General features: G+C 69.5%; 220 protein-coding genes and 21 pseudogenes (2 of these 241 running past the window's edge). 90 read left to right on the plus strand and 151 right to left on the minus strand.

All coding sequences use genetic code 11. The annotated features are described in order from the left end of the window. The 7 genes and pseudogenes from ACHMXE_RS01955 to ACHMXE_RS01985 form a co-directional block, all read right to left on the minus strand. Positions 1–81, minus strand: partial view of an ABC transporter permease gene (locus ACHMXE_RS01955; protein WP_395346520.1) — the 5' end (the start) only. 813 nt of this gene lie to the left of the window's left edge; the window shows 81 of its 894 coding nt (coding positions 1–81); the start codon lies at positions 79–81; its stop codon lies off the left edge, out of view. Then, positions 78–866: an ABC transporter ATP-binding protein gene (locus tag ACHMXE_RS01960; RefSeq protein ID WP_203206978.1), complete on the minus strand. Its 789-nt coding sequence runs from the start codon at positions 864–866 to the stop codon at positions 78–80. Before ACHMXE_RS01960 ends, ACHMXE_RS01955 begins: the two co-directional genes overlap by 4 nt. Positions 867–870: 4 nt before the next feature. Continuing rightward, positions 871–1,899 (minus strand): ABC transporter substrate-binding protein, encoded by a 1,029-nt coding sequence (locus ACHMXE_RS01965; protein ID WP_395346521.1) that lies wholly within the window; start codon positions 1,897–1,899, stop codon positions 871–873. Between the two features lie 39 nt (positions 1,900–1,938). Beyond that, a complete protein-coding gene (locus ACHMXE_RS01970) occupies positions 1,939–3,264 on the minus strand; it encodes an acyl-CoA dehydrogenase family protein (protein WP_395346522.1) in 1,326 nt (441 codons plus the stop codon). 60 nt (positions 3,265–3,324) lie between these two features. Next, positions 3,325–3,981: a methionine ABC transporter permease gene (locus tag ACHMXE_RS01975; protein ID WP_395346523.1), complete on the minus strand. Its 657-nt coding sequence runs from the start codon at positions 3,979–3,981 to the stop codon at positions 3,325–3,327. Further along, the gene (locus ACHMXE_RS01980) at positions 3,962–5,074 is read right to left on the minus strand and encodes a methionine ABC transporter ATP-binding protein (protein ID WP_395347403.1); all 1,113 of its coding nucleotides are present in this window, start codon (positions 5,072–5,074) and stop codon (positions 3,962–3,964) included. The genes ACHMXE_RS01975 and ACHMXE_RS01980 overlap by 20 nt, the downstream gene beginning before the upstream one ends. Next, positions 5,071–5,890: pseudogene (locus tag ACHMXE_RS01985) on the minus strand (MetQ/NlpA family ABC transporter substrate-binding protein). The gene ACHMXE_RS01980 and the pseudogene ACHMXE_RS01985 overlap by 4 nt, the downstream one beginning before the upstream one ends. Positions 5,891–6,121: 231 nt before the next feature. Between ACHMXE_RS01985 and ACHMXE_RS01990 the strand changes: the two are divergent. Then, complete coding sequence (locus ACHMXE_RS01990) at positions 6,122–7,147, plus strand: ABC transporter substrate-binding protein (RefSeq protein ID WP_395346524.1); 1,026 nt, start codon at positions 6,122–6,124, stop codon at positions 7,145–7,147. 121 nt (positions 7,148–7,268) lie between these two features. Here the strand turns inward: ACHMXE_RS01990 and ACHMXE_RS01995 are convergent, their stop codons facing one another. The 5 genes from ACHMXE_RS01995 to ACHMXE_RS02015 form a co-directional block, all read right to left on the minus strand. Next, positions 7,269–8,957, minus strand: coding sequence for a dipeptide ABC transporter ATP-binding protein (locus ACHMXE_RS01995; protein WP_395346525.1), 1,689 nt, complete (start codon positions 8,955–8,957; stop codon positions 7,269–7,271). Beyond that, positions 8,954–9,742, minus strand: coding sequence for an ABC transporter permease (locus ACHMXE_RS02000; RefSeq protein ID WP_395346527.1), 789 nt, complete (start codon positions 9,740–9,742; stop codon positions 8,954–8,956). Before ACHMXE_RS02000 ends, ACHMXE_RS01995 begins: the two co-directional genes overlap by 4 nt. 84 nt (positions 9,743–9,826) lie before the next feature. Beyond that, positions 9,827–10,744: an ABC transporter permease gene (locus ACHMXE_RS02005; RefSeq protein ID WP_093352605.1), complete on the minus strand. Its 918-nt coding sequence runs from the start codon at positions 10,742–10,744 to the stop codon at positions 9,827–9,829. 7 nt (positions 10,745–10,751) lie between these two features. Then, a complete protein-coding gene (locus ACHMXE_RS02010; protein ID WP_395346528.1) occupies positions 10,752–12,395 on the minus strand; it encodes an ABC transporter substrate-binding protein in 1,644 nt (547 codons plus the stop codon). A 218-nt stretch (positions 12,396–12,613) separates the two neighbouring features. Beyond that, positions 12,614–14,296, minus strand: coding sequence for a hypothetical protein (locus ACHMXE_RS02015; protein ID WP_395346529.1), 1,683 nt, complete (start codon positions 14,294–14,296; stop codon positions 12,614–12,616). Positions 14,297–14,815: 519 nt separating this feature from the next. On the opposite strand from ACHMXE_RS02015, the gene ACHMXE_RS02020 reads away from it, so the two are divergent. From ACHMXE_RS02020 to ACHMXE_RS02040, 5 genes are all read left to right on the plus strand, one after another. Continuing rightward, the gene (locus ACHMXE_RS02020) at positions 14,816–15,385 is read left to right on the plus strand and encodes an ABC transporter permease subunit (protein WP_395346530.1); all 570 of its coding nucleotides are present in this window, start codon (positions 14,816–14,818) and stop codon (positions 15,383–15,385) included. Then, the gene (locus tag ACHMXE_RS02025) at positions 15,382–16,116 is read left to right on the plus strand and encodes an ABC transporter ATP-binding protein (RefSeq protein WP_057591211.1); all 735 of its coding nucleotides are present in this window, start codon (positions 15,382–15,384) and stop codon (positions 16,114–16,116) included. The genes ACHMXE_RS02020 and ACHMXE_RS02025 overlap by 4 nt, the downstream gene beginning before the upstream one ends. Positions 16,117–16,157: 41 nt before the next feature. After that, a complete protein-coding gene (locus tag ACHMXE_RS02030; protein ID WP_395346531.1) occupies positions 16,158–17,165 on the plus strand; it encodes an NrtA/SsuA/CpmA family ABC transporter substrate-binding protein in 1,008 nt (335 codons plus the stop codon). A 22-nt stretch (positions 17,166–17,187) separates the two neighbouring features. Then, positions 17,188–19,488, plus strand: a complete 2,301-nt coding sequence (locus ACHMXE_RS02035; protein WP_395346532.1) for a molybdopterin guanine dinucleotide-containing S/N-oxide reductase — start codon at positions 17,188–17,190, stop codon at positions 19,486–19,488. Positions 19,489–19,664: 176 nt separating this feature from the next. Then, entirely contained in the window at positions 19,665–20,405 is a 741-nt protein-coding gene (locus tag ACHMXE_RS02040; protein WP_395346534.1) for a hypothetical protein, read from the plus strand. A 103-nt stretch (positions 20,406–20,508) separates the two neighbouring features. On the opposite strand, the gene ACHMXE_RS02045 is transcribed toward ACHMXE_RS02040, so the two are convergent. Further along, a complete protein-coding gene (locus ACHMXE_RS02045; protein ID WP_395346535.1) occupies positions 20,509–21,117 on the minus strand; it encodes a TetR/AcrR family transcriptional regulator in 609 nt (202 codons plus the stop codon). Between the two features lie 78 nt (positions 21,118–21,195). Between ACHMXE_RS02045 and ACHMXE_RS02050 the strand changes: the two are divergent. Together ACHMXE_RS02050 and ACHMXE_RS02055 are read left to right on the plus strand one after the other, a co-directional pair. Beyond that, positions 21,196–21,423: pseudogene (locus ACHMXE_RS02050) on the plus strand (NAD(P)H-dependent oxidoreductase); the annotation flags it as partial. A 76-nt stretch (positions 21,424–21,499) separates the two neighbouring features. Continuing rightward, positions 21,500–21,820 carry a hypothetical protein gene (locus ACHMXE_RS02055; RefSeq protein WP_395346536.1) on the plus strand — a complete coding sequence of 107 codons (321 nt, stop codon included), beginning with the start codon at positions 21,500–21,502 and terminating at the stop codon, positions 21,818–21,820. A 146-nt stretch (positions 21,821–21,966) separates the two neighbouring features. Here ACHMXE_RS02055 and ACHMXE_RS02060 read toward each other — a convergent pair whose 3' ends face one another. The 12 genes and pseudogenes from ACHMXE_RS02060 to ACHMXE_RS02115 all read right to left on the minus strand — a co-directional run bounded on the left by ACHMXE_RS02060 (position 21,967) and on the right by ACHMXE_RS02115 (position 33,500). Then, the gene (locus ACHMXE_RS02060) at positions 21,967–23,091 is read right to left on the minus strand and encodes a 3-deoxy-7-phosphoheptulonate synthase (RefSeq protein WP_395346538.1); all 1,125 of its coding nucleotides are present in this window, start codon (positions 23,089–23,091) and stop codon (positions 21,967–21,969) included. Positions 23,092–23,149: 58 nt separating this feature from the next. Further along, a complete protein-coding gene (locus tag ACHMXE_RS02065) occupies positions 23,150–23,386 on the minus strand; it encodes a hypothetical protein (protein WP_395346539.1) in 237 nt (78 codons plus the stop codon). Positions 23,387–23,426: 40 nt separating this feature from the next. Further along, positions 23,427–24,272: a 3-deoxy-8-phosphooctulonate synthase gene (gene kdsA, locus ACHMXE_RS02070; protein WP_395346540.1), complete on the minus strand. Its 846-nt coding sequence runs from the start codon at positions 24,270–24,272 to the stop codon at positions 23,427–23,429. Between the two features lie 78 nt (positions 24,273–24,350). After that, a complete protein-coding gene (locus tag ACHMXE_RS02075; protein WP_395346542.1) occupies positions 24,351–24,686 on the minus strand; it encodes a YnfA family protein in 336 nt (111 codons plus the stop codon). A gap of 37 nt (positions 24,687–24,723) precedes the next feature. Continuing rightward, the gene (locus tag ACHMXE_RS02080) at positions 24,724–26,679 is read right to left on the minus strand and encodes a PAS domain S-box protein (protein WP_395346543.1); all 1,956 of its coding nucleotides are present in this window, start codon (positions 26,677–26,679) and stop codon (positions 24,724–24,726) included. Between the two features lie 169 nt (positions 26,680–26,848). Beyond that, positions 26,849–27,625: an enoyl-CoA hydratase/isomerase family protein gene (locus ACHMXE_RS02085; protein ID WP_395346544.1), complete on the minus strand. Its 777-nt coding sequence runs from the start codon at positions 27,623–27,625 to the stop codon at positions 26,849–26,851. 64 nt (positions 27,626–27,689) lie between these two features. Further along, positions 27,690–28,439 (minus strand): annotated as a pseudogene (locus tag ACHMXE_RS02090) (enoyl-CoA hydratase); the annotation flags it as partial. Next, a pseudogene (locus ACHMXE_RS02095) lies at positions 28,436–29,628 on the minus strand (CaiB/BaiF CoA transferase family protein). The pseudogenes ACHMXE_RS02095 and ACHMXE_RS02090, both read right to left, overlap by 4 nt. Before the next feature lie 23 nt (positions 29,629–29,651). Continuing rightward, positions 29,652–30,470, minus strand: coding sequence for an ABC transporter ATP-binding protein (locus ACHMXE_RS02100; protein WP_395346545.1), 819 nt, complete (start codon positions 30,468–30,470; stop codon positions 29,652–29,654). Positions 30,471–30,525: 55 nt separating this feature from the next. Continuing rightward, positions 30,526–30,711: pseudogene (locus ACHMXE_RS02105) on the minus strand (ATP-binding cassette domain-containing protein); the annotation flags it as partial. A 946-nt stretch (positions 30,712–31,657) separates the two neighbouring features. Beyond that, a pseudogene (locus tag ACHMXE_RS02110) lies at positions 31,658–32,473 on the minus strand (ABC transporter permease); the annotation flags it as partial. After that, the gene (locus ACHMXE_RS02115) at positions 32,457–33,500 is read right to left on the minus strand and encodes an ABC transporter substrate-binding protein (RefSeq protein WP_395346546.1); all 1,044 of its coding nucleotides are present in this window, start codon (positions 33,498–33,500) and stop codon (positions 32,457–32,459) included. The pseudogene ACHMXE_RS02110 and the gene ACHMXE_RS02115, both read right to left, overlap by 17 nt. Before the next feature lie 125 nt (positions 33,501–33,625). Here ACHMXE_RS02115 and ACHMXE_RS02120 point away from each other — a divergent pair, with 125 nt between their 5' ends. The 3 genes from ACHMXE_RS02120 to ACHMXE_RS02130 are packed head-to-tail and all read left to right on the plus strand — an operon-like array spanning position 33,626 to position 36,145. After that, positions 33,626–34,609, plus strand: a complete 984-nt coding sequence (locus ACHMXE_RS02120; RefSeq protein WP_395346548.1) for a quinone oxidoreductase family protein — start codon at positions 33,626–33,628, stop codon at positions 34,607–34,609. 17 nt (positions 34,610–34,626) lie between these two features. Beyond that, positions 34,627–35,406, plus strand: a complete 780-nt coding sequence (locus ACHMXE_RS02125; protein WP_395346549.1) for a glutathione S-transferase family protein — start codon at positions 34,627–34,629, stop codon at positions 35,404–35,406. A 49-nt stretch (positions 35,407–35,455) separates the two neighbouring features. Beyond that, positions 35,456–36,145, plus strand: coding sequence for a GntR family transcriptional regulator (locus ACHMXE_RS02130; RefSeq protein ID WP_203206951.1), 690 nt, complete (start codon positions 35,456–35,458; stop codon positions 36,143–36,145). An 85-nt stretch (positions 36,146–36,230) separates the two neighbouring features. On the opposite strand, the gene ACHMXE_RS02135 is transcribed toward ACHMXE_RS02130, so the two are convergent. Then, a complete protein-coding gene (locus ACHMXE_RS02135) occupies positions 36,231–37,202 on the minus strand; it encodes a response regulator transcription factor (RefSeq protein WP_395346551.1) in 972 nt (323 codons plus the stop codon). A 278-nt stretch (positions 37,203–37,480) separates the two neighbouring features. Here ACHMXE_RS02135 and ACHMXE_RS02140 point away from each other — a divergent pair, with 278 nt between their 5' ends. After that, positions 37,481–38,590 (plus strand): helix-turn-helix transcriptional regulator, encoded by a 1,110-nt coding sequence (locus ACHMXE_RS02140; RefSeq protein WP_203206950.1) that lies wholly within the window; start codon positions 37,481–37,483, stop codon positions 38,588–38,590. 42 nt (positions 38,591–38,632) lie between these two features. On the opposite strand, the gene ACHMXE_RS02145 is transcribed toward ACHMXE_RS02140, so the two are convergent. After that, positions 38,633–39,055 carry a hypothetical protein gene (locus ACHMXE_RS02145; RefSeq protein WP_395346552.1) on the minus strand — a complete coding sequence of 141 codons (423 nt, stop codon included), beginning with the start codon at positions 39,053–39,055 and terminating at the stop codon, positions 38,633–38,635. Between the two features lie 22 nt (positions 39,056–39,077). Beyond that, positions 39,078–41,072: a hypothetical protein gene (locus ACHMXE_RS02150; RefSeq protein WP_395346553.1), complete on the minus strand. Its 1,995-nt coding sequence runs from the start codon at positions 41,070–41,072 to the stop codon at positions 39,078–39,080. 312 nt (positions 41,073–41,384) lie between these two features. On the opposite strand from ACHMXE_RS02150, the gene ACHMXE_RS02155 reads away from it, so the two are divergent. Next, the gene (locus ACHMXE_RS02155) at positions 41,385–41,558 is read left to right on the plus strand and encodes a hypothetical protein (RefSeq protein WP_395346554.1); all 174 of its coding nucleotides are present in this window, start codon (positions 41,385–41,387) and stop codon (positions 41,556–41,558) included. Then, positions 41,543–42,754, plus strand: coding sequence for an NAD(P)/FAD-dependent oxidoreductase (locus ACHMXE_RS02160; protein WP_395346555.1), 1,212 nt, complete (start codon positions 41,543–41,545; stop codon positions 42,752–42,754). The genes ACHMXE_RS02155 and ACHMXE_RS02160 overlap by 16 nt, the downstream gene beginning before the upstream one ends. 12 nt (positions 42,755–42,766) lie before the next feature. On the opposite strand, the gene ACHMXE_RS02165 is transcribed toward ACHMXE_RS02160, so the two are convergent. The 13 genes and pseudogenes from ACHMXE_RS02165 to ACHMXE_RS02225 all read right to left on the minus strand — a co-directional run bounded on the left by ACHMXE_RS02165 (position 42,767) and on the right by ACHMXE_RS02225 (position 54,583). Beyond that, positions 42,767–43,609, minus strand: a complete 843-nt coding sequence (locus tag ACHMXE_RS02165) for an IclR family transcriptional regulator (protein WP_395346556.1) — start codon at positions 43,607–43,609, stop codon at positions 42,767–42,769. Between the two features lie 95 nt (positions 43,610–43,704). Continuing rightward, on the minus strand, positions 43,705–44,424 hold the full coding sequence (locus tag ACHMXE_RS02170) for an SDR family NAD(P)-dependent oxidoreductase (RefSeq protein ID WP_395346557.1): 720 nt from the start codon (positions 44,422–44,424) through the stop codon (positions 43,705–43,707). Positions 44,425–44,449: 25 nt separating this feature from the next. Then, positions 44,450–45,433 (minus strand): tripartite tricarboxylate transporter substrate binding protein, encoded by a 984-nt coding sequence (locus ACHMXE_RS02175; RefSeq protein WP_093347213.1) that lies wholly within the window; start codon positions 45,431–45,433, stop codon positions 44,450–44,452. Between the two features lie 56 nt (positions 45,434–45,489). Beyond that, positions 45,490–46,229: pseudogene (locus tag ACHMXE_RS02180) on the minus strand (SDR family NAD(P)-dependent oxidoreductase). Further along, positions 46,226–46,753: a 2,4'-dihydroxyacetophenone dioxygenase family protein gene (locus ACHMXE_RS02185; RefSeq protein WP_057591227.1), complete on the minus strand. Its 528-nt coding sequence runs from the start codon at positions 46,751–46,753 to the stop codon at positions 46,226–46,228. The pseudogene ACHMXE_RS02180 and the gene ACHMXE_RS02185 overlap by 4 nt, the downstream one beginning before the upstream one ends. A gap of 140 nt (positions 46,754–46,893) precedes the next feature. Continuing rightward, positions 46,894–47,808: a LysR substrate-binding domain-containing protein gene (locus tag ACHMXE_RS02190; RefSeq protein ID WP_395346558.1), complete on the minus strand. Its 915-nt coding sequence runs from the start codon at positions 47,806–47,808 to the stop codon at positions 46,894–46,896. An 88-nt stretch (positions 47,809–47,896) separates the two neighbouring features. Then, complete coding sequence (locus ACHMXE_RS02195) at positions 47,897–48,796, minus strand: alpha/beta hydrolase (protein WP_395346560.1); 900 nt, start codon at positions 48,794–48,796, stop codon at positions 47,897–47,899. Further along, complete coding sequence (locus ACHMXE_RS02200; protein ID WP_395346564.1) at positions 48,796–50,301, minus strand: GMC family oxidoreductase; 1,506 nt, start codon at positions 50,299–50,301, stop codon at positions 48,796–48,798. Before ACHMXE_RS02200 ends, ACHMXE_RS02195 begins: the two co-directional genes overlap by 1 nt. Continuing rightward, the gene (locus ACHMXE_RS02205; protein WP_395346567.1) at positions 50,298–50,669 is read right to left on the minus strand and encodes an isochorismatase family protein; all 372 of its coding nucleotides are present in this window, start codon (positions 50,667–50,669) and stop codon (positions 50,298–50,300) included. Before ACHMXE_RS02205 ends, ACHMXE_RS02200 begins: the two co-directional genes overlap by 4 nt. Before the next feature lie 519 nt (positions 50,670–51,188). After that, positions 51,189–51,506 (minus strand): toxin-antitoxin system YwqK family antitoxin, encoded by a 318-nt coding sequence (locus ACHMXE_RS02210; protein ID WP_395346569.1) that lies wholly within the window; start codon positions 51,504–51,506, stop codon positions 51,189–51,191. 30 nt (positions 51,507–51,536) lie between these two features. Beyond that, positions 51,537–52,707, minus strand: a pseudogene (locus ACHMXE_RS02215) (CaiB/BaiF CoA transferase family protein). Positions 52,708–52,746: 39 nt separating this feature from the next. Then, positions 52,747–53,595 carry an HpcH/HpaI aldolase/citrate lyase family protein gene (locus ACHMXE_RS02220; RefSeq protein WP_395346571.1) on the minus strand — a complete coding sequence of 283 codons (849 nt, stop codon included), beginning with the start codon at positions 53,593–53,595 and terminating at the stop codon, positions 52,747–52,749. Positions 53,596–53,605: 10 nt separating this feature from the next. Further along, positions 53,606–54,583 carry a Bug family tripartite tricarboxylate transporter substrate binding protein gene (locus ACHMXE_RS02225; RefSeq protein ID WP_395346573.1) on the minus strand — a complete coding sequence of 326 codons (978 nt, stop codon included), beginning with the start codon at positions 54,581–54,583 and terminating at the stop codon, positions 53,606–53,608. A 92-nt stretch (positions 54,584–54,675) separates the two neighbouring features. Between ACHMXE_RS02225 and ACHMXE_RS02230 the strand changes: the two genes are divergently transcribed. The 3 genes from ACHMXE_RS02230 (at position 54,676) to ACHMXE_RS02240 (ending at position 56,875) form a co-directional block, all read left to right on the plus strand. Beyond that, entirely contained in the window at positions 54,676–55,392 is a 717-nt protein-coding gene (locus tag ACHMXE_RS02230) for a GntR family transcriptional regulator (RefSeq protein WP_395346576.1), read from the plus strand. 140 nt (positions 55,393–55,532) lie between these two features. Beyond that, positions 55,533–56,504 (plus strand): tripartite tricarboxylate transporter substrate-binding protein, encoded by a 972-nt coding sequence (locus tag ACHMXE_RS02235; protein WP_093347169.1) that lies wholly within the window; start codon positions 55,533–55,535, stop codon positions 56,502–56,504. A 14-nt stretch (positions 56,505–56,518) separates the two neighbouring features. Beyond that, positions 56,519–56,875, plus strand: coding sequence for a hypothetical protein (locus tag ACHMXE_RS02240; RefSeq protein WP_203206936.1), 357 nt, complete (start codon positions 56,519–56,521; stop codon positions 56,873–56,875). On the opposite strand, the gene ACHMXE_RS02245 is transcribed toward ACHMXE_RS02240, so the two are convergent. Beyond that, entirely contained in the window at positions 56,856–57,263 is a 408-nt protein-coding gene (locus ACHMXE_RS02245; protein WP_395346580.1) for a hypothetical protein, read from the minus strand. The genes ACHMXE_RS02240 and ACHMXE_RS02245 overlap by 20 nt on opposite strands. Between ACHMXE_RS02245 and ACHMXE_RS02250 the strand changes: the two genes are divergently transcribed. After that, the gene (locus ACHMXE_RS02250) at positions 57,262–58,341 is read left to right on the plus strand and encodes a hypothetical protein (protein ID WP_395346582.1); all 1,080 of its coding nucleotides are present in this window, start codon (positions 57,262–57,264) and stop codon (positions 58,339–58,341) included. The genes ACHMXE_RS02245 and ACHMXE_RS02250 overlap by 2 nt on opposite strands. 15 nt (positions 58,342–58,356) lie before the next feature. Here the strand turns inward: ACHMXE_RS02250 and ACHMXE_RS02255 are convergent, their stop codons facing one another. The 4 genes from ACHMXE_RS02255 to ACHMXE_RS02270 form a co-directional block, all read right to left on the minus strand. Beyond that, complete coding sequence (locus ACHMXE_RS02255; protein ID WP_203206934.1) at positions 58,357–58,776, minus strand: type II toxin-antitoxin system VapC family toxin; 420 nt, start codon at positions 58,774–58,776, stop codon at positions 58,357–58,359. Then, positions 58,777–59,031 (minus strand): plasmid stabilization protein, encoded by a 255-nt coding sequence (locus ACHMXE_RS02260; RefSeq protein ID WP_203206933.1) that lies wholly within the window; start codon positions 59,029–59,031, stop codon positions 58,777–58,779. It abuts the gene before it with no gap. 132 nt (positions 59,032–59,163) lie between these two features. Continuing rightward, on the minus strand, positions 59,164–59,967 hold the full coding sequence (locus tag ACHMXE_RS02265) for an alpha/beta fold hydrolase (RefSeq protein WP_395346585.1): 804 nt from the start codon (positions 59,965–59,967) through the stop codon (positions 59,164–59,166). 133 nt (positions 59,968–60,100) lie between these two features. Beyond that, complete coding sequence (locus ACHMXE_RS02270; protein WP_395346587.1) at positions 60,101–62,872, minus strand: hypothetical protein; 2,772 nt, start codon at positions 62,870–62,872, stop codon at positions 60,101–60,103. A gap of 285 nt (positions 62,873–63,157) precedes the next feature. Between ACHMXE_RS02270 and ACHMXE_RS02275 the strand changes: the two genes are divergently transcribed. After that, complete coding sequence (locus tag ACHMXE_RS02275; protein WP_395346590.1) at positions 63,158–63,565, plus strand: hypothetical protein; 408 nt, start codon at positions 63,158–63,160, stop codon at positions 63,563–63,565. Further along, complete coding sequence (locus tag ACHMXE_RS02280; RefSeq protein WP_395346593.1) at positions 63,558–64,025, plus strand: YybH family protein; 468 nt, start codon at positions 63,558–63,560, stop codon at positions 64,023–64,025. Before ACHMXE_RS02275 ends, ACHMXE_RS02280 begins: the two co-directional genes overlap by 8 nt. Before the next feature lie 15 nt (positions 64,026–64,040). Here the strand turns inward: ACHMXE_RS02280 and ACHMXE_RS02285 are convergent, their stop codons facing one another. Next, entirely contained in the window at positions 64,041–66,335 is a 2,295-nt protein-coding gene (locus ACHMXE_RS02285; RefSeq protein WP_395346595.1) for a TonB-dependent receptor, read from the minus strand. Positions 66,336–66,651: 316 nt separating this feature from the next. Here ACHMXE_RS02285 and ACHMXE_RS02290 point away from each other — a divergent pair, with 316 nt between their 5' ends. Continuing rightward, positions 66,652–67,548, plus strand: coding sequence for a LysR family transcriptional regulator (locus tag ACHMXE_RS02290; RefSeq protein ID WP_395346598.1), 897 nt, complete (start codon positions 66,652–66,654; stop codon positions 67,546–67,548). Further along, entirely contained in the window at positions 67,545–68,525 is a 981-nt protein-coding gene (locus ACHMXE_RS02295) for a tripartite tricarboxylate transporter substrate-binding protein (protein ID WP_395346599.1), read from the plus strand. Before ACHMXE_RS02290 ends, ACHMXE_RS02295 begins: the two co-directional genes overlap by 4 nt. Before the next feature lie 33 nt (positions 68,526–68,558). Here the strand turns inward: ACHMXE_RS02295 and ACHMXE_RS02300 are convergent, their stop codons facing one another. The 7 genes and pseudogenes from ACHMXE_RS02300 to ACHMXE_RS02330 form a co-directional block, all read right to left on the minus strand. Then, positions 68,559–68,849 (minus strand): DUF1330 domain-containing protein, encoded by a 291-nt coding sequence (locus ACHMXE_RS02300; RefSeq protein WP_057594164.1) that lies wholly within the window; start codon positions 68,847–68,849, stop codon positions 68,559–68,561. A gap of 109 nt (positions 68,850–68,958) precedes the next feature. Further along, positions 68,959–70,538, minus strand: a pseudogene (locus tag ACHMXE_RS02305) (acyl-CoA synthetase). 14 nt (positions 70,539–70,552) lie between these two features. Beyond that, positions 70,553–71,729, minus strand: a pseudogene (locus ACHMXE_RS02310) (acetyl-CoA acetyltransferase). Between the two features lie 32 nt (positions 71,730–71,761). After that, entirely contained in the window at positions 71,762–73,003 is a 1,242-nt protein-coding gene (locus ACHMXE_RS02315) for an MFS transporter (RefSeq protein ID WP_395346601.1), read from the minus strand. Positions 73,004–73,007: 4 nt separating this feature from the next. After that, positions 73,008–74,186 (minus strand): alpha/beta hydrolase, encoded by a 1,179-nt coding sequence (locus ACHMXE_RS02320; protein WP_395346603.1) that lies wholly within the window; start codon positions 74,184–74,186, stop codon positions 73,008–73,010. Positions 74,187–74,280: 94 nt separating this feature from the next. After that, a complete protein-coding gene (locus ACHMXE_RS02325) occupies positions 74,281–74,508 on the minus strand; it encodes a hypothetical protein (RefSeq protein WP_395346606.1) in 228 nt (75 codons plus the stop codon). 137 nt (positions 74,509–74,645) lie between these two features. Then, the gene (locus ACHMXE_RS02330) at positions 74,646–75,557 is read right to left on the minus strand and encodes a DMT family transporter (protein ID WP_395346607.1); all 912 of its coding nucleotides are present in this window, start codon (positions 75,555–75,557) and stop codon (positions 74,646–74,648) included. Between the two features lie 95 nt (positions 75,558–75,652). On the opposite strand from ACHMXE_RS02330, the gene ACHMXE_RS02335 reads away from it, so the two are divergent. Continuing rightward, positions 75,653–76,504, plus strand: coding sequence for a LysR family transcriptional regulator (locus ACHMXE_RS02335; RefSeq protein ID WP_395346609.1), 852 nt, complete (start codon positions 75,653–75,655; stop codon positions 76,502–76,504). A gap of 371 nt (positions 76,505–76,875) precedes the next feature. Here the strand turns inward: ACHMXE_RS02335 and ACHMXE_RS02340 are convergent, their stop codons facing one another. The 13 genes and pseudogenes from ACHMXE_RS02340 to ACHMXE_RS02400 all read right to left on the minus strand — a co-directional run bounded on the left by ACHMXE_RS02340 (position 76,876) and on the right by ACHMXE_RS02400 (position 88,840). Beyond that, the gene (locus tag ACHMXE_RS02340) at positions 76,876–78,138 is read right to left on the minus strand and encodes a Zn-dependent hydrolase (RefSeq protein WP_395346611.1); all 1,263 of its coding nucleotides are present in this window, start codon (positions 78,136–78,138) and stop codon (positions 76,876–76,878) included. A gap of 11 nt (positions 78,139–78,149) precedes the next feature. Next, the gene (locus tag ACHMXE_RS02345) at positions 78,150–79,031 is read right to left on the minus strand and encodes an alpha/beta fold hydrolase (RefSeq protein ID WP_395346613.1); all 882 of its coding nucleotides are present in this window, start codon (positions 79,029–79,031) and stop codon (positions 78,150–78,152) included. A 14-nt stretch (positions 79,032–79,045) separates the two neighbouring features. Beyond that, positions 79,046–80,221 (minus strand): pyridoxal phosphate-dependent aminotransferase, encoded by a 1,176-nt coding sequence (locus tag ACHMXE_RS02350; protein ID WP_395346614.1) that lies wholly within the window; start codon positions 80,219–80,221, stop codon positions 79,046–79,048. Beyond that, entirely contained in the window at positions 80,218–81,063 is an 846-nt protein-coding gene (locus ACHMXE_RS02355) for an SDR family oxidoreductase (protein ID WP_395347405.1), read from the minus strand. The genes ACHMXE_RS02350 and ACHMXE_RS02355 overlap by 4 nt, the downstream gene beginning before the upstream one ends. Further along, a complete protein-coding gene (locus ACHMXE_RS02360) occupies positions 81,057–81,872 on the minus strand; it encodes a class II aldolase/adducin family protein (RefSeq protein ID WP_395346616.1) in 816 nt (271 codons plus the stop codon). Before ACHMXE_RS02360 ends, ACHMXE_RS02355 begins: the two co-directional genes overlap by 7 nt. 10 nt (positions 81,873–81,882) lie before the next feature. Next, positions 81,883–82,275 (minus strand): VOC family protein, encoded by a 393-nt coding sequence (locus tag ACHMXE_RS02365; RefSeq protein WP_395346618.1) that lies wholly within the window; start codon positions 82,273–82,275, stop codon positions 81,883–81,885. Between the two features lie 12 nt (positions 82,276–82,287). Further along, positions 82,288–83,271: an isopenicillin N synthase family dioxygenase gene (locus ACHMXE_RS02370; RefSeq protein ID WP_395346620.1), complete on the minus strand. Its 984-nt coding sequence runs from the start codon at positions 83,269–83,271 to the stop codon at positions 82,288–82,290. Between the two features lie 17 nt (positions 83,272–83,288). Beyond that, positions 83,289–84,266: an ABC transporter substrate-binding protein gene (locus ACHMXE_RS02375; protein WP_395346622.1), complete on the minus strand. Its 978-nt coding sequence runs from the start codon at positions 84,264–84,266 to the stop codon at positions 83,289–83,291. A 75-nt stretch (positions 84,267–84,341) separates the two neighbouring features. Beyond that, complete coding sequence (locus ACHMXE_RS02380) at positions 84,342–85,643, minus strand: LLM class flavin-dependent oxidoreductase (protein ID WP_395346624.1); 1,302 nt, start codon at positions 85,641–85,643, stop codon at positions 84,342–84,344. Positions 85,644–85,746: 103 nt separating this feature from the next. Then, positions 85,747–86,415 (minus strand): annotated as a pseudogene (locus ACHMXE_RS02385) (ABC transporter permease); the annotation flags it as partial. Beyond that, positions 86,412–87,185, minus strand: coding sequence for an ABC transporter permease (locus ACHMXE_RS02390; RefSeq protein ID WP_395346626.1), 774 nt, complete (start codon positions 87,183–87,185; stop codon positions 86,412–86,414). The gene ACHMXE_RS02390 and the pseudogene ACHMXE_RS02385, both read right to left, overlap by 4 nt. Next, positions 87,182–88,015: an ABC transporter ATP-binding protein gene (locus tag ACHMXE_RS02395; RefSeq protein WP_395346629.1), complete on the minus strand. Its 834-nt coding sequence runs from the start codon at positions 88,013–88,015 to the stop codon at positions 87,182–87,184. Before ACHMXE_RS02395 ends, ACHMXE_RS02390 begins: the two co-directional genes overlap by 4 nt. Positions 88,016–88,102: 87 nt before the next feature. Beyond that, the gene (locus ACHMXE_RS02400) at positions 88,103–88,840 is read right to left on the minus strand and encodes a GntR family transcriptional regulator (protein WP_395346631.1); all 738 of its coding nucleotides are present in this window, start codon (positions 88,838–88,840) and stop codon (positions 88,103–88,105) included. A gap of 183 nt (positions 88,841–89,023) precedes the next feature. Between ACHMXE_RS02400 and ACHMXE_RS02405 the strand changes: the two are divergent. Continuing rightward, positions 89,024–89,489, plus strand: a pseudogene (locus tag ACHMXE_RS02405) (flavin reductase). A gap of 38 nt (positions 89,490–89,527) precedes the next feature. On the opposite strand, the gene ACHMXE_RS02410 reads toward ACHMXE_RS02405, so the two are convergent. The 7 genes from ACHMXE_RS02410 to ACHMXE_RS02440 all read right to left on the minus strand — a co-directional run bounded on the left by ACHMXE_RS02410 (position 89,528) and on the right by ACHMXE_RS02440 (position 93,610). Beyond that, on the minus strand, positions 89,528–90,130 hold the full coding sequence (locus ACHMXE_RS02410) for a GNAT family N-acetyltransferase (protein ID WP_395346634.1): 603 nt from the start codon (positions 90,128–90,130) through the stop codon (positions 89,528–89,530). Between the two features lie 34 nt (positions 90,131–90,164). After that, the gene (locus tag ACHMXE_RS02415; protein ID WP_395346636.1) at positions 90,165–90,440 is read right to left on the minus strand and encodes a hypothetical protein; all 276 of its coding nucleotides are present in this window, start codon (positions 90,438–90,440) and stop codon (positions 90,165–90,167) included. Positions 90,441–90,658: 218 nt separating this feature from the next. Then, entirely contained in the window at positions 90,659–91,069 is a 411-nt protein-coding gene (locus ACHMXE_RS02420) for a hypothetical protein (RefSeq protein WP_057594179.1), read from the minus strand. 159 nt (positions 91,070–91,228) lie between these two features. Continuing rightward, positions 91,229–91,870 carry a hypothetical protein gene (locus ACHMXE_RS02425; RefSeq protein WP_395346637.1) on the minus strand — a complete coding sequence of 214 codons (642 nt, stop codon included), beginning with the start codon at positions 91,868–91,870 and terminating at the stop codon, positions 91,229–91,231. Positions 91,871–91,894: 24 nt separating this feature from the next. Then, positions 91,895–92,260, minus strand: a complete 366-nt coding sequence (locus tag ACHMXE_RS02430) for a VOC family protein (RefSeq protein ID WP_395346638.1) — start codon at positions 92,258–92,260, stop codon at positions 91,895–91,897. A 41-nt stretch (positions 92,261–92,301) separates the two neighbouring features. After that, on the minus strand, positions 92,302–92,496 hold the full coding sequence (locus ACHMXE_RS02435) for a hypothetical protein (RefSeq protein ID WP_395346640.1): 195 nt from the start codon (positions 92,494–92,496) through the stop codon (positions 92,302–92,304). A 115-nt stretch (positions 92,497–92,611) separates the two neighbouring features. Beyond that, complete coding sequence (locus ACHMXE_RS02440; protein WP_395346641.1) at positions 92,612–93,610, minus strand: quinone oxidoreductase family protein; 999 nt, start codon at positions 93,608–93,610, stop codon at positions 92,612–92,614. A gap of 86 nt (positions 93,611–93,696) precedes the next feature. On the opposite strand from ACHMXE_RS02440, the gene ACHMXE_RS02445 reads away from it, so the two are divergent. The 4 genes from ACHMXE_RS02445 to ACHMXE_RS02460 all read left to right on the plus strand — a co-directional run bounded on the left by ACHMXE_RS02445 (position 93,697) and on the right by ACHMXE_RS02460 (position 96,563). Beyond that, positions 93,697–94,020 (plus strand): 2Fe-2S iron-sulfur cluster-binding protein, encoded by a 324-nt coding sequence (locus ACHMXE_RS02445; RefSeq protein ID WP_057594183.1) that lies wholly within the window; start codon positions 93,697–93,699, stop codon positions 94,018–94,020. Between the two features lie 4 nt (positions 94,021–94,024). Further along, positions 94,025–94,843, plus strand: a complete 819-nt coding sequence (locus ACHMXE_RS02450) for an SDR family NAD(P)-dependent oxidoreductase (RefSeq protein ID WP_395346642.1) — start codon at positions 94,025–94,027, stop codon at positions 94,841–94,843. Continuing rightward, positions 94,840–96,033: an MFS transporter gene (locus ACHMXE_RS02455; protein WP_395346644.1), complete on the plus strand. Its 1,194-nt coding sequence runs from the start codon at positions 94,840–94,842 to the stop codon at positions 96,031–96,033. Before ACHMXE_RS02450 ends, ACHMXE_RS02455 begins: the two co-directional genes overlap by 4 nt. Positions 96,034–96,146: 113 nt before the next feature. Further along, positions 96,147–96,563: a DUF1801 domain-containing protein gene (locus tag ACHMXE_RS02460; RefSeq protein ID WP_395346645.1), complete on the plus strand. Its 417-nt coding sequence runs from the start codon at positions 96,147–96,149 to the stop codon at positions 96,561–96,563. Between the two features lie 18 nt (positions 96,564–96,581). Here ACHMXE_RS02460 and ACHMXE_RS02465 read toward each other — a convergent pair whose 3' ends face one another. Together ACHMXE_RS02465 and ACHMXE_RS02470 are read right to left on the minus strand one after the other, a co-directional pair. Further along, positions 96,582–97,181 (minus strand): NAD(P)-dependent oxidoreductase, encoded by a 600-nt coding sequence (locus tag ACHMXE_RS02465; RefSeq protein WP_395346647.1) that lies wholly within the window; start codon positions 97,179–97,181, stop codon positions 96,582–96,584. After that, positions 97,181–97,888: an NIPSNAP family protein gene (locus tag ACHMXE_RS02470; RefSeq protein WP_395346648.1), complete on the minus strand. Its 708-nt coding sequence runs from the start codon at positions 97,886–97,888 to the stop codon at positions 97,181–97,183. The genes ACHMXE_RS02465 and ACHMXE_RS02470 overlap by 1 nt, the downstream gene beginning before the upstream one ends. Before the next feature lie 131 nt (positions 97,889–98,019). Here ACHMXE_RS02470 and wrbA point away from each other — a divergent pair, with 131 nt between their 5' ends. The 7 genes from wrbA (at position 98,020) to ACHMXE_RS02505 (ending at position 104,004) form a co-directional block, all read left to right on the plus strand. Then, the gene (gene wrbA, locus ACHMXE_RS02475) at positions 98,020–98,637 is read left to right on the plus strand and encodes an NAD(P)H:quinone oxidoreductase (protein ID WP_395346649.1); all 618 of its coding nucleotides are present in this window, start codon (positions 98,020–98,022) and stop codon (positions 98,635–98,637) included. 55 nt (positions 98,638–98,692) lie between these two features. Next, the gene (locus ACHMXE_RS02480; protein ID WP_395346650.1) at positions 98,693–99,277 is read left to right on the plus strand and encodes an IclR family transcriptional regulator; all 585 of its coding nucleotides are present in this window, start codon (positions 98,693–98,695) and stop codon (positions 99,275–99,277) included. 16 nt (positions 99,278–99,293) lie between these two features. Continuing rightward, positions 99,294–99,542, plus strand: a complete 249-nt coding sequence (locus tag ACHMXE_RS02485) for a hypothetical protein (protein WP_395346651.1) — start codon at positions 99,294–99,296, stop codon at positions 99,540–99,542. Between the two features lie 153 nt (positions 99,543–99,695). Then, positions 99,696–100,544 (plus strand): LuxR C-terminal-related transcriptional regulator, encoded by an 849-nt coding sequence (locus tag ACHMXE_RS02490; RefSeq protein ID WP_395346652.1) that lies wholly within the window; start codon positions 99,696–99,698, stop codon positions 100,542–100,544. A gap of 79 nt (positions 100,545–100,623) precedes the next feature. Further along, positions 100,624–101,214 (plus strand): hemerythrin domain-containing protein, encoded by a 591-nt coding sequence (locus tag ACHMXE_RS02495; protein WP_057594193.1) that lies wholly within the window; start codon positions 100,624–100,626, stop codon positions 101,212–101,214. A 2-nt stretch (positions 101,215–101,216) separates the two neighbouring features. Beyond that, positions 101,217–102,992, plus strand: a complete 1,776-nt coding sequence (locus ACHMXE_RS02500; RefSeq protein WP_395346653.1) for an FAD-dependent monooxygenase — start codon at positions 101,217–101,219, stop codon at positions 102,990–102,992. A 28-nt stretch (positions 102,993–103,020) separates the two neighbouring features. Beyond that, complete coding sequence (locus tag ACHMXE_RS02505) at positions 103,021–104,004, plus strand: Bug family tripartite tricarboxylate transporter substrate binding protein (RefSeq protein ID WP_395346655.1); 984 nt, start codon at positions 103,021–103,023, stop codon at positions 104,002–104,004. A 26-nt stretch (positions 104,005–104,030) separates the two neighbouring features. Here ACHMXE_RS02505 and ACHMXE_RS02510 read toward each other — a convergent pair whose 3' ends face one another. The 8 genes and pseudogenes from ACHMXE_RS02510 to ACHMXE_RS02545 form a co-directional block, all read right to left on the minus strand. Next, positions 104,031–104,225, minus strand: coding sequence for a hypothetical protein (locus ACHMXE_RS02510; protein WP_296800094.1), 195 nt, complete (start codon positions 104,223–104,225; stop codon positions 104,031–104,033). A gap of 136 nt (positions 104,226–104,361) precedes the next feature. Then, positions 104,362–104,655 carry a type II toxin-antitoxin system RelE/ParE family toxin gene (locus ACHMXE_RS02515; RefSeq protein WP_395346656.1) on the minus strand — a complete coding sequence of 98 codons (294 nt, stop codon included), beginning with the start codon at positions 104,653–104,655 and terminating at the stop codon, positions 104,362–104,364. Positions 104,656–104,659: 4 nt separating this feature from the next. Continuing rightward, entirely contained in the window at positions 104,660–104,944 is a 285-nt protein-coding gene (locus tag ACHMXE_RS02520) for a CopG family transcriptional regulator (RefSeq protein WP_203206896.1), read from the minus strand. Positions 104,945–105,052: 108 nt separating this feature from the next. Beyond that, the gene (locus ACHMXE_RS02525; RefSeq protein WP_395346657.1) at positions 105,053–106,474 is read right to left on the minus strand and encodes an amidohydrolase family protein; all 1,422 of its coding nucleotides are present in this window, start codon (positions 106,472–106,474) and stop codon (positions 105,053–105,055) included. 41 nt (positions 106,475–106,515) lie between these two features. Continuing rightward, positions 106,516–107,275 (minus strand): annotated as a pseudogene (locus tag ACHMXE_RS02530) (sulfite exporter TauE/SafE family protein). Continuing rightward, on the minus strand, positions 107,272–108,522 hold the full coding sequence (locus ACHMXE_RS02535) for an MFS transporter (protein ID WP_395346658.1): 1,251 nt from the start codon (positions 108,520–108,522) through the stop codon (positions 107,272–107,274). Before ACHMXE_RS02535 ends, ACHMXE_RS02530 begins: the two are co-directional and overlap by 4 nt. 78 nt (positions 108,523–108,600) lie before the next feature. Beyond that, positions 108,601–109,479 carry a polysaccharide deacetylase family protein gene (locus tag ACHMXE_RS02540; RefSeq protein ID WP_395346659.1) on the minus strand — a complete coding sequence of 293 codons (879 nt, stop codon included), beginning with the start codon at positions 109,477–109,479 and terminating at the stop codon, positions 108,601–108,603. A gap of 25 nt (positions 109,480–109,504) precedes the next feature. Continuing rightward, positions 109,505–110,209: a fumarylacetoacetate hydrolase family protein gene (locus tag ACHMXE_RS02545; RefSeq protein ID WP_395346660.1), complete on the minus strand. Its 705-nt coding sequence runs from the start codon at positions 110,207–110,209 to the stop codon at positions 109,505–109,507. A gap of 125 nt (positions 110,210–110,334) precedes the next feature. On the opposite strand from ACHMXE_RS02545, the gene ACHMXE_RS02550 reads away from it, so the two are divergent. The 6 genes from ACHMXE_RS02550 to ACHMXE_RS02575 all read left to right on the plus strand — a co-directional run bounded on the left by ACHMXE_RS02550 (position 110,335) and on the right by ACHMXE_RS02575 (position 115,083). Then, positions 110,335–111,312 (plus strand): AraC family transcriptional regulator, encoded by a 978-nt coding sequence (locus tag ACHMXE_RS02550; protein WP_395346661.1) that lies wholly within the window; start codon positions 110,335–110,337, stop codon positions 111,310–111,312. Positions 111,313–111,325: 13 nt separating this feature from the next. Next, positions 111,326–112,546 (plus strand): helix-turn-helix domain-containing protein, encoded by a 1,221-nt coding sequence (locus ACHMXE_RS02555; protein WP_395346663.1) that lies wholly within the window; start codon positions 111,326–111,328, stop codon positions 112,544–112,546. 48 nt (positions 112,547–112,594) lie between these two features. Next, the gene (locus tag ACHMXE_RS02560) at positions 112,595–113,257 is read left to right on the plus strand and encodes a hypothetical protein (protein WP_395346664.1); all 663 of its coding nucleotides are present in this window, start codon (positions 112,595–112,597) and stop codon (positions 113,255–113,257) included. Positions 113,258–113,286: 29 nt separating this feature from the next. After that, entirely contained in the window at positions 113,287–114,057 is a 771-nt protein-coding gene (locus ACHMXE_RS02565) for a DUF899 domain-containing protein (protein ID WP_395346666.1), read from the plus strand. Positions 114,058–114,065: 8 nt separating this feature from the next. Beyond that, the gene (locus ACHMXE_RS02570) at positions 114,066–114,689 is read left to right on the plus strand and encodes a hypothetical protein (protein ID WP_395346668.1); all 624 of its coding nucleotides are present in this window, start codon (positions 114,066–114,068) and stop codon (positions 114,687–114,689) included. Between the two features lie 235 nt (positions 114,690–114,924). After that, on the plus strand, positions 114,925–115,083 hold the full coding sequence (locus ACHMXE_RS02575; RefSeq protein WP_395346670.1) for a hypothetical protein: 159 nt from the start codon (positions 114,925–114,927) through the stop codon (positions 115,081–115,083). 98 nt (positions 115,084–115,181) lie between these two features. Here ACHMXE_RS02575 and ACHMXE_RS02580 read toward each other — a convergent pair whose 3' ends face one another. Beyond that, a complete protein-coding gene (locus ACHMXE_RS02580) occupies positions 115,182–115,757 on the minus strand; it encodes a TetR/AcrR family transcriptional regulator (RefSeq protein ID WP_281078854.1) in 576 nt (191 codons plus the stop codon). A 278-nt stretch (positions 115,758–116,035) separates the two neighbouring features. Between ACHMXE_RS02580 and ACHMXE_RS02585 the strand changes: the two genes are divergently transcribed. From ACHMXE_RS02585 to ACHMXE_RS02615, 7 genes and pseudogenes are all read left to right on the plus strand, one after another. Next, a complete protein-coding gene (locus ACHMXE_RS02585) occupies positions 116,036–116,794 on the plus strand; it encodes an enoyl-CoA hydratase/isomerase family protein (RefSeq protein ID WP_395346672.1) in 759 nt (252 codons plus the stop codon). Beyond that, positions 116,713–118,026, plus strand: a complete 1,314-nt coding sequence (locus ACHMXE_RS02590) for a CaiB/BaiF CoA transferase family protein (RefSeq protein WP_395346673.1) — start codon at positions 116,713–116,715, stop codon at positions 118,024–118,026. Before ACHMXE_RS02585 ends, ACHMXE_RS02590 begins: the two co-directional genes overlap by 82 nt. 9 nt (positions 118,027–118,035) lie before the next feature. Next, positions 118,036–119,381: pseudogene (fahA, locus tag ACHMXE_RS02595) on the plus strand (fumarylacetoacetase). Positions 119,382–119,426: 45 nt separating this feature from the next. Further along, entirely contained in the window at positions 119,427–120,434 is a 1,008-nt protein-coding gene (locus ACHMXE_RS02600; protein WP_395346674.1) for a tripartite tricarboxylate transporter substrate binding protein, read from the plus strand. Positions 120,435–120,464: 30 nt separating this feature from the next. Continuing rightward, positions 120,465–120,989, plus strand: a complete 525-nt coding sequence (locus ACHMXE_RS02605; protein WP_395346675.1) for a DUF302 domain-containing protein — start codon at positions 120,465–120,467, stop codon at positions 120,987–120,989. Further along, positions 120,986–121,975: a Bug family tripartite tricarboxylate transporter substrate binding protein gene (locus ACHMXE_RS02610; RefSeq protein WP_395346676.1), complete on the plus strand. Its 990-nt coding sequence runs from the start codon at positions 120,986–120,988 to the stop codon at positions 121,973–121,975. The genes ACHMXE_RS02605 and ACHMXE_RS02610 overlap by 4 nt, the downstream gene beginning before the upstream one ends. A 37-nt stretch (positions 121,976–122,012) precedes the next feature. After that, a complete protein-coding gene (locus ACHMXE_RS02615; RefSeq protein ID WP_395346677.1) occupies positions 122,013–122,279 on the plus strand; it encodes a hypothetical protein in 267 nt (88 codons plus the stop codon). 46 nt (positions 122,280–122,325) lie between these two features. Here ACHMXE_RS02615 and ACHMXE_RS02620 read toward each other — a convergent pair whose 3' ends face one another. Beyond that, positions 122,326–123,321 carry an AraC family transcriptional regulator gene (locus ACHMXE_RS02620; RefSeq protein ID WP_208513414.1) on the minus strand — a complete coding sequence of 332 codons (996 nt, stop codon included), beginning with the start codon at positions 123,319–123,321 and terminating at the stop codon, positions 122,326–122,328. Positions 123,322–123,583: 262 nt separating this feature from the next. Between ACHMXE_RS02620 and ACHMXE_RS02625 the strand changes: the two genes are divergently transcribed. Then, a complete protein-coding gene (locus tag ACHMXE_RS02625) occupies positions 123,584–125,962 on the plus strand; it encodes a DUF6351 family protein (RefSeq protein ID WP_395346678.1) in 2,379 nt (792 codons plus the stop codon). Between the two features lie 53 nt (positions 125,963–126,015). Here ACHMXE_RS02625 and ACHMXE_RS02630 read toward each other — a convergent pair whose 3' ends face one another. Then, entirely contained in the window at positions 126,016–126,987 is a 972-nt protein-coding gene (locus ACHMXE_RS02630) for a Rieske 2Fe-2S domain-containing protein (protein WP_395346680.1), read from the minus strand. A 362-nt stretch (positions 126,988–127,349) separates the two neighbouring features. Next, positions 127,350–127,916, minus strand: coding sequence for a MarR family winged helix-turn-helix transcriptional regulator (locus ACHMXE_RS02635; protein ID WP_395346681.1), 567 nt, complete (start codon positions 127,914–127,916; stop codon positions 127,350–127,352). Between the two features lie 222 nt (positions 127,917–128,138). Here ACHMXE_RS02635 and ACHMXE_RS02640 point away from each other — a divergent pair, with 222 nt between their 5' ends. From ACHMXE_RS02640 to ACHMXE_RS02670, 7 genes are all read left to right on the plus strand, one after another. Next, the gene (locus ACHMXE_RS02640) at positions 128,139–129,107 is read left to right on the plus strand and encodes a tripartite tricarboxylate transporter substrate binding protein (protein ID WP_057597674.1); all 969 of its coding nucleotides are present in this window, start codon (positions 128,139–128,141) and stop codon (positions 129,105–129,107) included. A 99-nt stretch (positions 129,108–129,206) separates the two neighbouring features. Further along, complete coding sequence (locus ACHMXE_RS02645) at positions 129,207–129,776, plus strand: MarR family winged helix-turn-helix transcriptional regulator (protein WP_172705342.1); 570 nt, start codon at positions 129,207–129,209, stop codon at positions 129,774–129,776. Positions 129,777–129,809: 33 nt separating this feature from the next. Continuing rightward, positions 129,810–131,216, plus strand: a complete 1,407-nt coding sequence (locus tag ACHMXE_RS02650; RefSeq protein ID WP_395346682.1) for a Rieske 2Fe-2S domain-containing protein — start codon at positions 129,810–129,812, stop codon at positions 131,214–131,216. Positions 131,217–131,299: 83 nt separating this feature from the next. Next, a complete protein-coding gene (locus tag ACHMXE_RS02655) occupies positions 131,300–132,202 on the plus strand; it encodes a Bug family tripartite tricarboxylate transporter substrate binding protein (protein ID WP_395346683.1) in 903 nt (300 codons plus the stop codon). Positions 132,203–132,247: 45 nt separating this feature from the next. Beyond that, positions 132,248–132,997, plus strand: a complete 750-nt coding sequence (locus tag ACHMXE_RS02660) for a ferredoxin reductase (protein ID WP_395346684.1) — start codon at positions 132,248–132,250, stop codon at positions 132,995–132,997. 8 nt (positions 132,998–133,005) lie between these two features. Continuing rightward, positions 133,006–133,215, plus strand: a complete 210-nt coding sequence (locus ACHMXE_RS02665) for a 2Fe-2S iron-sulfur cluster-binding protein (protein WP_395346685.1) — start codon at positions 133,006–133,008, stop codon at positions 133,213–133,215. A gap of 117 nt (positions 133,216–133,332) precedes the next feature. Then, positions 133,333–134,142 carry an AadA family aminoglycoside 3''-O-nucleotidyltransferase gene (locus ACHMXE_RS02670; RefSeq protein ID WP_395346686.1) on the plus strand — a complete coding sequence of 270 codons (810 nt, stop codon included), beginning with the start codon at positions 133,333–133,335 and terminating at the stop codon, positions 134,140–134,142. Between the two features lie 63 nt (positions 134,143–134,205). Here ACHMXE_RS02670 and ACHMXE_RS02675 read toward each other — a convergent pair whose 3' ends face one another. The 3 genes from ACHMXE_RS02675 to ACHMXE_RS02685 form a co-directional block, all read right to left on the minus strand. Further along, positions 134,206–134,517 (minus strand): DNA-binding protein, encoded by a 312-nt coding sequence (locus tag ACHMXE_RS02675; RefSeq protein WP_395346687.1) that lies wholly within the window; start codon positions 134,515–134,517, stop codon positions 134,206–134,208. Then, on the minus strand, positions 134,498–134,848 hold the full coding sequence (locus ACHMXE_RS02680; RefSeq protein ID WP_395346689.1) for a type II toxin-antitoxin system RelE/ParE family toxin: 351 nt from the start codon (positions 134,846–134,848) through the stop codon (positions 134,498–134,500). Before ACHMXE_RS02680 ends, ACHMXE_RS02675 begins: the two co-directional genes overlap by 20 nt. A gap of 222 nt (positions 134,849–135,070) precedes the next feature. Next, entirely contained in the window at positions 135,071–136,042 is a 972-nt protein-coding gene (locus ACHMXE_RS02685) for a LysR family transcriptional regulator (RefSeq protein WP_395346690.1), read from the minus strand. A gap of 115 nt (positions 136,043–136,157) precedes the next feature. Here ACHMXE_RS02685 and ACHMXE_RS02690 point away from each other — a divergent pair, with 115 nt between their 5' ends. Then, positions 136,158–137,576 carry an aldehyde dehydrogenase family protein gene (locus ACHMXE_RS02690; protein WP_395346692.1) on the plus strand — a complete coding sequence of 473 codons (1,419 nt, stop codon included), beginning with the start codon at positions 136,158–136,160 and terminating at the stop codon, positions 137,574–137,576. A gap of 15 nt (positions 137,577–137,591) precedes the next feature. Here the strand turns inward: ACHMXE_RS02690 and ACHMXE_RS02695 are convergent, their stop codons facing one another. From ACHMXE_RS02695 to ACHMXE_RS02710, 4 genes are read right to left on the minus strand one after another with little or no spacing between them, the layout of a single operon-like run. After that, the gene (locus tag ACHMXE_RS02695) at positions 137,592–138,308 is read right to left on the minus strand and encodes an ABC transporter ATP-binding protein (RefSeq protein ID WP_395346693.1); all 717 of its coding nucleotides are present in this window, start codon (positions 138,306–138,308) and stop codon (positions 137,592–137,594) included. Positions 138,309–138,311: 3 nt separating this feature from the next. Then, positions 138,312–139,070, minus strand: a complete 759-nt coding sequence (locus ACHMXE_RS02700) for an ABC transporter ATP-binding protein (protein WP_057594135.1) — start codon at positions 139,068–139,070, stop codon at positions 138,312–138,314. After that, the gene (locus ACHMXE_RS02705; protein ID WP_395346695.1) at positions 139,067–140,005 is read right to left on the minus strand and encodes a branched-chain amino acid ABC transporter permease; all 939 of its coding nucleotides are present in this window, start codon (positions 140,003–140,005) and stop codon (positions 139,067–139,069) included. Before ACHMXE_RS02705 ends, ACHMXE_RS02700 begins: the two co-directional genes overlap by 4 nt. Continuing rightward, entirely contained in the window at positions 140,002–140,907 is a 906-nt protein-coding gene (locus ACHMXE_RS02710; RefSeq protein WP_256222704.1) for a branched-chain amino acid ABC transporter permease, read from the minus strand. Before ACHMXE_RS02710 ends, ACHMXE_RS02705 begins: the two co-directional genes overlap by 4 nt. A 137-nt stretch (positions 140,908–141,044) precedes the next feature. Between ACHMXE_RS02710 and ACHMXE_RS02715 the strand changes: the two genes are divergently transcribed. The 7 genes and pseudogenes from ACHMXE_RS02715 to ACHMXE_RS02745 all read left to right on the plus strand — a co-directional run bounded on the left by ACHMXE_RS02715 (position 141,045) and on the right by ACHMXE_RS02745 (position 147,146). Further along, complete coding sequence (locus tag ACHMXE_RS02715) at positions 141,045–141,500, plus strand: nuclear transport factor 2 family protein (RefSeq protein WP_395346696.1); 456 nt, start codon at positions 141,045–141,047, stop codon at positions 141,498–141,500. A gap of 13 nt (positions 141,501–141,513) precedes the next feature. Then, complete coding sequence (locus ACHMXE_RS02720) at positions 141,514–142,725, plus strand: cytochrome P450 (protein ID WP_395346698.1); 1,212 nt, start codon at positions 141,514–141,516, stop codon at positions 142,723–142,725. Between the two features lie 114 nt (positions 142,726–142,839). Continuing rightward, positions 142,840–143,970, plus strand: coding sequence for an ABC transporter substrate-binding protein (locus ACHMXE_RS02725; protein WP_093347002.1), 1,131 nt, complete (start codon positions 142,840–142,842; stop codon positions 143,968–143,970). Positions 143,971–144,114: 144 nt separating this feature from the next. Continuing rightward, positions 144,115–144,261 (plus strand): annotated as a pseudogene (locus tag ACHMXE_RS02730) (MFS transporter); the annotation flags it as partial. Positions 144,262–144,349: 88 nt separating this feature from the next. Further along, positions 144,350–145,258 (plus strand): MFS transporter, encoded by a 909-nt coding sequence (locus ACHMXE_RS02735; RefSeq protein ID WP_395346699.1) that lies wholly within the window; start codon positions 144,350–144,352, stop codon positions 145,256–145,258. A 93-nt stretch (positions 145,259–145,351) separates the two neighbouring features. Continuing rightward, entirely contained in the window at positions 145,352–145,777 is a 426-nt protein-coding gene (locus tag ACHMXE_RS02740; protein WP_395346701.1) for a hypothetical protein, read from the plus strand. A 166-nt stretch (positions 145,778–145,943) separates the two neighbouring features. Continuing rightward, positions 145,944–147,146, plus strand: coding sequence for an ABC transporter substrate-binding protein (locus tag ACHMXE_RS02745; RefSeq protein WP_395346703.1), 1,203 nt, complete (start codon positions 145,944–145,946; stop codon positions 147,144–147,146). On the opposite strand, the gene ACHMXE_RS02750 is transcribed toward ACHMXE_RS02745, so the two are convergent. From ACHMXE_RS02750 to ACHMXE_RS02760, 3 genes are read right to left on the minus strand one after another with little or no spacing between them, the layout of a single operon-like run. After that, positions 147,100–150,027, minus strand: coding sequence for a hypothetical protein (locus ACHMXE_RS02750; protein WP_395346706.1), 2,928 nt, complete (start codon positions 150,025–150,027; stop codon positions 147,100–147,102). The two genes, ACHMXE_RS02745 and ACHMXE_RS02750, sit on opposite strands and share 47 nt — an antisense overlap. A gap of 60 nt (positions 150,028–150,087) precedes the next feature. Beyond that, the gene (locus ACHMXE_RS02755) at positions 150,088–150,462 is read right to left on the minus strand and encodes an iron chaperone (protein WP_203206874.1); all 375 of its coding nucleotides are present in this window, start codon (positions 150,460–150,462) and stop codon (positions 150,088–150,090) included. Positions 150,463–150,482: 20 nt separating this feature from the next. After that, complete coding sequence (locus ACHMXE_RS02760) at positions 150,483–151,415, minus strand: helix-turn-helix domain-containing protein (protein ID WP_395346708.1); 933 nt, start codon at positions 151,413–151,415, stop codon at positions 150,483–150,485. A gap of 115 nt (positions 151,416–151,530) precedes the next feature. Here ACHMXE_RS02760 and ACHMXE_RS02765 point away from each other — a divergent pair, with 115 nt between their 5' ends. Beyond that, positions 151,531–152,166: a cysteine hydrolase family protein gene (locus ACHMXE_RS02765; RefSeq protein WP_203206872.1), complete on the plus strand. Its 636-nt coding sequence runs from the start codon at positions 151,531–151,533 to the stop codon at positions 152,164–152,166. A 31-nt stretch (positions 152,167–152,197) separates the two neighbouring features. Here the strand turns inward: ACHMXE_RS02765 and ACHMXE_RS02770 are convergent, their stop codons facing one another. Further along, positions 152,198–152,623, minus strand: coding sequence for a CopD family protein (locus tag ACHMXE_RS02770; protein WP_395346710.1), 426 nt, complete (start codon positions 152,621–152,623; stop codon positions 152,198–152,200). Next, positions 152,620–152,949 (minus strand): DUF3817 domain-containing protein, encoded by a 330-nt coding sequence (locus ACHMXE_RS02775; protein ID WP_395346712.1) that lies wholly within the window; start codon positions 152,947–152,949, stop codon positions 152,620–152,622. Before ACHMXE_RS02775 ends, ACHMXE_RS02770 begins: the two co-directional genes overlap by 4 nt. 101 nt (positions 152,950–153,050) lie before the next feature. On the opposite strand from ACHMXE_RS02775, the gene ACHMXE_RS02780 reads away from it, so the two are divergent. The 8 genes and pseudogenes from ACHMXE_RS02780 to ACHMXE_RS02815 all read left to right on the plus strand — a co-directional run bounded on the left by ACHMXE_RS02780 (position 153,051) and on the right by ACHMXE_RS02815 (position 163,082). Then, on the plus strand, positions 153,051–154,025 hold the full coding sequence (locus ACHMXE_RS02780; protein ID WP_395346713.1) for a GlxA family transcriptional regulator: 975 nt from the start codon (positions 153,051–153,053) through the stop codon (positions 154,023–154,025). A 383-nt stretch (positions 154,026–154,408) separates the two neighbouring features. Then, positions 154,409–155,764 (plus strand): annotated as a pseudogene (locus tag ACHMXE_RS02785) (type VI secretion system Vgr family protein); the annotation flags it as partial. A gap of 103 nt (positions 155,765–155,867) precedes the next feature. Continuing rightward, positions 155,868–156,740, plus strand: coding sequence for a bacteriophage T4 gp5 trimerisation domain-containing protein (locus tag ACHMXE_RS02790; protein WP_395347407.1), 873 nt, complete (start codon positions 155,868–155,870; stop codon positions 156,738–156,740). An 11-nt stretch (positions 156,741–156,751) separates the two neighbouring features. Continuing rightward, positions 156,752–157,684: a hypothetical protein gene (locus ACHMXE_RS02795; protein ID WP_395347469.1), complete on the plus strand. Its 933-nt coding sequence runs from the start codon at positions 156,752–156,754 to the stop codon at positions 157,682–157,684. 1,421 nt (positions 157,685–159,105) lie between these two features. Then, a pseudogene (locus tag ACHMXE_RS02800) lies at positions 159,106–160,356 on the plus strand (DUF6531 domain-containing protein); the annotation flags it as partial. Next, a pseudogene (locus ACHMXE_RS02805) lies at positions 160,301–160,480 on the plus strand (hypothetical protein); the annotation flags it as partial. The pseudogenes ACHMXE_RS02800 and ACHMXE_RS02805, both read left to right, overlap by 56 nt. 93 nt (positions 160,481–160,573) lie before the next feature. After that, positions 160,574–162,679 carry an RHS repeat-associated core domain-containing protein gene (locus ACHMXE_RS02810; protein ID WP_395347409.1) on the plus strand — a complete coding sequence of 702 codons (2,106 nt, stop codon included), beginning with the start codon at positions 160,574–160,576 and terminating at the stop codon, positions 162,677–162,679. A 1-nt stretch (position 162,680) separates the two neighbouring features. Next, complete coding sequence (locus tag ACHMXE_RS02815) at positions 162,681–163,082, plus strand: Imm8 family immunity protein (protein ID WP_395346715.1); 402 nt, start codon at positions 162,681–162,683, stop codon at positions 163,080–163,082. A 9-nt stretch (positions 163,083–163,091) separates the two neighbouring features. Here the strand turns inward: ACHMXE_RS02815 and ACHMXE_RS02820 are convergent, their stop codons facing one another. Together ACHMXE_RS02820 and ACHMXE_RS02825 are read right to left on the minus strand one after the other, a co-directional pair. Continuing rightward, positions 163,092–164,078 carry a Bug family tripartite tricarboxylate transporter substrate binding protein gene (locus tag ACHMXE_RS02820; RefSeq protein WP_395346717.1) on the minus strand — a complete coding sequence of 329 codons (987 nt, stop codon included), beginning with the start codon at positions 164,076–164,078 and terminating at the stop codon, positions 163,092–163,094. A gap of 2 nt (positions 164,079–164,080) precedes the next feature. Then, positions 164,081–164,914 (minus strand): hypothetical protein, encoded by an 834-nt coding sequence (locus tag ACHMXE_RS02825; protein ID WP_395346718.1) that lies wholly within the window; start codon positions 164,912–164,914, stop codon positions 164,081–164,083. Between the two features lie 115 nt (positions 164,915–165,029). On the opposite strand from ACHMXE_RS02825, the gene ACHMXE_RS02830 reads away from it, so the two are divergent. Then, positions 165,030–165,938 (plus strand): LysR family transcriptional regulator, encoded by a 909-nt coding sequence (locus ACHMXE_RS02830; protein ID WP_395346720.1) that lies wholly within the window; start codon positions 165,030–165,032, stop codon positions 165,936–165,938. A 23-nt stretch (positions 165,939–165,961) separates the two neighbouring features. Here the strand turns inward: ACHMXE_RS02830 and ACHMXE_RS02835 are convergent, their stop codons facing one another. Continuing rightward, positions 165,962–166,378 carry a RidA family protein gene (locus ACHMXE_RS02835; RefSeq protein WP_395346721.1) on the minus strand — a complete coding sequence of 139 codons (417 nt, stop codon included), beginning with the start codon at positions 166,376–166,378 and terminating at the stop codon, positions 165,962–165,964. A 312-nt stretch (positions 166,379–166,690) separates the two neighbouring features. Between ACHMXE_RS02835 and ACHMXE_RS02840 the strand changes: the two genes are divergently transcribed. From ACHMXE_RS02840 to ACHMXE_RS02865, 6 genes are all read left to right on the plus strand, one after another. Further along, entirely contained in the window at positions 166,691–167,479 is a 789-nt protein-coding gene (locus ACHMXE_RS02840) for an ABC transporter substrate-binding protein (RefSeq protein ID WP_395346722.1), read from the plus strand. A gap of 13 nt (positions 167,480–167,492) precedes the next feature. Further along, a complete protein-coding gene (locus tag ACHMXE_RS02845) occupies positions 167,493–168,164 on the plus strand; it encodes an ABC transporter permease (protein ID WP_395346725.1) in 672 nt (223 codons plus the stop codon). Between the two features lie 3 nt (positions 168,165–168,167). Continuing rightward, positions 168,168–168,848 (plus strand): ABC transporter permease, encoded by a 681-nt coding sequence (locus tag ACHMXE_RS02850; RefSeq protein WP_395346726.1) that lies wholly within the window; start codon positions 168,168–168,170, stop codon positions 168,846–168,848. Between the two features lie 14 nt (positions 168,849–168,862). Beyond that, positions 168,863–169,450: a hypothetical protein gene (locus ACHMXE_RS02855; protein ID WP_395346727.1), complete on the plus strand. Its 588-nt coding sequence runs from the start codon at positions 168,863–168,865 to the stop codon at positions 169,448–169,450. Between the two features lie 7 nt (positions 169,451–169,457). Then, positions 169,458–170,213 (plus strand): amino acid ABC transporter ATP-binding protein, encoded by a 756-nt coding sequence (locus ACHMXE_RS02860; protein WP_395346728.1) that lies wholly within the window; start codon positions 169,458–169,460, stop codon positions 170,211–170,213. Positions 170,214–170,396: 183 nt separating this feature from the next. Continuing rightward, on the plus strand, positions 170,397–170,918 hold the full coding sequence (locus tag ACHMXE_RS02865) for a helix-turn-helix domain-containing protein (RefSeq protein WP_395347411.1): 522 nt from the start codon (positions 170,397–170,399) through the stop codon (positions 170,916–170,918). On the opposite strand, the gene ACHMXE_RS02870 is transcribed toward ACHMXE_RS02865, so the two are convergent. Together ACHMXE_RS02870 and ACHMXE_RS02875 are read right to left on the minus strand one after the other, a co-directional pair. Further along, on the minus strand, positions 170,885–172,126 hold the full coding sequence (locus ACHMXE_RS02870) for a PrsW family intramembrane metalloprotease (RefSeq protein ID WP_395346729.1): 1,242 nt from the start codon (positions 172,124–172,126) through the stop codon (positions 170,885–170,887). The two genes, ACHMXE_RS02865 and ACHMXE_RS02870, sit on opposite strands and share 34 nt — an antisense overlap. Then, positions 172,123–172,683 (minus strand): hypothetical protein, encoded by a 561-nt coding sequence (locus tag ACHMXE_RS02875; RefSeq protein WP_209539904.1) that lies wholly within the window; start codon positions 172,681–172,683, stop codon positions 172,123–172,125. The genes ACHMXE_RS02870 and ACHMXE_RS02875 overlap by 4 nt, the downstream gene beginning before the upstream one ends. Positions 172,684–172,924: 241 nt before the next feature. On the opposite strand from ACHMXE_RS02875, the gene ACHMXE_RS02880 reads away from it, so the two are divergent. Continuing rightward, the gene (locus tag ACHMXE_RS02880; protein ID WP_395346731.1) at positions 172,925–175,162 is read left to right on the plus strand and encodes a metallophosphoesterase; all 2,238 of its coding nucleotides are present in this window, start codon (positions 172,925–172,927) and stop codon (positions 175,160–175,162) included. Positions 175,163–175,506: 344 nt separating this feature from the next. Further along, positions 175,507–176,718 (plus strand): esterase-like activity of phytase family protein, encoded by a 1,212-nt coding sequence (locus ACHMXE_RS02885; RefSeq protein ID WP_395346732.1) that lies wholly within the window; start codon positions 175,507–175,509, stop codon positions 176,716–176,718. On the opposite strand, the gene ACHMXE_RS02890 is transcribed toward ACHMXE_RS02885, so the two are convergent. Beyond that, a complete protein-coding gene (locus tag ACHMXE_RS02890; RefSeq protein ID WP_395346733.1) occupies positions 176,666–177,802 on the minus strand; it encodes an MFS transporter in 1,137 nt (378 codons plus the stop codon). The two genes, ACHMXE_RS02885 and ACHMXE_RS02890, sit on opposite strands and share 53 nt — an antisense overlap. 71 nt (positions 177,803–177,873) lie before the next feature. Next, positions 177,874–178,281, minus strand: a pseudogene (locus ACHMXE_RS02895) (MFS transporter); the annotation flags it as partial. A 109-nt stretch (positions 178,282–178,390) separates the two neighbouring features. Between ACHMXE_RS02895 and ACHMXE_RS02900 the strand changes: the two are divergent. Beyond that, a complete protein-coding gene (locus ACHMXE_RS02900; RefSeq protein WP_395346735.1) occupies positions 178,391–179,269 on the plus strand; it encodes a helix-turn-helix transcriptional regulator in 879 nt (292 codons plus the stop codon). Here the strand turns inward: ACHMXE_RS02900 and ACHMXE_RS02905 are convergent. From ACHMXE_RS02905 to ACHMXE_RS02995, 19 genes are all read right to left on the minus strand, one after another. Continuing rightward, on the minus strand, positions 179,190–179,528 hold the full coding sequence (locus ACHMXE_RS02905; RefSeq protein ID WP_395346736.1) for a DUF3325 domain-containing protein: 339 nt from the start codon (positions 179,526–179,528) through the stop codon (positions 179,190–179,192). The genes ACHMXE_RS02900 and ACHMXE_RS02905 overlap by 80 nt on opposite strands. Then, complete coding sequence (locus tag ACHMXE_RS02910) at positions 179,521–181,194, minus strand: PepSY-associated TM helix domain-containing protein (protein WP_395346737.1); 1,674 nt, start codon at positions 181,192–181,194, stop codon at positions 179,521–179,523. The genes ACHMXE_RS02905 and ACHMXE_RS02910 overlap by 8 nt, the downstream gene beginning before the upstream one ends. Before the next feature lie 57 nt (positions 181,195–181,251). Next, positions 181,252–181,548: an iron uptake protein gene (locus tag ACHMXE_RS02915; RefSeq protein WP_395346738.1), complete on the minus strand. Its 297-nt coding sequence runs from the start codon at positions 181,546–181,548 to the stop codon at positions 181,252–181,254. A gap of 181 nt (positions 181,549–181,729) precedes the next feature. Further along, the gene (locus ACHMXE_RS02920; RefSeq protein WP_203206850.1) at positions 181,730–182,026 is read right to left on the minus strand and encodes a type II toxin-antitoxin system RelE/ParE family toxin; all 297 of its coding nucleotides are present in this window, start codon (positions 182,024–182,026) and stop codon (positions 181,730–181,732) included. Further along, complete coding sequence (locus tag ACHMXE_RS02925; RefSeq protein WP_395346740.1) at positions 182,023–182,490, minus strand: hypothetical protein; 468 nt, start codon at positions 182,488–182,490, stop codon at positions 182,023–182,025. Before ACHMXE_RS02925 ends, ACHMXE_RS02920 begins: the two co-directional genes overlap by 4 nt. A gap of 83 nt (positions 182,491–182,573) precedes the next feature. After that, positions 182,574–182,993: a hypothetical protein gene (locus ACHMXE_RS02930; protein WP_203206848.1), complete on the minus strand. Its 420-nt coding sequence runs from the start codon at positions 182,991–182,993 to the stop codon at positions 182,574–182,576. A gap of 112 nt (positions 182,994–183,105) precedes the next feature. After that, a complete protein-coding gene (locus tag ACHMXE_RS02935) occupies positions 183,106–183,531 on the minus strand; it encodes a type II toxin-antitoxin system PemK/MazF family toxin (protein ID WP_281081556.1) in 426 nt (141 codons plus the stop codon). Continuing rightward, positions 183,528–183,797 (minus strand): hypothetical protein, encoded by a 270-nt coding sequence (locus ACHMXE_RS02940; RefSeq protein ID WP_395346741.1) that lies wholly within the window; start codon positions 183,795–183,797, stop codon positions 183,528–183,530. The genes ACHMXE_RS02935 and ACHMXE_RS02940 overlap by 4 nt, the downstream gene beginning before the upstream one ends. A 75-nt stretch (positions 183,798–183,872) precedes the next feature. Beyond that, positions 183,873–184,658, minus strand: coding sequence for an SDR family NAD(P)-dependent oxidoreductase (locus ACHMXE_RS02945; RefSeq protein ID WP_395346743.1), 786 nt, complete (start codon positions 184,656–184,658; stop codon positions 183,873–183,875). Continuing rightward, entirely contained in the window at positions 184,655–185,905 is a 1,251-nt protein-coding gene (locus tag ACHMXE_RS02950; RefSeq protein WP_395346744.1) for a cytochrome P450, read from the minus strand. Before ACHMXE_RS02950 ends, ACHMXE_RS02945 begins: the two co-directional genes overlap by 4 nt. A 46-nt stretch (positions 185,906–185,951) precedes the next feature. Beyond that, positions 185,952–186,716: an SDR family NAD(P)-dependent oxidoreductase gene (locus ACHMXE_RS02955; RefSeq protein WP_395346745.1), complete on the minus strand. Its 765-nt coding sequence runs from the start codon at positions 186,714–186,716 to the stop codon at positions 185,952–185,954. Between the two features lie 17 nt (positions 186,717–186,733). Next, entirely contained in the window at positions 186,734–187,522 is a 789-nt protein-coding gene (locus ACHMXE_RS02960; protein ID WP_395346747.1) for an SDR family NAD(P)-dependent oxidoreductase, read from the minus strand. Next, positions 187,519–187,986 (minus strand): DUF3237 domain-containing protein, encoded by a 468-nt coding sequence (locus tag ACHMXE_RS02965; RefSeq protein WP_395346748.1) that lies wholly within the window; start codon positions 187,984–187,986, stop codon positions 187,519–187,521. The genes ACHMXE_RS02960 and ACHMXE_RS02965 overlap by 4 nt, the downstream gene beginning before the upstream one ends. A gap of 13 nt (positions 187,987–187,999) precedes the next feature. Next, on the minus strand, positions 188,000–188,656 hold the full coding sequence (locus tag ACHMXE_RS02970) for a VOC family protein (protein WP_281081555.1): 657 nt from the start codon (positions 188,654–188,656) through the stop codon (positions 188,000–188,002). Between the two features lie 44 nt (positions 188,657–188,700). Next, entirely contained in the window at positions 188,701–189,024 is a 324-nt protein-coding gene (locus tag ACHMXE_RS02975) for a 2Fe-2S iron-sulfur cluster-binding protein (protein WP_209539924.1), read from the minus strand. 31 nt (positions 189,025–189,055) lie between these two features. Then, positions 189,056–190,093 carry a branched-chain amino acid ABC transporter permease gene (locus ACHMXE_RS02980; RefSeq protein ID WP_395346749.1) on the minus strand — a complete coding sequence of 346 codons (1,038 nt, stop codon included), beginning with the start codon at positions 190,091–190,093 and terminating at the stop codon, positions 189,056–189,058. 2 nt (positions 190,094–190,095) lie between these two features. After that, a complete protein-coding gene (locus ACHMXE_RS02985) occupies positions 190,096–190,968 on the minus strand; it encodes a branched-chain amino acid ABC transporter permease (protein ID WP_395346750.1) in 873 nt (290 codons plus the stop codon). Between the two features lie 15 nt (positions 190,969–190,983). Continuing rightward, complete coding sequence (locus ACHMXE_RS02990) at positions 190,984–191,697, minus strand: ABC transporter ATP-binding protein (RefSeq protein WP_057597313.1); 714 nt, start codon at positions 191,695–191,697, stop codon at positions 190,984–190,986. Continuing rightward, positions 191,697–192,500: an ABC transporter ATP-binding protein gene (locus ACHMXE_RS02995; RefSeq protein ID WP_209539928.1), complete on the minus strand. Its 804-nt coding sequence runs from the start codon at positions 192,498–192,500 to the stop codon at positions 191,697–191,699. The genes ACHMXE_RS02990 and ACHMXE_RS02995 overlap by 1 nt, the downstream gene beginning before the upstream one ends. A 167-nt stretch (positions 192,501–192,667) precedes the next feature. On the opposite strand from ACHMXE_RS02995, the gene ACHMXE_RS03000 reads away from it, so the two are divergent. The 4 genes from ACHMXE_RS03000 (at position 192,668) to ACHMXE_RS03015 (ending at position 196,981) form a co-directional block, all read left to right on the plus strand. Further along, a complete protein-coding gene (locus tag ACHMXE_RS03000; RefSeq protein ID WP_395346752.1) occupies positions 192,668–193,498 on the plus strand; it encodes an SDR family NAD(P)-dependent oxidoreductase in 831 nt (276 codons plus the stop codon). Between the two features lie 39 nt (positions 193,499–193,537). Further along, on the plus strand, positions 193,538–194,269 hold the full coding sequence (locus tag ACHMXE_RS03005) for an SDR family oxidoreductase (RefSeq protein ID WP_209539930.1): 732 nt from the start codon (positions 193,538–193,540) through the stop codon (positions 194,267–194,269). Positions 194,270–194,276: 7 nt separating this feature from the next. Beyond that, the gene (locus ACHMXE_RS03010) at positions 194,277–196,277 is read left to right on the plus strand and encodes an FAD-dependent oxidoreductase (RefSeq protein ID WP_395346754.1); all 2,001 of its coding nucleotides are present in this window, start codon (positions 194,277–194,279) and stop codon (positions 196,275–196,277) included. A 104-nt stretch (positions 196,278–196,381) separates the two neighbouring features. After that, positions 196,382–196,981, plus strand: a complete 600-nt coding sequence (locus ACHMXE_RS03015) for an epoxide hydrolase family protein (RefSeq protein ID WP_395346756.1) — start codon at positions 196,382–196,384, stop codon at positions 196,979–196,981. 101 nt (positions 196,982–197,082) lie between these two features. Here ACHMXE_RS03015 and ACHMXE_RS03020 read toward each other — a convergent pair whose 3' ends face one another. Then, complete coding sequence (locus ACHMXE_RS03020; protein ID WP_395346758.1) at positions 197,083–197,205, minus strand: hypothetical protein; 123 nt, start codon at positions 197,203–197,205, stop codon at positions 197,083–197,085. A gap of 7 nt (positions 197,206–197,212) precedes the next feature. Here ACHMXE_RS03020 and ACHMXE_RS03025 point away from each other — a divergent pair, with 7 nt between their 5' ends. Then, the gene (locus ACHMXE_RS03025; protein ID WP_395346759.1) at positions 197,213–197,539 is read left to right on the plus strand and encodes a hypothetical protein; all 327 of its coding nucleotides are present in this window, start codon (positions 197,213–197,215) and stop codon (positions 197,537–197,539) included. Positions 197,540–197,546: 7 nt separating this feature from the next. Here the strand turns inward: ACHMXE_RS03025 and ACHMXE_RS03030 are convergent, their stop codons facing one another. The 21 genes and pseudogenes from ACHMXE_RS03030 to ACHMXE_RS03130 form a co-directional block, all read right to left on the minus strand. Then, positions 197,547–198,365: an IclR family transcriptional regulator gene (locus ACHMXE_RS03030; RefSeq protein ID WP_395346761.1), complete on the minus strand. Its 819-nt coding sequence runs from the start codon at positions 198,363–198,365 to the stop codon at positions 197,547–197,549. 53 nt (positions 198,366–198,418) lie between these two features. Next, complete coding sequence (locus ACHMXE_RS03035; protein WP_203206832.1) at positions 198,419–198,733, minus strand: NIPSNAP family protein; 315 nt, start codon at positions 198,731–198,733, stop codon at positions 198,419–198,421. 13 nt (positions 198,734–198,746) lie between these two features. Then, on the minus strand, positions 198,747–199,553 hold the full coding sequence (locus ACHMXE_RS03040; protein ID WP_395346762.1) for an SDR family NAD(P)-dependent oxidoreductase: 807 nt from the start codon (positions 199,551–199,553) through the stop codon (positions 198,747–198,749). Next, positions 199,550–200,545, minus strand: a complete 996-nt coding sequence (locus ACHMXE_RS03045) for a Bug family tripartite tricarboxylate transporter substrate binding protein (protein WP_395346764.1) — start codon at positions 200,543–200,545, stop codon at positions 199,550–199,552. The genes ACHMXE_RS03040 and ACHMXE_RS03045 overlap by 4 nt, the downstream gene beginning before the upstream one ends. Before the next feature lie 27 nt (positions 200,546–200,572). Next, entirely contained in the window at positions 200,573–200,842 is a 270-nt protein-coding gene (locus ACHMXE_RS03050) for an SDR family oxidoreductase (RefSeq protein ID WP_395346765.1), read from the minus strand. 67 nt (positions 200,843–200,909) lie between these two features. Further along, a pseudogene (locus tag ACHMXE_RS03055) lies at positions 200,910–201,467 on the minus strand (SDR family NAD(P)-dependent oxidoreductase); the annotation flags it as partial. Further along, positions 201,383–202,168 carry an enoyl-CoA hydratase/isomerase family protein gene (locus tag ACHMXE_RS03060; RefSeq protein ID WP_057593530.1) on the minus strand — a complete coding sequence of 262 codons (786 nt, stop codon included), beginning with the start codon at positions 202,166–202,168 and terminating at the stop codon, positions 201,383–201,385. The gene ACHMXE_RS03060 and the pseudogene ACHMXE_RS03055, both read right to left, overlap by 85 nt. Positions 202,169–202,214: 46 nt before the next feature. Beyond that, positions 202,215–203,249 carry an acyl-CoA dehydrogenase family protein gene (locus ACHMXE_RS03065; protein ID WP_395346766.1) on the minus strand — a complete coding sequence of 345 codons (1,035 nt, stop codon included), beginning with the start codon at positions 203,247–203,249 and terminating at the stop codon, positions 202,215–202,217. Positions 203,250–203,261: 12 nt separating this feature from the next. After that, complete coding sequence (locus ACHMXE_RS03070) at positions 203,262–204,443, minus strand: acyl-CoA dehydrogenase family protein (protein ID WP_395346767.1); 1,182 nt, start codon at positions 204,441–204,443, stop codon at positions 203,262–203,264. A gap of 22 nt (positions 204,444–204,465) precedes the next feature. Next, positions 204,466–205,449 carry a quinone oxidoreductase family protein gene (locus ACHMXE_RS03075; protein ID WP_395346768.1) on the minus strand — a complete coding sequence of 328 codons (984 nt, stop codon included), beginning with the start codon at positions 205,447–205,449 and terminating at the stop codon, positions 204,466–204,468. Then, positions 205,439–206,089, minus strand: a complete 651-nt coding sequence (locus tag ACHMXE_RS03080; RefSeq protein ID WP_395346769.1) for a class I adenylate-forming enzyme family protein — start codon at positions 206,087–206,089, stop codon at positions 205,439–205,441. Before ACHMXE_RS03080 ends, ACHMXE_RS03075 begins: the two co-directional genes overlap by 11 nt. Before the next feature lie 79 nt (positions 206,090–206,168). Further along, positions 206,169–207,071 (minus strand): annotated as a pseudogene (locus tag ACHMXE_RS03085) (AMP-binding protein); the annotation flags it as partial. After that, entirely contained in the window at positions 207,049–207,762 is a 714-nt protein-coding gene (locus tag ACHMXE_RS03090) for an SDR family NAD(P)-dependent oxidoreductase (RefSeq protein WP_395346770.1), read from the minus strand. The pseudogene ACHMXE_RS03085 and the gene ACHMXE_RS03090, both read right to left, overlap by 23 nt. Continuing rightward, the gene (locus tag ACHMXE_RS03095; protein WP_395346771.1) at positions 207,759–208,886 is read right to left on the minus strand and encodes a glycerol dehydrogenase; all 1,128 of its coding nucleotides are present in this window, start codon (positions 208,884–208,886) and stop codon (positions 207,759–207,761) included. The genes ACHMXE_RS03090 and ACHMXE_RS03095 overlap by 4 nt, the downstream gene beginning before the upstream one ends. Beyond that, the gene (locus tag ACHMXE_RS03100; protein ID WP_395346772.1) at positions 208,883–209,872 is read right to left on the minus strand and encodes a transketolase family protein; all 990 of its coding nucleotides are present in this window, start codon (positions 209,870–209,872) and stop codon (positions 208,883–208,885) included. The genes ACHMXE_RS03095 and ACHMXE_RS03100 overlap by 4 nt, the downstream gene beginning before the upstream one ends. After that, positions 209,865–210,683, minus strand: a complete 819-nt coding sequence (locus ACHMXE_RS03105; RefSeq protein ID WP_395346773.1) for a transketolase — start codon at positions 210,681–210,683, stop codon at positions 209,865–209,867. Before ACHMXE_RS03105 ends, ACHMXE_RS03100 begins: the two co-directional genes overlap by 8 nt. A gap of 56 nt (positions 210,684–210,739) precedes the next feature. Continuing rightward, complete coding sequence (locus ACHMXE_RS03110; RefSeq protein ID WP_209539948.1) at positions 210,740–211,456, minus strand: ABC transporter ATP-binding protein; 717 nt, start codon at positions 211,454–211,456, stop codon at positions 210,740–210,742. Beyond that, positions 211,437–212,183, minus strand: coding sequence for an ABC transporter ATP-binding protein (locus ACHMXE_RS03115; RefSeq protein WP_203206819.1), 747 nt, complete (start codon positions 212,181–212,183; stop codon positions 211,437–211,439). The genes ACHMXE_RS03110 and ACHMXE_RS03115 overlap by 20 nt, the downstream gene beginning before the upstream one ends. Then, on the minus strand, positions 212,180–212,986 hold the full coding sequence (locus ACHMXE_RS03120; protein ID WP_395346775.1) for a branched-chain amino acid ABC transporter permease: 807 nt from the start codon (positions 212,984–212,986) through the stop codon (positions 212,180–212,182). Before ACHMXE_RS03120 ends, ACHMXE_RS03115 begins: the two co-directional genes overlap by 4 nt. A 232-nt stretch (positions 212,987–213,218) precedes the next feature. After that, positions 213,219–214,112: a branched-chain amino acid ABC transporter permease gene (locus ACHMXE_RS03125; RefSeq protein ID WP_395346776.1), complete on the minus strand. Its 894-nt coding sequence runs from the start codon at positions 214,110–214,112 to the stop codon at positions 213,219–213,221. Positions 214,113–214,204: 92 nt separating this feature from the next. Further along, on the minus strand, positions 214,205–215,428 hold the full coding sequence (locus tag ACHMXE_RS03130; RefSeq protein ID WP_395346778.1) for an ABC transporter substrate-binding protein: 1,224 nt from the start codon (positions 215,426–215,428) through the stop codon (positions 214,205–214,207). A 188-nt stretch (positions 215,429–215,616) separates the two neighbouring features. Between ACHMXE_RS03130 and ACHMXE_RS03135 the strand changes: the two genes are divergently transcribed. Continuing rightward, positions 215,617–216,060: a PaaI family thioesterase gene (locus tag ACHMXE_RS03135; RefSeq protein WP_395346780.1), complete on the plus strand. Its 444-nt coding sequence runs from the start codon at positions 215,617–215,619 to the stop codon at positions 216,058–216,060. A 19-nt stretch (positions 216,061–216,079) separates the two neighbouring features. Here ACHMXE_RS03135 and ACHMXE_RS03140 read toward each other — a convergent pair whose 3' ends face one another. Beyond that, on the minus strand, positions 216,080–217,594 hold the full coding sequence (locus ACHMXE_RS03140) for a tripartite tricarboxylate transporter permease (protein WP_395346781.1): 1,515 nt from the start codon (positions 217,592–217,594) through the stop codon (positions 216,080–216,082). A gap of 11 nt (positions 217,595–217,605) precedes the next feature. Then, the gene (locus tag ACHMXE_RS03145; protein WP_203206814.1) at positions 217,606–218,094 is read right to left on the minus strand and encodes a tripartite tricarboxylate transporter TctB family protein; all 489 of its coding nucleotides are present in this window, start codon (positions 218,092–218,094) and stop codon (positions 217,606–217,608) included. 237 nt (positions 218,095–218,331) lie between these two features. Between ACHMXE_RS03145 and ACHMXE_RS03150 the strand changes: the two genes are divergently transcribed. Further along, positions 218,332–218,748, plus strand: a complete 417-nt coding sequence (locus ACHMXE_RS03150; RefSeq protein WP_203206813.1) for a MarR family winged helix-turn-helix transcriptional regulator — start codon at positions 218,332–218,334, stop codon at positions 218,746–218,748. Positions 218,749–218,812: 64 nt separating this feature from the next. Here the strand turns inward: ACHMXE_RS03150 and ACHMXE_RS03155 are convergent, their stop codons facing one another. Beyond that, positions 218,813–218,855, minus strand: partial view of a hypothetical protein gene (locus ACHMXE_RS03155; RefSeq protein ID WP_395346783.1) — the final stretch only. 3,290 nt of this gene lie beyond the right edge of the window; 43 of the gene's 3,333 nt are visible here — the last part of the coding sequence; its start codon lies off the right edge, out of view; the stop codon is at positions 218,813–218,815.

The following is a 218,855-nucleotide window of genomic DNA, read 5'->3' on the forward strand; positions in this document are numbered from 1 at the left end:
CAGCGCTTCGCGCCGCGACAGCGATGCCTCGGCCGGCGCCGCCTCGGCGCGCTCGCGCAGGTCGTCGAGCGCCGCGCTCACGAGGCCACCTCTTCCGACTGCGCGAAGGCCGCCGCGATGCGCGCATAGGCCGCGCCGAAGGCCGGGTCGGCGCGCTCGCGCGGATACGGCAGGTCGACCTCGACGATCTCGCGGATGCGCCCCGGGTGCGGACTCATCACCACCACGCGCTGCGCGAGGAACACCGCCTCCTCGATGTTGTGGGTGATGAAGAACACCGACAGCCCGAGCTCGCGCCACAGCCGCAGCAGCTCGCGCTGCAGGCTCGCGCGCGTGAGCGCGTCGATGGCCGCGAAGGGCTCGTCCATCAGCAGCACCTTCGGCCGCGTGGCGAGCGCGCGCGCCACCGCCACCCGCTGGCGCATGCCGCCCGAGAGCTCGAAGGGATAGCGCCGCGCCGCATGCGACAGGCCCATGAGCGCGAGCAGCTCCTCGGCGCGCGCGCGGCGCTCGGCGGCACCCAGGCCCAGCATCTTGAGGCCGAACTCCACGTTGCGCCGCGCATTGAGCCAGGGGAACAGCGCGTACTCCTGGAACACCACGCCGCGGTCGGCGCCGGGCCCGGTCACGGGCTGGCCGCCCGCCGTCACGCTGCCCGTGGTGGGCTCGACGAAACCCGCGATGGCATTCAGCAGCGTGGTCTTGCCGCAACCGCTCGGCCCGATGGCGCAGACGAACTCGCCCTCGCCGATGTCGAGGTTCACGTCGGTCATGGCCCAGTTCAGCTCGCCGTTCGACGAGGCGTAGAGCTTGGACGCATCGCGCACGCTGACGATCGCGCGCGGGGCCGGGTCGTTCGCGCCCATGGCCTCAGCCCAGGCGCACGCGGTCGGGCGCCGCGGCCTTCAGCGCATCGGCATAGATCAGCTTGCGGTAGAGCGCGCGCAGGTCCTCCTTCGGCGGCGTCGCGAGGCCGGCCTCGACGGCCCACTGCGCGTTGAGCACCAGGTCGTCGAGCAGCCGCTCGTCGAGCCGCACGCCGACCGAGACGGTCTCGAGCCCGGCCTTCGTCGTCTCGACCGTGGCCTTGGTGCGCTCGGCCACGAGCGCGATCGCCTCGGCGGTCTGGGCACGGTAGAAGGCCTCGGCATCGAGCAGGCTGCGCACCGCGGCCTCCACCAGCTTGGGCCGCGACTGCACCAGCGATTCGCTCGCGGTCAGCACGTAGTGGCTCAGGAACACCTTCTCCAGCCCCGTGTCGTCGAGCACCTTGACCTTGCCGCCGCTGTCGGCGACGGCCTTCTGGCCCGCGTCCCAGCCCCAGGCGAAGGCGTCGATGTCGCCCTTGGCGATGGCGGTCACGGCATCGGGGCCGCGCAGGTTGACCAGCGTCACGTCCTTGAGCGCGAGGCCGTGCAGCGAGAGGAAGCGGCTCAGGAAGTAGTGACCGCTGGTGCCGACCGTGGTCGCCACGCGCTTGCCCTTGAGCTGCGCGCCGCTCGCGATGCCGCGGTCGCTGCGCGCCGCCACCACCATGCCGCTCGACAGCCGGCTGAACTCGGCCACGATCACCGCGCGCACGCCGTTCGCGCCGGCCAGGCCGATCACGCTGTCGGTGGCGGTCGCGAACTGGGCCTTGCCGGCCACGGCCGCGTCGAAGGCCAGCCGGCCCGAGGTGAACTGCAGCGTGGTGGCCTCGATGCCGTGGTTCTTCCAGAGGTTGCGGCTGGACACCAGGTAGGGAATGGCCCAGCTGAAGCCCTGGCTCTCGGCGACCACGATCTTCTCGACCGATTGCGCGCGCAGCGGCAGGGACAGGCCGGCGGTACCGGCGGTACCGGCGAGGGCGGCGAGACCGAGGCCGAAGCGGCGGCGGTCGATGGGATGCGAGGAGCTCATGGGGTCGGAGGGAGGAAAAAGAATACGGAACGCGAGGGCTCAGCCATAGCCATAGGGATTCGGCACGTCGCCCGCGAGCAGCCAGGCGCCGATGCCCTGGTGCCGGTAGTCGAGCGGGTCGTGCAGCGTGTGCACGCGCACGTTGCGCCAGTAGCGGTCGAGGTTGTGCTTCGAGGCGGTGCCGCGCGCGCCCACCAGCTCGAAGATCTGCGAGGTGACGTGCAGCGCCGTGCGCGCGGCCTGCGTGCGCGCCGCGGCCACGTCGATCGCGAGCGCCCCGCGGCTGTCGGCCGTGAGCGCGAAGCCCTGCTCCCAGGCCTGCTGGAAGCGCTCGTTGGCCTGGTTCGACAGCGCGGTGGCGGCCTGCAGCGCGGACCACATCTCGCCCGCGCGCAGCTGCAGCAGCCGGTCGTCCTCGGCGCGCTCCACGCCGGCCATGGGCCAGGGCTGGGTGTGGGCGCGCAGGTGCTCGATGGCCGCGCGCAACGCGCCGAAGGCATTGCCGAGGTAGATCTCGGTCAGCACGATCTGGCCGATCAGGTTGCGCAGCGTGGCGCGCGGGCTCGAGGCCACGCCGGGCGGGCCGAGGATCTCGTCGTGCGCGATGCGCACGCGCCGGAACTCGACGTTGCCGCTGTCGGTCTGGCGCTGGCCCATGTTGTCCCAGTCGCCGAGCACCGTGATGCCCGCGCGCGAGGTAGGCACCACGGCGAACAGCCGGTCGGTGGGCTCGGGGCCGAGCACCACCGAGACGTTGAGCACGTCGGAGTCCGGGGCGCCCGAGCAGAAGCCCTTCACGCCGTCGATCTCGATGCCGTCGTCGGTGCGCACCGCCTGCAGCCGGGTGTCGCGCGCATTCACGGCATTGCCCCAGAACCAGCGCTTCTCCACCGCCTCGCCGAGAAAGCGCGCCTGCTGCGCCTCGGAACCGAACAGCAGCACGCTCGCCACCTGCAGGTGCTGGAAGCCGAACAGATGCGCGAGCGAGCTGTCGGCCTGCGCGAGCCGGCGCAGGATGCGGAAGATCAGCGGCCAGGCCGCCTGCTGGCCGCCATGGGCCGCGGGGATCGCGAGCGTCGAGCAGGCCGCTGCGGCGCAGCAGCGCGCGTTCGGCCAGCGCCGTGCCGCCCGCGCGGTCGCGCTCGGCGGCGCTGGCGGCCAGGGTGTTCGCGAGCGCGAGCACCTGCTCGGTGAAGACGCCGAAGTCCTCGGCGAAGGGATCGGCCGCCGATGGCGTGCCCTGGGGAGCGGGAAGAAGAGGACACGGGATGGCGGCCTGCGGTGGAGAAGAGGAAGCGGAAAGCGGGGGCGGGCCGGAACGCGGGATCGGAGAACGGCGACGCCTGCCGCGGCGGCTGCACGCATGATGCCGAGCCGGACCCCGTTCGCTTAGAACATTCCGGAGCATGGATATGCGCCGCGCGTTCAGCGCCGGTGGTCGACGCGCCGCGCCAGCCACTCACCGACGAACTGGATCACCGACACCAGCGCGATCAGGATCACGATCACCTCGAACATCACGCGCGTCTCGTAGCGCTCGTAGCCGTAGCGGATCGCCAGGTCGCCGAGGCCGCCCGCGCCCACCGCGCCCGCCATGGCCGAGGCATTGACCATCGCGATCACGCTGACCGTCATGCCGCCGATGATCCCGGGCAGCGCCTCGGGCAGCAGCACGTGGCGCACGATGTGCCAGCGCCGGCAGCCCATGGCGCGCGCGGCCTCGACCAGGCCCGCGTCGACGTCATTGAGGCTGACCTGCGCGATACGCGCATAGAACGGGATCAGGTTGGCCGCCAGCGGCACCACTGCGGCCCAGGTGCCGAGCGTGGTGCCGACCACGAAGCGCGTGACCGGCAGCAGCGCGATCAGCAGGATGATGAAAGGGATCGCGCGGCAGACGTTCACCGCGATCGACAGCGCCTTGTGGAAGCGTGGCCGCGGATAGAGGTTGCGCGGCGCCGTCACCGTGAGCACCACCGCGAGCACCAGCCCCAGCGCGATCGCGATGAAGGCCGAGACGCCCACCATCAGCAGCGTCTGGAAGAAGGCCTGGACGTACTTGTCAATCTGCGGCGTGGACATAGCCCAGGACCTCGATGCGGTCGGCCGCGAGCGCCAGGCGCGCGGCTTCGATGTCGAATGAAGGGTCAGCGCCCACCGGCACGGCCACCAGCAGCCGGCCCTGCGCATGGCCGCGGATGCGGTCGAGCCCGCCGTGCAGCCAGGTCGCGCCCGGGCCGAGCGCGGCCAGCGCCTCGAAGGGCAGGCCCCGCGGCCGCGCGGCGCCGTCGAAGCCCAGGCTCAGCACCCGCAGGGCCGGCCGGCCCGGGATGCCTTCGAGGCCTTCGGGCTCCGGCACCAGCGCCGCCGCCAGGTCGGGCGGCAGGTCGTGCAGCAGCGGCTGCAGCAGCGCGCGCGTGGCCTCGGCCTGCGGCTTGCCGAACACGCGCCACACCTCGCCGAGCTCGACGAGGCGGCCGCGGTCGAGCACCAGCACGCGGTCGCAGACCTCGCGGATCACGGCCATGTCGTGCGTGATCAGCACCACCGTGAGGCCGAAGCGCCGGTTGATGTCGCGCAGCAGCGCGAGGATCGACTGCGTGGTCTCGGGATCGAGCGCCGAGGTCGCCTCGTCGCACAGCAGGATCTGCGGCCGGTGCACCAGCGCGCGCGCGATGCCCACGCGCTGCTTCTGCCCGCCCGAGAGCTGCGCCGGCCAGGCATCGGCCTTGTCGGCCAGGCCCACGAGCTCGAGCAGCTCGTCCACGCGCTCGCGGATGCGCCGCGGTTCCACGCCCGCCACCTTGAGCGGCAGCGCGACGTTGTCGCGCACGGTCTTGGCCGACAGCAGGTTGAAGTGCTGGAAGATCATGCCGATGCGCCGGCGCAGCGCGACCAGGCCGTCCTCGTCGAGGCCGCCCACGTCCACGCCGTCGACACGCACCGTGCCGCCGCTCGCGGCCTCGAGCGCATTGATGGTGCGCAGCAGCGTGGACTTTCCCGCGCCGCTGCGTCCGATGATGCCGAAGACCTCGCCGCGCTCGACGGCGAACGAGACCGCCTCGAGCGCCGCCACCGTGCCGGCCGCGCCCGAGTAACTCTTGGAGACCTGCTCGAAGACGATGTGGGCCGGCGCCGGTGCCGGCGCCGATGCCGGGGTTGCCGCGGCGCTCAGAACACGGGCAGTACCGAACCCTGGTACCGCGTCTGGATGAACTGGCGCACTTCCTCCGATTGGTAGGCCTGGACCAGCGGCTTGACCCAGGCCGCGTTCTTGTCCTTCTCGCGCACCACGATGATGTTGACGTAGGGGTTGTTCTCCTTCTTCTCGACCGCGAGGCCGTCGCGTGTGGCGATCAGGCCGGCCTGGTAGGCGAAGGTGTTGACGATGGCCGAGGCGTCCACGTCCTCGAGCGAGCGCGCGAGCACCACCGAGGCGGCCTCCACCAGCTGCACCTTCTTCCTGTAGCCGGTGATGTCGGCCAGCGTGGCGGTGCCCTTGAAGGGATCGAAGCCCTCGCGCAGGGTGAGCACACCCTGGTCGCGCAACACGACCAGCGCGCGCGTCTGGTTGCTCGGGTCGTCGGGGATGCCAAGCTTGGCGCCGTCGGGCAGGTCCTTGAAGGCCTTGTGCTTCTTCGAATAGAAGGCGATCGGCGAGATGTAGGTGTTGCCCACGCTGACCAGCTTGTAGCCGCGCTGCTTGACCTGGTCGTTGAGGAAGGGAATGTGCTGGAACGAGTTGGCCTCGAGGTCGCCGTTGTTGAGCGCCTCGTTGGGGCTGGCCGAGCCGGTGATGACCACCGGCTTGACCTCGAGGCCGTTGCGCCTGGCGACCTTGGTGACCACTTCCCAGATCTCCTCGTCGACGCCGCCGCGCACGCCCACGCGCAGGGGTCGGCGATTGGGCGAGGGCCGCGGTCTGAGACCAGAGCGCGGTCGAGGCGAGGACGAGTGCGCCGAGGGCGCGAAGAACACTGCGTGTGTGCATGACTTTCTCTTTTCGGTTGCCGGTTTTTTGCTGCGGCCGATCTTCGAAGGCCATGCCATGGCGGAAAAGGAAAGTTTTCGCACAAGCAATCTCGCTGCGCGACGAAGGCGCGGATCGATCCGCGCCGCGCACTGGCGGCGCGCTTGCACATGCGCATTCCGAAGTTGCCGTGGCGCGGGGCCGCCGATACGGTCGACGGCTTCGCATGTCACCCTGCCTGGAGTTCCTTCGATGACCGCTTCGCTGCCTTCCCTCCCGCTTCCGCCGAGCCGCCGCACGCTGGTGCGCGGTGCCGCCGCCGCGCTCGGCGCCGCCGGCCTCGGCCTGCTGGGCCGCCGTGCCTGGGGCGCCGACAACGACAAGCCGATCACGCTGTCGTGGACCGGCACCGGCCTGTGCCTGAGCCCGATCGTGGTCGCCAACGAGCTCGGTTACTTCACGAAGAACAACGTGAAGGTGGAGATCATCAATTTCGCGGGCGCGGTCGACCAGGTGCTCGAATCGATCGCCACCGGCAAGGCCGACATCTCGCTGGGCCTGATCCATGCCTGGCTCAAGCCGCTGGAAGCGGGCTTCGACGTGAAGGTGGTCGGCACCGCGCATGCGGGCTGCATCCGCGTGCTCGCGCCCAAAACCTCGGGCATCGCGAGCATCGAGGCCGTGAAGGGCAAGACCATCGGCGTCTCGAGTCCCGCGGGCTATGGGCGCCAGTTCTTCTCGACCGCGCTGGCGCGGCGCGGCGTGAACCCCCGACCAGGACGTGCAGTGGCGCGTGTTCCCGGCCGACCAGCTCGACATCGCGCAGAAGAAGGGCGAGATCGACGTCATCGCCGACTCGGACCCGAACCTCTACCTGATGAGAAGCGCAATCCCGGCGCCTACCTCGAGATCGCCAACATCCTCAAGGGCGACTTCAAGGACCGGCTGTGCTGCATCGTCGCGGCGCGCGGCGAACTGGTGAAGCGCAATCCGCAGCAGGTGGCGGCCGTGGTGCGCGCACTGCACCAGGCCGCGGACTTCATCGCCGAGAACCCCAACGAGGCCGGTCGCGCGGTGAGCAAGCTGTTCCCGAAGGTGGCGCAGCAGGACCTCGGCAGCATCCTCTCGACCATCGGCTACACGCACCACGCCAGGCGCTTCGACCTCGCGAAGGAGATCGAGAGCTATGCGGTCGATCTCAAGCAGGTGGGGGTGCTCAAGAAAAGCACCGATCCGGCGCGCTTCGCGAAATTCCTGACGGTGGATGTGCTGGCCTGAGTGCCGTTGAAAACAAACCGTTCGGGCCGAGCCTGGCCTGTCCTGAGCTTGTCGAAGGATCGAAGCCTTGCGCGGCGCTTCGACAAGCTCAGCGTGAACGGTTGTTGGACGCACTCCAGTGTCAGGCGGCCAGCGGCTCGGGCACCGCGGCCAGCAGCGAACGCGTGTACTCATGCGCGGGCCGCGACAGCACCTCCTCCACCGGTCCCTGCTCGACCAGCCGGCCGCGGTTGAGCACCAGCACGCGGTCGGCCACGTGGCGCACGAGGTTGATGTCGTGCGAGATGAACAGCAGCGCCGTGCCCAGCCGCGACTGCAGCTCGGCGATCAGGTCGATGACCTGGGCCTGCACCGAGACGTCGAGCGCCGACACCGGTTCGTCGCAGACGATCAGCGCGGGCTGCGCCGCGAGCGCGCGCGCGATCGCCACGCGCTGGCGCTGGCCGCCCGAGAGCGAACGCGGAAAGCGCTCGGCCAGCTCGGGCGCCAGGCCCACCTGCTGCAGCAGCGCCGCGATGCGCGCGCCCACCTCGGCGCGCGGCAGGCCCTGCAGGTTCTCGGCGATCACCTGCGACACGCGGTAGCGCGGATCGAAGCTGCTCAGCGGATCCTGCGGGATGTACTGCAGCTGCGGCCGCAGCGGTCGGCGCGCGGCCTCGGAGATGCCCGACCACGGCTGGCCCAGCAGCCGCACCGTGCCCGCGTCGGGCTCGAGCAGTCCGAGCACGATCTTGGCGCAGGTGGACTTGCCCGAGCCCGATTCGCCGACCAGGCCGAGCACCTCGCCGGCCGCGATCGAGAACGACAGGTCCTCGAGCGCCACGAAGTCCTCGCGCGGACCCAGCCCGCGCCGCGCCGCGAAGCGCTTGCCGATGCCCTGGACCTCGAGCACCGGCGCCTGCGCGGCCGGCACCGGTGCGCGCGGCGGCAGCGGCTCGCGCACGATGCGCAGCCGCGCCTCGGGGCCCGCGCCCGCCGCCTCGAAGCGCGCCGACGACAGCCGGCTGCCGCGCGAGGAGGTCGAGGGCACGGCCGCGATCAGCTGCCGGGTGTAGCCATGGCGCGGGCTCGACAGCACGTCGCGCACCGGGCCTTGCTCGAGCACGCGGCCATGGCGCATCACGAGCACGCGGTCGGCGATGCCCGCCACCGCCGACAGGTCGTGGCTGATCAGCAGCAGGCCGGAGCCTTCGTCGCGCACGCGCCGCGCCAGCACCTCGATCACCTGCTTCTGCAGCGCCGCGTCGAGCGCGGTGGTGGGCTCGTCGGCCACGATCAGCGGCGGCAGGCCCGCGATGGCGGCCGCGATCAGCGCGCGCTGGCGCAACCCGCCCGAGAGCTGGTGCGCGTACTGGCCGATGCGGCGTTCGGGATCGGGCATGCCCACGCGCGCGAGCGTTTCCAGCACGCGCTGGCGCACCGCGGTGCGGCCGCGCAGCAGGCCGTGGTGCTCGAGCACCTCGCCGACCTCGCGGCCGATGGGGCGCAGCGGATCGAGCGACACCAGCGCGTCCTGCATCACCAGCCCCGCGAAGGTGCCGCGCAGGCGGCGCCAGTCGGTGGCATCGAAGCGGTTCGCGTCGCGCCCGTCGATCAGGAATTTGCGCGCATTCACGCGCGCGCCCGGCCCCGCGAGCGCGAGCAGGCTGCGCGCGGTCACGCTCTTGCCCGAGCCCGACTCGCCGACCAGCGCCACGCATTCGCCGCGCGCGATGCGCAGGTCGAGCGCCTCGACCACGGTGCGCTCGCCCGCGGGCGTGTCGAAGCGGACCGTGAGGCCTTCCACATCGACCAGCGGAACATCGCTCATGCCAGCCTCCCCTCGAAGCGCCGCTGCAGATGGTGGCCGAGCACGGTGAACGAGATCACCGTGAGCGTGATGGCCGCGCCCGGGAACACGCCGGGCCACCAGGCCACGCGCAGCACGTCGCGGCTCTCGGCCAGCATCACGCCCCACTCGGGCGTGGGCGGCTGCGGGCCGAGGCCCAGGAAGCTCAGGCCCGAGGCCGCGAGCACGGTCGATCCCACGTAGACGGTGGCGGTCACCGGCACCGCCACCAGCACGTTGGGCAGCAGGTGGCCGAAGAACACCTGGGCGCGGCTGCGGCCGTAGATGTAGGCATGGGTCACGTAGTCGGCCTGGCGCACGATGCGCGTCTGCGCGCGCACCACGCGCGCGAACTTCGGAATGCCCGCGATGCCGACCGCGAGCGCGATGTTGGCCAGCCCCGGGCCCAGGAACACCACCACCAGCATCGCCAGCAGCACGCCCGGAAAGGACGAGATCACGTCGAACAGCCGCGACAGCCCCTCGTCGAGCAGCCATTGCTTCTGACCCGCCACCAGGCCCAGCAGCACGCCGGCCAGCACCGAGATCGCGGTGCCGCCGATGCCGATGAACAGCGAGTAGCGCGCGCCATGCACGGTGCGCGACAGCACGTCGCGGCCGAGCCGGTCGGTGCCGAAGGGATGCTCGGCGCCCGGCGGCTGCAGCACCGCAAGGAAGTCGCCCTCGAGCGGATCGAGCGGTGCCAGCCAGCGCGGCGCGACGGTGGCGATCACCAGCAGCGCGACGAACAGCGCCGACAGCAGCACCGCGAGCGGCGGCAGGCGCCGGCGCGGCGCGCTCGACGGCGGGAGCGCTGCCCGCGGGCAGCGCGACGGTATCGGATGCGGAAGTCATGATGCCTTGAGCCTCGGGTCGATCAGTGCATAGAGCAGGTCCAGCAGGGTGGACGCCGCGACATGGATGAAGGCCGCCAGCAGCACCACCGCGAGCACCACGGGCGCGTCCTGGCTCAGCACCGCGTTGAGCGTGACCGTGCCCAGGCCGGGACGGCCGAACACCTTCTCGGTGATGACGGCGCCGCCGAGCAGGCCGCCGATGATCCAGCCGCCGAGCGTGACCACCGGCAGCGCCGCATGGCGCAGCACGTGCCGCAGGCGCAGCCGCAGCTCGCCCAGGCCGCGCGCGCGCACCGTGACCACGAAGGGCTGCTCGAGCGCGCGCTCCATCGCCTCGCGCAGCACCTGCGCCAGCAGGCCCGCGGTCGGCAGCGCCAGCGCGGTCGCCGGCAGCACCAGCGCGCGCCAGTCGGCCGCGCCCGAGACCGGGAACCAGCGCAGCGTGAACGAGAAAGCCATCAGCAGCAGGATGCCGAGCCAGAACACCGGCGTGGAGGCGAACACCAGCTCCAGCGTGGAGGCCGCCGCGCGCGCGAAGCGTCCGCGGCCCGAGGTCAGCGTGGCCACCACCACCGCGAACAGCAGCGCCAGCACGCCGGCCGCGAGCGCGAGCTCGACCGTGGGCCACAGCTGCGCCATCACCACGCGCGCCACCGGCTGGCGCAGTTCGTACGAGGTGCCGAAGTCGCCGCTGGCGATGCGCGCCAGGAAGCCCAGGTACTGCTCCCACAGCGGGCGGTCGAGTCCCCACTCGGCCGCGATGGCCTCGCGCAGGCCCGGGTAGTCGAGGTCGCCGGCCAGGATGTCCTCGACCCGGCCCGGCAGCGCATGCAGGGCCAGGAAGGCCGCGGTGGCGCTGCCCCACGCCACCAGCAGGCCGGCACCCAGCCGCGAGATCACCAGTCGCCACATGACCGGCTCAGCGCTCCGACAGCCACACGTCGTGGAAGTTCGACGGCGAGTCGAGCTGCGTCTCGAACGACAGGCCGCGCACCCGGCTCTTGGCCGCGAGCTGGTAGTTGGCCGAGAACAGCGGCACGATGATGCCCTGGTCCACCGCGTGGCGCTGCGCCGCGTCGACCAGCTTCTTCTTCTCGTTGAGGTTGGTCGAGGCCAGCGCGTCGTTGATGTAGCCGAACAGCGTCTTGTCGCCCTTGTCGGCCACCGCGCGGATGAAGCCGCTCTCGCCGATGTTGCCCTGCAGCTCCTGCGCCGCGTCGGCCGGCAGATAGGTGTTGGGATAGATGCTCCACGAGCCCTTCTGCAGTTGCTGCGCCCACTCGCCGCCGGTGACGAAGCGCAGCCGCAGGTCGAAGCCCAGGTTCTTGCGCAGCTGCGCCTGCAGGCCCTGGATCAGCACGTCGCGGTTGTCGCGCACGAAGGGCTGCGGATAGCCGACCTCGATGGTCAGGCGCTGGCCGTCCTTGGTGCGGAAGCCCTCGGCGTCGCGGCCGGTCCAGCCCGCTTCGTCGAGCAGCTTGTTGGCCGCGGCCGGGTTGTTGCCCCAGCTGCCTTCGAGCGCCTTGTTGTAGAAGAAGCTGTCGGGGCCGATGTTCGACCAGGCGCGGCGGTAGGTGCCGCGATAGACGCTCTTGACCAGCGCGTCGATGTCGGCGCCGTCGCGCAGCGCGCGGCGCACGCGCACGTCGGTGGCCGGCGGGATCGTGTAATTGATGTTGAGCGTGAACGAGGTCTGCGCGCCCGCCGGGCCGACCAGGAACTGGAAGCCCGGCTGGTCCTTGAACAGGCCCACGTCGGTGGGCTGCACGCCCTCGATCACGTCGACCTGGCCCGAGCTCAGCGCGCCCGCGCGCACAGCGTACTCGGGCAGGAAGCGCACCGTCACGCGGTCCAGCCAGGCCGGTCCCTGGTGCGCCGCATAGCCGGGCGCCCACTGGTAGCGCGGGTTGCGCGCGAAGCCGGCCGACTGGCCGCGCACGTAGTTCTGGAACAGGAACGGGCCGCTGCCCGCGATGGCCGGGCCGCCGCCGCACAGGTCGTCGCCCGACTGCAGCGACTTCGGCGAGATCAGGCCCAGCCGCACGCTGGCGATCGATTCGAGCAGGCCCGAGTCGGGCCGGGCCAGTTGCAGCCGCACTTCGCTGGCCGACACCACCTGCACGCGCTCCACCGCCTTGAGCAGTTCGCCGGCGGCGTTGGTGTTCTTGGTGTCGCGCACGAAGTCGAAGTTGAACTTCACGGCCGCCGCGTCGAGCGGCGTGCCGTCATGGAACTGCAGGCCCGGCTTGAGTTTGAAGGCATAGGTCTTGCCGTCGGGCGAGACGCTCCACTCCTGCGCCAGCCAGGGCAGGAACTTGCCGCCCTTGCCCTTGGCGACCAGCGAGTCGATGTAGTTGCGGATCAGGATGTAGGAGTTCTGCTGCGTCGAGCGGTGCGGGTTGAAGCAGATCGGATCGGTGGTGACGCCGAAGACCACCTCGCCGCCCTGGCGCGGCGTGTCGGCGGCCAGCGCGAGGTTCATGCCGCAGGCCGCGAGCAGGCCGGCCTGGAGGATGCGCGGCAGCGCGCGCCGCGAGAAAGCAAGGGCAAGGGAGATCTTCATGACGACGGAAAGGAACGTGAGAAAGCCGCGCGGACGAGTCCGCGCCTGGAAGAAAGGACAAGGAGTCGGCGCGCGCGGCGCCGGCCGTGCAGGCCCGGGCGAACGCCCGTGCACGGGCAGCGCCGATCTTCGAAGCTCAGGGCTTCGCGGCTAACGAAAGTTTTCGCAGAAGCTATCTCGCTCAGCGCGCATGGAGCGCCTCTGCTCCCTTCGTCCGCTCAATCCAGCAGTCCGTCCCAGTAGAGACGCGCCGCCGCCAGCACGGTCCGCATCTGCGTCGTGTGCGCGAGCCGGAAGGCCGCGCCGCGCACGGTCTCGTCGGGGAACTCACTGATCAGCGTGAACGGCACGGTCGAGCGCTCGTCGGTGATCACCATGCAGGGGATGCCGTTGATGGGCGCGAACGGCAGCTCGCCGACGTGGGCATGCCACATGCGCTGCTGGAGCGCATTGAACGCGGCCAGCTCGGCCGAGCCCGCGAGCAGTTCCTTCGTGAGCGCATCGAGGAAGCGCAGGCCGTCGTGGCCGCGGTGCTGGCGCAGGACCAGGAAGAAGCCCTTGGGCACCGTCCACAGCTCGCTGCCGCGCGGCACGTAGCCGGCGCGCGGGCGCGTCCATTCGTGCGCCGGATAGCCGTGCAGGCTCAGGTGCAGGCGCGCGCCGGTGCGCGCGATCGCCTCGAGCCGCGGCGCCTTCTCGCCGAACGGCGGCTTCGTGCGCGCCTCGAGGTCGTCGCCCAGCGCGGTGTAGCGCGCGGCATGCGCCATGTGCGTGGGGTCGGTCTGCTGGAGCCGATGATGCAGCGCCGCGCCGTCGGGATTCTCGAGCGCGACCAGCGCATAGTGCGCGCCGGGCAGCGCGTTGAGCAGCGGTGCCGCGCGCAGGGCACCGACCACGCCCGAGCTCTCGTTCGCATGCTGGCCGGCCGTGACCACCAGGCCCGGCAGCGTGCCGCGCACATGCAGGCCCGCGACCGGGCGGCCCTGGAACGAGGTCACGCCGAAGCGCTCGCCGGGCAGGCGTTCCATCGCGGCCTCGACCTCGACCGGGGCCAGCGAACGGTCGGCGGTGTCGAGCACCAGCGTGGTGTCGACGGGCGGGTCGACACGTCGATGCGCGGCCAGCCGCACCGTGACCCGCGTGTCGTCCTCGCTGCGCGAGATCAGCGGCACGATGTGGCCGGGCTGCAGCGTGCGGTCGGCATCGTCGAGGCCGGCGCGCGCCTTGAAGAACTCGAGCGCGCCGTAATAGCAGTCCTCGTGCAGCGCCTCGAAGGTGTCGATCGTCTCCTCGCCGAAAGGCAGCCGGCGTTCGATGCCAGTGGTGGCGATCGCGATCTCGAGCGTGTCGAACAGCGGCAGCGTGGAGCTCCAGGCATGGCCGCGCACCGCGTCGAGCGCGGCCGCGCAGGCGACCTCGAACTCGGTGGGCAGCGCGGCGTCGTGCACCAGCGCGTCGCCGTCCCAGACCCGCAGCCAGCCGCAGGGCGAGGCGGTGGCGTCGTTGGGCGCGAACACGCGCCACTGCCGTTCGCCGGCGGTCACGAGGTGCTCGCCGGGCAACTCGCCTTCGGCGAAACGCAGCGCGACGCCCTCGCCGAGCAGGCCGGCCAGCGGATAGGCCTCGAGGCGAAAGCGCTGGCCCTGGCCCGCAGGCGTGCGGACCTCGATCGACGTCGCCCCATCGCCCTCGAACTCCTCGAGAAAGAAATGCACGAGTGGCTTGTAGGCGCTGCGCAGCACCGCCTGCACGCCCGCCGCGGCGAGCGCCTGCTCGGCGGCCCGGCGCATGGGCGCGTCCTCGAACAGCCAGGCTTCGATGCGCGTGACCGGGTGGGCGCCAAAGCGTTCGACCAGTTGCACCAGCGTGCGGGGGAAGGTGGTGTCGAGCAGCAGGGTCATGGCGCGAAGAATAAACCGCCTCGCGGCGTGGGGTTACCAACAGGCAGACACGCTGCCTCGGGGACGGGCGCCCCCAGTCTTGGCCCTCGGGCGCGCAATGCAAGCACGGAATCCGCATACGTTGATCCGTTTTTGTTCTTTGGCCCGCAGGTGGGCGCACGCTAGCCTGCGCCGGCTCCCGACTCACGGGGACCCTCATGGAAAGCCTCGCCTCGATGTCTCATGTCTTCGACAACCTTCCGCTGCCCACGGCACCCGCTGCCGTCGAGCCGGCCGCCAAGCCATCGCCGCCGCGCCGCGCGCCGCGCCTGCTGTCGCGCAACCAGCTGCTGCTGATCTCCTGGCTGGTGCCGGCCCTGGTGCTGGTGGTGTGGGAGCTGGCGGCGCGGGCCGGCTACCTCTCGATCCACGTGCTGCCCGCGCCCAGCAAGGTGGCGGCCACGGCCTGGGGCCTGATCCAGGAAGGGCGGCTGATCAGCGACATGGGCACCAGCCTGCTGGCGCGCGGCCACCGGCTTCGTGATCGGCGGCTCGATCGGCTTCGCGCTCGGCACGGTGGTGGGCTTCTCGCGGCTGGCCGAGGCGCTGTTCGACCGCAGCATCCAGATGATCCGCGCCATTCCCTTCCTCGCGATGCTGCCGCTGGTGATCGTCTGGTTCGGCGTGGACGAGGGCGGCAAGATCTTCCTGGTGTCGCTGGGCGTGATGTTCCCGATCTACATCAACACCGTGCTGGGCATCCGGCAGGTCGACCCCAAGCTGCTCGAACTCGGCCGCGTGACGGGCCTGAGCAACGCGACGCTGATCCGTCGCATCGTGCTGCCGGGCGCGCTGCCCTCGATCCTCGCGGGCGTGCGCTACGCGCTCGCGGTGGCCTGGCTCGCGCTGGTGATCGCCGAGACCATCGCCACCAGCTCGGGCATCGGCTACCTCGCGATGGATGCGCGCGAGTTCCTGCGCACCGACGTGATCGTGCTGACCATCGTGGTCTACGCCACCATCGGCGTGGCCTCGGATGCGGTGGCCCGGCTGCTCGAACGCCGGCTGCTGGCCTGGCATCCCAACTATGCGGCGGGGGAACGGCGATGAGCGCGCAGCCATCGCAACCCGAGGCGCCCGCCGTCGTCGTGCACGGCCTGCAGCGCCGCTATGGCGAGCGCACCGTGATCGGCGGGCTCGACCTGCGCATCGCACGCGGCGAATTCGTCGCGCTGCTCGGCGAGAGCGGCTGCGGCAAGACCACGCTGCTGCGCGCGCTCGCCGGCCTCGATGCCATCGACGGCGGGCGCATCGACGGACCACGCCAGCCCGCGGTGGTGTTCCAGGAACACCGGCTGCTGCCGTGGGATTCTCTCTGGCGCAATGTCTCGCTGGGCCTCGACGAGGCCACCGGCAAGGCGCTGGCGCAGGCCGCGCTGGCCGAGGTGGGCCTCGGCGACCGGCTCGACGACTGGCCGCGCAACCTCTCGGGCGGCCAGGCGCAGCGCGTGGCGCTGGCGCGCGCGCTGGTGCGCGAGCCCCGGCTGCTGCTGCTCGACGAGCCCTTCGCCGCGCTCGACGCGCTCACGCGCATCCGCATGCATGGCCTGGTGAAGGAACTCGTGCGCCGCCACCGGCCCGGCGTGCTGCTGGTCACGCACGACGTCGACGAGGCGGTGGCGCTGGCCGACCGCGTGCTCGTGATGCGCGACGGCGCGATCGCGAGCGAATACGCCGTGTCGCCCGAGGCCAATGCCAGGCGCACGCATCCCGATGCGACGGCGCTGCGCGAGGCGTTGCTGGCCGAGCTCGGCGTGGCGGCCGACAGCGTGCCCGCCTGAACCTCTTTTCGTTTTCCTTTCTTCACCGGCCTTCTCTCTCCATGACCTCCTCGTTCTCCCCGGCCTCGCGCCGCAGCTTCCTGCAGACCGCCGTCGTCGGCGCCGGCGCCCTGGCCACGGGCCTGGTCCAGGCGCAGGCCACCGGCCCGGCCAAGGCCACGCGCAACACCGACACCGTGCGCCTCACCTGGGGCCGCGGCGGCCTGCCCGCGCTGGCGAAGAACCGCGGCGAGTTCGAGAAGCTGCTCGCCAGGGACGGCATCAAGGTGCAGTGGATCGGCCCCTTCCCCAACCATGCGCCCTCGCTGCAGGCCGTGACCGGCGGCAGCGCCGACTTCGGCTTCGGCGGCAGCACCACGCCCGCGCTGGCCGCCATGCTCGCGGGCTCGCCGCTGGTGTTCACGCAGTTCGCCATCGTCGAGCCGCGCAGCACCGCGATCATCGCCAAGGACGGCTCGGGCATCGACAAGGTGCAGGACCTGGTGGGCAAGTCGGTCGCGGTCAACCGCTCGGGCCTCGGCGAGTTCCTGCTCGTGGCCGCGCTCGAGAAGCACAACATCGACCGCAGCAAGGTCAAGTTCGTCTACCTCAATCCGCCCGACGCCGGCCCGGCCTTCGCGCAGGGCAAGATCGACGCCTGGTCGATGTGGAGTCCGGGCGTGGACATCGCGCGCACCGAGTACAAGGCGCACGACGTCTTCTTCGAGGGCCGCGACCTCGACTTCCTGATCGACTTCAATTCCTACGTCACGCACCGCAAGTTCGCCGAGGAGAACGTGGCCATCGTGCGCGCCGTGAACGCGGCCTATGCGGCCGAGGCGAAGTGGATCAGCGAGCATCCGGTGGAAGCCGAGACGCTGAACCAGCAGGACGCCGGCTACAGCGACGCGGTGCGCGACACCCTGGTCAAGCTCAAGCGCCGCTGGGACGTGCGCGGCGTGCAGGACGCGAAGTTCATCCAGGAATTCCAGAAGGCCTCCGACTGGCTGTCGGAGCGCAAGATCCTGCCGCAGAAGGCCAAGGTCACGGACTACCTCGCGCGTCTGTGAGGCACGCGCGGAGTCCAGGCCCATGCCGCTGACATCCACCCACTGGGGCGTGTACCGCCCCGTGGTCGAGAACGGCCACCTCGTGGCCATGCGGCCCGCCGAATGGGACGCGGCGCCCTCGCCGATCGGCGCCTCGATGGTCGGCGCGGTCGATTCGCCCACGCGCGTGCGGCGCCCCGCGGTGCGCCGCAGTTTTCTCGATGCCGCCACGCGGCACCGCAGCGGCGACCGGCGCGGGCGCGAGGCTTTCGTCGAGCTGCCGTGGGACGAGGCGCTCGACCTCGTGGCGCAGGAGCTGCGGCGCGTGAAGCAGGCGCATGGCAACCGGGCGATCTACGGCGGCAGCTACGGCTGGTCGAGCGCGGGGCGCTTCCACCATGCGCAGAGCCAGCTGCATCGCTTCCTCAACGCCTTCGGCGGCTACGTCCACAGCAAGGACAGCTACAGCCTCGGCGCCGGCCGCGTGCTGCTGCCGCACATCGTCGACGGCATGGACGCGCTGCTGCAGAACCACACGAGCTGGGACGTGCTCGCGCAGCATTGCGAGCTGTTCGTGGCCTTCGGCGGCCTGCCGCTGCGCAACACGCAGGTCAGCCCCGGCGGCGCGAGCGACCATGGCGTGGCGCCGGCGCTGCGGCGCATGGTGGCCTCGGGCCGCACGCGCTTCGTCAACGTCAGCCCGGTGCGTGCCGACCTCGATGCCGTGCCCGATGCCGAATGGCTGCCGCTGCGCCCCGGCACCGACACCGCGCTGATGCTGGGCCTGGCCTTCGTGCTGATCGACGAGGGCCTGCACGACGAGGCCTTCTGCCGCAGCCACGCGGTCGGCTTCGACCCGGTGCGCGACTACATCCTGGGCCGCGCCGACGGCGTGCCCAAGACACCGGCCTGGGCCGCCGAGCGCTGCGGCATCGCGGCCGAGGCCATCGCCACGCTCGCGCGCCGCATGGCCCGCAGCCGCACGCTGGTGAACTGCACCTACTCGCTGCAGCGCGCGCGGCACGGCGAGCAGCCGTTCTGGATGACCGTCACCCTGGCCACCCTGCTCGGGCAGATCGGCCTGCCGGGCGGCGGCTTCGGCCTGGGCTATGGCTGCATGAACTACATCGGCAGCGGCCACGGCAGCTTCTCGGGCGCGCGCCTGCCGCAGGGCGTGAACCCGGTGGCCGACTTCATTCCGGTCGCGCGCATCGCCGACATGCTGCTGAACCCCGGCGCGCCCTTCGACTACAACGGCGGCCGGCACCACTACCCCGACATCCGCCTCGTGTACTGGGCCGGCGGCAACGTGTTCCACCATCACCAGGACCTCAACCGCACCCTCGAGGCCTGGCGCCGGCCCGAGACCGTGATCACGCACGAGCAGTACTGGACCGCGCAGGCCCGGCATTCCGACATCGTGCTGCCCGCCACCACCACGCTGGAGCGCGACGACATCGGCAGCGCGGGCAGCGAGCGTTTCATGGTGGCGATGCATGCGGCGATCGCGCCCGTGGGAGAGGCGCGCGACGACTACACGATCCTCTCGCAGCTCGCCGAGCGGCTGGACATCGCGCCGGCCTACACCGAGGGCCGCGATGCAAGCGAATGGCTGCGGCATCTGTACGAAGTCGCGCGGCCGCGTGCCGAGGCCGCCGGCCTGGTGCTGCCCTCGTTCGATGCCTTCTGGGAAATCGGTCGCATCGACATCGGCGGCACGAACGCGGTGGCGAACGAACCGGTGGTGCTGCTCGCGCCCTTTCGCGCCGATCCCGTCGCGCATGCCCTGCCCACGCCCTCGGGCCGCATCGAGCTCTACTCCGAGCGCATCGCGGGTTTCGGCTACGACGATTGCCCGGGCCATGCCCGCTGGTTCGAGCCCGAGGCGCCGGAGGGGCCGATCCAGCTGCTGTCGAACCAGCCCGCGACGCGCCTGCACAGCCAGTACGACCATGGCGCGCTGAGCCGTGCCTCGAAGATCGAGGGCCGCGAGCCGATCACGCTCAATGCACAGGATGCGCGCGAGCGCGGCATCGCGGCCGGCGACGTGGTGCGCGTCTTCAATGCACGCGGCGCCTTCCTCGCGGGCGCCGTGCTGTCCGACGACGTGCGGCCCGGCGTGGCGCAGATCGCCACCGGTGCCTGGTACGACCCGCTCGACGCGCAGGCACCGGGCAGCCTCGAGAAGCACGGCAATCCGAACGTGGTGACGCCCGATGTCGGCAGCTCGCGGCTGGCGCAAGGGTGCGCGGCGCAGAGCGCGCGCGTGGAGGTGGCGTTGTGGCGCGGCGAGGTGCCGGCGATCACGGCTTTCGATCCGCCGGTGTTCGACGCGCCGTCTTGAGGGCGTGGATCGACCGCGCGCCAGCTGCCACAGCGCCCGCGAAACGACGTGCTAATGTCAGCGCCCTCCGGGCCTCCCTCGAGACCCTGCCCACACCACGAAGATTGGATCGATCGAGTCTGACCCGCGCATGGTCGCGCCTCCAGTCACTGCGCGACGAGCCGGCCCGCAGCGACGTGCTGCTGACGCGCGCCGCCCTGATCCTCTGCGTTCCGATCATGCTGGCCTACGGCTGCGCCGGGCTCGTCTATGGCGAGCTGCCGATGCTCACGCCGTTCGGCTTCGTCGAGATGCCCGGCGCCTGCGCCTGGCTCACGGCCGCGATGGCCTTCGCGCTCGCGGTGCTGGCGACCGACTGGCTGGTGCGCGGCGAGCTGGCCACCCCGCGTGCTTCCGTGATCGTCACGACGCGTACGTGGCGCGTGGGCGATCCGCCGATGCCGGCCCTGCCCCCGCATGTGTGGCCGCAGCCGCGCAGCTCGCCGCTGCGCATCGCCTGCCTGGGCATCGCGGCGGTGGCCTGCGCCTCCGCGCTGGTGGGACGCGTGACGCTCGCGCTGGGCTCGGCAGGCCTTCGCGCGGCCGGGTGGACTGGCGCCGAACGCGGAATGGCCGCTCTATCCGCTGCAATGGCTCTGGCCCCTGTTGCTGCCACTGACCCGACGGCCCGTGGTGCTGGGCACGATCGTGGTGGGTGTCGTGCTGCTGCTGGCGGCCTACCTGCTGGCCTGGCGCAAGGTGCGCGGCGCCTGGCTGCCGTTCATGACGATGCTGCCGCTGCTGGTGGCGGTCCATTTCCCTCGGCGCGGCCGGCTTCGATTTCGCGGCCGCGCGAGGCCTCGGCGGGATCGTCGAGCCCGAGCTGTCGGCCGCGCTGGCGCAGCGTCCCGGGCACTACAACATCCACACCTTCCTGAGCCTGTGGGGCGCCATCGGGGCGCTCACGGTCGGCATGATCGGGGGCTTCTGGCTCGAGTCCTCGTCGGTGCTCGAAGGAGACTGAGCGCCGGCGCCGGCGGCTCAGGTCCTGCGCGCGATCCGCAGGATGGCGTCGTAGATCTCGTGCTCCGCGTCCGCCGGCTCGATCTCGCCCGCGGCCGCCGCGAACGACACGGCCTCGGCCGTGCCCAGCATCGCGCGCATGCCCGCCAGCGCGAGCGGCTGCCTGGCGAAGGGCTGCAGCGCATCGCGGCACTTGGCGAGGAACAGCGCCTCGTGCTCCTTCTTGAGCGCATCGAGCTCGGGCGAGCCGGCCAGCGCGGCGCTCACGCCCGGCATCTCGCGGCCCATCTCCATCACGCAGTTGACGTAGGTGGCGGCGATCACCTTCGCCACGGCCGGAAGCGACCGGCCCGCGGCCTGCAGGGCCGCGTCCATCAGCGCGTGCTGCCGGCCGTCGTACTCCTCGTAGAGCACGCCGAGCAGCCCGGTGCGCGTGCCGAAGTGGTCGTAGACCACGGGCTTGGTCACGCCCGCGCGCTCGGCCAGGTAGCCCAGCGTGAGTGCATCGGTGCCTTCGCGGCGCACGATGGACCAGGCCACGTCCATGAGCTGGCGGTTGCGCTCCTCCTTGGGCAGGCGCTTCTTCGCCGCGGCGGGCACGGCCGGTTTCGTCGGGTTGCTTGACATCCTTAAACTACCAAAGGTAACTTACGAAGCGTAGACTACTAAAAGTAGTTTACACCCAACCTCAAAGGAACCACCCCCATGCATGCCCTCATCGTCGTCAGCCATCCCTCCCCGCAGTCGCTCACGCATGCCGTCGCGCGTGCCTATGCCGAGGGCGTGGCGGCCTCCGGCGAGCACAGGACCGAGATCGCCGACCTCGCCGCGGAGGGCTTCCAGCCGGCCTTCAACCAGGCCGACGCCACCGCCTATCTGCTGCAGGCGCCGCTGCCGGCCGACGTGCTGCGCGAGCAGCAGCGCATCGACCGCGCCGACGCGCTGGTGCTCGTCTATCCCGTCTACTGGTGGTCGTTCCCGGGGCAGCTCGAAGGGCTGGATCGACCGCGTGTTCTCCAACGGCTGGGCCTACGACGAGCGGCCCGACGGCTCTCTCGGCAAGCGGCTGGGCCACCTCCCGATCCACCTGATCGGCATCGGCGGCGCGGACGGCGGCACCTATGCGCGGCACGGCTACGACAAGGCGATGCGCACGCAGATCGACCACGGCATCTTCGATTTCTGCGGCGCGCCGGTGCGGACCTCGGAGTTCCTGGTCGATGTGAATGGGCAGGGCGGGGCCGCGCACTTGGTCACCGCGCGGGGGCTCGGTAGCAACGCGTTCGCGAAGGAAGCGCCGCAGCGAGCGGCTACCGAGTTGGCAGGCTAAAGCGGAATGAATGCGGGATCGGGCAGCCGAACGCAGAAGTCGCAGAAGAGAATTCGATTGTTCTTCTTCCTTCCGCGACCTCTGCGCAACTTTTGTATTTCTTCTGCGTTCGGCTGCCCGATCCCGCTTTCCTGAACGCCCCGACCTCAGCCCTTCGCCAACCGCCGCCGCGCCTTCACCGCAGACGCCAGCCCCTCGAGCACCGGCACCGTCTGCGCGAACCCGATGCAGGCATCGGTGATCGACACGCCGCGCTTGAGCGCCACGCCGGGCTGGAGGTCCTGCCGCCCTTCCTCGAGGTGGCTCTCGATCATGAGGCCGGTGATGCGCCGCTCGCCACCCGCGATCTGCGCCGCGACGTCTTCCGCCACCACGATCTGCCGCTGGTGCTGCTTGCTGCTGTTGCCGTGCGAGACGTCGATCATGACCTGCGGCCGCAGGCCGTTGGCCAGCAGGGCCTGGCAGCTGGACTCGACGTCGGCGGCCGAATAGTTGGGCGCCTTGCCGCCGCGCAGGATCACGTGGCAGTCGTCGTTGCCGCGGGTCTCGAAGATCGCCGCCATGCCCATCTTGGTCATGCCCATGAAGGCATGCGGCGCGCGGGCCGCGAGGATGGCGTCGGCCGCGACCTTGACGCTGCCGTCGGTGCCGTTCTTGAAGCCGACCGGGCAGCTCAGGCCCGAGGCCAGCTGCCGGTGGCTCTGGCTCTCGGTGGTGCGCGCGCCGATGGCGCCCCAGGCGATCAGGTCGGCGATGAACTGCGGGCTCAGGAGGTCGAGGAACTCGGTGCCGGTCGGCAGGCCCAGCGTGGTGAGCTCGAGCAGCAGGCGCCGCGCGCGCTCCAGGCCTTCGTTGATGGCGAAGCTGCCATCGAGGTGCGGGTCGTTGATGTAGCCCTTCCAGCCCACCGTGGTGCGCGGCTTCTCGAAGTAGGCGCGCATCACGATCAGCAGGTCGTCCTGCAGCGAATCGGCCACCTTCTTCAGGCGCTGCGCGTACTCGATGGCCTGGTCGTGGTCGTGGATCGAGCACGGGCCGACCACCACCACCAGCCGGTCGTCGCGGCCGTGCAGCACGTCGGCGATCGCGGCGCGGGCGCCCTCGACCAGCGCCAGGGTGTTGTCGCGCACGGGCACGCGCTCCTGCAGCAGCGCGGGGGTCATGAGCGGGCGCACGGCGCCGATGCGCACGTCGTCGATGCGGGTGGTGTCGAGCGTGCTGTCGCGGGAGCCGATTTCGGCGTCGTGGAGGGGGTCGTCGAGGCGGGGCATGGTCGTGGGTGGAATGTCGAGAGGCTCGCCGATTGTCCCCGAACGCACCCGCGTGCCCTCAGAGGAAGCGCGAGCGCCTCTCGTCGCGCGGACCGACCGCGAGATCCTCCGACAGCCCCTTGAGCACGGCATAGCCGGCCTGGAGCGCATCGAGGTAGGTGGAGAATCCCGCCGCGGCTTCGAGCAGGCGCTCGTACTCGGGCGAACCGTCGAACGACTCGAGCAGCACCCAGTAGTACTCGCTCGTGTCGTGCTGTTCCACCGTCAGCGCGATGGAAATGAGAGGGCCGAACATGCGGGGATGCTCGCAGCCCCGCATGACGGTCTGAAGAAAGCTAGATCTTCAGGACGGGGAACGACTTCACCAGGTCGTCGAGCGCCTTGAGCTGGGTCATCAAGGGTTCGAGCTGATGCAGCGGCAGCGCGCTCGGCCCGTCGCACTTGGCCTGGGCCGGATCGGGATGGGCCTCGATGAACAGGCCCGCGAGGCCCAGCGCCATGCCGGCGCGCGCCAGGTCCACCAGTTGCTCGCGACGGCCGCCCGAGGCGGCGGCGCCGGCCTCGCGCTGCTGCAGCGCATGGGTCACGTCGAAGATCACCGGCAGGTCGCCCGTGGTCTTCTTCATCACGCCGAAGCCCAGCATGTCGACCACGAGGTTGTCGTAGCCGAAGCAGGTGCCGCGGTCGCACAGGATGATCTGGTCGTTGCCTGCTTCCCTGAACTTCTCGACGATGTTGAACATCTGGCTCGGGCTCAGGAACTGCGGCTTCTTGATGTTGATGACGCGGCCGGTCTTGGCGAGCGCCACCACCAGGTCGGTCTGGCGCGCGAGGAAGGCGGGCAGCTGCAGCACGTCGACCACCTCGGCCACCGGCGCGGCCTGGGCCGGTTCGTGGACGTCGGTCAGCACCGGCACGCCGAAGGCCGACTTCACCTCCTGCAGGATGCGCAGGCCTTCGTCGAGGCCGGGGCCGCGGTACGAGTGGATCGACGAGCGGTTGGCCTTGTCGAAGCTGCCCTTGAACACGTAGGGAATGCCGAGCTTGCCGGTGACGCGCACGAACTCCTCGGCGCTGCGCAGTGCCAGGTCCTTCGACTCGAGCACGTTGACGCCGCCGAACAGCACGAAGGGGCCGTCGTTGCGCACGCCGATGCCGGGGGGGATGATCACGTTCTTCATGGGGAACTCCTGTCCTGAATCTTGGGGCCTATTGTCGCGGCAGCCGGCAACAGGTCCGCAGAGAGCGTCTCGCGCCGCTCAGCGCGCCAGCCGCGGCCCGGCCATGACGATGAACATGCCGAGCAGGCTGACCCCCACGCCGACCCAGTCGGTCACGCTCGGCTGCACCTTGTCGACCGCCCAGAGCCACAGCACCGCCACGCCGATGTAGACCCCGCCGTAGGCCGCGTACACCCGGCCCGCCGCGGTCGGATGCAGGGTCAGCAGCCAGGCGAACAGCGCCAGCGAGAGCGCCGCGGGCAGCAGCAGCCAGGCCGAATGTCCCTGGCGCAGCCAGAGGTAGGGCAGGAAGCAGCCCACGATCTCGGCCAGCGCGGTGGCGACGAAGAGGGCGAAGGTCTTGAGCAGGTCCATGCGCGGATTCTCGGTGCGGGCAGGGCCCGCCGCGCTCTCAACCCGCCGCCGCGCCCGCCTGCTGGTCCTGGAACAGCCGCTCCAGCATCCGCGCCAGCCGGTCCACGTCCACCGGCTTGGTCAGGTGGCCGAGGAAGCCGGTCTCGAAGCTGGTGTCGCGGTCGCTGGGCTGGCCGTAGCCGGTCACGGCGATCAGCGCGGGCGGGTCGACCAGCTCGGCGCGCAGCCGGCGCGCGACCTCGTGGCCGTCGATGCCGGGCAGGCCGATGTCGAGCAGCACGACGTCGGGCCGGCCGGTCTTGACCGCCTCGATGGCCGCGAAGCCGTCGTGCACGACCGCGCTGGCGTAGCCCAGCGCGTCCATCAGCAGCGCCATGGTCTCGGCGGCATCCTGGTTGTCGTCGACCACCAGCACCAGCCGTTCGCCGGGCGCCCGGCCCGAGGTGCCCTCGCCCGCGAGCGGCTCGGCCACGGCCGCGAGGTTGACGATGAATTCGCTGCCCTCGCCCGCGCGCCCGCTGCTGAACACGCTGACCCGGCCGCCATGCAGCGCCACCAGCTGCTGCACCAGGCTCAGCCCGAGGCCGAGCCCGCCCTTGGAACGCGCGGCGTCCTGCTCGCCCTGCACGAACAGGTCGAAGATGCGGTGGATGTCCTGCGGCGCGATGCCCGGGCCGGTGTCGCGCACCGCGATCTCGGCCTCGATCGCGCTGGCGCCCGCGACGCCGGGCGCGGCGGGGCCGGTGCCGAGCCGCAGCTCGATGCGCCCGCCGCTGTCGGTGAACTTGGCGGCGTTGTGCACGAGGTTGCTGACCACCTGCACCAGCCGCGCGCGGTCGCCGGTGACCCAGGGGTCGGCGCCGTCGACCTGAAGGTCGAGTTGCTGCGACTTCAGCGCCACCAGCGGGCGCACCGTCTCGACCGCGTCGTGGATCACGTCGCGCAGCCGCACGGGCTTGGCCTCGAGGTGGATCTTGCCGCTGGTGATGCGGCCCACGTCGAGCAGGTCGTCGATCAGCCGGGTCATCTGCCGCAGCTGCCGGTCGATGATGTCGCGCGTGCTGTTGAAGATGCGCGACTCGATCTTCTCGCGCTTGAGCAGCTCGAGCGCATTCGAGATCGGTGCGAGCGGATTGCGCAGCTCGTGCCCGAGCATCGCGAGGAAGGTGGCCATGCGCCGCCCCTCGTCCTCCAGCGCGGTGATGCGCCGGCGCTCGCTGAGGTCGCGCGTGACCTTGGCGAAGCCCTTGTGGTGGCCCGCCGCGTCGTACAGCGCCGTGATGACCACGCTGGCCCAGAAGCGGCTGCCGTCCTTGCGCACGCGCCAGCCCTCGTCCTCGAAGCGGCCATCGCGCAGCGCATTGCGCAGCTCCTGCGCGGGCCAGCCGCTGGCGGCCACGTCGGGCGGATAGAAGGTCGAGAAGTGCCGGCCGATGATCTCGGCCGCCTCGTAGCCCTTGTTCTTCTGCGCGCCCGCGTTCCAGCTGATCACATGGCCCGCGGGATCGAGCATGAAGATCGCATAGTCCTTCACGCCCTCGACCAGCAGCCGGAAGCGCTCCTCGCTCGCGCGCAGCAGCTCGTCCTGCTGGCGCCGCTCGCTGAGGTCGCGCGTGATCTTGGAGAAGCCGCGCACGCCGCCGTCGGGCCCGGTGAGCCGCGTGATGACCACGCTGGCCCAGAAGCGGCTGCCGTCCTTGCGCACGCGCCAGCCCTCGTCCTCGAAATGACCGGTTTCGCGCGCCTGCGCGAGCTCCTGGCGCGGGCCGTCGCGCTGCTGCGCCTCGGCCGGATAGAGCGTCGACACATGGTGGCCGAGGATCTCGGCGTCTTCGTAGCCACACACGAGCCGCGCGCCGGCATTCCAGCTCAGCACCATGCCGTCGGGATCGAGGAAGAAGATCGCGTAGTCGGTGACGGCATCGATCATCTGCCGGTGATCGGTGTCCGACAGGTTGGCGATGGACAGCCACTCGGCGGCGGGATCTGGCATGTGTTTTGTTCTCTCGGACAGTGGGTTCGTGCCGGTTCCCCCTCGGCTGGACCGAGGAGTATTCCCCGCCCGGCGGCCCGATCCGTGGGACGTCGCCGACAGTTGCGGTCGGCCATCCTGCTGGGACCACCGGTTCCGGCAGGCCCAGGCTCCCACCGGTAACCCGTCCCTACTTCCCCTGGAACTTCGCCGCCCGCTTCTGCGCCCAGGCCGATTGCCCCTCGCGCAAATCTTCCGAGAGGTAGGCCCTGCGAATGCTCGCGTCGAGCGCCTGCGGGTCGAGCGTGCCGCGCGCGATGCGGTTGAGGTGATGCTTCATGCCGGTCAGCGCGATCGGCGCCATCGATGCGCAGTCGCGCACCAGGGCACCGACCTCCTCTTCCAGTCGCTCGGGTTCCGCGAGCTGCGTCAGGTAGCCGATACGCTTCATCTCGACGGCATCGATCCTGCGCGCCGTCAGGAACAGCAGCTTGGCGTTGTCCAGGCCGAGGCGGCTCACGTAGCGCTCCAGGCCCGAGCGGTAGTAGTGCAAGCCGAGGCGCGCGGCCGGCATGAACATGTCGATGCCCGTGGCCCCGACACGGAAATCGCAGGCGAGCGCGAGATCGGTCGCGCCGCCATACACGCCGCCATGCAGCACCGCCACCGTGACTGCACGCGCCATCTCCAGCGCATCGACCACCCCCTCGAAGTCGACCTTGCGCTCTGCGCCGATGCTGCCGATGTCGTAGCCGCTGCAAAAATACTTGCCGCTGCCGCGCAACAGCAGCACCAGCACTTCCGGCCGCGCGTCGACCTCGGCGATCAGCGCGGCCAGCCGCTCGAGGTCGTCGGCACTCAGGCGGTTGGCTTGTGCGGGGCGGCGCAGGCGAATGGTCGCGACCGCGCCCTCGATGCGAAGCTCGGGCAGGTCGGAGGAATCGGTGGGTTCGGTGATCGCGTTCATCGGCCTTGAAAAATGGAGGACGTTTGGCGAGGAAGGCGCGGCGGCCCTCCCGATAGTCTTCGCTGTCGAAGCATTGCAGCACGAGCGGCGCGATCTCGTCGGCCGCGGCGCTGTCCGAATAGCCTTCGAACGCCAGGATGGCTTTCTTCGCGGCGTGCACCGTGAGCGGCGCATTCGCGGCGATCCTCTGCGCATAGGCGCTCACGGCTTCATCGAGCGCGACATCCTCGACCACCGTGTTGACCAGACCGAGCCGCAAGGCCTCGGGGGCTTCGAGGAAGCGTGCGCTGAAGAGGATGTCCTTCGCGGCCGACGGCCCGACCAGCCGCGCCAGTGCGGCCACGCCACGGTAGTCGTAGCCCAGGCCGAGCCGGGCGGCCGGAATCGCGAAGCGCGAGGACGACGCCGCGATCCGGATGTCGGCAGCCAGCGCGATGGCCAGGCCGCCGCCCACGCAGTAGCCCTGGATCATCGCGACCAGCGGCTTGCTCAACGCGGCCAGGCCGGCATGGCCGCGAGCGGCGACCTCGTCGTAGCTCTTCTTCTGCGCCGCGTCGGCGCGGTGCTGCTCGAACTCGGAGATGTCGGCGCCCGAGACGAAGGCCTTGCCGCCCGCTCCCTTCATCACGACCACCCGCACGCCCGGATCGCGCTCGAAGGCCTCCGCCACCGCGCCCAGTCCCTGCCACATGTCCAGCGACATCGCGTTGCGGCGCTCGGGATGGTTGAAAGTGATCCAGCCGATGCCCTCGCGCACTTCGCCAAGGATGCGGCCCGTGCCCAGCGACTGGAGGACTCGGTCCTGCGCCTTCATGCCACCACCCCTTCCTTGCGCAGCGACGCGACGGACTCGTCGCCGTAGCCGAGCTCGCGCAGCACTTCATCGGTGTGCTCGCCCGCATCGGGCGCCGCGCGATGGAAGGCCTCGGCGTGCGGGCAGTCCGACAGGTTGATCGGCGAGCGCAGCAGTTCCAGCGTACCCAGCGCCGCATGGGGCGCCGGACGCGTCATGCGCAGGTGCCGGGCCTGCGCATCCTCGAAGGCCTGGCCGATGTCGTAGACGGGGCCGCAAGGCACGCCCGCATCGTTCAGTCGCTCCACCAGTTCGCGCACGCCGAAGCCGCGCGTGATGGCGCTAATGGCCTCCTCGAGCTCGCGCCGGTGCGCGAGACGCGAGGGCTGGTCCTTGTAGCGCTCGTCTTGCGCCAGATGCGGGGCGCCGAGCACTTCGCACAGCCGGGCCCACATCGCGGCGCCAGGCCCGCAGATGTTGACCTTTCCGTCGCGGGCATCGAAAGTGCCCATCGGCACCAGCGTGGATGCGAATTGCCCTCCTGCCGCGGCACCTCCCCCTCGATCGTGTAGCGCGCGCCCTGGAAGTCGAGCTTGTTGAGCATGGCCTCCAGCAGCGAGGTATGGACCCACTGGCCGCGGCCTGTGCGTTGGCGGTGCAGCAGGGCCAGCAGGATGCCCTGACCCAGGAACATGCCCGAGGTGGTGTCGGAGATCGCGATGCCGGTGCGGTAGGGACCGCGCCCGGGTTCTCCCGTGACCGAACTCAGCCCGCTCATGCCCTGCACGATCTGGTCGAGGCCCGGGCGTCCCGCGTACGGGCCGGTCTGGCCGAAGCCCGAGATGCTGGCCAGGATGATCCGCGGATTGATCGCGCGCAACGCCTCGTAGCTCAGGCCCAGGCGCTCCTTGACCGAGGCGCGGAAATTCTCGACCACGACGTCGCTGCGCTCGACGAGCTGGCGCAGCACGCGCATGCCTTCGGGGGTCTTGAGGTTGACGCTCAGGCTGCGCTTGTTGCGGTGCAGGTTCTGCTCGTCCGAGCCGCGGCGCGGCCCGAGCGTGGGCTTGCGATCGGGCGGGTCGATGCGCACCACGTCGGCGCCCCAGTCGGCCAGCAGGCGCACCGCGACCGGGCCCGCGCGCGCGATGGTGAGGTCGAGCACGCGGCAGCCCGTGAGCGGCAGGTCGGAATCGATGGAATGGGGCATGGTGGACTCGTGCGCTGGATGCATCACTGGATGGCGGCCACGGCGCCGGGGTCGACATAGATCGTCGAGCGCTGGCCGATCTCGAGCACCGTGGACGGCGCTGCGTGCACCTTGAGCGACGCCCCGCCTCCGCTGGGTCGCACCAGGTAGTTCCAGTACTCACCGAGGTAGGTGCGTCCGACGACCGAGACGTCGCCCAGCGCCACCGCGCCCGCGGGCGCGGCATCGAGGTACAGCGACTGGGGCCGGATCGAGGCCAGCAGGCGGGCGCCGCCGGCCGCGCCCCCGGGCAGCGCGAAGCCCGCCGCCAGCCCGTCGAGCCGCAGGCGGTCGCCGTCGAGCTCGCCCTCGACCAGGTTGGTCTTGCCGATGAAGCCCGCGACGAAGGGCGTTCGCGGGCGGTTGTAGAGGTTCCACGGGGTGTCGATCTGCTCGAGCCGGCCCTGGTGCAACACCGCGATGCGGTCGGAGATCGCCATCGCCTCGGCCTGGTCGTGCGTCACGTACACGGTGGTGAAGTGGAACTGGTCGTGCAGCCGGCGGATCTCCGTGGCCATCTCTTCGCGCAGATTGGCGTCGAGATTGGACAGCGGCTCGTCGAGCAGCAGCACTTCGGGCCGCACGATCATCGCGCGCGCCAGCGCCACGCGCTGCTGCTGTCCACCCGAGAGCTCGGCCGGATAACGCTGCGCGAGGGCGCCGAGCTTGACCACGTCGAGCATCTCCGCCACGCGCCGCGCGATCTCCGCATCGGCCGTCTTGCGCACCCGCAGGCCGAAGCCCACGTTCTGCGCCACCGTCATGTTCGGCCAGATCGCATAGCTCTGGAAGATCATCGACATGCCCGCGATGCTCGGGCGACACCGAGCGCGCGGGCGACGAGATCTCGGCGCCGTCGACCACGATCGTGCCATCCGACGGCTCGATGAAGCCCGCGATCATGCGCAGCGTGGTGGTCTTGCCGCAGCCCGAAGGGCCCAGCAGCGTGACCAGTTCGCCGCGCTGCAGCTGCAGCGAGACGGCATCGACCACCGGCGTCGCGCCGTAGCGCTTGCTGAGGTTCCTGAGTTCGAGTTTGGACATGCGTTGCTTCTCTCTTGGGTGCGTGCGGGTTCAGGAGCGGCGCAGCATGAAGTCGCGCCCCGCGAGCCTCATGCCGATCCCCACGACGATGGTCACGATCACCACCAGCACCACGCCCATCGCGGCGAGGGTCTCGTAGTTGCCCTGTTCGCTGAGGTCGAGCGTCAGCACCGACACCACGCGCGATTCGGGACCGGTGAGGAAGACCGCGGTCGACAGCTCCTTCGTGCAGATGACGAACACCAGGATGAAGGCCCCCCACCAGCGTCTTCTTGAGCAGCGGCGCCACCACCTGCGTGAGCACCGTGAGGCGTCCGCCGCCGAGGATGCGCACCGCCTCCTCGAGCTCCGGATTGAGTGCACGCACGCCGGCCGAACTCGCCGCCACCGAGATCGGCAGGAAGCGCGTGGTGAAGGCGATCACGATCAGCACGCCCATGCCATAGAGGCTGAACGGTGGCCCGGCGTAAGCCGCATAGAGACCGATGGCCAGGATCAACCCCGGGACGGCCACCGGTGCCAGCGCCATGAATTGCACGAAGGTGGGAAAAGGCGTGATGCGCCGCTGCGTGGCGTAGGCGACGCAGATGCCCATGCCCACGCACACCAGCGCGGTGGCGCCGGAGTACAGCACGGTGTTGAGGATGGCCGCGCGCACGGTCAGCTGCTCGAAGAAGATGCTGTGGAAGTTCGCCAGCGTCAGGTTGTCCAGCGACAGCCCGCGGCCCCAGGCCTTGGACAGCGACGCCAGGATCAGGATGGCCAGCGGCAGGATCACCGTGAGCAGCGCGACCAGCACCGAATAGCCCAGCAGCAGCCACTTCCACAAGCCGATGTCGAAGGGCCTGCGCTCGCCGCCCTTGCCCGACACCGACACGTAGCCGCGGCGCGCGAGCAGCCTGCGCTGCAGCATCAGCAGCACGATGGTCAACAGCAGGATCGGCATCGAGAAGGCCGCCGCGCGCTCGACCTGCAGCGGATACTGGAAGAACGAGACGATCTGCGTCGTCGCGAGGTTGATGCGCGCGGGGATGGCGATCAGCGCCGGCGTTCCGTAGAGCGCAATCGCCTCGAGGAAGATCAGGATCGCCGCGCCCACGATCGAGGGCAGCACCAGCGGCAGCGTCACCCGCGCCATGGTCTGGAACTTGCCGGCGCCATGGATCGATGCCGCATCCTCGAGCTCGGTCGACACCAGGTCGAGCGCCGACTTCGTGAACACGTAGATCAGCGGGTAGGTGTACAGCGCGATGACGAAGGCCAGGCCCCAGAAGCTGAAGATGTTGAACGGTCCCTTGGCGGTGCCCAGGAGCTCGACCACCAGTCGGTTCAGCCAACCCGCGTTCGGGCCCGCGAGCAGGATCCAGGCGATGGCGCCGAGGAAGTTGGGCATCACGAAGGCCGCGAGCACGCTCAGGTGCGTGAAGCCCCGGCCCGGCATGTTGGTGCGCGAGACCGCGAGCGCCAGCGGCACGCCCAGCAGCAACGCCAGCGCGGTGACCGCCGCGCCGAGATAGAGTGAATTGAGCAGCGCCTGCAGGTTGCGGCTGCGGCCGAGTGCCTGGGCGTAGCTCTGCAGCGACCATTGGCCCTCGGCGGTATGGAAGCTGTCCCACACCAGCCGCAGGATCGGGTTGGCCACCAGCAGCAACAGTACCGCGATCAGCACGGCGAAGAACCAGATCGCCGGGTCGCCCAGGCGATGCGGCGTGCGGCGCGCCACCGGCAGCGCGAGAACGGCGGCCTTAGACACCGAAGGCATCCCGCCAGAGCTCGATCACCTTGGGAATCTGCGCCACCATCTGCGGCGGCGTGGGCGCCAGCAGCGGGCTCGCGTCGCTCAGGCCGAGCACGCCGGGCGCAGGCTTGGCATTGGCGCGCAGCGGCACGCTGAATTCCTCGACCGAGATGCGCTCCGTGTCCTCGCTGCCGAGCAGCCATTCCATGAACAGCCGCGAGGCGTTCGGCCGCCGGGTGTTGGCCATGATCGCCGACGGCGAAAGGATCAGCACCGGGCCCTCTTTCGGCGCCAGCGTGGCCACGGGGTTGCCGCGCGAGGCCGAGCGCGCGGCCAAGCTCATCGGGCCGGCCGAGATCGACGCCTCGCCGGAGATCACGGTGGTCACCGCATCGATGGTGGAGCGGCTCACGTGCGCCTTGGCGGCCGCGAGCTTGGCGAACCAGCCCTCGCCGAAGAGTTTGCGCATCTCGATGCACCAGGCACCTGCCGCGCCGCTGTAGGCCGGGTGCGCCACCAGCGCGGCACCGCTCCACTTCGCATCGAGCAGGTCGTTCCAGCTCTTGGGCGCGGCCGCGGCCTGCACCTTCTGCGTGTTGTAGATCAGTCCCATCATGAAACAGCTGGAAGCGTGGAAGTACGCATCCGGATCCATGTTCTGCACCCGCTTGTCCTGCCGCGCGACCGCAGCCGGCAGGTACTTCAGCAGCAGGTTGCGGCCCTTGAGGTCGACGTAGTGCGCGAGATCGGTGGAGGTGAACACGTCGCAGTTGGGCGTGCCGGCCTTCAAGTCCTGGTTCAGGCGCTGGAACGCCACCTGGGCGGTGGTACGCACGACATTGACCTTCACGCCCGGATAGCGGGTGCTGAAGGTTCGCCCCATCTTTTCGGCCACCTCGGAGGTCTGCGGCACCGTGTACCAGGTGAGTTCGCCCTCCTTGCGCGCCGCCTCGTGCAGCGCGGCCAGGTTGATGGGCTGGGCTCGCACGACATAGGGGGCGGCCAGGGCACCGGCGGCCAGGAGGCCGAACTCTCGTCTGCGCAACTGCATGGATGTCTCCTCGAATCGGGACCGATCGGCGTCGGCCAACAAAGTATGCACAACATCAAACAATGAATACACTAGGTATTTGTATGAATCCATTGATGGCAATCACGACCGTCTAATCACGGCCTATGACACAAAGCGTCGCCATCCACATCCATCGCCACGGCGATGCCGAGGTCCTGTCAGACACGACGGTTGAAGTGCCCCCGCCCGCCGCGGGCGAGCTGCAGATCCGCCAGAGCGCCATCGGGCTGAACTTCGCCGACATCTACCAACGCCGCGGCTCGCACGGCCCGCATGCGGCGACCCCGTTCCCGATCACGCTGGGCGCTCAGGGCGCGGGCGTGGTCGAGGCGATCGGCGCGGGCGTGACGGGTTTCGCGCGCGGGCAGGCGGTGGCGTACGTCCATGCCGGCGCCTACCAGGTGACGCGCAACCTCCCGGCGCACCGCGTGGTGCCGCTGCCAGACACCGTGTCGCAGGAACTGGCCGGCGCCACCTTGCTGCGCGGTCTCACCGCCGAGTACCTGCTGCGACGGCTGCACGTGGTGCGACCCGGCCAGACCGTGCTCGTGCATGCGGCCGCCGGCGGCATGGGCGTGATCCTGTCGCAATGGGCGCGCGCGCTCGGCGCGACCGTGATCGGCACCGTGGGCTCGCCCGAGAAGGCGCGCGTCGCGCTTTCGCACGGCTGCCACCATGCGATCGACTACCGCCGCGAAGACTTCGCGGCACGCACCCTGGCGCTCACCGGTGGCGCGGGCGTCGACGTGGTCTACGACGCGGTCGGCAAGGACGTCTTCCTGCCCTCGCTGCAGTGCACGCGTCCGCGCGGCATCGTGATCAGCTACGGCACCGCCTCGGGCGACGTCGAGGCCTTCGACCTGCAGCTGCTCCACGCGAAGTCGCTGAGCGTGTGCCGTCCGACCCTGCGCAGCTTCATCGCCGATCCCCAGGAACTGCGCGATGCGGCGCGGGCCTTTTTCGGCGCCCTGACCGAGGGGCAGGTGCGGCTGGAGGTCGGTCACCGCTATGCGCTGGCCGAGGTGCGGCGCGCCCACCGCGAACTCGAAGGCCGCGCCACCACCGGCGCGACCGTGCTCATTCCCTGAAGGAGAGGACGACCGCCATGCGACTTTTTCATGCCTGGCTGTCCAGCGCCTCGCGCCGCGTGCGCCTGTGCCTGGCCGAGAAGCAGATCGACTATGAAAGCGTTGCCGTCGATCTCGGCAAGCAGGAGCAGCACGCGCCCGCATTTCTCGCGATGAACCCGAACGGCGTGGTGCCCGCGCTGGAGATTGCACCGGGTCGCTTTCTTCACGAGAGCTCGACCATCTGCGAGTTCCTCGACGACATCCAGCCCATGCCGCCCCTGCGTCCCGTCGACCCCTACGCGCTCGCCCAGTTGCGCAACTTCGTGCGCTGGACCGACGAGAAAGCGCTGCCCAACCTGCTGATCCTCAACTGGAGCCTGATGCTGCAGCCGATGGCCCGGCAGTGGAGCGACGAGGAACTGCAGCAGAAGATCGCCCGCATCCCCACGGCCGAGCGGCGCGAAGCCTGGGTCCGGATCGCGCGCCAGCCCTATTCCGACGAGGAGAAGGCCGAGGCCCGGCGCAAGCTGCTGCTGCTCGTCGACAAGATGGAGGCCATGCTCGCCGGCTCGGCTTCGCTCGCACCTTCGGCCTGGCTGATCGGCGAGCACTACTCACTGGCCGACATCGCCGCCGTGCCCTTCATCGCCCGCATCGCCGAGATCGCACCCGAGGCGCTCGATGCGTCAGCCAGCCCGCGCGTGCATGCCTGGTGGGAGGCCGTGCGGCAACGACCGGCCTTCGCGGCCGCGCGGCTGCAGTCCTTCGGCGAGGTGCTCCAGCAACGCGAACACGCCAGCGCGGCCGGCCACTGAAGCGAGACCGACGCACCAGGCCCGCGTACTATCATCCGGGCGACACAACATGGCCACCACTTCCCGCGTCAACCTCAGCGACAAGATTCGCGAAGCCCTCGAGGACGAGATCGTTTCCGGCAAGCTCTACGCCGGCTGCCGCCTCGACGAACAGGAACTGATGGAGCGCTTCAACGTCTCGCGCACGCCCGCGCGCGAAGCGCTGCAGCAGCTGGCGACCGCTGGCCTGGTCGACATCGTGCCGCGGCACGGCGCCGTGGTCGCGACGCTCTCGCTCACGGAGTACGTCGCGATGCTCGAGATGCTCACCGAGCTGGAAGGCCTGGCCGCCCGCCTGTCGGCGCGCCGCATGCCCGCGGCGCTGCGCAAGGACCTCGAGGCCTCGATCCGCGCCTGCGAGGAGGCCGCGGCCCAGGACGACCCGGTTGCCTACGAGCGCGCCAACCGTTGGTTCCACGAGACCGTCTACGACGGCAGCCTCAACGAGGTGCTCGCGCGCCAGTTGCGGCTCATGCGCCTGCGCATGCGGCATCCGCAGCGCTCGCTGTTCGACCGGCCCAACCGGGTGCGCAACTCGATGGTCGAACACCGAGCGATCGTGCAGGCGATCCTGAATGGGGACGAAGACGGCGCCGACCGCGCCATGTCGATGCACATCTCCAGCGGTGGAAATGTGTATGTCGATGCGGTCGCCAAGGGCGCATCGAAAAAGCATCCGGCTCCCACGGCTCAGTTCTGAGTCAGTGCCGTCGCCGGCCATCCGTCGTTGCAAGCCCACGCCCATCGCGCAAGGGCGACCCCAACCAATCCGTCCTGTGCCCGCGTCAGCCGGCGAGCCGCAATTCCTGCATCAGGCCAGCCACATTGCTGACCTGCAGCTTGTCGTAGATCGACTGGATGTGATTGCGAATGGTCGCGGGCGAGCGCGCCAGCAAGGAAGCGATGTCCTTGTAGCTGTCGCCGCGGGCCAGCAACTCCGCGACGGTGCGCTCACGCGGCGTGAGGTCGTCCGCGCGGCACCGTTTGCGCACGCTCAGGAACAGCAGGCGTTGCTCGATGCGAGCCGAGACCACGGCATGCCGGCCCAGATACGCGGACTGCCCCGTCATGAAATGCCCGAGGAGGAATGACGGCAGTGCCCGGCGCGGCCAGCCCGTGAACTCCTCGCGCATCAGTGCGGCAAAGCTCTCATCGCAGTGGTACATCGCGCCTCGCAAGTCGGCGATGGCCGACCCCCTGGAGGATGAGGGACGGGTGCGGTCGAGGTGCATCAAGCGGTTGAGCGCGAGCGCCTGCATCATGTGCCGAGAGAGACTGGCCAACAACTCCACCTCCTCGGGGCGGCAGTGCGCATCCTGATCGGCTCGGAACAGCGAGAACCAGTGCATGAAATCCGAGCGCGGAGCGCTATCCATCGCGATGAAGATGTTGTTCTGATCGTGGCGCTGAAGGTAGTCCCGAATAGGCGCGTTCCTGGCGCCGCTGAACCAACTGCCAGTATTGAAGCCTCGCGCGCCTTGTCCCTTGCCGAAGAGGCTGGCCGCCGCGGAATCGAGATGCTTGAATTCCTCGTACTCCCGCATCATCTCGGGCGTCTTCTGGTGGAGATGCAGCGTACGGACGTCGATACCGTCGGGCTCGGTCGTGGCAGTTCCCCACATCGATGCGTCGAAAGCTATGAGTGACTTGACCAGTCCGAGCGCTGCGTCCTGAAACGTCTCGATCGACGATTCGTGAGCGAGCCGATAGAGCCGCAACAGGAAATCGCTGAAGTCGTGCAGTGCCAGTGCGGTCATGGGTCGAGTCTTCCATTGGCAAGCAGATGTCGGCCCCACATGTTTCCGTGGTCCAGGCGACGAAGCTTCTTGGCCAACATCAAGCAAGTGACGGATTCACCTTCGCAGATCTCGTGAATAGTGCATTTGCATCATTTTCTTTTCCCCATCGGCACCTATCGTTCGCGCAAGCTGCCCGGTGTGCTCGATGGTGACGCAACCGTCACGCGCCCCTCCTCGCATCCGACAGCGTCGAACATTTGCACGGAGGGTTTATGGGTAGCTCGGATTCCGGTTTGATGAAGGCAGTGGTCGCTGCGTCGCGCGCGGCATCGGATTCGTCGCACTGGGGCAGTTTCCTGTCGGCGCTATGCGATCGCTTCGACGCCACCGCGGCTTGCATCCACACGCCAAGGGATCCCGTGGGAAAGTGGTCGCTGTTCTCCGACGTCGGCCTCCCCAGACATACCGTGCCGGACTACATCGAACACTGGTCGGCACGCGATCCGTGGATGGCCGGTGCGGCGTCCAGGGAGATCTGCGTGCGCACGGGCGAATGCGGCATCGGCAGGGAGCTGTGCGATTGGGACGAGTTGGAACGGATGGACTATTTCCACGAATACGCCGCACCCACCGGTGTCAAGGGGCTGCTGGGAATGATCGTGGATGACGGATCGGCGCCCTCGGTGGCGCCGATGACGGTGATCGGGCTGTATCGCCGTCCGGGGCTGGAGGAATTCAGCTACCAGGACAAGCGTGTCTTCGAATCGGTGCATGCGCCCCTGCAACTCGCCCTCCACACCCATTGGTCGCTTCGCCGCAACCTCGAAACCGAACGAATCTCGACCGCGCTCGTCGACGTGAATCCTCAGCCGCTCTTCGTTCTCTCGCAGACGGGCGAACTCCTGTACGCGAATCCGGCCGGCCAGGCGCTGTTGGCTCGAGGGGAATGGATCGATGCGCGGTCGGGAAAGCTCGCGCGACTGGGCCAGCTCGAAGCGGCGGAAGTGTCGGCCTCCCTGGCGCGCGCGCAGTTGGGACAGATTCAGACGCATTCGCTGCTCCGGATGCGGACCGACAGCCTGCGTATCTCCGCGACGGCCCGCTTCGTTCCACTGGGCATCGACAACCCTGCCCGCTGGGCCTGGCCGCGCGCTGCGACCCTTCTCACCATCGACCTGGGCCACGACGACCACCAGTCGCGACGCATCGCGCAGATCGCGATGCAATTCAAGCTGACCGCCGCCGAGGCGCGACTGCTGAATGCCCTGGCCGACGGCGAGACACCCGGCGGCATTGCGGAGCATCAGGCGATCTCGGTCCATACGGTTCGTACCCATTTGAGCAACATCTTCGGCAAGACCGGGCTGCGTCGGCAGGCCGACCTGATTCGCCTGGTGACGCAGTAGCGGCACGATCGCGCGCGGTGTCGCCGGCCTGCGTGACAAGTCTCACTGTGCAGTGAGGACCACGATCTCGCCGTTGGATCCGCGCTGATAGAACAGCTCGTTGCCTTTCAGCCGCACCTCGTTGCAACGGCTTTCCAGGGCCTTGCGCATGTCCTGGCAGAGCTTCGTGCCATCGAGCCGGACCGTGCCGTCGAAGATGCCGCCGCCGGGCCCGGCACCGGTGCCGCCGCGCCGGTACGCCAGCCGGAAGTAATCGTCGGGGCCGAAGTCCATCGTCCAGCCCGTGCCATCCATTCGCGTGCCCACGAACTTCCTGCCGTTGAGAGCCTTGAGCGTCTCGGGCGTCAGTGCCACGGCCTCCGCCGGAAATTCCGGCGCAGCCGGCTGGGCCAGCGCCGCCGGCAGGGAGAGGCCGAGCGCAGCCGTCGCGAATGCCCAGCGACGCAGGTGTTGCAACGTTCTCATGCTGTCGATCTCCCTATCCGCCTCAAGGCGCGAGCTGCGTCAGGCCGACATATCCGAGATCGGTGAACGCGCTGAAGATCGCATTCGCCGCTTTCAGATTCATGCGGATCTGCTTGCGGGCGATCGGCTTGGACTGGTTCGCCAGGTAGACCGCGCCACTGCGCTCGACCAGCACCCGTTCGGATCCCGAGAAGGTTGCCAGCCCCGGTACCCGGCTGAAGCGCATCACGCGTGCATCGCCAAGTTGCGTGATCGTGTAGTTGCCCTCGCCCACGACGTCGCAGTTGCGGGCCGAGCCATTGATCGCACGTTGCTTGCACTCGTAGAAGGTCACGGCGGTGCTGCTGCCCCCTGCGAAGCTCACGCGAATCGGCGTGTTGGTGGTGTAGTAGTCGGTCGCGGTCGCGGCGGTACCCAAGGGCGCACCGCCCAGCGTGAGGAGGCTCAGCGACGTGCCCTGCCATCCGTCGTTGCGAGGCCCGCTGGAGAACGTGGTGCCCGCCAGGTTGGCCGGTGCGTTGATACAGGGCTTCCCGGGGTTGCGCGAGATCACCTCCTCGAGGCTGGTGGCAGGCGTGAAGGCCGCGGTGGACACGGAGCAGGCGACCGCCGGATTGGCCCTCGAGTCGCCGCCCGCCGCGACCTCGGCCAGGGAGACGGTGGCCTTGTTGGCGTCGGTCGGCGTGTAGATCGGCGCGGTCTCGAGGTCCACCGCGTTCTGGTAGTACATGACCGATCCTTCGGGGAAGGTGTACGGCGCCAGGCTCGTCAGCATCTCCACCGCGCCCATGTTGGGACCCCAGGTCGAGTAGCGCTGGCCATAGGGACCATTCGTGCTGTAGGGGTGGACCTTCACGCCCATGAACACAGCGGCCAAGGGCTGGCCGCTGATGTCGACCGACATGCGCCTGTTGACGCTGAGGCTCAGGCCATCGCAGTAGTTTCCGATGTGGACCGACCTGGCGTCGCGCACCGTGTTGGTGTTCTGGAAACCGAACGGGCAGGTCACCCAGGCGCTCCCGCTCCAGTGGAGGTCATTCTGGCGTTCCGGTGAACCGCCGGACGACCAGCTCGCGATCGTGCCGTTGACACTGCTGTTGCGAAGCTCCCTGAATCTGACATTGCCATTGATGGGCGTGAGCTCCTCCGCCGTGGACAGGAACAGCCGCCGCGACCAGTTCGTGCTGTTCGTCAACGTCAGAAACTCCAGGTTGCCCGCGGGCCCGGGAGCTTCCACGAGCGTGCTGGGTGCGGCGGTCAGTTCCCTGGTCGCCTTCACGGCCGGGCCGATGTTGAGCGCGCTGAGCTGGTTCTCGTTGCTGTCCGTCACGTACAGGTCGGCCAGGTGCGCGATATTGGCCTTGCACTGCTCCGAGTTCGCTCCCGTGGCACAAGACTCGCGCCCGTAGCGTGAGTCGAGGTTCGATCGGATCGGCAGGAGCCGGTCGAGCAGCATGTTCTGCGACTCATTGGCGATATCGGTCGCGGTGATCGCGGTGCCGGTCAATGCCGGCTGGTCGATGGCCGGCGCCAGGACATCGGAGATGCGTTGGGCAAAGCGCACCAGCATCGCCGCGGCGGCGACGCTCGTGTTGTCCGCGCTGTAGTCCGTGAACAGGTTCGTGGGCAGGCCCAGCTGCGAACGCACATTCGCTTCCGCCTGGTCCGAGCTGGCACCCGTGTTCTCGACCATGCGATGGATCAGCGTGGTGAAGGAGGTGATGCGCTGCGGCCGATCGGCGGGAGCCTTCAGGATGTAGGCGGTGGTGACCGGGCCGAACAGCGTATCGACGGCATCGATGCCGACAAGGGCGACCACGGGGCCCGAGCCGAGGTCATCGGAGGCAACCTTGAGCGTGACGCTGCCCGAGGCATCGGTGCGGCCACTCGGCTCGCCACCGTCGAGCATGCCGTTGTTGTTGCGGTCGAGGAACACCTGTGCGTTGCGGATCGAGCCTTCCATGACCTTGATCGTCAGGTCCTGATCGGTCGCGCCCGGCCCGGCCGGATCGGGCACCGTCGGGGCCGGGCCCGTGGCAAAAGGAAATATCGCTCCGCCTCCTCCACCCCCCGCCACCTCCGCAAGCCGCGATGCCCGTCAGCACGGCGCAAGCCAGCGCCACCTTGGTCCCCAGGAATCCATTCGCCATCTTCTGCTCCTCGTTGTTGAAGCACCCCCTCCGGGTGCTCTGCGGCGGAGTATTGAGAGGGACCGGTTCCTTGGCATCCTTCAGATCAACTAGATCATCACCATGGGCACCCGTCCCCTACAGCGGGGACAGACAAGCCGCCCCCGCGGCCCGACCATCGCGCTGCAGGAGACACGCAGATGGAATGGCTGATCCCTTACAAGCTCGACACCGACGCGCCCGACGGCGGCCGGCCCTCGCTCCAGGCGCCGCGCGCGCCGGAGCCGGTCGCCACGCAACGCCGCGATGCATGGGCGCGCATGCGCGCCCTCTTCTTCTCCACCCCGATGCGTGCGCCATGCAGCAGGTCGTGATCGTCGGTGCGGGCCATGCGGGCTTCCAGTGCTGCGCCTCGCTGCGCCAGGAAGGTTTCGAGGGCGCCATCGTGCTGGTCGGCGACGAGGCCAGCCTGCCCTACCAGCGGCCGCCGCTGTCGAAGGCCTACCTGCTCGCGAAGGCGAGCGCGAGCGACCTGCATTTCCGGCCCGAGCGCTTCTTCGAGGAACAGCGCGTGCAGCGCGTGCAGGGCCGCGTCGAGCTGATCGATCGCGCCGCGCAGCGCGTGGTGCTGACGTCGGGCCAGGCGATCGCCTACGACCATCTCGTGATCGCCACCGGATCGAGCCCGCGCCGCATGCGCGTCGAGGGCGCGGAACTCGAGGGCGTGATGAGCCTGCAGACGCTGGCCGATGCCGACCGGCTGCGCGAGCGGCTCGCCGACAGCCGGCGCGCGGTGGTGATCGGCGCGGGCTTCATCGGGCTCGAGTTCGCTTCGGTGGCGCGTGCCCTCGGTCTGGAGGTGACGGTGCTCGACGTGGCCGATCGCGCGCTGGCGCGGGCCGCCTCGCCGCACAGCGCGCAGGCCGTGGCGGCCTCGCACGAGGGCCGCGGCACGCGGCTGCGCTTCGGCTGCGGCGTGACGGCGCTGGAAGGCCATGAAGGCCGGATCGCGGCAGTGCGCACCACCGACGGCGAGACGCTGCCGGCCGACCTCGTGGTGGTCGGCATCGGCGCCGAGCCGCGCACGCAGCTCGCGGCGCAGGCCGGGCTCGCGGTCGACAACGGCATCCGCGTCGATGCGCAGCTGCTGAGCTCCGATCCGGCGATCTCGGCCATCGGCGACGTGGCGGCCTTTCCCGATCCGGTCAGCGGGCGCCACATCCGGCTCGAGTCGGTGCAAAACGCCGGCGACCAGGCGCGCAGCGTGGCGGCGCGGCTCGCGGGCAAGACGGTGGCGCACGGCCCCGTGCCGTGGTTCTGGAGCGACCAGGGCGAGCTCAAGCTGCAGATCGCCGGGCTGCGCGCGGCCGACGATGCGCACGTGGTGCTGCGCGATGCGGCCTCGTCGGCCGCCACCGTGCTGTGCCTTCGCGACGGACGCCTCGCGGCGGTCGAGACGCTCAACCGCGCGGGCGATCACATGCTGGCCCGCCGGCTGCTGGCCAAGGGCGTGGCGCTGAGCGAAGAAGAGGCGCGGGCGCCGGGCTTCCAGCTCAAGGCGCTGGCCTGAGCCGAGCGTGCGTCAGAGCACGTCGCTGCCCGACAGCGAAGGCGTCTGCGCGATGCGCTCGGAGATGACGCGGCAGGCCTCGAGCAGCGGCGCCACATAGGCCTGGGCCGGGTCCTCCTTCTGGCGGAACACCAGCGTGCTCACGCTGATCGCCGCCACCGGCACGCCGCCCACGCCGCGGATCACCGCGCCGAAGCAGAAGATGCCGGCCTCGTTCTCCTCGTTGTCGACCGACCAGCCGCGCTCGCGCGTCTTCTTCACCTCGGCGCGCAGCGCGGTGGCATCGACGGTGGTGTTGGGCGTGTAGCGCGGCATCGGCAGGCGCTGGACCAGCGTCTTGAGCGCGCCATCGTCGAGCGCCGCCATGTAGGCCTTGCCGACGGCGGTGGCATGCAGGGACACGCTGGTGCCGATGCGCGAGGCCATGCGCACCGCGCTCGGGCTCTCGAGCTTCTCGATGTAGACCATGGTCGTGTCGTTGGGCACGGCCAGGTGCACGGTCTCGCCCGTGAGGTCGCGCAGCCGCTTGAGCTCGTCGACGGCCGCCAGCCGCAGTTCCGAACGGCCCCAGCTGCGGCTCGCGAGCTGGATCAGCCGCGGGCCCAGCCCCAGGGTCGCGCTGTGGGGGTGCTCGACCAGCAGGCGCTCGGCGATCAGCGCCGCCACGATGCGATGCACCGTGGGCCGCGGATAGCCGCTCGCGCGCATCAGCGCCGCGACGTTGACCGGCTCCTGCGCATCGGCCACCAGTTGCAGCACGTGCATGAACTTGGAGAACGACGCGGTGCCCGCGACCTGGTTCGCGGAAGAAGTCGAAGAGGCGGGAGCGGCGGAGGAAGACCGGGATGCGGGCATGGACGAAGGGACGAGGCCGGTGCGGGCACCGGCGGGAACGAAGGCCGGGCCATTATCCATACCCTCCATCCAGTCCACGCGCATCGGGCGCGCCCTCAGCTCACCATGTAGCCGCCGTCGACCGGCAGCACCACGCCGGTCATGAACGACGCGGCCGGCGTGCAGAGGAACATCGCGGCGCGCGCCACGTCGTCGGGCGTGCCCCAGCGGCCCAGCGGCGTGCGCGCGAGGATCGGGCCCGCGCGCGCGGGATCGTCCTGCAGCGGTTTCGTCAGCGGCGTCGCGATCCAGCCCGGCGCGATCGCGTTCACGCGGATGCCGTCGGCCGCGTAGGCGATCGCCAGCGATTTGGTGAGCTGGGCCACGCCGCCCTTGCTCGAGGCATAGCCGGGCACCAGCCCGCCGCCGAAGAAGCTCAGCATCGAGGCCGTGTTGACGATGCAGCCGCCGCTCGCCTTGAGGCGCTCGCGCGTCATGCCGCACACGCGCATCGTGCCGGTGAGGTTCACGGCCAGCACCTTCTCGAACACCGCGAGGTCGTGCTCCGCGCCGCGCTGGATGATGCCGGCGCAGTTGAAGACGATGTCCAGGCGCTCGATGCCGCCGATCGCGGCCTCGAGGCTCGCGTCCGAGGTCACGTCGGCCTCCCGGACCTCGACCGCGGCATCGAGCGTGCCGTCGCCGTTGCCCAGGCCGATGGCCGTGACCTGCGCGCCGAGCGCGGCCAGGTGGTTGGCGATCACGGCGCCGATGCCCTGGGTGGCACCGGACACCAGTGCCCGCTTGCCCTTGAAGAGTGCTGCCTCGTAAGTCATGAAAAGGGAGTTGCCTTTGCGTGCGTCAGTTCTTGATGTCGAGCTTGCCCATCAGCGTCTTGAAGTAGGCGCTGTCCTTGGCCATCGTGGCCTTGAAGGCGACGTCGTCGGCATAGGCGAAGCCCAGGTTCTGCTTGTCGAGCACCTCGCGGAAGGCCGGCTCGTTGGCGGCCTGCTGGCTCACGGTCTTCAGGTAGGCGATGACCTCGGGCGGCGTGTTCTTGGGCGCCGCGATGCCGCGCCAGGTGCCGATCACCAGGTCGATGTTGCGTTCCTTGAGCGTGGGCACCTTCTCGAAGCCCTTCACGCGCTGCTCGGCCATCACGGCCAGCGTCTTGAGCTTGCCGGCCTGCACGTAGGTCGTGACCTCGGCCGGGCTCACCGCCACCGCATCGATGTGGCCGCCCATCAGCGCGAGCACCGCGGGGCCGGCGCCCTGGAACGGCGTGTGGTTGAACTTCACGCTGGTCTTGTCCTCGAGCGCGGCGGCCGCCAGGTGCCAGATCGAGCCGTTGCCGGCATTGCCCACGCTGAGCTTGCCGCTGTCCTTCTTCGCGGCGGCCAGGAATTCCTCGATGGTGTTCCACGGCGCATCGGCGCGCACGGTGATCGCGGCCTGGTCGGCGTTGAGGCGCGCGATGGGCGCGAGGTCTTCATAGGTGAACTTCGCGAGGCCCATGTGCGGCAGCGTCGTCAGTTCCACCGTGACCACCGCGAGGCGGTAGCCGTCGGGCTTGGCATTGATCACGTCCTGCCAGCCGATGGCGCCGCTGGCGCCGGGCTTGTTGACGATGATCATGCTCTGCGGCATGTGCTTGCGCGTGGCATCGGCGAAGGCGCGCGCCAGTGCGTCGGTGCCGCCGCCGGGCTGGAACGGCACCACCAGTTCGACCGGCTTGTTGGGATAGTCGCGCGATTGCGCCGAGGCGGGCGCGGCGGCCAGCAGCGCCGCCACCGGCAGCAGCGACAGCGCCGCGAGGCGTTGCAGTTTCGAGGCGAAGCGAATCATGGGGTGTGTCTCCGTGGTTTGAAAATGAATGGGACCGAAAAAAACTTGGCGGCGCTTCAGTACGTGGCCCGACCGCCCGAGAGATCGAAGGTCGCGCCGGTGCTGAAGCTGCACGAGCCCGAGCACAGCCACGCGACCATCTCGGCCACCTCGGCGCTCTCGCCCAGGCGCTGCATCGGGCTCTTGCCGATCATGGTCTGCACGTGCTCGGCCGACATCTGCTCGAGGATCGGTGTGCGCACCGCGGCCGGCGCGATCGCGTTCACCAGGATGCCGGTGGTCGCGAGCTCCTTGCCGAGCGACTTGGTCAGCGCGATCACGCCGGCCTTGGCCGCGCTATAGGCCGAGGCATTGGGCGTGCCCTCCTTGCCGGCCAGCGAGGCGATGTTGACGATGCGACCCGCGCCCGCGGCACGCAGATGCGGCACCACGGCGCGGCACACGTTGAAGGTGCCGACCAGGTTCACGTCGACGATGCGGCGCCACGTAGCGGGGTCGTAGGCATCGAGCGGCATCGTCGGTCCCGCGAAGCCCGCGCTGTTGACCACGAAGTCGATGCGGCCGAAGCGCGCGACCACCGCGGCGGCGGCGCGCTCGACCGTGGCGAGATCGCTCACGTCGACCTGCCAGGCGTCGTCGTTCGCAGTGGCTTCGGCCATGTCCACACGGCCACGCACGCACCGGCACGCCGCAGTTGCGCCGCGACCTCCGCGCCGATGCCGCTGGCACCGCCGGTGACCACCGCCACCGCGCCCGCGAAGTCGTAGCCGGCGCGGCCGTAGGCCGTCGTGCTCATCGGATGAACTGCTTGACGTAGTCCGCGCCGAGGCCGACGTTCTCGAAATGCTTGCGGCACATGTCGATCTTGGTGAACACGTCCTCGTAGCCCATGCCCTTGCCCCAGGGGTCGGTGTAGTACATGACACCGTTGACCTGGAAGTAGGTGATCATTTCCTCCACGTCCTCGGGCACGTACAGCGTGTGCGTCTCGCCCGGCGGCTCGAACACATAGCTGCCCTCGGTGGCTTCCCAGTCGTGCTCGAGATAACGCCAGCGCCCCTTGAGCACGAAGCCGTGCACCGCCTGCGGATGGCGGTGGCGGCTCAGCACGCCCGACTTGCGCACCTTCAGCAGGTTCATCCAGTAGCCCTGGCTCGCGTTCAGGCACAGCGGGCGGAACCACACGTTCTCGGCCTGCGGCACCCACAGGCGCTCGTCGGTCGGGATCGCATGCTGCACCACGATCTCGGGCAGCGCGTCCGGAGGATTCGGGTACTGGTAGGGCATCTTCGGGGTCGGGTCCGAATCATCGAGAGGCATGTCGCTTGTCCATATTGTGGATGTATGTCCATATTGTAGACATCGATGCCAGGTCCACGTCTTTGCGTAAACCCTGATGGCGCGCGCGACTGAGCCGCCGCATCGGCGCGGCGGTTCGGATCACAGGGGATTGCTTGCGCTCAGTCGAGCCGGACGGCGGCGGGAAAGGCCTCGACGAGGTGCTCGATGAAGGCGCGCGCCGCGGCACTCATGCCGCGCCGGCTCGGCATCAGGGCCGAGATGGTCGAGTCGGCCGCCACCCAGTCGGGCAGCACGCGCCGCAGGCGGCCGGCGCGCAGCTCGTCGCGGCAGATGTAGGCCGGCAACGCGACCACGCCCATGCGCGCCTCGGCCGCGCGCTTCAGGGTCACCATGCAGGTGCCCTCCATGCGCGGACGGATCGCGACCTGCGCGGTCTGCGCGCGGTCGCCCTCGCGCTTGAGCAGCCACGCGGGCGTGAGCGACCCGCGCTTCATGATCAGGGTGGCGCAGCCGCGCAGGTCGTCGGGCGTCTCGATGGCGCCGGCGGCTTTTAGGAACTCGGGCGCCGCGAACAGGTGCCAGGGCGCTTCCGCCAGCGGGCGCTGCACCAGGTTCGAATCGGGCAGCGCGCCCGAGTAGGCGCGGATCGCGAAGTCGTAGCGGTCGGCCACGATGTCGACGTTGGCGTCGCTCGCGTCCTGCAGCAGGTTGACCTTCGGGTACTTCGCGAGAAAGCTCGCGACCATCTCGGTCATCGCGAACTGCGAGGTCGCGACCGACACCGTGTAGCGCACGGTGCCGGTCGGCTCCGTGCTGCGGCTGCGCATCGCGGCCTCGGCCTCGTTGGCGCGCGCGATGGTGGCGACCGCGTGGCCGTAGAAGGCCTCGCCCGATTCGGTCAAGGTGATGCGCCGCGAACTGCGCGCCAGCAGCGTCAGGCCGAGCTCGGCCTCGAGCTGCTGGATGCGGTAGCTGATCGTCGAGACCGGCCGCTGCAGCGCGCGCGCCGCGGCCGAGAGGCTGCCCCGGTCGATCACTTCCACGAAGTACCGAAAGTCGTTGAGGTCGAGCACGCGTGTCTTTCGCCGATGGGTTCTTCCGAGTCCGCGGCAACTTAGCACGTTCCGCGTGCACCGGCCACGCGCGGACCCGGGCAAAGGGTCAGGCGTTCCAGTGGCGCGACACGAACGCAGCCGCGCGGTCGAGCGCCTCGCGCGCGCTGGCCAGCTCGCGGGTGTTGAGCTGGAACACGTGGTGCATGCCCTGCCACTCCTCGAGCTCGACCTGTGCGCCCGCCTGGCCGGCCACCTCCGCGAGACGGCGCGAATCGTCGCGCAGCACCTCGTCCGAGCCGACCTGGACCAGCGTGGGCGGCAGGCGCCGCAGGTCCGCATCGAACAGCGGCGAGCCGCGCGGATCGCTGGCCGGCGCGCCGCCCAGGTAGGCCGCGGCCGAAGCACGCAGGTAGCCGACATCGAGCAGCGGATCGCCGACGGCCAGTTCCAGTGCGCTCGCGCCGCTCAGGCTCAGGTCGGTCCAGGGCGAGAACGCGACCAGCGAAGACACGGCGATGCCCTGCCTCGCGGCCTCGAGCACGGTCGCGAGCGACAGGCCGCCACCGGCCGAGTCGCCCACCACCGCCACCGCGCCGAAGCGCGCTGCCAGCCCCGCGAGCGTGCGCAACGCGAGGTCGCGTGCGGCAGGGAGCACGGCCTCGGGCGCCAGCGGGTACTCGAGCACGAAGACCGGCACGCGCGTGCGCGCCGCGAGCTGGCTGGCCAGCCCCACATAGGCGCTCGCATGGCCCAGGCCGTAGCCGCCGCCATGGATGAACAGCAGCGTGCGCCCGGGCATGGCCTGCGCGGGCTCCGCCCACCAGCCGGAAGCGGCTTCGTCGACGGCCTCGCGCGCCGCGACTTCGGTAGCAGTGGGCGTCTGCGCGATGAAGCGGTCGTAGATGTCGCGCGGCGTGCCGGGCGCGGTGGACCAGAAGCGGCCGAACTCGAGGCGCAGCGCGCGCGCGGCGGCGATGTCCTGGGGATCGATGGGAACGAGGGCCATCAGCGGACTCCGAAGCCGTGGCCCGCGAGATGCCAGGCCATCATCATGGTGGTGATGTTGGGCGGCGCGCTCGGTGCCCTGGGCATGATCGACGCATCGATCACGAACAGGCCCGGCACGCCGTGGACGCGCCCGCCGCCATCGACCACGCCCTGGCCGGGCGGTCCCATGCGGCAGGTCGAGGTCGGGTGCGCATAGCCGTCGAGCTGTTGCTCGATCGCGCGCTGCAGGTCGTCGCCATCCGAGAACTCAGGCCCCGGCGCCATCTCGGCCGCAACCATCTGCGCGAACGGCGACTGCCGCCCGATCGCGCGCGACAGCCGCACGGCCTCGAGCATGCGCGCCATGTCGCGTGGCGTGCCCAGCAGGTTGTAGCGGATGCGCGGCGCGCTGCGCGGATCGCGGTCGGCCAGCTCGAGGCTGCCGGTCGCCTCGGGCTGCGTCACCGACACCGCCAGCACGATCGCGCCGCCCGTGGGGCTCAGCGCCGGATCGAACAGGTGGGTGGCCGAGATGTGCAGGTCGAGGTCGCCGGGCTCGGCCTGCGAGGACGCGGCCCAGAGGATCGCGCCCGCCGCGGGATGCATGCCGGCGGCCTCGGGCGTCAGCGCATAGACGTTGTAATAGAACGGATGCTCCTGCAGGCCCTGCCCCACCGGCAGGTCCGCCACCAGTGGTATGCCCAGCGACGCCAGGTGCGGCGCGGGACCGATGCCCGATCGCATGAGGATCGCCGGACTGCCGAAGGCGCCCGCGCTGAGGATCACCTGGCCCGCGCGATGGCTCCGGCCCTCGGCATCGACCACGCCCACGGCGCGGCCGTCCTCGAACAGCACGCGATCGATCTCCACGCCACCGCGGATCGCGAGGTTGGGCCGCGCGCGCACGTCCTCGCCGAGGAAGGCGATGCCGGTGTTGATGCGCCGGCCCGAGATCACGTTGAGCGGATAGGGCGCGACGCCGGCCTGCTGCTCGCCGTTGAAGTCCGCCACGCGCGCGAAGCCGAGTGCCGCCGTTGCATCGACGAAGCCATTGAGCGCCGGCGTCAGCTCGTCGCGCCGCCGGTTGCGGATCGGCAGCGGCCCCGCGCGACCGCGGAACGCGTCATCGCCGTCGGGCGTGTTCTCGATCGCCTTGAAGGCTTCGAGCAGCTCGGGCCATTGCCAGCCCTCGATGCCGAGTGCGCGCCACTTCGCGAAGTCCGCGGGCCGCGAGCGCATCGCCACCGCCGCGTTGACGGCCGAGCTGCCGCCCAGCGTCTTGCCGCGCGGCGCGTGGATGCTGCGGCCCGCGAGACCGGTCTCGGCCTGGTAGCCCCAGTCGTGGCCATCGGGCCCGCCGGCCGTGTCGGCATCCGCGAGGTCGCGCGGAAACACGTTCGGCCGGTAGGCTTCGCCGGCCTCGAGCAGCAGCACCTGGCGCGCCGGATCGGCGCTGAGCCGATGCGCGAGCACCGCACCCGCCGAGCCGCCGCCGACGACGATGACGTCGAAGGCAGCGCTCATCGCGACAGCGCTCCGGCCACCTGGCCCATCAGCACCGCGAACGGCATGTCGAGCGCGGCATACACGTCGAGCGCCTTCGGATCGGCGTTGTCGCCCATGATCTCGACCATCAGGGTCGCGTAGTCGGAGATCTCGATGCCGAGCGTCGTCAGGCGCGCGATGCCTGCCTCGCGCTTGGCGGCCGAGAAGGTGCCGCAGGCGTCGATGGCGACGATCGGCTGGTAGCCCTCCTCGCGCGCCGAGATCGCCGGCAGCGAGGCGCAGACCTCGAACGACAGCCCCGCGATGATCAGATGGTCGCGCTTCGTCGCCTTCACGGCCTCCACGAACGGCGGGTAGTCCCAGGCGTTGACGGTCGAGCGGTCCATGATCTCGCCGCCGCTTAAGGCTTCCTTGAGCTCGGAGGCCGTCGGCCCCCCACATGCTGTCGCGCGCCGTCGTCACCGCGACGATCGGCAGGCCCAGGACCTTGGCCGCCTTCGCGAGGCCGACGACGTTGTGCTTGAGGTCACTGACCGTCATGTCGCGCACGCCGGTCATCAGGCCGACCTGGTGATCGATGAGCAGAACGGCGGTGTTGTCCCGCGTCATGCGGGTGCGTTGGGTTTGCATTGGTGTGACTCCTTGCGCTGGTTGGTGCGGGTTCGAAACGTGAGGCATTCGAACGGATGCGCCAGGCAGGGTCAACGAGATCGGCGGGGATCGGGGCTGGAAGGATCTTCCAATGGGTTGGAGGGTGGGAGAGGTTCCAATGGGACGGATGCTTTTGCCGGGATCACCTGCTGCGGCAGGCAACGTCGATCGGGACAGGGAACCCCGTGACGCGGAACGCCGACGTCGTCTCTACGCGGAGATGGAGATCGACGTCCTCGGCACGGCCTCTGCCCTCAACCGTCGTGGCTCTCGCTCGGCCCTTCGGTCCCATCCGCATTCCAGAAGCGCCACACGCCGACTTCGCGCCCATCGCGATAGTGCCACTCGGAGGCCGGCCGGCCATCGGGATGGAAGTCGCGCCAGAGCCCGTCTTCCTTCCCGTCGACGTAGTGGCCTTCCGATGCCACCGTGCCGTTCTCGTGATAGGCCACGAACAAGCCATGCCGGATCCATCGCGTCCTGTCGGGAGACATCACCCTCGTGTAGCGGAATCGGATGGTTCCAGATTCGTAGGGGATCTCGGCGACGTTGAGGTCGGGGTCGGCGGTCATGTGATGCAGGGGAAAGGCGGTGCGTCGATCTCAGTCTAGCAACTGCCGCAGCGCTCCCGCGTCAGGTGCGCTCGCTCCGCCCCCCACGACCTGCACCGTATGCTCCCCCAGCATCGGCGCCCTCGCCTCCCGCTTCACCCCACGTTCGCCATTGAAGCGAATCGGCTCCACCACCCCGCGGTAGCTGCCCAGCGTGGGATGCGCATGCGTCGCCAGCAGCCCCTGGTGTTCGACCTGCTCGTCGTCGAACACCTCCTCGATGCCGCGCACCACGGTGCATGGCACGCGCGTGCCGAAGATCGCTTCCCATTCGCGGGCGTCGTGTCGCATCAGCGCGGCGCGCAGTTGCGGGACGAGCTCGGCCTCGTTGGCCTTGCGCAGGCGCATGTCGGCAAAGCGTGGATCGCGCGCGAGGTGCGCGAGGCCCGTGAGTTCGCACAGCGACTCCCAGAACGGCTGGGTCTGGGCCTGCAGGTAGACGTAGCCCTCGCGCGTGGGGTGGATGCCCGAGAGCGCACCGCCGCGCAGGTCGCGATCGACGCCGGGGCCTTCGCCTTCGGCCCACACCATGCGGCCCGCCTGCATGGCGAGTGCGGCCTGCAGCAGCGACGTATCGACGCGCTGCGGCAGGCCGGTACGTTCGCGCTGGAACAAGGCGGCGCAGATGCCGGTGGCGATCAGGCTCGCGCCGTAGAAATCGACGGCCGAACCCCACACCACGCGCGGCTCGTCGCCCGGATAGCCCTGCGCCTTGGCGATGCCGGTGCGGCATTGCAGCACCTGGTCGAAGCCGGGGCGCTGCGCCTGCGGGCCGTCGGGGCCATAGCCGGTGAAGCTGCAATAGATCAGGCGCGGCTGGATCGCGGTCAACGTCTCGCAATCCAGCGCCAGCCGCTCGGCCACGCCGGGGCGGAAGTTGTGCAGCACCACGTCGGCCTGGGCCACGAGCCGGTGGCAGGCCTCGCGGTCCGCGGGCTGCTTGAGGTCGAGCACGATGCTGCGCTTGTTGCGGTTCACGCCGATGAAGGCGCGGCTCTCGCCGGGCAGGGGTCGACGGGTAGTAACGCATCGGGTCGCCCTCGGGCGCCTCGATCTTGATCACGTCGGCGCCCAGGTCGCCCAGCAGGCTCGCCCCGTAGGGGCCCGCGATGTAGGTGGTGAAGTCCAGCACCTGGATGCCGTCGAGTATCTGTTGCGCCATCGATGTCGTCGTTTCGGGTCGTGGGGGTGTGATGAAGAACTAGGCGAGCAGGCGCCGCGCGCGATCGACCATGGGGCGATCGATCATGCGGCCGTCCAGTCGCAGCGCGCCCAGGCCTTCGGCGTCGGCGCGGGCATGCGCCTCGAGCACCTTGCGGGCCTGCGCGATCTCGGCCTCGGTGGGCGCGAACACGCGGTTGAAGACCTGCACTTGCGCCGGGTGCACGGCGGGCGTGCCGCTGAAACCCAGCCGGTGCGACAGGCGCGCCGCGCCTTCGAGCGCGTCCATGTCGTCGAGCTCGGCGATGGAGGCGGCCAGCCCCCAGCAGGCGAGGCCCTCGGCCGCGGCGCACATCGCGACGCGCGCCGCGGCGGGCACCAGCAGGTCGGCATGCGGAGGGCGGCCGATCGCGGCCGCGTAGTCCTCGGCGCCGAAACCCAGCGCGCGCAGGGCGGGATGGGCGGCCGCGATCGCATCGGCGCGCAGCACGCCGCGCGGTGTCTCGATCAGCGCGACCAACGATCGCGGACCCGTCGAGCCGCGCTCGCGCGCATGCCGCTCCAGCTGCACGAAGGCCGCGCGCACCTCGCTCGGCGATTCGACCTTGGGCAGCATGACGGCATCGACGCCCGCGGCCACGCAGGCCTCGAGGTCGGCATCGAGCAGCTCGGCCTCGGCATTCACGCGCGCCATCAGCGGCAGGCCGGTGCCGCGCAACGCCGCGGCCGCATGCGCCAGCGCGAGCCGCGCCTCGGCCTTGCGCTGCGGCGCGATCGCGTCCTCGAGGTCGAGGATCAGCGCCTGCGCGCCGCGCTCGCCCGCGCGCGCGAAGAAGCGCGGCTCGAGCACCGGCACGAACAGCGCGCAGCGAATGCGGTGGGCGTCCATCGGCCGTTCCTCAATCGGCGGTGATGCCCAGGCGGGCCACCACGCCTTCCCACACCGGCGCGTCCTTGAGCATCTGGGTGCGGAAGCTCTCGACCGGCATCACCAGCGGCTCGGTCTCCATGCTCGCGAACTGGGCCTTGACCTCGGGCGAGGACATCACGGCCGCCATCTCAGTGCTGATGCGTTCGACGATGGGCGCGGGCAGTTTCGACGGGCCGAACAGCCCGCCCATGGTGTTGAGCGTGAGGCCGGGATAGCCGAGTTCAGCCATCGTCGGCACCTCGGGGTAGGTGGCCAGGCGCTGCGCCGAGGTCACGGCCAGGGCCCGCAGCCGCCCGCCGCGAATCAGCGCGCCGGCGGCGATCGGCGAGTCGGTCGAGAACAGCACCTGCCCGCCCGCGAGGTCGGCCAGCGACTGGCCGCTGCCCTTGTAGGGCACGTGGGTGGCCTTGGCATTGACCTGCTGCAGGTACATCTCGGTCGCGAGGTGCGTGAGCGTGCCGGTGCCGGAGGACGAATAGCTCGATGGCGCCGCGGCCAGCCGCTTCGTCAGTTCCTGCAGGCTGCGCGGGCTGTCGGGCTGGGTGCCGACCAGCACCATGTAGGGACTGCGCAGCGCCGCGGCCACTGCGGTGAAGTCGCGCAGGTGGAATTTCGCGTTGCGGTTCATCGCCGGCACCACCACCAGCGGCGCGGTGGTGCTCAGCAGCAGCGTGTAACCATCGGCCGGCTGGTCGAGCACGAACTGATGGCCGATGATGCCGCCGCCACCGGCCTTGTTCTCGACGTAGACGCTCTGCTTGAGCCGCTCGCCGAGCTTGCTCGCGAGCAGGCGCCCGATCACGTCGCTGCCCGAGCCCGTGCCCTGCGTCACCACCAGCCGGATCGGCTTGCTCGGATAGGTGTCGGCCAGCGCCAGCGGCGCCACGCCGGCCAGCGGCAGTGCGGCGCCCGCGGACAGCGCGCGGATAAAGTCTCTACGATGCATGCGTTTGTCTCCAGTGGCGTGTGTTTCGCCTAATTAGTCGAATATTCGAATATTATCTCTTCATGGCGCATCCAACAAGTGCCGGCGCGGCTTTGTCCATCCAGGACATCGTCGACGCCATCGTCCGCGAGATCGACGAAGGCCGTTATCCCGTCGGCAGCCTGCTGCCTTCCGAAGCCCAGTTGCAGGCGCAGTTCGGTGCCACGCGCTACCGCCTGCGCGAGGCCATGAGCGCGCTGCGCAAGCTCGGCGTGATCGATTCGCGCGCCGGCATCGGCACCCACGTGCTGGCGCGCAATCCCACGCCCTTCTTCGTGCATTCGCAGCAGACGCTCGAAAGCATCATGGAGGCCGCGCGCACCACGCAGCTCAAGCTGGAGCGCGCCGGCCTCGTCGCCGCCGACGAACAACTGGCCGGCCTGCTCCAGGCCGCGCCGGGCAGCCAGTGGCTCTTTCTCGACACGCTGCGCTACCTGCGCGGCGAAGCGCGCCCCACCGGCGCGCTGTGGCTCTACATGCGGCCCGAGTTCGCAGGCGTGGCCGAGCGCCTGGAAGGATGGAACGGCCCGGTCTTCAAGCTGATCGAGCGGCTCTACGGCGTGGGCGTCGCGGTGGTGGAACAGGAGATCGACGCAGCGCCGCTCGAATCGCGCCTGGCCGAACGCCTGGATGCGGTGCCCGGCTCGCCCTGCCTGCAGGTCACGCGCCACTGGTTCGATGCCGCGGGCAAGCTGGTGCAGTGCTCGGTCGGGCTCTATCCGCAGGGCCGCTCGCGCTATCGGTCGCGGCTGCCGCTCGCGAGTCTCTGAAGCGGAGCGGCCGGGCATCGGGCGCCGCCGATGCCGAGGCTGTCGGTGTTCACCTAAGGTGACCGCCTTAACAACCGGGCGTCTTCTGCGCGGCGTGGGTGGGCTATAGCATTTTCGGCTTCACCCATAACGAGACATCAATGAAGCGCCTGTTCACGATCGCGATCGCGGCCCTCGCCGCCCTTCCTGCGTTCGCCGAGTATCCCGACAAACCGATCATGATCGTGGTGCCCTTCGCGGCCGGCGGCCCCACCGACAAGGTGGCGCGCGACTTCGCCGAGGCGCTGCGCAAGCCGCTGGGCAACGTGGCGATCACCATCGACAACACCGGCGGCGCCGGCGGCACGCTCGGCGCCGCCAAGGCGGCGCGCGCGGCCAACGACGGCTACACGCTGATGCTGCACCACGTGAGCATGGCGACCTCGCCCTCGCTGTACCGCAAGCTGCCCTACAAGACGCTCGAGGGCTTCGAATACCTGGGCCTGATCAACGAAGTGCCGATGACGCTCATCAGCTCGAAGTCGGTGCCCGCGAACAACTTCACCGAGCTGCGCAAGTGGCTCGAGACCAACGGCAGCAAGACCAACCTCGCCAACGCCGGCATCGGCTCGGCCTCGCACCTGTGCGGCCTGATGCTGCAGAGCGCGCTGAAGATCGCGCCGCAGACCATCCCCTACAAGGGCACGGCACCGGCCATGACCGACCTGATCGGCGGCCAGGTCGACATCATGTGCGACCAGACCACCAACACCACCGCGCAGATCGAGGGCAACATGGTCAGGGCCTATGCCGTGACCACGCAGCAGCGCCTGAAGACGCCGGTGCTGGCCGCGCTGCCCACGCTCGACGAGAGCGGCCTCAAGGGCTTCAATGTCAGCATCTGGCATGGCCTGTTCGCGCCCGCGGGCACGCCCAAGGCGGTCACCGACAAGCTCAATGCGGCGCTGAAGGTGGCGCTCAAGGACCCGGCCTTCATCAAGAGCCAGGAAGGGCTCGGCGCCGTGATCATCACCGACGCGCGCGTCAACGGTCCGGAGCACAAGAAGTTCGTCGAGACCGAGATCGAGAAGTGGGGCGCGGTCATCAAGGCGGCCGGCCAGTACGCGGACTGAGCATGGACCGCGCCATGACGACGAATCCGAACCGCCTGCGCCTGCGGCTGATCGCCCTCGCGGCGCTGGCGCCGCTCGCGGGCGCCGCCGCGGCCGCCTCGCCGAAGTTCTCGGTCGAGCTCGTGGGCGGCCGCATCAAGGGCGACGACACGCTGAAGGTGCGCCAGGGCGACCAGGTGCAGATCAGCGTGCTCAGCGACCAGCCCCTGGTGCTGCACCTGCACGGCTACGACATCGAGACCCAGGTGACGCCGCCCGCGCCCGCGCTACTGAGCTTCAAGGCCAGCCTCGCGGGCCGCTTCCCGGTGCACGAGCATCGCCACGGTCCGGGCAACCACCGCGCCGTGATGTTCATCGAAGTCCATCCCTAGGCGCGCCCTGAAAACGCTTCGCTTCGAGACCGGTCTCGCGATCGCATGCGCCTCGGCCGGTGCGCAGGCGCACGGCTTCGGCCAGCGCTTCGACCTGCCGCTGCCGCTGTGGCTGTGGCTCACGGGGGCCGGCGCGACCCTGGTGCTGACCTTCGCGGCGCTCGCGCTGTTCGCGCGGCGCCACGACTTCGGTTCCTCCTTCCCGCGCGACACCGACCTGCTGCGCTTCGCGCCGCTGCGCCGCATCGCGCATCCGCTCGCGGTGGTGCTGCGAACGCTGGGCTGCGCGCTGTTCGTGCTGACGCTGGCCACCGGCTTCCTCGGCAATTCCGACGCCTATGCGAACCTGATCGTCACGATGGTCTGGGGTGCTGTGGTGGGTCGGCATGGCCTTCTTCTGCGCGCTGGTCGGCGACCTGTGGGAGATCGTCAACCCGCTGCCCACGCTGTACCGCGCCGCCGCGCGCCTGGTCGGCGGCGGCCGCGAATCGCTGGGCCTGCCCTGGCCGAAATGGCTGGGCGCCTGGCCGGCGGTCGCGCTGTTCTTCGCCTTCGCCTGGACCGAGCTGGTGTGGCAGGACAAGGACCTGCCCTCCGCCCTCGCCGGCGCCCTGCTGGGCTATGCGCTGCTGAGCTGGGCCGGCATGCTGCTGTTCGGCGTGGAGGCCTGGCGCCACCGGGCCGATGCCTTCGCGATGGCCTTCCGCGTGCTGGGCCGCTTCGCGCCACTCGAGCTGCGCGGCTCGACGCCGACCGAGCCCGCGCGCCTGCGGCTGCGGCCCTACGGCGCCGGCCTGCTGACGACCGATCCGGTGCCGAATTCGGTGGCGGCCTTCGTGCTGCTGATGCTCGCGACCGTCACCTTCGACGGCTTCCACGAAACCCCGCTGATGGACCGCATCGGCACCGCCGCCCAGACCTCGCGCACGGTGGCCGAGACGCTGTTCACGCTGTCCTCCGCGACCGGCATGGACGAGACGCAATGGCTCAACAGCGTCATGCTGCTGCTGTTTCCATTGGCCTTCGTGCTGATCTTTCGCGGCGTGGGCGCGTGGATGCTGCGCCTGGCCGGCAGCACCGAACGCGCGGCGGTGAACGCGATGGTATGGAGCCTGGTGCCGATCGCCGTGGCCTACCACCTCGCGCACTATGCCTCGCTGCTGCTGACGACAGGGCAGTTCATCGTTCCGCTCGCCTCCGATCCCTTCGGCTGGGGCTGGAACCTGTTCGGCACTCGCGGCCGCACGGTCGACCTCGGCATCGTGAGCCCGGCCGTCTACTGGTACACGGCCGTGACGCTGATCGTCGTCGGCCATGTGCTCGCGGTCGTCGTCGCCCATGTCGAGGCCACGCGCCGCTTCGCGAACCACCGCGCGGCGATGCTGAGCCAGCTGCCGATGCTCGTGCTGATGGTGGCCTATACGAGCCTGAGCCTCTGGATCATGGCGCAGCCGATCGTGGGGTGAGCGGCGCCTGCGGCCCTACGCCTCTGTCCAGGGGTTGATGACCGTCAGGCCCGCCGCTTCATAGGGCGACGTGTCGCGCGATGCCACGATGAAGCCACGCGATGCCGCAATGGCCGCGATATAGCCATCCGGCGTCGGGAAGCCGCGACCGCCGCTCCTGGCGGTTACGGCCAGGTCTGCATAGTGGCGCGCTGCATCCGTGTCGAACGGAAGAACACGATCCTTGAACAGCTCCAGCAACTCACGCAGGGCTCGGTCGAGCAGATTCTTGCGCTTGCCCGCGGGCAACGCCCGGATCCCGAACAGCAACTCGGCCAGCGTGACGCTGGACAGGTAAAGACTCTCTGCCGCCTGGTCGTTCAACCACGCCCTTACGGCCGCATCCGGCTCCGGTTTCATCGCCTCGGAGACAACGTTGGTGTCGAGGACGATCATTCAGTCGAAGCTCAGCGGTTTGGCCGGCGTCTTGTCGCGCACATTCTCGAAGACCGCGAAATCCTCATTGGTCAGGCCGATCTTGCGACCGATGGCAGCCAAGGCGTCTCCCACGAGCACGCGCTTCTCCGGCTTGACCACGGACGCCAGAATCTCGCGCACCTCCGCTTCCGTACTGCGGCCATGCTGGGCAGCCCGCACGCGCAAGGCGCGGTGCACGTCGTCGGGCACATTTCTTACCGTCAGGATTGCCATGATTCAAATCCCCTTGAATGCCGTCAATGACAGCAATTATATTCAAATGCTGTCACCATCGCCGACATCCGGTCGCTCTTCAGCTTCCGCGCCGCAGCTGCGTGGCTTTCCTGTCATCCACGCCGAGCGATATCAGGGTGTCGCGCCTTGGCGCTTCAGAAACCCCTCGACCACGCCCGCGAAGTACGACGGATGCTGCTGCATCGGATAGTGCCCGCAATCGGGCACCACCCGCAGCTCCGCGTTCGGATGCCACGCGAGCAAGGTGTGCTTCATCGCCTCCGCATCGAGCCCCGGATCCCTGTCGCCGACGACCACCAGGAACGGCGTGTCGAGCCCTCGCACCTCGTCGGCGAAATCGGCCGTGACCAGCATGTCGAGGTAGCGCCTGCGGCATGCGGGCGCCACCGCCTCGCGGTGGCGCCGCACCTTCTGCTCGACCCATTCGTCGGGCAAGCCCCCGCCGACGAACTTGAACAGCCGCCGAAGCGCGTCATCGTCGTCGGCCGTGCTGGCAAAGAAGGCCAAGGCCTCCGGATCCAGCCTGTTGCCGGCGGCTGAAACCGGGCACACGGCGATCGCGCTCGCGATGCGCGAAGGCGCGTCCGCCGCGAGGCGTTGCGTGACCATCCCGGTCATCGAGTGACCGAGGACGTGGAAGCGCCGCCAGCCGAGGCGGCCGGCGAGCGCGAGGCAGTCGGCGGCGATCTCCTTCACCGTGAACTCGCCCGGCAGTGCGATCGACAGCCCATAGCCGCGCAGGTCGGCGAAGACATGGGTGAACGCCTGGCCGTCGAGCCAGGGCAGGAGCGCGTCGTAGTTCGCGTGGTCGCCGAGCCAGTCGTGCAGGACCAGCACGGGGATCGGCCCATGGCCATGCCGGACGTATCCGAGGCCGGCGTGCGATGCGGGGCGAATCTCGAGGGGTGCTTTCATCTCCGGGTTCCATGGAAGTTGCGGAACAAAAAGAAAACGCCCCCCCGGCGAACCGGGAGGGCGTTTTGAAAGTGCCGCGATGCTATCGACCGCGCGAGCGAAGGTCAACAGGCATGCGCGGTCCTTGGCATCTTCAGCTCTTGAGGTTCGCCACCACCAGCTTCCCGCCGCTCTGCAGGTAGCCATTGGTCGTGAACGAGCAACCCTCGGTGCAGCTCAGCGAGAAGTAGCCCTTGTTGCCGCCGTTGTCGGTCACCTGCAGGCGGAACTTCGCGGGCTGGCCGTCGAAGCTGCCGTCGGCGTCGATCTGCACCGAGTTGCTGGTGGCCGTGACCTGCGCGCCATCCGCGTCGATGGCCGAGCCCAGGCGCGTCACCGCGCCCAGCTGCACCTTGTTGCCCAGGCCCTCGATGCTCAGGCTGACGCTAGCGCCCTTGCTGTCGCGGCCGGCCTTCAGCGCCACCGTGAGGTCGCCCTGCGCCGTCGCCACCTTGCCGCTGACGTTCGCGCTGCGGCTCATGCACGGGTTGTACTGCGGGTTGGTCAGCTCGAGCGATACCAGGCCGCCCTGGTTCCAGCCGGTGTAGTAGAGGCAGTTCTCGGCGTCGTAGCGCGGATCGGGACGCGTGAAGTCCATCTTGCTCGGCGTGTTGCGCCGCGCGACGTAATAGCCGATCTCTTTCGGGCTGGTGGGATCGGTCCAGTCGGCGAAGCGGATGCCGCCCGATGCGGCCGCGTAGACGGCCACGCGCATGTGGTTGCGGTCGTCGAAGTTCAGGTAGTGGACCATCGGGACGTTGCCGCCCTCGGCCACCAGCGTCGGGCAGACGCTGGCCTTGTTGGCATCCTGCTCGTAGGTGCCGACGATCTTCGGGTGCTTCTCGTCCGAGATGTCGATCATGCGCCCGAAGCTCTGCTGCTTGCACTGGTTCGGCAGGCCGTTGGTGTCGCTGGTCGTCAGGGCGTACGACTCGTCGGTCGAGACGATGTACTCCTTGCCGTTGACGTGGCGCACCCATTCGGTCGCGTGCGTCGCGGCGGTCGAGGTCATGCGCGCATAACCGCCCTGCTCGAACTCGGGGTTGGGCTGCTGGTCGCACCACGAGAGGAAGCTGATGTACTTCAGCTTCGGATCGGCCGCGCGCTTGACGATGTCGCTCGAGTCCATGATCAGCAGGCCGTTGGCGCAGGTCTGGTCGCGCCAGAAGGTGGTGGTGGGCGTGGGCAGGTTGCCGGCCACCTGGCCGCCGCCGCCGTACACCGCGAGATAGAGCCGCGTGCCGTCGGGGTTGGTGCTGACGTCGTGGATGTTGGTCGCGGCCATGATGCGCCAGTTCTTGTTGTTCTTCACCTCGTCGGGCAGCTGCGAGCGGTTCCAGCTCAGCAGCAGCTTCGGGTTCTTCGGGTCGTCGAGGTTGGTGATGTGCAGGTCGACGCGCTTGTTGTCGATGGTGTAGTTGGCGAAGTTGTCGTCCGTAGGCGAGGTGCCGCCGGTGATGAGCGTGGTGCCGCCGTCCTTGGCCGTGGTGCCGAAGGGCACGCCGTACCAGGTCTTGCCGTCGGGCGAGAGCCAACCGTCGTGGTGGCCGCCCGAGGACTGGTAGCTCGCGTTCAGCGGCACCGGGTGCAGGCAGTCGCTGACGTCGTAGACGTCCACCATCTTGTTGTCCTTGTAGCCGGCAACCAGCAGGTCGCCCGAGAGCTCGAGGCCCGAATAGGCTTCGAGCGCGGCCGGAGTGCGCAGGATCTTGCCGTTCGGGTTGACCGGGGTGGCGGCGGTGGTTTCCTCGCCCCACTTGTTGGTGCTCGTGGCCTTGACGCTGGCCGACGGCGCGGTGCCGACGACCGTGGTGTCGCCGCTCGCGGGCACGACCTGCATCTTCGTCGGCGTCTTCATGTCGAACACGATGATGCCGGTGGTCAGCGCGGCATCGCCGCCGGCCGCGCCGTCGCGGTTGGAGGCATAGGCGCAGCGCGTCGATCCCTTGGCCTTGATCTGCAGGTCGCCGAAGGCACCGCGGCCGAACAGCGTGTTCTGCGCGACCTTGCGCGCGCCGCACCAGTAGCCCTGGAAGCCATCGGGATTGGCGGTGGCGTCGTACATCGCCGACTTGGGGATGTGGCCATTGACGCCCGGCTCTCCCTGGTCCCCGGGACCGGGCTCGCACAGCCGCGGCGGTGTCACGTAGTCCTGGGCAACAGGCCCGGTGTCGGTGGGCGGCTGGTCGGTGGACCCCGCGGGTGGCGGCGCGGAGCCGACGATGAGCGGCGCGCTGTCGTTGCTGCCGCCGCACGCGGCGAGCAGCAAGGCGCTGGCGAGGGCGCCAACCAACAGCAGGTTGGCTCTGGGGGCTTGTCTTCTCTTCATGGTTCTTCTTTCTCTGTCAAAAAACACGGGGCCAGGGGAAAGTCTTCGCGTCAATGTCCGAACGGGGCGGGGTCGCCCGCGAATGCCGGTTCCACGTCCGGCTCGCGGGGGATGGACCGGGCGGGAAGGCAGCGGCGACGCGACGGTGCGGTCGGCCTCGATCACGACCGACTGCCCCGCGCCGGCCAGCACCACGCTGTCGGGCTGGATCGCGCTGACGGTCAGGCCCTCGACGTGGCCACCGACACGCAGTTGCAACAGCTGCGAATCGCTCGTGCGGCGCATCAGCGCGAAGCTGTCCACGCCATCGGCCGCCACGACCGTGCCGACGAGCTTGAAGGCCGAGACGGACAGCGCGGCATCGACCGGCTTCGCGGGCGCCGGCACGGGCTTCGGTGCCGGCGCCACCACCGGTGCGGGAACCGCAACGACCGATGGCATCGGCGCGACGTCGGACGAGGGCCACCACCATGTGGCCGACAACGCGACGACGAGCACCGCCGCGAGCCACCAGGGCCAGCGAATGCGATGCGTCACGGAAGCCGGCATGAGGTGTCGTCGTGGTTGTGGAATGGGCGCAGAGATTAGTTGTGAAAGCCCTGCGTCAGAAGACGACCAACGGTTAAAACGTTCGTCGCAGGTGAGCAGGTGAATCGCATCGCCGACCCTGCCCGAGACCCTCGCTGACACTGGGCGTCGCGGCACGAAAGGCGCGCGTTTTCATCGCATGCGCACGTCGATCGCGCTGCATCGCGATCCCTTGCGCGCGCGCACCGCGTCGATAACATCGCCGGCTTCTTTCAATGGAGGCAAGGGACAGCGATGTTGCTGACGACATGGATCCGCGCCGGCGCACGGGCCTCGGCAATGGCCGCGGCACTGCTGCTCGCGCAGCACGCGGTGGCCGGCCACGACGCGGTCGACCCCGCAGTGCGGCGCTTCACGGCCAAGGTGACCGGCGTGGGCCAGGCCGGCAAGGCGGGCCGCATCGCCACCTTGCGCTTCGAGCCGATCGGCCCGGGCATGGTGGCGCCCCAGCGCAACGAGATGCGCGGCTGGCGACTGACCTTCATCCGCGGCAAGATGTTCGGCCGCACCCTGTGGCTCAAGAGCAATACGCCCGACGAGCTCACGGTGCGCGCCACCGATCCCTCCATGGAGGGCGTGAACCCCGGCGACATCGTCATCATCGAATTGATCGACCCCAAGCTGGTCGACCCCCATGCGTAGGCTGCTGCTCGCCGCCGCGAGCCTGGTCCTGGCCGCCGCGGCGGGAGCACAGACCGTGAAGCTGCCGGCCGACGCGGTCGACGGCTTCCACGCGGCGCTCAAGCGCAAGGACACGGGCGGTGCGCTCTCCTACCTCGACCGTTCGCTGGTGGTGTTCGAGTTCGGCGTCACCGACCCGACGATCGAGGCCTATGCGCTGAGCCACCTGCCGGGCGACATCGACATGGCGGCCGTGTCCACCTGGACCCTGCAGGCGCGCCGCGTCGGCGGCGGCGGCAACGAGCGCTGGGTGCTCAGCACCTACCACGTGACCGGCAAACTGCCCGACGGCAAGCCCATCGACCAGGTGATGCAGGAGACCGCGATCGTGCGCCGCGCGGGCGACGGCTTCCGTATCGTCCACCTGCACTGGTCGAGCGACAAGCTCTGGGCGCAACCACCACGCCCCGCCGCGCCCTGAGCGGCGCGCGGCCCCTCACAGGTCGAATCGCAATTCGGCCGTGTAGGTGCGCTGCGGGTACGGATGGAAGTTCCAGTAGCGGTCGTTGTTCGCGTTGTCGATGCCGAAGGCGGCCGACCACTGCCTGTCGATCTGGTAGCGGACGCGCAGGTCCACGGTGAAGTAGCGGCTTGCCCCGAAGTAGGCGTAGGCGTTGATGTCGCTGTTGTCGAGGTTCGAGTACTGCCGGCCGCTGTAGCGCGCGGCGAGCGTGAAGGCCCAGTGCGCATCGGGCTTGTAGGTGGCGTAGGCCGTGGCGCGCCAGCGCGGCACGCGCGGCTGCCACTTGCCCACCGCCGCCGGAAAGGCCGCGTCGGCCACCGTCTTCGAATCGGCATAGGTCAGGCTGCTGCCGAGATCGAGGCCCTCGATGCCGGCGTCCTGACCGGTGTAGGCGAGCTCCACGCCGGTGGTGCGCATCCGGTCGACGTTCTGCACGCGCGAGACGGTCGAGTTCGGGATCAGCTGGCTGTAGAGCGCGTTCTTCGTGGTCTCGTGGAACAGCGTGGCGCGCAGCAGGCCCTTGCCCAGGTCCTGCTCGGCCGTGAGTTCGCCGGTCCATGACTTCTCGGGCTCGAGGTTCGGGTCGTTGACGAACGAGAGCGCGCCGCCCGAGGTCGCGCCATAGAGTTCGCCCACCGTCGGATAGCGCACCGCGCGGCCCACCGAGGCCTTGATCACTGTCGAAGGCGCGAGCTGGTAGGCCAGCGCGGCCTTGGGCGAGAGGTCGGACTCGCTGCGCGAGGCATAGGGCTGCGCGCTCGTGGCCGTGGCGGTGAAGCCGTCCGTGGCCTTCCACTTCTCGTAGCGAAGCCCGAGCACGGTCTTCCATTGCGGCGCGAAGGACCACGCGTCCTGCGCCCAGGCACTGAGCGTCTGGCTACGCCCGCCGACCTGGCTCACGGGCGTGAACGCGGGGCCGTCCTGCCAGTCGCCGAGCACGTTGGTCTTGGCAATGACCAGGTTGTAGGCATCGCGGCCGACACCGAAGTCGACCACATGCGCGCCGCCCACGCCCTGCGGCCGCCAGGTGCCCTTGGCCGCGAGCGTGTTCCAGCCGGTGCCGCCCTGGTCCTGCAAGGTGCCTGCACCGCCGAGGGCCGCCAGCGGCAGCGCGACGGTGGGCGAACGCTGCGTGTCCTTGGCGTAGTCGTAGAGGCTGGCGGCCACCTCCCAGTCGAAAGCGCCCTGGGTGTTGCTCTTGACGGACAGCCCGTGCATGAAGTGCGTGGCGCGGTCCTCGGTCCACGGAAAGGCCGTGGGCGCGAGCGTGAAGCTGCGCCCGCCGATGTTGACCGGCCCGCTGTAGACCGGCTGGCCCCGGGCATCGACGAGGTAGCTCTCGCTCTGCCCGCTGCCGACGTTCTGCCACCAGCCGAGCGTGTAGCTCGCGCGCAGCGTGGGCGAGAGGTCGTAGGCCAGCTTGAGCTTGGCGTGGTCCTGCACGGTGCGGTACTGCGTGCCCGCGCCGAGGATCAGCCACGGAGCGTTGGTGGTGTTGAGGCCCGGCACCGCGCCGAACACCGACGTTCCCGCGCCGCCGGCCACGGTGGACGCCAGCGTCGCCGTGGTGAAGGTCAGCGGCTGCCCCTGGCTGTCGGTGCGGTTGACGTCGATCCACCAGGACCAGTCGCCGCTGCGGCTGCCCAGCGAGGCGCTGGTCTGCCAGCCTTTGAAGCTCTTCTTCGTGCGGTAGAGCTCGTTGGGCTGCGAGGAGAAGCCCGCCTTCACATGGGCCTCGAGCTTGTCGGGCATGCGCGTCACGTAGTCGACCACCGCGCCCGCCGAGTTGCCCGGGTACGCGGCCGAGAACGGGCCGTACATCACGTCGACCCGCTCGATCTCCTCGGCCGTGACCAGGCCCCAGCGCGGCGCGAAGTTGGTGCCGTTGGCGATGCCGTTGCCCAGGTAGTTCGACAGCAGGATGCCGTCGGCATAGACGGCCGAGCGCGCGCTGTTGCCGGTGCCCGAGGCGCGCGTGGAAAGGATCGCGTGGTTGTAGTCGCCGATGTAGCGCTTGCGCACCAGCAGGCTCGGCAGGTACTTGAGCGCGTCCTCGCTGTCGGTGGCGTTCACGCGCGTCTCGATCTCGGCACGCGTCACGCCCTCGATGGTGGTGGGAATCTGCGTGGGCAGCGAACTCGGTCGGGCGCCGGTCACCGTGACGATGCCGAGCGACTTGGCGCGCTCGGGCGCGTCCTGGGCCATGGCATCGGTTGCAACGCAGGGAAAGGCCGCGACCAGCGCGAGCGACAGGAGGGACCTGTTCATGAAGGCCTGGCGCGATCTGTAGCGGGAAGTCGCATGTCTCTCTGTTCTTGTTCGGATTCGCCGGCGCCGCGGCGCGAAAGCGGCAGAGGTTAGTCGCGGCCCGTGGCGCCCCGGAAGGACATCGGCGGTTAACTCGTTCACCAAAGGTGGGCACATGTCATCGGCTCCCGATGCACCGCGAACGCCGCAAACCCGCATGGATGCTGGTATTTCCCTCGTTGCGGCGCATGCCGCACACGCCCGCGGCCGCGCTGCGCCCCGGGAACGCTTGCCGGATAATCCGGCCGACCACAACGACAACGAGACACGAGACAAAGTGCGCGAGGCCCACCTCCGAGATCTGATAGCCGTCATCGAGACCGGCAGCGTTCGATCCGCCGCGCGCAAGCTCGGCCTTGCGCAGGCGGCCGTCAGCAAGAACCTCACCGCGCTCGAGAAATCGCTGGGCGTGCCGCTGCTGGTGCGTTCCGCGCGCGGCGTGGAACCCACCGAGTTCGGCCGCATCGTGCTGCGCCGCGCGCGCGTGATCGATGCCGAACTGCGCCATCTGCAGGAGGAACTCGAGAGCGCCGGCGGCGAGGGCCGCAAGCTGATCACGGTGGGCCTGTCGGCCACGGCCGAGGCCATGCTGCTGCCCACCGCCGTGGCGCGCTTTCGCGAGCACACGCCCAATGCATTGATCAGCGTGCTCGGCGGCCGCTCGTCGTCGACCATCGCGGCGCTGCGCGAAGCCCGGATCGATTTCGCGGTCGGCCCGCTGCCCACCGACCAGAGCCTGTCCGACCTGCACACCGAGCAGCTGTGCAGTTCCGACATGGGCATCGTCGTGCGCGCGGGCCACCCGGCCGCCGATGCGCGCGACCTGGCCGCGCTGGTGCCCTATGGCTGGCTCTACAGCGTGCAGCAGTCGGGCGGGCCGATGATCGTCACGCTGATGACCAGCCAGGGCCTGCCGGCACCGACGCTGGTGGCGCATTGCGATTCATCGAGCGCGCTGGTGTCGATGCTGCTGCAGAGCGACCTGGTCACGCTCAACAGCCTGGGCGGGCTGGAACCGCTGCGCGAACGCGGACTGCTCAAGGTCCTGCCCATCAAGCTCGATCTGCCGCCGGCCGTGCAGCATCTGGTGACGCCGACGAAGCGGCCGCTGACGCCTTCGGCCGCGGCGCTGGCCGACGAGTTCCGGCGCGCCTCGCGCAGGCTGCGGCGGTGAGCGGCAACACGCTCGCGACGCGGCGCGCGATGCTCGCCGCCATGGCGTGCGCTGGCCTGTCCGGCCGCAACGCGCTGGCCGCCAGCGACACGGGCCGGCCTTTGCGCATGGTCGTGCCGCAGGCGCCCGGCGGTGCCGCCGACTTCATGGCGCGCCTGATCGCCCGCGAACTGGCGCAGGTGCTCGACCGGCCGGTGGTGGTCGACAACCGCGCGGGCGGCGGCATGATCGTCGGCACGCAGGCCGTGGCCATGGCCGCGCCCGACGGCAACACCTTCGGCATGGTGTTCTCGCCGCATGCCGCCAACGAGGCGATGCGCCAGCAGATGCCCTACGACGCGCTCGACGATTTCGAGCCCCTGTGCCTCGGCGGCCATTCGATCGTGGTGCTGGTCACGCAGCCGGGCTTCGCCGCGCGCGACGTGGCCCAGCTGATCGCGCTGGCGCGGCGGGCCGATCCGCCGTTGCAGTACGCGTCGCTGGGCATCGGCTCGGTGTCGCACCTGGCCGGCGAGCTGCTCGCCATCGAAGCCGATGTCAGGCTCGAGCACGTGCCCTACAACGGCAGCGCTCAGATCTATCGCGCGCTGCTCAACGGCGACCTGCCGCTGGCCTTCGTCACCCTGGAGAGCGCGCTGCCCTACCTGCAGGCGCAACGCCTGCGCGCGCTGGGCATCACCAGCGCGCGGCGGGCCGCGTCGTATCCGCAACTACCGGCCATCGCGGAGTCGCTGCCCGGCTTCGAGCTGATCGGTTTCTATGGATTCGTGGCGCCGGCGCATACGCCGGCAGCGCGGGTCGATGCGCTGAGCGGAGCGCTCGCGCGGACCCTGCAGACCCCGCAGGTGCACGACCGGCTGGTGGCCGGCGGGGTCGAGGTCTCGGTCGCACCGCCGGCGGCCTTCGCCGCCTTCCTGCGGCAGCAGATCGACAAGTACGCGGCGCTGTCCAGGCGAACGGGAATCACGCTGGACTGAAGCGGGCCTCGCCCCGGCCCGCCCGCGCTTCGCTCAGCTGCCTTCGATGATGCGTAGATCGCGCTCGGCGCCGTCGCCCAGCGCGACCAGCGCGGCCTGGTAGTCGGGGCTGTCGTGGGTGGCCGTGGCCTGCGCCACGCTGTCGAACTCGATCAGCACCGTGCGTTCGGCCAGGCCGTATTCGTAGGTTTTCGCGGGCAGGCCGCGTGCCAGGAAACGCCCGCCGCCCGCGGCGATGGCCGGACCGGCCAGCTTTGCGTAGGCGGCGAGTTTGTCGGCGTCCTTGACGGCACGGTATGCACTGACCCAGTAGGCTTTTGCCATGTTGATTGCTCTGTAGTTGCCAAAGCTTTCAATATAGCGGGCGCCGGCGTCTCGCGCCTCGGCCCGGCGGCAAGCCACCTGAACCGCGCCGGCCAATCCGCGGGCGGTGCTACAAACCCGCGATCTCGCCGCGCTCGACCAGCAGTTGCCGGATGTCCTTCTTCGCGATCTTCCCGTAGCCCGACTTCGGCAAGGCCTCCCAGAAGAACACGTGGTGCGGCCAGCGATAGCGCGCGCAGCGCCCGTCGAGGTGCGCGATCAGCGCATCGCAATCGACCTGCGCGCCCTCGCGCCGCACCACCACGGCCACGCCGACCTCGCCCCACTTGGGATCGGGTACGCCGAGCACCGCCACCTCGGCCACCGCGGGATGCGTGAGCAGCACCCTCCTCGACCTCGCGCGGATAGACGTTGGAGCCGCCCGAGATGTACATGTCGGACTCGCGGCCGGTGATGTAGAGCAGGCCGCGCGCATCGAGCCGGCCGAGGTCGCCGGTGTGGAACCAGCCGCCGCGCAGCGCCTTGCGCGTGGCCTCCTCGTTGCCGTGGTAGCCCGCGAACACGGCGGGGCCGCGCACGCAGATCTCGCCGACCTCGCCCGTGGGCAGGCGCCGCAACTCGGCATCGAGGATCGCCACCTCCATGCCGGTGCGCGCGCGGCCGCACGAGCCGATGTTGGCGTTCGGGGTCCTCGTCGTCGTCCGAGTGCATGGAGGCCGGCAGCACCGTGATGTTGCCGGTGACCTCGCCAAGGCCGAAGTACTGCACCAGCACCTTGCCGAGCTTCTTCAGCGCGAGCTTCTGGTCGGCGCGGTACATCGGGGCGCCCGCGTAGATCACGTGGCGCAGCGAGCTGTGGTCGTAGCGGTCGACCGCCGGATGCTCGACCAGCATCTTCACGATGGTCGGCACGGTGAAAAGGTTGCTGACGCGATGCTTCTGCACCGAGGCCCAGAAGGCCTCGGGGTCGAGCTTCTCGCTCGCCGGCAGCACGGTGGCCGCGCCGCGCGCCACGTTGAGCAGCGCATGGATGCCCGCGCCGTGCGACAGCGGCGCGACCGCGATCGAGCGGTCGTTCTCGGTCGTGCCCGGAATCAGGTCGGCGAGGTGGTTGGCGACCACGAAGGCCATCTGCCCGTGCGTGAGCACACCTGCCTTGGGCCGGCCGGTGGTGCCCGAGGTGTAGAAGAACCACAGCGGGTCGTCGCGGTCGACGGTCTCGTGCTCGGCCTGCACCGCATCGTGCGCCTCGTATGCGCGCAGCAGGTCCTCGTACGAATGCTCGCCCTCGCGCGCGCGGCCGATCGCGATCACGTGCGCGAGCGCCGGCGAGGCCGCGCGCACCGCGTCGGTGTGGCCGGGGAAGATGTCCTCCACGATCATCGCGACCGCGCCGCTCGATGCGCCGAGGTAGGCCACCTCGGGGGGAGTGAGCCGGAAGTTGGTCGGCACCCAGACACAGCCGAGGCGGAACGCGACCCAGCAGCTCTCGAACATCTGCAGGTTGTTGCGCGACTGCACGAGGATGCGGTCGCCCTTCTTCAGGCCCAGCGCGCGCAGCGCCGCGGTCATCGCGGCCACGCGCGCCTCGATCTCGCCCCAGGTCCAGCTGCGCCCGCCCTCCTGGATGAGGCCCGGCCGCTCGGCAAAGAGCGCGGCCGTCTGCGTGAGCAGCCGGCCCAGGTTCATCGCCTGCGCCGCACTCACGAGGCCGGCTCCAGGATGCTGAGGTAGCTGGCCACCGCCGAGCCGCCCATGTTGAACACCGCGCCCATGCGCGTGCGCTCGACCTGCATGCCGCCGGCCGTGCCCGAGAGCTGCATCGCGGCCATCACGTGCTGCGACACGCCGGTGGCGCCGATCGGATGGCCCTTGGACTTGAGTCCGCCCGAAGGGTTGACCGGCAGCCGGCCGTCCTTGCGCGTCACGCCGTCGAGGATCACGCGCGCACCCTCGCCGTGCGGCGCGAGCCCCCATGGCCTCGTACTCCAGCAGCTCGGCGATGGTGAAGCAGTCGTGCGTTTCGACGAAGCCCAGGTCGTCGAGCGAGGCGCCGGCCGAGGCCAGGCCCTTGTTCCACGCCATGGCCGCGCCCTCGAACTTCGTCGGGTCGCGGCGCGACATCGGCAGGAAGTCGTTGACGTGCGTGCGCGAGCGCCAGCGCACCGCGGGCACCTTGGCGCCCGCGAGCGGCTCGGTCGACAGCACCAGCGCGGCCGCGCCGTCGGACACCAGCGAGCAGTCGGAACGCTTGAGCGGCCCGGACACGAAGGGGTTCTTGTCCGAGGGCGTGCGGCAGAAGTCGAAGCCGAAGTCGCGCCGCATGTGGGCATAGGGGTTGTGCATGCCGTTGGCGTGGTTCTTGGCCGCGATGGCCGCGAGCGCGTCCGACTGGTCGCCGAAGCGCTCGAAGTAGTTGCTCGCGATGCCGCCGAAGATGCCCGCGAAGCCGGCCGGGTCGGCGCCCTCCTCCTTCACGTACGAGCACTTGATCAGCGTGGCCGCCACCTCGGGCGTGCGCAGGCCGTTCATGCGCTCCATGCCGATCACCAGCGTGCGCTTCATGCGGCCCGCGGCCATGGCGTCGAGCGCGGCCCAGATCGCGGCCGAGCCGGTGGCGCAGGCGTTCTCGCAGCGCACGGCCGGCGTGTGGCGGAACTCGGGCATGGCCACCGCGGGCAGCGAGGCCGTGAAGTCCTGGCCGACGAAGCCGGCGTTGAAGTGGCCCACGAAGATGCCGTCGATGTCCTCGGCCGCCACGCCCGCGCTGTCGAGCGCGGGTTGCACGGCGTCGCGGATGAGCTGCTCGAGCTCGGCGTTGTCGAGCTTGCCGAAGGGCGTGTGGCCCCAGCCGACGATGTAGGCGTTGTCGTTGCGCATGATGTCTCCTGGAAGGAATGGAAAGCGGGGATTCAGGGCACGGCGGGCCGCGCGGGCACGGGCCGGCCATGACGTTGTACCAAGGTCAGCGCGATCGTGCCGGCCGCGGCCGCGAGCACGCCCGTGGTGAGCGACAGCACGGCGGCGCTGCCGCTGCGGTACATCAGGCCCATCCAGCCGCCGCAGAGGAAGGCCGCGCCCGCGAAGATGAAGCCGCCAAGCGCCGAGGCCGCGCCGGCCTGCAGCGGGAATGGCGTGGCCATGCCGACGTGGCCGCAGGGCTGGTGGATGCCGTAGGCCAGCAGCATCAGCCACAGGCCCGCCGTGAGCGTGCCGGCCGTGTGCGCGCCAGCGAGCTGCGGCACCACCAGCAGCAGCGCCGCCAGCAACGAAAGGAAGCCCGCGCGCCGCACCGAGGTCACGATGCCGTGCGCCGCGATCCAGCGCCGGCACAGCATGGTGCCCGCGAGGTAGGTGACCGAGGCACCGCCGATCACCAGGCCGAAGCCCACGCGCGAGACGCCGAAGGTTTCGATGAAGAGGTAGGCCGAGCTCGAGAAGAAGCCGAAGTTGGCCGCATAGCCGAAGGCGTTGAGCAGGGTCCACGACTGGAACGCCGGATCGCGCGCGATGCGCGCATAGCCCGCGAGCAGCGGGCCGAGGCGCAAGGCATCGGGCTTGAGCGAGCGTGCGGTCTCGGGTACGCGCGCGAGCACCAGCAGCGCGCCGGCCAGGCCACACAACGCCATCGACCACAGCGTGGCGCGCCAGCCCAGGGTCTGGGCCAGCAGCGCGCCCGTCACGGGGATCAGCATCGTCAGGCAGGCCAGCACCGACATCGCGACCGTCATCACATGCGTGCCGTGCTGCTGCTCGAACAGGTCGCGCACGATCGCGCGCCCGCAAACCATGCAGGCCGCGATGCCCAGGCCCTGCGCCGCGCGCGCGGCAATCAGCACTTCGATGTTCGGCGCCATCGCGCCCACCGCGGCGCCCACCGCGTACAGCAGGAAGCCCGCCACCAGCACCGGCCGGCGGCCGAAGCGGTCGGAGGCCGGGCCCCACAGCAGCTGGCTCAATCCGAAACTGAACACCAGCACCGCGAGCGTGAGCTGCACCACGCCCACGCGCGCCGCGTACTCGTTGCGGATCGCGGGCAGCGCCGCGAGGTAGAGGTCGGTGCCCAGCGGCTGGACCGCGGTCGAGAGCGTGACCACGCCGACGACCAGCGCCGGCCCCATCGCAGCGACTGCGGCGACAGCGCCGGTCTTCACGGACTCAGCGCTCGAGCAGGTCGCGCTCCTGCAGCCAGCCGCGGATCAGCGCCGTGGCTTCCTGCAGCAGCTCGGGCTGGCCGGCGTAGTAGTGGGTCGCGCCCTTCACCACGCGAAAGAGCTTGTCGGGCGATGCCGCGGCCTCGAACAGCATCTTGGGATGCGTGGTCGGCACCGCGTCGTCGGCGCTGTTCTCGATCACCAGCAGCGGCACGCGGATGCGGCGCGCGCCTTCGAGCCCGTTGCCGCAGGAGTCGTCGAGCGACCATTGCGACAGCCAGCTGCGCAAGGTGGTGAAGCGCGCGAGCCCGACCGGCCCGGAGTTCACCGTTTCGGGATTGCCCATGTAGCACCAGCGCGGCCGGCGATCGTTGGGATCGAGCGTGGGATCGAGGAAGCGCGGATCGGCCAGCGTGCGGTGCACGAGGAAGGGCCGCTCCATCTCGCCGGTGTTGCGCGCCTTGAGCTCAGCCAGCTTCGCCCGCGCCCAGGCCGTGATGCGGCGCATGCGGTCGAGTTGCGCCACGCGGTAGCGCTGGATGTAGGCCGGCGAATACGGCGGCTGGTTCGGGTTGCGCGGGTCGTAGATGTCGAGTTCGACGTCGCGGTCGTCGGGGTTCAGCTCGTCCTTCACCGAGGGATCGATGGTCTCGGCCAGCAGGTGCGCGCGCGAGAGGTGCGCGGCCTGGTAGATCACCGCGTCGGCCGGGATCAGTCCCTTGCCCTTGAGATCGACCGCATCGCCGGCCGGCGTGTGCGTGATGCGCGGGTCTTCGGCCTCGGCCTGGTAGCTCACCGCCAGCGCCCCGCCGCCCGACCAGCCCACCAGCACCACGTGGCGGTAGCCCCAGACCTGCTTCGCATGGCGGATGTAGGCGCTCAGGTCGAGGAACACTTTTTCCATGATCAGCGCCGTGTCGTTGCGCTGGTAGCGGCTGCCCGCGCACAGCACGTGCGCGCCGGTGGCCGCCATCGCGCGCGGCACCGGCAGCAGCTGCAGCGTCGACGCGGGATGCATGAAGACCATCAGCGTGTCGGACGCCTGGCCCTCGGGCCGGAAGCGGATCGCCTCGAGGTTCACCGCGCCCTGGTTGCCGGAGAAGCCGTAGGTCTCGGTGAAGGCGGCGTGCTCGTCGTACTGGAGGTGCACCCACTCGGTCTGGACGGTGAAGGACTCGGTCATGAGGGGAATGTAGGACCGGGCGGGGGGGATGGCAGTCCCCCGGTGGAGGTACAGCAGAGGCCGGTCCTCCCATCGCCGGGTGATCGCCCGATGCTCACTTCCCGCCCTTTTCTGTCTTGAGAAGCGCGACTGCACGTCGCTTGGAGAAATATGCCTCTACCTCATCGTGCGCAACGACAGGGCGCGATTCGTCCAGCGCCTCCTGCACCTTCGCTCGAAACCAAGCGTGGTGCGCAGCGGCGCCGACGACGGGTTCTGCGGGCAATGCACGGTCCTCGGTGTCTACATCGATGCGGTTCTGCACGACTGCTTTTCCGACCATGGCAACGTCCTCTCAGTGTGAAGCGAAAGCTCGAACGTACTTCATGTGAACGCGATTGACGACATCCTCGGCGCGCGTGCTCCAAACCTTTCGACTCTTGCGGTTCATCAACCACCGTCCAGAAGACCTCCCGGCCTTCACGCACCGTCGCGCTCGGAGCTACCGATCTGCTCGTGCGAAGCCCCGGTCGCCGCAATCACGATCCCCGCCAGCACGGCCAGCAGCCCCACGACGAGGTTCCACCGCAGCGGCTCCGCCAGCAGCCAGGCACCCACCAGGCCCGCCGCCACCGGATTGACCGTCACCGAGATCGCCACGCGCGTTGGCGTGGTGCGGCCGAGCGCGAAAGCCCAGAGGAAGAAGACGATCGCGCCACCGAACACGCCGAGGTAGGCGATGGCCAGCCACTGGGCCGTGCCGAAGGACACCACGGGCGCGAATCTGCCGCCCTGCCAGGCGATGCCCGTGAGGCACAGCGCGCCGACCGCCATCGCCATGGCGGTGAAGGTCAGCGGCCCCGAACGGCGGATCAGCGGGCGCGAGCCCACGCTGTAGAACGCCATGCACAGCGCGGCCGCGAGCATCAGCAGGTCGCCGCGCCAGGCATCGGGCGGTGCGGTGCGCAGTCCCGACAGCAGCGCCAGCCCCACGCCCGCCATCGCGACCAGCACGCCGACCGTCTTGCGACGCGTGAAGGGCTCGACGCGCAGCACGCCCGCCACGGCCATGGTGAGCAGCGGCAGCGCCGACAGCGCCACGCGCGCCGCGCGCGGCGGTCGTGTGGTGCAGCGAGGCATTGAAGAGCAGCGGGAACAGACCGAAGAACAGCAGCCCAGCCCGGCGGCCGCGGGCCAGTCGCGCGGCGCGGGCCACGACTCGCCGGAACGCAGCAGCGCCATCGGCAGCAACAGGCAGAAACCGATGCCGAAGCGGAAGGCACCGAGCGCCACCGGATCGATGACGCCCGCGACATAGCGCGTTGCACCCACCGCCGCGCCGCCCAGCGCACTGGACAGCATCGCGGCCGCGACGCCCAAGAGTTCTCCCACGCCCGTGCTCCCTGATCGATGAAGTGACAGCAGCGTAGGCAGCCCTCTATCATCAATCAATGGAATTTATTTGGTCACTCTGATCAACAAATCGAATGAGCATCCCGACGCTCGACCCCGAGCTGCTGAAGGCCTTCGTGGCCGTGGCCGACCATCGTTCGTTCACGCGCGCGGCAACGGCGCTGAACCGCACGCAGTCGGCCGTGAGCATGCAGATCAAGCGGCTCGAGGAGCGGCTGGGCACCGAGCTCTTTCACCGCACCAAGGTCAACGTCGAGCTGAGCCTCGCGGGCGAGGGGTTGCTCGGCTATGCGCGCCGCATCCTGCTGCTCAACGACGAGGCGGTGGGCCATCTGCAGCAGCACAAGGTCGAGGGCCGCGTGCGGCTCGGCGTCATGGACGACTACGGCAGCTTCGTCGTGCCGCCGGTGCTCGCCAGCTTCGTGGCCGCGTACCCGCGCATCCACATCGAGATGGAGACCGGCCTGACCGCGCGCATGCCCGAGCGACTGGGCGAGGACTTCGACCTCGTGATCGCGATGCATCCCGAAGGCCAGGGCGGCGGCGAGTTGCTGCGGCGCGAACAGGCGGTCTGGGCAACGGCCGTTTCGCAATCGGTGGAATCGCAGGATCCGCTGCCGGTCGCGCTCTATCCGCAGGGCTGCCTGTTCCGCCAATGGGCGACCCAGGCACTCGATGCGTCGGGGCGGCCATGGCGCCTGGCCTTCGTGAGCCACAGCCTCGCGGCCGTGGAGTCCATTGCGGCGCAAGGGCTGGCGGTGACGGTGGTGAAGTCGGGCACTTTCCCGCCGAGGCTGCGGGCGCTGTCGGAACGCGACGGCATGCCGCGGCTGCCTGGGCGGATATACGGCTGCATCGGGCGAAGGGTCTGTCGCGGGCGGCTGGGTTGTTCGGGGGATCACATCGTTCAGGCCATTGCGCTCTGACTGCAACCGGAAACGTTCAACGAACGGCCTGTCCCCCAAGCGGGCCGTGAAACCGCAGCCCGCAGACCGGCCCTGACCCGCCAGTCTCAGGCGCTCCACGCCCGTCACCGCTGCACCAATCGATGTCCCTTCCGTGGGAAGTCCACGGAAGCGCTTCGAGCGGGGAGAGGGTGTTTTCGACGAGATCCGCCGGGCCGATTCAGGCACTGGACTGCAGGACGTGCTCGCCATCGACGAACTTCTGCCCGGCTAGCGCACGGGCGGCCGCGCGCTCGAACTGCACATTGCCCTGCGCATGCAGATGCTCCGGCGCGACGCCCAGGCGCTGGCGCCGAGCCGGGGCTGAACGCGCTGCCCGCGCGCAGGCTCACTTAGGTCGAACTCACGCCCGCATACGGCAGCAGCACGCGCAGCAGCACGTCGGTGCCCGCAGCCACGTGCGCAGGCTCGGCCCACTCGTGCTCGGCGTGGCTCACGCCATCGCGGCAGGGAATGAAGATCATCGCGCTCGGGCACAGCGGCGCCATGTGCCGTGCGTCATGCCCGGCTGCGGAAAGAATCCGCATGTGCGGATGGCCGAGCGATTTGGCCGCCTGTTCGATGGCGTCCTGCAGTTCGCCGTCGAAACCGTTCGACGGCGCATCGACGAGCGGTATCACGGTCGCTACGCAGGGCGCGGCATGCGTGTGGCACAGCACGGTCAGTCGCTCGCCGAGGCGGCCGAGCACTGCGTTGTCGGGGTGGCGCAGGTCGATGCGCACCGTCACGCGCTCGGGCACCACGGAGGGCGCATTGGGCTCGACCGTCAGGCGGCCGATGGTGAACTTGACGAGCGCATCTTCGCCGCCGATTTCTTCATACAGCCTGGCGGCGATGCGGGCGAAGGCCGCCAACGCATCGCGGCGGTCGGCCATGTCCAGCGTGCCGGCATGGCCCCGCGCGCCAGCGATGGCGATGTCGAAGGTCTTCTTGCCCTGGATGCCGGTGACGACGCCGATGGTGCGGCCTTCGGCTTCGAGCACCGGGCCTTGCTCGATGTGCGCCTCGACATACGCCCTGATCACAAAGCCCAGTGGGCGACGCCGCAGCGCCGGGAAGGCCGCGTGCAGCGCATCGAGCGACTGGGCCACGCTCACGCCGTCGGCGTCGCGCGTGGCGCGGATGCCTTCGAGCGCACGCACCCCGGCAAAGGCTTCCGAGCCCATCATGCCGGGCGCGAATCGCGAGCCTTCCTCGTTCATCCATGCCACGCAGACGATGTCCTGCGGCGGACGCACGCCGCGCTCCGACAGCGTGGCCAGTGCCTCGAAGGCCGCGACCACGCCATAGACGCCGTCGAAGCGCCCGCCGCCGGGCTGGCTGTCGAGATGGCTGCCGGCGAGCATGGGCGGCGCGTCCCGGTCTACTCCGGGCAGCGCCAGGAACAGGTTGCCGGCGGCGTCGGTCGAGGGCTCCAGGCCGGCCGCCTCCGCCCAGCCGATCATCAGCCGCCAGGCGCCGATCTCCTCGTTGCTCAATGCCTGCCGGTTGACGCCGCCGCCCGGCGTCGCGCCGATGCGCGCGAGCGCCATGAGGCGTTCCCACAGCCGGTCGGCATCGATGCGCCGGAAACCGGGCGCCACAGGAGCGAGCATGTCCTGCGCCATCACGCGGTCTTCATGATCTGCGACGGAATCGCACGCGGATCGCGCGGCTTCCACTGCCCCGCTTCCACCTGCGCGAAGAACTCGGCCAGCAGCGCGTTGAACGCGGCGGGCTCTTCGAGGTTCAGCGTGTGGCCGGTCTTGGGCATGACGCTCAGGCCGCAGGCGGGAATGGTCTTCTTCAGGAAGATGCCGGGCTGCAGGCAGTGATCGTCCTCGTCGCCGACGACCACGAGCGAGGGCACGGCCATCGCGCCCAGTTCGCCTTCGAGGTCGTAGATCGAAGGACGGCGCGCCTGCACGCCGCGCATGGTGTTGGCGGAGCCGACGGCATCGTGCTCGCCGAGCCAGGTTGCGAATTCCTGCCAGCCGCGCGCGTCCTTGTTCTGGAACTGCACGCGGCTCGCACCCAGCGAATAGGTCTTGGCGAACAGCTCGGCGCCCTGCAGCTCGAACTGGCGCGCCACCTCGTGCGACACGCCGCGAAAGTACTCTTCGTGTTCCTTTTCGGCGCCGTAGCCCGCGCCCGCGATGGTCAGCGACAGCGCGCGCTTCGCATGGCGCAGACCGAAGTGCAGCGTCGCGAAGCCGCCCATCGACAGGCCCACGATGTGCGCGCGCTCCAGCTTCAGCGCGTCCATCACTGCGGCGATGTCGTCCGCCGCAATGGCCTGGCCGTAGCGCTCGACGTCGGTCGGCACGTCCGACGGCGGATAGCCGCGCGCACCGAAGGTGATGCACTGGTAGCGCCGCGCGAAGTAGCGCATCTGCGGCTCCCAGCTGCGGTGGTCGCCGCCGAATTCGTGCACGAACACGATGGGCAGGCCCGTGCCCGAGGTCTCGTAGTAGAGGCGGACGCCGTCCGCCGTGGTTGCGTAGCTCATGCGTGCCCTCCCCTTCAGAACAGTGCGGCCGTGGCCGGCAGGGTCTTCGCGCGCTCGACGGCCTGCGGCAGCACGTCGCACAGCGCCTGCGCCCATTCCTTCGGCACCGTGGTCGAGATCTTCACGAAGCGGTGGCCGAAGCGCGGCGTGTGATAGGTGCCCTGGCGCACCATGATGTCGTGCTCGCCGAGCGCGCTCACCAACGCCTCCGGCGTGATGCCCGCGCCGGTGCACTCCACCACGATGAAGTTGGCCTGCGAGGGGAGCACCGGCACCTCGAAGCCCGGCAGCTTCGCGAAGGCATCCACGATCATTCGCTGGTTCTCGCGCTGCTTGCCGATGATGTCCTTCATCCATTCGTCCTTCACGACCAGGCCCGCCAGCGCGGCACGCTGGGCGAGCACGCTCGCGCCGAGCGGCGCCTGCGAGTGCGGCAGGATGTTCTCGAGCAGCGACGGCGCGGTCACCAGTGCGCCCAGGCGCAGGCCCGCGAGGCCCAGCCACTTCGAGAAGCTCACGATGGTCACCGTGCCTTCGGGATAGAAGCGCGACGCCAGCGCGTGCTCGTCGGCGAAATCGCGGTAGGTGCAGTCGTGGATCAGGATGGCGCCGATCTCGCGCGCGCGGTTCGCGAACGCGCGGATCTCGTCCTCGGTGTAGGTGGTGCCGAGCGGGTTGTTCGGGTCGACCAGGTAGATCACGGCCGTGTTCTCGTCGGTCGATGCCGCCAGTGCTTCGGCCGACAGCTTGAAACCGTACTCGGGTCCGTAGATCGGGATTTCCGTGACGACCGAGCCGGCCTTGGCCGCGAACTGCAGCGGCCACTTCCAGCCCGGGTCGGTCGTCACGAAGCCGCCACCCGGCTTGCAGAAGGCGCGGCAGGCCAGTGCCAGCGCCGCCACGGCGCCGTCGGTCACCACGGCCGACTGGCCGGGCACGCCCAGGTCTTCCACGATGGCGCTGCGCAGCGCCTCCATGCCGAGCGGCGGCGCATAGGCATGGAAGCTCTCGTCGTCGATCGCGTCGTGCAGCGCCTTCTTCACGGCGGGGTGCAACGGATGGTGGTTGGTGTTCTGCCCCAGCCACATCAGCGCTGGGTTGGTGAACAGCTTGTCGAAGTACTGGTTGCGCACTTCGGCGTCGCTGGGTGTGGCCGCAACGACGGCGCGGGGTTCGAGAACGGCGCTCATGCGGCGAGCCTTGCCTGTTCGATGGCGACCGCCTTCTTGCTCGTCTTGATGATCGAGCCGCGCGCGGCGATGCCGCCATCGATGGTCACCACGGTGCCGGTGATGTAGCCCGCACGCGGCGAGGCCAGGAACACCATGAGTTCGGCCACTTCCTCGGGCGTGGCCGGGCGGCCGCCGGGGTAGTTGTTGAACAGCTCCTCCCAGCGGCCTTCGTCGCCGTGGGTGTCCAGCGCGCGGCGCTTCATGAGCTTGACCATGCGGTCGGTGGCCACGGGACCGGGGTTCACGCCCACCACGCGGATGCCGTCGTCCAGGCTCACGCCGCCGAGTGCGCGCGTGAAGGCCATGACGGCCGCGTTGCCCGTGGAGCCGGCGATGTAGTTGGCGTCCCAGTTCTCGCCCGAGTTGCCGATGTCGTTGACGATGACGCCGCCGCCCGCCGCCTTCATGCGCGCGTAGTAGATCTGCGTGAGTTCCATGTAGCCCAGCACCTTGAGCTGGAAGCCGCGGCGCACCACGGCGAAGTCGAGCGACTCGATGGGGCCGGCCGGGATGTCGCCGGCGTTGTTCACCAGGATGTCGACATCGCCGACCGCCTCGGCCAACTTGGGCATCGCGTCGGTCGCGGCGAGGTCCATCGGATGGATCGTGACCTTGACCTTGTAGGTGGCGAGCAGGTCGGTGCGCGCGGCTTCGAGCGCCACCGCGTCGCGCGCGGCCAGGTGCACGTGGCAGCCTTCGGCCGCGAACGCGTGCGCGGCCGACAGACCGATGCCCTTGGAGGCGCCGGTGATGAGAACAGTCTTGCCTTCGAGATGGAGATTCGTGAGGGGTCCTAGGATTCGTTCAGAGGAGAAATGGGTGGGTGGTCGGTTCGGGGCGTGCGCCTTGTCAGAGCCGGTAGTCGGGCTGCGTGCGTTCGAGCATGCGCACGAAGGCCGGCCGATTCGCGCGTGCCGGGCGGCAGGATGTCGCCGGCGAATTCGGTGAATTGCCGCGTGGCGAGTTCGGTGGCTTCGGGCGCGGGCAGCGACAGTTGCTCGCCCGGCGCAAGTCCGCCCTGTGCCAGCAGCTGCACCTTGGCGGCCTTCTCGAAGTAGTACATGAGGATGAAGGCCTCCGGAATGGTCCGCCCGACGGTCAGGATGCCGTGGTTGCGCAGCACCAGCGTGTGGTGCGTGCCGATGTCGCGGACGAGCCGTTCGCGTTCCTCGGTCTCCAGCGCCACGCCTTCGTAGTCGTGGAAGCCCGTGTGGCCCTGGTAGCGCATGGCGAACTGGCTCACCGGCTTCAGGCCACCGGGCATGGCCGAGATGGCCGTGCCCGCCTCGGAGTGCGTGTGCAGCACGCACAGCGCGTCGGGCCGCCCCGCGTGGATGGCGCTGTGGATGACGAAGCCGGCCTGGTTCACTTCCCAGTCGCTGGGCTCGACCTTGCGGCCGTCGAGGTCGATCTTCACCAGCGACGACGCGGTCACCTCGGAGAACATCAAACCGTACGGGTTGATCAGGAAGTGATGGTCCGGCCCCGGCACGCGTGCGGAGATGTGGTTGTAGATCAGGTCGTCCATGCCGAAATGCGCGACCAGCCGGTAACAGGCCGCGAGCTGCACGCGCAGCTCGGCTTCGGTTCGGGGATAGGTGTGGTTCATCGTTTCCACCTCAGACCGGATGGCTGAAATTGATCCGCAGGACGTTGCCCTCGGGGTCCTTCAACACGGCCTGGAAGCGTTGGTAGTAGGTGAGGTACGGCGCCTTCACCAGCGACGCCCCCGATCGCACGGCCGAGGCCGCGAGTTCGCTCACCTCGTCGTCGGACGCGGCTTCCACGTTCACGATGAAGCGAGCGCCGGCCGGGTCGGCGGGCCGTTCGATGCCGAGCAGCTCATACGCATCGGGCGCGTTGAAGCCGATGTTCACGCCACCGGCATTCAGCAGGCGAAAGATGGGCGAGCGATAAGCCTCCACCTCTGCGAAGCCGAAGACCTGCCGGTAGAAGTCGCTGAGGCCGACGAAGTCGCTGCACAGCAGGTTGATGTGCGAGATGCTGCTCATGTCGGGTGCCGCTCAGGCCGTGGCCTTCGTCATGTTCTGGGCCTTGAGGTGCTTGCCCATGTAGTACGCGCCGAACTGGACCGCCTCGTACTTCGACGGTGCGTTCGCGTCGATGCAGCGGATCTCGGCATCGAAGTTCGGGTTGTGGAAGAACGCGACGGAGAAGCGCGGCACCGAGGCGAACTCCGGCGGCGGATTGGCCACGCGGTGCACGTTGGACAGCCAGCGGTCGTTGGTCCAGCGCATCATGAGGTCGCCCACGTTGCACACGAACGAGTCGGGTGCCGGATGCACGTCCACCCATTCGCCGCTACGGATGCGCACCTGCAGGCCACCGGGCACGTCGTCCCCGCGCACGATGGTGAGCGTGCCGTAGTCGGTATGCGCGCCCGCCCTCAGCTGACCTTCCACCGGCGCCGTGTCCTGGCCGGGATAGAGGATGGTGCGCATGGTGCTGGTGTGCTGGTCGACCTTGCCGTCGAAGTAGTGCTCGTCCAGGTCGAGCGCCACGGCGAACATGCGCAGCACCTCGGTGGCCAGCGCGCTGCAGCGGCGGTAGTAGTCCTCGTAGGCCGCCTTCAGCGCGGCGGGCTTCTCGGGCCAGTAGTTCGGCATGAAGAACGCCGTCTCGGCCGGCGTGCCCCTGGCAGCGGCGGGCGCGCCGTCCACCGGGCCCATGGCAAAGCTCTGCTGCAGGTCGGGCGGCGTCGTGTCGCCCATCGAGTAGGCCAGCGCGCGGCTCGCATGCGCCGAATAGCCACGGCTGATCTTCGAAGCCGGCTGGGCAGTACGCATGCGCTCCTCCTCGGGCAGGGCGAAGAAGGCCAGGGCCTGCGACCGCAGGTTCTCGTACGAGGCCATCGGCACGCCGTGGCCCACGATGGTGAAGAAGCCGATCTGTTCGCAGGCGTCGCGGATCTGCGTCGCCACAAGGATCTTGTCCGCGGCGCTGCCCTCGAGGAAGGGGCGCACGTCGATCACGGGTACGTTTTGCATCGTCCGACTCCGCGGGGTCAGGGCAGCACGCGTGCGGCCAGCGGGATGGAATTGAGGAAGCTGGGGTCGAAGGCCTTCGTGAGATCGACGGGCTGCTCGATGACCTTTGCCTTGAACAACAGGTCGTTCTCCTTCTTGTAGACATCCATGTCCATGAAGAAGATGCCCTGCTTGCCGGCCTGGCCCGACTTCATGAGGCGCAGCGCCTCGGTCAGTGCCTTCTCCTGATGTGCACGATCGAGCGTCGGTGCGATCTTCATCACCGTGTCGACCGCTCCCTTGGGGTCCTTGACCACGTCCTGCCAGCCCTTGATGGTGGCGCGCAGGAAACCCTTCACCATGTCCGGGCGTTCCTTGGCGGTCTTCTCGGACACCAGGAGCACGTCGCGCGGAAAACTGACGCCATAGTCCTCCGGCACGAAGATGCGCAGGTTGTCGGCGCCGACGCGGCCCTGGATGGTGAGCAGCTCGTTGTAGAAGGTGGCGGCGGCGATGTCGACCTGGCCTTCCACGAACGGCGTGACGCTGACCTGCTGCGGCTGGATGCTCAGGTCGGTGGGCGCGATGCCCTTGCTGGCCAGCATGCCGTACAGAACGAGCTGCGAACCGGTGAACCAGGCCGTGGCCTTCTTGCCCTTGAAGTCCTCGATGGTCTTGACCGGGCCGTCCTTCTTGGCGACGAACACGAAGGGCGTGACCTGGTGCGTCATGCCGATGGCCAAGAGCGGCAGGTTCTTGTCACGCGCCGCGAGGATGCTCTCCACGCCGCCGCCCAGGCCGAAAGTGTCGGCGCCCGTAGCGACGAGGTTCTCGGTCAGCAGGTTGGGGCCGCCGGGGTTGATCGTGAGGTCGATCCCCTCGTCCTTGAAATAGCCCTTGGCCTGCGCCACGTAGAAGCCCGCATAGCCGGCCTGCGGCAGCCACTTCAGCCGCAGCGAGGCCTTGGTCGGTTCGGCGGCGCTGGCGCCCAGGGCGGCCAGTGCGAGAGCACCCACCAAGCAGTATCGAATTACCTTTCCAAGCATCGTGCACTCCAGTTCAGGTTGAAAAACAAAAAGGGATGAATGTGGTCAGCGGGCGCGCTCGACGGCCGGTCGCAAAAGGCCGAGCTGGTCGCGCAGCAGCGGGCCCGCATAGCTGCTGCGGAACAGGCCGCGGCGCTGCAGGATCGGCACCACGAGCTCGACGAAGTCGTCGAAGCCTTCGTGGAAGTAAGGCGGCATCACGTTGAAGCCGTCCGCCGCGCCTGACTCGAACCATTGCTGCAGCGTGTCGGCCACGTTTTCGGCGGAACCGCACAGCACCCAGTGGCCGCGTGCGGCGGCGGTGAGGCTGTAGAGGTCGCGCAGGCTCATGCCGTCGCGGCGCGCCTTCGACAGCAGCACTTTCGTGAAGGCCTGGTAGGCGTCCGACGGCGGCAGCTCCGGCACCGGTGCGTCGAGGTCGTAGCTGGAGAAGTCGACGCCGAAGCGCTCCGACAGCACGCCGAGCGCGTTGCCGGTGCCGATGAACCCCTGCAGCCGGTTGAGCTTCTCGCGCGCTTCACGGTCGGTGCGGCCGACCACGGGCATCACGCCGGGCAACACGGTGACGTCGCTGGCCTGGCGCCCGTAGCGCGGCAGCTTGGCCTTCAGTGCGGCGTAGGCCTTGCGCGCCTCTTCCATGTCCTGCGCGACCGAGAACACCACGTCGGCGGTGCGTGCGGCCAGGTCGGTGCCGGGCTCCGAACCGCCGGCCTGCAGCACGACCGGGCGCCCCTGCGGCGAGCGGCTGGTGTTGAGCGGCCCCTTCACCTTGAAGAAGGCGCCCTCGTGGTCGAGCGCGTGCACCTTGCTCGTGTCGATGTAGGTGCCGCCATCGACGTCCGCCACGACGGCGTCGTCGTCCCAGCAGTCCCACAGGCCCTTGACCACATCGACGAACTCGCCGGCCATCTCATAGCGCCGCGCATGGTCGGGATGGACGGTGCCGAAGTTGGCGGCGGCACCGGCATGCGATGTGGTGACGGCATTCCACGCGGCGCGGCCACCGCTCAGGTGATCGAGCGAGGCGAACACGCGCGCCACCGTGTAGGGGTCGCTGTACGTGGTCGACATCGTCGCGCCCAGGCCGACGTGGCGCGTGCCCATGGCCAGCGCCGACAGCAGCGTGAGCGGCTCGTGGCGCAAGGTGTAGGAAGGATGTGTTGCGAAGTCGGCGTTGAGGTTGTCGCCGAGGAAGATCATGTCGAAGCAGGCCCGCTCCGCCGTCTGCGCGATGCGCTGCATGGCCGGCAGGTCGAGGAAGCTCTTCACGGCACCCGGATAGCGCCAGCCGGCGGAATGGCTGCCCGTGCCGAGCAGGAAGAGCCCGAGGTGCATCTGTCGATTCATGGTTCAGCTCCAGAAAATCAGGCGGCTCTCGGCAGTACGAGACCAAGCCGAAGAAGAAGAGGCTCGCGGCGGAGGCCACCAGCACGGCGGACCAGACCTGCACGAAGTCGATCTGCACGACCGCCTGGTAGATCAGCAGGCCGAGGCCGGCATTGGCGCCGAGCATCTCGGTCACGACCGCGATGAGCACGCTGCGCGAGGTGGCCACGCGCAGGCCGGCGAAGATCAGCGGCAGCGCGGCGGGGAGCCTCAGGCGCCAGAAAACGGTCAGCCGCTTGGCGCCGAAGCTGCGCATCAGGTCGACGCTGCGTTGGTCCACCCGATCCATGCCGGCGACCGCGCTGAGAAAGAGCGTGAAGCTGACCGCCAGCGCCACCATCACGACCTTCGAGCTCATGCCCATGCCGAACCACAGCAGCACGAGCGGCGACCACGCGATGACGGGCACCGAGTTGAAGGCCGTGGCAGCGGGCATCACGATGCTGCGCGCCGCCGGCTTGATGGCGAGCAGCACGGCACCCACGATGCCGATGAGCGCACCCAGCAGGTAGCCGGACACGGCCTCGGCGAGCGTGACGAGCGCGGCACCGCCGAGTGCCTGTCGCTGCGACCATGCGCGCTGCAGGATGCCGCTGATGGACGGCAGCGTGTAGCTCGGCAGATTGAAGCCGCGTGCAGCGCCCTCCCAGGCGAGCAGCAGGATCGCTGCACCGAGCAGGCCGCGCTGGGCCGTGGGCGACAGGCCCAGGCGATGGCGTTTCGGAGCGCTCATTGACCGGCTCCCCAGAACACGACGCGCTTCTCGATCAGCGCGACCGCGCCGTAGAACAGCGTGCCCAGCAGCGCACAGCTCAGCAGCGCCGCCCACAGGCCGACCGCGTTCTCGTTGTACATGGCCTGCAGCAGCAGCACGCCGAGGCCGACGGTGTCGCCGAACCACTCGCCGACGATGGCGCCGACCAGGCTGAGCGAAGCACCGAGGCGCAGCGCGACGAAGATCTGCGGCAACGCGGCCGGCAGCTGCAGCGTCCACAGCAGGCGCATCCTCCCGACGCCGAAACTGCGCAGCAGCTGCACCTGCTTCGGGTCGACCGACTTGAGGCCGAGCAGCGTGTTGATGGTGACGGGGAAGAAGGTCACGTAGAACGCGATCACGGCCTTGGCCAGCAGCGTGTTGCCGAACCACAGGACCACCAGCGCGCCGAACGCGATCACCGGAATCGTCTGCGAGACGATGAACACCGGAAACACCATGTCCTTGAGCACCACATTGCGAAAGAAGACCATCGCGATGAAGACGCCGAAGATCGCGCCGAAGGCGAAGCCGAGCAGCGATTCGGCGAGCGTGCGCAGGAAGCCGTCGACGTACGCCTGCGGCGTTGCGGCCAATGCCTGCAGGACGCTGCTCAGGCGCGGCAGGTAGTGCGGCTGGATCGACAGCGCGACGACGATCGCCTCCCACGCGAGGCCGGCGCCCACGAGCAACGCCAGCAGGGTGATGGCACGGCGCGCTGCGCCGTGTGTGGTGCGTTCTGCGGTCATGCGCCCGCCGGTCGCGAGAGGTTGAAGGACTTGATGCTCTCTTCCTCGATGGCGTCGAGCAGCAGGCGTTTCAGGCGGATGAACTCGGGATCGGTGACGAGATCGGCCCGGCGTGGACGCGGCAGCTTCACCTCGAGCTCGAGCTTCACTGCGCCCGGGCGCGCGGTCATCGCCACCACGCGGTCGCCCAGGAAGATCGCCTCGTCGATGTCGTGCGTGATGAACAGGACCGTGCGGCGGTGCTTGTGCCAGACATCGAGCAGCCAGCGTTGCATCATCGTGCGCGTGAGTGCGTCGAGCGCACCGAAGGGCTCGTCGAGCAACATCAGGTCGCGCTTGAACAGGAAGGTGCGCATCAGTGCCACGCGCTGGCGCATGCCGCCCGACAGCTGCTGCGGATACTGGTTCTCGAAGCCGGCCAGGCCGAACTCGGGCAGCATCGCCAGCGCACGGGCACGCGCTTCCTTGCGCGGCACGCCCTCCACCTCGATCGCGAGGATGGCGTTGTCGACGACGGTGCGCCACGGAAGCAGCAGGTCGCGCTGCGGCATGAACGAGACCTGGCCCAGCAGTTCGGCGGCATGGCAGGAGCGGTCGCGGTAGCGGATGACGCCGCCTGCGTCGGGCTCCTCGAGGCCGGCGACGATGTTGAACAGCGTGCTCTTGCCGCAGCCGCTCGGGCCCACGACTGTGACGAGCTCGCCCGGCTTCACGGCGATGTCGAGACCGGCCAGCGCGGTCGTGCTGCCGAAGGTCTTGCGGATGTTGCGCAGCGCGAGCAGCGGCGCTTCGCCGAAATCGACCAGTTGCCCCTGGGAGGGTGCGCTCACGGAGTCGCTTTCAAAGGTACGTGCCACGGTGACTGTCCTCGTGCCGCGACATGCATCGCGGCGATCTGGTTGGGTGGTGGGTGAAGCTCAGGCGTTGTCCGGCGGCGTCGATGCGGCGAGCGTCGCGATGAGATCGACCATGTCGTCCTGCAGCAGCGTCACGTGGTCGGCGGCGGCGGCGAAAGCCGCCTCGGGGTCGTTGCGCTCGATGGCGTCGATGATCGCGAGGTGCTCGCCGATGGTGGCGGCCATGCGACCCGGCTGGAAGGTGACGTGCCGGCGATAGACCGTGACCCGGCGGCGCAGCGCACGCGTCTGATCCGAGAGATAGCTCGTGTTTGACGCCGCATAGAGCGCGTCGTGGAATTCGCGATTGACCTCGTAGAAACGCTCGTGGTCGCCGTGCGAAAGCAGCTCGGACAGCCGCTCGTGGATGCCTCGCATCTGCTGGCGCTGCTTCACGTTGGCGCGGCGCGCCGCGTACTTGGCACACAGGCCCTCCATCACCGACATGACTTGGAACATCTCGATGAGCACGGGCATCGAGATCACCGACACGAAGGTGCCGCGCTGGCCGCGCATCTCGACGAGGCCGTTGCCGGCCAGTGCCTTGAACGCTTCGCGCAGCGGCGTGCGCGAGATCTGGAACCGGCGCGCCAGCTCGGCCTCGTCGAGGCGCTCGCCGGGCTTGAGCGCGCCGCTCACGATCAGGTCCTCGAGGGTTTCCTGAACCTCCTGCGACAGCGTGGCGGCCTTCTCGCGGGTCTTGGCCACCACGGCGGTGGATGCAGAAACGTCCGTGTCTTGATCGTGCTTCTTGGTCATGGATCTTGGGTGGGTCAATTCGTTGGCATGCAAAACATCTTTGTTTGCATGCACAGCCACCTATGCATGAGTCATGCCAGCCCGAACGGGTACACAGATTGCAAGAGCACGGGCTTCTCACCTCGCCGTTGATCCCGAATGACCACCTCTTGCACAACCGACGCACAGACCTTCCGGTCTGCCATGGCGCGCCTTGGCGCCGCAGTGAACCTCGTCACCAGCGATGGCGATGGCGGATGGGCGGGCTTCGCGGCCACCGCCGTCTGCAGCGTGACCGACACGCCGCCGACGCTGCTGGTGTGCATCCAGCACAAGTCCTCAGCCTATGAAGCGGTGCTGCGCAACAACGTGCTTTGCGTGAATGTGCTGGGTTCGAGCCATCGCCGCCTGGCGACGCTCTTCGGGGGAAACGCCTGCGAACGACCGCGCGGCAGCGTCCGACTGGCTGCGCCTCGAGACCGGTGCGCCGGTGCTGCCGGAGGCCCGCGCCGCCTTCGACTGCGTCATCTCGCAACGCATCGCGGTCGGCAGCCACGACGTGCTGATCTGCGAGGTGAAAGCCATGGCGACAGGCGCCCCGCACGAGGGAAGCCTGCTCTACATGGACCGAGAATTCCACGACCTGACAGTTCGCGCGACCGGCTCTTGAAATGCAAAAACGCGTTTTTTGCATGCACAGTCAATGTGCTAACGCACAAAAACCGCGCAATGCCGCACCCGCATGGGCCACGAACCCAGCCCGGATGGGCGCCGGGTCCGACAGCTTGAAGTCCGCGTTAACGAAATGAAACCCGCACCCGACCGGCCCTGCGTGCTTCGCGCTCGCTCACACAATGAAGTCCTGCCGTTTTCAGCAAGCACGCTGGCTACAGCGCCTTCTTCATATACGCCACATACGAACCCCTGGATGTAGTCATCGATCCGCCCGAACTCTTCATAGCCCTGCTTGAGATAGAACTCACGCGCTTGCCATTCGAAGGTGTTCAACGTCGCATTACGAGCACCCAGCTCGCGGGCTTTCTCCTCCGCCGTCGCGAGCAACCTTCCGCCCAGGCCTCGATGCCGAGCCGCGTCGTCCACGAACAGCAGCTCCACGTTCAGCCATTGCAGAAAAACGAATCCGCGCAGGCCACCCACGAGCCCGCCGGTGTCGTCCTTGGCGCTGACCCAGACCGGCTGCGCTTGGCCGTACTCACCGACAAAGCGGTAGTTGAACTGGCGCATGCGGCGACCCAACTCGCCCGAGTGGACTTCTTCGGGCGTGGGGGTGTAGATCTCGAAGTTGCTCATAGGCCGAAAACCGGCTTCCGACCGGCGACGACGATCAAAGCCACCGCGAAGCGGCGTCAGATGCTTCCATATCGACCGGCGCGCGCGACGCGATGAGCGTCGCGGCGAAGTAGGCCCCGACGACCGCCACCAAGGGCCGGGCCACTTCCGCGCCTCCTGGCACCAGATGCCAGGGCAGGTTGAACACAGCGATGGCCCCCAGACCGGTGACCAATCCGAGTCGTGAGCCTTGCCGATACAGCGTCAAGGTTCGGCCGAGGCACGGCATCGTGAATGCGGGCTCTCCGCGCAGGCGTTGCAGCAGTGGCATGGGTGGTCTCCTCGTGTTCATGCTTCCCTGCGTGCATCGTGCCATACAGCCGGTGAGGCGGCCTCTCGAAACTTCATGCGCCCAAAAGCAACAAGGCGCCCCGTTTGCACGGAGCGCCTCGTTGCCGGCATATTCCCAACTGCCTCGGTCAGCCCGCATCCGAACGAACGGATGGCGGGGAGAACACAAGGGCGCTGGCCCGCGTCAAGCGGCGTTCATCAGCCCTTCATGGCCTTGATGTCGGCCTTGGCCTTGTCGTGATCGGCCTTGGCCTGGTTCACGCAAGCGCTCTTGGCGTCGCCCGACTGGTCATCGCACTTTTCCTTGGCGACTTCGTACGTGGCCGTGGCCTTCTCTTCCGCGACCTTCTTGGCGTGGCCGGCGGTCGGCTTGTATTGCTGTTCGAGTTCGGCCTTGGCCACGTTCTCCGTGCCCTTGGCTTGCTTCTCGCAGACGTCCTTGGCGTTGTCCTTCATCGTGTCGCACTGGGCCTTGGCGACCTTGTAGTCGGCCTCGATCTTTTCCTTGGCGACCTTGTACTGGTCCTTGGTCATGCCGTCGGCCGCGTTGGCTGCGCCCATGGCGAAGAAGGACGATGCGATGGCGAGAACGAGAAGATGTTTTTTCATGAGAGGCCCCTGTCGAGTTGAGTGTCTTTGTCACCGAGCCGCCCTGTGCGACTGCAGTGGATGCACTTTAGGAAGACGGGGGCGGCGAGCGAGTAGGACGACGGCGCTCGGGAGGCTAGGCAGAGGCCATGGCCGCGCGCAAGCGCAAAGAGGGCGTGGTCAGTTCTGCACGGTGACCCACACGGCCCGCGGATCACACTGCCGCGCGCACGCGAACACGTAGACCTCGTTGCCCAGAAAGAGCACATAGCCTCGGGCCGAAGAGCCGTCGGGTTGTTCGGGTGCGTCGGGGAGCTTGAGAAACTGGAAGCTGTCGCTGACCTGGCACACGAATTCCATCGGTGAGCCGCACGAACAGGTGAAGCGTTCTTCGTCCTGCACCCACTCGGGCTCGCCGCCCACCGCGATGCGGTAGTACTCGTCAGCGGGCGCATCGGCCACCACGAGTTCGGCGGTCTGAAGCACGGGGGGACTGGGCACGCGATGCATGGGCCGCGGCTTCTCGAGCGATGCGAACCAGTGGCCTTCGCCCTGGTCCCAGTAGGCCGGCGGCAACGCCTCGAAGGACTCGAAGCTCGGGATCTCGTTGTGCTCGGGGCACATCAGCACCGACAGCCGGCTTCCCTCGACAAACGGCAGCTCGGCCGCGCGAGGCAGCGTGAACTGGAGGAAGGGAATCATCTGCCGATCGCACTGGGTGCAACACGGCAGCCCCTGGCCCTCGGGCGCCAGATAGGCGCCGCCGACGGAGTCCTGGGGAGATTCGCTGTCGAAGCGCAGGTTGAAGAATTTCTTCGGCACGTTTTATTTCCTTGAGTGGGGCCGTCAGGGCTGCTGCACGATCTGGATCTCGTTGCCGGCCGGGTCGCGCAACGTCGCGAGAATCCCGCCCCACTGCTGCCGCTCGGGAAGCCCGCTGAACGCGACGCCGAGCGACGAGAGTTCCTTGTACTTCGCGTCGATGTCCTTCACGTCGAAGGACAACCCCGTGAAGCGCCCCACGAGCACCTGGTCCTCCGTCGGGGCGTCCTCGTCGACACGTTCGACCACCAGGCTCAACGGCCCCGAGCCGAACACGCAGTAGCCATGTTCGCGCCCGTCGGCCTTCAGCGGCAGGCCCAGTGTCTGCCTGTAGAAACGGGCGGCATCGCCGAGGTCCTGGACGAAGATTCGCGCGGTGTGAAGTTCCATGGTGCCTCCCCGGGGCTGTGTGGTTGCGGACGCACGGCATGCTAGACGCGTGCGTCGACTGCGGCAAGCCGATCGAGCTTCACTACAGGAACCGACTCGAACCGGCTCACCAGCGATGCTTGACGCGAGGCCTCCAGGATCCATAGAGATGGACCCGGCACCTTGAACAAGACCGTCATCAGGGCACCAAACTCCTGCCACGTCACCGTTCGATCGGTCGAAACCTTGTAGTTCATGAAAGGAGAATACCGACGCGTCGATGGAGCGAATCGCGGCGCGAGGCTTCGACAAGCTCAGCCCGAACGGTCCAGCGAAAGCAACATCGTCAGCGGCGGGCGCGCGCCGCTCCCTTCACGGTATCAACAACACCGACCCCACCGTCCTCCCCTGCTCCACATCCGCATGCGCCAGCGCCGCATCGGCCAGCGCATAGGTCCGGCTCACCTCGACCTTCAGCGCGCCGCTGCGCACCAGGTCGAACAGTTCGCCGCAGGCCTCGGCCCGCGTCTCAGGCGTGATGGCGTGGAAGCCGAAGCCCGGCCGGTGCAGCGCGAGGCAGCCCTTCTGCGCCAGCAGCATCAGGTCGAAGGGCGGCACGGGGCCCGAGGCGTTGCCGTAGTTCACGACGGCACCGAAGGGCCGCATGCAGTCGAAGGACGGTATGAAGGTGTCCTTGCCGACGCCGTCGAAGACGGCCGCCAGGCCCTGCGGCGCGAGCTGCTTCGTGGCGGCCACGAAGTCCTCCTGGCGGTAGAGGATGGTGTGGTCGCAGCCGTGCGCGCGCGCGAACTCGGCCTTGGCCTGCGAACCGACGGTGCCGATCACGGTGGCGCCCAGGTGATGGCTCCATTGCGCGAGCAGGCTGCCGACGCCGCTCGCGGCGGCATGCACGAGGATGGTGTCGCCGGGCTGCGGCCGGTGGCAGCGGTGGATGACCACAGAGGCGGTCAGTCCCTTGAGCAGCATGGCGGCGGCCTGGCGGTCGTCGATGTCGTCGGGCAGGCGCACCAGGCAGTCGGCCGGCAGGTTGCGCGCCTCGGCATAGGCGCCGGTGTCCTGGAAGAACAGGCCGCCGGTGCCGGCATAGGCCACGCGATCGCCCGCGCGCCATTCGGTGACCTCGGTGCCCACGGCCTCCACCACGCCGGCGGCCTCGTTGCCGAGGATGACGGGGAAGCGCGGGCCGCGGCCGAGGTAGAAGCCGCCATTGCGCACGTTGATGTCGGAGAAGTTGAGGCCGATGGCGGTGTGGCGCACGCGCACCTGGCGCGGCGCGGGCGGCGGCAGTTCGAGGTTCAGGGCTTCGAGGACCTCGGGCCCGCCGTGGCGATGGATGGCGATGGATTGCATGCCGCGAGTGTGCGCAGGAGTGCCGCGCCGCGCCCGTCCCCTCCGAGGGGACTGACACCGGAGCGAGCGCGCCCGACAGTGGCGCCATGACCAAGGCCACCTTCATCTGCGCCGACGGCGCCCGCCGCGACGTCGACGTTCCCGTCGGCACCAACCTCATGCGCGCCGCCTGCGACCACGGCATCGACGAGATCGTCGGCGACTGCGGCGGCTCGCTCAGTTGCGCCACCTGCCATGTCTTCGTGGAAGACGGCCCCGCGGACGCACTGCCCGCCATGGCCTCGACCGAGGACCAGATGCTCGACTACACGGCCGCGCCGCGGCAGGCCACGAGCCGGCTCTCGTGCCAGCTCGTGATGAGCGCGGCGCTCGACGGCCTGGTGCTGCGCATCGCCAACCCGCAGGTCTGACGCCATGACCGCGAACTGGCTGCAACTGGAAGACAAGGTCTGCGTGGTCACCGGCGCGGCCGGCGGCATCGGCATCGAGATCGCGCGCGAGCTCGCGTCGGTGGGCGCGAAGGTGGCGCTGCTCGACCGCGACGAGGCGGGCGCGGCCCGCGCCGCGGCCGACATCGCGGAAAGCGGCGCACGCGCGATCGCGCTGGGCTGCGACATCACCGACAAGGCCGACGTGGAACGCGCCGCGGCCGCGGTCGAGCGCGAGCTCGGGCGCTGCGACGTGCTGGTGAACAACGCGGCCACGATCTACGCCGCGGCGCTGATGGACATCGACATCGAGCGCTGGCACCGGCTGATGGCGGTGAACCTCGACGGCTTCCTGCTGTGCGCGCAGGCCTTCGGCCGCCAGATGATCGCCGCGGGCGGCGGCAGCATGGTGCACGTGGCCTCGATCTCGGGCCGCGTGCCGCAGCCCTACAGCGGCCCCTACAGCATCAGCAAGGCGGGCGTGAAGATGCTGTCGCAGTTGCTGGCGGTGGAGCTCGGCGAGCACCGCATCCGCAGCAACGTGGTGAGCCCGGCGATGGTGCGCACGCCGCTCACCGAGGGCATCTACACCCAGCCCGAGGTGCTCGCGAAGCGCGAGGCCATCGTGCCGGCCGGGCGCATCAGCGGGCCGAAGGACATCGCCGAGGTGGTGGCCTTCCTGGCCAGCCCGCGCTCGGGCTACGTGAACGGGCAGGACCTGCTGGTCGACGGCGGCCTCAGCACCGCCTGGCTGTCGCTGATTCCCCGCCCCGGCTTCGAGAAGCAGGACGCGCAGGCCCGATGACCCGCGTGCGGCCCGGTGGCCTGGCGGCGTTGGCCACGGTGCATTGCTGCAGCAGCGCGATGATGCGCGTCTGCGACCCGATGCTGCCGGCGCTCGCGCAGACCTTCGGCGTCACCACGGGCCGTGCGGCGCTCACGGTGTCGGTCTACGCGGTGGCCTATGGGCTGCTGCAGCTGCTGTTCGGCCCGCTCGGCGACCGCTTCGGCAAGCGCCGCACCATCGGCTTCGCGGCGCTGGGCTGCGTGGCCGGCAACCTGCTCGCGCTGGCGGCGATGAGCCTCGAGATGCTGGTGGTGGCGCGCTTTCTCGCCGGCGCCGCGGCGGCCGGCATCATCGCGCTGGTGCTGGCCTGGGTCGGCGATACCGTGCCCTATGCCGAGCGGCAGCCGGTGCTGGCGCGCTTCCTGATGCTGTCGCTGGGCGGCATGATCGCCGGGCAGTGGGTGTCGGGCGTGCTCACCGAATGGCTGGGCTGGCGCGCGGTGTTCGCGCTGCTGGCCGTGGTGTTCTGCCTCGGCGGCCTCGCGATCAGCCTCAACCGCGAAGTGCGTGCCGAGCCGGTGCGCTCGCCTTCGAGCCACGGCCATGGGCATCTGCGCGACATCCTGCGCGTGCTGGCCGAACCCTGGGCGCGCTGGATGCTGCTGGTGGTGATGGCCGAGGGCGCCTTCGCCTTCTCGGGCCTGGCCTTCCTGCCGGCCTTCCTGGTGCGCGAATACGGCCTCGGGCTCTCGAGCGCGGCGGGCGTGGTGGCGCTCTATGGCGTGGGCGGTTTCTTCTATGCCTTCGCGGCGCGCCGGCTGCTGGCGATATTTGGCGAAGGCGGGCTGGTGCTGGGCGGCGGCATCGCGCTGGGCCTGGGCTGGCTGGTGCTCGCGCTCGGCCGGCACTGGGCGCTGGCGCTGCCGGCCAGCCTGGTGGCGGGCCTGGGCTTCTACGCGCTGCACGGCACCTTGCAGACCCATGCCACGCAGATGGTGCCCGCGCTGCGCGGCACCGCGGTGAGCCTGTTCGCGTCCACCATGTTCCTCGGCATCGCGCTCGGCGTGGCCGTGGCCTCGGCGGCGGTGGACCGGATCGGCACGCGGCCGGTGTTCCTGGCCTGCGCGGCGGCGCTGCTGGCGATCGGCGCGGGCTTCGCGCTGAGCCTGCGGCAGCGGGCGGCGGCGCAGCCGCGGACCATCGGCTGAGGCCGCGCGCCCACGGCGCTTTTCTTCCGGCATGCGCCGCGCGTATGCAGAATGCGTTCCCACGCAGGGGCACCGGATCCGCCGGGCCTCATGGAAAAAAGCCAGGAGCACCCATGAAGAAATCCGAGGCGGGCACCGACCCCGCGATCTCCGCGCAGATCGACCAGAAGATCGCCGAGCTCGGCGACTGGCGCACCCAGACGCTGGGCCGCATGCGGCAGCTGATCAAGGAGGCCGATCCGGAGATCGTCGAGGAACTCAAGTGGATGGGCACGCCGACCTGGTCGCACGACGGCATCGTCTGCACCGGCGAGTCGTACAAGGGGAAGGTGAAGCTGACCTTCGCCAAGGGCGCCGCGCTCGCGGATGCGGCCGGCCTGTTCAACGCGAGCCTCGAGGGCAATGCGCGGCGCGCGATCGACATCGGCGAAGGCGAGACGGTCGATGCGCAAGCCTTCAAGGCGCTGATCCAGGAAGCGGTGGCGTTCAACGTGACGAAGAAGGCGGCGAAGGCGAAGCGCCCGGCATAGCCCGCCGCGGGCGAAAGCTCAGTCGCCGATGCCCACCAGCTGCCGCGGATACCGTCGGCCCTCGAGCTCGTCGACCAGCGCGCAGGCGAAGTCCGCATAGGAGATGCCGCTGCGGCCCTGCGCATCGCTGACCAGCGCGCCGACCGCGCAACGGTAGCGGCCGCTGCGCTCGCCCGGCGCGATGCGCGCGGCGGGCGCGAGGCAGGTCCAGTCGAGCCCCGAGGCGGCGAGGAGGGCCACCGCTTCCTCGTGCGCCTTGACCTTGGGCAGCAGTTCCGCCGGAAAGTCCGCCGTGTCGGCCAGCCGCCGGCCCGGCGCCACCGCGAGGCCGCCTGCACCGCCGACGGTGACGATGCGCGCGACGCCCGCCGTGCGCACCGCCTGCAGCATCGAGGTCGTGGCGCGCACCAGCAACTGCGCCAGCTCGGCCGGCGCGCCATAGGCGCTGACCAGCACGTCCTGCCCCTGCAAACCGCGCGCGAGCGCTGCCGCATCGAACACGTCGAACTCGGCGCGCGGCAAGGGCCGCACCAGGTGGCCGCGGCGCGCGGCCTCGAGCGCGACGTGGCGTCCCACGCGCCCGGTGCCGCCCACCAGCGCGATCTTCAACGGCGACATCAGGCGATGCGGCCCAGCCCGGCGCGAATGGTCGCGCCCGGCGCGGGCTCGAGCAGGTTGACCTCGGCGCGCTGGAACAGCGCGGTGCCATGGCGCGCGCGCTGCGCTCCGAACTCGGCCTGCAGCGCGGCGTCGCGGTCCAGCCGCTGGCGGCCGGCGTGCCAGGCCGCGGCATCGGGCCAGGCGTAGAGCAGCACGATCTTCTGCATGCCCGCGCCGGCCGCCATGTCCCACACGGCGAGCACGCGCGCGCCAGCCTCGCGCACGCGCGGCAGCCAGGTCTCGTGCAGGAACGCATTGGCGTTGGCGTTCTGCCCGGGCGCGATCTGCTGCTGCACCAGCTCGTGCAGGCCGCCCACCGGCTCGGCCGCGTCGGCCGCCGCGAGCGCCGGCCAGGCGGCGTTCGGCTTCAGGAAGAACAGGTCGTGGCGTTCCACCATCTCGTGGCCCGCGTTGGTCTCGGCGCGCACGCGCCACCACTCGGCATCGGCATAGAAGCTGGCCCACACGGCCTCGCGGTGCGCGTAGTCGCGGTAGGCCATCAGGTAGGCGAAGCGCGGCGCGTCGGGGCCGGCCACGGCCTGCCAGCGCGCGACGCAGTCGACGCCGTGCTTCTCGAACAGGGCCGGGAAATGGTGGTTGAAGCGGTCGTGCACGTCGGCCATGCGGCCCGGTGCCACCGCGTAGAGACGCAGTTCGTGGATCATGGCCGCCACCATAGCCATGGCACGGCGGCTGTCTGTCCCGCCGCAGGGGGGCATACCGCGCGCGGGGCGCTGCCTATGCTGGCCGGCGGCGGGCACCACGCCCGCGACTACGACAACCCGACCCGCGCACCATGGCCAAGCTCACCATCGTCTACTACAGCAGCACCGGCCACACCTGGCGCATCGCCCAGGCCATCGAGGAAGGCGCGCGCGCCATGGGCGCCGAAACGCGCCTGCGCAAGGTGCGCGAACTCGCGGGCCCCGAGACCATCGATGCCAAGCCGGCCTGGAAGGAACACCTGCAGGCCACGCGCGAGGTGCCCGAGGCCACGCCCGACGACCTCGCCTGGGCCGACGGCTTCGTGTTCGGCACGCCCACGCGCTTCGGACTGCCGGCCGCGCAGCTCAAGCAGTTCATCGACACGCTGGGCCCGCTGTGGGCCGCGGGCGGGCTGCAGGACAAGGTGGCGGGCGCCTTCACGGGTGCCGGCAACCTGCACGGCGGCCAGGAATCGACGCTGCTCGCGCTGCACAACGTCTTCTATCACTGGGGTTCGGTCATCGTGCCGGTGGGCTACACCGACAAGCGGATCTCGGCGGCCGGCGGCAACCCCTACGGCAGCAGCTTCAGCGACGGCCGCGGCCAGGGCCTGCCCGCGGAGAAGCTCGATGCCGCGCGCTTCCAGGGCGAGCGGCTCGCGCGCTTCGCGGGCGTGCTGGCGGCGGCCCGCGCACAGGCCGCCGGCTGAGGCAAGCGGCGACCATGCCCGTGCTAGTCTCGTGCGGATGGTCCCGCCCTCCCCCATGAAAGATGCGAAGTCCGGCCATGGCGCCGACGAGACGAACGGCACGGGCCACGGTGCCGGCGACGAGGACGCGGGCGGCGTGCAGGCGGTCGACACCGCGGTGCGCGTGCTGTCCGCGCTGATCGACACCGGCGCGCCGCTGATGCTCAAGACCGTGGCCGAGCGCGCCGAGATGCAGCCGCCGAAGGCGCACCGCTATCTCGTGAGCTTCTGCCGCAGCGGGCTGGCCGAGCGCGATGCCGCCAGCGGCGGCTACCGGCTCGGGCCGCTGGCGGTGCGGCTGGGCCTCGCGGCGCTGCGCCGGCTCAACGTGGTGCAGGTGGCCTCGCCCACGCTGGGCGAACTGCGCGACGAGCTCGGCTTCACCGTCGGCCTCGCGGTCTGGGGCGCGGCCGGGCCAACCTTCGTGCGCTTCGAGGAGACCAACGACGCGCTGATCATCAGCGGTCGACCCGGCTCGGTGATGCCGATGCTGACCTCCTCCACCGGCCGCATCTTCGGCGCCTACCTGCCGGCCTCGGTGACGGCGCCGCTGATCGACCGCGAGCTGTCGGGCGTGCCGCATCCGGGGCGCGACGCCTAACCCGGCCGCCGGCAGGATGACGCGCGCCGACGTCGAGACGCTGTTCGAGTCGGTGCGCAAGCGCAAGCTCGCGCGCATCCAGGGCGACCTCAATCCGGGGCTGCACGGCGTGTCGGCGCCGATCTTCGACCACGCGGGCGCGGTGGCCGGCGTGATGACCGTGATGGGCTCGGCCGGCCTGATCGACACCCGGCTCGACGGCCACGTGGCGACGGTGTTGTCGGCGCGCGCCGAGGACGTTTCGCGTCGCATGGGCTGGGGCTGAAACCGCCTGCCGCAGCGCAGCGGAGGGTTTCTCCTCACACAGTCAGGATTTCGATGAGCGTAATCTGATTACGGAATTTGAAACCTGCCCGGAACACAGAAGTCCGGGCAGTTGGCGCCCCGAAGGCGCCTGGCGGTACCCCAGGAGACAACGATGATGACGGTGATGATCCAGGACCGGCCCGCGGCCGCCTCCTCCTCGGAAGCGCAGCTCGCGCGCCTGGTCGACGGCATGGGCAGCGAGCGTTTCGCGCCCGCGCTCGCGAACTACCTGCATGCGCTGTGCGGCGCCGATCACTTCGCGGCCTTCCGCCTCGGCCAGGACGAGCTGCGCGAAGTGGCGGCCTGCTGCGTGCAGCCCGAGCGGACCGCGCGCGACCGCGTCGAGAGCTACGTCAAGCAGGGCCTGTGGAAGCACGACCCGGCCATGACGGAGGCCCAGCGCCGCGTCGACGGCGCGGCCGCCACCATCATCCACGTCGACTTCAGCGATCACGAATACGACGACCTGCGCCCGCGCGTCTACCCGCACGTGCGCGACCGCATCCTGCTGTGCGGCCGTGGCACCAACGGCGCCTTCGGCCTCAGCGTGCTGCGCGCCGACCCGCACACGCCCTTCGCGCACGACGGCATCGAGCGCCTCGCGCAGGCGGCCGAGCTGCTGCTGGCGATGCTCTCGAAGCACGCCGACGTCTGCCAGAGCCGGCCCGACGTGTCGCAGGCGCTGACCACGCTCGACGAGATCGAGAACTGCATCGTGGCGACCAGCCCGCTGCCGCGCCGCGAGGCCGAGGTCTGCGCGCGCATCCTCTACGGGCTGTCGTCGGTCGGCATCGCGCTCGACCTCGCCGTGAGCGAGGAGACCGTGAAGACCTACCGCAAGCGCGCCTACCAGCGGCTGGTGATCGGCAGCGAACGCGAGCTGCTGACCTGGTATCTCGCGCGCTGGGGCCGCTGGAGCGCGGAGCGTTTCCAGACGATGGCCTCGCGCGCGCTGCACTAGCCCCATTGAGCGTCCCCTGCAGCGGGACTGACCCCGGCGCCCGGCTGTGCCCCAATGAGGCCATGCCCGAGTCGCACCGATGCCGCCCCTGCTCCAACCCTCCGCCGTCCAGCTGATCCTCGAGGATCACCAGGCCCTCGCGACGGTGCTGCGGGCGCTGGGCGACAGCGTCGAGCAGGCGCGCCGCTCGGCCCGCCGGCCCGATTTCGACGAGCTGCGCGCCATGCTGTTCTACCTCGACGAGATGCCCGCGCGCATGCACCACGCGAGCGAGAGCGAGCTGCTGTTCCCGAAGATCCGCGAACGCTGCCCGGCGCTGCGCCCGGTGCTGGCCCGGCTCGAGGCCGAGCACGAGCGCGGCGAATCCTCGGTGCGCGAGCTCGAGCATGCGCTGACCGCCTGGGAGCTGATGGGCGAGGTGCACCGCGAATCCTTCCAGCTGCTGCTGCACACGCACTCGACCGTCTACCTCGGCCACATGGAGGTCGAGGAAAGCTACGTGCTGCCGGTGGCCGCCGACTACCTCTCGCCCGCCGACTGGCGCGAACTCGCCGAGGCGCTCGCGCGCCAGCGCGGCGACACCGATGCCGCGATGACGCAGGGCCACCGCGCGCTGTTCGCACGCATCACCGCCCGCACCTCCTGCCCCGACCCCACGCTCCAGAAATGACCATGCAAGACATCGACGTTCCCGTTCTCATCGTCGGCGGCGGAGGCTGCGGCCTCGCGGCCTCGCTGTTCCTCTCGCGCCAGGGCATCGCGAGCCTGCTGATCGAACGCCATCCGGCGCCGGGCCGGCTGCCCAAGGCGCGCTACATCAGCCAGCGCACCATGGAACTGCTGCGCCAGTTCGAGGTGGCCGAGCGCGTCTACGAGCGCTCGATGCCGCTGGCCCACATCTCGCACATCCGCTGGTGCACCACGCTGGCCGGCGACGGCGAGCTCGACCGCCGCACCTTCTACCGCATCGAGTCCTTCGGCGGCGGCTCGCTCGCGCAGCACTATGCGAAGGACAGCCCCTGCGAGTCGACGCTCTACCCGCAGGTGCGCATGGAGCCGCTGCTGCGCGAGCTGGCCTCGGCCGAGGCGAACGCGCAGGTGCGCTACCACCACCAGCTGCAGTCCTTCGAACAGGACGACAACGGCGTGACCGCGCGCGTGCTCGACCGCGACAGCGGCGAGGAATACCGCGTGCGCGCGAAGTACCTGATCGGCGCCGACGGCGGCAAGACCGTGGGCCCGACGCTGGGCGCGCTGATGAGCGGCGCGACCGACCTCGCGCACATGGTCACGGTCTATTTCCGCGCCGATCTCTCGAAGTACTGGGACGACGACCACTCGATGACCACCTGGTTCGTCAATCCCGAGGGCGGCTCCTGGGCCAGCGGCGTGCTGGGCCAGCTCGGGCCCACGCGCTTCGGCCGGCATTCCGAGGAGTGGATGTTCCACTTCAGCTTCCGGCCCGACGACCCTTCGCGCTTCGAGGAGGCGTCGCTGCTGCCGCGCATGCGCGAACTGCTCAAGATCCCCGACCTGCATCCCGACATCATCGGCATCGGCCACTGGACGGTCGAGGGCGTGCTGGTCGACCGCTACCGCTGGGGCCGCGCGCTGCTCGCGGGCGATGCCGCGCACCGCCATCCGCCGACCACCGGCCTGGGCCTGAACTCGGCGATCCAGGACGCGCACAACCTGGCCTGGAAGCTCGCGGCCGTGCTCAAGGGCGAGGCGCACGACAGCCTGCTCGACAGCTACGAGGCCGAGCGCCGCCCGGTGGCCGCGTTCAACATCCAGTGGGCGCTGATGACCTTCCAGAACCACCAGCTCACCGATGCCGGCATCGGCCTGGTGCGCGGCAATGCCGAGCTGAGCCAGGCGAACTTCCGCCGCTACTTCGCCGACGACGCCGAGGGCCGCACGCGGCGCGCGCGGCTGGCGCAGATCATGGAAGTGCAGCGCATGGAATGGCAGGCGCACGACATCGAACTGGGCTACCACTACGAGCTCGGCGCCGTCATGCCCGACGGCACGCCCACGCCCGAGCGCGACCCGCTGGGCCAGACCTACGTGCCCACCACCCGGCCCGGCCACCGGCTGCCGCACGCCTGGCTCGAGCGCGACGGCCAGAAGATCTCCACGCTCGACCTGGTGCGCCCGGGCCGCTTCACGCTGCTGACCGGCCGCCAGGGCTCGGCCTGGGCCGATGCCGCGGCGACGCTGGCGCATGGCGCCGGTCTGCCGGTGGACATCGTCGAGATCCACGACACGGCCGCGGTGCGCGACATCGAAGGAACTTGGCGCTGCCTGCGCGGCGTCTCGTCGGACGGCGCGATCCTGGTGCGGCCCGACCAGCACGTGGCCTGGCGCGCGATGGGCCGAAGCGACAGCGCGCGCGGCCAGCTTGCCGCGGCCTTTGCGAAGATCCTGCAGCGCGATCTCGCGGCCTGACATTCCAACGAACGAGGAGACAGCCACCATGCAACGACGCACCCTGCTTTCGCTCCTGGCCACCGGCGCCCTGGCACCCGCGGCCTTCGGCGCGGCGGCCCAAGGCAACTGGCCCAACCAGCCGATCCGCCTGATCGTGCCCTACCCGGCCGGCGGCGGCACCGACTTCTTCGCGCGCCTGGTCGCGCCCGGCATGGGCGAAGTGCTGGGCCAGCCGGTGATCGTGGACAACCGCCCCGGTGCCTCGGGCATCATCGGCGCGACCGCCGTGGCCAAGCAGCTCGCGCCCGACGGCCACACCTTCCTGCTCGGCGACATGACCACCTACGCGGTCAACCCTGCCATGTTCGACAAGCTGTCGTACGACCCGCTCAAGGACCTGCGCACCGTGACCATGACGGCGAAGTTCGACTTCCTGCTGGTGGTCAATCCGAACACCCTGCCGGTGCGCAATCTGCAGGAGCTGATCGCGCTGGCCGCGCGCACGCCCGAGGGCCTGAACTACGGCTCGCCGAGCGTGGGCACCACGCATCACCTCGCCACCGAGCTGCTGGCGCGCGAGACCGGCATGAAGCTGGTCGCCATCACCTACAAAGGCGGCGGGCCCGCGGTACAGGACCTGCTGGGCGGCCAGGTGGGCCTGATGTTCCTAGACCGCGCCACCGCGCGGCCGCACATCGAGTCGGGCCGGCTGCGCCCGATCGCCGCGGCCGGCGCCAGGCGCATCGCTGCCTATCCCGAGGTGCCGACCGTGGCCGAGCAGGGCGTGAAGGGTTTCGAAGTCGAGGGCTGGCAGGGCTTCAGCGTGCGCACCGGCACGCCCGATGCCGTGGTGCAGGCGTTGCAGGCGGCCTATCTCAAGGCCATCGCGCCGGCCGAGATCCGGCGCAAGCTCGGCGAGGCGGGCATCGACCCGGTGGGCGGCACGCCCGAGCAGTTCACCCAGTACATCCAGTCGGAGACCGTCAAGTGGGGCCGCGTGGTGCGCGAGCGCGGCATCAAGGCCGAATGACGGCGGCTTGAACGTCTGCTCGACGGCTACTTGAGGCAGGTCTTGGTGAAGATGCCGTCGTGCGCGGCCGTGGCCTCGCAGGCCGGCGCGGCGGTCTGGATGACCGTGGCGGTGGCGGCATCGTCCTTCTCCACCGCCCAGGCCATGGGCGCGAGGATTGCGAGGAAGAACGAACCCAACAGGGCAGCACCGGCTGCCAGCGATCCAATTTTTTTCGTCATGTGCGGCTCCTGGTGCTTGCCGGGCAACAGGCCCGACGCATGGGGACCGATGGTGGGGGCCGGGCGGGCGGGCACCCGTCAGTGCCGGAGCACGGCGCTTGTAGGCGGGCGCTGTATTCAGGGCTGCGGGGCCGCGCTAGTGTTTGAACCCTGATTCGCGTTGCGCGCGAAGCGCAAGGATGAAGACGGTATCGATCTCGGCCAGGTAGCGGTAGAGCGCGACGTATCCACGAACGCCCTTGCCGATCACCAGCTCTCGTTTGCCTTGCCGCACCGGCCTTCCGATCAGCGGACTGTGGGCCAGGACTTGAATCGCCTGGATGATCTCGTCGACCCGTTCGGGCATGTCCGCCGCCTGGTGACGCGCCATGTGCTCCACGAAACGATCGATGTCCTCGAGGACGGCTGGGGCGAGCTCGATATGCGCCACAGGTTCAGCGCGCCCCTACACGGGCGCGCGGGCGGCGCGGCTTTTCTCCCTTGGCGCGGGCCTCGAGATACGCCTTGGCATCCGTCCAGGAGACCGTCTGCCGGGTTTGCAGCAGCAAGGCCCAGCGCTCCTCCGCCACGCGGTGCAGTTCCTCATCCATCTCGCTGCGCTCGACGGTCTCCGCGAGCGTGTCGAGGATGAATCCATGAGACGTCTTCCCTGCACGCTCCGCGGCCGCTGCAATCCTTGCCTTCAGAGCGTCTTCGATTCGGATGGTGGTGGTAGACATGCAGGTCCTTCTCTCGGCCAGCGGCCGCGAGCCAATGTAGCACAAGTGTGCTGCAAACGACCCATACCCTCAGCGCCGAAGCCCGGCGCTTGTACGCGGGCGCTGTATTCAGGACTGCAGGGCCGCCCCCGCCGCAGCGCGGATCCGCTCGGCCGACTGGCGGGCGCGCCGCATGATGGCCGGGGTGTCGTAGGCCACCAGGCGGCCGCCGCGCTTGAGGATGCGGCCGTCGACCATCACGGTCTCGACGTTGGCGGCGCTGCCGCTCTGCACGATCGCGGTCTCGGCGTTGCCTACCGGGCCGACGTTGAGGTCATCGGTGCGCACCAGGATGATGTCGGCGCGCTTGCCCTCGACGATCGAGCCCGTGACCTCGCCGAGCCCCAGCGCCATGGCGCCGTTGATCGTCGCCATCTCGATCACCTCGTGCACGCCCACCGGCCTGGCGCCCGCGCTCGGCGTGCCGGCCCAGGGCACGCCGAGGTTCCAGGTGAAGCGCATCGCCTCGAACATGTCGGGCGGCGCGATCGAGGTGGCGTCGCTCGACAGCGAGACCGCGAGGCCCGCCGCGCGCATCGCGAACAGCGCGGCGCGCGCGTCGCCGGTGCCGCTCAGGCGCAGCTCGGAATGGGTGGCGAAGCTCAGCGGCGTCTTCGTGCGCGCGAGCGCCGCGAGGTCGGCCGGGCTCGCGGGCACGTAGTGGGCGATCATGAAATCGGGCCCGAGGTAGCCGCGCCGCTCGTAGTCGAGCGCGTCGACGTTGTCGGGCGCCTCCTGCGGCGCATGGATCGCGACCGGCAGCGCGCTGGCCTTGGCGAACTTCATCTCCTCGTGGAAGACGGCCTCGGTGCTCTGCTGCGGGCCGCGCAGGTTCAGCCCCAGGTGCACCAGGCCGGCCAGCGGCGAGCGTTCGCCGAACCAGTCGCGCCGCACGCGCGCCAGGTCCTCGTAGCGGTTGAGTTCGTCGGCCGGCATCTGGTCGACATGGCCGTAGGAATAGCGCGCGCGCAGCAGCGACTGCCGGTGCGCGCGCAGCTCGGCGTCGGCATGGGCCGGCGAGCGCGTGTTGTGCGACCAGTTGTGCACGGTGGTGGTGCCGCCCTGGGCCAGCTCGGCGCAGCCCAGCAGCACGCTGTTGTAGAAATCCTCGGGCGTGTAGAGGGTCGAGGTCGCGCCCTTGGCCGGGTAGTAGGAGAAGCCCTCGCGCGCCGTGAAGCTGCGGCCGATCGCGCTCCACAGGTGGTAGTGGGAATTGACGAAGCCCGGCATCACGATGCGGTCGGTGGCGTCGATCACCTCGACGCCCGGCGCGCGCAGGCCGCGGCCCACCTTCTCGATGGTGCCGTCGCGCACCAGCACGTCGGCGCGTGGCAGGGTTCCGGTGGTGCGGTCGACCGTGATCACCGCGCCGTTGCGGATCAGGTAGCTGCCGCGGCTGGCCCGGGCGGAAGTGGCGAGCGCTGGCGCGCCGGTGGCGGCCACGGCCAGGGCGCCGGCCAGGCGGATGAAGTTTCTCTTGCTGGTCTGCATGGGCTGTCCCGGTGAGGAAGTGGAAAAAAAGATTGCGTGCCTCAGCGCGCATTGAGAAAGAAAGCCCCCGTCATCGCGAGCCCCGTCAGCACCACGAACCCACGCACCAGCTCCGGCCGCAGCCGCCGCGCGGCCGGTGCCGCCCGCATAGCCGCCGGCCGTGGCGCCGAGCGCCATCCACAGCGCATGGGTCCAGACGATCGCGCCGCTGGCCGCGTAGATCGCGACCGCCATCAGCGTGAGGATGGCCGAGACGAAGTTCTTGATGCCGTTCATGCGGCCCATGTCGGCATGCCCGAGCGCGCCGAGCACCGCGAGCAGCAGGATGCCGAGGCCGCCGTTGAAGTAGCCGCCGTAGACCGCGACCGCCACGATGCCCAGGTCGGCGAGCCAGGCGCGCCCCGGTGCGGCGGCCTCGGCCCGACGGCGGACCAGGGCCGGCCCGATCGCGAACAGCAGCGTCGCGGCCAGCAGCAGCCAGGGCACGATGCGGCCGAAGGCCTGGTTCGAGGTCGACAGCAGCAGCGCCGCACCGGCCGCGCCACCGAGCACCGAGAGCACGCCCAGCCGAAGCAGCGAGGGCGACATCGGCCCCGCGAGCTCGCGCCGCAGCGCCCAGGCCCCGGCCAGGTAGCCCGGCAGCAGCGCGGCGGTGCCGGTGGCATTGGCCGACACCAGCGGCACGCCGACCAGCGCCAGCGCGGGCAAGGTGAGGAAGCTGCCGCCGCCCGCCACCGCGTTGAGCGCGCCGGCCAGCGCCGCGGCGCCGCCGAGCAGCGCCCATTCGAAGGCCGTGGTCACGGCTTGCGCGCCGGCAGCGACATGCGGTCGGTGCGCAGCAGCGCCGTCAGCACCACCCCCACGGCCGCCAGCAGCGTGATCTGCAGCAACCCGGCCGAGCCCCAGCCCAGGCGCGCGGCGATGGCGCCGATGATGTAGCCCGCGAAGGCGCCCGCGCCGTAGAGCGTGGTGACGAACACGCCCGTGGCGCGGTTGGTGAGCGAGGCGCGCACCGCCTTGATGTGGTAGCCGGCCAGGTTCACGTAGAGCACGCCGCTGACCACCAGGCCCCAGGCGAAGGACAGCGCGGACTGCACCCAGATGCCGGTGGGCCCGGAGAACAGCAGGAAGCCCAGCAGCCCGGTGCCGACGAAGCTCAGCGACAGCACCAGCTTGGGATGGAAGCGGTCGCCGAGCCAGCCGCCGAAGATGGAGGCGAACACGCCGAAGCCGAAGATGCTCATCACGCGGCCGGTGTCGGCCGGCGTGTAGTGCAGGTGCTCGCGCAGGAAGGTCGGGTACATGCCGAGGTAGCCGTAGATGCACAGGCCGCCGATCACGCTCATCGCGGTCAGCAGCACGGTGTTGCGGTTCCACATGCGCTCGGCGCCGCGCTGGTCGGCGCGCGTGTCGGCCGCGGCCACGTTCTCGGTCATGCGCCGGCCCACGGTGAGCGCGATCAGCGCCATGGCCGCGAAGCCCGCCACGCCGAACACCACCAGCGGCAGCCGCCAGTCGCGCTCGGCGCCGATCAGGTGGCCGCCGAGCAGCGGCCCGACGATCGCCCCGATGCCGAACGAGAAGTTGATCGCGCCCACGGCCGTGGCACGGTAGCGCGCGAAGTGGCTGGCCGCGATCGCGATCACCACCGTGAGCTGCATCGCCTCGCCGATGCCGGTGGCGGCGCGGTAGGCGATCATGTCGGCGAAGCCGTGCGAGTAGGCCGTGAGCAGCGTGCCCAGCGAGAAGATCGCGATGCCGATCTGCAGCACGGTCTTGCGCGACAGCCGCGCCAGCAGGTAGCCGGTGGGCACGCCGGCCACCGCCATGCCGAGCGTGAAGATGGTCGACAAGAGGCCGGTGTCGGCCAGCCCGAAGCCGAACTCGCGGCGCACGTCGGCCGCGATCAGCGGAAAGATCTGCCGGTCCATCGCATTGAGCGCGTAGGACGCGAGCAGCACCAGGAACATGGCGATCTCGAGGCCGCTGATGGGCGCCTCGCGGCGCGCGTCGCCGGCCAGCGGCAGGGCCGAGGTGGTGGAATGCACGATCTGTCTCCTTCTCGCCGGGGCGAGACTCTTGTTCTGGGGGAAAGGGAGCCCCGGCGGCGCGCGCCGGGGCGGGTATCAAGCGGCGTTGCGCGTCGCGAGATGCCAGTCGAGGATCTGCTCGCCGGTGAAGAAGCCGACGTCCTCGCGCTCGCGGATGTGCGCCAGCGCCTCGCGGAAATAGCGCAGCCGGTGCGGCGCGCCCATGATGTACGGATGCACCACCAGCGCCATCACGCGCGCCGAGTCCCTGGCGTCGGCGTACAGCTGCTCGAACTGGTCGATGGCGCGGTCGCGGTACTCGCTGGCCTTGTGGTGCTGGATCAGCATCATCGCCACGTCGTTGCATTCCTGCGTGTAGGGCACGTTGACGATCTGGCCGCCGTTGCGCGTCTTCAGTTCCACCGGCTGGTCGTCGAGCACCCAGTCGCAGACGTACTCGTAGCCCTGCTCGGCCAGGATGTCGGGCGTGTGCCAGGTCTCGGTGAGGCCCGGGCCGAGCCAGCCGCGCGGGCGCTTGCCGGTGTAGGCGCGGATCGCCTCGGTGGTCCTGGCGATGTCCTCGGCCTCGTCGGGCACCTTCTGCATGTTGCGCTGGCCGAAGCCGTGGCCGATGAATTCCCAATCGCGCGCCTTCGCCGCCCTGGCGATCGGCTCGTAGGCCCCGATGGCCGAGCCGTTGATGGCGAGCGTGGCGGGAATGCCGAGCGCGTCGATCGCCTCGAGCATGCGCCAGAAGCCGACACGGTTGCCGTACTCGTGCCAGGCCCAGTTCGGGATGTCGGGCATGGGCGAGCCGCCGGCCGGCGGCGTGAGCACGGTGCGCGGCATGGTCTCGTCGATGTTCCACTCCTCGACGTTGACGATGACCCAGACGGCGAGCCGCTTGCCGCCGGGCAGCCGGCGGGCGGGACGGTCGGCGATGGCCGAGTAGGCGATGCGTTCGAGCGGTTTCATGCGGTGTCTCCTTGGCCTTGTCGGTTCAGACGATCTCGACCTGCAGCGGCGCGAGCCCCTCGATGCGGCCCGTGAGCCGGTCGCCGCGCTGCACCGGGCCCACGCCCTCGGGCGTGCCGGTGAAGATCAGGTCGCCGGGCAGCAGGCGGTACTGCTTCGACAGCTCGCTGACGATCTCGTGCACGTTCCAGATCATCTTCTCGAGCACCGAATCCTGCCGCACGCTGCCGTTGACCGCGAGGTTCAGCGCGCCCGAGCGGATGTGGCCGACGCGCGCCACCGGGTGGATCGGCCCGCAGGGCGCCGAATGGTCGAAGGACTTGCCCTGCTCCCACGGCAGGCCGCGCTTGTTGCACTCGCGCTGGCGGTCGCGGCGCGTCATGTCGAGGCCGGCCGCGTAGCCGAACACATGGTCGAGCGCGGCGTCGGGCGAGACGTTCGAGGCCTCGCTGCCGATCGCCACCACCAGCTCGAACTCGAACTGGAAGTCCTCGGTCAGCGTCGGATAGGGCACGCGGCCGTCGGTCACCACCGCGTCGGCCGGCTTCTGGAAGAAGAACGGCGGATCGCGCTCGTCGCCCTCCTTCATCTCGCGGATGTGGGCCAGGTAGTTGCGGCCCACGCAGTAGACGCGGCGCACGGGGAACTGCCGGTCGCTGCCGACGATGTCGATGGAGATGGGGGCGACCTCGAGGGCCTCGGCGGTGCCGGGCGCGGGACTGGGGGACATTGCGGTTGTCTCTCTGGAAGGTTGTGGAAGGAGTGGCTAGAGTCTAGGAACGAGGCCTCCTCGCCTCAACGCACAGGCTTGCGCAAAGATATGCAATCCTTGCGATTCCTCGTGCCAGGCCCGCCATGCAACCAGCGCCCTCCCTCATCGACCCGCCCCTGCCGCGCTCCGGTGCCGCACGCCCCGCCATCGGCAACTACACCATGGCCACGCGGGCACAGCGCGCCTATTTCGGCATCCACGACCAGACCAACATCCTGCCGAACCCGGTGCCGCACCGGCACGAGTACTTCCAGATCTACGTCAACACGCGCGGCGAGACCACGCACTACATCGGCGGCGGCCAGCGCCCGATCGGGCCCGGCACGGTGAGCTTCGTGCTGCCCTTCCTGGTCCACTACATCCCGAACGCGGCCGACGGCGTGTTCCACATCATCAACATCAGCAAGGACTACCTGCTGCCCTCGCTCGACCTCGACGTGTTCGAGCTCTCGGAGGTGCCGCTGGCGCGCGCGCCCGAGCTCGCGCCGTTCCGCTTCCAGCACTGCCTGGACTTCCGCTTCGACGCGGCCGAGACCGAAGCGCTGCAGGCGCTGTGCGAGCGCATGACGCAGGAGGCGCAGCGGCCCTCGGGCGAGGACACGGCCAGCCACCTGCTGATCCGCGGCCACCTGCTGAATCTGATCGGCATGGTGTGGCGGCGCTACGGCGAGGACTTCCGCCACTGCGAGGCCCAGGGCATGGTGCTGCAGTCGTACAAGCAGGCCGTGCTGCGCTGCATCCGCTACATCACGCAGAACCTGGCGCAGGAACTGACCCTGGGCGACGCGGCGCAGGCCAGCCACGTGTCGGCCACCCACCTGGCGCATCTGCTCAAGAGCGAGACCGGCAAGACCTTCCTCGAGATCGTGACCGAGCGGCGCATCGACCGCGCCAAGACGCTGCTGGTCTTCACCTCGGCCTCGGCGGCCGAGATCGGCGAGAGCACGGGCTTCGCCGAGCCGGCCCATTTCGCGCGCCGGTTCCGGCAGGTGGTGGGCACCACGCCCTCGGCCTACCGGCGCCAGTACCAGGGCGTGGGCGCGCGGACCTGGATCGAATAGCGGCGCCGCGTCGATGGACTCCCTGATCGCCGCCGCCGCACGCGCGCTGGCCGCGGGCGATGCGCTCGGCGCGCTCAAGCGGGTCGCGCTGCGCGACGATCCGCCAGCGCTGGCGCTGCGCGGCATCGCCATGGCCCAGCTCGGCGACCATGCGCGCGCCCGCGAACTGCTGCGACGCGCCGCGCGCGGCTTCGGCGCGCACGAGGCGCTGGCACGCGCGCGCTGCGTGGTCGCCGAGGCCGAGGTGGCGCTGGCGATGCGCGACCTCGGCGGCTCGCCGCGCGCGCTGCTGGCGGCGGCCGCCACGCTCGAGGCGCATGCCGATCCCGCCAACGCGCTGCAGGCCTGGCTGATCGCGGCGCGGCGATCGCTGCTGCTCGGCCGGCTCGACGAGGCACGCGACGCGCTGGCCCATCTCGACGGCCAGGGCCTGCCGGCCTCGCTCGCGGCGGTGGCCGAGCTCGCCACCGCCGAACTGGCACTGCGTTCCCTGCACACCGCGCCCGCGCGCGAAGCCCTGGCCCGTGCGCGCATCGCCGCCGAGCATGCGGGCGTGCCGGCGCTGCTGGCCGAGGTGGTCGACACGCGCGCCGCGCTCGACCGCCCCGCGGCGCGGCAACGCTTTCCCGGCGGCGAACGGATGCTGCGGCTCGACGAGGTCGAGGCGCTGCTCGACTCGGGCACGCTGGTGGTCGATGCCTGCCGCCGCGGCGTGGGCGCGGGCACGACATGGCGCGCGCTGGCGCGCCGCCCGGTGCTGTTCGCGCTCGCCCTCGCGCTGGCCGAAGCCTGGCCCGGCGACGTGGAACGCGAGGCGCTGATCGCGCAGGTGTTCCGCACGCGCGACCCCGACGAGACCCACCGCGCGCGCCTGCGCGTCGAGATCGGCCGGCTGCGCGCCCTCGTCAAGCCGCTGGCGCGCATCGAGGCCAGCGCGCGCGGCTTCGTGCTGCGGCCGCACGACGAGGGGCCCGTCTCGGTGCTGGCGCCGCCGATCGCCGGCGAGCAGGCCGCGCTGCTCGCGCTGCTGTCCGACGGCGCCGCCTGGTCGACCTCGGCGCTGGCACTCGCGCTCGACGCCAGCCAGCGCACCGTGCAGCGCGCGCTGGCCGAGCTCGAGGCCGAAGGCCGCGTGCGCGCCATCGGCCAGACCCGCGCGCGCCGCTGGCTGGCGCCGCCGCTGGCCGGTTTCACGACGATCTTGTTACTCCCCTCCACGCTCGCGATTGCATAGAGTTGTCTCCAAGGCGCCGATGTCCGGTGCCCTCCCAAGGAGCCAACTATGACAGCCAAGACCATCCACGACAGTTCCAGGGCCCGGGCGGCCGAGATCGTGCGCGAGTACGGGCCCTTCGCGGGCGCCACCCAGGTGCACGGCGTGACCCACGACGGCCAGCGCGTCTGGGCCGCCACCGGCGAGAAGCTGGTGGCCTTCGACCCCGACAGCGGCGAGACCACCAAGGCGCTGGACCGCGCCTGCGACGCCGGCACGGCCTTCGACGGCACGCATCTCTACCAGATCGCCGAAGCCCGCATCGACAAGATCGACCCCACCACCGGCCAGGTGCTGGCCTCGATTCCCGCGCCCGGCCAGGGCAGCGACTCGGGCCTCACCTGGGCCGAGGGCAGCCTGTGGGTGGGCCAGTACCGCGACCGCAAGATCCACGAGATCGATCCCGCGACCGGCGCCGTGCGCCGCACCATCGAGTGCAACCGCTTCGTGACCGGCGTGACCTGGGTCGACGGCGAGCTGTGGCACGGCACCTGGGAGGCCGAGGAGAGCGACATCCGCCGCATCGACCCGCGCAGCGGCGAAGTGCTCGAGCGGCTCGAGATGCCGCGCGGCACCGGCGTCAGCGGGCTCGAGTCCGACGGCGCCGGCCTCTTCTACTGCGGCGGCGGCCCGAGCGGCAAGGTCCGCGCGGTGCGCCGGCCCGCGCACTGATCCACCGAGCCTCACGCAAGGAGCATCCGATGAATGCAACGACCACCGAAGCGGGCACGACGCACCACGCCGTCGTCTCCAGGGACCAATGGACCGAGGCGCGCCGCGCCCTGCTGAAACGCGAGAAGGAACTCACGCGGCTGGGCGACCAGATCGCGCGCGAACGCCGCGCCCTGCCCTGGGTGCGTGTCGAGAAGGACTACGTCTTCGACACGCCCGACGGCCCGCGCGCGCTGGCCGACCTGTTCGAAGGCCGCAGCCAGCTGCTGGTGCAGCACTTCATGTTCGCGCCGGGCAGGGAACAGGGCTGCCCGAGCTGTTCGTACATGGCCGACCACAACGACGGCGCCGCCCCGCACCTGGCCGCGCGCGACGTCACGCTGCTCGTGGTCTCGCGCAATGCGCTGCCCGAGATCGAGCGCTTTCGCGAACGCATGGGCTGGAAGTTCAAGTGGGTGTCGTCGGCACGCAGCGACTTCAACCACGACTTCCATGTCAGCTTCACGCCCGAGGAATTCGCGAGCGGCTCGGTCTACTACAACTTCGGCATGCAGCCCTTTCCGCAGGCCGAGGCGCCGGGCATCAGCGTGTTCTTCAAGGACGCGGCGGGCCAGGTGTTCCACACCTACTCGCGCTACGGCCGCGGCGTGGAGGTGATGATGGGCGCCTATCCGTTGATCGACCTCGTGCCCAAGGGACGCGACGAGGAAGGGCTCGAGCACACGATGGCATGGGTGCGGCATCACGACCGCTACGAATCGCGGCCCGCGGCGCATGCGTGCTGCGGATCGCGCGGCTGAGACCTTCCATGACCGCGCTCTGGCCCTGGCTGGCTGTCGCGGGACTCGGCGCCTTCCATGGGCTGAGTCCGGCCAATGGCTGGATGTTCGCCGCGGCCTGGGGCGTGCAGACGCGTGACGCTGGAAGGGCACGGCGCGCGCTGCTGCCGATCGCCGTCGGGCATTTCGCATCGGTCGCGATCGTGGCCTTCGTCGTCGCGCAGGGGCTGTGGCTGGACCGTGCGCTGGTGCAGGTGCTGGCTGGTGCGCTGCTCCTCTTCGCGGCGGCCTACCGGCTGCTGCGCGGCGGCCGATCCACCATTGGATCGCGAGCGAGCCATGCGGGCCTCGCGGGCTGGTCCTTCGTGATGGCGACCGCGCACGGCACCGGGCTCATGCTGGTGCCCGCGCTCGTGCCGCTGTGCCTCGGCGGCGATCCCGCGCGGGCCATCACCGCATCGGGCTCGATGGCGCTGGCGCTCGCCGCGGTCGCGGTGCACACGGCGGCGATGCTGCTGGCCACCGGGCTGATCGCCACCGGCGTGTGCCGCGGCATCGCGCGGCATCCGCGGCTGCTCGAGGGCCGGGCGCTGCGACTGGGCTGGACCGTGGCGCTGTCGGCGGCCGGCTTGCTGTTGATCGCGACGCACTGACCTTTCTCCGGATTCTTTCATCACCCTCATTCCCGCTGGCTGCGAGCCTGGACCTGTATCGCGACACGGTGCTCAAGGCACTCGCCGGGACGACCCACCCCGGCCGTGCTGGCGGGCCACAGCTTCGGCGGAATCACCATCTCGGCGGTTGCCGAGACGACACCGGAAAAGGTCGAGACCCTGGTCTACGTGGCCGCCTACCCAGATGCGCTTCGGAGGGGTCGACAAGGTCTATGTGCACACCAGCAAGGATCAAGTCATCAGCCCGGCCTTCCAGGCCAGGACGGTGGCGGCCACGCCGGTGCGCAGCGCCACCACGCTCGCCACGGGGCACACGCCGTTCCTGACGGATCCCGCGGGCCTCGTGAAGGCCATCGAGGACGCAGCCCGCTGATTCAACGGCCCGGCAACCCGCCGGCGCGTCGTCGCGTTCGACCATCGCAGGGCAGGCACGGCCAGGGACGATGCGCCGCATGCCACGCATGGCGAAGGCTAGCCCTCGCCATGCAGCGACTTGAACGCCTGGGGTCCCGCGACGACGCCGGTCAGAAACAGGTCGATGGAAAACTGGACCATGCGCTGCATGTCCAGGCCGCTGTCGGTTCGCGGCGTACGCCCGGCAAGGATGAGGGCCGCGACACCATGCTCCATCGACCATGCCGCGTGGGAGAGGTAATGGAGTTGCTCGCGCGGCCAGCCGTTCTCCAACGCCAGGTCGAACACCGCGTTCGCGAAGTAGCTGTAGGAGACATCGCTGCTTCTCTCCATGTCGCCGCGGCGAAAAGCGAGCAGCAAGCGCGGGCCGGTCATGAGATCGAACAGTCCGGCGTGATCGAGCGCGTACTGGACGTAGCTCAGCATCATCTCGCGCGCCTTGGGAAAAGCCGGAAGCGCGCGTGCCGAGATCTGCTTGCGTTGCTCCGCGAGCTCCTCGAATCCGCTTCGCGCGATGGCTGCCAGCAGGTCGTCCTTGCCGGCAAAGTGGCGCGAGGGGGCCGCCTCCGACACACCGAGCCTGCGGGCCAGCGCGCGCAAGCTCAACTCGCTCGCGCCGCTCTCCTCGAACATCTTGCGCCCCTCGAGCACGAGCGCGTTGCGCAGGTCGCCTCGCTCGTAAGCCGGCTCTCGCAGAGCCGCTCGCGCCTCCCTGGACGGCTTTTTCGATTCCGCGGAAGTACGCGCACCGGGTGACTCGGATCTATGAGGCATCGCTGAAGGCCATTGGGAGCATGGCCCGATTTTAAGCGCCGATCCGGCTCGGGTTAACACTGATAACACGCGCAGTTAACACCGATAACAATGTGCCCGGGACGCATCTGGCGTCGCAACCCACCAAGGAGAACGTCTTGAGCTCGATCGACTATGAAAAGGACGGCGCCGTCGGCATCGTCACGATGGCGAAACCGCCGCACAACCTCATCGACAACGCGATGCTGGAGGCGTTGATGAGCGCCTACGAGACCGCGGTGCGCGAGGGCTGTCGCGCCATCCTTCTTCGCAGCGGCATGCGGCATTTCTGCGCCGGCGCCGACCTGGACCTGTTGTCGCTCGAGCAGCCCGATGCGCAGGCCCTGGCCCGCCTGTGGAAGGCGCTCGAGGACGTGCCGGTGCCCACGGTGGCAGCGGTGCACGGCGCGGCATTGGGCGGTGGGCTCGAGCTGGCGCTGACCTGCGACATGATCATCGCGGCCGACACGGCCTCCTTCGGCATGGCCGAGGCCTCGCTCGGGCTGCTGCCGCTGCTGGGCGGCGTCCAGCGCGTCGTCCAGCGCGCGGGGCCGGCACGCGCCAAGGAACTGGCGATGTTCGGGCGACGCAACGATCCGCGAGCGCTCGAACGATGGGGCGTCATCAACCTCGTTGCCGCCGAAAGCGAACTGCTCGACGTGGCGATGTCGTGGGCCAGGCAACTGGCATCGGGCGCCACGGTGGCTTTCCGAGGCGTCAAGACGCTCGCCAACCTCTCGGCCCGCGGCGGCATCGACGCGGCCGACGCGCAGCAGGTCCCGATGAACGATGCGATGTGGGCCAGCGCCGACCAGAAGCGTGGCCTCGCCGCCTTTGCCGCGACCGGTCCGGGTTCGGCCATCTTCGAGGGCAACTGATCATGAATGCGCCTCTCCAGGATCTCAAGGTCGTCGACTTCACCCGCGTGCTCTCGGGACCCGGCTGCACCAAGGCATTGCGCGACCTCGGCGCGATCGTCACCAAGATCGAGCCGCCGGCGGGCGACGTAGGACGCGCGGGCGTGCCGCACATCGGCGCCATGTCCATGTACTACACCCAGCAGAACGCAGGCAAGCGCAACATCAGCCTGGACCTCAACTGGCCCGAGGCGCGAGCCATCGTCAAGACGCTCTGCCAGGACGCGGACGTGATCGTCGAGAACTTCCGCCCCGGGACGCTGGCGCGCTTCGGCTTCGCCTACGACGACGTGGCGAAGTTCAATCCGAAGATCATCTACGTTTCGATCAGCGGCTATGGGCAGACCGGCCCGTGGCGCAATCGTCCGGCCTTCGCCCCCACCGTGCACGCCGAAACGGGGCTGACGGACATCCTGCAGCGCCACTACGAAGGCGCGAGCACCGAGTTGCGCAACGACGCATGCAGCCATGCGGACGTCTACACCGGGCTGCACGGCGTGATCGCCGTGCTCGCCGCGCTCAATCATCGGAACCGGACCGGCGAAGGCCAGTACGTCGATGTCTCCATGGCCGCGACCATGCTGTCGGTCAACGAGCGCGCCGGTGCGCTGCTCACCAATCTCGATGTCGGGGGCGAGCCCTACGCGCTCAGCGCCAACGAGTCTCCGATCTTCGAGCTGCCCGATGGTCGCAAGCTCACCATCGCGGCCAGCCCGGTGTTCTCGCCGATGTTCGTTCGCTACTGCTCGATGATGCGTCGTTCCGATCTGCTGAAGGATCCGCGCTACGCGACGGCGAAGCTGCGCCGCGCCAACCTCGCGGGCTTGATGAAGGAAGTGCGATCCTGGATCCTGACCTTCGTCGATCTCGATCAATTGCAGGCGCAGGTCAGCGAGGCGGGATTGGCGATCGGCGTCGTGCGCAGCACGCAGGACCTGGCCGACTCCGAATGGGCGCAGGACTGGGGCGCCGTGGTGAACGTCGACGATCGCGACGGTGGCTCGGTGCGCATGCCCGGCCCGCCATGGCGCTTCGGCCGCTCACGGCTTCCGGCGCCGGGAATGCCTTACTTTCAAGGCGAGAGCAACGCCGAGGTGCTCGCCGAACTCGGGGTCGACGGCGAGCGCATCGAGGCCCTGCGCAAACAAGGGGTCCTGCGCTCGCGCAGAAGCGCCGTGGGCGCATTCGATTGAGGTACCGCCGTGACTGCCTCCAAGCTCGACCGCACGCATGATGCATCCGCCCGCGGCTGGCTCGCATCGGCCAATGATGCGGACACCGACTTCCCGCTGCAGAACCTGCCCTTCGGCGTCTTTCGCCGCACCGACGGCAACGGGTCGCCACGTGGCGGCGTTGCCATCGGCGACCAGGTGCTGGACCTGCAGGCACTGGGCGAAGCCGGATGTCTCGACGGCCTGGCGCTCGAGGCGGCGCGCGCCGCGGCCGGTCCATCGTTGAACGCCCTGCTCTCGCTCGGACCGCAGGCCTGGCGAGCGCTGCGGCACGCGCTCTTCGATCTCCTGCATGCCGATGCCGCTGCGATGGCGCCGAAGAAGGTGGCATCGGCGCGCGAGTGCCTCGTTCCCTTGTCCGACATCACGCTCGAGCTGCCGGTGCGCATCGGCGACTACACCGACTTCTACACATCGATCCACCATGCCCGCAACATCATGCGGCTGCTGGATCCGAGGGGGAGGTCTCGCCGAACTTTCAATGGATCCCCTGCGCCTATCACGGACGCGTGTCCTCGATCGGAGTCTCGGGCCAGCGTTTTCATCGGCCGAACGGACAGTTCGTTCCAGCGGGCGCGAGTGTTCCTGTCTATGGCGCCTGCCAGCGCCTCGACTACGAGCTCGAGCTGGGCATCTACATCGGCGCGGGCAATGCGCAGGGCCACCGCATCCCGCTCGCCGACGCCGAAGAACATGTGTTCGGGATCTCCCTGCTCAACGACTGGTCGGCCCGCGATATTCAAGCCTGGGAGATGGCGCCGCTCGGGCCGTTCCACGCCAAGAATTTCGCGACCACCCTGTCCCCCTGGATCGTGACGATGGATGCGCTGGCGCCGTTCCGCACGCCCTGGGACCGCCCCTCGACCGATCCGCAGCCGCTGCCCTACCTCGAAGGCGAAGCCCACCGTCGCGGCGGTGGGCTCGACATCCAGCTCGAAGTGCGGCTGGAGACACAGCGCATGCGGGCCGAAAGGATCGCGCCGCAAGCCATCTCGCGCACCAGCTTCTCTCATCACTATTGGTCGATCGCACAGATGGTGACCCACCACGCCGCCGGAGGATGCAACCTGCAGTCCGGCGACCTGCTCGGCAGCGGGACCATCTCCGGTCCGGCCCCGGCGGAAGCGGGCGCGCTGATGGAGTTGAGTCGCGCGGGGCGCATGCCGGTGCGCCTGCACAACGGCGAGGAACGCGGCTTCCTCGAAGACGGCGACGCGGTGATCTTTCACGGCTGGTGCCAACGCGATGGCTTCCAGCGCATCGGCTTCGGCCTCAACCGCGGTCAAGTCCTGCCTGCGCTTGCGCACGACATCTGAGCGACCGCCTTCTTTTCCGATCGACCGAGAAATACAGGAGACAACATGACAAGCATTGCTCGACGCGCATCGCTCATCGCAGGCCTCTGCGGGAGCTTGTGTTCGATGGCGGGGTTCCTGGCGCCCGCCGCCGCGACGGCCCAGACCGCTTCAACCAAAACCGTGGTCATACGCGTCGCATACCCCGCGGGCGGGCCCGCCGACGTCGCCGCGCGCAAGACACAGGTTCCGCTCCAGGCCTCGCTGGGGCAGACCGTCATCATCGAGAACGTGCCCGGCGCAAGCGGCTCGATCGCCGCCTCGAACGTCCTGAACGCCGCACCCGACGGGAACACGCTGCTGGTGACCACGGGCAACGACCTGATCCTCGCTCCCCTGGCCATGGCGCAGGTGAAGTACAAGCCCGAGAACTACCGCCTGGCTGGGGTGCTCTCGATCACCGACTTCACGCTCGTCACGAATGCCCAGCACGCCTTCTCGAGCGTCGATGACCTGATCGAGTCCGCGCGCAGGAAGCCCCAGAAGGAAATGACTTTCGGGAGTTGGGGCTATGGCTCTGCGCCCTATCTGGTGGCCGCCGATTTCGCGGCCTCGGCCGGCATCCGTGTGCTGGACGTTCCATACAAGGGGGCCGCACCAGTGATCCAGGCGCTGCTGGGCAACGAGATCGACATGGCGTTCGTGCCGCTCGCGCCCAACGTTCTCGAACTGGTGCGGCAAGGGAAGCTGAAAGCCATCGGCAGCGCGAGTTCGGCGCGCAGTCCCTATCTGCCGAACATGCCGACGCTGAACGAGGGGAAGCACCTGAAGCAGTTCGTCTACAGCGCCTGGGCAGCCCTTTTCATACCCGCGAGCGTTCCGGAGCCGCTGGCCGTCCGACTCAACCAAAGCCTGGCGGAGGTCAAGAAGAGCGAGGACTACAAGCGATTCCTGGCCGATTCCGCGGCCCTCCCCGACAGCCCCACGACGCTCGCACAGGCCGAGGCCTTCTATCGCGGCGAGATGCAGAAATTCCGCGCCATCGCGAAGTCCGTGAATCTCCAGGCGCAATAGTTCTTCGACTGACCACTACGAGACCTCTCCATGACCCCCTCCGAGTCGCCCGCGACACCCATCACCGTCACATCCACGGACCTGCCGATCGTTCATGTCAGGATCGTTTCTTCCAGGCCCTACGAACTCGTGAAGGAGGCGCTGGAGACCCAGCTGGGCCGGCTCAGCGATGCCATTCGCGAGCTGTTGAGAAAGAACGAGATCGAAGCCGTCCGCGAGGCCCTCACCGCCGCGGCGGGCGAAAACGGCCTGGCCATACACTACATCGGGCCGCACGGGGACTGGCTCGCCCTGCAGGGCGCGCGCAGAAAAGCGACCTCCTATCTCATCGGAAACGTGCTCTACGCGGTGCAGATGACGAGCATCGACCTGGCATCGGGACTGTACGCACCGCTTCGCGTGATCCTCTACGAAGATGCGTCCGGATGCTCGGTGTTCGAGTACGACCGGCCTTCGACCCAGTTCGGCCAGTTTCGTCAGCCCGGCATCGACGACGTGGCCGCGATCCTCGACCAGCGGCTCCACGCGCTGCTCATCAAGGTCTGCACGCCATGAACACGATCGTGTCGTGCATGGTCCGGTGCGCGCTGTCTGCATGTGCCGCTTCCGCGTTCGCATCGCTGCCTGCGCTCGCGGCCGACGGCTATCCCGCGAAGGCGGTCAAGATCGTCGTGCCGTATGCACCCGGCGGCCCCGTGGACCAGCTCGCGCGCAACCTGGCCGAGCGATTGGGCAAGGCGAGCGGCCAGGCCTTCATCGTCGAGAACAAGCCCGGTGGCAACACGATCGTCGCGGCCACCGCGGTGGCGCGCGCACCCGCCGACGGCTACACGCTGATGCTGGCCTCGTCCGCGAGCCTCGCGGTCAATCCGCTGGTCTACAAGTCCCTCGCCTACGACCCCGAACGCGACTTCGCACCGGTGTCGATGCTGGCCAGGGCCCCCTTGGTCATGGTGGTGAACACCGCGACGCCGGCGAAGAACCTCAAGGAACTGGTGTCCCATATCCGGAGCCAGAACGGACGCTTCGCGTATGCCTCCAACGGCAATGGCAATCCGCTCCACCTGGCTTGCGCACTCTTCGGCTCGATGGCGAATGTCGAGATGCTCCACGTTCCTTACAACGGGACCGCGCCGGCCCTCGCGAGCGTGCTGGGCGGAGACACCCAGATGACCTGCGACATCGTCCTCAACTCGATGCCCCAGATCAAGGCAGGGAAGCTGCACCCCATCGGCATCGTGGGGCCAAGGCGCGTTGCCGCGCTGCCCAATGTGCCGACGCTGGGCGAGGAGGGGCTGTTCGGCGTTGACGCCACCGTGTGGTTCGCGTTGGTCGCTCCTAAGGCGACGCCGACGGCGGTTGTCGAAAGGCTGAACGGCGAGGTTGTCAAAGCCCTCGACGATGCGGCCCTCAAGACCCGCTTCAGCGACCTGGCGATGGAACTCGAGAGCAGCACGCCTCGAGAGGTCTGGTCCCTGACTGCAAAGGAACGAGTCAAGTGGTCGGCGGTCGTCAAGAAATACGACATCAAGCTCGACTGATCTGGAAAACGGCAAGCGCCCTCGATGTCCTGGAGCGATGCAATCGAACCCGATTCATCTTCTTCACTCGCTGATGCGCACCTCCCAACGGCTGCGTACCGAGTGCCAGCCAAGCGGCGAGCGCATCGCACACGAGCAAAGCTCCGCCACCGATCCGTCCACATGGACGGTGGCCGGAGGTTGCTGCGGCTTCGTCCTCGTTCCCGAAGCCGAGCAGCGGGAGTTCTACCGGGGCTACGGAATCTTCGTCGGCATCGGCTGCAGCGTGTTCGTGGCCGTGAGCGCTACGCTGCTGGCACGCTGAATTCGCCCCGGCGAGTTCGAGGCACGAAGGCTCCACCCCCGAGAAGCTAGGCCGCGGCGCGCAGCAGCGAGTCGCCCGAGTCCCCTTGCCATAGTCGCATGCGGTATTGAGCCGGCGGCAGACCGAACCACCGCTTGCAGGCCCGGAAGAAATTGCTTCTGTCGACGAAACCCAGCAGATCGGCCACATCGGTCAGCGAGTGACGTTCCTGCGCCAGGTACTGCTGCGCGAGTTCGCGCCGAGTGCGGTCGAGCAGCATCTGGAACGACATCGACTCTTCCTGCAGCCGACGCTGCAAGGTGCGATCGGCCAGGCCGAGACCCGAAGCGACATCCTGGCGGCGCGGCTCGCCGTGCGACAGGCGGCGCGCGATCTCGGCGCAGACCAGGGTGCTGGTCGTGGTCTGTCCCAGCTCGACGAGTTGATCCTCGAGCAACTGCTCCTGAATTTCGGCCAGCACCGGATGGTGCGTGGGCAGCGGCAGCGCGAGATCGGTGGCCGATACCAACATGCGGTTCGCCGGCGCATCGAAGCGCACCGGGCACGCGAAGGCCTCGCGGTAGGGACGGTCGTTGGCCGGCGCGGGATAGGCGAACTCCATCGCCAGCGGCTGGATGTCGCGACGCGTGAGCCAGCAGCTCTGCACCAGTGTCGTGAGAAACGCGTATTCCACGCGCTGGCGCGGAATCGGCAGCCGGCCGCCGATGTGCTCGATGGCGAGCCAGGCACCGAGTGCTTCGTGCTCGACGGAAAAGGCGGTGGCGTCCGACAGGACGGCCATATAGCGTGCGGCCAGCCTGTAGGCCATGCCGAGGTCGACGCTGGACGCCATGGCGAGGCCCACGGTGCCAAGCTTGCTGTGGGTGGCCGCGAGCTCGCGGCGCAGTCCCAGCGTCGAATGGCGGGCTTGCCCGATCGCCAGTTGCCACAGCATGGTGATCTCGTCGACCGGGATGCGCGCGTTCTGCCGGTGCAGCGACTCGGGATCGAAGCCGGCGTCGCGCAGCAGCGAGGGAACGTTCAGCCCTTCGGCATCGAACATCGAGAGTACGCCCTGGAGCCAGGCCGCCGAACTGGTTCGCCCTTCGTGCGGTGATATGCAGCGCGGACGGCGTCGTGATGATCGATGAGACGAGAGGGCTTCCGAAGTCACTGTGTTGGCTCGCTTGCGATACCGATGGATGCGGGGGCGAATCCTAGAATTTTCGAGGTTGCCGCAGACGCCATGACTATGGACCTTGCACGCGAAGGCGGGCATTCCGGTTAACCCGGTGTGCGGACGAATGCAGGAAGCAGGAGACAAGATGAATCGACGACTTTCGATCGGTGGTATCACGATGGCCCTGGCTGTCGCGTGGCTGGTGGCCGGCTGTGGGGGCGGCGATGACGCCCCCCGGTTCGTGGCCGTGCCACCCGCTGCCTCGCAGCCGGAACCGGGGCCCGGTGGCGGCAACGGGCCAGGGGCAGCGCCCGCACCCCGGATACTGGTCATTTCCAACCGCGCCGACCTCGTCTCCGGCGGCGATGCGCTGGTGGAAATCCAGTGGCCCGAGGGCGTCGACCCGGCGACGGCGAAGATCACTCTCGACGACGTCGACATCGCGAAGGCGTTCGCCCGGCGGCCCAACGGCCGCTACATGGGGCTCGTCACCGGGCTGAAAGTCGGCGACAACACCCTCGCCGCAGGTCTCCCCTCGGGCAACGCGCGAATCACCATCACCAATCATCCGATCGGTGGGCCGGTATTCTCCGGCGCGCAGATGCAGCCGTGGATCTGCGCGACACGGACCGCGAAGGCGGTGACAGTGAAAGGCAACGCCGGCAGCGCACCGGCGAGCGCCACCGCCACCACCAAGGCAAGCGGGCTGGAAGGCGATCCGGTGGATGACCAGTGCAACGCCGGCACGCTCTACACCTACTACTACCGCAAGGCGAGCGCGCCGACGAGCTGTACCTTCGGCATCACCGGCGGCAATGCCTGCTACACGCAGTACGACCCGGCCTCCATGCCCGCGGATTCCGAGATCGCCGACTTCACGAACGACCGCGGCGACACCGCCAAGGACCTGATCCGCGTCGAGCGCGGGACGATCAACCGCACGATCTACGCGCTGGCCGCGCCATTCGATCCACGCGATACGAACATGCCCTGGGCACCGCCGAAGGGCTGGAACGGCAAACTCGTCTGGCAGTTCGGAGCGAGCACCGGGTTCAGCCGCTTCCAGAGCGGCCCGGCACGCAGCCTGTTCGACGCTTCCGGCGGCCTGGGTCTGCAACGTGGCTTCATGGTCGCCATCGCGTCCTTGACCGACCACGGCACCAACGCCAATGACGTGCTCGGCGCGGAGACCATGATGATGGTCAAGGAACTGATCGCGGAAAGGTACGGACGAATCCGCTACACGATCGGCGATGGTTGCTCCGGCGGCTCGATCAAGCAGGCCTCGATCGCGTCGGCCTATCCCGGCCTGCTCGACGGCATCCAGCCGCAATGCACCTATGCGGATGCATTCACGCCGATCATCGAACTCGCCGACTGCGGCGAACTGCAGGCCAACTACTACGCCAACGATTCGAGCGGGCAGGCACTGACCGCGGCGCAGCGCGCGGCAATCAACGGCCACACCAGCACCGGCTTCTGCGCCGCCTGGATCAGCTCCTTTCTTCCGGCCCTCAATCCCTCGCGCGCGCAGAACTGCGGCTTTCCCGCGAACTTCCCCTTGGTCTACGACCGGACGGCCAACCCGAAAGGCCTCCGCTGTGCCGGCGCGGAGCATGCGATCAGCCAACTCGGATCCTTCGTCGGCGACGATGGCATCGAGCGCGGCAACGGCGTGATCGACAACCAGGGCGTGCAGTACGGCCTCGGTGCATTGCGCGATGGCGCCCTCTCCGCCGAGGAATTCGTGCGGCTCAACGAAGGCGTCGGCGGCTACGACGGCGATCTCGTCTGGCAGGCGCGGCGCACGAACGCGCGACGCGAGTCCATCGGCATCCACTACCAGGCAGGCTTCGTCAGCGACGGGCGACAGCTCGCGAAAGTGCCGATCATCGACCTGCGCGGCAACCAGGCGGCGACCGGCGACATCCATGCGAACTGGCGTGCGTACTCGGTGCGTGACCGTCTCGACCGTGACGCGGGAGGCCACGGCAACCAGCTGATCTGGAAGTTCAATTCGTCCAGCGGCTCGTCGGCACCGGGAGCGGCACTCGCGCGCAAAGCCTTCGTCACGATGGACGCCTGGCTGGCCGCCATCGAGGCCGACACCAGCGCGAACCCCATCGAGGCCAAGGTGCTGAGCAACCGTCCCGCCGCGGCGGTGGACTTCTGCATCGCGAGCAACGGCGCCAACGATGCCGACCTCGCCACCACCGTCGGCCTCGAAGACGCGGCCTGCCCCGTGAAGCAGCAGTCGTCGCCGCGCCAGGTGGCTGGCGGCCCACGCGCCGAGAACGTCTACAAGTGCCAGTTGAAGCCCTTGGCCCTCGGTGACGCTGCCTATGGCGGCGCGCGGTTCACCGACGACCAGAAGGCGCGGCTGGCCGCCGTCTTCCCGGACGGCGTGTGCGACTGGGACAAACCGGGCGTCGGCCAGGTGCCGGTCACGCCCTGGCTGAGCTTCGCTGCCGGCCCTGGCGGCCGGCCCCTGGGCACGGCGCCCGTGTCAGTCGCGGCGCCTTGATGCGGGCGGACGAGGCCCGTGGCGACGCGGCCATGCCGTCGTCTCATCCGACCTCACTCGAAGTAGTTGCCCGCCCGCACGATCACTCGTTGCGACTCGGGCCCGGTGCCCTCGGGAACGGCGCCTTCCTGGATCGCGCGGATCTGCCGGGTCAGGAGCCGCCTCAGCATCACGACGCCCTTGTCGCTCGTCGCGAGGTGCTCGTCGCTGTGGGCGGGGATGCTCCCCTGGCTGGACTGCGCTTCATAGTCGTCGGGAAACTGCTTGTGCTCCTGCTCGCTCATCTCCCACCATGTCTTGCCCTCGTGCGTCGCCATCCGCGAGCGGCGTGAATAGAGCGGTTCCTCGTTCTTCGGCACCCTGGCCACGCCGAACGAGCGGTGGTGATGGCTGTCGACGGGAACCAGCCATGCCACCTCGCGGCCCTTGCCGGGCGTGAGCTCGATCGAGGGAACGATGCGCACGTTCGGCAGAAGGGTTTGCGTGATGCGCGTGAGCACGCCCGACTCGGTCTTGCGGACCGATCGGTACATCACGCCGTGGTCGCACAGTTCCCACTCGACATTCGGCATGACGGCCATCTGCTGCCTGAACTGCACGCCGCTGAAGCGGGAATGCAGGATCACGACATGGAAGGGATCCATCACGTTCTCGAAGTTCTGCAGCCAGCTGTAGGGCGCCACGGGGTTCTCGGCCGTCGTGCCGCCGCCGATGTAGAAGCTCTTGTCCTCCTGCTGCAGCTCCTCGTCCGGGCCCAGCTCCTCCAGGACGTCATAGTGCGGCAGCGGGGGCATCGCATCGAGCGGCCCCATGTAGGCGAACACCAGGCCGTAGCGCTCCTCCACCGGATACCAGGGCTGCCGGCACTTGTCGCGATGCTGTCCGCCGCCGGGCTCGCACGGCTGCTCGACGCACGCGCCGTCCACGGCGAACAGCCATCCGTGATAGCAGCAGCGGATCCCTTCGTCCTCGACCTTGCCGTAGTACAGCGAGCTGCCACGGTGCGCGCAATGCTCGTGCAGCAATCCCGCGCGACCCTTGCCATCGCGAAAAGAGGATCAGGTCCTCCCCGAGGATCCGCACCTTCGCCGGATCGCTCGTGACCTTGGCCGAGATCCCGACCGGATGCCAGTAGCGGCGCATCAGCTCCCCGCACGGCGTTCCCGGCTCCACCAAGGTCAGGAAGTCGTCGGAACGCCCGGGCTGCTTGCCATAGCCACCGCCCTGCTGGCGCTTGCCGAGAAACACGATCGGTTGCTGACGAGGAGACGCGGTGTCGTTCATGGATGAGGGCTTGCGAAGTGGACGCTGGCGACATTGCCTCGACCCCGTCATCGGGATCAATTAATTGCATTATGCAAATGATTATGTCGCCTCGCAAGTCGGCTCATGCCCGCGAGAAACGATGCGCCGTGCCCGCATGGCGCGAGCGCGGACCCTTCAATCGTCTTCGCCTTGCCTCGTGGCCAGCACGCCTTGCGCGAGCGCCCCCCACCTGCGCATCGATCCGTTCCAGGATGCTCTCGAGGCTGCGCACTTCCTGGCTGGTCAGCCCCGCGCGCAGGAAGAATTCGTTGGTCATCGCGCCCTGCTCGATCTCGTCGTAGGTCGAGCGGCCCTGCGGGGTCAGTTGAAGGCTGGCGCGCCGGCGATCGGCGGGGTCCGCTTCGCGCGTGATCAGGCCCCGCTTCACCAGCAGATCGATGGAGCGCACCACCCGATAGGGATCCGAGGAGGTCTTGGCGCCCAGCTCGCCCGCCGAAAGAGGCCCATAGCGAGCGATCACGGCCAACGAGCGCCAGGCCGGCATCGTGAGCTGGTGCTGTTCGACGTACTTGGCGGCCATCACCGCGCCGACGCGAGAGGCCACCAGGCCGAAACGGTAGGAGATCCAGTTCTCCAGGGGAAGCTTCTTCTTTGAGGCCATGACTGCCAGCGCGAGCTGCTTGAGCAAGGGTTTCCGAGGATAGCGCAGCGACCCGGTCGCGCGCGCTGGCCTTGAACCGCCTCGCCCATCTGTCCGGGGATGCCAAACACCGATTGCGGGCTCGGTTTTTTATTTTCATAATGCAAGTATCAAGGCGCGGTTTCGGGCCGAGACGGACCGGGACCGGATGCTTGGATGGATGGCGCCTTGCCGAGCAAGAGACAGAACATTCACAGGAGACAGACCCCCATGAAATACAGAAGCCGCTCCGCGCTCTTCCTGCTGCCGCTGGCGTTCGGCCCCTGGGCAGCCCGCGCGCAGGACCCATGGCCCAACCATCCGGTCCGGCTGATCATTCCCTTTCCGCCGGGAGGGTCCACCGACTCGCAGGGCCGGCTGGTCGGCCAGCACCTCGGCGAACTCTGGCGACAGCCGGTCATCGCGGACAACAGGCCGGGGGCCGGGACCGTGCTGGCAACCAACACGGTGGCGAAGGCACAGCCCGACGGCTACACCCTCGGGATCGTGGTGTCCTCGCACGCCATCAATCCCACGCTGCGCCCGAACCTTCCCTACGACACCCTGAAGGATCTGCTGCCGATCTCGGAGATCGGCGTGCAGCACATCATCCTCGTGGCCAATCCATCGCTGCCGGCCAACAACCTGCAGGAGGTGCTCGAACTCGCGCGCAAGGACCCCGGCAAGCTCAGCTATGCCAGTCCCGGCAGCGGCACGGCGCATCACCTCGTCATGGAGCTGCTCAAGTCCAGGACCGGCGTGAACATCGTGCATGTCCCCTACCGCGGAGGCGCTCCCGCGCAGCAGGACGTGATGGGCGGCCAGGTGCCCCTGCTGATGGACACGTACTACGCCAGCGAGGCGCTCATCAAGGCCGGCAAGCTCAAGCCGATCGCCCTGTTCAGCCCGAAGCGGCCAGCCAGCGTGCCCGACATTCCCGTGGTCGCGGAGACGGTTCCCGACGTCTCGGCGACCAGCAGCGTCGGCCTGGTCGCGCCCGCGGGCACGCCCTCCGCCGTCATCGCCAGGATCAGTTCCGACATCGCGCGATCGGTGCGGACAAAGGCCTTCGCCGACCGCCTGCTGACGATGGGCCTCGACCCCGTGGGCTCCTCGCCGCAGGAGTACGACCAGCGGATCCGCAGCGACATCCTCAAGTGGGCGCCCGTGATCAAGGCGACCGGGGCCACGGCCGACTGAGCAGCGCCAACGCGTGCATCGGGGGCCTGCCGAATTCATTGTTGACACATCAACGTTGATAGATCAACAATTAGCGTTTCGCAAGCTTTCGAACCCACCATGCCGGCCAAGAAAACGCCTTCCGCACCTCGGCGCGCCCAGCGCGCCAGCCCTCCCGCCAGGACGCAGGAGCGCAGACACGACGGCCATGACCCCGTCGTGGGGCGCCCGGTGCCCGGGCTCGCCACCGACTTCATCGGCTGGCTGGTCACGAGCCTGTCCGTGCGGTTGAGCCGCAGCGCTTCGAGCTACTACATGCAGCGCTGGGACATCGGGACCACCGAATACCGGCTGCTGCTGGCGCTGGGCGTCGAGCACGAATGCAGCGCCGCGTTCGTGGCCGCCGCTGCCGATGTCGACAAGGCAGCGGCCAGCCGAAGCCTCCAGGTCCTGAGCCAGCAGGGCCTGGTCGTTCTCGCCCGGCATGGGCGGGAGATGACGATCAGCCTGACCGAAACCGGGCGCTCGCTCTCGCAGGAGCTCTACAGCACCTCGCTGCAGCGCGAGACGCGCCTGACCCACGGCATGAGCGCGGCGCAGGTCAAGCGATTGCGCGCGGACCTGCACCAGCTGATCGAGAACCTGCCGCGCATGGGCGACGACAGCCTCGACGCCGATCCCGCGGACTGACTTCCTCCATTCCAAGACAACCCCACGCGAACCATGCTCAGCAAAGAAAACAACGACCTCCTGACCCGCACCGGCCCCGACACCCCCATGGGCCGACTGATGCGCTGCTTCTGGACACCGGCCATGACCGAGGCCGAAGTGCCGGCCGCCGACGAGGCGCCGGTGCGCCTGCAACTGCTCGGCGAAGCACTCGTGGTGTTCCGCGACACCGAAGGCCGGGTCGGCGTGCTCGACCAGCACTGCCCGCACCGCGGCGCCAGCCTCTTCTTCGGACGCAACGAGGAAGGCGGCGTTCGCTGCGTCTACCACGGCTGGAAATTCGGCGTCGATGGCGAGTGCCTCGACATGCCGACCGAGGCATCCGACAGCCCCATGCGATGCAAGGTGCGCGCGCGCGCCTACCCGGCGCGCATCGCCGGCGGCGTGCTCTGGGTCTACATGGGCGATCCCGACAAGATGCCGCCGCTGCCCGACTTCGAATGGCTCGGGCTGCCTTCCTCGCACGTCTACGTCTCGCGCTGGGAACAGGATTGCAACTATGCGCAGGCCATGGAAGGAGAGCTCGACAGCGCGCACGTGGGCTTCCTGCACAGCCTCGTCGACAAGACCCACGACGACGACCGCGCGCTGACGGGGCGCTTCTTCAAGAACGACAAGGCGCCGCTGTGGAAGATCGTGCCGACGCCTTCCGGCTTCCTGGCCTGCAATGGCCGTCGCGTCGACGAGAGCCAGCGCTACTGGCGCGTGAACCAGTTCCTGCTGCCGTTCTACACGATGATTCCGCCGCACCCCGCCGAAGCCCGGCTGGTGCGCATGTGGGTGCCGATGAACGACGAGCGCTGCTGGGTGCTGTGCGCCACCTTCCGGCCGGACCGTCCGCTGGAGGAGAAGGAACTCACGGCCTGGCGAAACGGCGACTACGCGCACCGCCGGGTGATTCCCGGCACCACGCGTCCCACCGAGCGGCTGGACAACGACTACCTGATCGATCGGCAGCAGCAGAAGACCGTCTCCTTCACGGGCATCGCGGGCATCCGCGCGCAGGACGCGATGGTGTCGGAGTCGGCAGGTCCCATCGTGGACCGCACCCGCGAGCACCTGGGAAGCAGCGACCGTGCCGTGGTCGCGATGCGCCGCTCGCTCATGGAGGCAGCGCGCGCCTGCGTGGACGGCCAGCGGCCTGCCGGACCCGACCATCCGTACCTCTACGGCGTTCGCGCCACCCCAGACGGTTCTGCCCGAAAGCCTCGACCCGACCGAGTCCGACGAGCTCATGGGCACCGCGCGTCCCAAGGATCTGCCAGCCGCCTCGGCCTGAGCCGGTTGCAAACAACGGCAGCACAAGAGGCGACCACGCCCCGCTGCCCTGCCCTACATGCCAAACACCAGGAGACCCACGATGAAATCCCCCCCATGCCCGACCCGGCGCGCGAGCGCTGATCCGTTCCATTGTTCTGGCGGGCCTCTTCAGCCTCGGCCTCGCGCAGAGCCAGGCGGCCGAGACCGATTACCCCAGGCAGCCGGTGAGCATCATCGTGCCCTTCGCGCCCGGCGGCAGCCTCGATGCGACGGCGCGCGTCATCGCCGAGAAGCTGCGCGACCTGCTCGGCCAGCCGGTGCTGGTGGTGAACCGCCCCGGCGCCGGCAGCGCCGTGGGAGCGCGCTACGTCGCCCAGGCCAAGCCGGACGGGTACACGCTGTTCATCGCCTCCGGCTCGGCCTTCGGCTTCCTGAACCTGATCGTTCCGAACTTCGAATACCAGCTGAAGGACTATGCCCCGTTGGGTGGCGTGGCCGTCTACACCTCGCTGTTCGCGACCAACGCGTCGGTGCAGGCCAAGACCCTGCCCGAACTGGTGAAGCTCTCGCACGAAAGGCCCGGCGGCCTGAGCTTCTGCACGACGGGCGTGAGCGGACTGAACCACCTCCAGCTCGAGATGTTCAAGGGCCTGGTCAAGACGAAGACCGGGACCGCGCTCAACGTGATCCACGTGCCCTACAACGGCGTGGCACCGGCCCTCACCGCGCTGAAGGCCGGCGAGGTGCAGGCCTGCGCGCTGCCCTACAGCACCATCGTGCGCAACTTCGAGGGCAACGGCATCCACAACATCGCCGTGCAGCGCCATGAACGGCTCAAGGCCATGCCCCAGGTCGGCACGACGGGCGAACAGGGCTACGCGGAGATGGACGACAACGAGCAGCTCGTGACCCTGTCGGCGCCCGCGGGCACGCCGGCGCCGGTGATCGCCAAGCTCGAGTCCGCGCTGCAGACCACGATGAAGGACCCCGAGATCGTGAAGAAGCTCAACGACCTCGACGTGCAGCCCACCTTCGTGGGCTCGGCCGAGGCGCGCAAGTGGCTCGAGAAGGACGTCACCAAGTTCAGCAAGGTGATCAAGGCAGCCGGCCTGGCCGTGCAGCAGTAACGAGGAAGGATGACGAGGCCGCATCCGATGCGGCCTCGAATGGACATGCAGCAAACGACCACCGACACCCCCTCGCAGGCCGACGAGCTCCTGCGGGTTCAGGTGAGCGCCATGCGCCTGGAATCGCCCGACGTGCTCAGCATGGAGCTGAGCGGCGTCGATGGCCTGGAACTCCCCCCGGCGTCACCGGGCGCCCACGTCGACGTGCGCCTGCGCGATGGATTGACCCGCCCGTACTCCGTCGTGCGTGGCGACGAAGGCATCTACGTGCTGGCCGTGAAGCGCGAGCCATCCGGCCAGGGTGGATCCGCCCATGTGCACGAGCGGCTTCGCGTCGGCGACGTGATCCGGGTCTCGGCGCCGCGCAATCATTTCGCCCTGGCCGACGACACGGGTCCCGCCGTGCTGATCGCGGGGGGCATCGGCATCACGCCGCTGCTTCCGATGGCGCGTGCGCTCGAGCGTGCGGGCCGCTCCTGGCGCCTGCACTATGCCGCGCGCGGTACCGCGGCGGCCCCTTCGTGCGCGAGCTTCGACAGCTGGGCGACCGGGTCCGCCTACACGACAGCGAGACCGCCGGACGGCTCGACCTGGCCGCGCTCGTGGCGAAGGCGGAGCCCGGAGCGCATTTCTATTGCTGCGGTCCCGCGGGCATGCTGGATGCCTTCGCCGAGGCGACGCGGGATCTCGATCCGGCGCGCGTGCATATGGAACGCTTCGGCGCCGCCGCACCGCCCGCGGATGCGGGCAGCTTCGAGGTCCGGCTCGCGAAGAGCAATCGACGCGTGCTCGTGAAACCGGACATGAGCACCCTCGACGCATTGCTCGAGTCCGGCGTGGACGTGGACTACTCGTGTCGGCAAGGCATCTGCGGCGCCTGCGAGGTCCGCGTGCTCGAGGGCGTGCCGGACCACCGCGACGAGATCCTGACCGATGCCGAGCGGGCCAGCCACAAGACGATGATGGTGTGCTGCTCCCGCGCCTGCAGCCCGGCCTTGGTGCTCGATCTCTAGGAATCCGCGCGGCTTCGGACAGAGGAATGCCCCTGGCACGGGCAGGTGCACGATTGCACGCAGGGGAGGAGGACGCTCGAATAGGCGCTTTGCCGCTCCACCCAGCCCCCTGCCCCGATGACCGCATTGCTTCCCATCGACATCGCACCGCAACTCTCGCTCTCGCGCGTCGTGCTCGAACGCCACCTGCCCTGTACCCTCGAATCCCTCCACCTGTTCGGCTCGGCCATCGACGGCGGCCTCCAGCCCGAGAGCGACATCGACCTGCTGGTCTGCGTGACCACGCCGCTGACGGCCGCGACCCGGCAGGCGCTGATGACCGACCTGCTCTCGGTGTCGGCCCCGCCAGGTACCGACGCGGCGCTGCGCCCGCTCGAGGTGACGATCGTCGTGCACGACGAGGTGCTGCCCTGGCGCTACCCGGCGCGGCGCGAACTGCAGTTCGGCGAATGGTTGCGCGACCAGTTGAAGGCCGGCGTCTTCGACGCGCCCGAGCTCGATCGCGACCTCGCCATTCTGCTGACCAAGGCCAGGCAGCACAGCGTCGCGCTGATCGGCCCGGTGGCCGAGACCCTGTTCGACCCGGTGCCCGCGAGCGACTTCGCACAGGCGCTGCGCGACACCATCGGCATCTGGAACGAACCCGCGGACTGGCATGGCGACGAGCGCAATGTGGTGCTCGCGCTGGCGCGCATCTGGTTCAGTGCGGCGAACGGAGGCACTGCTTCGAAGGATGCGGCGGCGGCTTGGGTGATCGAACGGTTGCCCGGCGAACTGCGCCCACTGATGGCGCGGGCGATGGAGGCTTATCTGGGGCAGGCGGAGGACGACCTGGCATCGCGGCAGGGTGAGGTGGCGGCGTTCGTGGCGTATGCCAAGCCGGCTGTCGAGCGGGCGTTGGCATCGAAAGGGGATGGGCCGCACTGAACATTCGGCCTGTCATCGACTTCCCGTCCATGGGGCCGTCCACGACGCTCCGACCGTGCAGGTTCAGCTGGCCTGCGTAGACACCGCCAGCGGCTGCACCGCCAACCGCAGTCCCATCGCCCTGAGAATGGCAGACAGGCTGCTGAGCGCAGGGTTGCCCTTCGGCGACAGCGTGCGATAGAGCTGGGTCGGATTCAGCTGCGCCTGCTCGGCCACGGCCTGCACACCGCCGAAAGCCTGCGTCATCTGCCTAAGCACGATCAGCAGTTCGGCCTGGTCGCCGTCGGCCAGGATGGTGTTGATGACCTCGAGCGCGAGGGCTGGATCGCTGCGATACAGCTCGGCCATCGCTTCGTCATGGGGCTTGCTTCTCATCGTCCGCTCTCCGTTGCCAGTCCTGCCAGTGAATCACCGCCTTGGCGATGTCCGCCTCCTGAGTCCGCTTGTCGCCACCGCACAGCAGCAGCACCACGCGATGGCCGGACAGCGCGTAATACACCCGGTAGCCCGGACCCAAGTCGATGCGCAATTCCCAGACACCGTCGCGGCAAAACTTGTGATCACCAAAATTGCCCAGCTCCATCCGGGCCACACGTCGAATCACCGACACCTTCGCCTGGTTGTCACGAAGACGCTGCAACCAGTCCAGGTAGGGGTCGCGGTGCTCGTCCGCCGTCAGATAGTGCTCGACGCTGTAGGCATTCATTTTCGTTTATCGACGAATAATGTCAACCCGTCGATGCAGGGCCGCATCGACTCGCCATCTTTCGCCTACTCCCTCACGCTTGCTCTTGTGAGGTGAAGACTACCCCGACGGACCTCCGTCTGAAGGCGCGCCACGCTCAGGTGGAACCTCGGCGCGGCAGAAACTTGGCAGAAGTGCAAGCAAGGTGCGGGCGCGCCGTCGCACACAGGCCTGCCGAAAAAATCAACCGTGTTTCGATCTCGCCTTGCCGCTCCCGCGCTTTCCTTTCGCAACGCCGGCCCCGCCACTTCGTTTCTCCTCACCCGCCCGCAGCTCATGCACCAAATCCACCAACGCCCGCAACGCCGCAGGCAGATGCCGATGCCCCGCGTAGTAGAGGCACAACCCGGGCACAGGCACCGTCCACTCGTCGAGCACGCGCACCAGTCGCCCGCCCGCTAAATCCTCCGCCACATACCACTCGGCCAGCTGCGCCACCCCCACCCCTTGCCGCACCGCCTCCAGCATCAGCATCGGCGCATCGAGCACCAGCGGCCCCGGCACATCGACAGTGAAAGGCTCGCCGCCTTGCGCGAACTCCCACGGTGAGGGCACGCCACTCGGCAGGCGCGCGCGGATGCAGGCGTGTTGCATCAGGTCGGCGGGCACCTCGGGCCGGGGCCGGTTCGCGAAGTACGCGGCCGACGCCACCACGGCCATGCGCAGGCTGCCGCCGAGCGGCACGCGCACCATGTCGCGCGGCACCAGCGGCGCGAGGCGCAGGCCGGCGTCGAAGCCCTCGGCGACGATGTCGACCATGCGGCCCTCGGTGACGATGTCGACGGTCACGCCCGGATGACGGCGCAGGAACTCCGCCACGAGGGGCCGGAACACCATGAGCGCCGCGCCCAGCGCGCTGTTGATGCGCAGGGTGCCACCCAGCGTGGCCCGGCGCTCGCCGACGCTGTCCATCGCATCGCGGATGTTCGTGACGGCCGGGCCTATCTGCGCGACGAACTGACGGCCGGCCTCGGTCAGCGAGACGCTGCGCGTGGTGCGATGGAACAGCCGCGCGCCGAGCCGGGCCTCGAGGCTCGACACGGCGTTGCTGACGGCGGTGGTCGACATCTCCAGTTCCACCGCCGCGGCGCGAAAACCCTGCCGCCGCGCGACGGCCAGCACCACCTCGAGTTCGATCAGGCCGCTCTTGTGCATTGTTCCGATTTTCTGGATGAGTCATCTCATTTTGATCGGATTCTCAAAACGATGTCGGATTCCTAGACTGCCTTGAACCCCGCCAACCGGCGGCAACAAACCAGGAGTCAGCACCATGTGGAACATCGACAAGGCCTACATCGACGGCGCCTTCGTGGCCGTGCAGGGCACCGAGGTCGTGGAGATCGCCAACCCCGCGACCGAACAGCGCATCGGCAGCGCGACGCTCGCCAACCGCGACGATGCGAAGCGCGCCATCGCGGCCGCGCAGCGCGCCCAGCCCGCGCTGGCCGCCACCGGCACGGCCGAGCGCATCGAGATGCTCGAGCGGCTGCGCAGCGCCGTGCTCGCGCGCACCGACGCGATCCGCGACGCGACCATCGAGGAGTACGGCGGCCCGCTCGCGCGCGCGCAGTGGGTCAGCGAATACGCCTCGCAATGCTTCGCCAACGCGGCACGCACGCTCGAGGCCTTCGAGTTCACGCGCCGCGTGGGCGATTCGACGGTGACGATGGCGCCGGTCGGCGTGGCCGGGCTGATCGCGCCGTGGAACAGCGTCGCCGGCTCGGTCTGCAGCAAGCTCGCCTCGGCGATCGCGGCGGGCTGCGCGTCGGTCATCAAGCCCAGCGAGCTGGGACCGATCCAGGCCCAGGTGGTGACCGAAGCGTTGCACGACGCGGGCCTGCCCGCGGGCGCGTTCAATGTGCTGCTCGGCCGCGGCGCGGACGTGGGCGACGAGATCGCCACCCATCCCGGCATCGCGAAGCTGTCGTTCACGGGCTCGACGCCCACCGGCAAGCTGATCGCACGCGCCGCGCTCGACACCATGAAGCGCGTAAGCCTCGCGCTCACCGGCAAGTCGGCCTCGATCGTGCTCGACGACGCCGATTTCGCGAGCGCGCTGCCGCTGGCGCTGAACGCGGCCTTCATGAACAACGGCCAGGCCTGCGTCGCGGGCACGCGGCTCCTGATCCCGCGTGCGCGCATGCGGGAAGCGATCGAACGCATCGCCGCCATCGCAACAGCGTTGCGCGTGGGCGATCCGCGCGATCCGGCCACGGCCATCGGGCCGCTGCTGAACGCGGCCCAGTTCGAGTGCATCCAGCGCTTCATCCGGCGGGGCCGGGAACAGGGCGCGACGCTCGTCGCCGGCGGCGAGGGCCGGCCCGAGGGGCTGTCGCGCGGCTGGTACGTCAGGCCCACGGTGTTCGCCGATGTGCGCAACGACATGGACATCGCGCGCGAGGAGATCTTCGGGCCGGTGCTGTCGGTGCTCGGTTACGAAGGCGAGGACGAGGCCGTCGCGATCGCGAACGACTCGCCCTACGGCTTGCAGGCCTACGTGTTCTCGTCCGATGCGCAACGCGCCCGCCGCGTCGCCGCGCGCCTCGAGGCCGGCACGGTGCTCGTCAACCGCATCGCGCCCGACCTGCTCGCGCCCTTCGGCGGGGTCAAGCAGTCGGGCATCGGCCGGGAGTTCGGGGTGTTCGGGCTCGAGGCGTTCCTCGAGCCGAAGACGATCACCACCGCCTGACCCCGGGCGCGCCGATCAGGCAATCAATCCCGCCCGCCCGAAGTAGTGGTCCGCAATCACCGGATCGTTCGCCAGTTCGCTCGCCATGCCCTCGTGCACGATGCGCCCCTGCTCGAGCACCGCAGCGCGGTGCGCGGTCTGCAGCGCGAGGCGCGCGTTCTGTTCCACCAGCAGGATGGTCATGCCCTCGCGGTTGAGCTGCACCAGCGCGCGGAACACCTCCTTGATGATCACGGGCGCGAGCCCGAGGCTGGGCTCGTCGAGCATGAGCACGCGCGGGCGCGCCATCAGCGCGCGGCCGATCGCGAGCATCTGCTGCTGGCCGCCCGACAGCGAGCCCGAGAGCTGATGGCGCCGGTCCTTGAGCACCGGGAACAGCGCATGCACGCGTTCCAGGTCCTTCGCGTCGCTGCCGCGCACGCCCGCGGCCTGGCGGCCGAGCTCGAGGTTCTCGGCCACCGACAGGGGCGCGATCACGCGCCGGCCCTCGGGCACCTGGATGATGCCGGCGCGCGAACGCAGGTGCGCGGGCATGCGCCCCAGCGGCTGGCCCTCGAAGCGGATCTCGCCGCCCGTGGGCACGAGGCCCGAGAGCGCGTTCACCAGGCTCGACTTGCCGGCGCCGTTGGGGCCGATCAGCGCGAAGATCTCGCCCTGCTTCACATGGAGGCTCACGCCGCGCAGCGCCTGGATGCCGCGGTAGTGGACGTCGAGGTTTCGGATCTCGAGCATGGTTCAGGCTCCCAGATAGGCTTCGACGACCTTCGGGTCGCGACCCACCGCCTCGGGCAGGCCGTCGGCGATCAGCCGGCCCGAGGCCAGCACGTACAGGTGCGAGCACAGCGACATGACGAAGCGCATGTTGTGCTCGATCAGCAGCACCGCCACGCCACTGGCGGCGACGTTGCGGAAGATGCCGGCGAGGCTCTCGGCCTCGGCGTCGTTCATGCCGGCCACGGGCTCGTCGAGCAGCAGCAGCTTCGGGCTGGTGGCCAGCGCGCGCATCATCTCGATGCGCCGCTGGTGGCCGTACGAGAGGCTGCCCGCTCGGTGCTCGGCCAGCGCGGCCATGCCGAAGCGCTCGAGCAGTTCCATCGCGCGCGCATCGAGCTCGCGCGCCTCGGCGCGCGCCGATGGCAGGCCCAGCAGGTTGGCCCACAGGCCGGACTTCTCGTGCCGGTGGAAACCCGCCACCACGTTCTCGCGCACGCTCGCATCGGGCACCAGGCGGATGTTCTGGAAGGTGCGCGCCACGCCGGCGCGCGCGAGCGCGGGCGCCTCGTCGCGCGAGACGTCGCGGCCCTCGAGCAGCACCCGGCCCGCTGTCAGGTGCAGCAGCCCGGTGATCAGGTTGACCACCGTGGTCTTGCCCGCGCCGTTGGGGCCGATCAGGCCGGTGATCTGGCCGGCCGGCACCTGCAGGCTCAGGCCGTCGACGGCCGGCACGCCGCCGAAATGGCGGGCCACGCCTTCGAGAACCAGGGTCGCGGTCATGGGCGCAGGCCTCCTTCGATCGATGTCTTGACGATGGGTGCCTTGGGCACCGCCGGTGCCGCGGGCGCGCGCGGCGCATGGCCCGCCTGGCGCCGCAAACGGCGGTCGTGCAGCAGCGCGATCGCGGTGTCGGCCACGCCGCGCGGCAGGTAGACGATCACCAGCATCAGCAGGATGCCCTGCACCACGTTGCGGTAGTCGGCGAACACGCGGAACAGCTCGGGCAAGGTGGTGAGAATCGCCGCGCCCACGAGCGCGCCCCACACCGAGGTGCGCCCGCCGAGCACCACCATCGCGAGCACCGCGACCAGCATGCCGAAGCCGAACTCGCCGGGCGTGATGGCGTAGCTGCTCGACGCCTGCAGCGCGCCGCCCAGGCCCGCGAGCAGGCCCGAGAGGATGAAGGCGATGCGCTGGTGGTAGGGCACCGAGATGCCGAGCGACACGGCCACGGTCTCGTCCTCGCGGATCACGTCCATCGCGCGGCCGATGCTGTGGCGGCCCATCGCGGCCAGCAGCGCGACCACCACGACCACGATCAGCAGCAGCTCGCCGGTGCCGGCCACCTTGGGAATGCCGCTGATGCCGATCGCGCCGTTGGTGACGCTGGTCCAGTTCTGCGTGGCCGACAGCACGATCTGCACCATGGCCAGGGTGGCGACCGCCTGGAACACGCCGCGCAGCCGCGACAGCGGAAAGGCCAGCACCGCGCTCGCGAGGCCGCCGAGCGCGGTGCCCGCGGCGATCGCCGCCAGCGGCGGCCAGCCGGCCTTGACCACCAGCAGCGCGCAGCCATAGGCACCGATGGCGGCGAAACCCGCGCTGCCGAGCGAGAACACGCCCGCGCGCAGCACCACGTACTGGCTCATCGCGAGCATCGCGTAGACCAGGATGTGGTCGAACAACGACTGGTAGGTGTAGAAGAAGTTCATCATGCGCGTTGCACCCGCATGGCGGCGGACGATTGACCGAACAGGCCGGTGGGCCGGACCAGGATGACGACGAACAGCGCGGTGAAGACGATCGCCTCCGCCACGCCCGAGGAGACGTAGGCCACCGCGAGCGTCTGCACGATGCCGATCGCAAGCCCCGCGATCAGCGCGCCCGGAATGCTGCCGAGGCCGCCGAGGATGATGATCACGAAAGCGCGCAGCAGCAGCGGCTCGCCCATCGCGAAGTGCACCGAGTTGAAGACCAGCCCGATCAGCACGCCGGCCATGCCCGCGAGCGCGCCCGAGATCAGGAACACCTGCATGTTCACCGGCCCGGGGTTGATGCCCAGCAATCGCGAGGTCTGCTCCGAATAGGCCACACAGCGGATGCGCTGGCCGAAGCCGGTGCGGTAGAGGTACCAGACCAGGCCGAACACCATCGCCACCACCAGCGCCACGATCACCAGTTGCAGCAGCTGCACGCGCACGCCGCCGATGGTGTAGATGACCACCGGGAAGGCATCGAAGGGAAAGCGCATCACGGCCGTGTTCGACAGCTTCTGCGCCAGCGCGAGCAGCACCAGGTCGGCGCCGATCGATGACACGATGGCCGAGAACTCCGGCGCGCCGCGGCGGCGCAGCGGCCGGAACGCGAACAGGTCCAGCGCCACCGAGACCAGCCCGCCCGCGAGCATGCCGATCAGCAGGGCGACATAGATCGGCGCGTCGAGCACCGTGACCGCGTACAGGCCCGCGAACGCGCCCCACATGAACACCGAGCCATGGGCCATGTTCATGATGTGGTTGACCCCGAACAGAAGGGTAAACCCGAGCGCGAACAGCGCGTAGACGCTGCCCACGACCACGCCATTGAGTAGTTGTTGCATCAGCATGGCGGCGATCATCGGAATGCGGCCCTTGGTTGTATGTCCCCTTGCGACGGTACGGGTGGGCCCGGGGCCGCCGTCCCCCGCATGGGGACAGACGCGCGCGGCGGGCCTGCGGACACTGGGCGCAGCACTGTGCCGACCCTGGAGACCCCATGCGCTTTCCGCAACTGCCCGTCGAGGACGAGCTCGAGATCCGTTCCCTGTTCGCCCGCTACGGCCACCTGGCCGACGCCGGCGATCCCGACTTCGCCCAGCTGTTCACCGAGGACGCCAGCTGGACTCGCGCCAACTCGCCACCGGCCTCGCAGGGCGGCAGCGGCCTGCCGCCCGAAACCATCCACGGCCGCGACCATCTGCTCGCGCTGATGGAAGAGGTGATGAAGAAGAAGTTCAGGCAGCGCATGCACCACCAGATGACCGACTTCTACGCCGTGCCCGGCGCGGGCGCCGACGAGGCCCACGGCCATGCGCGCGCGCTCATCACCGACTGGCGCGACGGTCCCGGCAAGATCGCGATGTTCGGCAAGTACGAGCTGCGCTTCCGGCGCACCGACGAGGGCTGGCGCATCGCCGACATGACCGTGCGCGTGCTGCCGAGCGCGGATTGAAAAGGACCGAACCATGAACGCCACCGCCACCCTGTCGATCCCCGACGCACCGGTCCTCGACGAGGATCCGTTCTCCGACGCGAACATCGCCGATCCCTATCCGCTGTTCGACCGCATGCGCGAGATGGCGCCCGCGGTCTACGTCGCGCCGCACGGCTACTACGCCGTCACGCGCCATGCCGAGGCCGGCATCGTCGCGAGCGACTTCGAGCGCTTCACGGTCGAGGGCGGCGTGGGCATGAGCGACATCCGCAAGCCCGGCGCCTGGCGCACGCGCAGCCCGATCTCGGAGATCGACCCGCCCGAGCACACGCGCGTGCGCGCCGCGCTCCAGCGCATCCTGTCGCCGCTGGTGGTCAAGAGCTGGAAGGAGAAGTTCGCGCAGCGCGCCGAGGAGATCGCCGAGGCCGCGGTGGCGCGCGGCCGCGTCGACGGCGTGGCCGACATCACCGAGGCCTACGTGCTCGAGGTGTTCCCGGCCGTGCTCGGCATCGCGGTGCCGCCCGAGCGCATCAAGCTCACGGGCGAGCTCAACTTCAACCAGCTCGGGCCGAACAACGAGCGCGTGGCGCAGGCGCTCGAGCGCGCCGCGCCGATCATGGACTGGTACCAGCAGGTGCTGCAACGCGAGCACACGCTGCCCGGCGGCTTCGCCGAGAAGATCTACGAGGCCGAGGACGCGGGCCATTTCGACAAGGGCACGGCGCCGCTGCACGTGCGCTCCTTCTTCCGCGCCGGCGTCGACACCACCATCGCCGGCATCGGATCGACGCTCAAGCTGCTGGCCGAGCACCCCGACCAGTTCGCGCTCGTGAAGGCCAACCCGGCGCTCATCAAGGGCGCGTTCGAGGAGGCGCTGCGGCTGGAGTCGCCGGCGCAGGTGATGTTCCGCACCACCACGGGCGAGGTCGAGCTCGGCGGCGTGCGGCTGCGCGCCGACACCAAGGTCGGCTACCACATGGGTGCCGCCAACCGCGACCCGCGCCAGTGGCCCGATCCGGCGCGCTTCGACGTCACGCGCCAGACCGCGGGCGTGCACCGCGCCTTCGGCGTGGGCGCGCACGTGTGCATCGGCCAGATGATCTCGCGGCTCGAGGCCGAGAGCATCCTCGGCGCGCTGGTGCGCCGCGTGCAGCGCATCGAACCCGCGGGCGCATCGCGCTGGCGTCCGGTAAACACGCTGCGCACGCTCGACCTGCTGCCGCTGGAGTTGGTGGCCGAATAGCATCGGGTCGGTCCGTCCCCTGCGATGGGGACTGACGCAACCCGGATGCATGAAGACACTGCCATGGCCCCCTGAGAAAAACCGCGCACCTTCGCGCGCCCTTGGAGACACACCATGACCATGCATCGCAGAGCCGCCGTCGCCGGCGCGCTGCTTCTCGCCTTCAGCGGCCTCGCCTTCGGGCAGGGCAAGGAGATCCCCGTCGGCGTGTTCAACGCCATGACCGGCACCTACGCCTTCGGCGGCGTGCCGATCCAGAACGCCATGAAGCTCGCGCTGGAGGAAGCCAACGCGCAGGGGCTGCCCGGCGGCAACAAGTTCAGGATCGTCGAGGGCGACACCGCGGGCGACAAGGGCCAGGTCATCAACCTCGTCAACCAGTTCGGCAAGCGCGACAACGTGATGCTGATCCTCGGCCCCACGGTCAGCGCCGAAGCCCTGGCCGGCGCGCCGGTGGCCAACGACCTCAAGCTGCCGATCCTCGCCATCGGCAGCTCGCCCGGCATCCTCGCCACCGGCCCGTGGGCCTTCAAGATCCAGGCCACGCCGACCGACATCATGGGCTTCCTCGGCAAGCTGGCCTCGGAGAAGCTCGGCGTGAAGCGCGTGGTGCTGCTGCACGACCAGAGCAGCGACGGCTACATCGGCCAGAAGAACGCGCTGGCCGACTACTTCACCAAGGCCGGCGTCACCATCGCGGCCGACGAGAAGTTCATCTCCTCCGACTCCAACTTCCTCGCGCTCGCGACCAAGGTCGCGACCACGCCCACCGACGCCATCTTCATCGCCGCGCCGGCCGAGGTCTCGGCCAACCTGATCCTGCAGATCCGCCAGGCCGGGCTCGAGTCGAAGGTCAAGTTCATCGGCCCGTCGACGCTGGGCTCGGCCGGCTTCATCAAGGCCGGCGGCAAGGCGGTCGAGGGCACCTACTTCGTGTCGGACTATTCGCCCAACAATCCCTCGCCGATGAACCAGGCCTTCGTGAAGGCCTACCAGGCCAAGTACAAGGCCGCGCCCGACAACTGGGCCGGCATGGGCTACGCGCTGGGCCAGGTCGCGGTGCAGGCGGTGAAGAACGCCGGACCGAACCCCGACCGCACGAAGATCCGCGACGAGCTCGCGAAGCTCAACAAGGTGCCGATGGTGCTGGGCAACGGCACCTGGAGCGTGGACGCGGGGCGCAACCCGAGCTACGGCGGCGTGCTGCTGCAGGTGAAGGGCGGGGAGTTCGTGGCGGTGCAGTGATGTCCTGAGCGCGGCGCCGCGAGCGCGGATGGCGGGCTTGCCGCACAATGCGCGGTCTTTTCGACGCCCCCGGCCATGCCCCTTCCCAAGACCGGCCTGCTCGCGCAGGTCTCCGCCGCCCATCTCGTCAGCCACCTGCACATCATGGCGCTGCCCGCGCTGCTGCCGGTGTTGCCCGGCGCGTGGGGCCTGAGCTTCGTCGAGCTCGGCCTCGCGCTCAGCGTGTTCAACGTGGTCTCGGCGCTGGTGCAGGCGCCGCTGGGCTTCGCGGTCGACCGCTTCGGCGCGCGGCGCCTGCTGATGGCCGGCCTGCTGCTGGGCGGCGCGGCCTTCGGCTCGCTCGCGTTCTCGGGCCACTACTGCCTGGCTGCTCGTCGCGATGGCGCTGGCGGGCATCGCCAACGGCGTCTACCACCCGGCCGACTACGCGATGCTCTCGGCCGGCATCGACAGCGCGCGCATGGGCAAGGCCTTCTCGGTCCACACCTTCGCGGGCTTCGTCGGCGGCGCCATCGCGCCGGCCCTGCTGATGGGCATCGCCAGCACGCTGGGCGTGCGCTGGGCCTTCGCCGCCACCGGCCTCGCGGGACTGCTGGCCTGGGCCTTCCTGTTCGCGGGCGAGAAGCCGGCGCTTGCGGCACGGCCCGCGGGCAAGCCGAAGACCGCTGGCGGCAGCGGGGCTGGCGTGCGCATCCTCACGCCCGCGATCCTCACGCTCACGTTGCTCTACGTGCTGCTGAGCCTCAGCACGAACTCGATCGGCAGCTTCTCGGTGTCGGCGCTGGTCGGCGGCTACGGCGTGAACCTCACCTGGGCCAATGCGGCCGTCACGGCCTTCCTGTTCGCCAGCGCCTTCGGCGTGCTGGCCGGCGGCGCGTTGGCCGACCGCACGCGCCGCCACGGCCTGGTGGCGGCGGTCGCGTTCGCGGGCGCGGCCGTGCTCGCGGCACTCGCCGCCTGGGGCCGGCTGCCCGATCTCGCGCTCGTGCTGTGCCTGGGCGCCACCGGCTTCCTGACCGGCGTGATCACGCCCTCGCGCGACATGCTCGTGCGCGCCGCCGCACCGCCCGGCGCCGAGGGCCGCGCCTTCGGCATCGTCTCCACGGGCTTCAACATCGGCGGCGCGGTCGGCCCGATGCTGTTCGGCTGGCTGCTCGACCGCGGGCATTTCAGCGGCATCTTCTGGGCCGCGGTGGTCTTCATGGTGCTGACCGTGATGCTGACCCTGCTGCAGGAGCACCGCGCGGCGCGCGCACCAAGGCCGCTGTCCCGCCCCGCCGCGACTTGAGGAAAACGGGGCGGCGACCGACACGCCCGCACCGCGCGTCTGGGGCACACTCGGTCATCGACATCACCTGGGCGCACCGCGCGCTCCCACCGCATGCTGAGCTACGCAATCCAGAAGGTCGGCGACGACTTCCAGCAGACCCACCCGCAGGGCGAGACCACCCTCCTCGGCTTCATGGCCGCGATCGATGCCCATCCGTGGCAGGAACAGCACCGCGAATGGAACGAGCAGCAGGACGGCCCGCTGCCCGCGCTAGTGCTGCGCAACGAGGCCGACCAGCGCGAGCTGTGGGTCACGCTGCTGGGCAACGGCACCGACCGGCGCGGTGAATACCAACTGCAGTCGGTGGCGATGCGCCCGCGCAGGAGTTTCTTCGGCAAGGGCAAGCTCGAGCAGGACGTCGCGGTGTTCGAGACTCGCGACCGCGGCGAACTCGACCGGCTGTGCGAACTGTTCTGCGACGCGCAGTACGAGGCCGTCGACCGCGAAGCGGGTCGGATGGCGGCGCGCGAGGACTGACGGCGCGCCCGCGCGCAAGCACACAGTTTTCCGTTATCCTCCGCCCCGCCCGGACACCCAAGATCCGGCCCTTGCAAGAAGGGGCGTTGACCGCCCGGAGACGGAGAGAGACGAATGAAATCGATGGCGTTCTGGCGTCCGCTGCTCGCGGCCGCCACGATGGCGGTTGCGGCACTGCCCGCCGCGGCGGTGCAGGTGGTGGTCGGGCAGGTGGCCCGATGTCCGGCTCGAGGCGCGGCAGGGGCGGGCCTTCGGGGTCGGGCTCAAGCTGAGCTTCGATGCGGTCAACAAGGCCGGCGGCATCAATGGCCACACGCTGAGCCTGGTGCGCAAGGACGATCTCGGTCAGCCCGAGCAGACCGTGGCGCTGACCAAGGCCCTGGTCGCGGAGAACCGGCCGATGGTGCTCGCGGGCTACTTCGGCACGCGCAACATCGCGGCACTCGTGGCCTCGGGCACGCTCGAGAAGGAGAAGCTCGCGCTGGTGGGCTACCGCTCGTCCGAACTGCGCGCGCCGCCGCCGCTGCTGTTCAACATGCATGCCGACCTGCGCGAGGAGCTGACCAAGATCACGCGCCACCTCGCCACCATCGGCATCAACCGGCTCGGCGTCTTCTACGAGGACGTGCCCGCCTCCGGCGAACTGCTCAAGCTGATGGACGAGCTCGCGGCGGCATCGTCGTCGCGCATCGTGGTGCGGGCCTCGTACCCGGCGGGCACCACCAAGGTGGGCGACGCCGCCGAGGCCTTCCTCAAGGAACCGCCGCAGGCCATCGTGATGCTGACCAGCACCGGCGCCGCCGCGGCCTTCATCGAACGCTACCGCATGGCGCCCAAGGGCACGGCGCAGCTGGTCGCGCATTCGGGCGTCGACGTGGAGCAGCTCTCGCAGCGGCTGTCGGAGCAGCACATGCAGGGCATCGTGATCGCGCAGGTCACGCCGAGCCCGTTCCGCATCTCGAGCAAGCTGACGCGCGAGTTCATCGAATCCACGGCCGGACAGACGCTGGAGGTGCCGGTCAGCTACTCGATGTTCGAGGGCTACATCACGGGCCGCGTGATCGCCGAGGCCGTGCGCCGGCAAGGGCGCACGCCCACGCGCGAAGGCATGGCCGCGGCGCTGGCCTCGCTTGGTGAACTTCGACTTCGGCGGCTACGTGGTCGACCTCGGCCCCAATGCCGGCGGCAACGGCACGCGCTTCGTCGAACTCACGATCCTCAGCAACGCGGGCAAGATCCGGCAGTAGCGCTCTGGACCGTTCGGGCTGAGCCTGTCGAAGCCTCGCGCCCCGCTTCGACAAGCTCAGCCGAACGGTGGGGGTTCATTTCTTCGGGGCGAACAATGCGCCGAGCGCCCGTGCCGCCTTGACCAGCGGCGACGGCCGCAGCTGCTGGTACTCCGCGCGCAGCTCGGTGCGCAAGCCCTCGTCGATCTTCCCGGCGGGCAAGGCCAGCAGCAGTTCCAGCGTCTCGACCTGCCGCGCCACCTGCCCCACGTGGCCATAGCTGCGCGCGAGCCCGATGCGTGCCTTCACGACCTGCGCCGCGATGTCCTTGTCGGTCTCCGCGCCGCAGGCCTTGACCAGCGCCTCGCAGCAGGCCACCGCCTCCTCGTACCGGCCGGCCTTGCGCAGGCGCACGGCGCGGTTGACGCTGGACTTCGCGGCATAGGTGCGCAGCGCGACCTCGGGCGCGTGCAGGCAGGTGTCGATCACATGGCCGTAGAGCGCCAGCGCGGCATCGAGGTCGGTGTCGGCGATGGTGATGGCCTTGCAGAAGCGCGCATTGGCCACGCGTTCGCGCAGGTAGGCGACGTCGGAGCGGGCCCAGCGCACGATGATCGCGTCGTAGGTCTGCAGCTCCTCGGCCTGGCGGCCGAGCTTGTCGAGCTGCACGGCGCGGTTCGACATCGCGAGCGCGACGTCCTTCTCGGCCGAGGTCGAGAGCTCGTTGCCGTAGCGCGCGATGACCTCGTCGTTGACCGCCAGCGCGGCCTCGCGCTGCGACAGGCAGCCAAGGCTGTAGCCCTTGCGCACCATCGCGTCGAGGCAATGGCGCCGCAGCTCGGGATGCAGCGATTCGACATGCGCCTGCAGCACATCGTCGTAGCACGCGATGGCCTCGCGGTGCTTGCCCTCCACCGCCAGCACGCGGCCGCGCTCGATGGTGGCGTCGATCGCATCGCGCTGCGCCAGCGTCAGGTCCTCGTACTGGTCGCCATAGCTCACCGCCGCGCCTTGGCGCTGCAGTCGGTTGAGGCAGGTCAGCCGGCTCGCCGCGGCCTTGGCCAGCGTGTCGCGCATCGCCGCGCCGGTGGCATTCGGGAAACGCGCGAGCAGCGCGTCGTAGACCGGCAGGGCGTCGGCCTCGCGGTCCAGCAGCATCATCAATGCATAGGCCTGGTTGAGGTAGGCGCTGGCGACCACCCCCTCGACCTCGGCGCAGGTGTCGGCCGCGAAGGCCTGCACCAGCGCCGCATAGGCATCGACCGCGCGCTGGAACTGCAGGCGCCCGCGCCAATGGGCCGCGAGCGCGTACTGCGCCTTCACCGCGATCGTGCGCAGGTCGTCGACCGGGTCCTTCGCGAAGCGCGCGACGAGCGCATCGACCGCCGTGGCATAGCGCTCCTCGACCTCGGTCACGGCGACCTCGATCGCCCGGCCCTCCTCGTCCTTGCCGTCGGGACGCGGATGCGCGGCGGGGGCCTGCGCCTGGAGGATGTCGCAGCGCAGGTCCATGGCGCGTGCGATGGCGCGGCGCAGCGCGGTGTCCTCGGCGCCGCGGGCTTCGGTCCAGCCTTCGAGCGCGCGCAGCGCGGCCTCGACGTCGCCGCGGGCCCAGAGAATCCTCGCGCGCTCGATGCGGCCGTGCACGCACTGCAGGCGCGTGTAGGCATCGGCGGACTCGGCATGCAACGCATCGAGCTCCGAGAGCGCCGCCAGCGCCTCGTCGCCCCGGTCGAGCGCGCGCAGGGCCCAGGCCTCGAGCAGCCGCGTACGCGCCAGCTGCGGTTGCAGCAGCGCGCTGCGGTCGTCGCCGAAGCGATCGAGCAGGCGGCGGTAACCGGCGAGCTCGCGTGCCGGGTCGTCGAGCGGCACCAGTTGATCGAGCATCGCGAGCAGCAATTCCTGGCGGACCTGCGTATCGGCATGCCCGGCATAGCGCGACCACTGCCATTCAGCCAGTTCGTCGGCGCGGTCCTCGTCGTCGGGCTCGGCATCGCGGTCGCGCAGCAGCTGCGCCTTGACGCGCAGGATGCGGTTCACGCAGCGCAACACGGTGGCGTCTTCGCTGTCCGCATGCGGGTCGAGCACGGCGTCGCAGGCCGCGAGCAGGTGTTCCTCGAGATCCTCGTCCTGCGCACCGCGCAGCAGATCGCGCTGCAAGGCGAGCGCGAGGTCGGTGCGCGCCAGCGCGAGCGTCAGGCGCCGCTCGGGCTCGATGGCATCGGCGTGCGCGGCGATCAGGGTGTGCAGCAGCGCACGGGCTTCGTCATCGCGGCCCAGCGTCTCGAGCAGGCGAGCGTGGGCATGCCGCGCCTCGGCGGCCCGTGCCTGCAGCGCGGGCTCGGTGGTGGCTTGCAGGTCCTCATGCAGGGCCGCGTATTTCTTCAGCGCCTCGTCGTGGTAGTCGAGTTCCGCCAGCATCCGGGCCTGCGTGGCGCGCACACGAGCCACAAGCACGCGCGTCGCTGGCCAGTCGTCGCCACCGAAGCGCCGCGCCAGGTCCTCGCAATGCCGCACCATGTCGACCCGCGCGAAGGTCGCGCCGCCGGCGGCGCGCAGCTTCGCCTCCTCGAGCCCCGCGGCGACGATCCATTCGCGCAGCGCCAGCGACTGCGCCTGCTCGAAGCGGCGCTGCACCTCCTGCAGCTGCGCCAGCGCGGGCTCGGGCCGGCCGGTTGCCGCCAGCGCGCGCGCCTTCTCGCACTGCGCGCGCGTGATCCACGGCCAGGCCGCGACCGGTGCGAACACCGGGGCCAGCACATCGCGCGCACCGGGCTCGAAATGCGCGCACAGCGCGTCGGCCACCGCCACGATGTCGGCCGTGCGTCCGAGCGAACTCAGCGCCTCGATCTGCCGGAACCAGGCCAAAGCCAGATGCTCCTGCAGGTCGGGCGAGGCGCTGTCGGCGGGCGTGCTCAGCGGCAACAGCCGCGCGACGAGCGCTTCGGCCTCCGCGAGGGCCGATGCGGCGGTGGCAGGGTTGGCGAAGCGAGGTGAAGGGTCCGGGCGATCGATGTCGTGCAATCTGGTGTCCTGGCTGGGGCTCTGCGCTTCATTCTCGCCGCCGGCCTGCCGGCTTGCGGTTCACCAGAACGAATCGTCCTCGCGCGCCTTCACCACGCGCAGCCGGTGCTCGGCGATGCGGCGGATCAGGTCCTCGGGCAGCGGTTCGTCGTAGCGGACCTTGAGCAGTTCCTTGGTGGTCTGATGTCCCGCCAGTTCATTGCGGAACGCCTCGAGCGCCTCGGCCGAGGGCGCGAAGCCCAGGTGCGCCTTGTGGGCCGAGAAGGCGAACAGGAAACGCGGCTCGATGAAGAAAGGCGTGCCCCACTTGATCGCCTCCCGCGCCTCGGGTGCCACGCGCCGCAGCAGCGCGCGCAGGCGCCGCAGGTGCGCATGGGCCTCGGGCGGGGCTGCGGCGATGTAGTCATCGATCGTGGCGGGCGCCTTGCTGGCCATCTCGTTCATCCCCTTCGTGTTCATCCGCCCTGGCGCTGCACGTCCTTCGGCGACCGGCCGAACCTCGCCTTGAAGGCGCGGCTGAAATGGCTGAGGTCGGTGAAGCCGAACTCGAGCGCGGCCTGCGACACCTGCCGCACGCGCCCCTCGGCCAGCGCCCGGTAGCTGGCCTCGAGCCGCTGCTGCCAGAGCCAGCGCGCGGGCGTGGTGCCCTCGGCGGCGAACAGCCGCATCAGCGTGCGCAGCGACAGGTGGCAGTCGCGCGCGATGGTCTCGCCGTCGAGCGCCGGGTCGCCGAGCCGGGCGCGGAGGTAGCGCTTCACCGCGACCAGCCGCGCGTCGCGCGCGCCGGCCTCGGTCCGCGAGGGCGCGAGCTCCGTCTCGAGCGCCGTCGACCAGATGTCCATCGCGGCCTGCGCGAGCGCCGGCGGCGCATCGTCGTGCAGCGCCATCAGCTGCTGCAGCACCGATCCCGCGAGCGCGGACAGCTTCGCATCGCGGCCGACGGGCCGGGCCACGAGTTCGTCGGCCGTGCCGATGCGGCTGGTCAGCAGCGCGCGCGGGATCGCGACCATGACCGCATGCGACCACTCGCCGAATTCGAGGCTGAAGGGCCGCGCTTGGTCGTGCAGCACCATGTCGCCGGGGCGCATGCTCACGCGCCGCTCGTCCTGGCTGAAGCGCGTGTTGCCGCCGAGCGCGAACCAGAGGAAGAAGTCGTCGCGCGGATCGCGCCGGATCTCGGTGGCGCCGCGCGTGACGCGGAGGGTCGCCGCGCCGGGCAGCTTCGATTCGATCTCGTTGAATGCCAGCGCACCGAGCCCGCGCTGCGACACCCTGGCGCGGAACGCCGCGCCGCCCGGCGCGTTCGCGCACTGCGTGACCGAGTAGCTGCGGCACGTGACCTGGTGCCACTTCTCGAAGCTGTCGCCGGGTTCGACCAGGGTTTTCATGGAACGGATGGCAGGTGGAGAACAGAGCTTGGCAAGCCGGGGCCAGCGCGGACGCGCGGCGCGACCCAAGATCGCCGCACCCGCCACCATCCGACTCACCCACCGAGGGGCCAATATGCCTTATCAGATCGATCGCATCAATCCGGCAACCACCGCCGTCATCGTTGTCGACATGCAGAACGACTTCGTCGCCGAGGGCGCCCAGCTGCGCTCGGCCCAGGCCGCGGCCATGGTGCCGACGCTGGCGCGCACGCTGGCCACCTGCCGCGAGCGCGGCATCCGCGTGATCTACACCGCCCACGTGCATCGGCGCGATGGCTGCGACATGGGTCTGTACGACGACCTCTACGGCCCGATCGCCGATCGCACCGCGCTGGTCGACGAGACGCCCGGCAGCGAGATCTTCGCGGCGCTCGCACCGGCCGCGGGCGAGCACGTGGTCAAGAAGCACCGCTACAGCGGCTTCTTCGCGACCGACCTCGACCTGATCCTGCGCGAATGGGGCATCGACACCGTGGCGATCACCGGCACCACGACCGAGAACTGCTGCCATGCGACGGCGCGCGACGCGATGTTCCGCAACTACAAGGTGGCCTTCCTGTCGGATGCGACCGGCACCTTCGACTATCCCGACGTGGGCCAGGGCGCGATGCCGGCCGAGGCGGTGCACCAGGCCACGCTGACCATCCTGGCCTTCTCGACCGCGCACGTGATGACGAGCGAGGAGTTCGTCGGGCGGATCGCCCGCTGACAAGGTGTGAGCCGGCGCAACAGGTTGGGCTTCAGGGCTTGAGCACGACGAGCAGCGCGATGGCGCCGAACGCCGCGACGCACAGCGCCGGCGCGATCCGGACCCATGCGCGCTCGCGGACGCTCGTGCCCTCGAGCTGCCTTCGGAGGAAAGCCGACAGCACGCCGTGCAGCCCCGACAGCGCGAACACCAGCACCAGCTTCGCGTGGAGCCAGCCCGCGCCGAACCAGCCGCCCAGGCTCGCGAGCGCGATGCCCAGGCCCCACACCGCGACCATCGCCGGCACGGTGACGCGGCGGTCCCAGCGCAGGAAGGCCTGCCCCATGCGCTTCTCGTGTGGCAGCAGCACGCCGCCCGAACGGCCGAACGCGGCGGCCGCCACGCCGAGCAGCAGCAGGCCGCCGGTCCAGGCGAGCACCGCGGCCAGGTGCAGGGCCTTGAGCCACAGGTAGGTCATGGGGCCGGCGACGGCGAGGTCGGCTCGCGGTCGAGCAGCTTCCAGCTGTGGAAGCCACCGCCCGGCAGGCAGGCGAAGAGCACGAGCTTGAAGCCCGTGCGCGTGTCGATGTCGCCGAGCGCCGCGGCGTTCGCCACCTTCCAGCAGAAGCCCAGGAACACGAGGCCGTGCAGCGGCCCCATGAGGCTCACGGCCCAGGGCAGGCCGGCGAGGTGTTTCATCGGCACCGCGACCAGCAGCAGGATCAGCAGCGTGGCGGCTTCGAGCAGGCAGAAAAGCCGGAGACGGGAAAGGCGCAGGGCTCGGGACGGCAAGAGCAACTCCATGACGGGAACCTGCGTAGTCTCCCCATGCAATGCCTGAAGCGAAAGTGGCCGGATTGACAAGCTTCGACTGTTTCTCGCCAACCATGGAAGAATCCGCTTCCATGACACCCCGTGCCCCGAAGAACGCCCCGCACCGGCTCGCGGTGCTCGCCCTCCCCGGCCTCATCGCCTTCGATCTCGCGTGCGCCTGCGAGGTTTTCGGTCATGCGGAGCTCGCGCCCGGCCAGCCCTGCTACCGCGTCGCGGTCTGCGGCGAACAGAAGTCCTTCGACAACGGCAGCTTCACGCTCACGGTCCGGCACGGACTCTCGGTGCTCGATGAGGCGCAGACCATCGTCGTGCCCGGCATCGCCCGTCCCGACGCACCGATCGGCCGCGCCGTGCTGCAGGCGCTGCGCGCGGCCTCGGCGCGCGGCGCGCGCATCGCCTCCATCTGCTCGGGCGCCTTCGTGCTGGCGCAGGCCGGGCTGCTCGATGGCCTGAGCGCCACCACGCACTGGGTCGCGGCGCCGCTGCTGGCCGAGCTTCATCCGCGTGTGGAGGTCGATGCCAAGGTGCTCTACATCGACCACGGCAACATCCTGAGCTCCGCGGGCGCGGCGGCGGGGCTGGACCTGTGCCTGCACATGGTGCGCAAGGACTTCGGCGCGGCCGTCGCGGCGCGGGTGGCGCGGCTGTCGGTGGTGCCGCTGCACCGCGAGGGCGGCCAGGCCCAGTTCATCCAGCCGCTCGACCTGCCCGCCGACCGCGACCTGCAGCCGCTGCTCGCATGGGTGGAGCGCAACCTGCACCGGCCGCTGTCGCTCGACGACCTCGCGCGCCAGGCCTGCAGCAGCCAGCGCACGCTGAACCGGCGCTTCCAGCACCAGTTCGGCGTCTCGCCCGCGCAATGGCTGATCCGCGCGCGCGTGCGCCGCGCGCAGGAACTGCTGGAACGCACGCGCCTGGGCATCGAGCAGATCGTCGTCAAGGTCGGGCTGGGGTCGGCGGCGAACTTCAGGGCGCAGTTCCAGCGCGTGGCGGGCGTGAGTCCGAGCGCGTACCGGCAGAGCTTCGGCGCGAGGCCGAGGGCCTGAACTTCGCGGCGCCGATGGCGCATCGGCGCGCGACTACGAATCCTAGTAGTCACGCCCTCGGCCAGCCAAAACGGCAGTAGAGTGCCGCCGAGAACGGAAACGTTTGCACCGCGGGTTCGACGCCGTGTGGCCGACGAAGCCCATTCTTCATACCTTCGACTGATATCCGTCGCCGAAGGTAGTGGAATGGATGTGTCGCCATTGCAATTTGGTTGCAGCTTCTTACGGTCTAGCGGCACGAGCTTCCCTACAGTGCTCGGTTTGCTCGTGGGAGGCGGTCCGCTCCGGTCGTCGCCCTTCCAAGTTTCGCTTCAGGGAGTTTCATGCCCACGCCCGCCTCCAGCCGGGGCCGCAAGATCACCGCGACCTCCGATGCCATGCCCATGCTCGATGGGGTGGCCGCCCTCGAACCCGTCCTGATCGAGGGCGAGGAAGCATTGAGCCGCCCCTATCGCTACACCCTCACGCTGACCACGCCGGCGTCGGGCGCCGTCGATGCGCGCTCGGCCGCGAACATCAAGCTCAAGCCGCTGATCGGCGAGGAGTTCGGTGTGCACATCCTGCTCGACGGCCGGCCCGGCGGCGCGCAGCAGCAGCGCCATCTCTCGGGGCTGGTGACGCGGGCGCGCTTCCTGCGCCTGGAGCAGCGGCGCGCGCTCTACGAGGTGGTCATCGAGTCGTGGCTGAGCCTGGCCCAGCGCTCGCAGGACTTCCGGATCTTCCAGAACAGGAATGTGCTCGACATCGTCGACGAGGTGCTCGGGGCTTACGGCTTCGCGCTCTCGATCCGGGCCACGGGCAGCTATCCGCCGCGCGAGTTCGTGGTGCAGTACGGCGAGACCGACTACGACTTCGCGAGCCGCCTGCTGCACGAGTGGGGCCTCTACTACTACTTCGAGCACACGGCCAACAGCCACACGCTGGTGATCGTCGACGACATGCAGGCGCACGGTCCCTTCCCCGCTGGCGGCTACGAGCGCATTCCGTTCAGCGCCGCCGAGGCCTCGTCCAACGAGGAGCACTGCCATCACTTCCAGCTGGCCGAAGCGCTGCAAAGCGGCCAGTGGGCGACCGGCGACTTCGACTTCACGCGCCCCAAGGCCGACCTGCTGCGCACCAAGGCGATGCCGCGGCGCACCCGGCATGCGACGCGCGAGGTGTTCGCCTGGCCCGGCAACTACGCGGCCGAGGCCGACGGCGAGCAGATCGCGCGCGCGCGGATGGAAGAGGCTGGCGCGCCCGGCCAGGTCGCCAGCGGCGCGGGCAACCTGCGCGGCCTGGCGGCCGGCTACCGCTTCACGCTGACCGACCATCCGCAGGACAGCGCGAATGCCGACTACCTCGTGACCGCCGCGCGCCTGTCGCTGCAGGAAGCGGGCGACGCGACGGGGCTGGAGGAGTTCCGCTGCCGGGTCGAGTTCGAGGTGCTGCCGGCGAACAACATCTTCCGCCCCACGCCCGACGCGTTCAAACCGCGCACCACCGGTCCGCAGACGGCGGTGGTCACCGGCCCCGCGGGCCGCGAGATCTGGACCGACCAGTACGGGCGCGTGAAGCTCGGCTTCCACTGGAACCGCTACTGCAGCAAGGACGAGAGCAGTTCGTGCTGGGTGCGGGTGTCCTCGCCCTGGGCCGGCAGCAACTTCGGCGGCATGCAGATCCCGCGCGTGGGCCAGGAGGTGGTGGTCGACTTCGAATACGGCGACCCCGATCGCCCGCTGATCACGGGCCGGGTCTACAACGCCGACAACATGCCGCCGTGGGACCTGCCCGCCAACGCGACCCAGAGCGGCCTGTCTCTCGCGCAGCTCCGAAGGCGGCAATGCCGCGAACGCGAACGCGCTGCGCTTCGAGGACAAGCTCGGCGAGGAGCAGCTGTGGCTGCACGCGGAGCGCGACCAGCTGCTCGAGGTCGAGAACGACGAGGTCCACACCGTGGGCCGCGACCGCAGCAAGACCGTCGAGCGCGACGAGACCCACCACGTCAAGAACGACCGCACCAGGACCGTCGACCGCAACGAGACGATCACGATCCACGGCCAGCGCGCCGAGACCGTGGACGGCGACGAGGCGGTCAGCGTCAAGTCGAACCGCAGCCATGCCGTCACCGGCACCGAGACGCTGACGGTCACGGGCGACCAGACGCACATCGCCAAGGCCCACCGCACCGCCAGCGTCACGGGCAACCAGACCACCTCGGTCACGGGCACGGATTCGCTGACGGTCACGAAGGCCCGCACCGTCACGGCGCAGGACAACGACCTGTGGAACGTCACGCTGGGCCAGACCACCACCATCGGGCAGGCCTACCAGGTCTCGGCGCGTTCGCATGCCGCGACCTACAACGACGCGATGACGCTCAACGTGCCGGCCGGCCCGGCCTCGGCCACCGCGCAGGGCGACGTCTCGCTGACCAGCTCGGCCGCCAACCTGTATGGAACGGCCGCCCTCAACATGGGGCTGCTGGCGCAGGGCGGCGATTTCTCGGCCGTGGCCTCGGGCAGTGTGGGCGTGAGCGCGGAGAGCGGCACGCTCGACACTTTCGCCTCGGGCGCCATGAGGCATGCGAGCCCGACCAGCGTGGTGCTCGATGTCGACGGCACGGCGGTGGAGGTCACGCCCGGGCGCATCGTGCTGCGCGCGGGCAGCGCGACGCTGATGCTCGACGCATCGGGCGTCACGGTGAACGGCACCAAGATCTTCCTGAACTGCTGAGGGCCGCATCGATGTCCTCCGCGGCACCGGTGCGCAACCCGGTCGAAAAACGCATGGCGCGGCTCCACGACCTGTGGTGGGAGCGCACCGACGATGCGTCGCTGCGCGCGGTCGTGCTGCGGCTGCCGCCCGACTCGCAGCGCATGCTCGATGCCTTCTTCACCCTGCAGATGGTGGACAGCGACTACGCCACGCCCGACCTCTTCGTGCGGCTGGACGCGGCCTTCGAGACCGGCTACCGCTACAGCCGCGAACTGCGACAGGCCCTGATCGAAACCTACCTCCACAACCGGCCGCAGCTCGCGAAGCAGGGCGTAAGCGATCCCTGGGAAGAGGAACACGAAAGCGGCCGCGACAGCGCCGCCGGCTTCGTCGACACCGGCCTGTCGCTGGCGCGCCACCTGCGCCGCCAGCGGCTGTCGGTCGTGCTGCAACCGGGCGGCGTGAGCGACGCGGCCTGCTTCGAGCGCTGGCTCGACGCGGCGCTGCAGGCGCCCGTGCCGCCAGAGGATGCCGGGCTGCTGCGGCTGGTGCTGGTCGACGACAGCGACTCGCGCGCCTGGCAGCCGCTCGTGGAGCGGCATGCGGGCGTCGTGCGCGTGGTCGATGCGCCGCTCGACATCCTGGAGGCCGCGCGCGAGATCGCGGCCCAGGCGGGCGGCGGCAGTGGCGGGGCTGCGCTGTTTCGCCAGCTCTATGCCGACATGCTGGTGCTGCTGCGTCGCGGCGACGCGCCCGCCGTGGAGGCAACGGCCGAACGCGCCGCGCGACTGGCCACGCGCAACGGCTGGTCCGACCAGCGCGCCGTGCTCGACGTGATGGTGGGCGGCGCCTGGCTGCAGGCGCGCGCGACGTCGCGCGCGCGGTTGCGCGCTACCGCCAGGCACGTGCCGCGGCGGAGCAGGCCACGCAGGCCGGCAACCCGATGGGGCCGATGCTGCTGATGCAGGGCTGGATGGCCGAGGGCGGGGCATGGGCCGCGGCCGGCGACATGAAGCAGTCGGCCCATGCCTTCGAGCAGGCGGCCGAGGCGGCCCGCCGCATCCCCAACAGCCTGTTCGCGGTCGAGGGCCAGCGCGCCGCGGCCCAGGCCTGGCTCGGTGCCGGCGAGCGCGACCGGGCCTGGGCCGCGGCGCTGGCCGGCGTGCGCGAGGCACGCGCCATGGCCGACGCCGACCGGCCGAACAGCACGGTGCCGCAACTGCTGCAGGACATGCTCGCGCTGCAGGACCCCCGGCGCTGCGAACGCATCGCGCAATGCGCCTCGGCCTACGAGCGCGAGGCGCGCGCGGCCCTGGTCGAGGCCGATCTCGCGGGCCACCGGCTCGGCACCCATCCACCGACTAGCGCCATCGCGGCGATCGAGACGCAATTGGTGCAGCGCTACGAGCAGCTGTTCCAGGGCCAGCTGCGCGAGCGCGAGCAGCTGGTGCAAGGCGGCGAGGAGGTGTTCCGCACCGTCGTCGCCATGGGGCGCGCAGTGGCTCGACCCGGGCTGGAGCGGGTTGCCGCACGTGAAGCATCCACTCGATCTCGCGCCCGGCGAATGGCGCGAGCCGCCCGCGTTCGCGCGCCTGCCCGATCCGCAGCCCTTCGTCGAGGCCGCCTGAGGCGCGCCGGTTCCTACACGCCACAAGGAAAGCACTTGTTCTTCGCGGCCAAGCATTTCGACCCGCAACTGGGCATCGATGCCCACACCTACCTGGCACCGCCCGGCGTATGGCCGACGGTGCACATCGGCATCGTGATGGACCCGTTCGACTACCTGCCGACCATCGAGGTGTCGCCCGACAACCCGATCGTCAAGGGACTGGGCGCGCTCGGCACCGCGACCGAGGCCGCCAAGAACGCCATCGGCGAAGGCACGGCATCGCCGCAGATACCGGCGCCGCCCGGCGCGCCACCGGGCGATGGCGCGATGCCCGAGAGCATCCCGCTGCCGCTCGGCGCCACCGTCGAGGTGGCCGGCGTGCGAAGCGCCAACGCCGGCACCGGCGGCGTCGACTTCCACATCCTGGTCGGCGCGCCGATGCCGATCGTCAAGGGGCCGGGCGGCCCGCAGTTCGACGACGAGCTGTTCATGGGCAGCCGCACCGTGCTGGCCGATGGCGATCCGTTATCGCGCATCGCGATGCCGGTGCTCGGCTGCAACATCGTCGGCCTGGTGCCGCCGTTCCGCCCGCGCAAGCTGGCCAAGCCCGTGCGCCTGAGCCTGATGCTGCCGACCACCTTCAACGTGGCGATCCCGCCGCAGGTGTTCGTCGGCGGCCCGCCCACCATCTCCTGGGGCGCGATGATCCAGCGCGGCCTGTTCAAGGCGCTGGGCCGCGCCTACACGCGCATCGCGCGGCGCGCGCTCAAGGACATGCCGCCCGGCTTCCTCAAGTGCCAGGTGCTGCGCGCCGAACCGGTCGACATCCGCGACGGCAGCGTCTCGGTGACGCACGAGGACTTCCACGTTCCCGGGCGCCTGCCGCTCACGTGGAGCCGCGTCTACGCATCGCGCGACCACGACTTCGCCGGCCACTGCGGCCTGGGTTGGCAGACGCCGGCCGATGTGCGCCTGGTGGCCGAGGACGACGGCATCCTGAGCCTGCGCGGGCCGGAGGAGTTCGCGCTGTTCACCGAACTGCCGCGCACCGAGGCGCAGCAGGTGCTCGACGTGGTGGACGGCGCCCGGCTCACGCGCCAGGGCGACGCGCTGGTGGTGCGCCTCAAGAGCGGCCTTCGCTATCGCTTCGAGGAAGCGCTGTCGCCCGAGGGAGCGCTGCGCGCACCGTCCCCCTTCGTGACGCGCCTGGAGGACGCCTGCGGCAACCGCTGGGACTTCGTGCGGCAGCGCGGCGAGCTGGCGCGCATCGTCGAGAACGGCCTGAACGGGCTGCCCGGGCGCAGCATCGAGGTGCAATCCCGGCAGGGACGCATCGAGGCCATGGCGCTGCGCGATCCCGCCACGCAGCAGGAGCATCCGCTGGTGCGTTACCGCCAGGCCGACGGCGACCTGCTCGCGGCCATCGATGCGCTGGGCGCCGCGTACGAGTTCGCCTATCTGCAGCATCGCATGGCGCGACACACCGACCGCACCGGGCTGTCGTTCCACTACGCCTACGACGACCGCTGGCGCGTGGTGCACGCCTGGGGCGACGGCGGGCTGCACGACTACCGCTTCGCCTACGACGAGGCGCTCGGCCGGACCGAGGTCAGCAACTCGCTGGGACACCTGACGGTGGTGCGCTTCGACGAGTCCGGCCTGCCGCTGGCGGAGATCGATCCGCACGACGGCGTGACCACCTTCGCCTACGACGATGCCGGCCGCACCGTGGCCGTGACGGCACCGGGCGGGCTGCGCACCGGCTTCGTCTACGACGCGCGGGGCAACCTGCTGGCCGTGCAGCGCCCCGACGGCAGCAGCGTCGGCTGCGACTACGACACGGAAGACCGGCTGTGCGCGATCGTCGATCCGCTGGGCCATCGCTGGCAGCTCGAGAGCGACGCGCGCGGCCTGCCGACGCGCCAGACCGATCCGCTGGGCGCGGTCGCCCGCTTCGAGCACGACGCGCATGGGCAGCTGGTGCGCCACGTCAACGCGCGCGGCGCGGCCACGCAGTTGCATTACGACCGGCACGGACAGCTGGAAGCGCTGGTCGATCCGCTCGGGCGCGTCGACCGCTTCACGCACGACGCGCTGGGGGCGCCTGCTCGGCCGCACCAACGCCCTGGGCGAGACGACGCGCTACCACTGCGACCGGAAGGGCCGGCTGGTGCGCATCGACCATCCCGACGGCGCGCAGATCCTCTGCGGCTACGACGCCGAGGACCGGCTGGTGCGGCACGTGGACGCAGCGCGCGCCGAGACGCGGCTGGCCTACGTGGGCCTCGGCGAGATCGGCCGGCGCATCCAGCCCGACGGCCAGGTCCTGCAGTACCACTACGACACCGAGGAGCAGCTCGTCGGCGTGACGAACCAGCGCGGCGAGCGGCTCGTGCTGCGGCGCGATGCCCTGGGCCGCATCGTCGAGGAGACCGATTTCTGGGGCCAGTCGCGGCACTACGCCTACGACGAGGCCGGCCACCTGAAGCAGATGACCGACCCGCTGGGCCAGCGCATCGCCTTTGCCTGCGACAGGCTTGGCCGCATCACGCGCAAGACGGCGGCCGATCCGCTGCGGCCCGGGCACCAGCAAGATGAGCTGCTGGTCTACGACCGGCGCGGCCAGCTGGTGGAGATGCGCAACGGCGCGGCCCACGTGAAGCGCCGCTTCGACGCGGCCGGCCGCGTGCTCGAGGAATGGCAGAACGGGTTTCGCGTCGCGTCGCAGTACGACGCGGTGGGCAACCGCACGCTGCGCGAGAGCTCGGCCGGCCATCGCGTGCGGATGGAATTCGACGCCTGCGACCAGCTCGCGAGCCTGGGCATCGACGACGAGGCACCGATCGGCATCGAGCGCGATGCCCTCGGCCGGATCGTGCGGGAACAGCTGAGCGCGAGCGTCGTGCGCCACGCCCGCTACGACGCGAACCACCAGCTCACGGCCCAGGCCGTGCTGCGGGACGCCTCGCCGCTGTTCAGCACCCGCTACGACTACGACCGCAAGGGCCAGCTGGTGCACCGGCACGACAGCCTCCATGGCAGCGACCAGTACGGCTACGACCTCATGGGACGCGTCCTGCAGCACATCGATCCCGAAGGCAAGGTCACGCGGCTGCTGCACGATCCGGCGGGCGACCGCCTTCGCACCACCATCGAGCAGACACGGATGCAGAAGGTGGCCGGCGGCGACGACGACGCACCGGTGCACTGGACGCGCGAAGGCAGCTGCGACGGCGTGCACTACGTGTTCGACCGCGCGGGCGATCTGGTGCGCAGAGGACCCGCGGCACACGGCGCGACCGACACGGGCGACGAGCTCGAGCTGGCCTGGGACGCCCACCACCGCTTGATCGAGAGCCGGCGCGGCACGGTGCGCACGCGCTACGGCTACGACGCCGTGGGCCGGCGCGTCTTCAAGCGCGGCGCCACCCATACCACCTGGTTCTTCTGGGACGGCGATGCGCTGCTGGGCGAGGTGCGCCAGGCCCACGACGAACAGGTCGCGCCCGCGTCGCTCAACCCCGCCGCGCTCGCGCAGCGGCGCGCGATACGCGGCCGCCAGCAGCCGGTGGTGGCCTGGGAACGCGCGCGCGAGTACGTGTACTACCCGCAGACCTGCATTCCGCTGGCGCTGGTCGACCCGCTGCCGGATGCGTCGTCGCCGGGCACGAAACGGGTCGCCCACTTCCATGTCGAGCCGAACGGGATGCCGTCGCGGCTGACCGACGGCGCCGGCGAGATCCTCTGGTCCGCGACCTCCACCGCCTGGGGCAGCGCGCTCGCCTCGCGCGCCGCGGCGATCGACAACCCCCTGCGCCTGCAGGGGCAGTACTTCGACGAGGAATCGGGCCTGCACTACAACCGGAACCGCTACTTCGATCCGCACATCGGCGCCTTCGTGAGCCAGGACCCGATCGGCCTCGACGGTGGCGAGAACCCCTACGGCTTCGCGCCGAATGCGCTGGGCTGGATCGATCCCCTGGGGCTGCGCTGCAAGACGAAGCGGCAGCGCACGCGGCTGCGCCGCATCCTGGGCCTGTCGAACAAGCCCGGCAACACGCAGATCACCGCGCGCCTGACGCAGGCCGAGGCGCGGGAACTGGCCGAGGAGTTCGTCGGTCCCGGCTTCACGCAGGAACTCACGGACAAGGGCGGATGGATGCTGAGGTCCGAGGATGGACTGCGCACGGTGCGCGGGCCCAGCAAGAAGCCGACCGACGCGGGGCGCAACGTCCACCCGGTGTCGGGCCAACCCTTCTCCATGACCGGCACGCAGATGAACTTCCAACAGCGTGCCGTGCCCAAGGGCCCTTACGATTCCAACGTTCACGTGGATGTGGAGCCCTGAAATGACAATCCGTCTCGAAATCGTCGACCTGCGTTCCCTCGATGTCGACAGGCTGAGCGCATGGCGTCCGGAGGCCCCCGAGGATGTCTACCTCACCCTCGAGCTCGAGATCGGCGAGGCGGGCGTGTCCGGCGCGCACGTGTTCCAGCTGCTCGCGGCAACGCCCGAGGGCGTGAGAGCCCACCACGACGGCCGGGCGCTGCAGGCCTACACCTCGATGCGCCGGCGCGCCAAGGGCTTCGACATCGATGCGCTGCTGATCGTCGACCCTTACGACTGGGACACGTTGCGCGAGGCGCTGCGCCAGCGCGTGGCGGCCTGCGAACGGTCCACCTGGGCCGAGTCGCTCGACTGCCTGCGCACCCGGTTCTTCTGGGAGTACGAGGGCGTCGAGCGACGATAACGCCGCGCCTTAATCGATCGCGATCTTCGCGCGAGCGACCACGTCCTTCCAGCGCTCCAGCCCCTGCCGGATCGCCTGCGTGACCGCCTCGGGCTCGCTCGATTTCACCGCATAGCCCAGGCGCGCCAGCCGCGCGGCCAGGTCCGCATCGAGGGCCTTGCGCGTGGCGGCGCGGATCGTCGCGAGCACGGAGGCCGGCACACCGGCCGGCGCCAGCAGGCAGTACCAGACCTCGTAGTCGACCGAGGGCCCGCCGATCTCCTTGAGCGTGGGCACCTCGGGCAGCTGCGTGCTGCGCTGCGCGCCGAACACCGCGATGCCGCGCAGCCGCCCGGCCGCGATCTGGCTCGCGACCGAGGGCGAGGTGGCATAGACCATGTCGATCTGCCCGCCCATCGCATCGTTGACCGCCGGTGCCGTGCCCTTGTAGGGCACGTGCAGCGATTGCAGCGGCGAGATGGTCGAGAGGTATTCGCCCACCAGGTGCGGCGAGGTGCCCGCGCCCGGCGTGCCGTAGCTCAGCGAGCGCTTCTTCGACAGCGCGACCAGTTCCTCGAAATTCTTCGCGGGGAAGTCGGGCCGCACCGCCATCACCACCTGCGTGCTGCCGACCATGCTCACGGGCGCGAAGTCCTTGAGCGGGTCGAAGCGCGTGTTGCGGTTCACGCTCGGGTTGGTCGCGAGGTAGTCGTTGGCGAACAGCAGCGTGTAGCCGTCGGCCGGCGCGCGCGCGACGAAGTCGGTGCCCATGTTGCCGCCGCTGCCCGCGCGGTTGTCCACGACGACCGCGCGTCCGAGCAACTGGCCGAGCCGCTCCGCGAACGGCCGCGCGATGGTGTCGAAGCCGCCGCCCGGCGGGAACGGGACCACCATCGAGATCGGGCGCGATGGAAACTCCTCCGCGGCCCAGGCGCGCGGCAGCGGCGACCCGACCAGGGCCGCACCGAGTCCCAGCACGATGCGACGGCGCCGGCCGCCGGACTGAAGGTCGCGCATGCTCACAGCCTCGGCAGCTCGATCTGCAGCAGCTCGCTCGCGGCATCGGCCGTCATCGCGCTGGCCGCCTCGCCGCTGTACAGCGAAGACCGCGCCTCCCAATCGCGCCGGCCATCATCCGCGTGGCCCTTGCCGGCCAGCACGAACACGATGCTGTTCGGCGGCACCTCGATGCTCCGGCCCGCCTCGAGCGCGATCAGCGACAGCACGGTCCGCGCCTCGGAGAAGCTGCCCAGGTGCTTGCGCGCCACGCCGGGCCGCTGCGCGTCGCTCAGCCATTGCGCGGCGGAGGGGCGAATGAAGATCGGCTTGTCGTAGCGGCTCTCGGGGTAGCGCAGCTCGCGGCCGTTGATGTGCTCCCAGACGGCTTCGTAGGCATCCTGGTTGCGCGTGCCGCCCTCGGGCTTGTCGACCTTGTAGACGCCGGCCTCGAAGCGCCCTTTCTTCTTCAGTTCGGCGATGCCGCGCTGGAACGCCGCCTCCGACACGTAGCCGCTGCGGCTCGCGCCGCCGAACTGCAGCACCAGCGTGAGCGATTCGCCCGCGATGCTCTGCGGACCGTAGAACACGCCCTCGGGAAAGTAGCCGATCATGCCCGGCTTCATGACGCCATCGCGCGCGAAGTCGGCGTCGCCCTCGAGCTGCACGCGCACCTGGTCGAAGTTGTGGCGGTGGCGCGGCGAGTCGAAGTCGTTGAAGGTGTTCGAGAGCTGGAGGAAGAAGTTGCCCGCGCTGCCGTCGCGGCCGGACAGCAGCGGGTGGTAGCGGAACTTGCCGCCGCGGGCATGGGTGCGCTCGATCATCGTGAGATCGCGCAGGTTCAGAATCTGCTGCATGGAAGAACTCGTCTGCGTGTTGGAATGGCCCGCATGCTGACGCAGTCCCCGCCACAAGCCCAGCGACATTAATTCACGGCAGCGTTGCCATTGCGGCAACGCTGCCCCGCGCACCATGAAACCCCGACGCCCCCTGCTCGACCACCTGAACCTCGCCACCCTGAAGCTCGTCGCGGCGATCGAGCACGAAGGCAGCCTGTCGCGCGCGGCCGCCACCCTGCACATCGTGCCCTCGGCCGCGAGCCGCCGCATCACGCAACTCGAGACCGCGATGGGCGTCGAGCTGCTGCACCGCACCGCGCGCGGTGCCGGCCTGACCGCGGCGGGCCTGTCGATCGCGCGCTATGCGCGCGCGATGATGGAGGACGTCGACACCCTCGATGCCGAGCTGCAGAACCTGCAGGCCGGCGTGTCGGGCCGCATCCAGCTGGTCGCCTCGATCTCGGCCATCGTGCAGCACCTGCCGCAGGACCTCGCGCTGTTCCTGCAGCAGCACCCGGGCATCAAGATCGAGCTGGCCGAACACACGAGCGCGGAGATCGTCGAGCTGCTGCTGCAGCGCAAGGCCGACGTCGGCGTGTTCGTCGCCGAGGGCGACATCCCCGGCCTCAAGCTGCAGCCCTACCGGACCGAGCAGCTGGTCGTGATCCTGCCCGTGCACCACCGGCTCGCGAAGCGCAAGCGCCTGCGCTTCGAGCAACTTCTGAAGGAGGAGTGGGTGGAGCTGCCGCCCGGCACCGCGCTCGCGAGCCGCGTCGCCAAGGAAGCGCTCCGGCACGGCGTTCGGCTGCGCACGCGCATCCAGGTCAAGGGCATGGATTCGGCCAGCCGCATGGTGCAGTGCGGCCTCGGCATCGGGCTGCTGCCCCAGGCCAGCCTCGAGCAGCAGGCGAAGTTTCCGAACCTGGCCTTCGTGCCGCTCGACGAGCCCTGGGCGCATCGGATCAGCTACCTGGCGGTGCCCGCGCTGGCCGAGCCGGCGCCGGCGAGCCGGATGCTGTTGCAGGCGTTGATGGGGCTCTGAAGCGGCCTCGAGGCCGCGCGCTGCTACGCCGGCCTGGCGGCCGCCACGGCCTTGATCTCGACGAGCAGGTTCGGCCGTGCCAGCGCGGCCACGCCGAGGATGGTCCAGGCCGGGAAGTCGCTCGTGATGTGGCGTTCCTTGATCGCGCGGAAAGCGCTCAGCTGCTCGTCGATGCGCACGTGATACGACACGAGTTCGACCAGGTCTTCGAAGCCCAGTCCTTCATGCGCGAGGATCGCGCCGAGGCGCTTGAACGCGAGTTCGATCTGTTCCTCCGCGCTCTGCGGCACGGTGCCGTCGGCGTGGATGCCGACCTGGCCCGCGATGAAGACCAGCCCGCCGGCTTTCACGGCGGGCGAATACTGGAACAGGTCGAAGACCTTGTTGCTGCCGAACACGGGATCGTTGTCGGGCAGGCGCAGGCGTTGTACTTCACTCATCAGGAAATCCTCGGTGCGGGAGATGGACGGATGCCCTCGACGGGGCGTCCGGAGATTCTGTCTTCGATGGCGCCCTGAGCGCTTCATGCGGAGATACGAGCCCGCGAGGATCGCCTGCCGACACCGGTCCAAGGGCGGCCGCAGCGTTTCATCCCTGACAGGAATTGCATGCCATGCAACAGCGTCCATCGGCGACCGATGAGACCGCCTGCCCCCTCTTCCTTGGCGCTTTTGCGCGTGACGCAAGACTTGTACGCCCCCTGAAACGCGCGAATCATCGGCGCATTCCAGCACCCACGACGAGGTATCTCCATGACCGTCTCGATGTCGAAGTCGCGGCTCGATCGCCGCTTCGCCCTCACCCTCCTGCTCGGCGCGGGACTCGCGCTGTCCGCCCAGGCGCAGTCCGTGAGCTACCGCATTGCGACCGAAGGCACCTACCCACCCTGGAGCTTCAAGGATGCGCAAGGCGGCCTGCAGGGCTGGGACGTGGACATCGCCCATGCCCTGTGCGAGAAGATGAAGGCCCGGTGCGAGATCGTGGCGCAGGACTGGGACGGGATCATCCCCGGCCTCATGGCGAGGAAGTTCGACCTGATCGTGGCGAGCATGGCGATCACCGAGCAGCGCCGCCAGCGAGTGGACTTCTCGGACAAGTACAAGGAAACCATCTCGCGCTTCGTCGCCAGAAAAGGCGCGCCCGACGACACCGGCCCCGATGCGCTCAAGGGCAAACGCATCGGCGTGCAACGCGGCTCGATCCAGGCCGCCTACCTGAGCCAGAACTACAAGGCCTCGGACCTCAAGTTCTACGACACGCCGCAGGCGGCCGAACTGGACCTCGTGGCGGGCCGCGTCGACTACATCTTCGGCAACATGGTGACCTACTTCATCGGCTTCATGAAGGCACCGGAGGCCGCGAGCTTCGCCTTCGTCGGGCCCGAGCTGAAGGGCGGCCTGCTCGGCGACGGCAACGGCATCGCCGTGCGCAAGGGCGACACCGCCCTGCTCGAGAAGGTCAATGCCGCGCTGGCCGCCATCCGCGCCGACGGGACCTACGACCGCATCACGGCCAAGTACTTTCCATTCAAGCTGATGTAGGAGGCGGCACGCGGTGAACATTTTTCACGGCTTCGGATCGCAGCTGCTGCTGGGCGCGCTGGCCACGGTGCAACTCGCCCTCGCCTCGCTGGTCGTCGGATCGCTGTTCGGCGTCATCGGCTGCTGGCTGCAGTTGCGCCAGAACCGCCTGCTGCGCGGCGCGGGCTATCTCTATGCGGCGCTGATCCGCGGCATTCCCGATCTGCTGGTGGTGTTCGCGGTCTACTTCGGCGGATCGCTGACGCTCGCGAAGCTCACGGGCCGGTACGTGGAGATCGATGCCTTCGCGGCCGGCGTGTTCGCGCTCTCGCTGTCCTTCGGCGCCTATGCGGCGGAGATCGCCCGCGGCGCGCTGCTCTCGGTGAATGCCGGCCAGCGCGAGGCCGCATGGACGCTGGGCCTGTCGAAGACGCAGGCGCTGTGGACCGTGATCCTGCCCCAGGCGGCGCGCACGGCGCTCGCGCCCTTCGGCAACCAGTCCATCGTGCTGCTCAAGCAGACCTCGATCGTGTCGATCGTCGGCTGCGACGAACTCATGCGCAAGGCGGCCGAGGCATCGGGAGCCACCCGCCAGCCCTTCACGATGTACCTCGCGGTCGCGCTGATCTACCTGGTGCTGACGGGCGCCGCCACCCTGCTGCTCGAGCGCGCGGAACGGCGCGCCTCGCGCTATCTCGGAGCCTGAAGCGTGTTCGACATCGCCATCGTCTGGTCGGCCCTGCCCGCATTGGGCAAGGGCGCCTTGCTGACCCTGGAACTGACCGCGCTGGTCATCCTCTTCGGCACGCTGCTCGCGTTGCCGCTGGCCCTGGCCAAGAACGCGCGCCACGTGGCGGCCCGGTCGTTCGCGCACGCCTACATCGTGTTCTTCCGCGGCACGCCCTCGCTGGTCCAGGTCTTCCTGCTCTACTACGGCGCCGGACAGTTCCAGTCGCTGCAGGCCACCTTCCTCTGGCCCGTGCTGGGCGATCCCTTCTGGTGCGTGGTGATCGCGCTGGCGCTGAACTCCGCCTCCTACACGGGCAAGACACTGGCCGCCGCCCTGGCCGCCGTGCCCAGGGGCGCCAGGGAAGCCGCGTTCTCGCTCGGCCTGGCGCGTTACCAGGCCTTCCTGAGCGTGGAGTTCCCGCTGGCCGCGCGCACCGCGCTGCCGGCCTTCGGCAACGAGGTCATCCTCACCTGCAAGGCCACCTCGCTGGCCAGCACCGTCACCTTGCTGGACCTCACGGGAACCGCGCGCCTGCTCAGCGCGGAAACCTATGCGCCGTACGAGGTGTTCCTCGGCGCGGGCCTGGTCTATCTCGCCATCAACTACAGCCTGATGCTCCTGATGCGTCGGCTGGAACGCGCCTTCAAGCCATCGAACTGACACGAAAGCCCCTCATGAAATTCATCACCCTCGGCCCTTCGGGCAGCAACCACGAATACGTCACGCGCAACTACCTCGCGTTCCATGGCATCGACCGGAAGGCCGGCGTCGAACTCGCCGTCGACTTCGAGCAAGGCGCCCGGGCCGTGCTCGCCGGCGAAGCCGATTTCCTCGTGCAGTGCGCGGTCCACCCCGCCACGATGGCCACGGTCGCGAAGTACCTCGAGGGCCTCTACGTGGTCGATACCTTCATCTCGCCCAGCCAGGACCTGGCCATCATCCGGCGCAAGTCGGCGGCGCGCTCGGGCACGCTGGCGGTCATGGCGCCGACGCTCGACTACACCGACGCCTCGCGCTGGGACAGGATCGAGTACGTCGCCACGGTGGCGGAAGTCAGCAGGGGACTGGTCGAGGGCAAGTACGACGCGGGCCTGGGCTTCGTGTCGGTCGCCAACGCGCACGCCGATCAGCTGGTCGTCGAGGAATTCATCGGCACGGTCGACGACGCCTGGATCGTCTACGGCCGCACCAAGATCAGCGGCGGCCAGTTGCTCGCCTGGCCCGACAGCCCGGCCGCGGCGATCTTCCACGAGATGGCCTGAGGCGGCGATGAGCTCGGCATCCTCCTCCGCGGCATCGGCCATCGTGGCGGTTCGCGGACTCTCCAAGCGCTTCGGCGAACACCTCGTGCTCGACGGCGTGGACCTCGAGGTCCACGCCTGCGAGCGGGTCGTGATCTGCGGTCCCTCGGGGTCGGGCAAGTCCACCCTGGCACGCTGCATCAACGGCCTGGAGCCCTATCAGCAGGGCGAAGTCCAGGTCAACGGCATCGCCATCTCGCCCGATGCCAGCCATGCGGATCGCGTGCGTGCGAACGTGGGCATGGTGTTCCAGCAGTTCAACCTGTTCCCGCACCTGAGCGTGCTCGAGAACTGCACGCTCGCGCAGACCTGGGTGCGACGGCGTTCGAAACGCGAGGCCAAGGAGATCGCCATGGCCCATCTCGACAAGGTGCGCATGGCGGCCAAGGCCTCGTCCTTTCCTTCGCAGCTGTCGGGCGGGCAGCAGCAGCGCGTGGCCATCGCGCGGGCGCTGTGCCTCGAACCTTCGGTCATGCTCTTCGACGAAGCGACCTCGGCGCTGGATCCGGAGATGGTCAAGGAAGTGCTCGAGACGATGATCCTGCTCGCACGCGACGGCATGACCATGGTCTGCATCACCCACGAGATGGGGTTCGCCAAGGCCGTCGCCGACAAGGTGGTCTTCATGGAGGCGGGTACCATCGTCGCGACCGCGCGGCCTGATGTCTTCTTCGGCGAAAGCGCGGATGCGCGGGTCCGGAAGTTCCTGAGGCAGGTGTTCTGACCCGGGAACCGGCGATGCGAACCTGAAAGAAAGGTGCGGCCGATGCCCAGGAAGCAGATTGCTTCGCCGTTTCCGACGCTGCAGAAGCAGAGCCCGCCGCGAAGCGCGCGCAAGAAGGATTCGGCGGAGCCGAAGCGCAGCACGACCTCGATCAAGGTGGGCGTCCAGATCCGCGCCCAGCGCCTGGCCGCCGACTTGTCGGCGGGCGCGCTCGCCACCCAGGCGGGCGTGTCGCGATCGATGATGTCGCGCATCGAAAGAGGCCTGGTCTCGCCCTCGATCGAGGTGCTGGACAAGATCGCGACGGTGCTCGACGTGCCGATGTCGCGCTTCTTCGCCGACCAGGTGCGCCGGCTCGACATGTCGCACGTGCCGGCGGGCAAGGGCCTGAAGATCGAGCGCGTGGATGCCGTCAAGGGCTACCACTATGCGCTGCTCGGCCACCTGCTGTCGGGGAACCTGTTCGTCGAACCCTACCTGATCGAACTCTCCGACGAGGCCACGCCCTACCCGGCGTTCCAGCATCCCGGCGTGAAGTTCATCTACATGCTCTCGGGACGCGTCAAGTACCGCTACGGCAGCCGGACGCTCGAGGTCAAGGCCGGCGACTCGCTGCTTTTCGACGCCCGCGCGCTGCACGGGGCCGAGATACTGCGCGAGCGGCCCGTCTCCTACCTCTCGATCGTGTTCACCCTGCGCGAGTAGCGTCGCGCGGCGCCTGTATCAACGGCTCGAGCGCCGCCCGGATCCGCCGCACCGCCAGCTCGCTCGCCAGCGTCTGCGGCCCGCGCCCATAGGTGCCCGCGAGCCGGATCAGTCGCAGCTGCTCGCGCTGCAGCCGCGTCTTGAGGCGCCGCGCCCTGGCGCCGAAGACCCCGGCCCATCTCGCGACGCACGCGCCAGCGCGCCAGCGGCTGGCCCAGGCGTACCCATTCGTCGTCGCGGATCAGCTCGCGCTCGGGCACGAAGTAGGCCGCGAGCGCGTGCAGGTAGGCGCCGTTCTCGCGCGCGGCCTCGCGCCAGAACAGCCAGGCCGCGATCAGCACCGGGATGCCCTTGACCAGCAGCAGCAGCGCCATCTGGCCATAGCCGCCGTCGAAGTAGTCCTCGAGCAGCGGCGAGTTCCAGACGAAGTGCATGGCCCAGGCCAGCACGAAGCACAGCACGGCCGCGCCGATGCGCGTGACCAGCCGCCGCTCGGGATGCAGCAGGAACCACGCGACGCCGAAGGAGGCGATGGCGGTGTAGGCCGCGTGGCTCCACAGCCCGCTCATGAGTCCGCGCGTGAGCAGGTTCAGCAGCACCGGATAGACCTGGTTCTCGAGCGGGAAGCGCATCGAGGCGTTGACGGTGTAGGTCAGGTTCTCCACCACCTGGAAACCGAGCCCCGCCATGGCGCCGACGATGAGCACCGACAGGTAGGTCTGGAACTGGTTGCGCGCCACCAGCACCAGCAGCACCACGCCCGCGAGCTTGAGGAACTCCTCGGTGATCGGCCCCGCGACCGCGGCCCCCCAGGCCGCCACGAACTCGGGCGAGATCAGCTTGGCGCACAGGCTCTGGATCGCGATGTTGGCCGGCGCGGCGAAGTACACGGCGCCCATGCCGCCCCAGGCGAAGGCCAGCACGAAGGCCTCGGGCGGATGCTGCTCGAGCAGGTCGAGCGTGCGGAACACCAGCAGGAAGGCCAGCGTGTAGAGGCCCCACACCACGAGCCCCAGGAAGGCCGTGATGGGCACCACGCGAAAGCCCATCGAGAACATCTGCACGGTGTAGAACAGGCCGTTGACGATCAGCGCGCTCAGCAGCCAGAAGGCGGCGCGCCGCGGCTGGAAGAAGGAGTCGGTGCCGACCGGCCACGGCGACTCGTCGCTGTCGAAGGCGGTGGTGGCGATGGTGGTGTCGTGGCTCACAGCGGCGCCTCCAGGTCCATCGACTCGAGCATGCCGCGCGCATCGGCCATGGCCTCGTCGAGGCCGTCGCTGCCGCCGTAGACGTCGATCTGCACCAGCGACTTGCGGCGCTGGTCGACCACCTGCCAGAAGCGGCCGGCGATCTTGCTGCCGTAGTAGGCGAAGGTCTTGCCCTGCAGGCCCCACATGGTGACGAAGTCGGACACGTCGCCCTCGATGCTCAAGCCCTGGCCGCGCTCCATCAGCCGCTGCTGGCGCACCAGCGGACCGTCCGGCCCGCCGGCCCAGGGCAAGGTGGTGACGAGGAACTTGTGGTTGCCCTTGAACAACATCAGCGAGCGGCCGGCCTTCGAGCGCGAAACGTCCATCTGCCAGCCGCGCGCGGGCTCGAAGCGCGCATGGCCGACCGACACGGTCTCGCCGGCCGGCAGCGGACGCGCGCCGGGCGTGTGGCGGTCCCAGAAGATCAGGCCGCCGACATAGGCGGCGATGGCGAGGAAGACCGCGAGGGCGCCCGGCCAGGTGCGGTAGGGGATGCGGCGGGAGGGCTCGTGCATGGGGGCGATGGTGCCATGGCGCGGCGGGGGCGATTCGGCCCGCCTCCGGTGCGCGGGAGGCTGGTCGGCGCCGCGTCTTCGATGCGAACTTTTCACTTCGGCGTCAGTGTGCCGTCAGTCGTCCTATGTCATGCAGCTGCCACCGGGAGGTCATACGACCCCCGCATGATCCGCCGCGCGCCCGCCGGCCCCTTCGCAGGGGCGGCGGGCGTTTCGTCACCTTTTTCGCGGATCTTTTTTCATGATTTTTTCCCTTCCTCGCACTGCGCGCGCGACCTCGACGATCGCCGTCGCCGCGGCCGTGCTGCTGCTGTCCGCCTGCGGCGGCAGCGACAACCAGAACGCCGGCTTCTTCCCGCTGCCGCCCTCGGGCTCCAACCCCGGGCAGACCATGCCCCCGCCGGCCGAATCCGCGCCGCCGGTGCAGGTCGCGTTCATGCCCGACATCCACTTCCACGACGTCTACGCCAACTTCAAGGACGGTTCGTTTCCCGGCGTGTTCAATCAGAAGTCGGGCCGCAACGCGACGATCCGCCTGATGCATGCGCAGATGACCTCGACGCGCCTGTTCAACGAGAACTACTTCGCCTTCATCACCGCGCTCGACGACGCGGTGGCGCGCGGCGTGAAGCTGATCGCGCTGCCCGGCGACTTCTCGGACGACGGACAACCGGTGCACATGCGCGGCCTGAAGAAGGTGCTGGACGACTATGCGAACAAGCATGGCATCCAGTTCTTCGCGGCCCCGGGCAACCACGACCCGAACAAGCCGCTCGAGCGCGCGGGCGGCAAGGCCGACTACCTGGGCATCGACCCCGCGACCAACCGTGTCGGCGCGCCGCAACCGATCTACAGCCGCGGCGGCAACGGCGACTGCGCGGCGTCCAACTACAGCGGCGAATGGGCCAAGGTCAACGGCAGCTACTGCACCGAGGAAGTCAAAGAACAGGGCTACGCGGGCATCACCGAGGCGCTCGACCAGCACGGCCTGATGCCCAAGGCTGGCTACCGCTATTTCGAGACGCCCTACAGCAGCTACAGCTACCAGAACTACGACTTCGCGAAGGCGAAGGAGCAGGCGGCCTGGAGCAAGCGCACTTTCGAGATCTGCGCGCAGGGCGCGGGCGGCACCTACAAGAAGGACGGCTACACCTTCTGCCATGACGTGCCCGACACCAGCTACCTGGTCGAACCGGTCGAAGGCCTGTGGCTCGTGGGCATCGATGCCAACGTCTACGTGCCCACCGGCACCGGCCCCAACGACTTCAACGGCTCGGGCGACGCCGGCTACAACAAGATGCTGACCCACAAGCCGCACGTCATCGCGTGGCTCAAGGACGTGGTGGCACGCGGCAAGAAGCAGGGCAAGCAGGTCGTGGCCTTCAGCCATTTCCCGATGAGCGAGTTCTTCAACGGTGCCTCCGACGACATCATCGCGCTGCTCGGCGCGGGCAAGATGCAGATGGTGCGCCGTCCCGCCGAGGACGTGACCAAGGCACTGGCCGACACCGGCCTGCAGGTGCACGTGGGCGGCCACATGCACTTCAACGACACCGCCGTGCGCAACTACGACGACGGCCATGGCCTGGTGAACATCCAGGCACCGTCGATGGCGGCTTACGTGCCGGCCTACAAGCTCCTGACCTTCAAGGACGCGACGCACATCGACGTGCAGACCGTGCGCCTGGACAACGTGGCGCGCTTCGACGAGCTGTTCGACCTCTACCGCGAGGAACACCGCTTCTTCACCGACTTCCCGGGCCGGCTGCCGGGCGGCAGCAACGGCGTGCTGTGGGACAAGACGGTGCTCGACGCGAAGAGCTACGGCGAGTTCAGCACGCGCTACATGTCGGAACTGGTGCGCCTGCGGCTGCTCAACGACGACTGGCGCTGCGAGATGCGCGAACTGGTAAAGAGCCCGATCTACGGCTCCGACCTGCTGGTGCTGTCGCAGCTGCAGACCAAGGTCACGCTCAAGCAGCTGGGCAACACCGGCAACCGCGGCCTGCTGAGCAGCGCCTTCTTCTCGTGCCTGGGCGACGCCGGCGGCGACGGCAGCGCGCAGCAGGCGGCCTATGCCAAGGACTACGCGGATGCGGAAGCCAGGGCGCGCGCGCTCGCGGGTGCCAACGGCATGCGGCTGGAGGACTTCAACCAGTGGAAGGCGATCGACCTGGCGGGCGACTTCGTGCGCCTGGCCAATGCCGGCGACCTCGCGTTCACCGACATCCCGGCCGACCGCGCGCGCCAGTACAAGCTGATCGCCCAGGCGCTCGAAGGCACCCACACCGCGCTGGCGCTCAACGGCAGCCAGCAGGTGATGAACGACAACCCGGCCCATGCGGTGTTCCAGGCGCGCTTCAAGCCGCTGATGCAGATCCTGCTGAAGCTCGCCAAGGGCGCGCCGACGCAGCACTTCGTGATCGATCTGCGGACCAACAAGCTGACCGACATGACGTCGGCACCCACCCCCTTCTGACGCGCATCGAAGACAGAGCCAAGACATGACATCGAAGAACAACATCCAGCGCCGCGGCCTGCTGCTCGGCGCGGGCGGCGCGCTGCTGGCCGGTTGCGGCGGCGGCGGAAGCAGCGGCGGCTTCCCCTTCGTGCCGGCACCCGCGCCTGCACCCGCTCCCGCACCGGCGCCCGCGCCGGTGGCCGAACCCGAGGTCACGGCCCCGACGCTGACCGGCCGCGCCGTGCTGCCGGCCGACAGCTACGTGGCCGGCCCGACCTCGGGCCAGTTCATCTCGGGGCGGCGACTACACGCGCGCCAAGGACACCTACGGCTACACCCTGCCCTTCCAGGGCAAGCAGCCGATGCAGGGCTTCTCGGCGCTGGTGCCCAGCGGCATGCCGGGCGTCTTCTACGCGATGCAGGACAACGGCTTCGGCGGCCGCGCCGCCTCGCCCGATGCCCTGCTGCACATCTACGCGGTGAAGTTCGACTGGGCCAAGGGCCAGGTGATCCCGGCCAACTTCCAGACCGGCGAGACACTCGCGTCCTTCAGCGAGCAGAGCTACATCCGCCTGAGCGACCCCTATCGCAACCTCGGCTATCCGGCCGTGGCCGACATGGTCAACTACCCCGGCGCCTCGGTGTCGCCGGCCGGCCAGACGCTGGCGGTGGACCCGACGATCGTCTCGGGCCGACTGCTGACCGGCTACGACATCGACCCCGAGTCGCTGCAGATCGATGCGCAGGGCAACTTCTGGATCGGCGACGAGTTCGGCCCCTTCCTGCTGAAGTTCGACCGCCAGGGCCGGCTGGTCGCGCGCGAGGTGCAGATGCCCAACCTCGCGAAGATCGGCGCCAATCCACTGGTGCAGACGCCGAACAACCCGTACATCCAGTCGAACGCCTCGGTGGCCAACCTCGGCGGTTCGGGCGGCCTGGAAAGCATGGCGATCAACGCCAGCCGCACCAAGCTCTACGCGATGTACGAGAAGGAGATGAACGGCGACAACGCGCAGCGCCGCATCATCAGCGTGTTCGACCTGGCCTCGCAGAACTTCGAGCCGCGCGTCTACGCCTACAAGGTCAGCACCGGCCAGCGCATCAACGGCGACGGCAACCTCGAGACCGAGGTCTACAGCGTCAACGACATGGTCGCGATCAACGACACCGAGTTCCTCGTGGTCGAGAAGGACAGCGGCGCGGGCGACGTGCGCAGCGGCAAGTTCCCGGCCTCGGGCACCTGGCGCAACGCGGCGCGCTTCAAGCGCGTCTACAGGATCGACCTCGCGCAGGTCGACAGCAGCGGCTACCTCGAGAAGGAAGAAATCGTCGACCTGATGGCGCTGAAGGACCCGAAGGGCCTGGGCGGCGACGCCACCATCGACGGCGTCTTCGCCTTCCCGATGGAGTGCGTGGAGGTGGTGACGATCGCCGACGCGCAGACGCTGATGCTGGTGAACGACAACAACTACCCCGGCGGCTCGCCCTCGCGCCTGCCGAACAAGGTGGACGGCAACGAGTTCATCCGCATCCGGCTGCCGAAGCCGCTGGCGCTGCCGCCCGCGAAGGCTTGAGCGCGCGCGGCGCGGGGATCGCGATGCGCCGCAGCGCCACGGCCGACACCACGGCCAGGGCCGCGATCCCCGCGGCCGCCACGGCGGACGACACGCCGAGCCCGGCCACGAAGGCGTGCCGGGCCTCGTCGAGCAGGCCCGCGGGCAGGCTCGGCGCGAGCGAGGTCGCGGTCCAGAGGCCCTCTTCCACCGCGCGGGCCGCCTGTTCGGGCAGCTCGCGCGGCAGGTGCTCGGCGATGCGCGAGCGGTAGACCACGGTCGTCAGGCTGCCGAAGATCGCCACGCCGAGCGCGACCCCGAGCTCCTGCACCGTTTCCGACAGCGCCGAGGCCGAGCCCGCATGGGCGGCCGGTGCCGCGCCGATCACGAGGTCGGTGCCCAGCGCGGCCAGCGTTCCCAGCCCCAGGTAGATCAGCGAATATCCGGCCACCGCCCAGCCCAATCCCTGCGTTGCTGGCATCACCGGCAGCAGCGCGAGCAGGCCATGGCCCAGCGCCGACAGCGCCAGCGACGCGGCCATCACGAAACCCGGGCGCACGCGCCGCGCGACCAGCGGCGCGCCGATGCCGGCCACCAGCATCGCGAGCGCGGGCGGCGCCATCCACAGGCCGGCCGTTACCGGCGGCAGGCCGATCACGAGCTGCAGGTACTGCGTCACCAGCAGCAGCGCGCCGCCGACGCCGGTCAGCCCGACCAGCAGCACGCCGAGCGCGACGCTGAAGCTGCGGTCGGCGAACAGCCCGATGTCGAGCAGCGGATTCGCGAGCGCACGCTGGCGCCGCACGAACGCGATCGCGCAGGCGATGCCGAGCAGCAGCGCCAGCGTGGTGGCGAGGCCCCAACCGCTCTTCGCGCTCTGCTTGACCACATAGACCAGCGGCAGGATCGCCGCCAGCGACAGCGCGACGCTCGCGAGGTCGAGGCGCGCGCGTTCCGGTGCGCGGTACTCGGGCAGCAGCAGCGGCCCGCCGATCCACAGCAGCAGCACCACCGGAATGGCCACCAGGAAGGCCGAGCCCCACCAGAAGTGCGCAAGCAACAGGCCGCCGACCAGCGGCCCCGCGGCCATGCCGAAGGCGAACATGGTCGCCCGCACACGCCGATCGCCAGCGCGCGCTGGCGCGCATCGAGGAACATGTTGCGGATCAGCGCCAGCGTGGACGGCATCAGCGCCGCGCCCGCGATGCCGAGCAGGGCCCGCGCGGCGATCAGCAGGTTGACGCTCGGTGCGAAGGCGGCCAGCACCGAAGTGACGGCGAAGGCCGCGGCGCCGATCAGCAGCAGGCGGCGGCGCCCGATCGCATCGCCCAGAGCGCCCATCGTGACCAGGAAGCCCGCGATCATGAAGCCGTAGGCGTCCATGATCCACAGCGCCTGCGTGGCGCTGGGCTGCAGGTCCTCGGCCAGCCTGGGCAGCGCGAGGTAGAGCAGCGTCACGTCGAGCCCGAGCAGCATCGTGGGCAGCGCGAGCATGGCGAGGCCGGCCCATTGGGCGAGGCCCGCGCGCGCCGGCGGCGTTGTCGCAACGCTGTTGCCGTTGTGCTGGTTGAGACCGAAAGCCATGCGAGCCACTCCTGAATGATGAAGGAGCGATCATTCTGGGAACGGATCGGCAACAGGACAATATTTCCTCTCATGCTATTACTGGCAGCAATACGCAAGGCGGCGCGCCATGGCGTCTAGATCGCTCGACCGCACGCGCACCGAACTCTCGGCCTTCCTGCGCGCCCATCGCGAGCGGCTCGCGCCCGCGGACGTGGGCCTGCCCAGCGGCGGACGGCGCCGCACGCCGGGCCTGCGCCGCGAGGAGGTGGCCGCGCTCGCGGGCGTGGGCATCACCTGGTACACCTGGTTCGAGCAGGGCCGCGAGATCGGCGTCTCGGAAGCCTTCCTGCTGCGCATCGGCAAGATCCTGCGGCTCGACGATGCCGAGTGCTGCCACCTGTTCCTGCTCGCGCAGCAGCGGCCGCCCTCGGCCGAGGCCCATCACTGGCCGAGCATCCCGCCGCTGGTGCAACGCATGATGGACGAGCTGGTCGCGCGCCCGGCCTACGTCACCAACCTGCGCTGGGACGTGGTCGCGTGGAATGCCGCGGCCGACCGGCTGTTCGGCTTCTCGGGCCGCGAGCCCGCGCAGCGCAATTTCCTGCGCCTGGCCTTTGCCGATCCCGAGCTGCGCCGGCGCCTGCCGGAGTGGAAGGAAGATGCGCCGCGCCTGCTGGCCGCGTTTCGCCGCGAGCTCGCGGTCGCGCCCGACGATCCCGCGATGCTGGCGCTGGTCGATCAGCTGCGGCGGCTGTCGCCCGACTTCCGGCGCTGGTGGGACACGCCGCGCGATCCGCAGCCCTCGCGCGGCATCTCGGCCCTGCTCGACGAAGGCCGGCGCGTGGCCTTCGAGCACGAGGCGCTGACGGTCGACGAGTACCGCCACCTGCGCATGGTGGTGTACTTCGAGGACCGCGCCGGGCCGCTCAGCGAGACGTCGTCGCCGGCCGCGCGGGAATCCACGCCACCAGCGGCGCCAGCCAGCGCGGCCGCCAGCTCAGCGTGAAGGTCACGGCGAGCGCGGCACCCGCGAGCGCCATGAACCAGACCAGCGAGGCCATCGAGACATGGTCGACGCGCAGGCACAGCAACAGCGACACGAGCAGGCAGGCCGCGCCCAGCACGCGCAGCACGCGCGCCATGCGCACCGGGTAGGCCGTGCCGGGGCGCGCCTGCTCCCAGTGCACGTCCATCGACAGCGCGAACAGGCCCGCGCCCACGAGGTTGGCCGCCAACGCGGCCGCGAGCATCAGGGCCTCAGACACGGGCCACCGCCGATGCGTTCGAAGCGGCCACGGTGGAGACGGCGGTCGCGCCGGCACGGCGCCGCAGCATGCGCGCCGCCACCACGGCCAGCGAGGCCGCCGCGAGCACCGACAGGTCGACGCCCGCCACCGGCCAGTAGCCACTGCCGATGGTGCGCAGCAGATGGTCGCCGGTGGTGATCCAGTTCAGCAGCACGGCGGCCACGCCCAACAGCGCCACGGCCCAGCACTGCTCGGCCCAGGCCGGCGCCAGGCGCCCCTGCGCCGTGGGCGCGGTGCGCCACAAGCCATGGATCAGCGAGGCCAGCCAGGCGCCCGCGAAGACGCCGATCTCCCAGTTGCCGCGCAGCGGCAGCTCCGCCGGCAGCAGGCGGTTGGCGACCAGCATGGAGAAGGTCGCGACCAGCAGGCCCGGCACCGTCGCGACCGCGAAGGCATCGACCCAGCGCGCGCCCTGCAGGCCCTGCTTCGCATGCTGGCGCTTGCGCTTCTCGACGAAGAAGATGAAGCCGGTGGCGATGCAGGCGCAGCCGGCCAGCCCGCCCAGCACGTAGAACCAGCGCAGCAGCCAGTGCCTGAAGTGCTGCAGGTGCAGGCCGGTGAGGAAGTCCTTGATGCCCGCGACCACCGTGGGCGCCGGGTCTTCGCGGATCACTTCACCGGTCGCGCCGTTGAAGTGGATGCCCTCGCCCGTGAGCGTGACCCGGTCGGTGCCCGCGCGGTAGACGCTGACGTAGGCGTTGGCATCGTTCACGTGCTGCACGTTGAGCATGCCCACCTCGCCCGCCATGCCGCGGCTGGCCCAGCGGCGCTGGGCCTCGGCCACCATCGCGTCGACCGAGGCCAGCGTGCCCGGCGTGCCCGCGCGGTCGTGCGGCAGGCCGGTCTCCTTGGCCTCGAGCTTCTCGTGCAGTTCGTGCAGCGGCTCGAGCTGGGTGTGGCTCACGGGAAAGTAGACGCCCGCGAACACCACCAGCCCCGACAGCGCGAAGATGAAGTGGAAGGGCAGCGCGACCACGCCCGTGAGGTTGTGCAGGTCGAGCGCGCTGCGCTGCACGTGCTTGGCCGGACGGAAGGTGAACAGCTCGCGGAAGATCTTGCGGTGCATCACCACGCCGCTCACCAGCGCGATCAGCATCACCAGCGCCGCGAAGCCGACGATCCAGGTGCCGAGGTTCAGCCAGTTGATGTGCAGGCTGTAGTGCAGCGGGTAGAAGAAGTCGCTGCCGATCTTCAGGCGGTCTTCCGACAGCGTCTTGCCGGTGCGCGGGTCGATGGTGGCGTAGCCCCAGACCGCGTCTTCGGGGTCCTTGGCATTGGGCAGGATGAAGCCCGAATAGATGCTCAGCACCGGGTCGCGGTGCGTGGTGTAGGCCAGCCACTGCTTGGGCTCGAAGCTCGTCGCCATCGGGCCGTTCACGCGCGAGCGCGCCTGCTCGATGTTGGCGGGGGCGGGCTTCACCTCCTTGAACAGCGGCAGCAGCACCTGGTCGAACGAAGGCATGCGCTGCGGCTCGAAGCGCGTCTCGGGGATCGCCCAGCGGTCGATCTCGCGGTCGAACACCGACAGCGAGCCGAAGAAGAACACGACCATCAGCACGAAGCCGAGCACCAGCCCGAACCAGGTGTGGAGCCAGGCCATCGAGAGGCGGAAGTTCTGGAACACGGAAGTCTCTCCTCGCGGGGGAATGGGTCGATTCAGGTTGGGTCGGGTCGGGTCGGGTCAGAGCAGCGCCCGCTGCACGAGCGATGCCGCCGCCGTCATCGACAGGCCACCGCCGGCCAGCACCAGCCATACGCGCTTGATGTTGGCGGCCGAGAATGCCCAGAGGAACGCGACCAGGAACACCAGGAAGGCCAGCATGCTGGCGAGCGACTCGGCATCGTGGAACGGCATGCCCGCGGCGAACAGCAGCCCGATGCCGAGCGCGACGAAACCCCACGAGAACGCATAGCCGCCGACCACGGCGGCGCCGATGCGGGAGACGATCTGCAGGGCGGGGACAGCGTTCTGGGCCATGGTTTCTTCGACGGGGTGGACGACGGGGGCAGGCGCGATGCCTTGCCGGTGCCAGCCTCGTTTCAGCGGGCGCGCAGGCGCGGCCGTCCGAGGCAATTGATAGTCGTTCTCATTCTATCAAGCGCGTTCGGGCGGGCCCGATCTCGTCACGATCCGAAGGACATTCGACTCGAAGCGGCGCTCAAGGTGTCTGCTGCGCCGCGTGCTTGACGCGCAGGATCTCGACGATGCGCGCTTCGTGCAGCACGCGATAGAACACGATGTAGTTGCGATGCACGACCAGCTCGCGCACGTGGCTCGGCAGACCAGGTCTTCCGCTGCGACCGAGTTCAGGGTGCTGCGCAAGGGGCAGGGTCTTGTCGCGCAACTCCTGGCCGAAGCTGCGTGCACGCGCGGGGTCGTCCTTGCCGATGTAGCGAACGATGGCACGCAGATCGTCGACCGCCTTCGGCCGCCACTCGATGCGGCACCGCGTCATGCGCGTTTCTTCGCGGCGGGCTTTCGTGCGGCCGTCGGGGCCGCGATGTCGGCTTCGATGAGGGCCATCACTTCATCGTGCGAAAGATTCGGCCGGGGGTCGTCGACGGCCTCCTGGATTTCCGCGGCCAGCCACTCGTTGTAGGCCGCGGCTTCGTGCGCCTTGCGCAGGGCTTGCGCACGGTTGTCGGTGGAACGCTCCACGGGTTCGCGCTCGGCCGGATTCCACTCGCTGGCATCGAACTGCCCGACGGTGATGCCCAGGTCGCGCAGCACGCTCAACGCGGTGGCCGGATTTCCGAAGCGGCGCGGCTCGGTGCTGCGGGCCTTCGCCAGAACGGCACCGCCGCCGTTGCGCGTGGCGATCTGAACGAGAAACGCGCCCCCCTGCCCCTTGAGCGTCACGCTCGAAACACCGCCAGCTTCGGTGGCGGTGCGGAGTTGCTCCAGGGTCATGCTTTGCATGGTGCCTCCTTGCATTCAAACAACGTCCATTGTGCAAGACTTGTTGAAATCGTGCAAAGCGCGGCGCCGGATCAAGGCCCCCATCACATCTTCAATTGCGTCAGTGCCCAGGCCACCATCGCCAGCTGTGCCACGTTCACCAGCATCCCCGCGATGTGCAGCTTGCGGAACGCGACGATCGAGGCATCGACGCCCGGGATCGTGCCGCGCAGCGCGTCCATGCGCGGGATGATGATCCAGCCCCGCAGGGCGAAGGCCAGCCCGCCGATGACCGCGGCCCCGAGCGCGAAGACGAGCTTGCCCGACCAGACATAGCTGAGCGCCGCGGCGCTCGCCGTCAGGATCACCGCAACGTAGTAGACGTTGAACAGGCCGCGGATGAAGCGTCCGTCCAGCGGCGTGTCGTGCTTGAGCACGAGCAGCGGCAGCGAGCCCATCATGAAGAAGCCCATCCAGACCAGCAGGACGACGGTGGCGGCGAGTGCGACGACGATAGGGAGCATCGGGATCCTCCGCGACCTCGCGGCGCTTGCCGGGGCCGAGGCGGACTGTAGCCGCTCATGCACGCATTGCGAAGGCGTCGACAAGCCGGCTTTCGTTGGCTGCGACGCTGCCTCAGAAGCCCTTGGGCTGGCTCCTGGCTTCCAGAATGGCCGACTGCAGCTTGCGCTTCACCACCCCATCCTGCAGGTCGAGCCGTCCGCGCCGCGGATACCTCGGCGTCTTTCCGGGCGCGGGCGCGAACCAGGCGTCATCGAAGGGAAGACGATGATGATTGACCAGATCGAACTTGGTTGCCTTGGTCAGGCCCGTCTTTTCGCTGGCCTCGATGACAAACTCTCCCGGGTACACCATCGAGGTGTTCTGCGAGGTGGCATACGCGACCACCACCACCGAGCCGCTCGGGTCGTCGGCCGCTTCTTCCACCTGCAGCACCAATGCCGGACGGTTCTTGGGACCGGGAACGCCCACCTGCTGCGGAAAGCAGCATTCGACGATGTCCCCGAGCCGCGGCCGAGGCTTCCAGTAGAGCCCGCTCACAGCAGCGAATCGATGACCTTGCCCTTCTTCCTCGGTTCGGCCTGCGCGATGGCCTGATGCTGCGTCTTCGTGAGCGGAACCAGGCGCTCTCCGTCCTGCTCGACGAAGACCTCGTCTCGCAGTCTTGCGAGTGCGTACAAGACCGTCTGCGTTTCGTTGAAGCCCAGCTTCTTGGCCAGCGCACGCAACGCGTCTCTGGACACTGTGGTCAGCGTGTCTTCCTTGAAGTTCAGCTTCAGCGATTGCTGGTTGGTGGCGGCGGACATCGTGGCCTCCGAGAGGAGCAAAGAATACATATTTTATATGTATCGAATAGGCATCTCAAGGCTGCCGTCATTCGCTCAGGCCGTCATCCCCCCATCCACGTTGTAAACCCCACCCGTCACGAAGCTCGCCTGCGGCCCCAGCAGCCAGAACACCAGGTTCGCCGCCTCCTGCGCGGTCGCCGCGCGTCGGAGCGGCTGGTTCAGGAAATGCTGCTTCAGCGCGGCCTCGGCCTGCGCCTCGGTGCGGCCGTCGACCAGGAAGGTGCTGCGCAACAACGGCGTGTCGATCGGCCCCGGGCAGATGGCGTTGATGCGGATGCCGAGCGGCGCGAACTCGAGTGCCGCCTGCTGCGTCATGCGGATCACCGCGGCTTTCGAGGCGCCGTAGACGCCGAGCCCGGCCTCGGCGCGGCTGCTGCGCTGGCCCGACACCGAGGCGGTGTTGACCATGGTGCCGCCGCCCTGGTCGCGCATCGCGCGCGCCACGGCCTGCATGCCGAGCAGCACGCCGCGCACGTTGACCGCGAAGATGCGCTCGAAGTCCTCCATGCGGAACTCGAGCAGCGAGGACTGCGGGCCGACGATGGCGGCGTTGTTGTGGAACAGGTCGATGCGGCCGAACTTGCGCAGCGCCGTGTCGACGTAGCGCCGCACGTCGGCCTCCTGCGCGACATCGGCCGCGACGCCGATCGCATCGCGTGCATCGAGCCCCTCGAGCGCGCGCTGCAGTGCCGCCTCGTCGCGGTCGACGATGGCGACGCGCGCGCCGGCCTCGAGCAATTGGCGCGCGAGCGCAAGCCCCACGCCGCTGGCACCGCCGGTGACGACCGCCACCCGGCCTTCGAACACGGGCGCGCTCATTGCAGCGTGACCTCCAGCGCGCTCGGCGCGCGAAACACGAAGGTATGCAGGTGCGTCGCGCGATCGGGCTCGACCAGCCGCATGCGCGGGAAGCGCTTGGCGAACTCCTCGAACACGATCTTCATCTCAAGCCGCGCGAGCGGCGCGCCCAGGCAGAAGTGCACGCCGTTGCCGAAGGTGAGCTGCTTGCGCGCATTGGCGCGGCGGATGTCGAAGCGCTGCGGGTTCTCGAACACCTCCTCGTCGCGGTTGGCCGAGGCGAAGGACAGCACGATCGGCGCGCCCTTCGGGATCGTCACGCCACGGAACTCCACGTCCTCGAGCGCAATGCGGCGCCAGCCGATCACGGCGCCCGCATAGCGCATGCCCTCCTCCACCGTGTTGGTCGCGAGCGAGGGATCGGCGCACAGCGCCTCCCACTGCTCGCGATTCTCGAGCAGGCTGCGGAAGGTATTGGTGAGCTGGTTGGTGGTGGTCTCGTGGCCCGCGAAGGCAACGCCGAAGGTGTGGGTGATGATCTCGGGAATGGTCATCACGGCGTCGTCGGCATTGCGGATCTCGAGCATGCGGCTGGTGAAGTCGTCCTGCGGATGCTTCTCGCGCTCGCGGACCATCTCGGTGCAGTACTGCCAGAACGCCACCATGTTCCGCGCGCCCTCGAGCTGCTCGGCATGGGTGGCGGGGCTGAAGTCGATCACGCTGCGCGCGCCGGCCCAGTGCTTGACGCTCGGGATGTCCGAATCGGGAATGCCCAGCACCTTGAACACCACCTGCGCCGGCAACTCGTAGTTGACCTCGCGCAGCAGGTCGACGGCATCCTTGCCCTCGACGCGGTCGATGGCCTCGTTCACGAGCCGGCGGATGTGGCCGTCGAGCTTGACGAACTCGCGCAGGTTCAGCACCTGGCCGGTCACGCCGCGGATGCGCTTGTGCACCGCGCCGTCGAGGCTCGAGTGGCTGCCGGTCTGCGCATAGCCGCCCTCCTTGAGGATCGCCTGCGCATCGGGATGCATCGGCGTCACGGGCCGCGTGGTGTTCTGCGACGAGAAGCGCGCGCCGTCGTGCAGCACGCTGTAGACGTCGGCGTGTTTGGTCAGCACCCAGTAGCCGATCTCCTCGCACCAGAACACGGGCTCGTCGCGCCGCTGGGTCTCGAAGGCCGCATGCAGCTCGGGGCTGAAGTAGGGCTTGAAGTCGGCGGACGGCGAAGTCCCCGCATGAAAGGGGCAACCGGCAATGGCATTCATCGGGAAGTCTCCTGGCGTGGGTGTTTGTTCTTGGAAACGGAAGCAGTCAGCGCATCAACATGCCGCCGTTGACGTCGATCGTGGCGCCCGTCACAAAGCCGGCGCCAGGCGACACGAGGTAGGACACCGCGGCCGCGATCTCCTCGGGCGTGCCGATGCGGCCCAGCGGCACGGCCGCGGTGCCGAGGTACTTCTGGCCGCGCTGCGCCTCGGGCACGGTCTGGTGCAGCATCGGCGTGTCGATCGGTCCCGGCGCCACGGTGTTGACGGTGATGCCCAGCGCGGCGGCCTCGCGCGCCACCACCTTCGACAGCGCGAGCACCGCGCCCTTCGAGGCGCTGTAGGCCGCGCCGCTCTGCATGCCGCCCATCTGCCCCGCGAGCGAGGCCACGGTGACGATGCGGCCGTGCTCGATGGCCTGGTCGCCGCAGCGGCGCAGCATCTCGCGCACGCAGAGGAAGGTGCCGAGCGCATTCACGCGCAGCACGGTGTCCCATTCATGCAGCGTGATGTCGACCGTGGGCAGCCGCCCCGGCGCGGGCTGCGCGCTGAGGATGCCAGCGAAGCAGGCCAGCACGCCGACGCTGCCGAGCTTCTCCTGCACCGTGTCGAAGGCGGCGCGCACGCTGTCCTCGTCGGCCACGTTGCAGCCCAGGCCGATGTGGCCCTTGCCTGGCAGGGCAGCGGCGGCGCGCTCGGCGGCCTCCACATGCAGGTCGGCCACGGCGACGGTCAGGCCATCCTCGGCCAGCCGCCGCGCGCTGGCCAGCCCCAGCCCGCCAGCGGCGCCGGTGATGAGTGCGATGCGCATGAAAAGACTCCTGGAATTCAGCGGTCCGGATGGGCCTCGGCCCAGCACTGCACCAGCGGTTCGCTGATGTAGGCGCTCGTGGTCTGGCCCCCGTCGACGGCCAGCACCTGGCCCGTGACGTAGCCCGCGTCGTCGCTGCACAGGAAGGCGGCCGCGCCGGCCACCTCCTCGGGCAGGCCGGGCCGGCCCATCGGCGTGGTGCCGACGATGGTGGCCTGGAAGCGCGCGGTGTTCAGCCGCGAAGCGGTCTGCGGCGTCGCGATGATGCCGGGCGCGATCGCGTTGACGCGGATGCCCTGGTCGGCATAGTCGGCCGCGAGGTTGCGCGTGAGGCCGATCACGCCGGCCTTGGCCATCGAGTACACGGCCTGCCGCCGGTAGCCCACCAACCCGAGCGTGGACGCGATGTTGAGCACCACGCCGCGCGCCGCGATCAGCGCCGGGAAGGCCGCGCGCGTGACCATGAAGGTGGCCTTCTGGTTGATGTCGGCGAACCTGCGGTAGTCGTCGTCGGTGGTCTCGTGGAACGGCGGGCAGTTGCCCAGCCCCGCGTTGTTGACCAGCACGTGCAGGTCGCCGAAGCGCTCCAGGCATTCGTCGACGATGGCCTGCGGCGCGCCGTCGGCCGTGACGTCGGCGGCGACGACCTGCAGCTGCTCGTCGCGCGGCAGTTGCGCGAGCCCCTCGGCGTTGATGTCGACCGCGAGCACGCGCGCGCCCTCGGCATGCAGCCGCAGCGCGATGGCGCGGCCGATGCCCGAGGCCGCGGCGGTCACGATGGCGGCCCGACCCTCGAAGCGCTTCATGCGACTTCCCACACGTCGTACACGGGCCCGTCGCTTTCGCGCGTGCCGGTGCCGACCGCGATGCGGTCGTTGAGCCATTCGAGGCCGGGTGCCGCGGTCTCGAACTGCACCGCGACGCGGAAGTAGTCCTCGCCGCGCGCGATCGGCTCGCGATTCACGATCTTGCGCATGACCTCGGGCGTGGGCCCGTTGCGGCGTCCGCTGTAGGTCATGTAGACCAGCCCGCCGCCCTCGACCTCGAGCACCAGCCGCACGTCGAGGTGCAGGCCGCCGTCGGGCCGCTCCAGCACCACGTCGGCACCGCCGGGCAGCACCCGGCCGCGCAGCCGCTCGCCTTCGAAGCGGCCGCCGCTCACGCACATCACGCGCCGCGTGTAGCCGTGCGGCACGGCGCCCACGAGCTGGGCCGGTGCCGTGACCTCGGCCTTGATCGTGAAGAGCGGTCGCAGTTCGATCGGTGTCATGCCGCCGCGCCGTTCACTCGCCGGCCTTCTCGCCGTGGCCGCCGCCGTAGCGCTTGCGCACGTCCTGGATCAGTTCCAGCAGCGCCTCCGGCACGTCGCGGCCCTCGGCCTTGGCCTTGCGCTTGCAGTCCTCCCACAGCTTGAGGTCGGCATAGCCCTTGTCGGTGTGGCGGTTCCATTCCTTGTCCAGCGGCGTGGTGATCTCCAGGCGCACGCCGGCCGGGTCGTGGAAATAGATCGACAGGATCAGGCCCTTGTGGTCGGTCGGCCCGATCACCTCCACGCCCTGCGAGGTCAGCCACTCGTACCACTTCGTCACCTCGGCGCGGTCCTTCGCCTGCAGCGCGATGTGGTTGAAGATGTCGTAGGCCGGATGGCTGGACTTCGAGGGCGCGGGCACGCCCGGCGCCTCGAAGAAGGCCAGCGTGGAGCCGTCGCCCATGCGGAAGAAGATGTGGAAGTAGGGAATCGCGTCGCCGGTCGAGGGCACGCTGTCGTCGAGCACCGTGCTCGCGAGCTCCATGCCCATGATGCGGGTGTAGAAGTCGGTGGTGGCCGCCGCGTCGGGCGTGACCCAGGCCGCATGGTTCAGCATCATCGGCGTGAGGCCGGGGTTCGGGGTCAGCGGGGCCTTGGGCTTGGTGCTGTTGTCGGTTGCGGTGGCTTGCATGAAGCGTTTCTCCGTGTTGATGTCGGCTCTTGGAACTTGTGTTCTTACAGTTGAGGGTCGGCGATGCGAACGGCGATGCCGTCGAGCGCCTCGCTCATGACGATCTGGCACGACAGCCGGCTGCCCGCTTCGCGCGGTGCGGCCGTGTAGTCGAGCATCTGGTTCTCGGTGTCGACCGCGGGCGGCAGCCTGTCGATGAAGGCCTCGTCGACGATCACGTGGCAGGTGGCGCAGCTCATGACGCCGCCGCAGTCGCCGACGATGCCTTGCAGGTCGTGGCTGGTGGCCGCCAGCATCAGGCTCTGGCCTTCGGCGACCTCGAGCTCGGTGCGCTGGCCGTCGGGATGGATGTAGATGGCACGGGGCATGGAAGGACTTTCTCTCAGGCGCTCGTTCGCGTCAGTCCCCTCGACGGGGACGTGGGGCCTCGCCGCCGCGCAGGCGCCGCAGCACGCTGCGCACCAGCCCCACGAAGCCCTGCGGCATCAGGAACATGCACAGGATCAGGAAGCCCGCGAAGATCGCCGAGGGCGCCGACTTCGAGATCTGGTCGGCGACGTTCGGTATGAACTGGATGAAGGCCGCGCCGACCAGCGCGCCCGAGATGGTGCCGAGCCCGCCCACCACCACGCCCACGAGGAAGAACACCGACACGAACATGCCGAAGCTGTCGGGCGCCACGAAGGCGGTGGCGATGGCGCCGAGCGAGCCGGCCACGCCGGTGTAGAGCGCGCTGATGCCGAAGGTCATGGCCTTCACGTGCGGCACGTTGACGCCCATCGCGGCCGCGGCGGTCGGCTGCTCGCGGATCGCGATGGTGGCGCGGCCCAGCCGGCCGCGCAGCATGTTCCAGGCGCAGACGAACATCAGCGCCGCGATCGCCAGCACCACCAGGTAGAGCCACTGGTCGGCCGACAGCTGCAGGCCGAAGGGCGCCTCGGGCTTCATCAGCACGATGCCCTGCACGCCACCGGTCCATGGCTCGAGCGCCTTGTGCTTGAGCAGTTGCGGCGTGGCCAGCGCGAGCGCGAAGGTGGCGAGCGCGAGGTAGTGGCCCTTGAGCCGCAACGCCGGCCAGCCGAACAGGAAGCCGAAGCCGAAGCACACCGCGGCCGACACCGGCAGGGTGGCCCACCAGGCGAAGCCGCCGTGCTCCATCAGCACCGCGGTGACGTAGGCACCGAGCGCGTACAGCGCGCCATGGCCCAGCGAGAGCTGGCCGTTGTAGCCCACCAGCATGTTGAGGCCGAGCACGCCGATGGCGGTGATCAGCGTCATGGTGACGAGGAAGAGGCGGTAGTCCGACAGCGCGAAGGGCAGCGCGAGCGCCGCGATAGCGAGCAGCGCGAAGGCGGCGATGCGCCAGGGCGAACGCGCGGGCGCGGCATCGGCGGCCAGGGCCGGTGCTTGCTCGGGAATGAAGGGCAGTGCCGACATCTTCAGACCCTCGCCACCAGCTTGCGGCCGAACAGGCCCGAGGGCCGCACCAGCAGCACGGCCACGATCAGCACCAGGGCCAGCGTGAGCTCGAGCTCGGTGCCCACGAGGTAGGTGCCCGCGAGGTTCTCGACCACGCCCACGATCAGCCCGCCGGCCACCGCGCCCCAGGGGTTGTCGATGCCGCCGAGCAGCGCCGCCGCGAAGGCGTAGATCAGCACGCCGCCCATCATGTTGGGCTCGAGGAAGACCACGGGCGCCACCATCAGCCCGGCCACCGCGCCGATCAGCGCCGACAGGCCCCAGCCCAGCGAGAGCATCAGCGACACCGGGATGCCCGCGAGGCGCGAGGACACCGGGTTCTCGGCCGAGGCGCGCATTGCGAGCCCGACCTTGGTGAAGCGCAGGAAGGCATAGAGCAGCGCCATCACCAGCAGCACCACCGCGACCGTGCCGAGCTCGTGGCCCGAGATCAGCGTGCTGCCGCCGGGCAGCTTGTCGGGGAACGGACTCGGGAAGGGTTCGAGCTGGTGGCCGAAGATCCAGCCGGCCAGCGAGTTGATGCCGACGAACAAGCCGATGAAGACCACGATCACCGAGAGCTCGGGCACGTCGCCCAGCGGCCGCAGCACCAGCCGCTCGATGGCGAAGCCGGCCACGAAGCCGAAGGCCAGCGTGGCGAGCGCGGCGGCCCAGTACGGCAGGCCCCACTTCAGCAGCAGGAAGGCGATGAAGGTGGAGAACATCGCCATCTCGCCCTGCGCGAAATTGATGTGGTGGGTGGACTGGTAGATCATCACCAGCGCCAGGCCGAGGCAGGCGTAGATGCCGCCCATGGCGATGCCGGAGGCGATCTGTTGCAGCAGGCTGTACATGGGGTGGGGTCCTGGTCAGAAGCCGAGATAGGAGCGGCGGATCTGCGCGTCGTCGCGCAGCTGTTTCGCGGTGCCCGAGATGACGGTGCGGCCGGTCTCGAGCAGCCAGGCGTGGTCGGCGATCTCGAGCGCGCGCGCGACGTTCTGCTCGACCAGCAGGATGCCCACGCCCTCCTCGCGATTGACCACGCGCATGATCTCGAAGATCTCGCGGATCACCAGCGGCGCGAGGCCGAACGAGGGCTCGTCCATCAGCAGCAGGCGCGGGCGCTGCATCAGCGCGCGGCTGATCGCCAGCATCTGCTGCTCGCCGCCCGAGAGCGTGCCGGCCTGCTGCCCGCGCCGCTCGCGCAGCCGCGGGAAGTAGCCGAACATGCGTTCCATGTCCTGCTCGACCTCGGCCTTGCCGCGGCGCAGGTAGGCGCCCACGCGCAGGTTCTCCTCGACCGTCATGTTGACCAGCGTGCCGCGCCCGTCGGGCACGTGCGCGATGCCCAGCGCGGCGGTCTTCTCGGTGCTGTGGCCATCGATGCGCTGGCCCGCGAGGCGGATCTCGCCGGTGCGCCGCACCAGGCCGCTCAACGCGCGCAGCGTCGTGGTCTTGCCCGCGCCGTTGGCGCCGAGGATGGTGGTGATGCCGCCCTCGGCGACCTCGAAGTCGATGCCCTCGAGCACGCGCGTGGGGCCGTAGAAGGCCTCGAGGTTCTTCACCTCCAGCAGCGCGGCCATCAGGCGGTCTCCGTGCCGAGGTAGGCGCGCACCACTTCCGGGTCGGCCTGCACCTGCGCGGGCGGTCCGTCGGCGATCTTGCGGCCGAAGTTCATCGCCACCACCTGGTCGGACACGCGCATCACCAGGTTCAGGTGATGCTCGACCAGCAGCACGGTCACGTGGAAGCGCTCGCGCACGTCGAGGATCAGCTGGCGCAGCCCGTCGACCTCCTCGTGGTTGAGGCCGGCCGCGGGTTCGTCGAGCAGCAGCAGCTTGGGATCGGCCACCAGCGCGCGCGCCATCTCCACGCGCTTGCGGGTGCCGAACGAGAGGTTCTTCACCGGCGTCTCGGCCAGCGCCGAGAGGTCGAGCAAGGCCAGCAGCCGCTCGGTGCGCTCGCGCACCTCGGCCTCCTCGCGCCGCACCGAGGGCAGGCGGAAGGCATTGGCGAGGTAGCCGGTGCCGGTGCGGCAATGGCGGCCCACCATCACGTTCTCGCGCACCGTCATCGCGGGGAACAGCGCCACGTTCTGGAAGGTGCGGCCGATGCCCGCCGCCGCGATCGCATGCTGCGGCTGCGCGAGCAGGTCGACGCCGTCGAACACGATCGCTCCCGCGGCCGGCGTGTAGATGCGGCTCAGGCAGTTGAACAGCGTGGTCTTGCCGGCCCCGTTGGGACCGATCAGCCCGCAGATCTGGCCGCGGCGCACCTCGAAGGAGATGCCGTCGAGCGCCACGATGCCGCCGAAGCGCACGCCGAGGTCGCTGACGCGCAGCAGCACGTCGGCGGCGGCGTTGGTGGAGGCAAGGGGGGTTGTCATGGCGGGCAGTATTCGCCGCGCATCGCGGGCCCGTCAGTCCCCTGCCCGTGGTACAGGCCGCGCTGTCCCTTGCCACGGGGACAGACGCCGCGCGACGCGGCTGCCACATTCGCCGCACTCCCCTCTTCCCACTCCTCATTCACTCATCCCCTCGTGGAGGCACAGCCATGGACTACGGACTGCAGGACCGCGTGATCCTCGTCACCGGCGGCGGCAGCGGCATCGGTCGCGCGATCGGCATCGAGGCCGCGCGCGGCGGCGCGCGCATCGCCGTCGTCGACGCGGTGGCCGAGCGCGCCACGAGCGTGGCGGCCGAGCTGCGCGAACTCGGCGCGCAGGCCGTCGCGCAGACGCTCGACGTGCGCGATGCCGGCGCCTGCGAAGCCGCGGTGGCGCGCATCGAGGAACAGCTCGGCGCCATCGAAGGCATGGTGGCCTGCGCCGGCATCTCGCCGCCGGCGCCCGCCCACGCCATGCCCGACGAGCTCTGGACCCGCTGCCTCGACGTCAACCTCACGGGCATGTTCCGCTCGCTGCAGCCCGTGGGCCGGCGCATGCTCGAGCGCCGGCGCGGTGCGATCGTCACCGTGGCCTCGATCGACGGCCTCGGCGGCCATGCGGGCCGCGCGCACTACAGCGCCTCGAAGCACGGCGTGATCGGCCTGACGCGCGCGCTCGCCATCGAGTGGGGCCGCTTCGGCGTGCGCGTGAACGCGCTCGCGCCGGGCGTGGTCGACACGCCGCTCGTGCAGGCCAACATCCCGCCCGACCACCTGCGGTACGCAATGGTCGACCGCAACCCGCTGGGCCGCCTGTGCCGTGCCGAGGAGCAGGCCGGCCCCGCGCTGTTCCTGCTGTCCGATGCCGCGAGCTACGTCACCGGCTCGGTGATGACGGTGGACGGCGGCAGCGCCGCGGGCTTCTTCACGCGCTGGAACGGCGCCGACCTCGGCTCGCGCGCGCTGCTCGAGGCGGGCGCCTACGGCGCGCCCGACTGAAACGAACTCTTTGCACCACTCCCTGAAGGACGACCACCCATGAAGAACCTCTTCGACCTGCGCGGCGAGCGCATCCTGATCACCGGCGCCGGCGGCGCCATCGGCGGCGCGACCGCGCGCGTGTGCGCCGCGCTCGGTGCCGAGCTGTTCATCGCCGACCTGAAGGCGCCGACCGAACTGGCCGACGAACTGAAGGCGCGCGCCGCCGCGCTCGACAACACGAAGCGCGACGACGTCAATGCACTGCTGCAGGACATCGGCGAGATCGACGCGCTGATCGACACCAGCGGCTACTACGTCAAGGGCGACTGGCTCGATGGCGGCGACGAATGGGAACAGCTGTTCGAGCGCACCATGGCCGTGAACGTGAAGGGCCCGGTCAACCTGCTGCGCGCCGCGCTGCCTTCGATGATGAAGCGCGGCAGCGGCCGCATCGTGCTGACCAGCTCGATGGCCGCGCGCAACGCGGGCTCGACGCTGGCGGTGGAGCCGGCCTACGCGGCCTCGAAGGGCGGGCTGTCGGCGCTGGTGCGCTACTTCGCGCGCCAGGCCGCGGCCTCGGGCGTGGTGGTCAACGGCGTGGCGCCGGGGCCGATCTTCACGCCGCTGCTGGTGTCGGCGAACCAGCCCTTCACCGTCGACCAGTACCCGATGAAGCGCCTGGGCCAACCCGAAGAGATCGGCTGGCCCGCCGCCTTCCTGGCCTCGCGCGGCGCCAGCTTCACCACCGGCGCGGTGCTCGACGTCAACGGCGGCATGTGCTTCTCCTGAGCCGCGCATGACGACGCAGCCTGCGGCGCCGACCGCGCTCGACGGCCTGTGGGCGCCGGTGCGCATCGGCCCCGTGCAGGCGCTCAACCGCATCTACCTGCCCGCGCACCAGGTCAGCCTGCCGCCGCCGGCCTATGGCGCCTACCTGGCCGAACGCGCGCGCGGCGGCGTCGGCCTGATCGTCACGCACGGTTTCCATGTGCATCCGGCCAGCGCGCGCGCCGGCGTGTCGCCATGGGAGCCCGCCTGGGCCGATGCGGTGCGGGCCTTCGTCACACCGAGCAAGCGGCTCGGCGTGCCGGTGATCGTGCAGGTCACGCACATGGGCGCCAGCGGCACGCGCCGCACCGACGACATCGCGCACTGGGGTGCCGTGCTCGCGCCCTCGCAGCTGGCCTCGCCGGTGCACCGCGCCATGCCGCAACCGATGGAGGAGGACGACATCCGCGCGGTGATCGAAGGCTTCGCCGCTACCTGCGCCAACGTGCAGGCCGGCGGCGGCGACGGCGTGGAGATCCACGGCTCGCACGGCTACCTGCTGAGCAACTTCCTTTCGCCGTACTGGAACCGGCGCGATGACGAATGGGGCGGCGACACCGAGCGCCGCGCCCGGCTCGCGCTCGAGATCGGCCGCGCGGTGCGCGCGCGCTGCGGCAGCGATTTCGCGATCGGCATCAAGCTGAGCCTCGATGAGTACCTCGGCGAGGCCGGCACCACTTCCGAGGAAACGCTGCGCGTGGTCGCGCTGCTCGAAGCCGAGCGCCTGTTCGACTACGTGTGCCTCTCGCACACCGACTACCACCAGAACCACCGGCTGGTGCCGCCGCAGTCGAGCGGCGAGACCGCGCCGCTGGCCGCCAACGCCGCGCGCGTGCGCGAGGCGCTGCAAGGGCGCATCCCGCTGCTGATCCAGGGCTCGGTGCGCGACATCGCCACCGCCGCACGGATCGTCGCGCACGGGCAGTCCGACATGGTCGGCCTGGTGCGCGCCCAGATCGCCGACCCCGAGATCGTGCGCAAGGCCAGGGAAGGCCGCGCCGACCAGACCCGGCGCTGCGTCGGCGCCAACCAGGGCTGCTGGCGACGGCTCGGGCAGAACGTGAGCTGCACCGTGAACCCCGAGGCGGGCCGCGAGCTGCAGTTCGGTGCGGCGCTGCCGCGTCCCGCCGCCACGCCGCGCACGCTGCTCGTGATCGGTGGCGGCCCGGGCGGCCTCAAGTTCGCGGACAGCGCGGCCGCGCGCGGCCATCGCGTCACCCTGTGGGAACGCACGGATCGGCTCGGCGGTCAGATCCGCCGCGCCGGCCTGCTGCCCGACTACGGTTCGTGGAACTTCCTGGTTGACGACCTCGAGGCCTCGCTGCGCCGGCGCGGCGTGGAGATCGTGCTGCGCCGCGAGGCCACAGCCGACGCGGTGGCCGCCTTCGGCGCCGACGAAGTCGTGGTGGCCACCGGCGCGCGCTGGCAGCGCGGCGGCCGCTCGATGTTCCGCACCGACCGCGACGCGATCCCGGGCGCGGAACTGCCGCACGTGACGGACGCGCTCTCCGCGCTCGACGACCTGCCCGCCTGCGGGCGCCACGTGCTGATCGTCGACGACAACGGCGACTACCTGCCGCTGGGCCTGGCCCGCCTGCTGAGCGCCGCCGGCCGCGAGGTCACGGTGGTCGGCGCCGACGCGCTGCTCGGCCGCAAGCTCGAGCCCACGCTCGATTGGCCCTGGCTGATGCCGCGCGTGGCCGCGGCCGGCGTGGCGCTGCGCGCCTCGACCACCGTCGAGCGCATCGAGCCGGGCCGCGTCGTGTTGCGCGGCACCCTGGGCGGCGCGAGCGAGACGCTGGCGGCCGACACGGTCGTGCTGTCGATGCTGCGCGAGAGCGAGGACGGGCTGTACCAGCAGCTGAAGGCACGCGGGCTGGCGGTGCACCGCATCGGCGACTGCGTGGCGCCGCGGGAGGTGGACGATGCGGTGCTGGAGGGGTTCAGGGAGGCGCAGGCGATCGGTTGAGCCTCGTCAGCCATCGCGCACGAGCAAGCCTTCGGGTTGCTCACGATGCGAACTCGGGGTTTGCCGAGTCCACGCCTCGCCGGCCCCGCGATAGATTGGGCCGCATGACACCCCAACCTTTCAGGCTTCGAATCGCGGATGCCGCGATCGCCGACTTGCATGCGCGACTGGACATGACCCGCTGGCCGGACCAGCCCGCGGGCCTGCCCTGGGCACACGGGGCCGACCTGGCCTGGATGCAGCGGCTCGCCACGTATTGGCGCCATCGCTTCGACTGGCGCGCGCAGGAGCAGCGGCTCAACGCGTTTGCGCAATACACGACGCCGCTGCACGGAATCCAGCTGCACTACATCCACGAGGCGGGCCAGGGCCCGGCGCCCATGCCGCTGCTGCTTTCGCACGGCTGGCCCGGCTCGGTGTTCGAGTTCGCCGAGCTGATCCCGCGGCTGACCGACCCGGCGCGCTTCGGTGCCGATCCCGCCGATGCCTTCACGGTGGTGGCGCCCAGTCTGCCGGGCTATGGCCTGTCGTTCCGACCCGGCCAGCCGGGATTCTCCGTGGAGCAGATCGCCGATGCGTTCGCCGCGCTGATGACCGACGTGCTGGGTTACGGCGTTTCGCCACCCAGGGCGGCGACTGGGGTGCCTCCATCTCCGCGCGGCTCGGGCTGGTGCATCCACACAAGACCGTCGGCGTGCACCTGAACCTGTTGCCGATAGCGCGCGATCCGGCACGTTTCGGGTTCCAGCCCGGCAGCGCAGCGCTACCGCGAGGAACTGCAGCACTGGCTGCGCGAAGAGACCGGCTACAGCGCGATCCAGGGCACGCGACCCCACACGCTGGCCTTCGGCCTCAGCGATTCGCCGATCGGCCTGGCGGCATGGATCGCCGAGAAGATGCGCGCCTGGTCCGACTGCGACGGCGACATCGAATCGGTGTTCAGCTTGGACGAGATCCTGGCCAACGTCTCGCTGTACTGGTTCACCGGCGCCATCGGCTCCTCGTTCTGGCCGTACTACGCGCGCCAGCATGCCGCGCAGTGGCCGATTCCCGAGGGCGCCACGGTGGACGTGCCCATGGGCTATGCCGAGTTCCCCGCGGAGATCCTGCACCCGCCGCGCGAACTGGCCGAACGCACTTTCACCGACATCCGGCGCTGGAGCGCGATGCCGCGCGGCGGCCACTTCGCGGCCATGGAGCAGCCCGAGCTGCTGGCCGAGGAGATCCGGGCGTTCTACCGGCCGCTGCGCGGCATGGCCTGAATCCGTTTCACTGCGCGGGTTGCAACCCCAGCGCGCGCAGTTCGGTTTCCATCAGCTGGCGCAGCCGGTGCTGGCGCTCATAGCCGAAGCGCGCCGTCAACGTGGCGATGCTGAGCGCGCCCATGGCGTGCTCGCCCATGCGAAACGCGATGCCGAAGCCGGCCACGCCGACCTCGCCGAATGCATCGAAGGTCACCATGCAACCCTGCTCGCGCGCCGCCACGCCGGTCTGCAGCAGCTGCTCCACCGCCAAACCGTTCTCCGCATACTGCGTGGCATTGCGCGCGTGGATGGCGGCGATCTCCGCGGGGTCCATCAGGCCCAGCACCGCGCGCCCGCCGGTGCCGGTGCCGATCAGGCGGCGCTGGCCGATGTTGGTCGTCAGGATCTTGATGGGCGAGCTCCCCTCCTCGCGATGCGCGCAGTAGACCAGGTCGCCCTGGCGCATCATCAGGAACACCGTGTCGCCACCGATGCGCCCGATGCGCTTCATGGTCGGCACGAAGCGGCGCAGCAGCGGCGTGGGCTGAGGCAGCAGCGAACCCAGCAGCACCGCCTGGGGCCCCAGCCGGTACAGGTGCTCGGCATCGCGATCGACGAACTGCTCGTCGACCAGGCAGCAAAGCAGCCGATAGGCCGTGGCCCGGTCCAGCCCCGACTCGCGCACCAGCTGCGCCAGCTTGATGCCGTGGTCGTTGCACTTGGCCACGCGGCGCAGCAACTGCAGCGCGCGGCGCACGCTCTGCGTGCCGCGTGCGGGCCCTTCGCCATGTCCGTCGCCCGGGGCTTCCCGGAGTGCATCGCCATCGCGCTTGTCTTCGATCAACACATCCGCCCCCACACCCACCTCCTTGGCTGGCCAAATGGCGCTGCGCCGGTTCAACGCAGCGGCGAAAACCCGGTCGGCTTGAGCAGGCGATTCTCCATGCCGACGATCCACGGCAACACCTTGGCCGAAAACGCGACCCACTGCGGATCGTTCCACAGCGCGGTACGGCGCCGGTCCCGGTCCACCAGGTCCTCGAAGCCCCAGATATGCACCGCCGTGTTCAATTGCCCGGTCTCGGCCGTGAAGTAGGCCACCAGGTGGCCCAGGTGGCCGCGCACCAGCGGCAGTCCCTCGGCTTCGAAAAGCGTGAGGAACGGCCGAAAGTTCGCCGGCGCGAAACTGTAGTTGCGTTCTTCGTAGATCATGTGTCGCCTCCGTTCAATCCAGGGGGCCGTCGTAGGCGTCGCTCGCGGCGCCCCAGGCCATGTAGCCACCATCGACCGGCAAGGTCACGCCGGTGATGAACTCCGCGCGGTCCGAGGCCAGGAACAGCACCGCGTCGGCGATGTGCTGCGCCGTGCCCAGTCGCCCGGCCGGGGTGCGCCGGCGCACGCGCTGCGCGTCGAGCTTGCCCTCGTCGATCAGGCGCTGCGAGAAGGGCGTCAGCATGTAGCCCGGCGCCACCGCATTCACGCGCACGCCCTGCGATGCCCACTCGCAACCCAGCGTGCGGGTCATCATGCCGATGCCGGCCTTGGCCGCGCTGTAGGCATTGCGCCGCGCGAGGCCGAGCACGCCGGCGATCGAGTTGAGGTTGACGATCGCACCGCGGCCCTGCGCCAGCATGTGCGGCGCGACCGCCTTGCACATCATGTAGGTGCCGCACAGGTGAATGTCGACCAGCCGGCGGAAGGCGGCCACGTCCTGCTCCACGGTGGGCTGGAAGGTGTCGGGAATGCCTGCGCAGTTGACCAGCACGTCCAGCCGCCCCCAGCGCGCCACCGCGGCGTCGACCATGCGTCGCACGTCGCCTTCGTCCGCCACGTCGCCGGCCAGGCCCAGGTGATCCGAACCCAGGTGCGCGGCCTCGTCCAGTGCGGCATCCCGCCGCAGATCGGCCACTGCCACACGCGCCCCCGCGGCCGCGAAGCTTCGGGCCGAGGCCTGGCCCAGGCCGCTGGCCCCCCCGGTGATCAGGACCACCCGGCCTTGCAGCTCCGGATAGGTATGTGCCACCTCGCTCATTGCTCGAGCTTGATGTTGGCCGCGCGGATCACCTCGCCCCACAGCGCGCTTTGCGCCTTGACGAAGGCGGTGAACTCGGCGGGCGTGGTCGGCGATGGCTCGATGCCCAGGTCGGCCAGGCGCTTGCGGATGTCGTCGGAGGCGAGCGCCTTGTTGAGCTCGGCATTCAGTCGCGCCACGATGGGTTCGGGCGTGCCCGCGGGCGCCGCCAGGCCTTGCCACGAATACGACTCGAAGTCGGCCAGCCCGGCTTCGGCGAAGGTCGGCACCTCGGGCAGCGCCGCGCTGCGCCGGGCCATGGACAGCGCGATCGGCCGCAGCTTGCCGCTCTTGATGTAGGGCAGGCTGGCGGCCGTGTTGACCAGGTACATGTCGATCTGCCCGCCCAGCAGATCCTGCAGCGCCGGTGCGTCGCCCTTGTAGGGCACGTGCAGCAGCGCGATGCCCGCCTTGCGCTGGAACAGCTCCATGCCCAGGTGGTTGGGCCCGCCCGCTCCCGGCGTGGCGTACTTCAACCCGCCCGGCTCGCTGCGCGCCAGCGCGATCAGCTCGGCCAGCGTGTTGGCCTTCAGTGTGGGCCGCACCACCATCACGAAAGGGAATCGCGTGGTGCCCCCGATGTAGCTGAAGTCCTTCTCGGGCTGATAGGGCACCCGCTTGTACAGGTGCTGGGCCAGGGCCACCGTCGAGGTGTCGACCGTGCCGACGGTCAGGCCGTCGGGCTTGGCGCGGGCCAGCAGATCGCCCGCGATCATGGTGCCGCCTCCGGGCTTGTTGTCGATGACCAGGGTCTGGCCCAGCGCGCGCCCCATGGACTCGCCCAGCATGCGCGCCACCACGTCGGTGCCGCCACCGGCCGGATAGGGAACGATCCAGCGCGGCGGCTGGCTCGGATAGGGTTGAGCGAGCGCCCGGGTGGACAGCGCCGCGCCCGCGGCCAGCGTCAGCAGCGCGCGGCGACTCAGGTGCGCGGCTGCGTCGAAATCTTTCATGCTTGTCTCCTTCTTTCTGTCAATCGATCAGCGTGCCTGGGCCGCACGAACGCCGCCGAACGTACCCCACGAACCCGCGACCAGCCAGCCCGCGTCGGCCGGTGCGTTGATGCCCGTCAGCACGCCGGCTTCTTCGGACAGCAGGAACACCACGACCCGCGCGATGTCCTTCGGTGCGATCAGCCGGCCCAGCGCGCTGTGCGCCTTGAGCTTCTCGGGATCGCGCAGACCCAGGTCGATCTGGCTCTGCAGCGCGGCCGTGACGGTATAGCCCGGCGACACGGTGTTCACGCGCACGCCCGAGCGCCCCCCATTCGGCCGCAAGGCACTCGCCGAGCGAGATGACCGCCGCCTTCGCGGGCGAGTAGGCATGCAGTGGCATGGAGCGCATGCCCGCCACCGAGGCGATGTTGACGATCGCCCCGCGCCCGGCCCGCGCCATCGCGCTGCCGAACACCGCGCAACATGAGTAGGTGCCTTCGAAATCGATCGCGAGCACGCGCTGGAATTCCTCGTGCGGCAAGTCGGCCGGCGTGTGGGGCGATTGCACGATGCCGGCACAGTTGACCAGCAGGTCGACCTGCAGGCCCTGCGCCTGCAACCGTGCCTGCGCCGCCTGCACGGCCGCGTGGTCGGACACGTCGAGCACCAGGGCCTGGGCGCCAAGGCGCCGCGCCGCCTCGTGCGTGCGCGCCTCGTCGATATCGGCCAGCACCAGCGTGGCACCGCGCGCGACCAACAGCTCGCAGCAGGCCAGGCCGATGCCGCTGGCACCGCCGGTGACCAGGGCCAAGCGGCCCGCGAAATCCTGTTTTTCACTCATCTGTACGCGCACCTTCAACGACCGCTGAACACCGGCTTGCGCTTCGATGCGAAGGCCTCGACCGCTTCGTGGTGGTCCTGCGTCAGGTTGGTCAGGCATTCGTAGGCCGTTCCCGCGTCCATGTGGCCATGCGCCAGCTGGCGCAGCGGAATGGTGTAGCCGGCCTTGGTCCAGCGGATGGCCTTGGTGGCACCGTTCTTGAGCTTGCTCACCAGGGCCTCGACCTTGGCGTCCAGTTCGTCGGCCGTGCTCACGTTGCCGACCGCGCCCAGCTGCTTCGCCTCGGCCGCGCTCAAGAGGTCGCCGGTCAACAACAGTTCGCGCGCCTTGCCGAAGCCGATCATCTGCGGCCACAGGAAGCCTCCGCCATCGGCTGCGTTCAAGCCCACGCGCACGTGTGGATCGCCGATGCGGGCGTGGTCCGCCATCACCGTGATGTCGCACAGCAGCGCCAATGTGGCGCCCAGGCCCACCGCATCGCCGTTGATGCGGCCGATGATGGGAATCTCGCAGTCCAGCATCGAATAGACGATGCGCTTGGCCTCCCAGGTCACGATCTCGAAGCCCTCGGGCTCGCGCACCGCCTCCTTCATCCATTCGATGTCGCCGCCGGCGCAGAACGCCTTGCCGGCACCCGTCAGCACGATCACGCCGATGTCGCGGCGCTCGCCCAGGTCGATGAACACGCGCGACAGCGCGGTGTGGAGCTCGGCGTTGACCGAGTTCAGGGCGTTCGGACGGTTGATGGTGACGCGGGCGACGCGGTCGGCGATCTCGACCTGCAGGGCGGAATTGGACATGGGGAAGTCTCCTGTGGAAAAAGAGGTTGGAAAGAGGGAAGGAGGGTCAGGCCGCCAGCAATTGCCGGCGCACCTCGATGCGGTTCAGCTGCGCCTCGGCGGCACCGAAGCACTGGGCATTCACGTGCAGGCGGCGGTACCAGTGCGTGAGCCGGTATTCCTCGGTCACGGCGATGCCGCCCGTGACCTGGATCAACGCGCCCACGCCACGCAGCACGCGCCGGCCGACGAAGCTCTTCGCCACCGGCAGCGTGGGCCAGGGGCCGGCCGCCTCGGCATCGATCTCCTGCGCGAGGCGTTCGGTCAGCGCCAGCGCCTGCTGGAGGTCGCAGAAGATCTCGGCCATGCGGTGCTGCAGTGCCTGGTTGGCCGACAGCGGCTTGCCGAACTGCATGCGCTGCTTGAGATAGTCGAGCGTGAGTTCGAACGCGGCCTCGAACACGCCGGTGGCATCGGCCACCAGCGCGGCCGCGGCCCGGTCGATGGCCTGCCCGGCCTGGCCGGGCCAATGGCGCGCACTGACCCGATCGAGTTGCAGCCGTGCCGTGGCGCGTCCGTCCACCCAGCGTGCCGGCTCGTGCGAAACACCGGCCGCTGCCAGCTCCAGCAGTGCCAGGCCGCCGGAGGCCAGCGGCAGCAGCGCGTGGGTGGCGTGCTCGACGCCCAGCAGCGCGCCGGTGCGGCCGCTCAGTTGCTCCGCATTCCAGCGCGGCCCTTCGGCACCGGGCTGCAGGTCGGCCATGGCCAGGCGCAGCGTTCCAGCGCTCAGCGGCGCCGCCAGTTCAGGAGCCAGTTGCACAAGCAGCGGGGCCAGCAGCAGATGCAGGTCCAGCGCTTCGGGTCGCGCGTCGCGGCCAGCCAGGCGCAACAGCTCGAAGCAGGCGCCGGCCGGAGCGCCGAAGCCGTCGGCCTCCTCGGGCAGTGGCAGCGCGAGCCAGCCGAGGTCTGCCAGCGCGTCCCAGGAGCCCACCGGCGCAGAGTGGCCCTGGCGGAACCGGGCCACCCGCTCGGACAGCGGTGCATGCTCGGCGAACCAGCGCCTGGCGCCGTCCAGCAGCAGATCGAGTTCTTCGCGTTCCATGGTGCGGCTCCCTCACATGTCCAGGATGGACTTGGCGATGATGGTTTTCTGGATTTCGTTCGCACCCGCGTAGATGGTCACCACGCGGCGGAAGAAATGGCGCTCGGCCCAGCCCCGGCCCGCGGGATGCAGCAGTCCGCTGCCGTAGTCGGCGCCCAGCACCAGGCCGGCGTCGCCCAGCAGCGCCATCGCGGTCTCGCTCACGCGCTGCTGCAGCTCGGAGCCGCGGATCTTCAGCGTCGAGGCCGCGGGCCCCGGCTCCTTGCCGCGCATCTGTTCGGCGATGACGGAAAGCGCCGCCGACTCCAGCGCGACGAAGTCCGCCGTCAGCACGGCCAGCTTGCGCCGCACGCCGGCTTGCTCGATGAGGGGCCTGCCATCGGCGCCGCGGCACTCGCGCGCCAGCCGGTCGAGCTCGACGATGTCGCGCTTGGTGCGCGGCGCCTGGGCGTTGTTCACGCGCTCGCGCGCGAGCAGGTCCTTGGCATAGCCCCAGCCCTTGTTCGGGGCACCGATCATCGCGTCGGCCGGCACGCGCACGTTGTCGAAGAACACGGCGTTCACGCTGTGGCCCTCGTCCATCGTCAGGATCGGCTGCAGCGTGATGCCGGGATCGCGCATGTCGAGGATGAACACCGACAGGCCGGCCTGTGGCTTGGCCTCGGGCTCGGTGCGCGCCAGGCAGAACATCAGGTCGGCGTGATGGCCGCTGGACAGCCAGGTCTTCTGCCCATCGATGACCCAGTGCGTGCCATCGAAACGCGCGCGTGTCTTGAGGGAAGCCAGGTCCGACCCGGCATTGGGTTCGGAAAAGCCCTGGCACCAGAACTCCTCGCCGGCAAGGATCCTGGGCAGGTAGCGCGCCTTCTGCGCGTCGCTGCCCTCGGCGATCAGCATCGGGCCAGCCAGGAACAGGCCATGCACGTCGCCCAGCGGCGCATCCGCGAACGCGCTCTCCTCCTCGAAGATGTAGCGTTGCAGTGCCGTCCAGCCGGTACCGCCCAGGGCTTGCGGCCAGTGCGGCGCGCCCCAGCCGCGTCGATGCAGGATGGCTTGCCAGCGCGCCATGTCCTCGCGCGCCATGTGCAGGCCGCCGCGGGTCTCGTGGCGCAGTTCCTCGCTCAGGTGGGTTTGCAGGAAGTCGCGCACTTCCTCGCGGAAGCGGCGCAGCTCGGAGGTGTTGAACAGGCTCATGGATTGTTAAGAGCAAGTGGGTTCAAGGCAGCAGCACCAGCGAGCCGGTGGTGCCGCGCGACTGCAGCGCCTCGTGCGCCTGCGCCGCCTGTCGCAGCGCAAAGCGCCCGCCGATGTGCACCTTTAGGGCGCCGTCGGCCACCAGGCCGAACAGCTCGTCGGCCGCAGCCTGCAGGTCGGGATGCGTGCGCACATAGGCGAACACGCCCGGCACTGCCACGCTGATCGAACGCGCGGGCCCGAGATCGGCCAGGGCCACGCTGGGCAGGCCCTCTGCCACCTGGCCGAGGTTGACGACCTGGCCGAATGGCTTGACCACGCGCAGGCAGTCTTGAAAGACCGTGCCGCCGAGGCCTTCGAACACCGCATCGACACCGGCGCCATCGGTGAGCGCGCGCACCGCCTCCACGAAGGGCTGCTCGCTGCCCACGATGACGGCATCGCAACCCTGGCGTCGCGCCTGCTCGGCCTTCGCCGCAGAACCGACCACGCCGATCACGCGGCAGTCCAGCCGGTTGGCCCACTGCGTGAGCAGCGAACCCAGGCCGCCCGCGGCGGCATGCACCAGCACCGTCTGGCCGGGCTGCGGCCGCGTCACCTTGCGCAGCAGCATGTGGGCGGTGAGCCCCTGGAGCGTGACGGCTGCCGCCTGCTCGTCGCTCACGCCGTCGGGCACGCGCAGCACGTGCCGCGCCGGAAGGTTGCGCAGCGTGGCGTAGCTGCCCACCGGTGGGCATGCGTACGACACGCGCATGCCCGGCGCGAGATGGGCCACGCCCTCGCCCACGGCCACCACGCGGCCGGCGGCCTCCACGCCCAGCCCGCCGGGCAGTGCCGGCAGCGGGAACACGCCGCGGCGGTGGTAGGTGTCGAGGTAATTGATGCCGATGGCGCTCTGGCTGATCTGCACCTCGCCGGGTGCCGGCGGCGGCACCTCGATCGGTTCGCACACCATGGCTTCCGGTCCGCCGTAGGCATGGATTCGAATCGCGTAGTCAGTCGACATGGGCATGGGCTTTCGTGGCGGCGAGCAATTGCTCGCGCAGTTCGCGTTTCAGGATCTTTCCCATCGGGTTCTTGGGCAGGGCTTCGAGCACATGCCACTGGCGTGGCGTGGCGAAATCGGCCAGCAGACCGGCGCAGTGCGCGCGCAGCGCCGCCGTGTCGAGCGCCACGCCGGGCCGGGCCACCACGCAGGCCGCGATGTCCTCGCCCAGGCCCGCATGCGGCACCGCGACGACGGCGGCCTCGGCCACTCCGGCGAAGCGGTAGATCGCCTCCTCGACCGCGGCCGAGGCGATCTTCAGGCCGCCGCGGTTGATGATGTCCTTCTTGCGGTCGACGAAGTGCAGGTGGCCCTCGTCGTCGATGCGGCCGATATCGCCGGTGCGCACCCAGCCGTCGACGAAGGCTTCGGCCGTGGCCTGGGGGTTGCGCCAGTAGCCCAGCGCGGCCGAGGGGCCGGAGAACACGATCTCGCCGCTCTCGCCCGCCGCCGCCGGTCGGCCATCCTCGCCGATCACGCGCACCGCGCAGCCGGGCTGCGCCACGCCGATGCAGCCGGCCTTGCGCGGCAGGAACCACGGTGCGAGCACCGTGCCGGCCGGGCCGGTCTCGGTCATGCCCCAGATGTGGACCTGGTCCACCCACGGCAGGTGGCGGCGGGAACTTGGCGATGACCTCGGCCGGCATGGCCGCGCCGCCGTAGCCGAGCCGGCGCACGCGCGAGAGGTCGTAGGCCGCGTTGGGGTACTCGTCGATCATGAAGTTCAGCGGCGAGGTCACGCCGTGGTAGACGGTCGTGCCCTCGGTCTCGATCAGCCGCAGCCGGCCCGCGTTGTCGAGCACGCTGGGCTCCAGCACCGCGCCGGCGCCGCTGACCCAGGCCGCCATGCAAGCCATGTTGAGCACCGAGCTGGTGTAGATCGGCCAGGCGCCCTGGTAAGTGTCCTGGTCGGTGAGGCCGACCGCGCCGGCGATCGCGTGACCGCAGTAGAGCTGGCTGCGGTGGCAGTGCGTGACGGCCTTCGAGCGCGCCGTGGTGCCCGAGGTGAACAGCAGAACGCTGGGGTCTTCGGGGCGCGCCACGTCGGGCAGGGCCGCGGCATGGAACTCGGTCTCCGGTTCGGGCCAGGTGTCGGCGGCCGCGGCCGGACCGTCCAGCAGCAGCACCCGCGCGGCGGAGTACAGCGCGCGCACGCGCGCGGCCTCCGCCTGCATGCAGACGACGAAGGCCGGCTCCACCAGCGCCAATGCGTGGCGCAGTTCCTCGTCGGAGGCGCGCACGTTCAGCGGCGAGACGATGGCCCCGAGCCGCCAGCATCCCAGGGCCGTCAACACGGCCTCGCGCACTGCCTGGTTGGAGACGAACAAAGCAACGCGCTCGCCGGTCTTCAGGCCGCGCGACGACAGGCCGCGCGCCATCGCTTCCATGCGGATCACCAGTTGGGCGTAGCTCAGACGGTCGCGGTGGCCGCGATGGCTGTGGGCCGACAACGCCAGCTTGAAGGGTGCCTGGGCGGCGCGGCGCCTTAACAGCGCAGGCACGGTCAGGCCGTGCAGTTCGCCATAGCGGTTCAGTTCATCGGCAGGTTGCACGTCCACCTCACGCAATGCTGTAGCCGCCATCGACCGGCAGGGTCACGCCGGTGATGTAGCCGGCATCGTCCGATGCGAGGAAAGCCGCCGCCTTGCCGATATCGCTCGGCTGGCCCCGATGGCCCGCCGGCAAGCGCTTCAGGATCGGGCCGGCGCGCTCGGGATCGCTGAAGGCATTGACCGACATGCGTGTGTCGATCCAGCCGGGCGCGATGGCATTCACGCGCACGCCCTGCGCCGCGTAGGCGACCGCCAGCGCACGCGTCAACGCCTCGACCGCTCCCTTGCTGGCCGAATAGCCCGGGTTGCGGCCCGAGCCGAAGCGGCTCCACATCGACGCGAAGTTCAGGATGCTGCCGCCGGCCGCGGCCAGTGCGGGGCGCAGCAGCGTGCACGCCAGCTGGGTGCCGTGCAGGTTCACGTCGATCACGCGCCGGAAGCCTTCCACCGTGTGTTCGCGTTCGTCGTGCAGGATGATGCCGGCCGCGTTGGCCAGCAGGTGCAGGCGCGGCGTGCGCCGTGCCACCGCGCCCAGCGCCTCGGCATCGGTGATGTCCATGCGCTCGAACTCGATGCCCGAGCCCTCCAGGCCGGGTTCGGTGTCGAGGCCGAGCGCCAGCACGCGCCAGTGGCGTCGGCGCAGCTCGAGGCCGGTGGCCAGACCCAGGCCGGTGCCGCCGCCAGTGATGATGGCAAGGCGATCGTCTTGCGCGTGTGTCATGCGTTCTCCAGGGATTGCGAATGGGGCCGGTCCGCCAGCGCTTCGAGCCCGCGCATGGCGGCCACGAAGTCCGGCGCGCTCAGCGGCCGCTCGAAGTGCTTCAGGTGCGGCGCGGTCATCGCACCGTCGGCGATCACCTGCAGCACATCGTCGGTCGCGCCGACCCCGAAGCCCTGCAGGCAGGTCGCCAATCCGACCTCGCGGTGAAAGGCCAGCTGCTGCCGCATGAAGTCCTGCGGTCGGCGCTCGAGCATGAACTGCACCAGCAGTCCGTAGCCGACCTGCTGGCCATGCAGCGTCGCGGCTATCCGCGGCACGCGCGTCAGGCCGCGCGTCATCGAATGCGCGATCGACAGGCCGCTGTTCTCGAACGCGAGGCCCGCCAGCAGCACCAGCGCTTCCGTCAGATTCTCGAAGTGCATGTCGGGCGAACCGGCCTCCAGCGCGGCCAGCCCCGGCACGGCGTGCTCGCGGATGGCCCGCTCGCAGGCGATGGACAGCTGCGCCGCGGCCAGCGTGTTGCGCCCGCCGAACAGGTTCAGGCCATGAGCCCGGCGCGCCTGCTCGCCCTCGTACAACTTGCACAGCGCATCGCCGATGCCGGAGACCAGCAACGCACGCGGCGCACGCACCAGCACCTCGGTGTCCACGATCACGGCGTCGGGATTGCGCGGCAGGTGTTCGACCGATTCCATCCGATGCTGATCGTCGTAGTACACGAAGGACTCGCTGCAAGGCCCATCGTTGGACGCGGAGGTCGGCAGCACGATCAATCGCGCACCGAGCTCGCGCGACACCGCCTTGCCGGCATCCACGCCCTTGCCCCCGCCGGCTGCCAGCACCACATCCGGGGTGTCGGCGCTTCGTGCCTGCTGCACCAGTCCCCGCACCATGGCGCGCGTGACATCGCCGCGCACTTCAAGCCAGGGAACGGCCATGTCCCGTACCCCGCAGGCCGCATCAACGGCCGGGCGCAGCAGGTCGGCCACGATGGCATCGCACACCAGCACGGGCCGACCTCCCAAGCGGCTGACGACATCGCCCACCAGTCCCAAGGCACCCGGGCCCTGGTAGTAGCGATGCGCCGCGCCGAATGCACGGATGGCCTGCGGATTCGCGCTCATCCCAGCCATGCCGTCACGCGTTCGACGATGCGCGCCTTGCTGAGGCCGTACTTGTCCAGCAGATAGGCGTGCGAGCCACACTCGGTGAACTGATCGGGAATCGCGATCTTCAGCAACGGGCGGTGCTGGCCCGCCTCGTACAACGCGTCGATCACGAGCGAAGCCAGGCCGCCGCTGGCGACATGGTTCTCGCAGACCACCAGGCGTTTGACGGAGGCGGCGAACTCGACCAGGCCGGCCGCGTCGAAGGGCTTGATCGATGCGGTGTGGAACAACGAACTGGCGATGCCGCTCGCCGCGAGCTCGCGCTGCGCATCGATGACGCGCTCGGTCATCGATCCGGTGGAGACGAAGCCCACATCGCTGCCGCCGACCACCACGTGGCCCTTGCCGATGCGCACGCGATGCGTCGCGGGATCGAACACCACAGGCACGTTGGCGCGCAGCAGGCGGCTGTAGACGGTGCCGGGGATGTCCACCGCCATCTCGGCGATCTGCGCCATCTCGGTCGCGTCGCATGGATCCAGCACCGTCATGTTCGGGATCGATCGCATCAACGCGAGGTCCTCGTTGGCCTGGTGCGTGCCGCCGTAGCCGGACGCCAGGCCGGGGTTGCCGGCGAACATCTTCACGTTCTCGTCGCTGTGCGCGCAGGCGATTGCGAGGAAGTCGTAGGCGCGCCGCGTGGCGAAGGTGCCGTAGGTCGTGCAGTAGGCGACCTTGCCGGTCTTCGACAGCCCGGCCGCGGCCATGACCAGCGCCTGTTCGGCCATGCCGACGTTGAAGAAGCGCTGCGGGTACTTGTGGCGGAAGTCGTGGACGTCGGTGTACTTGCCGAGGTCGGCCGTCAGCACCACGAGTTCGGGATGCCGCTCGGCGGCCTTCAGGGTGCCGATGGCGAACGGCGCGAACTGCGCGGGACGGCCGACCACGGCCTCCGACTCGCTCATGGCGAGCGTGCGCGATGGGGCAAGGGTCTCAGGCATTCTCGATCTCCAGTTCACGTGCGACGTCGTCCCATTCGTCGGCGTCGATGCGCACGAAGTGCGCGCGGTCGCGTTGTTCGATGCGGCGGATGCCGCGGCCGGGGCGGGTGCGCATCACGACGGCTTTGGGTTTGCCCTCGCAGAGCCGCGCCCAGGCCAGGGCCTCCAGCAGTTGCGCGAGATCGTTGCCGTCGATCTCCCGCACGGCCCAGCCGAACGCGGCGAAGCGGCCCGCGACGGGCTCGATGTTCACGACCATGGGACCATCGGCCTGGATACCGTTGCAGTCGATCCAGGCGACCAGCCTGTCCAGTCCGAAGCTGGCGGCAGCGGTGGCTGCTTCCCAGGTCGAGCCTTCCTGCAGTTCGCCGTCGGACAGCTCGACATGGATGGCCGACTGATGGCCGTCCAGCCGGTAGCCCAGCGCGGCGCCGGTGGCGATGCCCAGGCCGTGGCCCAGCGAGCCACCGGTCATCTCCACACCGGGCACGTGTCCCTCCATCGTGCTCATCTCCAACGGGCTGCCATCGGCACCGTAGCTGGGCAGGGTCGCCGCATCGATGAGACCGGCCTCGGCCAGCACGGCCCACATCGCGATCGAGTAGTGGCCGGTGGAAAGGTAGAAGCGCTTGCGGTCGGCGCGCTTGAAATCCAGGTCGTCCGCGCTGAACTCGTGGAAGTAGAGCGCGGCCAGGAAGTCGGCGATACCCAGGCCCTGGCCCAGGTAGCCCTGGCCCTTGCCGCGTGCCTGCACGACCATCTTTCGGCGCAGCGCCAGGGCCGTGGCCCGCAGCCTCTGCACATCGGCCACCCCGTTCGGCGGGTTCGATCTCGCGTTCATGAAATGTGTGCTCCTTGCGTGGTGGTTCAAATGCCGAGGTAGGTGGCGCGCAGGTGGCCGTCGGCCAGCAGTTCCCGGCCGCTGCCCGACAGGGCGATGCGGCCGTTCTCCAGCACATGGCCGTGGTCCGCCATCTGCAGCACCTTGAAGACGTTCTGTTCGATCACGAGCACCGTGACGCCCAGGTCGCGGATGCGCCGGATCGACTCGAAGAGCCGGTCGACCATGATGGGCGCCAGGCCCAGCGAGGGCTCGTCCAGCGCCAGCAGCCGTGGCTTGGCCATCAGCGCGCGGCCGACCGCCACCATCTGCTGCTGGCCGCCCGACAGCGTGTTGGCCGCGAGCTTCTGGCGCTCTTCCAGGATCGGGAACAGCGCGAAGACCTCCTTCAGCGTCTGGTCGCGGACCTCGCGCGCACGTGCGTTGTGGGCGCCGATCAGCAGGTTCTCGCGGATCGACATGCCGCCGAACAACTGCTTGCCTTCGGGCGACTGCACGAAGCCCTGCCTCACCACCTCGTAGGGGGCCAGGCCATGCAGCGGCGTTCCCTCGAGGCTGATCTCGCCGGCCTGCGGCTTGATCAGGCCGGAGATGGTGCGAAGCAGCGTGGTCTTGCCGGCGCCGTTGGCACCGATCAACGCGACGAGCTGGCCCGGAGCGATGGACAGGTCCAGCCCGCGCAGCACCGACACGTCGCCATAGCCGGCCACGAGGCCCCGGATCTCAAGCGCCGGCGTCGACATAGTCTTCTCCAAAGTAGGCCTTGAGCACCGCGTCCTGGCGCACCACATCGGCCGGCAGGCCATCGGCGATCAGTTCGCCCAGGTTCATCACGATCACGCGGTCGGACAGGCCCATGATCACTTTCATGACGTGTTCGATGATCAGCACCGTGACCCCGCGGTCGCGCACCTTCTTGATCAGCTCCACCATCACCATGGCTTCCTGCGGCGTCGCGCCGGCCACGACCTCGTCCATCAGCAGCAGGCTGGGTTCGGTCGACAGCGCACGGCCCAGCTCGACCTTGCGCCGCTCGAAGGCGGTGAGGTTGTCGGCATCAGTCGAAGCCAGGGCCGACATGCCGAGGAAGTCCAGCAGTTCGTCGGCCTTGCTCAGGCTGCGCGCGCGGTCGCGCGTCTTGACCAGGCTGCCCACGACGAGGTTCTCGCGCGCCGTCATGCCGCCGAAGGGCTTGGACAGCTGGAAGGTGCGCGCCAGCCCCGCGGCACAGACGTCCCAGGGCTTGCGGCCGCTGATCCTTCGTCCGTCGAGCTCGATCTCGCCCTCGTCCACGCCGACGAAGCCGGCGATCATGTTGAAGGCCGTGGTCTTGCCGGCGCCGTTCGGGCCCAGCAGTCCCAGGATCTCGCCGCGCCGCAACTCGAAGGACAGGCCCTTCACGGCCTGCACGCCGCCGTAGCGCTTGGAAATGCCGCGCACCGAAAGCAGGATCTCGGAACCCGTGCTCATCGCGTGCTCCTGCCGCGCAGCAGCCAGGCCCCCAGCCGCTTGATCGGATCCCACAGGCCCTTGGGCAGGTACAGCACGGCCAGGATCAGGACCAGCCCGTAGATCACGAGGTGCAGCCCGATGAACTGGCCGCCGAGGTAGCCGCGCGTCACCTCGGCGAGCGGCGCGAGGAACGCGGCGCCCACCAGCGGTCCGAACACCGTGCCCTGGCCGCCGATGATGGCCATCAGCGCCATGTCGATGGACAGCTCGGTGCCCATGTTCCGCTCCGGGTTGATGAAGCGGATGAACTGCGCGTAGAAGCTGCCGCCGAGTGCCGTCATGAACGCGCTCAGTGCATACGCGCTCAGCGTGTAGCGGGTGGGATTGATGCCCAGAGATTCGGCGGCATCGCGATCGCCGCGGATGGCCTTCAGGCACACGCCGAGCCGGCTGCGTTCCATCAGCCACGTCATGGCCGTGATCACCACCACCAGCACGAGGATGATGTAGTAGTACGGCACCTTGCTCTCGAACTGGAAGAGGCTCCAGTCGGTGCCGACCAGGGGAACGCGCAGGCCTTCGGCGCCCTTGAGCGAGATGCCCATCACCAGGTCGGTGTTCTCGACCCAGATGCGCACGATCTCGGCCACGGCGATGGTCGTCAATGCGAAGTACGGCCCGCGCAGGCGCATGGTCGGGTAGCCGATGACCACGGCCAGGAGCGCCGCCAGGGCACCGCCGACGAGCATCCCGATCCACGGTGACAGGCCGAGGCCGGTGAGCAGCAGCACCGAGCAATAACCGCCCACCCCGCTGAACACGGAGTGGCCGAACGAGATCTGCCCACGTAGCCGCACATCAGGTTCCAGGCGCTGGCCAGGTAGGCGAAGTACAGCACCATGATGGCGCTGTGCAGGAAGAACTCGTCGTGCACGGCCAGCGGCAGTGCGAACCCGGCGAGCAGCAACCCCGCCAGGGCGAACTTGGCGACATGGACGCCACGGGCCGCGGCAGGGCGAACCGAGCCTGCGAGCGCGGAGGGAATGGCGGACATCAGACGCCTCCCTTCTTGCCCATCAGCCCTTGTGGGCGCAGCAGCAGGATCACGATGAACAGGCCCAGCGAGAAGATCGCGGCCGTGGGCGTGGCGACGAACTGCGAGGCCACCGATTCGAAGAGGCCGATCACGACGCCGCCGACCAGCGAACCGGCAATGCTGCCGATGCCGCCGAGCACCACGACGATGAAGCTCTTGATGCCGAAGGCCAGCCCGACCTGCGGCGTCACCGGGATGAAGGGCGCGATCAGACAACCCATCACGGCCACGGTGGCACAGCCGAGACCGAAGGTCAGGTTGTAGATGCGGGCCACGTCGATGCCCGACATGGCGGCTGCGTCGCGGTTCGAGGCCGTGGCACGCACGGCCCGGCCCAGGTCGGTACGGCCCAGCCACAGCGACAGACCCAGCGCCATCAACAGCGGCAGGACGGCGGACACCAGGCGCAGTGTGTTGATCGGGAACTCGCCGAGCATGATCGTCTGCACGGCGATGCCGGAGCTGGCGGAGCGAACGTTGGGCCCGAAAGCCATCAGCGCCAGGTTGTCGATCAGGATGTAGACGCCGGCCGTGAGCAGCAGCGCGCTGATGGGCTCGACCACCAGGGCACGCTCGCGCCGCACCAGCGGTGCGATCACCAGCGCCTGCACCGCATAGCCCAGCGCGAACATGGCGGGCGCCGCCACGGCGATGCTCAGGTAGGGATCGAGCCCCAGGCGCTGCTGCAACCAGAAGGCCGTATACATCGCCAGCATCAGGAACGAGCCGTGCGCGAAATTGACGATGCGCATCACGCCGAAGATCAGGCTCAGGCCGAGGGCGATGCCGCCCAGCATCGCGCCGACCAGGATGCCGTTGATGGCGGCATAGCCAAGTACAAACCAGTCCATGGGGAGACCTCAGGAGATGTCAAACGAACTTCTCCGCGCACGCGCTCCCCGCCCGGTCGCGCGTCAGGGAGGCGTGCAGGAGAACGAGGGGCTCAGTTGTTCGCGCGCTGCGCCCAGCCCGGAACGGGCCAGACGGGCTTGGTGCCGGCCGCCCGGTTGGCCAGCGGCCACACCGTGCGGCGCTTGCCGTCGATGTTCTCGGAGATGACGCCGTGTGCGAAGGTGTTCTGGCCCTGCTCGTCGAACTTGATGCGCTGGTAGCCCGGGAACAGCGCCGGCCCCGCCTGGATGTCCGTCGCGGACAGCGCATCGCGCAGCGCCTGGCGCTCGGCGCTCTTGCCGCGCTCGAGTGCATCGGCGATCACGTAGACGGCCGACACGCCCTGCGAGACGTAGGCGCTCATGCCGTAGCCGAGCAGTTCGCGCGTGCGCTTGTCCGCCGCGTGCAGCAACGGATCCTTGTTCACTTCGAGCGCGTCGACCTGCCAGTCCTCCTGCACGAAGTAGTAGGCTACCGACTTCGGTGCCACCGTCGCGTAGAAGCTCGGGTCCTCGGTGCCGCCCCCTGCCGAATGCACGCCGAAGGGAAGGTCCAGTCGCTGTTCGGCCAGTTGCCGCGTGAAGAGCAACTGGTCGGGCGTGTACAGCGCGAGGATCAGTGCGTCGGGCTTGGCGGCGCGGATCTTCAGCAGTTGCGAGGTGAAGTCGACCTGGTTCGGCGGCGCGGGCTCATCGAGCACGATCTCCAACCCGTACGAAGCCGCCATCTTGCGCACGTTGGCGACGTGCGAACGGCCCCAGTCGCCACCCTCGTAGAACAGAGCCACGCGCTTGACCGACTTGCCGGTTTCCTTCGCGAGGAGCGCCATGGCCTCGAGCTGCTCCCGCGCGTCGTAGGTGGCCTTGTTGTTGATGCGGAACACGTACTTGAAGTTGCGCTCGGTGATCTCGTCCTTGACCGCGCCCACTGCAACCCAGGGCGTCTTGTTGCGCTCGGCCAGCTCGGTGGCGGGGAAGGTGACGGCGCTGTTGAACGCGCCGCACAGCACCGCGACGTTCTCGCGCTGGATCAGCCGCTCGGTCTCGGAGACGCCGACGTCGGCCTTCGATTGCGAATCGCCGAAGAGGGCCTGCAGCTTGGCCCCGCCCAGCGACTTGATGCCACCCGCCGCATTGACTTGCTCTACCGCCGCGATGACGCCGGCGCGCGTCTGGTTGCCCACGGCGGCCGAGCCGCCGCTGAGCGGGAGCACGCAACCCAACTTGACCGTGGTCTGAGCCACGGCGGTTCCGACCAGGCCGAGGCCCAGTGCCATCGCCATCAGCCATTGGCGACGGCCCGTCGAATGTCTTGAAAGTCCACGCATTGCTTGTCTCCGCTTTTTGTTGATCGCGTGCAGAGTGTGGACATCCGGCCAGACATCACCGGCCGAAAAGCGGTGCATCGTTCACTATGTGAACATGTCAGAAACCCTGAGTCGTCGGCGACGCGGGCGATCGCACCATGGCGCCCATGCACATCGACGCCACGGTTCCCCAGGGCTTCCTCCCTTCCGACCTGGACGAGGGATTTCTCGTCCACGTGGGCCCGCTCTACATGCGGCCGCTGAGCGACGACTCGCGCGAATTCGTGCTGGCGCTGCGCGCCGGCGCGCAGCATGCGAACCGCTATGGCGTCGTGCATGGCGGCCTGCTGGCCACGCAGGCGGATACGGCCATTGGCGCCAACCTCGCGCGCACGGGCGCCAGCCCCGCGGTCGACACCACGCTGACCGTCAACCTGACGCTGAACTACATCGCGGGGGCGCAGGTCGGCGACTGGATCGAAGCGCGCGTGAGGCTCGTCAAGGCACACGGGCGTGTTCGCTTCGGCGAGTGCGACGTGGTCTGCGGCCAGAAGCTGCTGGTGCAGGCCAGCGCTTCGTTCTATGTGCCGGCGCCGCGCTGACGCCAGGCGCCCGGCGCACTCACCCCTCCTCGACGAACGCCTCCTCCCGCTTCGAGCGCACCGCGGGCGACAGCACGATCACCAGCAGCAGCGCCGCGCCGATCAGCAGCCCGGCGGAGATCGGCCGTGTCGCGAACACGCTCCAGTCGCCGCGCGACAGCAGCAGCGCGCGGCGCAGGTTCTCCTCCATCATCGGCCCGAGGATCAGGCCCAGCAGCAGCGGCGCGGGCTCGCAGCCCAGCTTCAGGAAGGCGTAGCCGACGATGCCGAAGAAGCCCACCATCCAGACGTCGAAGGTGTTGTTGTTGGTCGAGTACACGCCGATGGCGCAGAACAGCACGATGGCCGGGAACAGCCAGCGGTAGGGGATCGACAGCAGCTTGATCCAGATGCCGATCATCGGGAGGTTCAGCACGATCAGCATCAGGTTGCCGATCCACATCGAGGCGATCAGGCCCCAGAACAGCTCGGGGTTGCTGGTCATCACCTGCGGGCCGGGCTGGATGTTGTGGATGGTCATCGCACCGACCATCAGCGCCATGACCGGATTGCCCGGGATGCCGAGCGTCAGCAGCGGGATGAACGAGGTCTGGGCACCGGCGTTGTTGGCCGACTCGGGACCGGCCACGCCGCGGATGTTGCCCTTGCCGAACGGGACCTCGCCCGGCTTGAGGCTGAGCTTCTTCTCGAGCGTGTAGGAGGCGAAGGCCGACAGCAGCGAACCGCCGCCGGGCAGGATGCCCAGCGAGCAGCCGAGCGCCGTGCCGCGCAGCACGGCCGGGATCATGTGGCGGAAGTCCTCCTTCGTGGGCATGAGGCCCTGCAGCTTCGCCGTGAAGACCTGGCGCTCCTCCTCGGGCTGCGAGAGGTTCGCGATGATCTCGCCATAGCCGAAGATGCCCATCGCGATGGCGATGAAGCTGATGCCGTCGGTGAGCTCGGGAATGTCGAAGCTGAAGCGCGCCACGCCCGAGTTCACGTCGGTGCCGACCAACCCGAGCAGCAGGCCCAGCATGATCATGCAGATGGCCTTGATGAGCGAACCCGAGGCCAGCACCACGGCGCCGATCAGGCCCAGCACCATCAGCGAGAAATATTCGGCCGGGCCGAACTTGAAGGCCAGCTCGGTCAGCGGCGGCGCGAAGGCGGCGAGGATCAACGTGCCCACGCAGCCGGCGAAGAACGAGCCCAGGCCCGCCGCGGCGAGCGCGGGCCCGCCCCGGCCCTGCCTCGCCATCTGATGGCCGTCGATCACGGTCACCACCGAGGATGACTCCCCTGGCAGGTTCACGAGGATGGCGGTGGTCGAGCCGCCGTACTGCGAGCCGTAGTAGATGCCCGCCAGCATGATGAGCGCGGCCACGGGTGGCAGCGCGTAGGTGGCGGGCAGCAGCATCGCGATCGTCGCGACCGGGCCGATGCCGGGCAGCACGCCGATCAGCGTGCCGAGCAGGCAGCCGATGAAGGCATAGACGAGGTTCTGCAGCGTGAACGCCGCCGCGAAGCCGAGGGAGAGGTTGTCGATCAGGTCCACGTCGCTCGTCCTCAGCCGCTGATGAAGGTGGGCCAGACCTGGAACTGCAGGCTCAGGCCGACGATGAAGGTCAGGTAGCTGCCGATCGCGAGGATGGTCCCGAGGATCAAGGCCGTGCGGATCGAGAAGCGCGGCCCCGCGATGCTCGCGATGGCGACCAGCGCGTAGATCGCGACGATCAAACCCATGGCCGGCACGCTCCAGGTCGGCAGGCCGCCCAGCAGCACGCCGAACACCAGGTTGGCACCGATGATCAGCAAGAGCGGCTTCCAGGCGATGCGCCCGACGCGCTCGCCGTCCGGAGTGCCGAAGCGCAGCGATCCCGCCAGCACGACCGCGCCGCCGATCGCGAGCAGGATGCCCAGCATCAACGGGAAGTAGCCGGGCCCCATGCGCGCCCCGCTGCCGATGGTGTAGTTGGTGGCGCCGATCGCGAACGCCGCGCCGACGCAGATGAACATGGCTCCAGACAGAAAGTCCTTCTGGCTCTTGATCTTCATGGGTTTGGAGGAGGAGGCAACGCCGCGACCGACCGCGCCGATGGACGCGGGCAGGCGAAGCGGGGGTGGGTGACAACGAACGCAGGGCGCCCGCGCGAAAAAATCGATCGCGGACCCATGGTCAGCTTCCGATCAGTTCCATCATGCTATGACATGTTTTATGTCACAACATGAGTAATTACCCTCTGGGCCTCCGGACCGGCTGATACATTCCCCTTTCCTCCGCCGCTCCCGCCCATGTCGACGTCCTCCAGCCCGCTCCAGAAGCAACGCTTCGAAGCCCTCTCCGATTTCCGCTACACGCTGCGCAGCTTCCTGCGCTTCAGCGAGGACGCCGCGCGCGAGGAAGGCATCACCGCGCTGCAGTACCAGCTGCTGCTCCACACGCAAGGCTTCCCGGGCCGCGACTGGGCCTCGATCGGCGAGCTGGCCGAGCGCCTGCAGGCGCAGCCGCACGGCGTGGTGGCGCTGGTGTCGCGCTGCGAGGAAGCGGGCCTGGTCGTGCGCAAGCCCAGCGCCGTCGACCGGCGCCAGGTGGAGGTGCACCTGCTGCCCGCGGGCCGCAGGAAGCTCGCGCGGCTCGCGACCGAGCACGCCGGGCAGCTCGCGACCCTGGCCGAGGTGGTGCGGCTCGCGAGCAGCCTGCGCGACTGAGCCGCGTCATCTTGTAACGGCCGGCATCGTGCGCGAGCCGGTCGTTAAAATCCGCGACTTTTGTTCAATCCCCTCCTTCGCATCCACCATGCTCCTTCGCTTCCCCG

Origin of the sequence: Variovorax sp. UC122_21, from assembly GCF_044056785.1 — a bacterium.
In the GTDB taxonomy this organism is placed as follows: Bacteria; Pseudomonadota; Gammaproteobacteria; order Burkholderiales; family Burkholderiaceae_C; genus Variovorax.

Excerpts from the sequence above, each read along its gene's own strand:
- ACHMXE_RS02335 (WP_395346609.1), top strand. The coding sequence starts at position 75,653 with ATGAGCATCCCGACGCTCGACCCCGAGCTGCTGAAGGCCTTCGTGGCC.
- ACHMXE_RS02195 (WP_395346560.1), bottom strand. The coding sequence starts at position 48,796 with ATGGCCCTCGTTCCCATCGATCCCCAGGACATCGCCGCCGCGCGCGCG.
- ACHMXE_RS02240 (WP_203206936.1), top strand. The coding sequence starts at position 56,519 with ATGACGACGAATCCGAACCGCCTGCGCCTGCGGCTGATCGCCCTCGCG.
- ACHMXE_RS02780 (WP_395346713.1), top strand. The coding sequence starts at position 153,051 with ATGACACCCCGTGCCCCGAAGAACGCCCCGCACCGGCTCGCGGTGCTC.
- ACHMXE_RS02210 (WP_395346569.1), bottom strand. The coding sequence starts at position 51,506 with ATGACCGCCGACCCCGACCTCAACGTCGCCGAGATCCCCTACGAATCT.
- ACHMXE_RS02775 (WP_395346712.1), bottom strand. The coding sequence starts at position 152,949 with ATGGAGTTGCTCTTGCCGTCCCGAGCCCTGCGCCTTTCCCGTCTCCGG.
- ACHMXE_RS02995 (WP_209539928.1), bottom strand. The coding sequence starts at position 192,500 with ATGACAACCCCCCTTGCCTCCACCAACGCCGCCGCCGACGTGCTGCTG.
- ACHMXE_RS02450 (WP_395346642.1), top strand. The coding sequence starts at position 94,025 with ATGACCGCGAACTGGCTGCAACTGGAAGACAAGGTCTGCGTGGTCACC.
- ACHMXE_RS02250 (WP_395346582.1), top strand. The coding sequence starts at position 57,262 with ATGGCCTTCTTCTGCGCGCTGGTCGGCGACCTGTGGGAGATCGTCAAC.
- ACHMXE_RS02165 (WP_395346556.1), bottom strand. The coding sequence starts at position 43,609 with ATGCCCGCATCCCGGTCTTCCTCCGCCGCTCCCGCCTCTTCGACTTCT.
- ACHMXE_RS02970 (WP_281081555.1), bottom strand. The coding sequence starts at position 188,656 with ATGCAAGCCACCGCAACCGACAACAGCACCAAGCCCAAGGCCCCGCTG.
- ACHMXE_RS02200 (WP_395346564.1), bottom strand. The coding sequence starts at position 50,301 with ATGAGCGCTGCCTTCGACGTCATCGTCGTCGGCGGCGGCTCGGCGGGT.
- ACHMXE_RS02085 (WP_395346544.1), bottom strand. The coding sequence starts at position 27,625 with ATGAACGCGATCACCGAACCCACCGATTCCTCCGACCTGCCCGAGCTT.
- ACHMXE_RS02510 (WP_296800094.1), bottom strand. The coding sequence starts at position 104,225 with ATGACGAAAAAAATTGGATCGCTGGCAGCCGGTGCTGCCCTGTTGGGT.
- ACHMXE_RS02710 (WP_256222704.1), bottom strand. The coding sequence starts at position 140,907 with ATGATCGCCGCCATGCTGATGCAACAACTACTCAATGGCGTGGTCGTG.
- ACHMXE_RS02640 (WP_057597674.1), top strand. The coding sequence starts at position 128,139 with ATGAAATACAGAAGCCGCTCCGCGCTCTTCCTGCTGCCGCTGGCGTTC.
- ACHMXE_RS03005 (WP_209539930.1), top strand. The coding sequence starts at position 193,538 with ATGAAGAACCTCTTCGACCTGCGCGGCGAGCGCATCCTGATCACCGGC.
- ACHMXE_RS01960 (WP_203206978.1), bottom strand. The coding sequence starts at position 866 with ATGGGCGCGAACGACCCGGCCCCGCGCGCGATCGTCAGCGTGCGCGAT.
- ACHMXE_RS01995 (WP_395346525.1), bottom strand. The coding sequence starts at position 8,957 with ATGAGCGATGTTCCGCTGGTCGATGTGGAAGGCCTCACGGTCCGCTTC.
- ACHMXE_RS02960 (WP_395346747.1), bottom strand. The coding sequence starts at position 187,522 with ATGAAGCGCTTCGAGGGTCGGGCCGCCATCGTGACCGCCGCGGCCTCG.
- ACHMXE_RS02065 (WP_395346539.1), bottom strand. The coding sequence starts at position 23,386 with ATGTTCGGCCCTCTCATTTCCATCGCGCTGACGGTGGAACAGCACGAC.
- ACHMXE_RS02400 (WP_395346631.1), bottom strand. The coding sequence starts at position 88,840 with ATGACCAAGAAGCACGATCAAGACACGGACGTTTCTGCATCCACCGCC.
- ACHMXE_RS02665 (WP_395346685.1), top strand. The coding sequence starts at position 133,006 with ATGAGCACCCTCGACGCATTGCTCGAGTCCGGCGTGGACGTGGACTAC.
- ACHMXE_RS03135 (WP_395346780.1), top strand. The coding sequence starts at position 215,617 with ATGGCGCCCATGCACATCGACGCCACGGTTCCCCAGGGCTTCCTCCCT.
- ACHMXE_RS02255 (WP_203206934.1), bottom strand. The coding sequence starts at position 58,776 with ATGATCGTCCTCGACACCAACGTTGTCTCCGAGGCGATGAAACCGGAG.
- ACHMXE_RS01990 (WP_395346524.1), top strand. The coding sequence starts at position 6,122 with ATGACCGCTTCGCTGCCTTCCCTCCCGCTTCCGCCGAGCCGCCGCACG.
- ACHMXE_RS02990 (WP_057597313.1), bottom strand. The coding sequence starts at position 191,697 with ATGGCCGCGCTGCTGGAGGTGAAGAACCTCGAGGCCTTCTACGGCCCC.
- ACHMXE_RS02115 (WP_395346546.1), bottom strand. The coding sequence starts at position 33,500 with ATGCAGTTGCGCAGACGAGAGTTCGGCCTCCTGGCCGCCGGTGCCCTG.
- ACHMXE_RS02390 (WP_395346626.1), bottom strand. The coding sequence starts at position 87,185 with ATGACCGCAGAACGCACCACACACGGCGCAGCGCGCCGTGCCATCACC.
- ACHMXE_RS02420 (WP_057594179.1), bottom strand. The coding sequence starts at position 91,069 with ATGAAAAAACATCTTCTCGTTCTCGCCATCGCATCGTCCTTCTTCGCC.
- ACHMXE_RS02440 (WP_395346641.1), bottom strand. The coding sequence starts at position 93,610 with ATGCAATCCATCGCCATCCATCGCCACGGCGGGCCCGAGGTCCTCGAA.
- wrbA (WP_395346649.1), top strand. The coding sequence starts at position 98,020 with ATGGCCAAGCTCACCATCGTCTACTACAGCAGCACCGGCCACACCTGG.
- ACHMXE_RS03130 (WP_395346778.1), bottom strand. The coding sequence starts at position 215,428 with ATGGCACTGGGCCTCGGCCTGGTCGGAACCGCCGTGGCTCAGACCACG.
- ACHMXE_RS02170 (WP_395346557.1), bottom strand. The coding sequence starts at position 44,424 with ATGACTTACGAGGCAGCACTCTTCAAGGGCAAGCGGGCACTGGTGTCC.
- ACHMXE_RS02175 (WP_093347213.1), bottom strand. The coding sequence starts at position 45,433 with ATGATTCGCTTCGCCTCGAAACTGCAACGCCTCGCGGCGCTGTCGCTG.
- ACHMXE_RS02625 (WP_395346678.1), top strand. The coding sequence starts at position 123,584 with ATGAATCGACGACTTTCGATCGGTGGTATCACGATGGCCCTGGCTGTC.
- ACHMXE_RS02830 (WP_395346720.1), top strand. The coding sequence starts at position 165,030 with ATGAAACCCCGACGCCCCCTGCTCGACCACCTGAACCTCGCCACCCTG.
- ACHMXE_RS02465 (WP_395346647.1), bottom strand. The coding sequence starts at position 97,181 with ATGTCGCCGTTGAAGATCGCGCTGGTGGGCGGCACCGGGCGCGTGGGA.
- ACHMXE_RS02645 (WP_172705342.1), top strand. The coding sequence starts at position 129,207 with ATGCCGGCCAAGAAAACGCCTTCCGCACCTCGGCGCGCCCAGCGCGCC.
- ACHMXE_RS02485 (WP_395346651.1), top strand. The coding sequence starts at position 99,294 with ATGACGCGCGCCGACGTCGAGACGCTGTTCGAGTCGGTGCGCAAGCGC.
- ACHMXE_RS02955 (WP_395346745.1), bottom strand. The coding sequence starts at position 186,716 with ATGCGCATCGCACTCATCACCGGCGCCGCTGGCGGGCTGGGGCTGGCC.
- ACHMXE_RS02160 (WP_395346555.1), top strand. The coding sequence starts at position 41,543 with ATGCAGCAGGTCGTGATCGTCGGTGCGGGCCATGCGGGCTTCCAGTGC.
- ACHMXE_RS02700 (WP_057594135.1), bottom strand. The coding sequence starts at position 139,070 with ATGACCGCGACCCTGGTTCTCGAAGGCGTGGCCCGCCATTTCGGCGGC.
- ACHMXE_RS03070 (WP_395346767.1), bottom strand. The coding sequence starts at position 204,443 with ATGAGCCTGTTCAACACCTCCGAGCTGCGCCGCTTCCGCGAGGAAGTG.
- ACHMXE_RS03125 (WP_395346776.1), bottom strand. The coding sequence starts at position 214,112 with ATGGACTGGTTTGTACTTGGCTATGCCGCCATCAACGGCATCCTGGTC.
- ACHMXE_RS02925 (WP_395346740.1), bottom strand. The coding sequence starts at position 182,490 with ATGCAAAGCATGACCCTGGAGCAACTCCGCACCGCCACCGAAGCTGGC.
- ACHMXE_RS02225 (WP_395346573.1), bottom strand. The coding sequence starts at position 54,583 with ATGCATCGTAGAGACTTTATCCGCGCGCTGTCCGCGGGCGCCGCACTG.
- ACHMXE_RS02410 (WP_395346634.1), bottom strand. The coding sequence starts at position 90,130 with ATGAGCAACTTCGAGATCTACACCCCCACGCCCGAAGAAGTCCACTCG.
- ACHMXE_RS02265 (WP_395346585.1), bottom strand. The coding sequence starts at position 59,967 with ATGAAAGCACCCCTCGAGATTCGCCCCGCATCGCACGCCGGCCTCGGA.
- ACHMXE_RS02840 (WP_395346722.1), top strand. The coding sequence starts at position 166,691 with ATGACCGTCTCGATGTCGAAGTCGCGGCTCGATCGCCGCTTCGCCCTC.
- ACHMXE_RS03150 (WP_203206813.1), top strand. The coding sequence starts at position 218,332 with ATGTCGACGTCCTCCAGCCCGCTCCAGAAGCAACGCTTCGAAGCCCTC.
- ACHMXE_RS02125 (WP_395346549.1), top strand. The coding sequence starts at position 34,627 with ATGCGACTTTTTCATGCCTGGCTGTCCAGCGCCTCGCGCCGCGTGCGC.
- ACHMXE_RS02130 (WP_203206951.1), top strand. The coding sequence starts at position 35,456 with ATGGCCACCACTTCCCGCGTCAACCTCAGCGACAAGATTCGCGAAGCC.
- ACHMXE_RS02690 (WP_395346692.1), top strand. The coding sequence starts at position 136,158 with ATGTGGAACATCGACAAGGCCTACATCGACGGCGCCTTCGTGGCCGTG.
- ACHMXE_RS02860 (WP_395346728.1), top strand. The coding sequence starts at position 169,458 with ATGAGCTCGGCATCCTCCTCCGCGGCATCGGCCATCGTGGCGGTTCGC.
- ACHMXE_RS02075 (WP_395346542.1), bottom strand. The coding sequence starts at position 24,686 with ATGGACCTGCTCAAGACCTTCGCCCTCTTCGTCGCCACCGCGCTGGCC.
- ACHMXE_RS02615 (WP_395346677.1), top strand. The coding sequence starts at position 122,013 with ATGCAATCGAACCCGATTCATCTTCTTCACTCGCTGATGCGCACCTCC.
- ACHMXE_RS02610 (WP_395346676.1), top strand. The coding sequence starts at position 120,986 with ATGAACACGATCGTGTCGTGCATGGTCCGGTGCGCGCTGTCTGCATGT.
- ACHMXE_RS02755 (WP_203206874.1), bottom strand. The coding sequence starts at position 150,462 with ATGGCCAGCAAGGCGCCCGCCACGATCGATGACTACATCGCCGCAGCC.
- ACHMXE_RS02060 (WP_395346538.1), bottom strand. The coding sequence starts at position 23,091 with ATGCCCCGCCTCGACGACCCCCTCCACGACGCCGAAATCGGCTCCCGC.
- ACHMXE_RS02675 (WP_395346687.1), bottom strand. The coding sequence starts at position 134,517 with ATGAGAAGCAAGCCCCATGACGAAGCGATGGCCGAGCTGTATCGCAGC.
- ACHMXE_RS02205 (WP_395346567.1), bottom strand. The coding sequence starts at position 50,669 with ATGGACCGCTCGACCGTCAACGCCTGGGACTACCCGCCGTTCGTGGAG.
- ACHMXE_RS02945 (WP_395346743.1), bottom strand. The coding sequence starts at position 184,658 with ATGAGCGCGCCCGTGTTCGAAGGCCGGGTGGCGGTCGTCACCGGCGGT.
- ACHMXE_RS02760 (WP_395346708.1), bottom strand. The coding sequence starts at position 151,415 with ATGAAAACCCTGGTCGAACCCGGCGACAGCTTCGAGAAGTGGCACCAG.
- ACHMXE_RS02235 (WP_093347169.1), top strand. The coding sequence starts at position 55,533 with ATGAAGCGCCTGTTCACGATCGCGATCGCGGCCCTCGCCGCCCTTCCT.
- ACHMXE_RS02155 (WP_395346554.1), top strand. The coding sequence starts at position 41,385 with ATGGAATGGCTGATCCCTTACAAGCTCGACACCGACGCGCCCGACGGC.
- ACHMXE_RS02340 (WP_395346611.1), bottom strand. The coding sequence starts at position 78,138 with ATGCTCGCTCCTGTGGCGCCCGGTTTCCGGCGCATCGATGCCGACCGG.
- ACHMXE_RS02325 (WP_395346606.1), bottom strand. The coding sequence starts at position 74,508 with ATGGTCGGAAAAGCAGTCGTGCAGAACCGCATCGATGTAGACACCGAG.
- ACHMXE_RS02015 (WP_395346529.1), bottom strand. The coding sequence starts at position 14,296 with ATGACCCTGCTGCTCGACACCACCTTCCCCCGCACGCTGGTGCAACTG.
- ACHMXE_RS02505 (WP_395346655.1), top strand. The coding sequence starts at position 103,021 with ATGCAACGACGCACCCTGCTTTCGCTCCTGGCCACCGGCGCCCTGGCA.
- ACHMXE_RS02455 (WP_395346644.1), top strand. The coding sequence starts at position 94,840 with ATGACCCGCGTGCGGCCCGGTGGCCTGGCGGCGTTGGCCACGGTGCAT.
- ACHMXE_RS02145 (WP_395346552.1), bottom strand. The coding sequence starts at position 39,055 with ATGAGAACGTTGCAACACCTGCGTCGCTGGGCATTCGCGACGGCTGCG.
- ACHMXE_RS02765 (WP_203206872.1), top strand. The coding sequence starts at position 151,531 with ATGCCTTATCAGATCGATCGCATCAATCCGGCAACCACCGCCGTCATC.
- ACHMXE_RS02260 (WP_203206933.1), bottom strand. The coding sequence starts at position 59,031 with ATGGCAATCCTGACGGTAAGAAATGTGCCCGACGACGTGCACCGCGCC.
- ACHMXE_RS02445 (WP_057594183.1), top strand. The coding sequence starts at position 93,697 with ATGACCAAGGCCACCTTCATCTGCGCCGACGGCGCCCGCCGCGACGTC.
- ACHMXE_RS02365 (WP_395346618.1), bottom strand. The coding sequence starts at position 82,275 with ATGAGCAGCATCTCGCACATCAACCTGCTGTGCAGCGACTTCGTCGGC.
- ACHMXE_RS02350 (WP_395346614.1), bottom strand. The coding sequence starts at position 80,221 with ATGAGCGCCGTTCTCGAACCCCGCGCCGTCGTTGCGGCCACACCCAGC.
- ACHMXE_RS02045 (WP_395346535.1), bottom strand. The coding sequence starts at position 21,117 with ATGTCAAGCAACCCGACGAAACCGGCCGTGCCCGCCGCGGCGAAGAAG.
- ACHMXE_RS03095 (WP_395346771.1), bottom strand. The coding sequence starts at position 208,886 with ATGAGCGCGAATCCGCAGGCCATCCGTGCATTCGGCGCGGCGCATCGC.
- ACHMXE_RS02470 (WP_395346648.1), bottom strand. The coding sequence starts at position 97,888 with ATGATCCACGAACTGCGTCTCTACGCGGTGGCACCGGGCCGCATGGCC.
- ACHMXE_RS03000 (WP_395346752.1), top strand. The coding sequence starts at position 192,668 with ATGGACTACGGACTGCAGGACCGCGTGATCCTCGTCACCGGCGGCGGC.
- ACHMXE_RS02725 (WP_093347002.1), top strand. The coding sequence starts at position 142,840 with ATGACCATGCATCGCAGAGCCGCCGTCGCCGGCGCGCTGCTTCTCGCC.
- ACHMXE_RS02855 (WP_395346727.1), top strand. The coding sequence starts at position 168,863 with ATGAAATTCATCACCCTCGGCCCTTCGGGCAGCAACCACGAATACGTC.
- ACHMXE_RS02975 (WP_209539924.1), bottom strand. The coding sequence starts at position 189,024 with ATGCCCCGTGCCATCTACATCCATCCCGACGGCCAGCGCACCGAGCTC.
- ACHMXE_RS03015 (WP_395346756.1), top strand. The coding sequence starts at position 196,382 with ATGACACCCCAACCTTTCAGGCTTCGAATCGCGGATGCCGCGATCGCC.
- ACHMXE_RS02185 (WP_057591227.1), bottom strand. The coding sequence starts at position 46,753 with ATGCCTCTCGATGATTCGGACCCGACCCCGAAGATGCCCTACCAGTAC.
- ACHMXE_RS02380 (WP_395346624.1), bottom strand. The coding sequence starts at position 85,643 with ATGAATCGACAGATGCACCTCGGGCTCTTCCTGCTCGGCACGGGCAGC.
- ACHMXE_RS02005 (WP_093352605.1), bottom strand. The coding sequence starts at position 10,744 with ATGTGGCGACTGGTGATCTCGCGGCTGGGTGCCGGCCTGCTGGTGGCG.
- ACHMXE_RS03060 (WP_057593530.1), bottom strand. The coding sequence starts at position 202,168 with ATGTCCAATTCCGCCCTGCAGGTCGAGATCGCCGACCGCGTCGCCCGC.
- ACHMXE_RS02495 (WP_057594193.1), top strand. The coding sequence starts at position 100,624 with ATGCCGCCCCTGCTCCAACCCTCCGCCGTCCAGCTGATCCTCGAGGAT.
- ACHMXE_RS03035 (WP_203206832.1), bottom strand. The coding sequence starts at position 198,733 with ATGATCTACGAAGAACGCAACTACAGTTTCGCGCCGGCGAACTTTCGG.
- ACHMXE_RS02030 (WP_395346531.1), top strand. The coding sequence starts at position 16,158 with ATGACCTCCTCGTTCTCCCCGGCCTCGCGCCGCAGCTTCCTGCAGACC.
- ACHMXE_RS02880 (WP_395346731.1), top strand. The coding sequence starts at position 172,925 with ATGATTTTTTCCCTTCCTCGCACTGCGCGCGCGACCTCGACGATCGCC.
- ACHMXE_RS02415 (WP_395346636.1), bottom strand. The coding sequence starts at position 90,440 with ATGCCACTGCTGCAACGCCTGCGCGGAGAGCCCGCATTCACGATGCCG.
- ACHMXE_RS02565 (WP_395346666.1), top strand. The coding sequence starts at position 113,287 with ATGAATGCAACGACCACCGAAGCGGGCACGACGCACCACGCCGTCGTC.
- ACHMXE_RS02875 (WP_209539904.1), bottom strand. The coding sequence starts at position 172,683 with ATGCACGAGCCCTCCCGCCGCATCCCCTACCGCACCTGGCCGGGCGCC.
- ACHMXE_RS02280 (WP_395346593.1), top strand. The coding sequence starts at position 63,558 with ATGCGTAGGCTGCTGCTCGCCGCCGCGAGCCTGGTCCTGGCCGCCGCG.
- ACHMXE_RS02740 (WP_395346701.1), top strand. The coding sequence starts at position 145,352 with ATGCTGAGCTACGCAATCCAGAAGGTCGGCGACGACTTCCAGCAGACC.
- ACHMXE_RS02035 (WP_395346532.1), top strand. The coding sequence starts at position 17,188 with ATGCCGCTGACATCCACCCACTGGGGCGTGTACCGCCCCGTGGTCGAG.
- ACHMXE_RS03065 (WP_395346766.1), bottom strand. The coding sequence starts at position 203,249 with ATGGAACGCGAAGAACTCGATCTGCTGCTGGACGGCGCCAGGCGCTGG.
- ACHMXE_RS02915 (WP_395346738.1), bottom strand. The coding sequence starts at position 181,548 with ATGGCCCAGAACGCTGTCCCCGCCCTGCAGATCGTCTCCCGCATCGGC.
- ACHMXE_RS02550 (WP_395346661.1), top strand. The coding sequence starts at position 110,335 with ATGCAACCAGCGCCCTCCCTCATCGACCCGCCCCTGCCGCGCTCCGGT.
- ACHMXE_RS02695 (WP_395346693.1), bottom strand. The coding sequence starts at position 138,308 with ATGCTCGAGATCCGAAACCTCGACGTCCACTACCGCGGCATCCAGGCG.
- ACHMXE_RS02660 (WP_395346684.1), top strand. The coding sequence starts at position 132,248 with ATGCAGCAAACGACCACCGACACCCCCTCGCAGGCCGACGAGCTCCTG.
- ACHMXE_RS02025 (WP_057591211.1), top strand. The coding sequence starts at position 15,382 with ATGAGCGCGCAGCCATCGCAACCCGAGGCGCCCGCCGTCGTCGTGCAC.
- ACHMXE_RS02885 (WP_395346732.1), top strand. The coding sequence starts at position 175,507 with ATGCAGGGCTTCTCGGCGCTGGTGCCCAGCGGCATGCCGGGCGTCTTC.
- ACHMXE_RS03110 (WP_209539948.1), bottom strand. The coding sequence starts at position 211,456 with ATGTCGACGCCGGCGCTTGAGATCCGGGGCCTCGTGGCCGGCTATGGC.
- ACHMXE_RS03145 (WP_203206814.1), bottom strand. The coding sequence starts at position 218,094 with ATGAAGATCAAGAGCCAGAAGGACTTTCTGTCTGGAGCCATGTTCATC.
- ACHMXE_RS02940 (WP_395346741.1), bottom strand. The coding sequence starts at position 183,797 with ATGTCCGCCGCCACCAACCAGCAATCGCTGAAGCTGAACTTCAAGGAA.
- ACHMXE_RS02820 (WP_395346717.1), bottom strand. The coding sequence starts at position 164,078 with ATGCGCGACCTTCAGTCCGGCGGCCGGCGCCGTCGCATCGTGCTGGGA.
- ACHMXE_RS02540 (WP_395346659.1), bottom strand. The coding sequence starts at position 109,479 with ATGAAACCGCTCGAACGCATCGCCTACTCGGCCATCGCCGACCGTCCC.
- ACHMXE_RS02950 (WP_395346744.1), bottom strand. The coding sequence starts at position 185,905 with ATGAATGCCATTGCCGGTTGCCCCTTTCATGCGGGGACTTCGCCGTCC.
- ACHMXE_RS02435 (WP_395346640.1), bottom strand. The coding sequence starts at position 92,496 with ATGAACTACAAGGTTTCGACCGATCGAACGGTGACGTGGCAGGAGTTT.
- ACHMXE_RS02825 (WP_395346718.1), bottom strand. The coding sequence starts at position 164,914 with ATGCAGCAGATTCTGAACCTGCGCGATCTCACGATGATCGAGCGCACC.
- ACHMXE_RS02010 (WP_395346528.1), bottom strand. The coding sequence starts at position 12,395 with ATGAAGATCTCCCTTGCCCTTGCTTTCTCGCGGCGCGCGCTGCCGCGC.
- ACHMXE_RS01970 (WP_395346522.1), bottom strand. The coding sequence starts at position 3,264 with ATGCGTGCAGCCGCCGCGGCAGGCGTCGCCGTTCTCCGATCCCGCGTT.
- ACHMXE_RS02370 (WP_395346620.1), bottom strand. The coding sequence starts at position 83,271 with ATGCAAAACGTACCCGTGATCGACGTGCGCCCCTTCCTCGAGGGCAGC.
- ACHMXE_RS02430 (WP_395346638.1), bottom strand. The coding sequence starts at position 92,260 with ATGGAACTTCACACCGCGCGAATCTTCGTCCAGGACCTCGGCGATGCC.
- ACHMXE_RS03075 (WP_395346768.1), bottom strand. The coding sequence starts at position 205,449 with ATGTCGACTGACTACGCGATTCGAATCCATGCCTACGGCGGACCGGAA.
- ACHMXE_RS02705 (WP_395346695.1), bottom strand. The coding sequence starts at position 140,005 with ATGATGAACTTCTTCTACACCTACCAGTCGTTGTTCGACCACATCCTG.
- ACHMXE_RS02245 (WP_395346580.1), bottom strand. The coding sequence starts at position 57,263 with ATGCCGACCCACCACAGCACCCCAGACCATCGTGACGATCAGGTTCGC.
- ACHMXE_RS02555 (WP_395346663.1), top strand. The coding sequence starts at position 111,326 with ATGGACTCCCTGATCGCCGCCGCCGCACGCGCGCTGGCCGCGGGCGAT.
- ACHMXE_RS02620 (WP_208513414.1), bottom strand. The coding sequence starts at position 123,321 with ATGTTCGATGCCGAAGGGCTGAACGTTCCCTCGCTGCTGCGCGACGCC.
- ACHMXE_RS02735 (WP_395346699.1), top strand. The coding sequence starts at position 144,350 with ATGGCGCTGGCGGGCATCGCCAACGGCGTCTACCACCCGGCCGACTAC.
- ACHMXE_RS02285 (WP_395346595.1), bottom strand. The coding sequence starts at position 66,335 with ATGAACAGGTCCCTCCTGTCGCTCGCGCTGGTCGCGGCCTTTCCCTGC.
- ACHMXE_RS02815 (WP_395346715.1), top strand. The coding sequence starts at position 162,681 with ATGACAATCCGTCTCGAAATCGTCGACCTGCGTTCCCTCGATGTCGAC.
- ACHMXE_RS02930 (WP_203206848.1), bottom strand. The coding sequence starts at position 182,993 with ATGCTCCCTATCGTCGTCGCACTCGCCGCCACCGTCGTCCTGCTGGTC.
- ACHMXE_RS03100 (WP_395346772.1), bottom strand. The coding sequence starts at position 209,872 with ATGCCTGAGACCCTTGCCCCATCGCGCACGCTCGCCATGAGCGAGTCG.
- ACHMXE_RS02715 (WP_395346696.1), top strand. The coding sequence starts at position 141,045 with ATGCGCTTTCCGCAACTGCCCGTCGAGGACGAGCTCGAGATCCGTTCC.
- ACHMXE_RS02490 (WP_395346652.1), top strand. The coding sequence starts at position 99,696 with ATGATGACGGTGATGATCCAGGACCGGCCCGCGGCCGCCTCCTCCTCG.
- ACHMXE_RS02500 (WP_395346653.1), top strand. The coding sequence starts at position 101,217 with ATGCAAGACATCGACGTTCCCGTTCTCATCGTCGGCGGCGGAGGCTGC.
- ACHMXE_RS02345 (WP_395346613.1), bottom strand. The coding sequence starts at position 79,031 with ATGAGCTACGCAACCACGGCGGACGGCGTCCGCCTCTACTACGAGACC.
- ACHMXE_RS02600 (WP_395346674.1), top strand. The coding sequence starts at position 119,427 with ATGACAAGCATTGCTCGACGCGCATCGCTCATCGCAGGCCTCTGCGGG.
- ACHMXE_RS02275 (WP_395346590.1), top strand. The coding sequence starts at position 63,158 with ATGTTGCTGACGACATGGATCCGCGCCGGCGCACGGGCCTCGGCAATG.
- ACHMXE_RS02080 (WP_395346543.1), bottom strand. The coding sequence starts at position 26,679 with ATGCCAGATCCCGCCGCCGAGTGGCTGTCCATCGCCAACCTGTCGGAC.
- ACHMXE_RS02670 (WP_395346686.1), top strand. The coding sequence starts at position 133,333 with ATGACCGCATTGCTTCCCATCGACATCGCACCGCAACTCTCGCTCTCG.
- ACHMXE_RS03045 (WP_395346764.1), bottom strand. The coding sequence starts at position 200,545 with ATGAAAGATTTCGACGCAGCCGCGCACCTGAGTCGCCGCGCGCTGCTG.
- ACHMXE_RS02920 (WP_203206850.1), bottom strand. The coding sequence starts at position 182,026 with ATGACGCGGTGCCGCATCGAGTGGCGGCCGAAGGCGGTCGACGATCTG.
- ACHMXE_RS03020 (WP_395346758.1), bottom strand. The coding sequence starts at position 197,205 with ATGTCGCCGTCGCAGTCGGACCAGGCGCGCATCTTCTCGGCGATCCAT.
- ACHMXE_RS02980 (WP_395346749.1), bottom strand. The coding sequence starts at position 190,093 with ATGTCGGCACTGCCCTTCATTCCCGAGCAAGCACCGGCCCTGGCCGCC.
- ACHMXE_RS02770 (WP_395346710.1), bottom strand. The coding sequence starts at position 152,623 with ATGACCTACCTGTGGCTCAAGGCCCTGCACCTGGCCGCGGTGCTCGCC.
- ACHMXE_RS02520 (WP_203206896.1), bottom strand. The coding sequence starts at position 104,944 with ATGTCTACCACCACCATCCGAATCGAAGACGCTCTGAAGGCAAGGATT.
- ACHMXE_RS02570 (WP_395346668.1), top strand. The coding sequence starts at position 114,066 with ATGACCGCGCTCTGGCCCTGGCTGGCTGTCGCGGGACTCGGCGCCTTC.
- ACHMXE_RS02100 (WP_395346545.1), bottom strand. The coding sequence starts at position 30,470 with ATGTCGATGATCTTCCAGAGCTATGCGATCTGGCCGAACATGACGGTG.
- ACHMXE_RS02890 (WP_395346733.1), bottom strand. The coding sequence starts at position 177,802 with ATGTTCGCCTTCGGCATGGCCGCGGGGCCGCTGGTCGGCGGCCTGTTG.
- ACHMXE_RS02605 (WP_395346675.1), top strand. The coding sequence starts at position 120,465 with ATGACCCCCTCCGAGTCGCCCGCGACACCCATCACCGTCACATCCACG.
- ACHMXE_RS02580 (WP_281078854.1), bottom strand. The coding sequence starts at position 115,757 with ATGTTCGAGGAGAGCGGCGCGAGCGAGTTGAGCTTGCGCGCGCTGGCC.
- ACHMXE_RS02525 (WP_395346657.1), bottom strand. The coding sequence starts at position 106,474 with ATGCAGACCAGCAAGAGAAACTTCATCCGCCTGGCCGGCGCCCTGGCC.
- ACHMXE_RS02835 (WP_395346721.1), bottom strand. The coding sequence starts at position 166,378 with ATGAGTGAAGTACAACGCCTGCGCCTGCCCGACAACGATCCCGTGTTC.
- ACHMXE_RS03090 (WP_395346770.1), bottom strand. The coding sequence starts at position 207,762 with ATGACACACGCGCAAGACGATCGCCTTGCCATCATCACTGGCGGCGGC.
- ACHMXE_RS02545 (WP_395346660.1), bottom strand. The coding sequence starts at position 110,209 with ATGTCCCCCAGTCCCGCGCCCGGCACCGCCGAGGCCCTCGAGGTCGCC.
- ACHMXE_RS02900 (WP_395346735.1), top strand. The coding sequence starts at position 178,391 with ATGGCGTCTAGATCGCTCGACCGCACGCGCACCGAACTCTCGGCCTTC.
- ACHMXE_RS02320 (WP_395346603.1), bottom strand. The coding sequence starts at position 74,186 with ATGACCGAGTCCTTCACCGTCCAGACCGAGTGGGTGCACCTCCAGTAC.
- ACHMXE_RS02560 (WP_395346664.1), top strand. The coding sequence starts at position 112,595 with ATGACAGCCAAGACCATCCACGACAGTTCCAGGGCCCGGGCGGCCGAG.
- ACHMXE_RS02685 (WP_395346690.1), bottom strand. The coding sequence starts at position 136,042 with ATGCACAAGAGCGGCCTGATCGAACTCGAGGTGGTGCTGGCCGTCGCG.
- ACHMXE_RS02220 (WP_395346571.1), bottom strand. The coding sequence starts at position 53,595 with ATGGACGCCCACCGCATTCGCTGCGCGCTGTTCGTGCCGGTGCTCGAG.
- ACHMXE_RS02300 (WP_057594164.1), bottom strand. The coding sequence starts at position 68,849 with ATGGCAAAAGCCTACTGGGTCAGTGCATACCGTGCCGTCAAGGACGCC.
- ACHMXE_RS02460 (WP_395346645.1), top strand. The coding sequence starts at position 96,147 with ATGAAGAAATCCGAGGCGGGCACCGACCCCGCGATCTCCGCGCAGATC.
- ACHMXE_RS02135 (WP_395346551.1), bottom strand. The coding sequence starts at position 37,202 with ATGACCGCACTGGCACTGCACGACTTCAGCGATTTCCTGTTGCGGCTC.
- ACHMXE_RS03010 (WP_395346754.1), top strand. The coding sequence starts at position 194,277 with ATGACGACGCAGCCTGCGGCGCCGACCGCGCTCGACGGCCTGTGGGCG.
- ACHMXE_RS02985 (WP_395346750.1), bottom strand. The coding sequence starts at position 190,968 with ATGTACAGCCTGCTGCAACAGATCGCCTCCGGCATCGCCATGGGCGGC.
- ACHMXE_RS01975 (WP_395346523.1), bottom strand. The coding sequence starts at position 3,981 with ATGTCCACGCCGCAGATTGACAAGTACGTCCAGGCCTTCTTCCAGACG.
- ACHMXE_RS02120 (WP_395346548.1), top strand. The coding sequence starts at position 33,626 with ATGACACAAAGCGTCGCCATCCACATCCATCGCCACGGCGATGCCGAG.
- ACHMXE_RS01965 (WP_395346521.1), bottom strand. The coding sequence starts at position 1,899 with ATGAGCTCCTCGCATCCCATCGACCGCCGCCGCTTCGGCCTCGGTCTC.
- kdsA (WP_395346540.1), bottom strand. The coding sequence starts at position 24,272 with ATGAAGAACGTGATCATCCCCCCCGGCATCGGCGTGCGCAACGACGGC.
- ACHMXE_RS02480 (WP_395346650.1), top strand. The coding sequence starts at position 98,693 with ATGAAAGATGCGAAGTCCGGCCATGGCGCCGACGAGACGAACGGCACG.
- ACHMXE_RS02140 (WP_203206950.1), top strand. The coding sequence starts at position 37,481 with ATGAAGGCAGTGGTCGCTGCGTCGCGCGCGGCATCGGATTCGTCGCAC.
- ACHMXE_RS02680 (WP_395346689.1), bottom strand. The coding sequence starts at position 134,848 with ATGAATGCCTACAGCGTCGAGCACTATCTGACGGCGGACGAGCACCGC.
- ACHMXE_RS03040 (WP_395346762.1), bottom strand. The coding sequence starts at position 199,553 with ATGAGCGAGGTGGCACATACCTATCCGGAGCTGCAAGGCCGGGTGGTC.
- ACHMXE_RS03115 (WP_203206819.1), bottom strand. The coding sequence starts at position 212,183 with ATGAGCACGGGTTCCGAGATCCTGCTTTCGGTGCGCGGCATTTCCAAG.
- ACHMXE_RS02720 (WP_395346698.1), top strand. The coding sequence starts at position 141,514 with ATGAACGCCACCGCCACCCTGTCGATCCCCGACGCACCGGTCCTCGAC.
- ACHMXE_RS02360 (WP_395346616.1), bottom strand. The coding sequence starts at position 81,872 with ATGAACCACACCTATCCCCGAACCGAAGCCGAGCTGCGCGTGCAGCTC.
- ACHMXE_RS02650 (WP_395346682.1), top strand. The coding sequence starts at position 129,810 with ATGCTCAGCAAAGAAAACAACGACCTCCTGACCCGCACCGGCCCCGAC.
- ACHMXE_RS02965 (WP_395346748.1), bottom strand. The coding sequence starts at position 187,986 with ATGACACCGATCGAACTGCGACCGCTCTTCACGATCAAGGCCGAGGTC.
- ACHMXE_RS02795 (WP_395347469.1), top strand. The coding sequence starts at position 156,752 with ATGTCCTCCGCGGCACCGGTGCGCAACCCGGTCGAAAAACGCATGGCG.